We start from the raw sequence: 230,686 nt of genomic DNA on the forward strand, positions 1-230,686 counted from the left end.
GTCTGGCTGCCCGATGCCATGGAAGGCCCGACGCCGGTCTCCGCGTTGATTCATGCCGCCACCATGGTCGCCGCCGGGGTCTACATGGTCGGCCGGGTTTATCCCCTGTTCACGGAGGAGGCGCTGCTGGTGATCGCGATCACCGGCACGCTGACCGCCTTCATCGCCGCCACCATCGCACTCGCCCAGGTGGATATCAAACGGGTGCTGGCCTATTCCACCGTGAGCCAGCTCGGCTACATGATCGCGGCCCTGGGCGTGGGCGGCTACACCGCCGGCTTGTTCCATCTCATGACCCATGCCTATTTCAAAGCGCTGCTCTTCCTGGCCTCCGGCTCGGTGATCCACGCCATGCATCAGGCGCTGCATCACCTGCATGACCATCACACCGATGCGCAGGACATGCGCAACATGGGCGCGCTGCGCCGCAAAATGCCGCTCACTTTTTCCACCATGACAATTGCGGCCTGTGCCATCGCGGGCGTGCCGTTGCTCTCCGGCTTCTTCAGCAAGGATGCCATTCTGGCCGCCGCGCTGGAAAAAGCGCTGACTTCGCACCAGCCGGTGCACCTGCTCATTTTCGTGATCCTGGTGTTGTGCGCCGGTCTCACCGCCTTCTACATGTTCCGCCTGCTCTACCTGACCTTTGCCGGCCAGCCGGCACGCCGCGACATCCATCAGCACATTCAGGAATCGCCCAGCGTCATCACCATTCCCCTGATCATCCTGGCGTTCTTCTCCGTGGTGGGCGGCTACGGCAGCTGGTTTGCCGATTTGATTCGCAAGCCGGAAACCCTCACCGCCAGCCGTCTGCTGCTGGAAGGCGGGGAAGGCGGGCAGGGTGTGGCACACACCGCCCATACTGTGGCCATGTCGCTCTCCATTTTCGTCGCCGGCGCGGGCATTCTGCTGGCCACGGCCTTCTACTACTGGAAGAAATTCTCCGCCGACGAGCTGGTCAGCCGCTTCAAACCCGTTTACGACTTCCTTTGGAATAAATGGTATTTTGACGAGTTGTATGCCGCCACGGTGGTGGCCGGCACCCTGCTGGTAAGCCGGCTTTCCGCCTGGTTTGACGCCACGGTGATCGATGGTTTGGTCAACGCCGCCGCCAAAATCACGGTTTGGGGTTCGCGCCTGAGCGGCTGGCACGATAACCGCATCATCGATGGCGTGGTCAACGGCGTGGCGGCGATGGTGGGCTGGTTTGGCAGCACGCTGCGCGAGCTGCAAACCGGCAAGATCCAAACTTACATCCTGCTGGCGCTGGGCGCCGTGGTTTTGTTGTACGTTTTGCAACTGGCGTTTGCCTGAGTCCGGCACCCCGGCGGCACGGCCGGCAGCGGGCTGCCGCAATCTTCCGCGGGCATTGACACGCGTTCACGAGGGAGACATGATTCCAAACATTCTCAGTTGGATGATTTTTTTGCCGGTGATTGGCGCCGCCGTGGTGCTGGCCATCCCGCGCGGCGAAAAACAGCACGACCTGATACGATGGCTCGCCGCCGGCTTTACCGGCGTGCAAGTGCTGCTCGCCATCCTGCTGGTCCTGGGTTTCGACCGCACCACCTCCGGCATGCAGTTCGTCGAGAAGGCGCCCTGGATCACTTCCTACAACATTTGGTATTTCGTCGGCGTCGACGGCCTCTCGATCAGCATGGTGCTGCTCACCGCGCTGCTGTCCTTCCTCTGCATCTTTGCCTCCTGGGGCATCGACAAGGCGGTGAAGGGCTATTTCACCATGTTTCTCCTGCTCGATGCCGGCATGATGGGCGTGTTTTGCGCACTGGATTTCTTCCTCTTCTACATCTTCTGGGAAGTGATGCTGCTGCCGATGTACTTCCTGATTGGCATTTGGGGCGGCCCGCGGCGCGAATATGCCGCCATCAAGTTCTTCCTCTACACCCTGGCCGGCTCGGTGCTCATGCTGGTCGCCATGCTGGTGTTCTACTTCAACGTGAAGGATCCGGTCACTGGCGGTCATACCTTCAACATGCTGCACATGATGGATCAGGCCAATCATACCGGCCTGCTGCGCGATTTCGACGTCCGCCTGCTGCTCTATGCCGCACTCTTCATCGGCTTCGCCATCAAAGTCCCGGCGGTGCCGTTCCACACCTGGCTGCCCGATGCCCACGTCGAGGCACCCACCGCCATCAGCGTGATTCTGGCGGGCGTTCTGTTGAAGATGGGAACCTACGGCATGCTGCGCATCAGTTTCCCAATCCTGCCCGACGCCGTGAAATATCCCCCCTTCGCCTATGGCTTTGCCACCATCGCGGTGATCAGCATCGTTTATGGCGCGCTGTGCGCCATGTCGCAGAAAGACCTGAAGAAGCTGGTGGCCTATTCTTCCATCGGCCACATGGGTGTGGTCATGCTCGGCATGATCGGCCTGACGCCGCTGGGCGTCAATGGCGCGGTGCTGCAGATGTTCAACCACGGCACCGTCACCGCCATGCTCTTCCTCCTGGTGGGCGTGATCTACGACCGCGCTCACCACCGTGACATCGACGGCTTCGGCGGACTGGCGCAGACGATGCCGGTCTACACCGGCATCGTCACCATCGCCTTTTTTGCCAATCTCGGGCTGCCGGGTTTGTCGAGCTTCATCAGCGAAGCCTTCAGCTTCCTCGGCGCCTTCAGCTCCACCACCTTCAACCTGCGCGTGTACACCATCATTTCGGTGCTCGGCATCGTCTTCGTCGCGGGCTACATGTTGTGGACGCTGCAGCGCATGTTTCTGGGCAAGCTCAATCCCCAATATGCGGATCTGCCCGAAATCAACCGGCGCGAGCTGTTCACCCTGGTGCCGCTCGCCGTGATCGTGATCTTTCTCGGCGTCTATCCCGCACCCATGCTGGAATTGCTGGAAGTCTCGCTCAACAGTCTGGCGGCCACCGTGCGCGAAGCCGCGCCGATGTTGATGGGGATGAACTAGAGCTTCAACTCCCGGTCCTGCTCGTTTTACTCCTACTCTTACTCCTACTCCTACTCCTACTCAACTGCAACTCTGGGAGTAGGAGTAAGAGTAGGAGTAAGAGTATCAGAGTATCAGAGTATCAGAGTATCAGTATGAAATGGAGTAAGGGCAGGAGCGAGAGCCGGAACCTACGCATCTCCACAAGGATCGCCACCCAAACGAAAATAGGTTGCTCGATATGTCAGATTTCGTCGTGCGTTTGCAGGACAACCTCGCCAGCCTCGGTCATTTCCTGCCGGAGTTCGTGCTGATCGGCCTGCTGCTGGCTCTGATGGTTGTCGACATGTTTCTCAAGCGGGAACACACGCCCTGGCTGGGCCTGCTCACCCTCGCCGGCGGCCTGTTGTGCCTGCTCGTCCTGCTGCTGCAGCGCGATGACCCCGGCCGCGGCCTGTTCAACAACATGCTGGCGGTAGACCGCTTTGCCACGTTCTTCAAACTGATTTTTCTCGGCAGCATGATCATGACCGTGCTGCTTTCCTACTCCTCGCTGGAGCTGGCCGGCCGCAGCGTGGGCGAGTATTTCATTCTGATGACCGCCACCACGCTGGGCATGTTTTGGATGGCCTCCGCCACCAATCTGCTTACCATCTTCATTGCCATCGAAACCGTGAGCCTGAGCTCCTTCGCGCTGGCGACCTATTTGAAAACGGTCAAGCGCTCCAGCGAGGCCGGTCTGAAATATACCATCTATGGCGCGTTTTCCTCCGGATTGATGCTCTACGGTTTTTCGCTGATCTACGGCCTGACCGGCTCGCTCAACATCTATGAAATTTCTCACCAGCTCGCCACCAACCCACCCAATCCCCTCACTCTATTCGTCGCCTTTCTGCTGATTCTCGCGGGCTTCGGCTATAAAATTGCCTCGGTGCCATTTCACTTCTGGGCACCGGATGTCTATGAAGGCGCGCCCACCCCGATTACCGCCTTTCTCAGCGTGGGACCCAAGGCCGCGGGGTTTGCGTTGTTGATCCGCTTTGTCACTGTCGGTCTCTCCACCTCCGGCGCCGAGGGCTGGTCCGCGATTGCCGGTCTGAACTGGCAGCAGCTTCTGGCGGTGATCTCCGCCGCCACCATGACGCTCGGCAATCTTGTCGCCATCGTGCAAAACAACCTCAAGCGCCTGCTGGCCTACTCCAGCATTGCACATGCCGGCTACGCCCTGATGGGGGTGGTGTTGCTCACTCAAAGCGGGATCAATGCCACGCTGTTTTACCTGGTGGCCTATTATTTGATGAATCTCGGTGCGTTCCTGGTGGTGATTATTGTGCAGGAGTTGATCGGCAGTGAACGGCTGCAAGACTATCGCGGGCTGGGTTATCGCGCACCGGTGGTCGCGGCGTGCATGACCGTGTTCCTGTTCTCGCTCACCGGCCTGCCGGTCACCATCGGCTTCATCGGCAAATTCTATTTGCTGGCCGCAGTGCTGCAGGGCGATTCACAATTCTACTGGCTGGCAGTCGTCGCGATCATCAACACCGTCATCTCGCTGTATTACTATGCGCGCATTTTCAAGGCCATGTATTTGGAGGCACCGGCCGTCGCGGTGACAGAACGCCTGGCGGTTTCGTGGCCGGCGATTGCGCTGCTGGCGATTCTGGCCGTGCCGACGTTTGTGCTGGGCATTGCATTTGGGCCGCTTTACGAGCTCACCAAAGCTTCGGTGAAATTTTTCGCGGGCATTTGAGCCGGAGGGGAGAGATTGCCGGCGCGCGCACGGCATGCCGCCTCAAGATTCTCCCGCGCGCTTTCTGCCTGGCCGTGGCAGCGCGACCCGGCCGTCACCGGGACGGAGAGCGGAACACAAACGGGGGAGAGTGATTGCGGCAGCAGGTGCCGGTACGACCTGCCAAACCTCGGCAAAAGCCGTGTCGATTCATAAATTTTAACTTGCTTGCCTACCTTCGTTTCTTTAAGTTCGCCACACTTTTTTTATCCGCTTCAGAAGACAGCCGCGGTGCGCTGCTTTCTTCATGCTGTGCCGCCGCGCTGGTGCGAATTGCCGGCGGGTGAGCCGTTTGCAGACGTCACGCCGCTGTAATCCGCGAACTCGAGGAAACTTCATGCCTGGCATGCGTAAAGGACTTGCCCTTTTCCCCCTCCGCCGCCTTCCTCCCTCCCGTATCATGCTGTCGCTGGCATTTTATTCGGCACTGCTGGGCTTGTGGCTCATGCACGGTGGCCGGCGTGTTGCCCACGCTCCCGCGGCCGGCACGACTGATGCCGCCCGCGCCGGCGCGGTCTTGTCCAGCCTGCCACACTGGTCGTGGGGGCAGCGTTTCACCGGTACGCAAGCGGCCGCCACTTCGCGGCAGCAGCACAGCACGGCACCGCAAAAAAAGCAACCCAATCTCGTGGTGCCGGCGGGCTATCCCACGCTCGCAGAGCTGCAGGCGCGCTTTCAAGAATTGGTGCAGCGGTATCCGCAGCTCGCGCACCTCGACACCATCGGCCGCAGCAGCACCGGGCGGCATCCGATTCTCGCCATTCGACTGACAGCGCCGCGGCCGGGCATGAGTGACAAGCCCGCGTTTTTGATCAGTGCGCTGCATCATGCGCGCGAGCCGCTCGGAGTTTTCATTTGCCATGCTCTGATGAACCGGCTGCTGAGCAACTACGGCAGCAGCACCCGCCACACCCGCCTGCTGGACAGTCTGGAAATCTGGCTGGTGCCGATCGTCAATCCCGACGGCTATGAATATCTCATGACGAGCCGGCGCGAATATCCCTGGTGGCGCAAGAACCTGCGTGACAACAATGGCGACGGTTCCTTCGATCCGCTGAGCGACGGGGTTGACTTGAATCGGAATTATGGCTACAATTGGAGCGAAGGCGGTGAGGATGAGCCCGGCAGTTGGTTTTACCGCGGGCCCGAGCCGTTTTCCGAACCCGAGATCCGGGCGCTGCGGCAGCTCGCGCTGCACAAGCGCTTCGTCATGGGGATCTCCTATCACAGCTATGGCGAAGCGATTCTCTATCCCTGGGGCAACTATACGCCGCCACCGGATCAGCAACTGATTCTCGACATCGCGGAGAAATGCGCGGCACGCATCGAGCGGTTTTCCGGCCCGGGCTGCTACAGCATCCTGCCGCTGAACGGCCGCGCCGGCCAAAGTTCGGTGTGGATGTATGGCGCACTCGGCACGGTCGATTTCATTATCGAAACCGGCGAGGAGTATTTTCCCTCGCTCGCCGACGCTGATCGCATTGTCGAGCAAAACCTGCCCGGGGCCTTTTATCTGCTGGAACGGGCCCTGGGCGCCGGCATTTGCGGCCGGGTGGTGGATGATGAAACCGGCGAACCTGTGCCGGCTCGCATCCATGTCGCGGGTCTGGAAGCAGACCATGTGCAGCCGCGCCAGGCCAACGGCCGGGAGGGCTGGTTTCAACGCTTGTTGTTGCCCGGCACCTATGCCATTGAAGTCCGTGTGCCGGACTATGAGCCGGCGCGCTTTTTCAACGTGCTCGTCCGCGACCAGCACATGACTTCGTTGCATGTAGGATTGAAACGCATGAACGGCCGGACGTCCGGCAACAGTCACTAAACCGCGCACCAGGACAGGATCCCCCATTTGTCGCCGGGCATCCCTTGACGCGCGGACACAGACGCAATCGTGTTGTGAGGGCGGCTGAGCCGAAACCGGAGGAAGGACACATGAAGCAGTTTGTCAGCGGTTTATTGGTTGGCATGGTCATCAGCCTGGCTGCCATTGTTCTGGCCCAGGAGGGTTTCTTCAAGGGCAAGGTGGTGTTTGTCAAAGTGGCGCAGGAGAATTTGCGCAAGGCGCCGGGCGGGGAGGTGCTGGGATCGCTCAACCGTGGCGCACCCATGCAAATCCTGGCAGTGGAAGACAAATGGCTGCAGGTGGTGACTGCCGGCTACATTTGGAAAGAGTCGGTGACCGGCGATGAACGCCTCAGCCGCGGCGAACAGCCCTATCGTGCCGCCATGATCCTGGTGAAAACCGAGGCGGAGGCACTCGATCTGCTCAAACAAATTCAGGCCGGTGCGGATTTCCAAAAGCTGGCTGCGGCAAAGTCGATTGGCCCCAATGCCGCGCGCGGCGGCGATCTGGGCGATGCCTTCAAGGGCGAATTCACACCGGCATTTGAACAGGCGATTCTCGCGCTCAAAGTGGGCGAGGTCAGCCAGCCCATCAAAACCGATCAGGGCTACTGCCTGTTCAAACGCTTGAAGTAGAAGCAGCGTCGCGATCAACCCTGGCCCGGCCAGGGTTTTCTGTTTTGGTTGGAAGCACCCGGAAGCGCTGCGCCTTATCTTTTCATGCGAAAGGCAAAAACCGTGTTCACTCTCCCCGCGCGCCGCGTGCTGATCACGCTGCTGCTCTTTTTGCCACTGGTGTTGTATGACGTGCTGTTCGGCGGCGCGATCGCGGCATTGCTGCAAACCACCGGCTGGCAGGGTGTGGCACAGCGCATCAACAACGTGTACCAGCTCAGCTACGGCGTGCTGGTCGCTGCGGTTTTAGTGCTCGCCGCCTGGCGCTTCCACTGCCCGCGTGAAGCGCTGGCCGTCCTGGTGCTGTATGCCGGCATGGTGGAAGACACGCTGTTCTATCTGCTGATCAAACCGCTCAATCCGGTGATCTCGCTGCTCACGCTCGGCGCCGGGTACCGTGCGCCGGAGAGGATTCTACCGGAGGGCACGGCGAGCTGGCCGGGCTGGGTGGGCCGGATGTTCCTGGAAGCCTCCTGGTGGCTGTCACCTGCTCGGGTGTTTGTACTCAACCTGGTGGCTGTGCTGCTCGCCGCGGCGATTCTGGCGGGCAGGACGAAAGTGCGGCTGTCCAACAGTGAGAAGAAAAGTGCGTGCTGAAACAATACGAAAACGCCAAACGGGTATTGCTTTGTGTTCTTCCTGAATTTTGCATGCCGGCTTGCTGTTGCCTGGAAGAAATGGCATATTCACAAAGCGCCGACAGTTATTCCGTTCGAAGTCAAGCAAGACTTTTTACGAATGTCGCGCGGTCCTGATTTCGAAATGCGCCCGTTTGCCGAAGGCGTCACCGCTTCTCTCTCACGAAATGGCTTTTTCCGCGGGATTTCTTGCGTTCGTGGGCCGGTGTTTGTGTTCGATCCTGACACGGAGGGTTGAATCACTGTTGTGCAGCCTGAATTTTATATGCCGGCTTGCTGTTGCCCGGAAGAAATGGCTTGTGTGAAGTGCAGCCCTACTGGAGTCAACAGCTCGTTTGCCTGCAAAATTTTTTATGCACCGCCCCTTGGATTGTTGGGCATCGCGATCAAAGCGGCGTTTCTCGCGGAGGGGATCAATCTGGGTGCAAAATTCAGGTTCTTGGCGGCTCAAAAAAGCAGCCAGGATGAAAATGAACTTTCGCAACAGCGCCTTCAGGCACCGGCCCGGAAGGGTCTGCCACAAAAATATTTTCGTGGCATTTGCGGAGAAACCGCCGCCTTTCTTCCCCGCGAAAATACACCCCCACGAAAAAGCTTTTTTCCATGCGGCTTCCCTTTCATGGGCGAAGCCTTTTCCCGAAAGAGTTTTTCCGTGGGACGCCATTTTCGTGGGAGAGTTTTGGGAGTTTGCTCCCAACGCCCCTCCCCTGCTGTGCCGGCGGGGGGAAGCGGTTTGCTCCCCCGCGTAATACTTCTGTTACGTGTGGAAACTCAGCGCAGAGCACTCTTGTCTGCCGGCAGGCGGGAGGTCTGCGCGGTAGTTTTGTCGTAGTGCAGCAGCGGAAATACCCGGCTCGCTTGCCCGGCCCTGTCAGCATGAGGGGCAAGGCCGCGTGCAGGCTTGACTTTGTCCCGGCGAGCCGCGATCTTGACAGTGATACCGGCAGACAAAAGAATGCAGTGCCGCGGAGCCACCAGATGCGGGTGCAACGCGAGCCATCACTTTTGCCGTTATATCGCCGGGGGTTTTGCCGGCGACAACCCACGACCAGGCTGCCATGCAACGCATTCTGTATCTGATTCAAAAAGAGTTTCGCCAGATCTTTCGCGATCGCGCCATGCTGTTCATCATGTTCCTGGCGCCGCTGGTGCAGATGCTGGTCATCGGCTCGGCCATCACCGTCGATGTCAAGAACGTCCGGATCATTATTTATGATGCCGACAACAGCACCATCAGCCGGGAGTTGTGCCGCCGCTTCGCCAACAACCCCTTTTTCAAGCTGGTCGGCTATGTCGATGAGCCTGCGGGCATCCGCCATGCCCTGGACAACTGGCAGGCGCAAATGGGCCTTGCCATCCCCTCCGGCTTTGCGCGCGACCTTGAGCGCGGCTGGCGGCCGACGGTGCCGATCATGGTCGACGGCCTGGATGGCAACTCAGCCGGCATTGCCCTGGGCTACGCGCAGGGCATCCTGTCCTCCTTCACGCCCGAGCCGCGTGTTGCGGCCCTTCCCGCCGCGCCGGTGCTTGCCGAAACGCGCATGTGGTACAACCTCAATCTCGAAAGCAAGCATTACATGATTCCCGGCCTGATCGGCCTGCTCGTCACCGTGGTGACCATGTTTTTGACCTCGATGGGGCTGGTGCGCGAGAAGGAAATCGGCACGCTGGAACAATTGATGGTGACGCCCATCCGGCCGGCGGAATTGATCATCGGCAAAGTGATGCCGTTTTTGATCATTGGTTTTGTCGAGATCAACGTGATGCTGGGCACGGCTTTTCTTTATTTCAAGCTGCAACTGGCCGGCAGCTATCCGCTGCTGCTGGGCGTCTCGCTGGTTTATTTCATGACCAGCCTGGGGCTGGGCATGTTCATCTCGACACTGGCGGAGACACAGCAGCAGGCCATGTTCATTTCCTGGTTCTTCATGATCTTTCTGCTGCTGATGTCGGGTTTTTTGACGCCCATCGCCAACATGCCGCCGGCCTGGCAGCAGGCCACCTACCTCAATCCCATGCGCTATTACGTCAATCTCCTGCGCGAGATTTTTCTGAAAGCGACGCCGCTGGCCTTCCTGTGGAATGAGATTATCCCGCTGGCTGTCATCGGCGTGCTGATTCTCACTGCCAGCGCTCTAAAGTTCAAAAAGCGCGTGCGGTGAGGTCGTGCGCATGACAAAACGGGTGCCCACGACGCGCACCGGTTTCAGGCCCATGCGCGGCATTTTTTCCGGACCGATTCCCCACCGCCTGCCCGCGGTGAACGCCCTGTGAACTCTCCGACAGGGCGCGGTATGTCTCGAGTGCTTTTCCGAATTGACATGAAAAATCACCACGGGAGTGTCCCATGAAAGCAAAAGTAAATGGCGTGACCTTGGCATATGATGACCACGGCAAAGGCCTGCCGGTGGTTTTGCTGCACGGCTTTCCGCTGAATCGCAAGATTTGGGAGCCGCAGGTGCAGGCGCTGGCGCCATACTGCCGCGTCATCACGCCCGATTTGCGCGGCCATGGCGAAAGCGAGGCGCCGGCGGGCATCTACACCATGGCCACCATGGCTGCCGATGTTGCCGCATTGTTGCAATTCCTGCAATGCGGGCCGGCAGTGATCGCCGGCCATTCCATGGGGGGTTATATTCTGCTGACGCTCTACCGGCATCATCCGCAGGTGGTGAAGGGACTGGTGCTGGTGAGCACGCGCGCGGTGGCTGATGCCCCGCAGGGCCGCGTCAATCGCCAAGCCATGGCACGGCGCGCCGAGGAGGAGCAGAGCAGCCGCGTGGCAGTCGAGACGATGCTGCCCAACATGATGGCGCCGGCTTCGCTTGCCATACGGCCCAATCTGCGCCACGAACTGGAAGCCATGATGGCAGCCACTTCCGTCAACGGCATTATCGGCGCGCAACGCGGCATGGCAGAGCGGCCGGACAGCAGCGACCTCCTGCCGCGTATTTCCGTTCCCACTTTGATCATCGCCGGCACCGCCGATGCCCTCATTCCTTTCGCCGAATCGCAGCGCATGGCGCAGATGATCCCCGGCGCCGAGCTGCACCTTCTGGCAGATGCCGGTCATCTCCCCAGTCTGGAAAAGCCGGAGGAATTCACCGCCGTGCTGCAAGCCTGGTTGCAGAAAATTCAATAGCCGTTGCTTTTCCCCCGGCAGGCAGCCGTTTGCGGTTGTTCTCCAGCAATGCAGAGTCCGGCGTGTTGCGTGCAACGCTGCAAACTTGTGCTGAAATGACAAGACCCGTTTTTGCGCAGTCGCGTCGGCATTGGCATGACGGTGATGCTTTTGCATTTTCATTCTTTCTGCGACTTCGTGTTTGGCCGGTCGACCATTCCGCGGGCTGCAGTCCGGGGAAATACCGGGCGGGAGCAGGCGGCTATGCAGCAGCGATTGGCAGGCAAACCGCGGGGGAGGGTTGACGCATACTTCCCAACGTGGGCAGGCCACAACCAAAAAGAAAATTTCCGGCGCAGAGAAGAACCCAACTGTTAAAATTGCGGCGGCAGGGCGCGAGCTTTGAAAAAGCGATCCCCCCGCAATGGCATTTTTCCTCTTTTTTGCTTGCCCCGCAGCAGGGCCGGCCGCTGTGTCCGCGAGGCAGATGTGGCCGGTCTGCTTTTGCGCGGCATCATGGCGGCCGCGAATCTCCACCACCACGCGAGGATGCCCATGAAAATCTCCCTGCTGTACAACACCGTTTTGCTGTTTGGCCCGCCCGGCTCCGGCAAGGGCACCTGGGGTAAAATACTGGGCATGATGCCGGGTTTCTATCATCTCTCCACCGGTGAAATGTTTCGGCGCATGGATATTGAAAGTGAACTTGGCCAACGGGTGATGGCGTACATGCGCCAGGGCGACCTGGTGCCCGACCAGATCGTTTTCAATCTGTGGACCCAGCACATGCAGAATGCCGCCCTCATCGGCACATTCAAACCCCAGAAGGACATTTTGGTTCTGGATGGTTTCCCCCGCACGCAGTCGCAAGCTGAAACGCTGAAAACGGTGGCGCACATCAAGGCGATCGTGCTGCTGCATTGTGCGGATCCCGAAATTCTGGTGGCGCGGCTGCATCGCCGTGCCGTGCAGGAGAACCGCACAGACGATGCCAGTGAGCCGATCATTCGCCGCCGGCTGGTGGTTTTCGAGCGTGAAATGAACCGCACCCTGGCTGTCTTTCCCAACGATCTCATCGACAGCGTGGAGGTGTCGCAGCCGCCGGTGCGCATCCTGGCGGCGCTAGGCGCCATCCTGGCGCGGCGGCTGGCGCCCGAGGAAAGCTGATCATGCCGCCGCAGGTTGGCGTGAACGCCGGCTGACTGTGCGAGGCACCTGTCACGATTCCAGAACCTTGCGGTAGTCAAACGCGAGCTGATCGCGCACCTGGGCCAGCTCGACCCACTCGCAACGGCCTTCGCGGGAGGAACGCAAATTCCCGCTGGCCACCCGGCCTTCGAACACCACGTCCAGGGTGCGCACCCAGGTGCCGGGCCGCCGGCCGGAGAGAATGCCGACCACGCGCATGTTCTCCAGACGCAAGCCGGTTTCCTCCTCGACTTCGCGATGTGCCGCTTCCTCCGCCGTTTCGTGCAATTTGAGATGGCCACCCGGCAGGCCGTAGCCCTTGCCATCCCGCCGCATGATCAGGAGGATTTTGTTGCCGTCCCGCACCACCACGGCCACACTGGCAAAGGGAGGCAACTGTCCGGCGGTCAGGACATACAACACGCGCTGCAGGAGCGCCAACAACAGCCGCAAACCCAGGTAGTAAAATTTCACTGTCATCTCCGCACCGCTTGACATGGCATGAGCTTTTGGTCGGCTGCTGCGCCGGCCGTCAGGGCAGAATACGTCATAATAACGCCGAAAAACGCGCCACATTCAAGACGATTCTGCAATATCCGCCACACTCGCGGCCGGAAGACGGGGGCGGCCCCGGTTTGCAACCGTGGGAGCACGGCAACTGTGCAGGGCAGCGGGCATTGCTACCGGCGGCGGTGTGGCGCACCAAATTTCGCGCAGGGGTTCCGTATTCCCGCCGAGCGCGGGTATAGTGTATGTTAGTTGCAGGAAAGGTCTGTGCCTGCGACAAGACATTGCCAGCGCGAACCGGCAAACATCGGTCGTGGACGGGAACTTTGCCCCACCGAAACAAGGATGAACCTGCCGCGGCTTTCGGTCAGGACGGCATGGCAACTGGTGATGCGGCGCGGAAAGGGAACGATCCCCTGTATCAGAGCCTCACGCTTGATGGTGAAGGGAGTAAACCTCCGTGGACAAGAAAAGAATCCGTCTGGTGCTCTTTTCCACATGGGGGAGCGACTACAAACAGGTTGAGTTCAGCCTGTCCACGTTCGCGAGTCTGCTGGCCGGCGGTGTGTTCGTTCTGTTGCTTCTGGGAGCGGGCCTGCTCTACGGTTCCAAACTCGCCTTTCATAGCCTGTACATCAAGCTGCAGGAACGCCAGCAGGCGCGGTTGATCGAACGCTTTGCAGAATGGCACAATCGCGTCGAAGACCTGGCGCATCGTTACGACAAGACGCTGGGCAGCACGCATTCGCTGGCCTTGACAATGCAGGCGCCGGCGGATGACGACAGCACCGCCTGGCTCGATGGCAGAGGCGGCGCCTTCGTGGATGAAGACGACAACATTCTGCCGCGCCTCACCGGCGGCAAAAGCGAGCCGGAGGCCAATCCGGAGGGGGACGAGCCGGAGGTGCGCGAGGAAGTCGATCTCAACAGTCTCAATCCTTCGGAATTGATCGACTATCTGGAATCACGCCTGAGTGACACGCGCGAGGCGCATCAGATCATTTTTGAGAAATTTGAAGAACGCCGCAAGCAGCTCGAGCATATTCCCTCGATCAAGCCGATTTTCAACGGCCGGGTGACGGACTTTTTCGGCAAGCGGATCGATCCTTTCGTCCGCCGCATTCGGCACCATCGCGGCCTGGATATCGCTGCACCGCACGGCACACCGGTCTATTCGCCGGCTTCGGGCACGGTGGAGTTCGTCAAAACGCGCTATGTGCCCCGTCGCGGTTATGGCCGGGTCGTCATCATCAATCACGGCTATGGCATGAAAACCCTTTATGGCCATCTCTCCAAAGTCAATGTCAGTATTGGCCAGCGGATCGAGCGCTGGGACGTGATCGGCATGGTTGGCGAAACCGGCCGCGCCACCGGCCCGCATCTGCATTACGAAGTCTGGCTGGATGGCAAGGCCCGCGATCCGGAAGAGTTCATCATCAATGAATGACCAGCGCGGCTTGCTGCTGCCGCCGCGCCATCAAAAGCGATACCCTCTGTGCCACGCAGGCGATGACATTTCCTTCATCGCCTGTTCTTTTTTCCACCCGAAAAAAAACTTGAGTCTCTGGGCGAAATTTGCTAGGTTGCATGTGCTGCCGGCCGCGGTGCCTTCTGCCGCAGCACCGACGCAGGCAAACGCGCGCAACGTCCTTGCGGCGGGGTCGGTCGGCCCCCGTGTGCTGTGCTTGCCGTTGCGGCGCACGAGCACCGGCCGGGCGCATCGTCAACCATTTCGATCCCTCATGAATCTTCCGCTGCATGAACTCCGCCGCGCGTTGCAAACTGTGCCACCGCGCCGCCGCGAACCGGTGCCGGGCTTGCAGCATTCGGCGGTGCTCGCCATTTTGTTCGAGGCGGACGTCAGCGGGCGGCGCGAGACGCAGGCGGTTTTCATCATGAAAACGAGTGACGGCTCCCGGCATGGCGGCCAAATTGCCTTTCCCGGCGGCCGGCTCGAACCACACGACCGCTCGCTTTTGGCAACCGCGTTGCGTGAGACGCATGAAGAAATCGGGGTGGCGCCGGCCGAGCTGGAGGTGTTGGGCACTCTGGGTCACTTCAGCACCATGACCACCGGCTTTGATGTCGCGGTTTATGTGGCGCGGCCGCTCACCCCCCTGCGCTATGCGCCGCAACATCATGAAGTCGCCGCCATCTTCGAGGTTCCCATGCGCCTGTTGTTCGAACAGTTCGATCCCGGCCTGGAAATTCGCTCGCGCGAGGACTTTTTGAAGCTGCATTACCACGTGGCAGTGGCACCACATCTCAAATTTCACCATGACAACTGGCCGCAGGCCCGGCGAACGATTTGCATTTGGGGTTTCACCGCGCGCGTGTTGCATCACTTCATGGGGTTGATCAGGAGAGAATTGCGGGTTTGAGCGCCGCGCCCTCCGGCCCGGCGTGTCAAACAGCGCGCATTATGCCCGTCACGCAAAATTCTCAGGCCAACCATGAACGCTGCTTCACCCAAAACCTTGCTGCCGGTGACCATCACCTATCTCGAAATGCTTGCGCCGCCTGCGCGCCCGGCGCCGCCGCCCCGCCCGGAGGCCACCATCATGCACGCGCAGCATCCCACCGTCTCCTTTTATCGCTACCTTTACAACACGGTTGGGGCGGCGTGGAACTGGATCGACCGCCGCAAACTTTCCGATGCCGCGCTTGCCGCGATCATCCAGCATCCACAGGTCGAGGTGCATGTGCTTTATGTGGCAGGCGTGCCCGCCGGTTATGCCGAGCTGGATTTCCGCCGCCTGCCGGAGGTCGAGCTGGCCTATTTTGGTCTGCTGCCGGAATTTCTGGGCCGCGGATGGGGGTCTTATCTGCTCGATGCCAGCCTGCGGCGCGCGTGGCAGCGCCAGCCGGTGCGCGTGTGGCTGCATACCTGCACGCTCGATCATCCGCAGGCCCTCGCCTTCTACCAAAAAGCCGGTTTCGTGCCCTTTCGCCGGGAAACCACGATGGTGGAGAAACTGGCGGGCGAAAGTGGTGACGATGCGAATTTTACACTTTGAGGGCGGGAAGTTTTTTACTTTATTGAGCCGGATGATGTGGGCCGCGGCAAGCCGTGGGATTGCAAAGATGTGTGATCGCCAAACCAGCGGAGGAATGCCATGTCCAGTCTTCACTCATACGGCTGTCACCCCGGGCGCCGCTCGCTTGCGGTGCTGCTCTTTGCCATGCTCTGGCCGGTGCTCGCTTTCTCCCAGAATCATTTTCAGTACCGCGATCAAACCGAAGACAACTATGTCATCGTCGTGCAAAGCGCCACGATCAACGGTGAGGCGTTGGCGGTCGGCGATGAGATCGGGGTGTTCACGCCCGCTGGCATTTGTGTCGGCGCGACGGTGGTGGCCGGGCCATCCAATCAAACCCTGACGGCCTGGGAGGATGACAGCTTCACGCCGGAAGTCGACGGCTATCGCAACGGCGAAGCCATGTCGTTTCGGGTGTGGAAGGCCACCAGCGAAATCGAAGTCCCGATGCCGGCCGCCTATTTGCTCGGGGACGGCACCTTTGGCAATGGCGCGTATGCACTGGTGGTATTGAGCCGGGAGTTCAACTTCCCGCCGCGTCTGCGTCTCGCTGCCGGATACCGCTTCGCGGAAGACACCAATTTCGAGTTGTCTCTTGATGAGGTGGTGACGGATGAAAATGATCCGGACAACAATCTGACGTGGAATCTGCAGGCAGGCCCCAACCTCACCGTGACGCTTTTGCCCGGCAATCTCGCCCGCTTTTCACCGCCCACCGACTGGTCCGGCACGGAGCAGGTCACATTTGTGGTTTCTGATCCCCGGGCGGCAAGCGACACGGCACACGTTCTGCTCGAAGTCTTCCCCGTCAATGATTTGCCGCAACTGCAACTGCCGGCAGTCCTCACCATCAATGAAGATGATACCACCCAGGTGCTCAACCTCGATGACTATGTTTCCGACGTGGAGAGCGCGGACGCGCAAATAAGCTGGCAGGTCCGGGATGACGTCCACCTCAAAACCTCCTACAATGCGGCGCAGCGCCGCTTGCGGCTGCGGCCAGTGCCGGATTTCTTCGGCACCGGTCATCTGCGCCTGACCGCCATCGACGCCGACAGCGGTACGACAGAAGGGATCTTGAACGTCACAGTCGCCCCCGTGCCCGATGCGCCCACCCCGGCCATCCTGCTCGCACCCACACGGGGCAGCCGGGTGGACACGCTCAACGTCAGACTGCTGTGGCGTGCCTCGCGTGACGCCGATGGCGATGCCATCACCTATGTCGCGGTCTACGGCACCTCGCGCACCCTCACCACCCAGGCGTTTCGCTCACCCTCCCTGTCGGACACCAGCTTCACCATCACCGCCGGCTCGCTGAAGCGCAACAATCTCTACTACTGGCGCGTGGAAACAACCTCGGCGGACACCACGGTGTTCAGCGCGATCGACAGTTTCTCCACCGCCACCACCGCGATCGAGGAAAAGAATGAGCTGCCGCGCGTTTTCAGTCTGGAGCAAAATTATCCCAATCCCTTTTCCGTGAACGGCAGCGGCATAGCCAGCCAAACCAGCATCCGCCTGCACCTGCCGCAAACCGCGCAGATTGTGCTGACGATCTACAACACCATCGGCCAGAAAATTCGCACGCTGGTGCAGGGTGAGCTGGCTGCCGGACGGCACGAAGTTTTTTGGGACGGCCGGGATCAGGCCGGGCGGCTGGTGGGCAGCGGCATCTACTGGTTGCGGCTGGAGTCCGAAAAATTCCGCGCCACCAGGAAAATGCTGGTGGTGCCATGAACATTTTGATACCGGAATCGTCCTCGAGTGTGACCTGTTTTTTTCCGGCACCCGAGCACGATGCCCGGCATACTTCATGATCACACCGCAGAACAGCAGGCGCGCGCCTGCTCTCACCACGGCCCCGGCCGCTGCAGATGGCCCTCCGCCTCCGGCCGGCCAGCCCGGCGCCGCCCGCGGCGTGATCATCGCGCTTCTGCTCCTGCTCTTTCTCGGCCTGCTTGATGTCCAAATTCTCTCCCCGATTTTGCCGGGGCTGGCAGTGAGTTTTCAGACCACGATTGCCGCCATGGGCATCGCGGTCACGGTTTATGCGGCAGCGGCCTCGGCTTGCGCGCTGGTCATCGGGCCGCTCAGCGATTATTTTGGCCGTTTGCCCTTCCTGCGCTGGGCCGCGCTGCTTTTCACCCTGGCCGCCGCAGGCGCCTGGCTGGCGCCCGCTTTTCCATTTTACCTGGCCGCGCGTCTGCTTGCCGGCCTGGCTGGCGGTGTAATTTCCGCAGCCGTCATCGCCCAAATGGCCGACTCTTTTCCCTACGAATCCCGTGGCCGCGCGATGGGCTGGATTGGTGCAATGTATTTTGCCGCGGCGGTGGTCGGTGTGCCCGCAGGCGCCCTGCTCGCCGGCAGTTGGGGATGGCGCGCGCTTTATCTCGTCCTGGCAGGCGCTGCCGGCGCTTTAACGGTCTGCCTGTTCGCGCTGCGGGCAATAAAAACCCCGCGCGCACAGGCTGCGACTGCACAGGCGGAGGGGGCCAATGATTGGCGACTGCTGCCGGTGGTGACCGGCCAGATCAGAGCCTATTCCCACTACTGGCGCGCGCCCCGCACACGTCAGGGGCTGTTGCTCGCCCTGGCTGTGTCAGCCACCACTTCCCTGCTGCTGACTTATCTCGGCGTGTGGCTCAGCGCCCGCTTTGGGATGTCCACCGCCGAAATTGGTCTGGTGTTTCTGCTGACGGGTCTGGCTGCCACGATCACCGCCTTGACGGGCGGGTGGTGGGCCGACCGCTTTGGCAAACGCCGTGTCATCATTCTCAGCAGCGCCATGCTGGTGGTGGTATTGCCGCTGCTCGCCCATGTCACCACACTGGTGCAGCTTTATCTGCTCTGTGCCGCGGGTGGCATGCTGCTGGCTGTGCGTGAGGGTCCCTTCCAGGCCTTGTCGACCGAGGTGGTGCCGGTGCAGGAGCGCGGCGCTTTCCTGGCGCTGCGCAACTTCACTTCGCAGCTCGCGATTGCCGCGAGTGCCGCGGCGGGGGGGGTGCTGTATCAGGCCTTTGGCTTCCGCGCCATTTGCTTTGCGGCGGCGGGCAGCAGTGCCCTGGCATTGATCGCGGCGGCGCGCCTCTCGCTGCGCGCACAATCGCATACCGGCTGGAAACGTGCGTGACAGGGAAAAAGCTGATCAACAGCTCGGAATCATGCCGACATCTGCCTCCTCCCCCACTAAACTCGGTTCGCGCTGGCGGCGCGGGTTGCGGCGCACATTGATCGCACTGGGTCTCCTCGTGCTGGTGTCGGTTTTCCTGGTGATCCCTTACACTTTGTCGTGGCTGCTCACCCATGCCAAATCCCGGCCGTTGAAATACGAGGTGGTGGCCACTCCCCAAGATTACGGCGTCGCGTATCAAACCGTGAAATTTCACGCCAGTGACGGCACGCCGCTGTCCGCCTGGTGGCTGCCGGCGGATTCTTCGCCGGTGGTGATCATCTATTGTCACGGCTTGTTTCGCTCGAAACTGGAAATGGTGGAACGCGCCAGCGCCTTCAGGCGACACGGGTATGCCGGACTGGTGCTGGACTTCCGGCGGCACGGCGACAGCGGCGGCGCATTGTCGAGCCTGGGCTACTTGGAGCGCCTGGACGTGTTGGGTGCGGTGCATTTCATTCGCGACAGTTTGCGGCTTGCGCAACCGATCGTCACCTTTGCCGTGTCGATGGGAACCGCGGCCGCCATGCTGGCCGCCGCCGAGTCCCCGGAAATCACCGGCCTGATTCTCGACAGCAGCTTTTTGTCGTTCGACAATACCATCGCCCATCATGCACGGTTGTTTTTCGGCTTGCCCCGCTTTCCGATTGCCGATGCCGTGATTCTGTTTACCCGCTGGCGGATTGGCTTCCGCAGCGAGGCCTTCGACATGCGCCAGGCACTCCGGCAGATCGGCGACCGGCCGCTGCTGTTTGTTGCCGGCAGCGCGGATGACCGCATGCCTCTGCCGGTGCAGCAGCAGCTCTACGCCGGCGCGCCGAGCCGGCACAAGAAGCTGGTCATCGTGCCTGGCGCACGCCACGGTGCGGCTTATCGCACAAACCCGGATTTGTATCAACGGGAAGTCATGGAATTCCTGCAGGTCATTGTTCAGGATGACAAGCTGCTGTCCGCGCCGGCAGCTTCCTCCCCTCCACCGGCGGGCAACGCACCGCGGTAACAGCGGGGTGGTGTAAAAGTTGAAATGTTTTTTGTCCTGTACCTCAGAATGAAGGAGGCTCATGTGTTGCACGCGAAGCGAAGCGTCGTCTGGCCGGTGATCATCCTGGCTGTTGGTCTGTTGCCGGCCGTCAGTCCAGCACAAAAACAACTCACGGTGGAAACCATTTTCGGCAGTCGCGAGCTGGCGGGCACCCTGCCCAGCGCCGTGCAATGGACGCCGGATGGCAGGGCCTTCACCCATCTGCGGCGCGGCGAAGATGGCACGCTCAACCTCTGGCGCTATAGCGCCGCCAGCAAACAAAAAAGCCTCTTGCTCGATTCCAAAAAAGTGAGTGTGCTGGCGGAAGAGAGGCACGAGAAGCGCTTCGTGCTGGGCAATTACTTCTGGTCGCCGGACGGGAAGAGCCTCCTGCTGCCTTCGAACAATGATCTCTACCTTTACGACCTGGCGTCAGGCAGCACCCGGCGGCTCACCACCGACGAGGCAGAGGAGCGTGATCCGCAATTCTCGCCGGACAGCCGGCAGATAGCCTATCTCAAAAATCACAACCTGATGGTGCAGGATCTGGCCAGCGGCAGCGTGCGGCAGCTCACCACCGCGGGGGAGGAGCACATTCTCGTGGGCCGCTTCGACTGGGTCTATGAAGAAGAGTTCAGTATTCGCACCGGTTTTTTCTGGTCGCCGGACAGCCGTCATCTCGCCTACTACCAGCTCGACGAGCGCGAGGTCAACGTCTTCCCGCTGGTCGATTTCATTCCGGTGCACAACGTCGATGAACCGATGCGTTATCCCAAAGCGGGTGACCGGAATTCGCTGGTCAAAATCGGCGTGGTGGCGGCGGATGGCAGCAACGGCGGGACACGCTGGATCGACCTGGGCGCGGAAACGGACATCTACATCCCGCGCATCAAATGGCTGCCAGGCGGCAGGGAACTGGCGGTGTTGCGCCTGAATCGCCGGCAAAATCATCTGGAATTTTTGATTGCCGACATTGCGACCGGCAACACCCGGCTTTTGTTCGAAGAGAAGGAGGACAATGGCTGGATCGATATTCATGATGACTGGCAGTTTCTGGCCGGCGGCAGGCAATTGCTGTGGCTGTCGTGGCGCGACGGCTGGCCGCATTTTTATCTGTATGACATGAACGGCCGCGTGGTGCGCCAACTGACGCGCGGGGCATGGGGCGTCACCAAGCTTGAAGGCGTGGATGAAAAGAACAAGATGGTCTATTTCAGCGCCACGGAAAAGAGCCATCTGGAGTCCCATCTCTACCGCATCAAATGGGACGGCACCGGCCTGCAGCGACTTACCACTCGTGAGGGCTGGCATGTCATCAATCTGTCGCCCACGGCAGGCTACTATCTTGACCATTTTTCCAATGTCAACACGCCCACGCAGGTGCTGCTGCACAAAAGCGACGGCAGCCTGGTCGAGGTGATCGAAGCCAATGAGATTCCGGCACGGCGGGACTATCGCTTCTCGCCGGTCGAGTTCGGCACGCTCACCACTGCCTCCAACGTCACGCTGCATTACTGGATGATCAAGCCGCCGGATTTCGATCCCTCCCGCAAATATCCGGTGCTCATGTACGTCTATGGCGGCCCGGGCGCACAGACCGTGGTGAATCGCTGGGGCGGCAGCCGCGGCTACTGGCATCAAATGATGGCACAACTGGGCTACCTGGTGGTCTCGGTCGATAATCGCGGTACCGGCGGCCGCGGCAAGCACTTTATGATGCAAACCTACAAAAATCTCGGCGAGCTGGAGACCACCGATCAGATCGAAGCGGCCCGGTATTTGGCGCAACAGCCCTACGTCGATGCCAGCCGCATCGGCATTTGGGGCTGGAGCTATGGCGGCTACATGTCGGCCTTTTGCCTGCTGAAAGGCAACGAAGTGTTCAAGGCGGCGGTGAGCGTGGCTCCGGTCACCGACTGGCGCAACTACGACACGATCTACACCGAGCGTTACATGCTCACCCCGGCGCAGAATCCCGAAGGCTATGAACGCAGCGCGCCGCTAAAATATGCCGGCAATCTCACGGGCAAGTTGCTGCTGGTGCACGGCGCCAATGATGACAACGTTCATCTCGCCAATACCCTGCAACTGGCGATGGCCCTGCAGGACGCGCGCAAGCCGTTCGAGCTCATGATCTATCCGCGCAAAGATCACGGCATCAGCGGCCGCGACACCCAGGTGCATCTCTACAACCTGATGACGGAGTTTCTGCGCAGGAATCTCTGAACGGGTGATCCGTGACTTCAGCCAGTACAGTCACGCCTCATTTCTTTCTGCCCGACCACCGTGGAAATTCGGCCACGCCACAGCGGCCTCCAAAGATTGGTCTGCCTGACATGACGGGGGAGGACACATGCCAAGCGGGCTGGGCATGGACGCGCGGTCGCCCCGGGTGCGGCAGGGCAAGCCGCTGCAACCGGGTGCGGTCGCGTACCGGGCCGTGGCGGGCAGGAGGCGGTGGGACAAAGATGGGGGCAGGGCACGGTGGCCGACGGTGTTGCGCTCCGGTTTTGGCCGCTGCCGGCGCATTTCGCCGTTTTTTTGCGGCCAACCCCGCCGTTATTTCGCTTGACAGTTTTCGTTTATTTTTCTATTATTGCGCCGTCGCTGGCACGACGCAGTACTGCCCGCAGCGCAGTTGTTCTTCGCTCTTCATGTCACCGTTGTAACACTTTCCTGCACGGCTCAAAAGGTTCAGTCGCATGTTGATATCCGTTCGAGTTGACCGCGTGACGCTGGATACGACCGCCAATCGATTTGTCGTCATTCTCAAAGATGACGTGCACAGCCGTTGGCTGCCGATCGTGGTCGGCTCCTCGGAAGCCCAGGCGATTGCCCTGCAAATGGAAAACATCATTCCGCCGCGCCCGCTGACGCACGACCTGATGAAAAGCCTGCTGGATTCCATCGAGGCGCGCGTGTCGCGGGTGGTTATCAATGATCTGCGCGAAAACACCTACTACGCCATCATCGGCGTCAAACTCAACGGCCAGCACGTGGAGGTGGATGCCCGGCCCAGCGATGCCATCGCCCTGGCCCTGCGCACCCAGGCTCCCATCTTCGTCTCCGATGAAGTGATGAAAAAAGCCTCGGTCTCCGACACGGACACCGAGCGCGTCGAAGAACAGCGGCCGATGGATCGCATGGAACGGTTGACCGAAGATCTGCAAAAAGCGATCGAGGATGAACGCTATGAAGACGCCGCCCGCCTGCGCGACGAAATCAATGCCCTCAAAAAGGAACGCCGCAGCGAGCGGTAACGTCCGATTCTTCCCACAACCAGGAGCGTAGTTCCGCAACGCGGAATTATGCTTTTTTCTTTTTATGGAAGTCATCAGCCCGACACGCAAACACCAACAACATGCGCAGGCACACCCCCGGCTCATCCCCCGCTATCATGTCATTCTGCTGGATGATGACGAACACACCTATGACTACGTCATCGAAATGCTGATGCAGCTTTTCCATTACAGCCGGGAGCAGGCCTTCCTGCTGGCATGCGAAGTCGATGCCGCCGGCCGTGTGATTGTTGACACCACCACCCTCGAGCGCGCCGAGCTCAAGCGCGATCAAATTCACGCCTATGGCGCCGACTGGCGCATTCCCCACTGCAAAGGCTCCATGAGCGCCTGCATTGAACCCTGTGAGAACGAATGTCCATGAACCTCCGGCCGCTGCACGAGTCTGACCTGGAAGCCGCGCTCGCCCTGTGGAACCGCAGCGCCCAGTTCGACCAGATGACACCCGAGTTGCTCGATGAAAAAATTTCCGCGGACCCGGACTATGACCCGAACCTGGTGTTGCTGGCCGAGCAGGACCACCGGCCGGTCGGCCTGATCATGGGCGTAAAGCGCCAGGCAGGCAGGGAGGCTACGGGCTTCATCAAGCTGCTGGCGGTCGACCCCGGCATGCGGCGGCGGGGGGTGGGCCGGGCGATGTTGCAGGTCATTGAACAACAACTGCGTGCCGCCGGAGTGCAGACTATTCGCGTGTTCGACAGCAATCCCAACTATCTTGTCCCCGGCATCGACCCGCGCTACACCGAAACCCTGGTCTTCTTCGAGCGCCAGGGCTATGAGCGCTTCGGCGACACGGCCAACATGGAAGTCGATTTGACCGCCCGCAGCTTCGATACCAAAGCCGAGGAGGAACGGTTGTGCGCCGACGGCTTCGAAATCCGCCGGGCGCTGATGGCCGATTGGGACGATGTCATGGCGCTGCTCTCCCGGCACTGGCCCGCGTGGATTCCCGAAGTGGAACGCGCGCTTTCCAACTATCCCATCAGCCTGCATCTCGCGCTGCATCAAAAGAAAGTCGCCGCCTTTTCCGCCCATGACGGCAACAACCAAAACACCGGCTGGTTCGGCCCGATGGGCACCGACCCGGATTATCGCGGCAGAAACCTGGGTGGCGTGCTGTTGCGGCGCTGCCTCGCCGATATCAAGGCGCAGGGGCATCGCCGCGCCATCATCCCATGGGTGGGGCCTTATGCTTTTTACCTGCACCATGCCGGTGCCAAGATCACCCGCGTGTTCTGGCGCTACCGCAAGAAATTCTAAAACACAATCCCCCGCAAGCATCACACCACCGGGCGGACACCGCCGGTGCAGGCACGTCCCGTGAGGCCGGGCCGGCGTCGCAGGCGTGCAGCACGCTGTTCGCCCGCACCACCTTCATCCCTGGAACTGACATGCACCGCCATCCGCGCTTTGGCCCGTTGCAGTCGAAACTTCTGCCACTTCTCCTGCCCCTGCTTCTGCAGGCCCAGGTCAAACCGGGCATCGAAGTCTTGTTGACCGAACAGCTCGACCTGATCAGGGGCAAACGGGTGGGCTTGATCACCAACCCCACCGGGGTGACTTCACAACTCGTTTCGACCATCGATGCACTGAACGCACAACCGGGGGTGACGCTTGTCGCCCTGTTCGGGCCGGAACACGGCGTGCGCGGCGACATCTTCGCGGGTGAATATGTCGCCGACACCATCGACACCCGCACCGGTGTGCCGGTCTATTCGCTCTACGGCAAAAACCGCGCGCCAACCCCGGAGATGCTCAGAAATGTCGATGTGCTCATTTACGACATTCAGGACATCGGCTCGCGCGCCTACACCTACATCTACACCATGGCGCTCGCCATGCAGGCCGCAGCCAGGCAGGGCATTCCGTTCCTCGTGCTCGACCGCCCCAACCCGCTCGGCGGGGAACTGATCGAAGGCCCGGTTTTGGATGAAAATTTCAAATCCTTCATCGGCCTTTATCCGATTCCCTACATCTACGGCCTGACGGTTGGCGAGCTGGCGCAGTATTTCAATCAGGAGTTTCACTTCGGCACGCAACTCACGGTGGTGCCGATGCGCGGCTGGCGGCGGTACATGACCTTCGCAGAAACCGGGCTGCCCTGGGTGCCAACCTCGCCGCATGTGCCGCATGCACAAACAGTGTATCACATCGCCGCCACCGGCTGCATGGGGGAGTTGTCCGCCGTGAATGAAGGGGTCGGCTACACCCTGCCCTTCGAAGTGATTGGTCACACCTGGATCGACGGCTACAAACTGGCGGCTGCGTTGAACGCCGAGAAGCTGCCGGGCGTGCTCTTTCGGCCGTTGCATTACCGCCCCTATTATTTCGGCCATAAAGACCTGCCGCTCTCCGGTGTGCAGCTCCACATTGTGGCACCGCAAATCTTCCGGCCGATGCTGACCCAGCTCTACCTCCTGGCCACCCTGCACAAGCTGTATCCCGAGCAGAACCTCTTCAATCCCGCGCGCGTGAAAAGTTTCGATCAAGCCATGGGCACCGACTCGGTGCGGCTGCGCCTGCTGCGTGGTGATTCGCCCGCCACGATTTATCTCTCCTGGGAACCGGCGCTCAAGGAATATCGCGCCAGGCGCGCACGCTATTTGTTGTATGATGCCGTGCCGGCGGAAAACAGCGGCAAAGCCGCACCGCAAAACCGGGGCAGAGGACAGAGAAACAAACGCTGACCTCCCCGCTCGGCAACGCGACAAAAAGCGAAACCCCGTGCCGGTGAGCGGAACCGCACAGGGTTTCGCTTTTTGCGGAAAGCAAACGGCAGTTGTCTCAGGCAGGCAGCCGGCGTAGACGCTCTTCGGCAGCCGCCAGGGTTTCCTCCCTTTTGCAGAAACAAAACCGCAGCAGCGAGCGGCCGTCCGCCGGGTTTTGATAGAAGCTCGAGCCCGGCACCGCGGCCACGCCGATCTCACGAATCAACCAGCGCGCGAATTCATTGTCGTTGCGGTGACCGGTTTTTTGCATCAGCCTGCCGGCGTCTGCCATGATGTAATAGGCGCCCCGGGGAATCCAGCAGTCGAAACCGGCAGCCTGCAGAATGCCCAGCAACCGGTCACGTTTCTGTTGATACAGCGCCGCCAGGTTGCGGTAGTAGTCGTCCGCGAGTTGCAGCGCGACCGCGGCAGCTTCCTGCAGGGGCGCCGCCGCACCGACGGTGAGAAAGTCATGCACTTTGCGAATCGCAGTGGTCTGCCGTTCCGGAGCAATCGCCCATCCCACCCGCCAGCCGGTCAAACTGTAGGTTTTGGAAATGGCATTGATGGTGATCGTGCGCCCGGCCATGCCCTCCAGGCTGGCGATGCTGAGATGGGTGGCGCCATCGAACAGAATGTGTTCGTAGATTTCATCGGTGATGGCGAATGCCTCCCAGGTTTGGCAAAGACTGGCAATGCATTCCAGCTCCTGGCGCGAGAAAACCTTGCCGGTGGGATTGTTGGGCGTGTTGATGATGATGGCGCGGGTGTGCCGGTTGAAGGCCTGGCGCAGCTCGTTCTCATCGAAGTGCCAATCCGGCGGATGCAGTTTGACAAAGCGCGGCCGTGCGGCCGCGAGCAGGGTGTCCGGGCCGTAATTCTCATAGAAGGGTTCGAAGATGATCACTTCATCGCCCGGATTGATCAAGGCCAGCAGCGTCGCGATCATGGCTTCCGTCGAACCGCAGGTGACAGTCACATTTTTGGCCGGCTCAACCTGCAGGTGGTTGTAGCGCGCGGCTTTCGCCGCGATGGCCTCGCGCAGCCGCTGGGCGCCCCAGGTGATGGCGTATTGATTGATGTCCGCGCGAATGGCTGCGACGGCAGCCTCTTTCACCGCCGCGGGTGCGGGAAAATCGGGGAAACCCTGGGAAAGATTGACCCCGCCGTACTGCAGCGTCAGGCGCGTCATTTCGCGAATTACCGATTCGGTGAACGATTCCGTGATGTGCGCAACCGCTGGTTTCATGGATCGGGCTCCGCTCTGTTCATACTTGTCAAGCTCCCGTTGCTGCACCCAAAACTTCCGGGCGCCGGGGCGCGGCCGGGCGGCCACCTGCGCCGGCCGCGGGCCGCCAGGCTGCAATCGAGTTGCGAAAGAAGAGCATTCCTGGTAATCCCGCCGTAACATGTGGCGTGGCGCAGACCTCCCAGCCCAATGCTGCCAACTCTTCGGGAAAACAGGCCGACATGCGGTCCACTCCAGAAGGAGGCGCCACTCCAAACCGATCGCTCCGCCGGGGCTGTTTTGGGCACGGCCTCGAGATGAGAAGGAGGACAAACGGCAGTTCCACCCGGGACCTCATGTTTATAGCAAGACAGAGATTCCACCCTCGATGTGAAGATCAAAACCCAAAATCCGCCCACGAAAACGAAGTCCCACGGAGGAAGCCATTTCGTGGGATTTCATATTCATGAGCGAAAGGATGAGTCGCCCTCGACATCAAACACAAACAATCCGTCCACGAAAGCAGAACTCCCTCGGAAATGGTTGGAGCTGTTTTCATGGGAGAAAAGACGTGACGCCTTCGGCAAACGGGCGAATTTCGCAATCAGGGCTGTTCTACATTCGAAAAAAAGTTTTGTCTGACTGTGACCGGCGGAGTTTTGTGAACACGCCATTTATTCCGGGCAGCAGCAAGCCGGCAGGCAAAGTTCCGGTTTGACAAAAGTGCGCCGGCGGCGGCCCGACCCCGCGGCATTCATTCCCTCACACTTCCCCGGGGTTCTCCGGCCTCGGGAAACCCCGGCACCGCCGGGGTTGAACTGCCGGGAGAACGACATTACTTCCCAAATATCTCGGGGAACGAATCTTTCACGCCATTGATCACGAATTGCACCGCCATCACCGCGAGGATCAAACCGAGCAGCCGCGTCATGAGGTTGATGCCGGTTTCGCCCATTTTGAGCAGCAGCGCACCGGCATAGTGATAGATCACATAGGACAGTGTGCCGGCAAACAGGATGGCTGCGATGATGATGGCGAGGTGGGCGAAATGCTGCGCCTGGGTGGTGAGCGTCATCACGGTGGCGATGGCACCCGGGCCGCTGATGAGCGGGATGGCGAGCGGCACGATCGCGATGTCATCCTTGACATGCGCTTCCTCCTGCTCGCTGGGGGTGAAGTGCACGCGCGATTTTTGTGCTGCCAGCATGTTCATCGCAATGCCGAACAGAATCAGGCCGCCGGCGATGCGAAACGCGCCGATGGTGATGCCGAACATTTTCAAAATAAAACCGCCCATGAGCGCGAAGAGGGTGAGAATCAACACGCCCACCAGGCAGGCGCGGCGGATGATGGCATGCCGCTGCTCCGGGCGGTAGTCATTCAGCAGACTCGCGAAAATCGGGACGTTGCCGAGCGGGTCGGTGATCACCAGCACGGCAACGAAGGCATTGAGGGCAAAGGCCAGCATGTTTTTTTCGGTTTGTGGAGAGTGCCGTTTGGGTTTTGCGGGAGGCTCTGTTTTGCCGGCACGGGCCTGCTTGTTGGACTGCTGCCGATGCGCCAGGCCGGTGTTTCGGTGAAAATCCGGCTGGCAAGGCGCGGCGTTTCATGATGCCCACCGTCGCAGGCACTCCACCTCAGCCGGAGCGGCAACATGGTGGGACACCGGACGGACAGTAACAAGCGCGGCCGGCCTCACCGGTCCGCGGCGGCCGGCTGCAACACCAGGACGTTGCGGCATTCCTGCGCCAGCCGGGTGCGATCGAGGAGGATGCGTTTGTACCGGCCTTGCTGCCACAGTTTCACTTGATCCTGATAATGCGGGCTGCGGGGCTGGCCCGAAGCGCCGCCGGGCAGGACCTGCAGCCGCACCTGGGGCGCCGCCATGTCAACGATCATGCGCACCGAGGGCCCAATCACGGCGGCATAAGGTTTGGAAAGATGGTATTCCGCCTTGCTGATGGTGTTTGCCGAGCCGCCGATCGGGATCGGGCCGACGTTGAAGAGATAATCCAGCGGCCGGCGCTGGCCGAAAACGTGAGCCAGTGTGAGCTGGTGCAACCGGCCCCATTCCCAATCACCGATGATGCCGCCGAAATGCTTTTCCAGAAATGCCAGCGCCGTATGCAGCGACTGCCGCGCAATCTCCCGGGCGGTCTCGCGCCGCTCCGTTCTGCGGTCATCGAACCAGGGCGAGGCCGGGTGTGACACGAAGTGTTCGAGGCTGCGCACCGCCAGGTTCGACCATTGTGTGTAACTCTGAAACAGGGAGTCGCCCAATTCATCGCGGAGGGTGGCGCGCAGGAATTCCAGCGACCAGACGTTGAAAATCGCCGCGGCCACACTTTCCACGCGTTCGACGTAGTCCCATTCCCGCAGGAGCAGCAGGGCATTTTGCTCCAGGCCGGTCGGCGCCGCGTCGAAGCCGCCGCCGGAGTCCCCTGCTGCCGTGTCCGCCAGCAGGGCCAGCAGCCTGGGCAGCACGTATTGCGCATGCTTTGAGAACTGATCCTGCTGCATGTCGGCAAACACGGCGGTATCGACTTGCGCGTGTTGCTCGAGCAGCTCGGTGATGCGCTCGATGCGGCTGGACGGTTCCCAGCCGACCGAGAGGTAATAGGGATAGTTCCGGTCCTGCATGCGGTTGTTGGCAGTGGCGAGAAAGTGTTGCGGCGGATTGAAGGCGTGGGGCATCTGCTCGAAGGGTATTGTTCCAATCCAATCGCCCGCCTTTTCCCAGCCGCGATAGGGCAGGTATCCCCTGCCGTCGCGGCGGATGGGCACCGCACCACAGGCCCAATAGCCGATGTTGCCGGCGGTGTCGGCATAGACCACGTTTTGACAGGGCGCGGCAAAGTGGCGTGCCGCGGCCTGGAATTCACTCCAGGAGCGCGCGCGATTGAAGCCGAGAATGGTGCGCAATTCATCGGAATTTTCGAAGCCGCTCCAGCGTATGGCGAGCGCCAGCGTGTCAAAACGCACCACGCTGAGAATTTCGCTGACCAGCGGACCGCGCGGCGTTGCCCGCACCACGAAGTCCACCGAATCGGCATCCTTCACCGGGATGCGTTCCCGCCGGATGATCAGCTTCTCCCACGCCTGGCCGTTCCAGTATTCCTCGGGGTTTTGCGGATTGAGCTTTTCGAAATAGAAATCGAGATCATCGACCATGCCGTTGGTGAAGCCCCAGGCAATCGCACGATTGTTACCCAGCACGATGCCGGGCGCGCCCGGAAAGGTCACACCAGCGACATCAAAATCGCCGGCGGACAGATGCATTTCATACCACACCGAGGGCAGGGCCAGACCCAGGTGCGGATCATTGGCGAGAATCGGTTTGCCGCTGCGGCTGCGCTGCGGCCCGACGACCCAACTGTTGCTGCCCAGCACGCCGGCGGGCATGCCGGGTTGATTGCGCGTTGCCTGCGCCAGCTCCAGAAAATCCGCGACGCGCGTCGCCAGCCCCGGCGATGCCGGCAGGATGGCGGGCGTATTCTCGCGCACGGCGGGGAACAGCTCGAGCGCCAGCGAATCGCCGAACTCTTCCGCAATTTTGCCGAGTGCGGCTTCACAGAACCAGGCGTAGCACAGTTGAAAGGCCATGAGGCGGGTCAGCCCGATGCTGTCTTCGATTTCCCAGGGCTGGGGTTTGTAACCCAGGATGCTGAACTCCACCGGCAGCCGGTCACGATGGGAGTTGATGAAGTCATTGACGCCGGCGGCATAGGCCGTGAGTGCAGCGCGGGATTGCGGTGAAATGTGTTGCGTCAGGCGGCGGGCAATGTGATGAAATCCCCAGGTGCGGAGAAACTTGTCTTTGGGCAGTGCCTCCGGTCCGAAAATCTCTGCGAGCGTGCCGCGCACGGTCCGGCGGGTCAAATCCATTTGCCACAGCCGATCCTGCGCCGTGACGTAACCGGCGGCGCGCCACAAATCCTCCTCGTTTTGCGCGAAGAGGTGGGGGACGCCGTAGCCGTCGCGGTAAACAGTGACGGGGTGCCGCAACCCGGCAACGCCCTGGGTGCCTGCGAGCGCCGGCAGGGATTTGTCGATCAGCCGCCTGCTGAAAAAGGCGATCACCACCAGCAGGGCGAACAGAAAAAGCGCCACACGCAGAACCGTCTTGAGAATCTTGGGCATGCTGTTTTCCTCCCGGAGATCATCACAAAAAAAGAGCAGGCGCAAATGACTTGTGCCTGCTCGCCTGTGCTGTAATGCCATCATTTTTGCGCGCCAGCAGGGAAACGCCCTGTCCGCCGCTTCGCTGCCGGCCGTTTTGAGCGGCTTGTGGCGCGCGCTTTTCACTCCGGCTCAATTATTGGGGGGCACGGTGCCGCGTCGGGCGCGGCGCTTGGCACTGTCTTCCTTGGGCTTGGACACCGTGGTGGCGGAATCCCTGCCAGAGGGGCGGGCCACCGCGCCCACGGTCGTCGGTGGCAGCGGCTGGGCGGCGGGCGTGTGTCCGGCCGGTGCCGGCTCTTCGGGGGTGGCCTGCCGGCGGCGGTCGAAGGGTCGCTTGCTCACCTCTGCCTCATCGCCCGAGCCGGCAGCAGCAGGAGCATAATAAGACTGCCACCAGGGCGTGTCGTAGTAATATTGCCAGCGCCAGGAGGGCGCCGGCCGCGGCGGCGGCACGGCAATGCCGTGAAAGCCACTGAACCCGGCGGCATGGCAGGCGTGGCAATCTTCGCCGAGGGTGACTGCCACGGAGGGATCCCCGCCGGCCGCTTCAGCGCTGCCGGCAAGGCGGGGATGCTTGATCACGGTGTAACAGCCCAGACTGGTCAGCAACAGCAGGCAGCCAATTGGCAGCGCGAGACGACTCCCTGACTTCGCCATGAGGCACCTCGGTTACAGAATGAACTGGAAGTACGTGATCTTGAACTCACGCACATAGTCTTCCGCTTTCGTTTGATTTTTGAAGAGATCTTTCAAGAAGAGCTCGAGGTAGATGACGTTCTTGATGTTGAGACGAACGGCGGTGTTCATGATGCCCTCGCCGTCGCGCACATCGCGGCGCGGCTCTGCCGGCGTGTCATTGAAGGCGACGTCGTACTCCGCCACGATTTCCAGCCGGGAGGTGATGGCGAGCGTCGCGCCCATGAAGAGATTGGGGTCGCGATCCTTGTCCTTGTTTTCCAGCGACAGGTTGATGCCGCCGTGAAAGTCCAGGCGTTCGAGAAAATCATAGCTCTTGCTGGCCACGGCATAAAATCCGGGGGATTTGTTGATGTAGCGTTCGAGCGTGTCGGCCTTCAGATAGGGCCCGTAGCCCTGGTTTTCGAAGCCAATGGTGATGGCCGGCATGCTGATGCTCTCGGTGAAAAGCTGGTACTTGATCAGCACGCCGGGTGCGGGATTCCAGCTCGGTTTTTTTTCGCCCAGGGCGTCGTTGCCGCCGAAGGAGGCGCCGAACATGAAACGGTCGGAGATGCCGACATTGAGCGAGAGCAACGCACCGCTGTTGCCATAGAAGCGCAGGCCCAGGTCGAAACCGCCCTTGCGCAGCACGCCGGCGGTGGGCTTGTCGATCATGTAACGCGGCCACACGTCCACACCCTGCGCATGCGCCAGACCGCACAGGAGGATGAGCAGGAAAGCGACAAGATTCTTTTTCATGGCTGATACCCGCTTTTTGGATGAGTACTTGAACGTCCCGTGCCGTCGGCGTGGCGGTGAACATCAGGCTGGCAGAATCGGAAGCACACGCCGGCCGGGTTCGAGGTTTTTCCTACCACAACAGGCGCAACAAGGCCAGGCCGCCGGCGCGTGCGGCCCAGGCCATGCGCCAAGGTTCACGATCGGTGGTCCATTCCGGAATGTCGCCCGAGCTGTGGTAATAACGCGAGTAGTCGATTTCGAGCGGCGTCTGTGCGGGCCAGCAGGAGGAGTGCCAGCCCGGCGTTTGTTCAGGCCGCGCCGGCTGATCCCAGGCGGCGGTAAAAATCGTGACGGCCGGAATGTGCTGCGGCGCTTGCAACGTGCCGTGAAATTGCGGCGGCAGGAAGACATAGGCATCCGTGCCACCCTGTGACGGGTTGGTGGTATACGCCTGCCAGAAGCCGGGGCGGCCGCAATACTCTCCGCCAATCCGGTCGAGCGTGCGCAGCAGCGCCTCGTTCCAGGGAATGTCATTGCCCTCGAAATAGATGGCCTGCTGCCGCGTGCCGGTGCCGGTTTGGTCGAAGTTGATCACTCCCAGAATGCGCTCGAGCTGGTGTGACCGCTGCGCGAGATAGGCCCGCGTGGAGAAATACTCGCTGCCCCAGATGATGAATGCGATCGTGTGACGCGGCGGCGGCAGTTTTTTTTCCGTGATCAGGCTTTGCAGCACGCGCGCCGTTTCCATGACCACCGCCACACCCGAGGCATTGTCATCCGCACCCGGTCCGCCGGAATCCGAATCGCCGTGGGCACAATAGATGAAGTGTTTTTCCGGCACCGCGCCGGCAAGGGTGGCAATCACGGTCTGCGGCCGGCCGTGAAAGATTTTGCTCTGCAGGGCAAAGGCCACGCGCGGGATGACGCCCTGCGCGAGCAAAGCCCGCAGGCGATTGCCGTCACTGCGGCTGATGGCAAACACCGGGATGGGATTGTCGCGCCGCTCCGGCAGCGTGCCGATCATGGCCCAGGCGGTGAAATCGCCCTCCCGTCCCGGGGCGTCGGAGAGCAGGGCCACCGCGCCGGCGCCGGCATATGCTTCATATTGCCGGCGCGAAACCAGCTTGTCGGTGAGGACCACCTTGCCGCGCAGTGCCGCGGCGCCGCTTGCCATCGTGACCTCCGCCTCCTGTGCGGCGGCGGCTGGGGAAAAACCGTAAGGCCAGGGTCTGAGAAAACTTTTCGCCTCGGGAAAAACCTGCGCCAGCTCCCAATGCTGCGCTTCATAAACCAGCTTGCCGGGATCGGTGATGAGGGTGCTGGCCAGGCCCCAGGCGCGAAATTTTTGCTGCACATATTCGGCGGCGGCCCGGTTGGAAGAGGTGCCACCCTGGCGCGGCCCATACGCCACCAGCTCCCGCACATACCGCCGCGCGCTGTCGGCGGAGACCAGACGTACGAATGCCTGCTCGGCAGGATGGCCGTTGTTCGTGCGGGCGGGAGCTGCCGGCAGCAGGCAGAGGAGGGCGGCTGTCAGAAAAGTCCGCAAAGTCGTGACCGGCACCAACGCGTGCATCTCCAGCGGTGCAACCACTTCACTTCTTGTCGATTTCCTCGGCGGTGACGATCAGCGTTTCATAGAAAAAGATCCCCATCCCCACCAGGAAGGCGACCCAGGCGGTATACAGCACCAGGCTGAGCACTTGAAAACTCAGAGGGATTTCCGTGACTTCTTCGCTGCCATTGCTGGCGCTTTCTGATTGTGCCGCCGTGCCCGCCGGTTTTTGTGCCGCCCCTTTGAGGTTTTTTTTCGCCTGGTATTTTTCGATCTCCGCTTCCGGCAGGGTGACGAGGTGATACTGATCCTTTATCACGCCGAACACCAGCATGGGCACCCGCAGGCCGAGAATCGCGATGGTGGTGACCGTGAGGGTGCACAGCAGAATGCGCCCTTTGGTCATGCGCCCCCCGGCGAAGAATCCGATGATGTACAACAGAATGCCGACCGTCACCGCGATCCACATGACGGTCGTGTTCATCTGGTAAATCATCGGCAGGAGATCTTTGTCGAACATAATCACTCCAGGGCAACGGCGCGCGATGCCAAGTTAGAAAATTAATTGCGCAATGTCAATCTACAAAACCTCCTGCAGCGCAGCGGCGACTTTTTCGTTCTCCGCCGGCGTGCCGATGCTCAGGCGCAGGCATTGTTCCAGCATGGGATAATGGCTGACATCGCGCACCAGAATGCCGCGCGCCTGCAGATGCGCAAACACCTCCTGCACCGGCTCCTGAAATTCCGCGAGAAAAAAATTGGCCTGGCTGGGATAAAGGCGCAGCGTCGTCATCTGCCGCAGCCGGGTCAGCAACTGCTCGCGCTCGCGCACCACCTCCTGCACCCGCTGCAGCAACTCCTCGCGATGCGCCAGTGCCACCAGCGCGGCGGTTTCGGAAAACAGATTGATGTTGTAGGGCAGCGCTGCCTTGCGAATTTCCCGCACGAGATCCGCATGGGCCATGAGATAACCCACCCGGCAGTTGGCCAGGGCCAGGGCTTTGGAAAAGGTGCGCAGCAGAATCAGGTTCTCATACCTCTGCAGCAGCGGCCGGAAATCCTGCCTGGCAAATTCGACATAGGCCTCGTCCACCACCACCAGCCCGGGAAACTCCGCGAAAATCTCCTCGATTTGCGGCTGGGGATAGGCAACGCCCGTCGGGTTGTTGGGCGAGCACAGGATGATCATGCGGGCGCGCATGCGGTTGGCCGCCTCCAGCACGCGCTCCACCGGCAGGGAAAAATCCCGGCGGTTGAGCCTGACCTCCAGCGCCAAGCCGGAGAGGATTTGCACGGTCAATTTATAAAGCGAGAACGTGGGCTGCGGAATCACCACCGCCACGCCGCGGCTCACCGTCACCATCAGCAGCGCCTGAATCAGCGAGTTCGAACCGTTGCCCACCAAAATTTGCTCCGCCGGCAGGCGGTTGTAATCCGCCAGCGCCGCGGTCAGCTCCTCATGATGAAAATCCGGATAGCGCTCCCAGGCACGCGCTTTGACCCGCTGCCAAAACTCCTCCTTCCACGCCTCGGGAAAGCCGAAGGGATTCTCGTTTTGATCCAGCTTGATGGCCGCGCTGCGGCGCTGCAGCGTGTAGGCGCCTGCCGATTGCACTTCCGGTTTGATGAAATACGACAGATCAGGAGTCATGGTGCGAAAAGGCGAACTGAACGCGTGAAAACCTTTGCTACCCGTGCAGACCAAAAAACTTCAGAATGCCGGAGGCGAAGACGGCATCGGCAAGCAGGGCCAGCAGAAACAGCAAAGCCGCAAAAATGGCCACGATCGCGAGCATGAAGGGAAAGGCCTTGTCGGCCGGTGTGTCGAGCATCACTGGCAGACCGAGCTGGATCACATAACCGGCATAAATGATGCCCGCCACCCAGAGCAGCGTTCCCAAAACAGGGAGGAAAACCAACACCCCGGCGACAAAAACGGGTGTGAAGCCGAATGCCACCAGCGCGAGTGCCGGCCCGAGATCCCTGCGGGAGGAGAAAGTCGGCGCGAGCAGATGCGTGAGATTGGCGGTGCCCTCCACCGCAATCAGGAGAATGAGATAACTCAGCAGCGCGGCGCGGAAATTGACCGGCATGTGCGCGCGCCAGAAACCCAGCAGGAAACCGAGCGCCGGCAGTGCCGCCATCCATATCACGTACTTGAGATACACCAGCACGCTGGCAAGCTGCTCCTTGCGGATCGTCTGCCACTCCGCCGCCGGCGCGAGCAGCAGGTTGTGCACCCGTCGCAGCACAAACATTCCGCCTCCCTTCCGAATTTGGCTGAATCAGGCCTGGTGAGTGAAAAACCACGCGCTTAGAATAAGCAACGCGCGGCAAGAACTCAAGCGAAAAGACCGCGGCCCGGCAAAGCCTCGATTACCCGAGGGCGCGGACAGCCGGCAGACAATTGATACCCCCTGGGCGCAGGCTGGAATGCCTGTATCGATAGCAAACAAAACATTCCACCCCCGAAAGTGAAATCCCGCGAAAAAAGCCTTTTCGCGGGACTTCATTTGCGCGGGAGAAAACGCGGCGGATTTGTCAAGCCGTGGATTGAACTGCAGCCCTCACCGCGCCATTCGCTGCTTGTAATAATCTCCGAAAAGTCTAGATTCCACAGCGCAATCCTGCTCCTGAAACCACTGGAGAAAATGCCATGCCTGCCCCGGAAACCAGCATTCCCTCCCGCCGTGCCACCGATGACGATCTCTTCTATCTCGACCTGGCGCGCGAGGAATTTGCCGCCAGCCTGGGCCGCATCGAAGAAACCGCGAAATATTTGATCGGCGCCATCGGTGCGGTGGCCGGCCTGGTGCTGGCCGGCATGCAGGTCAAGCTCGCGGTCAGTCAGGGACAAGCAGCGCCGGGGACGCCGTTGACCTGGCCCTTCGTGCTGTGGGGCGTCAGCGCCTTGTTCGCCATTTTCGTGTTCTTTCCGCTGCCGTACCGGCACTACAGCGCCTCACCGCAATCAATTCGACAAAAATTTATCAAAGCGCGTAAAGTAAAGTGGAGCCTGCTGTTGGTCTCGACCCTGACGTTTGCCGCCGGGCTTCTGGTGGCGGCCTGGCAGTTTTGAAAACTTCGAGTACCTGAATTTTGCACCCAGATTGATCCCCTCCGCCGGGAACGCCGTTTTGATCGCGACGCCCAATCACCCAAGGGGTGGTGCATAAAAAATTTTGCAGGCAACCGTGCGGTCAACTCCGGTAGGAGTGAACTGTTTTTAGGGAAGCGGCATATCGCATTTCCCCAAACTCCGTCAGGAGTGGCCTGCTTGGTCCTCCTCAAAAAGCCGCGCCAGATCATGAGAAATTCTACAGGCCACTCCTGACGGAGTTTTGTGAACACACTATCTCTTCCGGGCAACCGCAAACCAGCATGCAAAATTCAGGGAGTAACTATTCAGCCCTCCTCTCGCATGTCATTCTGGAAGACTGCGCCCGTAGGGAATCCTTTTTCGCACTAGCACAGTGCGCGAAATGAAAAAAGATTGCCACGGAATGACAGCCTCTTTTTGTACTTGAATAGTTACAACGACAAAAAATTATTTTGTCATCCTACGGACGCAGTCAATTATTTTGTTTTGTTGGCTGCAACCAAAACCGTGTTACATATATCAGTGAGTGCACCATGGAACAGACGAGCCGAAAGAACAACATTTTCATTGTGAAATGCGCCCATTGCCACAAGCCGTTTCACTACAAGGCGAAGTCGGAATCACAGAAGTCGAAATCCGATGATGCCGGCGAAGAGGAAATTGTTCTCGCATGCCCCTACTGCCAAAAGAAATTGATGGTCACTGTGCCGCGTCGGTTTCTGGAAAAAGAAACGCTGTACCGCGGCCCGGTGCGTGAGCTGGAAAGCCGGATAGCCAACGGTTAGCCCGTACGCCCGTTTACCGGCTAACCGGCCAACGGGCCAATCTCTTGGAGATTGCAAGATGCCTCTCGACCTCCTCATCCGCCCGAATATTCCTGAGCACGACCTGAAGGTGCTCACGCGCCTGCGCCAGGAATTCGACCACAAGCTGGAAAGCCAGGAACTGCCCACAACCGAAGAAATCATCGCCCTCGGCACGCATCTCTGGGAAGCGCTGGAGCATGCGGTGGATGGCGCCACCGGCATGGAAAAAATTCTCGCGCTGCGTGAACAAGCCATTGCTGCGGCTACCCACGTGCGCCTCATCATCGAATCCGGCCAGCCGGAAATTCAGGCGTTGCCTTGGGAGCTGACGTTTCATGCCGACCAGCGCCTCGGCTTTCTCAACCGCAATCCCGACTTCACCCTCCTGCGACGCTGGCAGCCGCCGGACAACACCACGCCCGACCTGACCGGCCGGCCCCTGAAAATCTTGCTCTTCGTCGCCTCGCCCGAAGATCTCGACCCCGAAAAATCCCGCCTGGATTTCGAGACCGAAGAGAATTTTCTGTTCGCGCAATTGGATGAGGCCATCAGCCGCGGCGAAGTGGAGATCGACGTGGCCGAAGACGGCACCCTGGAAACCCTGCAAGCCCGTCTCGAAAACAATGTCTATCACGTCGTGCATTGCAGCATGCACGGCCGCATGGAGGAGGGCCACGCGGTTTTGTTTTTTGAAGGTTATGCCACCGGCCGGCAGCGCGCCATCACTCCCAAAGAGTTGATTGACGTGTGGAAAAATGCCAAAGCGCCGGTGCCCTGCTTCTTCCTCTCCGCCTGCCAGAGCGCGCAACCCGACACCCAACGCGCGGTGCCGGATTTTACCCGCGCCCTGCTCGCGGACGGCGTACCGCATGTCATCGGCATGCGGCGCTCGGTGGCCGATACCGCTGCCACCCATTTCGCCGGTCATTTTTATCATGCCCTGGCCACCGGCAAAGCCATTGATTGCGCCGTCACCGAAGCGCGCCAGAAAATCACCGGCGACCTTGCCGGCGGAACCACAGACCCGCACCTGCAACTCTTCATTGAATTATTCCAGCAGTGGAGCATTCCGGTGTTCTACTCGCGCAAGTCGGAGACCGCCCTGCTCGACGCGCAAAAACCCTTTCAGCCACAGCCCCGGCCGCGCATGAAGAAAATTCGCATTGGCGGCCTGGAAGTGGTGCAGGAGGGCTTCATCGGCCGGCGTGCCGCGAAGCGGGCGCACTACCGCAAATGGGCCAGCGGCGGGAACCGGCACTTGCTGCTCTGCGGCATTGGCGGCGTGGGCAAGACCGCGCTCGCCGGCCACTTTAGCCTGCGCCTGCGCCATGAGCAGCCGGACCTGCAAATTTTCGCCTTTGCCCCGCCGTTCGATCTCGCCGCCATCGAAGAGCAATTGCGCACGCCTTTTCTGCAGGCCGCCAACAAAAACCAAGTTGAAAAATGGCAAATTTTGGAGAAGCCTCTCGATCGTCTGCAAGTCATGCTCGGCGCCATTACCGCTGCCGTACCCACCTTGTTCATCTTCGACAACCTCGAGTCCTGCCTGGATTTGGCCACCCGGCGCTTCCGGCCGGAGCATGCCGCCACCGAGAAACTCATTGCCGCGGTGCAGCGCCAGAACGGGCAGGTGTGGACCCTGCTCACCTGCCGCTACGCCATTGCCAGTGACCAGCTCGCGCACGTGACGCCAGCGGAATTGCCCGAGGCCAGCCTCGGCGACATCCTGCGCTTCATGCGGCAATGGCCGTGGCCGGAAACCGTGAGCAGCGACGACAAGGCCGAGATGTACAAAACCCTCGGCGGCAACTTCCGCAGCATCGAATGGCTCTCCGGCCTGCTCACCGCGCGTGAAAAGACGTGGAAAATGCTGCAGCAGAAATTTGCCGGCTTGACACCGCCAGCAGATACGCCCGAGGCCGCACGCCAAACCGTGGCCGAAGCCATGCGCCGTGACCTGATCTTTGAGGAATTGCTCGACCAACTCACCCCGGCCGAGAAATTGCTCTTGCAGCGCCTGACGTTGGAGCCGCGGCCGCTGATCATTGACGGCCTGTATGCGTTGTGGGATGAGCCGGATAATTTGGAAAATGCCGTTGCGCAGTTGAGCAATTACGTTTTACTCGAGACCGCCCACTCCCCGGACCTCGATCTTCCCACCTACCGCGTGGCGCCGTTGGTGGTGGAATTGCTCAAGCGCGCGCCCTTGAGCAAGGCGTTGCAGCGCGACACCCATGCCCGCTTGGCGAGATATTGGCGCTATGCTGGCGAAAAATTCACCCGTTTGATCAGCGATGATTGGGCCGCCTTCGAGCATTTTACCTTGGCCGGAATGCAGCAAGAGGCGGATGAAATGCGTGCGAGCTTGAGCAGGGAATATTTTGGCCGGCAGCAATTTGGCGTGGTGGTGGAGCTGTTGCTGCCGTTTGTGCAGCGCCGGGGTCAGACCGCACCGTGGTGGGCGCTGAATTTGTTGGGCCAATCTTTGCATCATCTTGGTCAATATGATGCAGCCCTGCAACGCTATTTGTCGGCGGAAAAACTGGTCAAGAAGGCAAAGACGAAGGAAGAAAAGAAAAATCTGAGCACGACGCTGAACAACATCAGTCAGATCTATTCTGCACGCGGGGATTACGCCACGGCGCTTTCGTATTTGGAAGAGAGTTTGAAGATAAGCCGCGAAATCGGCGACCGGCAGGGCGAGGGCACGACGCTGGGTAACATCGGCAACATTTATCTTGCGCGCGGGGATTACGCCACGGCGCTGGACTATTTGCAACAAAGTTTGAAGATTCGCCGCGAAATCGGCGACCGGCAGGGCGAGGGCGCGACGCTGGGTAACATCGGCAACATTTATCTTGCGCGCGGGGATTACGCCATGGCGCTGGACTATTTGCAACAAAGTTTGAAGATTCTCCGCGAAATCGGCGACCGGCTGGGCGAGGGCGCGACGCTGGGTAACATCGGCAACATTTATCGTGCGCGCGGGGATTACGCCACGGCGCTGGACTATTTGCAACAAAGTTTGAAGATTCGCCGCGAAATCGGCGACCGGCAGGGCGAGGGCGCGACGCTGGGTAACATCGGCAACATTTATCGTGCGCGCGGGGATTACGCCACGGCGCTGTACTATTTGCAACAGAGTTTGAAGATTCTCCGCGCAATCGGCGACCGGCAGGGCGAGGGCACGACGCTGAACAACATCAGTCAGATCTATGATGCGGCCGGAGATTACGCCACGGCGCTTTCGTATTTGGAAAAGAGTTTGGCGATTCAAAGAGAAATCGGCGACCGGAAGGGCGAGGGCGCGACGCTGAACAACATCAGTCAGATCTATGATGCACGCGGGGATTACGCCACGGCGCTTTCGTATTTGGAAGAGAGTTTGAAAATTCGCCGCGAAATCGGCGACCGGCAGGGCGAGGGCGCGACGCTGAACAACATCAGTCAGATCTATGATGCACGCGGGGATTACGCCACGGCGCTTTCGTATTTGGAAGAGAGTTTGAAAATAAGCCGCGAAATCGGCGACCGGCAGGGCGAGGGCGCGACGCTGAACAACCTTGCCACGACCGCTTATGCTGGCGGGGATTACGCCACGGCGCTCAAGTATTTGGAAGAGAGTTTGAAAATAAGCCGCGAAATCGGCGACCGGAAGGGCGAGGGCGCGACGCTGAACAACATCAGTCAGATCTATTCTGCGCGTGGCGATTACGGCAAGGCGCTGGAGTATTTGGAAAAGAGTTTGGCGATTCAAAGAGAAATCGGCGACCGGCAGGGCGAGGGCACGACGCTGAACAACATTGCAGGCATTTATCTTGCGCGCGGGGATTACGACACGGCGCTGGACTATTTGCAACAAAGTTTGAAGATAAGCCGCGAAATCGGCGACCGGAAGGGCGAGGGCGCGACGCTGAACAACATCAGTCAGATCTATGATGCACGCGGGGATTACGCCACGGCGCTGGACTATTTGCAACAGAGTTTGAAGATTCTCCGCGAAATCGGCGACCGGCAGGGCGAGGGCGCGACGCTGAACAACCTTGCCACGACCGCTTATGCTGGCGGGGATTACGCCACGGCGCTGGACTATTTGCAACAAAGTTTGAAGATTCTCCGCGAAATCGGCGACCGGAAGGGCGAGGGCACGACGCTAGGTAACATCGGCGACATTTATCGTGCGCGCTGGGATTACGCCACGGCGCTCAAGTATTTGGAAGAGAGTTTGAAAATTCGCCGCGAAATCGGCGACCGGAAGGGCGAGGGCACGACGCTGAACAACCTTGCCACGACCGCTTATGCTGGCGGGGATTACGCCACGGCGCTGGAGTATTTGCAACAAAGTTTGAAGATTCTCCGCGAAATCAGCGACCGGGCGGGTATGATCCCCACTTTGCACAATCTGGCCCTCATTTATCTGCAAAACCAGCAGCTTGAGGCAGCGCTGCAATCTTTTATGGAAGCACTGCAACTGGCTCATGAAACCAATTATGCTGAGGGCATCTTCAACGTCTCCCGCGATCTCGGCAGACTGCTCTGCGACCTCGGCCAAAAAAAGCTGGGCCTGCCCTTGCTCCGGCAAGCCCTCGAGGTGGGCCGGCAAATCGGGCATCCGGGAACAGACGAAGTACAAAAATTACTGCAAGAATACACAACGTAACGCAGGTTTCCAGCCTGCCTGCAGACAAGATGTCTGCGCTACGATCTCGCGCTACAGACGGCGGAGCGCCAAGCCTCCTGCCCAAAATTATTCAGAACCGCGAAGCCGCGAAGAACGCAAAGTTTGACCGATTTGATCGCGACGCCCACCCCCCCCAGGGGCATAGGTGTCAAGTTAGAGACTCATGTCCCACCCCTGTTGGGGGTGGAATGTTTACGGCGTGCGAATTCTGTAATTTTCCAAGCTCCGTAGGAGTAAATGCGCTATGTCAACTGTTCACATTCGACAATTCACATATCGTTCCTACGGAGCTTTAATCGCGCATGTAGTTTTCTATAAACATTTCGCTCCTAACGGCGCTGAACAACCGGCCATCTCAAACCAGCAATAACGCTCCTGGCATCTTAGTTTGACACCTATGCCACCCAAGGGGTGGTGCATAAAAAATTTTGCAGGCAACCGTGCGGTCAACTCCGGTAGGAGTGAACTGTTTTTAGGGAAGCGGCATATCGCATTTCCCCAAACTCCGTCAGGAGTGGCCTGCTTGGTCCTCCTCAAAAAACCGCGCCAGATCATGAGAAATTCTACAGGCCACTCCTGACGGAGTTTAAAGACACGCAAGATGCTCCTGTCTACAAACAGTTCATTCCTGACGGAGTTTTGTGAACACGCCATTTCTTCCGGGGAACAGCAAGCCGGCATGCAAAATTCTGGCAGCACAACCGTGATTCAAACCTCAGTGTCAGGATCAAACAAAACATTCCGCCCCCGAAAACAAAATCCCACGAAAAAAGCATTTTCGTGGGACTTCATTGGCGCGGGAGTAAACGCAGCCGATTTGTTCGATCCCGGCAGCAAACAGAAAAAATCCGCCCCCGAAAGCGAAATTCCGCGAAAAAATAATTCTCAGCCGGCCGTGATCTCCTTTATCGCCTTGGTCAGTTCCGGCACGATTTCGAAAAGGTCGCCGACGATGCCATAATCGGCAATGTCGAAGATCGGCGCGCGTTCGTCCTTGTTGATGGCGACGATGGTGCGCGCGGCTTTCATGCCCACGATGTGCTGAATCGCGCCGGAAATGCCGACCGCGAGATAGAGCTTGGGCGCGACCGTCTGGCCGGAGGAGCCAATCTGGCGGTCCGGCGGCAGCCAGCCCTCGTCGCATACCGGCCGCGAGGCCGCCAGCTCGGCGCCCAGCACCCGGGCGAGCTCCTCCACCAGCGGGAGATTGCCCTTTTCCTTGATGCCGCGGCCGACGGAGACGATCAGGTCTGCCTTGGTCAAATCCACCTTGCCCTTGACGCCCTCAAAAATTTCCAGCACTTTGGTGCGAATGGCGACGCCGGAGAGATCGACGCCGGCCTCGCTGACCGCCGCGCTGCCGCCTTTTTTCAGATTGTCGCTGCTCACCGCGCCGGCTTGAAACGTGATGAAATAAGGCGGCGCGCCGGCAAAGGTGAAATCGGCATTGATCTTTCCCTGAAACGCCTGGCGCACCAGCACCGGCGTGCCGTTCTCAATGCGGTAGCCGACGCAATCCGCAAGCAAACCGCGCTCGCAGGCAGCAGCCAGCTTGGGGAAGTAATCGCGCGCCTGGTAGGAATGCCCGGCCAGCACATATTGCGGCGCAACGCGCGCGATGACTTGCCGTGCAGCCGCGCTGAAGCCGTCAGGCGTGTAATGCTGCAATTCGGCATTCTCGGCAAACCAAACCTGCGCCAGGACAGCGGTGGCCGCTTCCCGGGCGGCGGCCGCAGCCGCCCGGCCCAGCACCAGCGCGCTCACGCTTTGGCCCAGTGCCGTGCCCAATTCCTGGCCCGCCGCCAGCGCCTCCCAGCCGATGCGGCTGATTCTGCCTTCGTTTTGCTCCGTGATCACCAATATGCCTGCTGCCATCTTGTGCTCCAGATTGCAATGGGGTTTCCGACCCGTTCACCGGCGGGCACGCCGCAGGGCCGGCGCGTTTCGATGAGAACCGGTCAAATGACTTTGGCTTCGTTTTTCAGCTTCGCGGCGAGCTCCCGCGCAACCTCCCGGGCCGCGCCGGTGAGAATTTGCGTCTTTTTGGTCTTCACCGGCATGGCGAGCCGGTGAAAGGTCACCGCGCTGCGGGTCAAATCCACCCCCAGGCTGGTGGCGCTGATTTCCTGCTGCGGCTTTTTCTTGGCGGCCATGATGCCTTTGATGGTGGCATAACGAATGGCCGCCAGCCCGGACTGGATGGTGAGCACCGCCGGCCGCGGCAGCTCGATGTATTGAAACCAGCCGCTCTCCAGCTCGCGCTTGATCTTCAGGCGCTGGTCGATCACCTGGATTTCCATCACCAGCGAGGCATGGGGCAGGCCGAGCAATTCCGCCAGCAGCACGCCGGTCTGGCCGAAACCGGCGTCATCCGACTGCAGGCCGGTGAGAATCAAGTCCGGGCTTTCGGGTTTGATCACCGCGGCGAGCAGACGCGCAGTCAGCAGCGGGTCCATGAGCGGCTGGTCATGCAGGACGTGAATCGCGCGGTCCGCGCCCTTGGCGAGCGCCTGCTGGATCGCCTGTTTGACCCGCGCCGGCCCGATGCTCACCACGATCACTTCGCCACCGTGCTGCTCCTTCAGGCGCAGCGCCGCCTCCAGGCCGTAGTGGTCGCTCTCGTTGATTTCGAACTGCAGGGCGGTTTCGTCGATCCAGCGGCCGTCGGCCGTGATTTTCAGCAGGGAATCTTTGAGCGGAACCTGCTTCAGGCAGAGGATGATTTTCACTGGGTCTTCCTTCTACTTGAAAAGTTCACGTGCGCTTTTTGCTCATCAGAGCAACAACGGGGCACGGTCTCAAATCCGGTGCGCCCGTGCCGGCAGCCTGCCGGTCTATGCGGGGAGTGTTGCGGCAGCGGCCGGCCGCCGCCAAAATTTCACAGTCCCTGCGGCTGGCGCGGGTTGGCATTCCCCGGCCCGGCCGGGGGGCAGCCGGGCTCACCGCTCACGCCGGCCGGAGGCCCGCTTCAGGGCCCGGGACGGGGAGGCATCAGTTGTAAACGCTCCAGTGATAGCCGTTGAGATCATACACCATCTCGGCGATGCGTTTGCACTCGTCGTCGGAATTGCTTTCCATCTGGCGCAGGTTGCGCCGCACGCGGCGCCAGGCCTCCTCCACGAAGCGGTTGGCGAGCAGCACTTCCTGGCCGGCATGGGGATGCCGTTGCTTCAGCAGCGTGTCGACGCGCGAGAGCACCGCCACCATGGCATAGAGATCGATGACGGCATCCGCCAGCCGCTTCTGCAGGAATTGCCGCTGGATGATCGACTTGCCGTGCTTCATCAGCGTCTTTTCCACCATGCCGTGCAGCTCGCCGGCCATGTCATTGAAACGATCGGCCGCCGCCTGCAATTGCGGATGCAGATGGGACAGGTGATCGTGCGCCACTTTGTCTTTGACCTTGCCGACCGCGTAGCCGGTGAGCAGGCCGAAGCCCTTGATGGGGTCGCGCAGCGCGCGGCCGATTTGCTTGAGATATTCGCCGGGGCCCTCCATGCCGGCGAGCGCGATGAAGGCGCGCAAAATTTCGTTGGTGCCTTCGAAGATGAGATTGATGCGGGCATCGCGCAGCGCCTGTTCGTAGGGATATTCGCGGGAATAGCCGATGCCGCCGGCAATTTGCATGGCCTCATTGACCACCCGCCACAGCGTCTCACTCACGAAGATCTTGCACGCCGCGGATTCCAGCGAGTAATCGACGCCCGGGCGGTCGGCGAGCGCGGTGGTGAGATAGACCATGCTCTCCGCGGCGTGGGTGTCGGCGGCCATGCGTGCGATCTTGTCCTGAATCATTTCGAACGCTGCGATGGGCCGGCCGAATTGTTTGCGATTCTTGGCGTGCGCGGTAGCCAGCTTCAGCAGCGCCTTGCAGCCGCCCAGGCAGCCGCTCGCCAGGCCCAGGCGGCCGGTGTTGAGGATTTCCATGGCGATTTTGAAGCCTCTGCCCATCTGCCCGAGCATGTTGTCCGCCGGCACCGGCACGTTGTCGAAATTCAGCGCGGTGGTGTTGGAACCATGGATGCCGAGTTTTTCCTCCGGCTTGCCGGAGGAAAAACCCTTGAAGCTGCGCTCCACGATGAAGGCCGTGATTTTGTCCTGCACTTCGCCGCCCACCGTCATCGGCGTCTTGGCAAACACGGTGAAGAGGTGGGCGAGGCCGCCGTTGGTGATCCAGATCTTGCCGCCGTTGAGAATGAAATGGGTGCGTTCGGGATTGAGCACGGCCTTGCTCTGGATGCCCGCGGCATCGCTGCCGGCACCCGCTTCGGTGAGCGCAAAGGCGGTCATGTATTCGCCGCTGGCAATTTTGGGCAGATACTTCTCCTTTTGCTCGTCGCTGCCGAACATCACAAGGCCCTTGCTGCCGATGGAGAGATGGCCGCCGAGCGAAACGCCCAGCGAGGCATCAACCGAGCAAATCTCTTCGAGCACCCGGCCGTAGGCGGTCAGCGAGAGGCCGGCGCCGCCATATTTCTCCGGCACAGTCAGACCGAAGAAACCGAGTTCCTTCAACGCCGCGAACACCTCCGGCGCGATGTAGCCCTGGCGGTCGATTGCGACGGAATCGATGTGATCGCGCGCGAACTCGCGGAAGGTATTCACGATGGTGCGCAGATCCTCCTGGGCCTGCGGGGCAAGCACGGGATAGGGGAAGACCAGGTCCTGCAGCACCTCGCCGGCAAAAAGCGATTTGAGGAAGCTTTGGTTTTTTTCATCACCTGCCATGATCACCTCGCGAAGGCGTGCCTGTCCTCACCCGCGGCGGGGCGGGCGGGGCGGCGGCCGATTTTTTTAGTGATAGAAATTTTTGTTTTGTCGCGCCAGGTCGAGCAATGCGGCCACCGGTTGAAAGTGCGCACCGTGGCGGTTGGCGTAGAATTCCAGGCGCTCGACCACGCGGCCAGTGCCGAGACTGTCGGCATAGCGCAGCAGACCGCCGCGGAACGGCGGAAAGCCGGTGCCGAAGATCATGCCGGCGTCGACTTCGTGCGGCCGGCGCACCACGCCCTCGACCAGGCATTGCGCGGCTTCATTGATCATCAGCAGCATACAGCGCTCCGCCGGTTCCTCCCGGCCCAGGCGGCCCTCGCGGCCGGGCGCCAGATCGAGCAGGCCATAGACCGCCGGATCCACCTGCTTGTGTTTGCCCTCGTGCAAATAAAAACCCCTGCCATTCTTCCTGCCCAGCCGTCCGGCTGCAACCAGCCGGTCGAGTGCGCCGTCCGCTGCCATGCGTTCGCCGAAGGCGGCCCTCATCACCTTGCTGACTTTGGCGGCGACGTCAAGGCCGACTTCATCGATCAGCTCGAACGGGCCCATCGGCATGCCGAAAGCCAGCAGGGCCCGGTCGATCTCGGCAATGCTGCCGCCCGCCATCAGCATGCGCGCCGCCTCACTCATGTAAACACTGAGCAGGCGATTCACCAGGAATCCCGGTGCATCCTTCACCACGACCGGGGTTTTGCCGAGCTGTTTGGCAAAAGCCACCAGGCTGGCCACGGTTTCGTCGCTGGTTTGCTCGGCCCGCACCACTTCCACCAGCGGCATGAGATGCACGGGATTGAAGAAGTGCAGGCCCGCGACTTTGTCGGGGCGCCGGGTGGCACGCGCCATTTCCGTGACCGGCAGGGCGGAGGTGTTGCTCGCCAGCACGGCATGGGGTGGCGCAATGCCGTCGATTTCGGCGAAGACTTTCTTTTTGAGATCGAGATTCTCGACGATGGCTTCAAGGACGAGATCGACGCGGCTGAAGCCGGAATAGTCGATCGTGCCGGTGATGAGCGCCATGCGATTCTGCATTTCCTTCGGGGTCATCCGGCGTTTCTTGACGGCCTCCGCAAACACTTTGGCCGCCGCCGCGGTGCCTTTGGCCACCGCGGCATAGTTCACGTCCTTCATGCGGGTGGGCAGGTCATTTTGCGCCAGCAGTTGCGCGATGCCGCCGCCCATCACCCCCGCCCCCAGGACGCCGACCCGCTTGATCGTCAGCAGGCTGCCCTGAAAGCCGGGCACGCCTTTGTCCTTTTTGATTTCCTCGGAGAGATAGAAGACTTTGATCAGATTCTTCGATTGCGGGGTGACGATCGCGCGGCCGAGCAGCTCGGCCTCCACCGCCAGACCGGCGCGCAGATCGAGCGGAAAGCCTCTTTCCACCGCTTCGAGCGCGAGCAACGGCGCGGGATAATGTCCCCTGGTTTCCGCTTTCACACGCTTGCGCGCCTGGTCGAAGAGCACTTTGCGGCCGAGGAAGTTTTTCTCCAGCAGCAGGCCGCGGGCGTTGATCTTGTGCCGCCGCGCTTTGATTTTGTGCTGCAGGGCTTCGCTGCGAAGCTCGATGGCAAAGGCGTGGCCGATGCTGCGCAGCATCTCCGGGCCGAATTCCGCGGGAATGACGCGGTCCACCAGGCCGGCGCGATAGGCGCGCATGGCGTCGACCGTGCGCCCGGTGAGAATGAAATCCAGCGCGCGCTGGATGCCGATCAGGCGCGGCAGCCGCTGCGTGCCGCCGAAGCCGGGGATGATGCCCAGCCGCACTTCGGGCAGGCCCAGCCGGGTTTTGGTGGAAAGGCGCGCCATGCGGAAATCACACGCCAGCGCCAGCTCCAGGCCGCCGCCCACGCAGGCGCCATCGATCACAGCAATGGTCACCTGCGGCAGGGCCGCCAGCTTGTCGAAAACCGCCTGTCCGAGCGCCGCCTTGACCGCGCCCTCTTCAGGATTGGTGATGCCCATGATCTCCGCGATTTGCGCGCCGGCGATGAAGTTGCCCGGCTTGCCGCTCAGGATCACCAGGCTGTGCCAGTTGTTGTGAGCGGCGATTTCGTCCAGCCGCTGATCCAGCTCTGCCATGACGCCGGAGGAGAGGATGTTGACCTTTTCATCGGGCACGTCGATAATCAAAAAGCCAACGCCGGCTTCCGCCTCCAGGCGCAAAGCGGCGGCCGCACGTTGCGCCGGTGCCGCCGGCGCGGGTGAGGAGGGGGTGGTGACGTCGAGAGGCATTGTTTTCGAGCTCCTTGATCTTGCAATCCCGCCCGTCAGGCCGGAACGGGCAAAAGGGAAACAGCAGGCTTGCGGTGGTTGCCGGGCACGCCGGCGGCCTGCGCGGCAGGCCGCGTCACACTCGTTCCACCACCATCGCGCCACCCTGGCCGCCGCCGATACAGAGCGTGGCCAGGCCGAGGTTGAGCCGGCGCCGGCCCATCTCCTTCAGCAGGGTCAACACCAAACGCGTGCCCGAGCTGCCGACCGGGTGGCCGAGTGCGATGGCGCCGCCGTTGACGTTGAGAATGTCACGGTTGATTTCACCGATCGGCTCCTCGCGGCCCAGCCAGCGTTGCGCCAGGGCGCGGTCGCGGAAGACCATCTCATTGGCGAGCACTTGCGCGGCAAAGGCTTCATTGATCTCGAGCAGTTGGATGTCTTTGAAGGAAACGCCGGCGTGCTTGAGCGCCAGCGGAGTGGCAACGGCGGGCCCCAGCCCCATGTGTGCCGGATCGAGGCCGGCGAAAGCATAGCCGCGAATCCGGCCCATGGGCGCCAGCCCCAGGCTGCGGGCTTTTTCGGCGGACATCACCAGCACCGCCGCTGCGCCGTCGGTGATCTGGCTGGAATTGCCGGCGGTCACGCTGCCATATTCGCGGTCGAAAACCGGTTTGAGTTTGGCCAGCGCTTCCAGCGTTTGATTCTTGCGGATGCCATTGTCTTCATCGATCACCGTGTTGTATTTGGGCGGCGGCATCACCGGCAGAATTTCCTCGCGCAGCTTGCCGGAGTCGGTCGCCCAGGTCGCGCGCTGATGGCTCATGAGCGCGAAACGATCCTGCTCCTCACGGGTGAGGTGAAACTCCTTGGCGAGCACCTCCGCGGTCTCCCCCATGTTGAGATTGCACACCGGATCGGTCAGGCCCACCTGCAGGCCGATGATGGGCTTGAAATATTGGGGCCGCAGGTGGGCGAAGGCGGTCAGGCGCTGGCCGACAGATTTTGCCCGCGCGGCCTCGGCGAGCACCTCGGCATATTCCGGCGGGTAGAGCAGGGGGATGTTGCTCATCGATTCCACGCCGGCGGCAACGATGATCTCCGCCATGCCGGCCGCAATCTTGAGATGGGCCTGGGCGATGGCCTCCATGCCGGAAGCGCAGTTGCGCGCCACCGTGTAGGCGGGCACGTGCCGCGGGATGCCGCTTTTGAGCGCGATCACGCGCGCAATGTTGGTGGCTTCCGGCGGCTGGGCAATGTTGCCGACCACCACTTCATCGATGGTTGCGGGATCGATGCCGCTGCGCTCAATCAGCTCGCGCACCACCAGACGGCCCAGTTCCTGCGCCGGCAAACTTTTGAAGTCCGTGCCTGCTTTCACGTAAGGCGTGCGAATGCCTTCGACAATGACGACGTCGCGCATGATCTGTCTCACTCTGCTAGGTTTGACCTGCCTGTCTCACCGCCACTGCCGCACGGCGCGGCAGCAGCCCGCGCCCCGGCTTCAGTGGGGAGAGGTGCCAGCATGCCCGTCAGGAACAACGTGCCGATTTGCTCGGCGGCCTCCTGGAGATCGTATTTTTTGGTGCGGGAGAGCACCCACAGCGTGCTCATTTCGTCGAGTGCGCCGAACAGCGCGCGTTTGAACACGCCCGGCTGAATGTCGCGCCGGAAAACACCGCTCGCCTGCCCCTCGCTGATGATGTCGCCGATCAGGTTGAGATAATCGCTGATGCGGGTGCCGGCATATTGCTTGATAAACTGGTTGGATTGGCGCAGCTCCAGTTGCATCACCGCCGCCAGGTCGGGGTTGGTACGCACCAGCTCGAAGTGCAAATGGATGAACGAGCGAATCTTCGCGGCGGAATCGCGGCACTCGGCCAGCCGCCGCCGGAACTCCTGCAGGATGCCTTCCATGCTCTCTTCGAAGAGCGAGATCAGGATGTCATCCTTGCTTTTGAAGTAAAGATAGATGGTGCCATCGGCAATGCCAGCCTGCCGTGCGATCTCCGCGATTTTGGTGTGGTAGAACCCTTTGCGGGCAAAGGTTTTGGCCGCGGCTTTCAGGATGCGGGCGCGCTTGTCCGGCGTGCGGCCGGCACGTTCGTTGCCCGGCTTCGCGGGAGTAGCGAGTATTTTCATGGCTTGCTCTCGTCATCATGCGGCGCGGCGGCCGGCTTCCGCACTGAATGAATCATCATTCAGAAAAATAGCAAAGGCCGGGTCAAATGCAAGTGATTTTTCCACGGCCGCCGGATTTTTGCAGCCGTCACCGCCCGAACAGCCACCGAGCGGCAAAGCGCCGACACCACGAGGATTGCGGGGCGTGCAGACAGTCCAATGTCACGACCTGAATTTTGCACCCGGATTGATCTCCTCGGCGAGAAACGCCGCTTTGATCGCGACGGCCAATTACCTAAAGGGTGCGGGCATAAAAAATGGTTCTCTGTCGATTCGTGGGGATAAGTCGTGATGCGGCACGCGCCCCCGAACCAATTGCCTGAAGGGCACAGCGCTAAATCTTGATGAAGATCTGCTTCTTGTAAAAGATCGTCATGATGCCGAGCCAAAACCCGATATAGGCAATCGCGAAGCCCAGCGACCCGTTCATAGCACCCAGCCAGGAAGCGAAGAGATTTTGGTAGATCCAGGTCTTCAGGCTGACCGCCGGCGCCGCCGAAACTTTGATGAGCAGAATGAGATGCGTGAACACGCCGGCCAGCACATACAACGCAATCGGATTCATGCCGAAGATGACAAACGGTTTGATCCACCACTGCCAGCCCTTGAGGTCGATGACATAGTGGCACATCGCGAGGAACACCAGCGCCATGCCGGCAGTGAAGACGACGTACGAGGGCGACCACAGCCATTTGTTGATCGGAAAGCCGTAATCCAAAATGCTGCCGAGCAGCAGGCCGGCGAAACCGGCGACGAAGAGTGCGCACACGGTTTCGTACGGCGGCTTGCCGCGCTTCAACCAGTAGCCGGTGAACGCGCCGAACAGTGCCGTGGCAATCGCTGGCAGCGTGCTGAGCAAGCCTTCGGGATCGCGATGCAGATACGCGCCCACCTGCCAGGTGTGGCCGTGGAAGATTTTGTCGTCGAGCCAGGCGGCGAGATTGATTTCCTTGGTCAGTTCGCCCACATGCGTGACCGCAACGCCGTCCTGCATCACGTTGAAGGGCACGAGCTTCATCACCAGCCAGTAAATAACCAGCAGACCCGCCGCCCACCACGCCTGGCTGCGCGGCCGAAAATGCAGCATGATCATGGCCGCGCAGAAATAAACCACGGCAATGCGCTGCAACACACCCGGAATGCGGACCTTCAACAGCGTGTCGGTGAACCAGTTGTAGCCGGCAGGCAGATTCACCGGAATCAAAGCGAGAAAAATTCCCAGCCCAAACAAGATCAGCGTGCGGCGCAGGATCTTCCAGTAAATGCCTTTCGGCTTCTCGCCGGTCTGCAAAATTTTCCCGAAGGAATAGGCCATGGCCACGCCGACGATGAAGAGAAAGAAGGGGAAGATCAGATCGGTGGGCGTCCAGCCGTCCCACTCGGCATGCGCCAGCGGCGGATAGACATGCGACCAACTGCCGGGATTGTTGACCAGGATCATGCCGGCGATGGTGATCCCGCGAAAAACATCCAGCGACAGCAGTCTGTCTTGACGTGATACTGACATACGGTGCTCTCCCGGTAAGCGCAATCACTCACCTCGGTCTGTTGCCGCTGGCTTGCACCAGTTGCTCGATGGCCGTCACCACCATCAATTCCGTTTGCCCGCGAGGGGTTGCCGCTTTTTGCAGAATCGCCAGCTTTTCCTGTTGCCACGCCTCGTCGCTGCTCTGTTGGCTTTCCAGGCGGCCGAGCGCATCCAGTCCGATGCCGGCTATCTCGGCGAGATCCTGCGACAGCGGGGCGATTTCCGCCAGCACGGGCGCGGCTTTGATGACAGGCAATAGCGCGGCATGATTATCGCGCCACAGCACCAGCCAGGATTTGATCTCCGCCGCCTCTTCCGGCCGGCCGGTGCCGGCGAGATAACGCGCCACCAGCCTGCGGAAGTTGCGGGCAACCGCGGCATCGGGCCGGGCGGCATCGACCACGCGCGTGAGCGGCGAAAAGGAATTTTGCCGGCGCAGGCGGTTGCGGTTGTAAAATTTCACCGGCTCGATCACATCAACAAGATTTTTGAGCGCGGTTATGTTGTCACGGCCCGCCAGGCGCCGCAGCATCATGTCATAATTTTTTTCATGCGTCAGGCCGTGTTCCTCGAGCTGCCGGGAGATGACGGCCAGCCGGCGGTACATGTCATCGACATCCTTGACCATGCCGGGCGACCACAAGCGTTCGGCAATCGCCGCAGTGCGCGGCCAGATGCGGGAATCGATCGTCTCCGGCGAAACCATTTCCGACCACATGGTGGCTTCGCCGCCGAGAATGCGGCTGCGCTCCTGCTCATTCAGCGGTGAGTCCGCGGGCAGAGGATCATTGCTGTAGTGGAAATCCGTGGGCTGGATCAAGTCGATATAGTAACCGTTGGAAAGAATGCTCTGATAACCCTGCTGCGCCGCTTTGATCATGGCCTCGCGGCCGCGCCAGGATTGGATCACGATGTTGTTCGGCATGTCGGGATGCAAAATTTCATCCCAACCCACCATGATCTTCCCGTGCCGGGTGAGAATCTGCAGCACCCGCCGGTTGAAATGGGCCTGCAACGCGGCGTTGTCCGGCAGGTTGTGTTTTTGCTTGAAGGCCCGGATCTCGGGGTTGTCGTTCCAATGTGTGGCTTGCCGGCCGCCGTGCTCGATTTCATCGCCGCCGATGTGGAAATAGGGGTCGGGGAAAAGCACGGCCATCTCGCCGAAAAATTTGTCGAGAAACTGATAGGTGAATTCGCGCGCCGGATTGAGCACGGCGGGAAAGATGCCCCAGTCCCTTTCGATTTGATAGGGCCCGGGCGCGCTGCCCAGTTCCGGATAGGCCACCAGCCAGGAGGTGGAATGGCCGGGCACGTCGAACTCCGGCACCACACGGATGCCACGCTCGGCTGCATAGGCGATCACTTCCCGGATCTGCGCCTGGGTGTAGTAGAAACCATCCGAACCCAGCTCATGCAGTTTGGGATAGACTTTGCTTTCGACGCGAAAGCCCTGATCTTCACTCAAATGCCAGTGCAGCACATTCAACTTCACCGCGGCCATGCCGTCGAGATTGCGCAGGATCACTTCGACGGGCATAAAATGGCGGCAGGCATCGATGAGCAGACCGCGCCAGGGAAAACGCGGGCGGTCCACAATTTTCACCGCGGGAAAGAAATAGCCCTGCTCGTCGGCAGCCAGCAATTGCAGCAGGGTCTCCAGGCCGCGCAGACCGCCAATGTCGGTGTTGGCGTGCAGGTGAATTTTTTCGGGTGTGACGGTGAGGGTATAGGATTCGTCTTCACCCAGGCGCACCTGGCCGGGTCGTTCGCAGTGAATGACAAGTTGGGCGGAGTCTGCCGGCCAGCCGGGTCTCACGAAATTCTGCGGCAGAAACAAACCGGTGCGGCCCGCCAGCCGCCGCAGCGCACGCGTGGCGGCACGATACAGCCGCGCCTCCGGCCGGCCGGTGACCGCCATGGTGAAGCTCTCGTGCAAACGAAACTGCCCGGGTTGTAGTTCGAGCTGCGCCGGTTGCGGCAGAAGGTGCAATGACATGGGTTTCTCCCGGGCACTGGCCGGCACACACAGGCCGAGCCAGAGTCCGGTCAACAGCAGGGGAAGAGATGATGACAAGGAAAATCCTCTCCGGACAAATCACGCGCAAAATTCGGGCAGGCAACCACACTCCGGCTGTTTGTGCGAACGCCGGCAATGGCTTGCGCCGGCCGGGCCCTTATGTTGCAGTCTCGAAACTGATTCTCTTCAAGCTTTTGGAAATGATGAAAACCGCCGCGGCAGCGATGGCAAAGAAAAGCAGGGTCATCAGGAATTTTCCGAACAGCAGACTTCCGAGGCCGAAGAGCACACCGTAAATCAAGGCGACCCCGCTGATCCAGCACACGAACAACCTGCCGAAACCGCCGTCACTTTTGACGTCAGGAAGCTGGTCCGCGATCGGCTTCCACCCCCGGCCACCGGGATGCACCTTGCGGTAAAACTGCCGCAGCACTTCCCGCTCGACCGGCGGCGTGAGAAACGTCACCAGCAGCCAGAGGAGGGTGGTGCCGAGCACGACCGGATACAACGTCAATGGCGGCTGCAGGCCCCAGGCGCGCGCCAGCGGATAGATCACCAACGGCGCGATCATCGCCGCGATTTCCGACCAGGCGTTGATGCGCCACCAAAACCAGCGCAGGATCAACATTGCGCCCATGCCGGCGCTGGCGTTGATGATAAATTCCCACGCGCCCGAGATGGTCGTCAGCAGGCGGGTCACCACCAGCGAGATAATCACGATCAGGGCAATGCCAAAGCGGGAGATCAGAACGTAATGCTTCTCGCTCGCCTCCCGTTTGATGAAGCGGCGATAAAAATCATTGATGAGATAAGACGTGCCCCAACTGATCTGCGAGGCAATGGTGGACATGTAAGCCGAGAGGAAAACCGCGATCAGCAAGCCCAACAGGCCGGGCGGCAGATAATCCCGCATGAGTTTGGGATAGAGCAGGCCGGGATCCACCGTGTTCTCGTATTTTTCATAGAACGCCCGAAATTCCGCGGTGTGATAGCCGGGCGCACCGGAGCGCAACAACGCGGGGTCGTGAAATGCCTGCACCGCCTGTTCATAAAGCACGGGGTTCTCCGCCTGCAGGGCCTCGGCATTTTCCGCCCGCGGCAGCAGGAGCAGCGCCGCCAGCGCGACGAGAATCCACGGCCAGGGCCGCACCGTGTAGTGTGCAATATTGAACCACAATGTGGCAAACACGCTTTGCCGCTCGTCGCGGCAGGCCATCATGCGTTGCGCAATGTAACCGCCGCCGCCGGGATCAGCGCCCGGATACCAGCTCGACCACCATTGCACACCGATGTAAGCCAGAAAGGCGCCGATGGTGAGACTGAGTGCGCCGCCAGTGATGCCAGCCGCCGTCACCCCGCCCACGTGCGGAAAAAAGTCCAGCACCTGGGGCGACAGCCTGGCCGTCATGCCGCTCAAGCCCCCGACTTGCGGCAGCCGCACCACCAGCACGGCCAGCACGATGCAACCGAGCATGGCGAAGACGAACTGAAAGCTGTCGGTACGGGCGGTGCCGGGCAGGCCCGAGGTGGCCGCATAAAGCGCGATCAAACCGCCGGTCACTACCACCAGCCAGAAGGGATCACTGCCGGGCAGGGTGACTTTGAAAATCTTCTCCATGGCCTTGTGCACCCACCCCATCACGATGGCATTCATGAACAGACCGAGGTAAAGCGCGCGGAAGCCGCGCAGCACCGCCGCCGGTCTGCCGGAGTAACGCAGTTCGACGAATTCCACGTCGGTCATGATGCCGGCGCGGCGCCAAAGCTTGGCGAAGAAGAAAACCGTGAGCATGCCCCCGATCGCCATGTTCCACCACAGCCAGTTGCCGCCGATGCCGTTGCGCGCCACCAATTCTGTGACGGCCAGCGGCGTGTCGGCGGCGAAGGTGGTGGCCACCATCGCCGTGCCTGCCACATACCAGGGCAGGTTTCTGCCGGAAAGAAAAAAGGCCTCGGTGTTTTGGCCGGCGTGGCGGGAATAGTAGGCCGCAATCACGAGCACCGCCGCCAGCATGACCACGATGACTGTCACATCCAGCCAGTGCAGTGCCGGCATGGTTTTCCTTTCTGCAGGTTGCGGAAACGGCTGGCAGACAACCACCGGTGGCAGCCGGGCCTCGCCAGCCGGCGTTGTTTGAGTGACGGGGATGAAAGTGCGGAATCAATCTGCTGGACGGGAGAGGGAAGGGCCGTGGGCGCGGCGAGCAGTGGGCCCGCTGCCATGCTGGCGGGCCGCGGTTGCTGCCGCACACACCTCATGGCCGCGGGTGGGAAAAGGCGCACGCTCCCGGCTTTGCCGCTGCGAAAGCTGCCGTGTCTTGACTGCAAGGCCATACCCGGTCTGCTGCGCCATCAAATGTGCAATGGGAAATTTCTGAGACACACAAGCGGCTGCTTGTATCAAGCAGCCTGCGGAAAAGATACACTGCCTTTCAGGTTTGTCAAGCACTTTTTTTGAGGTCTTTCGGGGCATCTGTCTTTTGCGGACGGCCACATGCGACAAACAGGGGCGGAGACGATTTTTCGCATGCCTGAATTTTGCACCCAGATTGGCGAGAAATGCCGCTTAAATCGCGACGGCCAACCACCCAGGGGGTGGTGCATAAAAATTTTTCAGGCCACCGTGCGGTCAACTCCGGCAGGAGTGAACTGTTTTTAGTAAAGCGGCATATCGCATTTTCCCAAACCCCGTCAGGAGTGACCTGCTTGGTCCTCCTCAAAAAAACCGCGCCAGATCATGAGAAATTCTACAGGCCATTCCTAACGGAGCTTAAAGACACGCAAGATTTCCATGTCTACAAACAGTTGACTCCTGTCGGAGTTTGGTGAACAAGCCATTTCTTCCGGGCAACGGCAAGCCGGCATGCAAAATTCAGGTTATCATAAAAAGGCCGTGAGAAAAATTTTCTCCCACGAAAATAAAACTCCCGCGAAAAAACATTGCGCGGGCGTTCGTTTTGGTGGGAGGGGAAAACCCGAAGTCTGAGTGGGGAAATCCACCGGCGCGACGCTCGCGAACCGGCTATCTGACCACTTGCAAAGTGCGCGTTTGACTGAAGGTCGGCGTCGCCAGGCGGTAAAAATAGGTTCCGTTCGGGAAGCGCGTCATCTCGAGCGGCACAGAATGATTCCCGGGACCGAGCTCGCCATGATGCTGCAGCAGAAGTTTGCGCCCCATCAGGTCATAGACTTCAAGGGTAACGGGTTCGCGCTGCGACAGGGCAAACCGAATCTCCGTGGCCGCCTGCACGGGGTTGGGATGATTGGGAAACAACACGAATCCCCCGGGCGCAGGCGGGTCAAGCTCCACGCTGGTCTCGATCTCGGGACGAAACTCATGCAAACGCTGCCGCAGACGCTGGATCTCGGCGGCGTAGTCCCGTGAGTTGATGAGGTTGTGCAACTGATATGGGTCGTCGCGCAAATCATACAGCTCCGCGCGATCCCCCTGGTTTTCGACATAAACCAGCTCGCCGGTGTGAATGGCGGCATAGAGCGGGCCGCCGCGCTGCTCGGGCCAGCCTTCGATGAGCAAATCCTCGCGCCAGGAGTGCTCGTTTCGCATCAGTGCCGTCAGAGAGCGGCCGTCGATGCGGGAGGAAATCGGCAAACCGGCCAGCTCGAGCACGGTCGGGGCAATGTCGATGTTCGCCACCAGCCGGCGTTCCACCCGCGGGGAGATCAGCGGCGGGTAGCGCACGGCAAAGGGGATGCGAATCGCTTCTTCATAGACGAACCATTTGCTCACCAGGCGGTGCTCGCCTTCGTGAAAGCCGTTGTCGGAAAGGAAGAACACCACCGTGTTGTCCAGCAGGCCGCGGCGTGCCAGAGTGGCGAGCAGGCTGTCGTTGGCCTGATCGACGGAATACAGACACTGCAACTGCCGGCGGCGGTGCTGGTCGATGCTGCGGGCGGCGCCCCGGGTCAGGCGGGGCAGGGCTTGAATCCAGCGGGGTTTGTCGGAGACATCGGCTTCGTCATAGCTCGGCGGACGGTGCCGCGGCAGATCGGGATAGCGCAGGGTGTCTTCGGGCGCGGGATCAACCGGTGCGTGCGGCGCAGTGTGCGAAAGAAACAGCAGAAACGGCTGCTGCCGGCCGGCCAGGCTGTCCAAAAAAGCCAGGGCATAATCGCGCAGGACATAGGTGACGTACCCCGGGGTGGTTTGCCACACGCCGTTGAAATTGATCACCGGATCGAAGTAAGTCGAATGGCCGGCTTTGCGCGCCGCCCAGAAGTCGAATTCCGGCCGCGGTAATCCGGTGTAGGAGTTCAAATATTTGCCCACGAAACCGGTGTAGTAGCCGGCCTCATGCAGGCGCACCACGAAGGTTTCCTCATGCAACGGATCTTCATTGAGGCGCACGCCGTGCTTGTGCGCATACATGCCGGTGAGAATGCTGGCCCGGCTCGGACAGCACAGCGGCGTGGTGACATAGGCGCGCGTGAAAGTCAGGCCTTCCTCGAAAATCCGCCGTTTCGTTTTGGGCATGAACTCCATCGAATCGAAGCGCTGATCATCGGTGATGATGATCAGAAAATTGGGGCGGCTCGTGCCGGTGGAATCTCCCGCCGGTTGCGCGCCAACCCCGTTGCTGCTCAACAACAGGAGCAGCAGCAGTGACCATTGCCCTGCGACGCAGGCGACGGATGGACGGACAGCTTTCCCTCTCATGTTCAACCCCTTGCTGAAAGACGGTTGGGTGTCATGCGCGGCGTGACGGAGGATGCAGATCCGGCAGGCGGGGCGAGGCAATCTACGGCACGGCCGCAGGTTTCCAGTTTGCTGCTCAAACGTACCAGCAGACCGGAGTGACTGCCGAAGGATATTGCCAGGCGCGATACACAACGCCGGAGACAAGCTGCGGCAACCGGCAACAAGACGGCTGCCAGCAGCCGGGGAGGACGCTTGTCCGGTGGGGCCGGGAGAAATCAGGTGGGAAGACGAGGCGGGGTTGTGCGACCGGCAGCCGCCTGTGCGATCGGCGCCGGCAGCGTTACAGCATGGAAAAATCCCGCACCTGCAAGTAGGCCTGCTTGGGCAACAGCCGGCCATGCACGAGCACACGCTGGTTGTGCCGGGTGGCAGCCTGTTGCATCAGCTCATTGCCTTTGTCATGTGCAATGAGCGTGACAATCCCGCCTTCCGCGGTGCGCAGACCGCAGCGGTGGCTGGCGTCGTGGCCGTGCACAATCTGCAGGGCATCCAGCAGCAGGCAATCAATGCAAATGATTTCGCCTTCGAAACTGGCTTCAATCGCCGGGAAGCGGCTGACGTCAACGCGGGCCGGGGTGCGCATGGCAAAATAAACCAGCACAGCGGGCAGCAACAGCAGCACAACCAGGGTTGCGAGCGCCGGCACGGGCTGCCAGCGGAAGAGCTGGCGCACCTGCCCGCCAAAGCTGTAGCGTGTCGGATAATCCGCCAGAGCCTGCTGCAGCCGGGCCCGCAGCGCCGCAGGCGCCGTCAGCCGGCGGGCATGCTGTTGTACCAGCAGCTTCATTTCTCTTTGCTGCCGGACTTCATGGGCACAGTGCGGGCATTTCGCAATGTGTTCGGCCACTGCGGCGGCGGTGGTCTCGTCCAGCTCCCGGTCGATGAAGGCGGCGGCTTTTGCGATTACCTGCTCACATTGCAAAGTCATGACGCGCCTCGCATGCCAGCATGGTTTCATTCCTGCAACGGTTTCTGCGGCTTGATTGCGCCGGTGCGGCGGGCATACTCTCCCAGATGCTGCTGCAACTGCCGCCGCGCACGCGACAGGCGTGACATCACCGTGCCGATCGGCACGCCCAGGATGCCGGCGATTTCCTTGTAGGAGAATTCTTCGAGGTCGCACAACAGCACGACCATGCGAAATTCAGGGGAGAGCTTTTGCAGGGCGGCGCTCACTTCGTCGCCGAAGAGATCGGCATAGCGCTGCTCGTCGCGAGCGGTGGCAAAAGGATCGGGCCCCTCATCGTCCACCGAAGGGACCGAGTGCAAGTTTTTTTCAAAATCAACCTGCGGCGGCACGCGCTTTTTGCGGCGATACTCGTTGATGAAGACGTTGGTCAGAATGCGAAAGATCCAGGCTTTGAAATTGCTGCCGGCGGCGAACTGGTCGAAGGAACGAAAGGCACGCAGGCAGGTTTCCTGCACCAGATCCTCGGCATCGAAGCGGTGCCGCATCAGGCGCAACGCCAGATTGTACAGAGCGTTCATCTGCGGAAAGGCAAGCGCTTCGAAGCGGCGACGGCGCTCATCCTCCGCCGGTTGTGAACGAAACATGAGATTCCTCACATTATACCAGCCTGCCACCGCGCATGCCTCCGGCGGTTCCAGGATCATTGCGAAGGGGAGAGATGAGGAATCTTTGACAGAAACACATAATCGCGCACCATGGCCGGCATTGGCGGCAGGGCCTCAGGATTGCGGCGAATTGCGCAGCGCCTGCTCCAGCACCTCGCGCAACTGGCCGGCCGAGAGCATGCCCACGAAGTTGTTGACCACGCGACCGGCGCGGTCGATGATAATCGTATGTGGAATGCCGTTGACGTTGTAACGCATCGCGATCTCGGGGGAGCCCACCAGCACGGGATAGGCAATCGGAATGCGCGCCATGAAAGCGGGCACGGCCGCGCGCGGGTCATCATCCAGCGAGATGCCCAGAAATTCCACGCCGCGATCACGATAGCTGGCGTAGACCTCGTTGAAATCCGGAATCTCACGGCGGCAGGGGCCGCACCAGGTCGCCCAAAAATTCACCACCACCACTTTCTCGCCTTCAAAACTGCGCAAGTTCACGGATTCGCCCGTGAGTGTCGGCAGGGTGAAATCCGCGAGTTTCTCGCTTTCCGGCACGGCCGACCGCGCGTTACCGGCGGTCTGTTGTGATTGCGGTTTTTCCCGGCAGGCGTTGAGTGCCATGACCAGAACCAGTATGAGCAGCGCTGCGCTTCCCAGTCTCATGCATCACCTCGATTGGTTATGACAAAATGAACAACAGCGGCGCCGGGCGGAATATTCCCCGTTTCCGCTTCACCGTGTGCGCAACGATAATCAATTATCCGGATTGAAACAACTGGAAATCATGGCCGGCGCGCAAATTCCAACGGGAGTGATCGGCGAATGAGCCCCTCTGTCGGTATGCTCTCGCGCATTGCAGCCGCCCGCCCGCATGTGGCGACGGCACCCACCTCTGCTGCAATTGCCAGGGTTGCCACATCCGGCCGGCGCCAACACCGGCAGGGACAGCTGACACTCTGGGCTCATCTTCACATTTTTTGCAACTAGCCAGGCGGTCAACACGCTGCCGTGCAACCGCGCTTGCTTTTCGCACGGGCCACGCGCCCATTTTCATTCGGAGAAACGTGTCCATGAAACTCAAACCTGTTCGCGCCGCCGCCCTCCTGCTTGCGGTTCTTGTTGCAGGGTGCAATATCTTTTCCCCCTTCAAGCCGGGTGAGCAGAATGATGATCCCGAGGCCCTGCTGGCGCAGGCGCAAGCCGAACTCAGGAACAACAATCCGCAACAGGCACTGGCACTGCTCGAGCGCGCCAAACAGCAGTCACCGCAGACGCCCCTGATCCGCTACTATCATGCGGTCGCAACCATCCGCGCCTACAACGTCAATTTCGACACCTTCATCACCGCGCTGCAGTCCGGCACAGCGGCGCCGGCCGCGGACAAGCAGCGCGGCAACCTGATCGCGGCGGTGAATGACACGCTGCCGTTGTTCGATTTCAGCGAAGCCGAGCTGGCCCGCCTGCTCGCCGTGTTTCATGCCGTGCGGGACGATCTCGAGCCGGTGGTCACGGGGTTGATCAACGGCACCATCAGGCCCGGCGATTTTCCCTTTGCCAATGACGCCTATCTGAGCTGCGGCGTTGCCTCGCTGGTTTACGGCTTCGTGTTGATGCTGGACCAGGATCACAACTACGCCACCGGCTTCCAACTCGATCCGCGCCTTTCCATCAACATGGCGGCGGGCCTCTATCAAGTTGTCATCGAGGACCCGCAGAAAACCGCACAGCAGATTTGCCGGGAGGTCGAGAGCGTCATCCGGACGACCTATCCGCTGCTCGAGCAGGGTTTGGTCTGCCTGTGGTATTACTACAACGATGCCACATTCGGCCGCTTGCCCGTCACGCCGGCACCGGTTCCGCCTGCTGCTTTGCCGGGTAATTTGCGCAACACGCCTGCCGGCCGGTTCTTTCGTGTCGTTTTCGAGGGCTTGAGTGCGCTTTACGGCTTCAAATGCTGATATGTCCAGCTTTTCCCACTTTGACCACATGTTGCGGCGCGCAGCAGGAACCGGCTGGTGCGGTTCCTGCCCCGACGCTCCCCAACACGACCCGCCGCCGCGAGACGGCTCACGGCCCGGCTGGTCTTTGCCAACTTGACCCAATCGCGACGAGCTGTCTACCTATGCGAAACCTCCTGCGCTTCACCGGACTGGCAGTCCTGAGCTGGTTTGCCCATGGCACTGCCCAGGACCTGCCGCGCATGATCGTCTACAACGTGCGCGCGCTCGGTATGGGCGGGGCCGCGGTGGCAGTGGCCGGCCAAGACAATGTCTTCTTTTTCAACCCGGCGCTGCTCACCACCCTGCGATACCCGCGCTTCAATCTGGTCGATTTGAGTCTGCGCATGAACACGCATGTGCTCGACCAGTATCGTTTTTATCAGGATCATCGCGACCAGTTGAACAACATCAATGCGCTGAGCGCCACCGAGCTCAATGCGCTGTATCGTCAGGCGCTCGCTGCCGCGCAGCAGCAGGCCGTCATCGGCGTGGATGGTCCGATGCCCCTTCACTTCCTGTCGCGCCACCTGGGCCTGGGCGTGTTCAGCACCGGCCGGGCCACCTATGAAATTTTTGAAGGGGCCACCAGCATCCCCCTGGTGGATGTCCGCCTGCAGGGCGATGTGCAGGTGATGGCCTTGCTGGCCCACACCTTTCCCGCCGGCCCGCGCGGCCGCGCCGGTGATATCAGCATTGGCGTTTCCGGGAAATACCTGAAACGCTGGCTCACCCGCAAAACCAAAACCATCTCGGGTTTCTCCAGCAACGAAAGCCTGCATTTCTACCGCGGCCAAAGCTTCAGTGTCGATCTCGGCGCCTTTTATCCCTTGAACCGGCGTCTGCATTTCGGCGCAACGATCTACGACCTTTTTGCCACTCCCTTCAAGTGGAATACCAAGGGCGCCACACTGGACAATCCCGTGCCGCCCGACAGGGTTTCACCTTCCTACCGTCTGGGCATGGTCTATCGTCCGGGGATCAAATTCAAAAAGCTGTTTTATGATCTCACACTGGCGCTCGACTTCGACGAGCCTTTTACCGGCGGGAACACCTTCTTCAAGACGGTGCACCTGGGCGCCGAGACGCGATTGACACCATTGCTGGCTGCGCGCACCGGCTTCTATCAAGGCTATCCGGCGGTTGGCCTCGGCCTGAATCTCTACCTCATCCGCGCCGATTATGCCTTTTATGGTGAGGAGATGGGCAAGTTTGCCGGGCAAACCGTGGCGTGGAATCACGCCGTGCGCGTGCAAGTCGGCTTCTGAGGGCGCGTCTCACCCCAACAAAAAAGGCCCGATGCCGCTGCCTGCGGATTGGGCCTTTTTCATTCCGGCATGCCGGTTTATTGGGCTGCCACCGGTTTGCCTTCGGCATTCAACACCACGAGCTCACCGGCATTCAGCTCGCGCAAACCGGCCTCGATCCTGGCAATATCGCCAACCAGCAGCAGCAGCGCCTGGCCGGGGACCGCATATTTCTGCGCCGCGGCATTCACCTCCGCCAGCGTGACTCTGGCTGATTCGTCGCTTTCGCGCTGCAGTTCGGTGATCGGCATGCCGGCCGCCCACAAATCGGCGATTTGGCTGGCAATGCGGCCCTGCGACTCGAATTGCTGGGCATAGCCGCGAATGCGCGCCGCCCTGGCATCTTCGAGCTCCTTCTCAGAAATCGGCCTGGCGCCGGCGAGATTGCGCAATTCTGCCAGAAACTCCGCCACGGACTCCCTGGTCTTGTTGGTTTGTACCCCGCCGCTCGCCCACCAACTGCCGGCCTGCGACAGCAGCGCGAGATTGGAGAAGACACCATAGGAGTAGCCCTTGTCCTCGCGCAAATTCAAATTCAAGCGCGTGCCGAAACCGCCGCCGCCCCACACGGCATCCGCCAGCCGCAGCGCATAGTAGTCCGGCGTCTGGCGGCCGGGTGCCGGCAGAATTTGCGTGATCACGGTTTGCGCCGCATCCTGGCGATCGACCAAATAAATTTTGCCGGCTGCCATCGGCCGGGGCGGGGGAATGCTGACCGATGGCGCGGCGCCGCCACGCCAACTGCCAAAGTGGCGCTGCACCAGCTCGGTGGCCTGCGCCAGCGTGAGGTCACCCACGAAAATCAGTGCGGAGCTGCCCGGCTTCCAATAAGTCTCATGAAACGCCACCAAATCCTCCCGGGTGATCTGCTGCACCGTCGCCGGCAGCATGGCCCGGCCATAGGGATGATCGTGGCCAAAGACCAGCATGCTGCGGAGGCGGGCGGCCAGGGCATTGGGGTTGTTCTCCTGCTGCGCGAGATTGTCGAGCGTGCGCTTCTTTTCGCGGTCAACTTCCGAGGCGGGGAACACCGGCTGGCGTATCACTTCGGCCAGAATGGCGAGCGCAGGATCAACATGGCGGCTGAGCACCTCCAAGCCGAGCTGGCTGGCCTCGCGCGTGGCAAAACCGAACAAGCTGGTGCCGAGATCGCCCAGCGCATCTTCGATCTCCAGCGCTTTTCTGGTCTTCGTGCCCATGTCGATCGTCGCGATGACCATGTTCGCCACACCCTCCTTGCCGGGAGGATCCGCAACATTGCCGGCACGGGTCACAAACGTCACCGCCACCTTGGGCAACTCCGGCCGTTCCACCACAAAAATCTCCATGCCGTTCGCGGCTTTGGCAGTTTTCACTTCCGGCGAACGGAAGGGTTTGTCCACCCCCAGCGCGGGTTGCTGGCTGCGGTCGAGCGCCACTTCCGCAGGCCGGCCGGAAGCTTCGGGATGGAAACGCACCAACAGGCGGTTGCGCGTGTCCAGCCAGGTGGCAACAGCCTGGCGCACCTCATTGACCGTGACACGGCGATAGCGGTTGACGTCGGCTTCGAACTTGTTGGGATCGCCGAGGTAGGTGTTGTATTGATTCAGCAAATCGGCCTTGCCGCCGAAACCGCCGATGCGTTCCAGCCCGGTGACGAAGTTGTATTCCCGCTTGGTTTGCGCGCGCTTCAACTCGGCCGGTGTCGGACCCTCTTTGGCCAGGCGGCTGATCTCGGCGGTCACGATATTCTCGATTTGCTCGAGGTTCACGCCCGGCCGCGCAGTCGCCACCACCGCGAAGAAGCCGGAGATTTCCATGGTATTGTTGAAGGAGAAAACATTGGTGCAAAGCTGCCGGTCATACACCAGCACTTTGTTGAGACGGGCGGACAGGCCGTCCGTCAAAATCGCGGAAGCCAAATCCAGCGGCGCTTCTTCCGGCGAAAAATATTCCGGCACCGGCCAGACCATGTAGGTGCGCGCCTGCGGCACACGATCAAAGGCGGCGACGATCTTTTCACCCTCCAGTCTGGGAATCCAGCGGGTGGGCCGGTCGAGAGCCGGGCCCGGTGGAATGCCGCCGAAGTATTTCTCCACGAGCCGTTTGGCCTCGGCGGGATCGAAATCCCCGGCAATCACCAGGGAGAGATTGTTGGGCGTGTAGTAGGTGCGGAAGAACTCCTTGACGTCTTCGAGCGAGGCCGCGCTCAAATCCTCGTGGCTGCCGATCACCGTCCAGGAGTAGGGATGGCCGGCGGGATGGAGATTCTCCACAATCAGTTTGAAAGCCCGGCCGTAGGGTTGATTCTCCAGCCCCTGGCGCCGTTCGTTCTTCACCACGTCGCGCTGGTTGTCCAGCTTGGCCTGGGTCAGGGCCTCGGGCAAAGTGGCGAGGCGGTCCGATTCCACCCACAACAACAACTCGAGATTGCCGGAGGGCACGGTGGCGAAATAATTGGTGCGATCGTTGTCGGTGGTGCCGTTGACGCCGCCTTCGCGCAGATTGGCGCCCGCCTTTTCGACATAAGTGAAATATTCCTCCGCCGCATTCTTGGAACCCTGAAACATCATGTGCTCGAACAGGTGCGCAAAACCGGTGCGGCCCGGTTTCTCATTCTTCGAGCCCACATGAAACCACTGATTGACATGGACAATCGGCAGCTTGCGGTCCACATGCAGGATCACCTGCAGCCCGTTCGCCAGGGTGTACTTCTCGAACTCGACCCTGGGCATGTCCCCGGTCCCGGGCCGGGGTTGCGCCTGGGCGAGGGCAAACAGCAGCAGCGCGCCGAGCACCAGCCCGCCGCGGCTGTACGAAGAAATTGCCATACACACTCTCCTGAATTCCTGTTTCGGTTGTAAATTTTATTGTGAGACGGCGCTGGTATCAGAATCTTCTCACCTGCGGTGGACGGACACACAGGAAAGGAATCGCAGCCTGCCTTGGGAAAAAAGCGCGCCACCGCCCGCCCGGTGCACCAGACGCCAGCAGCCCGGCATGTTCACCTCTGGTAGGGCACAAAGGTGCTCTGCACCGAGCCGTCATCGCACAAATCCACCAGAGCATAGGCCGGCGGGAATTCCTGATAAGCGCCCTTCCACCAGTTGCCCGAGACTGCGCCATTGCAAAGATATTTGATGCCGAGATATTCGACCTCGTCCTGCAGGTGAATGTGACCGCTCAGGCAAAGTTTGATGTTGGCATGCTGTGTGAAGAGATCTTTGAGGCGCCGGGCATCCAGGTGCATCCACGCGGCCGGCACCCGCCACTCGCCGCTGGCTTCATTGTCGCCGTCGAAAAAAGCGCAGAAGCAAATGATGGGGATGTGGGACAGAACACAGACGGGAGTCGTGGCGGGCGTGCGGCGCAAATCTTCGGCAAGCCATTCGAACTGCGCCTCATCGAGACGGGCGAGGTAGCCGGTGGGCGCGGGATGCGTGCTGTCGAGCACGATGAAATGCCAGCCGGCGCGATCGAAGCTGTAGTAGCGTGCGCGCAGGCCGAGTTCCTCCATCACCCATTGCTTGCCATACAACCGGTCGCTGCCGAGTGTGGCGTCAGCGGACTTCCAGCCCCAGACGTCATGATTGCCGATGCAGTGCACCACGGGCAGCGAACATTCGTTGCGCAGCACCTCCTGCCAGATCCGCCATTGCGTTTTGGTGCGCGCCTTGTCGGCGCCGAGCGCGTCCATGATGCAATCGCCGCCATTGAAGATGATCGCGGGCGGGTCCGGTTGATTCTGGGCATGATGCAGGGCGGCAGCCATGCCCTCCGCCGCATTCAGCTCCGGCTGGACATGGATGTCGGTTAAATGTGCCAGACGCAGCACCCGCCTGGACGTTGCATTGCCGGCGGGCGCGGCAAACCTCCCGAGCGCCGTTGCTCCCACGCCCGCCAGAGCCGCCTGCTGCAAAAATGCCCGCCGCGAGAGTTGTTGCGGTTGCTTCATCAATAACCCTCCTCACAAATCAACCAGCGAACCTTTGCTCCCAAACGACCAGCGAGAGAAATGCTTCCACACAAGCGGAACTTCCGGGAGGATCACTGTTGTTTGTCCTCCGCAACACCGCCCGGGTGGTTCCTCACTCTCTGGACATGACAATTACTGCCAAGCATCCCGTGGTATGACACATTCAGGAAGAAACCCGACAGGGACAACCTCCTAACGTTCCCGCGACCGCCGGCCGTTGCATGACAGTGGCTGCAATTGGCGCTTCACCCGGGCTTGGAAAACCCCGCCGCAGCCGAGATTGAATCGTTTTCACCTCTCCCGAGAGGCACGGATCCGGAACGTTCCCGCAACGATCGGTCTTGGGGCAGAAGTCCCCGGTTATCACGACAGAAGGATCAAGTCGTTCCTGAAATCACCCGCCAGGAGCGCAGCTCACACCTCTGGTCCGGCAGAGGGTGCCGCTGGAAGTCACGGCTGAATCGCGAGACGCTCGACCCAAACCAGCTCACAGGCGCCGTCGCCGGTGTCATCGCGGCTCAGGGAGCTGCGCCAGCGCCAGCCATCATTCGACCGCACGGCGACCAGATAGCCTTGGAGCACGATAATCTCTCCGACGCGAACTTCCGCCAGGGTCTGCGCGATATCCGGCGTGGCAGGAATCATGTGCATGTTGGAGCTGAAGCGAAAGATCGTGCGCAACGGCAAAGGCGGCGTTTTGCTGCGCACGAAATAACGCCGGGTGGCCTGGCTGATCGTCAGGTGCTCGAGCACAGCCTGATCGGACATCGGGCCCCAACCAAGCGCCAAATCCACCGGCGACAAATCCGCTTCACGGCCGAAATCATATCTTTTCTTGTGCAGCACACGCGCCCGGAGCTTGAAAGTGGCCAGCGGGCTGATCCAGTAATTCTTGTGCTGCCACATGCGGGTCTGGTGCAGCAGGTGCTGCTCGGGCTCTTCGGGCACGAGAATACCGGGTGGATGACTGATGTGTGGCTCAGGCCGGAAGCGGTAAATCAGAAGGCCGCCCATCCACACCACGCAGAAAACCAAGACGTGCCAAAGTTTCATGGCCTCGGGTTGCAGTGCGAGAGGAAAGTGATCTTTGGGTTTGGTGGATTGCGTGAGCGATACTTCACCGGTCGGCGCGGTGCCGCACACGGCGGACAGTTCATTCGCACCGGCGGGGAAAAAGTTGCGTCACGCCTGGAAAACTTTGCCGGCGGGCGTGGCATCACTCGTAACGCAACGCTTCGATGGTTTCCTGGCGTGCCGCGCGCCAGGCGGGATAGAGGCCAAAGAGGATGCCGACTGCCGCCGCGAAGACGACACTCACCATGATCGAGGAGGGCGAAATCAGCGTTTGCCAGCCCATCAGTTGGGTAACCAGCCGCGAGAGCCCCACCCCCATCATGATGCCGAGCAGGCCGCCGGTGATCGACAGCGCCAGGGCCTCCAGCAAAAATTGCGTCAGGATGTTGCGGCGTTTGGCGCCGATCGCCTTGCGGATGCCGATCTCGCGCGTGCGCTCGGTTACTGATACCAGCATGATGTTCATAATGCCGATGCCGCCCACCAGCAACGACACGATTGCCACAATGGTAAGCATCATCGTGATGGTTTTCTGGGTGGATTCAAAGGTGGAAATGATGTCGGCCTGATTGCGAATGTGGAAATCGTTGTCCTGGTCGTCGCGCAGGCGGTGCTGTTTGCGCAACACGCGCTCGACGTCATAGAACGCCTTTTCCATCAGGGAAGCATCGGCGACTTTCAAGGTGGAGTTGGTGAGATGATCGACGCCGAACAGCCGCATTTGCGCGGTGGCCAGCGGAATCAGCACCTGGTCGTCCGGGTTCATCCAGCCGCCGGCCTGACCTTTGGTCTCCAGCACACCGATAACGGTGAAATTCATGCGGCCGATGCGCAGGGTTTTGTCGAGCGGATCCTCCTCCGGGTCGAAGAGGTTTTCGCGCACGGTCGAGCCGATCAGGCAGACGCGCGCGCGCGCCGCCTCTTCCGCGGCGGTGAAATAACGCCCGGCCACCGCCTTGACGTTGCGCACCTCGCCGTAGTTCGGAGTGGTGCCGGTGATGCGGGTGTTCCAATTGCGGTTGCCATATTTGACCTGCGCGCTGCGGCTGAACTCCGGCACGATTGCTTCGATCTCTTCACAACTGGCCAGCACCGCTTCCAGATCCTTGCGGGTCAATTTCACACTGCTGCCCGCACTCGTCATCACCGGACCGGAACGCGACGAGCCGGGCGAGACATACAGCAGGTTGGTGCCGAGCGCCTGCAACCGCTCGGCCACCGCGCGCTCACCCCCTTTGCCCACCGCCACCACGGTGATCAACGCACCGACGCCGATGATGATGCCGAGCATGGTGAGAAACGAGCGCAGTTTGTTGGCGAGAATGGCGCCAAAGGCGACGCCCAGACTTTCACGCAAATCCATCTCTCTTCTCCAGGGTTTGCAGCCGGAATTAGCGTGGCCGGACCGGACCGCCGAAGCCGGTCATGCCGCGCATGCGATTCATCCAGGCTTGACGGTCCATCCCGGCGCGGCTGCCGCTGAAGACGAACACCTCATCGCCTTCCTCCAGACCATGCAACACTTCCGCGTATTCGTTGTTGCTCAAACCGATCTCCACCGCGCGGGGCTGGTAGCTTTCACCGCTTTTGAGCAACACGAATTTGCGCAGCACCCGGCCGTTGCCCGCCACCGGTTGCGGGCCGCGTGCCTCACCAGCGGGCGCACCCGCCACTCCGGCAAACCGCCGGCGCATCTCGGCGCGCGACGAATCCGGCGGCCGGCGCATGCGGCCCGCCATGCTGGAATCGGACAGGTTCAACGCCTGCAGTTGCGTGCGAATTTCGCGCAGTTCCTTGAGCGCCTCCTTCGGCACCAGCAAGACGTTTTCACGATCCGCCACCGTGATATCCACCGTGGCATTCATGCCCGCTTTCAGACGGCCGTCCGTGTTCGAAACAATCACGGTGACGTTGAAGGTCGTCACATTTTGCTCGACCGTGGCCAGCGGCGCGATGCGCAACACCCGGCCGTGATAAACCCTCTCGGGAAAGGCATCCGGAACCACGCGCGCCGGCTGTCCGATCTGCACCTGGCCGACGTCGATCTCATCCACCTCCGCAAAAACATACATGCTGTCGAGATTCGCCACCGTCGCGATCAGCGTGCCGCCGCTCACCGAATTGATGCCGGAGGAGATGATCTGGCCGGCTTCGACATTCTTCTGCAGGATCAGGCCGCTGATCGGCGCGCGCACGACGCAATCCCTCAGGCGCGTCAGCATGGTCGACACCTCAGTCTCGGCCTTCACCAATTGCGCCCGGGCCCGCACCTCCTCCAGCTTGACTTGATCGAATTCCGCCTGGGAAATCAGGCCACGCTTGAACATCTCCTCCTGGCGCGCCACGTTGTTGGCGGTTTGCGTGACCGTGGCTTTGGCCACTTCCAAATCCGCCACCGCCTGTTCGTAGGTGTTGCGCGCGTCGGTTTCATCGATGCGGGCGATCAAGGCGCCCTGCTCGACCCGGTCACCCTCCTCCACCGGCATCGCCATGATTTGGCCGGAAGCCTTGCTCTTGACTTCGACCTTGGTGATGGGTTCAAGCTTGCCGGTGGCGGAAACCACGGCATTGAGATCGCCGCGGTTGATCTTCACCAAGCGGCCCGCCGGGGCAACAGAGTCAGCCTCCGGCTTTCCGGCTTGCCGCGGCCAAACCATGAAATACCCGAAGGCCAGCACCGCCAACAGCGCAAAAATCGAAATGACGTGACTTCTCTTCATCTTCATTATTTTCGACTCCTAGTAAGGGCGAGGGGCATAGTCCGACTTGGGCAGCGGATTTTGCGAAATTCGAAAACTCGCCGCGCCTAAGTCGGCCTTCACTCATGTTCATGTTTTTGAAATATCTTCAATCGATCCTAAATTTTCAAAGGATTTCTCCCCAACGGCGACCTCACAACATTGGACGACTCCACACGCCAGGGGACGGAAGTCTGGTGGTCGTGGGTGAAGATAAATTGCGTGCGCCGAATTACTGAACCAATACATCGCTCTTGCAACTGTTCCCTCATCCCGGCCGGCACCATACCCGTCGAGGCTCGACATTATATACAGGGTGAAAAGCTTCCGTGAGGCCATGCCCCTCTCCTTCATCCCACAATCTGCGGACAGAGAAGAAACCGCCGGCAGGAGCTGTGAACCACTCGCTCCGTGGGAGCTGTTTTCAGCGCAGCCGGAAGATTTGAAAGGGACGCCCGGTTGACCGCCCGGCAGTTTTTCCACCTTCCCGGCTCCGGACAGGCTGTCACAGGTTGCGTGTGATCGCTTTCCAGGGCATCGTGCTTCGCTTTTTGCCCTGCCGGAGCTGCCGGTCTGCGCTCGGAAAGCGACGCAACGTTTGCAGCCGATTCAACCGGAGAAAAGTCTTGCTTTGCAGACGAAAAGCGAGTACGATGCCACCACCGAACCGTGATCCCAACGGCATTGCGACCGTGCTTTTGGATTTTCAAACGATCAACCGCCCTGCATGAATCCCGTCAGCCTTGCTGGACACGTAATTGAGCTGCTCGAAATTTTACAGCAGGATTCACGTCCGGCGGATTATCTCATCGACAGGTTCTTCCGCAGCCGCCGCTACCTGGGCTCGCATGATCGCCGCGCGCTGGCGGAGACCGTGTACGGCATCCTGCGCCATCGCCGACTGCTGCAGGCGCTGATCGCGCGAGTGCAGCCGCAGTCGGTCAACGACGCCGGCTGGTGGCTGGCAGCTTTCAAACTGCATGTCGAGAAAGCGGAACTCGCGGCCGTGGCCGCGGCTCTCACTGCTCCCGGTCGCCGGCCGGCCGCGCTCAGCCTGGCGGATTTGCGGCAACTTGCCGCGCAAAGCTGCGGAGATTTCGCCGACAATCCCGCGGTGACGCTGTCGTTTCCGGACTGGCTGGTGCATGATCTGCAGCAGCAACGCGGCAAGGCGGAGGCGCTGCGCTTGCTGCAGGCGCTCAATCAACCACCGCCCCTGACCATTCGCGTGAACACACTGAAAACCACGCGCACCGCCTGCCAGCAGGAATTGCAGCGCCGTGGCTTGCCGAGCACGCCCACCCCTCTCTCGCCGTTCGGCCTGCAGCTCAGCCGGCGCACCAATCTTTTTGCCCTGGATCTGTTTCGCGCGGGCTGGTTCGAAGTGCAGGATGAAGGCAGCCAGCTCATCTCGCTGCTGGTGGATCCCAAACCAACCTGGCGCATAGCCGATGTATGTGCCGGCGGCGGTGGCAAGACCCTGCATCTGGCGGGTCTGATGAAGAACCGCGGGGAAATTTTTGCTTTCGATGTCTCCGCCAAACGGCTGGCGAATCTGCAACGCCGCAGCCGGCGCAGCGGCGCTCACAACATTCGCGTGCAAGTGGTGCCGGAGAGTGAACTGCCGGGGCATTTGCTCGGCCGGCTCGATGCGATTTTGATCGATGCGCCCTGCAGCGGTTCGGGCGTGTTGCGCCGCAATCCCGACGCCAAGTGGAAAATCACCGCGGAAATGGTGACGGAGCTGGCGACCAAACAGCTCCACCTGCTGCGGCATTATGCTGCCCTGCTCAAGCCCGGCGGCCGGCTGGTTTATGCCACCTGCAGCGTGCTGGCGCAGGAAAACGAGCGTGTGGTCGAGGCCTTTCTCGCCGGGCATCCCGGCTTTCAAACCGAAGAGGCCGCCGCTATTCTGCAGCATTATCGGCTCGGCGGCCTGGCTGCCGGTCACCTGCTGCACCTTTCCCCTCACCAACATGGTTGTGACGGCTTTTTTGCCGCGGTGCTCCAGCGGCGCGATCAGGCCCCGGCGTGAGTCCCGCCTGCTTTGCGCGGGAACCATCCCAGCGCATCGCGGCGCTCAAACAACTGCCAGCCGCGCATAGACGCGAATGAAAAATACCAAGCTTGAACCTCTCGAAAAACTCCTGCACGGGCGCCCCCGATTTGAAGCAACTTTGCTTGTGGCATGCCGCCGTCGCTCGGGCTTGCAAAGGCGGCACGCGCATGGACGGCTTTTCGAATGATCATTGCTTGCGCAAAATCCGCATTGCTTCGCGGTCAAAATGTTTGCCTAAAAACAAAAATTTCATTTTTAAATGTCCGTGCGAAATTGCAAACTTCGGAAAATGAACCCACAACGACTTGGCTGTCGCATGTGACTCCGGGGCTTTCACAACACCCGGCGTTCGGGAAACCGCGATGCTGCCGGGGTTGGAACAGTTTCGAACTGACACCGGATTCGTGCAACTCATCCGGCAACCATCCCAGCAAGGACCAAACATGCCCAGGAATATTTTTGTGATCGCCGCAGCCCTGCTGCTGGCCGCCTGTGCCACGCCTCCGTCTTCGGCCAGGGGCCCGGCAGGATTGCGCAAAATCAGCTACCGCAGCGCCACTGAACTGGAGCGCATCCGCCAAAGCGGCGCCGAGATCATCGTGCAACAACCCGATTACGTGGTGGTTCGCACCGACTCCGCGCAGTTGGCCGCCCTCGGGCTCCCCTCCCAACCGGCAGTGGAGCAGGATTTGGTGCAGCGGCTGGTGGCCATCGTGTTGCGGGATTCCACCTCCCTGCAAACAGTGGTGGACAGCGGCGTGGATCTTTGGGAGGCGCACGGGGATACGGCGCTGGCGCGTACCTTTGACATTCAGCTCGAAAAACTGCGCCAGCAAGGCCTGACGATCACCATCATCGCCGAAAATGCCGACGAGTGGAGGAAAGAGAGGCGATGACAAACGCAACAGCTCTGCGACGCACCACCGTGCTGCTGCTGGCTTGCGGCTGGCTCTCGGGCAGCAATTGCCCCGGCCCGGACCCGCAACCACAGCCGCCCGATGCCGGCCGGTATCATACCTATGATGAAATCACCCGCGAACTGCACGATTTGGCCGCGCAATATCCCGCCATCGCGCAGGTGCATTCCCTGGGCAAATCCGTCGAAGGCCGCGATTTGTGGGCTCTCAAGATCAGCGCGGCAGTGGCCAGGGAAGAGGGCGAGCCGGAAATCGTTTTGCTCGGCTGCCATCATGCCCGCGAGTGGATTGCCGTGGAGGTTCCCTTTCTCATCGGACGGCATTTGCTGCAAAACTACACCCGTGACCCGCAGGTAACCCGTCTGCTCGATCACGCCACCATTTGGGTGACGCCGATGGTCAATCCCGACGGCCATCACTATTCCGTCACCAGCCAGCGTCTGTGGCGCAAGAATCGCCGCAACAACAACGACGGCACTTTTGGCGTGGACTTGAACCGCAATTACGGCCATCAATGGGGCGGGCCGGGGTCTTCCGGCGACACGTTTTCGGAAGTATACCGCGGCCCGGCCCCCTTCTCCGAGCCGGAAACCCGGGCACTGCGCGACTTCCTGCAGAGCCGCGCCGTGAAAGCCCTGATCAGCTATCACAGTTTTTCGCAGCTCGTTCTCTATCCGTGGGGCTATACCCACAGCCCCGCCCCCGACAGCGCGCTGCTTGCGCAACTGGCGGTGGGAATCGCAGAACGCATCCGGGCGGTGCATGGCGTGCGCTACACACCGCAGCAGGCTTCCGATCTTTATCTTGTCAGCGGCGATACCGGCGACTGGCTTTATGCCGTGCGGCAGGTGCCGGCGCTCACCCTCGAACTGCGCCCGGCCGGCAGCATTCCCGGGTTCGAACTGCCCGAAGATCAAATCCAGCCAACCTTTGAAGAGAACCTGCCGGCGGCGCTCTCCATCATGGAGTGGGCCATCACCGCTGATTCCCCTTCACAATAAGCAGAGGCGCGGCTGTCTGTTTTCATCTGGGAGCATGCGATGCGCTATCGCAACGAATTCAAACGCCTGGATGTTTTTCGCTGCCGCCATGACAGTCACGAAAAGTTCGAGTACAAAGTCTCCGCCTTTCATATTCTCGAACGCAAACACTGCTTTCCGGGCGGTTGTGTATATTTTCGCTGGCGCTGCAGACTGTTCGAGAAGGGCAAACCCTGCATTCGCGGTTATCAACACGTGGGCCGCCGTTGCGAGGGCTGCCAGCATTTCATCGACGAGAAGGTCAACAACCACCCGGAGCTGAGGATGCCGGAGGCGGATTTCGCGAGCTGGCGCGAGCGCTATCAGGAGTTTGCGGAATGGGTGGAGAGGATGCAGGCGCGCGAGGTGAATGTGCTGGGCGTGGTGGCCGCGGTCAAGCCGCGCTTTCAAAAATTCCTTTACCCCAAGTCGGAAAACCTGCGGTTGCGCGGCTTTCAGCTCGCTTTTGCCGAGGCCTTTGTCGAAATGGATCATCTCGACGATGACTGCTATGCCATCGTCAGCCGCGAATTTCAGGACCGCCACCGCCTCGCGCCCGGCGCGCGGCTCGAGTTTCGCGGCACCTTCACCATGAATCGCGGGCGGGTGTTGTTTGAAAAGCTGCGCCGCGTGGAAATCGTCGCGCCGGCACCCCAGGCGGCAGAGTGGAATTCCAGCACGGCGCTGGTGGCGCGCAGCGTGGCCACCGGCTTCGACTGGCAGCCGGCCAAGTGCCTGCAGTGCAAATATGGCGTACTGGCCGATGTTGAAGACCGACGCCAGCCGGAAACCGTGGCACGCCGGCAACTCTACTGCCTGCAGGGCATGCCGCATCCCGATCTCTGCACGCTTGTGCCGGGCCGCTCACTGGCGGAGGATGAATGCCAAAAATAGTGGCTGAATTTTGCATGCCGGCTCGCTGTTGTCTGAAATGAATGACGTGTTCACAAAACTCCGCCGGTTATTTCTATCGCCGTCAAACAAAACTTTTTTCGAATGTGGAGCGGCCCTGACTTCGAAATTCGCCCGTTTGCCGAGGGCGTCACGCCTTCTCTCCCACGAAAATAAAGTCCCACGAAAAGTTTTTTTCGTGGGCGGAATGTTTCTGCTTGATGCTGAGGCTGACTCGTGTTTTCTCCCGCAAAAATGCCCCTCACGAAAGCGCTTTTTCGTGGGACTTCGCGTTCGTGGGCGGATTTTTGGGTTTGATCTTGACTTCGAGGGTTGAATCTCTGCCCTGTCATGAACAGGGCGTCTCAAATGGAACCGCCGGTTGCCCTCCCTCTCATCGCAAGGCAGCACCAAGAAACAGCTCCAGCGGAGCAAACTGTTTATCGCTGCGTCCCACCCCCCCCAAAATGCGACATCCGAAGTGGCCGGTGGAATTTACCACTTTTGTTTTGTAGTAGACCCTTCAGGGTCGGTGCCTGAAGGCACGACTACGAAAGCTCATTTTTTATTCTGATGGGTGCCCATATGGGCTTGGCAAATTCTCATGATTTGGCGCAGTTTTGCTGATGAGAACCCCAAAGGTCACTTTTTTCGGAGTTAACCGCAGGTTGGCCGGAAAATTTTTATGCACCAGCCCTTGGGTGAATGGGCGTCGCGATCAAATCGGGGTTCCTCGCGAAGGGGATCAATCTGGATGCAAAAATCAGGTTGAAAAATTAGTGCCATTGGGCTCCTGATCTGTTCTCGCACTCTCCGGCCATTCCCCAAAATTTTTCAAAAAACGGCTTGACATTTTATTTGCTATTAGCAATATTTGCCAGAGTCAAAATCGACTACTGTCAATGAACCGTGAACAAAAAAAACAGGCGGAACGCCTGGCTGATCTCACTTTCGAGTTGCTGGAGAGATGCCAGCTCAAACGCGAGCGCATGGCGGAGCAGTTGGACTTGACGGTGGCGGAATTCAAGCTGCTGCGCGGTTTTCAACAGGATGATGTGCTTTCGGTGAGTGAGCTGGCCCGCCGGGTGGATTTGACCAGCAGCCGCCTGACCCGCATCATCGATGGCCTGGTCGAAAAGGGCATCGTCCGGCGCGAAATCGGCAGCTCTGACCGCCGGGTGATGAATGTCACGTTGACCGCAAAAGGCAGGGAGGTGCGCGCCGAGTTGCGCCGGATTTTCGTGCAAACCCATGAGGAGATCATCGCCCTGCTGCCGCCGGGCGTCGAAAAGTCCGTGATCTTCGCCATGGAAAAACTGCGGGATGCCCTGCAGCAGTGGTCGGAGTGATGTTTGGGCTGCAAGGACATGCCAGGTACAACCGTGCGGTGAGATGAATATTGATGACTTTCATTTTCTTCGAAAGGAGGTGTAAGGAGACCTGAACGGACAGCGTGCCCTGCGTGGCCACCGCCATGAGAATGATGACCGGCAAAACCATCATGTCAAAATCTGTGAGGTGAGTTATGAAAATGTTGCGATTTGGTTTTGCGCTTCTGTTGCTGGCGTTTCTGCCAGGCCATCTGCTGGCACAGGTGACCAGCCTGCATTACAAACGCACCGGGAAAAACGTCTTCTATGATGCTGCCAACGGCGGCTTTGAGACCCTCACCAACATCCCCTATTCTTCGCTCAAGTGCGGCAAATGCCACGGCGACAGCCTGGCCAATGGCATCCCGGTGGTTGACTCGACCTACACCCCCGGCTGTAATGATTGCCACGCCACCTTCTCGGCCGGCGGCGTGCCCTCCCCCAAATCCTGCTTGAAGTGCCACGGCCGGACCAACGCGGAGATTAATTACGCCAAGAGCGATCCCAGCTTTGCCGACGTCCATTATGCCAAGGGCATGACCTGTACCGTCTGCCACACGCGCGAGCAACTGCATGGCGATCTCGGCAGCCGGCTCTCCATGCTCGATCCTGACCCCAACAAGCCGGCTTGCGAGAAGTGCCACACCAGTCTGCCATCAACGTATGCCCACACGACGCACACCGCCACGCTGACGTGCACGGCCTGCCACACCAAGTCGGTGCAGACTTGCTACAATTGCCATTTTGAAAGCGAACTGGCAAGCGGTGGCAAGATCAAGCGGCCCATCCGCCAGATGCGCAACTTCGTGCTGCTCACCAACCGCAACGGCAAGGTACAGGCGTCAACCTTCATGGCATTGACCTATCAGGGCAAAGCCTTCTACACGATTGCACCGTATGTTTCGCACTCGATCGTGAAAGAGGGGCGGCAATGCAGTGACTGCCACAACAACGCCCGGGTGCAGGAATACAACACCACCGGCGCGATCAAAATAACGTGGTGGGACACCAGCGTCACCCCCAACGCCATCCGCAACACCACCGGCGTGGTGCCGGTGCCGCCGGACTGGCGCCAAGCCCTAAAATTCGATTTCGTGACCTATACAGGTGATCCCACCCTGCCGACGGATCCGACCAAGTGGGTCTACCTGAAATCTGTGGCCGATACCGCGCAGATGCTCAGCCAGTATGCCCAGCCGCTGACGCCTGCGCAAATGGCAAAACTGGCCATTCCCATCTCGGCAGTCGGTGAAAAAAACGGCGCGCTGCCGCTCACCTTCGAGCTGCTGCAGAATTACCCGAATCCCTTCAACCCGGAGACGGTGATCGCCTTTGCCCTGGCCAAACCTGCGGTGGTGAATCTCCGCGTGTTCAACATGCTTGGCGGGGAGGTTGCCGTGCCGGTGAAGGATCAGGCGTTACCGTCCGGCATCCACCGGGTGAAGTTTGTCGCCGACCATCTGCCCACCGGCGTTTACTTCTATCAGCTCCAGGCCGCCGGTTTCACTGCGGTCAGGAAAATGCTGCTGGTGAGGTAGGCTTCACAGCGAGGTGATGGGGAAGAGGGGCGGAACAAGGCGGGCAGTTTGCATTGCAGTGAACGAGCGGGCATCTTCCTGACAGATGGAAGATGCCCGTTTTTTTCGGGAAGAGAATGCCGCGCGGGAGAGGAGAGCCATGAGTATTCCTGTGTTGGAGGCGGTACGACCGCAAAGTATTTAAAGCAAGCCCCTGCCCGCCCTCACTTGCAGACTGACAGTTCATGCCGCGATTGCGCAACGCCACGCGATTCTGTCCTTTTCGCTTCAGGGCTTTTCCACTTCCTGGCCGTACAGATAATACCAATCATCATAATTGGCGAGGATATCCTGCAGGGCTTTCGCCGCCTGGGGGGGAAACACGTTTTCGACTTTATGCCATTTATCGGTGAAAAGATGGGCATTTTCCGCATGCAGGAATTGCACGAATTCGAGAAAGCCGTGCGATTCCCGTTCCGGCTGAAATTGGAACTCGCGGCGGAGTCGTGCCGGATCATCCTGTCGCAGACGTTGGTAGCCTTCATGGGCCTGCAGATGAGCCTGGCGCAACTCGGCCTTGCGGCTGGCCCACGTGCGCGACTGAAGCAGCGCCTCAATCAGCCGGCGCTGGCTCGGTGCCAGCTCACGGCCGCGCAATTCACCGCTGCCGACTTGATAAAGCAGGCGGCCCGCCAAGCCACTGGCAGCAAGCAGGTCCGCAATTTGGATGTAATCTACCGAGGCGGTGAGCGGCGGGCGCGGTGGTTCGAGCCAGCCCAAACCGATGAGGTAACGCCGGCGGGTGGTATCCAGCGTGGCATTCACCGTGCTCGTCTGCACGGGAGTTGTGGGGAACAGCTCGGGACGCGGGAGGTGTGAAGCGGGGGGTGCCACTTTGGGTGGGGGAGCGCCGGGCGGAGGTGGTGTTGTTTGCGCCGGTGGCGTCACGGGTTGGGTGGGGGGGCCGGTCTCTTCTTTCCGCCACTGCGCCACGTAGGCCTCCGGCGAAAGTTCCCGGCCATCCGCCAGACGCACCGCCACGATTTTTTCAAGCGCGATGACTTCGCCATAAGTGAAAGCATCCTTTGCGGTGCGTGCTTCGAAATAGATTTGTCCCTTCCACACATCCGTCACGGTGCAGGCAAAGGAAGAGCCCCCCTGCAACCGCAACGTCACCGCCCGCTCCTGAGCGAAGAGGGAGCAGACAGTGACGAGCAGAAGCAGCACCACGCACGATGAAAAGCGGAAGCGCCTCACAGGCCGATCCTTGTTAAAAACGAAATGCGAGCGAAGCGAAGGCTTGCTTGATCGTGATCTTTTCGGAAACCGGCACCAGCGTGTCGCTGAAATCATCCAGCGGTTCTTTATAGTCATGCCACTGGCCGGTGAGCACGGCGAGATCGAGGCGTACCTGCTTGTCCAGAAAGATGCCGACGCCCGCGGTCACGAACTCGCGATCGGCATCAGCCGGCAACCCTTTCAGGGGATTGGGATCACGGAAGTAACCGGCGCGCAGCTGCACATCCAGCACCGGCAGGGTGAACTCGGCGCCCAAGCGCAGGCGGGTGGTGGCACGATAGTTTCGCGCCAGCTCATCATTGGCCTCGTTGCGCGACAGACCCGCGATCGGCGGTTCGGTGGTATAGCGAATCTGCGACCAATCATTGTGTTCCCAACTGCCGCTCAGCAGCAAACCGGCGGCATTGAGCGAAGCGCCGGCGCCCAGCGAGAAAGGCGATCGGATTTTGTATTGATACCTACCCACCTCGTGGGTGTCGTCAAGGTTGCCGTCGTCGAACTCGGTTTCCTCGCTGGACTCCCAGCGGTCTTTGACCGTGAAAGTCGCGGGCGTGCCCAGGGTGAAGCCCAGCCGCAACAACGAGGAGGCGCGGTACAGGCCGGCGAGCTTGAGATTGATGCCGGAGAACGTCGAGACCACCGCTTCATCATTGCGATAGGAGCGAAAGGTGTAAAGATCAAGAACGTCGCTCTCCGTGAAACTGCTGAGGTAGTCGTTCTTACCGGACCAGATATTGAGAGCGGCACCCAGCGAGAAGTTGGGCGCCACCTCGGTCGCGCCCGCAAAGGTCCAGGTGCTCAAGCTGCCCTCTTCCAACTCGCTCCAGCGTTGATTGACCGAGTCGCCCGGCGTGCTGTTGAACCAGGTAAAGCCGAAATTGCCGTCATAGGGCCGCACGCGATGATAGCCGAGCGAGAACACCAGGCTGCCGCGATAGGTGGGAATCGGATAAGCCAGGCCCAGACTGTTGAAGTTGGTGGCGGAGGCTTTGTCAAGGTTGCGGTTGAAGCCAAAGGCGGTCTCGTTCTCACGTTGCGCGTGGCTCAAAGTGGCGAAACCTTCCAGCCGGCGGATTTGGGTCAAGGCGGCGGGATTCCAAAATGCCGCACTGTAATCGTCACCCACACCGGTGTAAGCGCCCCCCATGCCCAGGGCACGCCCGCCGACGCCGAATTCAATCCCGCGCTGAAACACCTCTTCCTGAGCGTGTACGGTCGCCAGCAAACCGGCAGCGCCGATGCCGAAAAGCAGCGCCCGCAAACCATGTTTTATCTTCATAGTGATCTCCATCTCGCTTTAGAATGCGTTCCTGTTTGCAGCTTCAGTTCCTGCTCCGGCGGTTGGAAGAACCGGAGTTACTGGATTTGGATCCCGAGCTCGAACTGTCTCGGCTGGGCGAGCCGGAATGTCCGGAAGAACTTCCGGAACTGTGAATCGAAGGCGCGCCGCTGGAGGAAGATTCGCGCGACGGTGCGATCCGGCGTGAGCTCGAGCCGTCGCCGGAAGACTTCCGGCCTTCACGCCGCGTGCCGGATTCGCGCTGCCCCGATGATTTTGGCTTGCTGACGCTGTCGGCGCTTTTTGAGGTGCTGGGAGCGGTGTAGGTTCGATCAGTGGGGCGCGGGCTGCCGACCGCATCGGTGGTTCGATCTTCGATGCTGCGTCGGGAGACCCGCCGCCGGTCGGTATTTTGGCCCTGCCCCGGTGTTGTGCGCTCGCGCGTATCGACTTCACTCCGGCGCTGGCGGCGATATGAACCATCGGCGCCACGATCGAAGACCGTATCACCGGGTTTGCTGATATTGGTACGATCGGCAATCGGCTGGCTGATGCTTCCACGTCGGCCGCCGAAATCGTCACCGCTGTCACGGCTGCCGCGCCGGCCAAACTCGCGTTTCTTGCCTGCCACCGGCGGATCGTAGACAGGTGAGCCGGGATAGTAAATCCATCCGGGGTGATAGTAGGGCCGCGGTCCCCACCAGGAATAATAGTCCCGATACCAGGGATCCCAATAGCCGACCCAACGGGTGCCACACCAGTTCCAATAGTCGTAGAATGCACCCCAGCCAATCGAAAAATAGAAACGGTTGCGCGGATGATAGGGATAATAATACCAGGAATAGTACCATGGATCCCACGGATCCCAGGGATCATAGTCATAAATGTAGATGTTGGTGACGCCGGGCCGGTCGCGCTCGTCGTCTGAATTTTTGGAATAAGCAGCCTCTTCCTTCTGTCCGGCCTCGTTTTCGTCTATGACGGCCACATCAGGCTCATCATCTTGATCTGGACGCGCGAGCTGCGTGTAACAACCGCTGATGACAAAGCTCATCACCGTCAGACCAATGGCTAAAAGACAGGCTTTCGGTTTCATGGAGTTTTCCTCCTTAAATCAAGCCTTGACTTTACTGCAAGAACTTTGGGGATTTTCATCGAAATTTATGTGATGCCGAAGGGCACCACTGTCGGGCACTTCGTTATCAAGCACGAATGCGTTTCATTCGCGTCGTGCACATTAACCGACAGGCGCCCAAGCGGTTCAATCCTACATCAGCAAAACCACAAACTACGCAGAGGTTTAATCCCCTGAATCCACTTCCTGTTCCCCTGTTTTTCTAGGGCAAGCGTCGTGCCATACTGGGTTTGCGGATGAAGCAACATGCCCCCAATGATTTTTAAATTTTTCCAGTGACTTGCAGCAGCATCCCGGCGCTGGCTTTTTGAGCGTCTGCCACTGTCATGTTGCAAGTCTACGCAATTGTAAAGACGATATACACAACCTCGAAGCTGGATGCGTCATCTTCTCACACAATCCCCTGTGCGCCGTTTCAACGGTCGCGGGATCATTGGCGATAGTCAAAGTTGTAGGACAGAGTGAACCAGGATTTCAACGGGCCGTTTCTGCCGCGTGCAGGCAAGAAGCGCGTCGCTTGGGCGGCTTTTTTGGCGGCTTCAGCGCACAGTTCACTGCCGGTGGTGTTCTCCAGGATCGTAACGCTCAACACCCTGCCGCGTTCGCTGATTTCCACGCTCAGCTTGACCTCGCCACGCACCCCCTTCTTGCGTTCCGCTTCGGGAAACTGGGGAAAAACTGAAGCCAGAGGCCGCGCCGGAGAAAGCAAGCCGCCACCAACCTCCTCCAACGCGCCGATTTCGCCGGCTTCCACTCCGCCGGCAACAGAGTCGGAGACTTCACCCGCTTGGAGTTGTGCCGGCTCAGGCAGTACAGTTTGGGGGGCGGGCTGATCCTGGCTGGGCAGCACCACAGCCGGTTTGGGTGGCGGTGGCAGACGGCTACCCTGCCTGGTGGCCGGCACATGCTCCACCGTGATTACGGGAATCTTGACTTCCACATGCTGCTGCGCCAACGGCAAATACCAAAATTGACTGGCGTAGCCTGCCAGCCCGGCGAGCGCAATCACTGCCAGTAACGCCCACTCAATCCGACGTGAATAGCCGAGCTTGAAAGTCTCAAAAGCTGGAAGGTTTTCGTTGGAACTTTTCATGGATACGCCTGCCTCCCCCGCAAGCCGGTGGTTGCAGCAGTGGCGCTCCTGCGCGCCACACCGGTGAATCAACCAGCGTGCGGTTCATGCCCGAGGGCAACGCCAATATAGTATTCCACCCGCCGAATACAACGCTTTTCTTGCGACCGAGAGCGAGATCATTTTACACATATCAACTGCCAAGTTGTCTCATTGCCGTACGCACACCAAAATTATCTGCTCACCGTGCTGTCATGACCCTTGCAATTCCCGCTGGCGTGGCCTTTTCCGCCGCCATGCCACTCCCCGCTTGCGACAGCATCGCACACGATACACCCGGGCGGGCACCGCCGTGATCGTTCTGCCCACTCACCTCAACGGCGATGCGCGATTTCTCAACGGCACCGTCAAAGAAACACAGCGGCAACACCACCGTGATCCTCGCCTTCTCCACACTGCCAGGCGTGCGGGTGGGTTAGTCGGGAAGTCCAATCGCGCAGACGGTTCGTTTGCCAGTGCCGTCAAGCCGGCCAGTACACGCTCGTTTGAGGCACGAACCGGCAGCGCGGCCTCACCGCAGACACTGAGTTCCCCGTCAGACGAGGCCGCACAAAATCTTCCGGGCGTCACGAACCGTTGTATGCCGGCAGAGAGGCCACCTGTCTGCGCGAGAAAAACTTGATCTGCACAGCCGGTACATTCAGGCTGTCCAGCAACCATGGTTCCCTTTCAATGCTCAAATCGGGATATTGTCCCACCCGCCGGTCGGGATAATTTTCCATGCCCACATGGGCACCCATCGGGATGAAAATTTGGCGCACAAACATCTTGTCTGCATGCAGACTGAAAGGCTGGGCGGCAGCACTTTCGTTGTAAATCTCCACGCTGCCGCGGCCCGCCAAGGCCACAGCAATCAGCAAGAGACAGTCTTCAAGCTTCTTGACTCAGGAGGTTCAGACCTTGAAAGGCACTCCGAATCAGGAGCCGGCCTTGCCATATGCAAAGCCAACTGCTTGCCGGTGTTGAACAGAAGTCCGCACGCTCGCCGACAGAAAGTTCGACTTGGTCGTCTGCATTTGACGATTGTGCAGGTACTGGCAAGGCACATAATGTGAACAACTCGAAACTTATCACCGCTGCGCGAAAACCCCTCGCCATGCAGGAAAGGCTGATTTCCACAAAAAGTGATCATCCATATACCAAAAAATTATTTTTTTTCTTGAAAAGTGTATATAATGGCACTATATTTTGCCAATATTTGGTGGCTTGATAGACACCATAACTTTTCAAAGGAGGTCGAGATGAAGAAAGCGCTTGAGCTTCCTCGCGGAGAACAGGTGCCTGTTGATGTGGATCTGCGCTACTGGCGTGGCCGGCTGGAGCCGTTTCAATTTCAGTTTATGAGTGACTTGTACCGCATCAGTCGCATCACCAGAAGGCAGGTGCGCACCATGGCCGACGGCGAATTCCGGCAATATTGGGTTCGCGTTGAGAGCCTGCCCGGCACCTTTCAGCTCACCGAGGATCTCAAGACCGCGTTGTGGCGGCTGAGCCGCACCTTGAAAACCCAGAGTCGCTGTTTTTGATTTTTGGATTGGCAAAGAGTTTTGTGTATATTGGCCGTGGCTCAAGATGGCAATTTCAGAGAGGCGGGCAAAGCCATGGTCCCGGCCGCTACCCCCAAGGTGGCGGACAGACCCATTTACCCATGCTTTGGGTGCAAGTGATGCTCCGGCACATTTCACCGCTGCTCCACTCTGCTTTTGCTGCCTTGAGCCTTTGCCACCACGAGGCGATGTGGGAAATCGAAAGCGCCTGCGAGGCGCTGTTTTTCCCCGCTGAGGTGATGGTGCCATTTGCACCTGATTCCGCGCGGCCGGCCACGGAGGCGCGACCAAACTCGAGCCATCATGACAACCAACCTCGCTGCCCAGCCTGATTCCAGGAGTGCTCCGAACCCTCTCACCCCGCCCCCCAATCCCAGGGAGGAGCAACGCCAAAAGCTGTTCCAGGTCTTGTTCGATCTGTTTCGGGACACGCTGAAAAAGTCCTGGCGCCGGTCGGAACTGCAACAACACCCGCTGGGAAAGCGGCTGTTGCGCCTGGCGCGTGCCACCTATGAACAGCGCAGCCACTATCCGCTCACATGGCGCCAGCAATTCGTGCGGCAGGCGCGCACGCTCCATTCCCTCACCGGCTATCGTGACATTCGCATGCTGTTGTTCGACTGGCTCAAGCGCATGGAAGAGTTGCCAGCCGACGCGGATTTATTCGTTTCCTCCGAGCCGGCGCTCCGCCGCCATTTGCACCGCCTGGCCGGGATAACCGCAGCAGCACCGGCGTTGCCGGCCGTGAGTGCACCTTCTGACGACGCTCCGGCAGTGGTGCTGACCGTTGACAATCCCGAGACGCATGATCGCGACGACGCACTCAGTTACCGCCGCACCCCCGAAGGCGAGGAGATCGGCGTGCATGTTCCGGATCTTACTGCCTTCGTTCCCGCCGGCAGCACATGGGATGCGTGGGCGGCGGAGCTGGGGGCTTCCGCCTACCTGCCGCACCGCACCATCAACATGCTGCCGGAGGCGGTCAACCAAGCCGCCGGCCTGCAGGCCGATCACACCCGCGCGGTGCTGTCGTTTTACTTCACCCGCACGGCAGGTGGCGCGTTCCGTGTCAACCGCATCATGCGGGAAAGTCTGGCCGTCAACCGCAATGCCGATTACGAAGAGATTGAAATGTGGCTGGAGGTGGGTGCCCCCGGGCCGTGGAACAGTGCGTTGCAGGCCTGGCTGGCCGGCGCACAACAACTCGAAGCGGCACGGGTGGCGGCCGGCGGTCGCATCTTCGCGCGCGAACAAATCGATGTGCTGCTCGACGCTTCCGGCCGGGTGGAGCTGCGGCGATACGCGCAAAACAGCGCGGCCCGCAAAATGATTGCAGAATGGATGATCGCCGCCAATGCCGCCGCGGCTGACTTCTGTACCGAGCATGACCTGCCCTGTCTCTACCGCACGCAGGAGCGCACCAGCCCCGCCGAGGAGGAAGCCGGGATGGAGAGCGAACCGCGCTTTGCCCGGCCGCAACTGAGCGTGCAACGCGCCCCGCATCATGATCTCGGTCTGCCGGCCTACACCCAAATCACTTCACCGCTGCGGCGTTATGTGGATTTGCTGATGCAGCGCCAGCTCATTGCCTTCCTGCAAACCGGCACACCGTGCTACTCCACGGTCACTTTGCGCGGGCTGGCACAAATGCAGGATTCCTTGAACCAACGTTTGCAGCGCTTGCAGGCGCGCGCAGAATTCTACTACAAATGCGTCTATCTCGCGCAACATCTCGGCACGCCCTGGAAGGCGGAAATCCACCACAGCCCGGCGCCCTCACGCTCGCTGGTGTTGCGCCTGCCGGAAATCGGACTGCGCCTGTTTTTGCCGCAATCGTCCATCAAGGGCTTGGGCATGCGACAAATCCCCCCTTATGGGGCGGCTATGCCGGTGCTGGCAACGTGTTTGGAGATGGATCCCGATCGTGCGGTGATGGTGTTTCAAGTGCGGAAAACTGTGCCGGAACGGTGAGGCGGGGAATGGACCGGCGGGAGGAAATCCGGCAATTTCATGGAACGCTGCCGGCTGACTCTGCCTGCGGCTGCTGTTGCTGGTGCGCGGCAGTTGCAGCGTTTTGACGGAAAAGCGGGGTCGAACTCCGCGCCCTCAGTCTCCCCACAAAAAACGACGCTGCGGTGTGCGCCCAAAAAAACTGGCCGCCGGCGCTGCCACTCCGCCGTGGGATCGGCACAGCGGAGTCAGGCCGCCCTACTTTGAATTTTCCCTCCAATCCACCACTTCCACGTTCTCTGGAATTTTGAACGTGAACAACTGATCGGCAAGCGTGGGGTTGATCACGACGTTGTGCAGCTTGTAAACCGTCAGGTTTTCGTTGAGATCGACTTGCTCGATCTTTACCGCAATCCAGTTTTTCTTGTCCACCCAAACCGTCACGCTTTTGGCGAAGGATTCTTCCTCCAGGCGCGGTGTGAGGCGCACGACGTGGCAGTCGCCCTGCTCCCAGCGTTCATCGCGCAGGTATTCCGCCTTGAAATCATTGGTGTACTTGATGAGCAGGTCGCGCGGCAGCGGATTCTCCGGCGACTTGGTCATGTGGTCGATGAAAACCTGCTGCTTGTCGACCGCATGAGTCCACACGGTTTTGCCGTCGGTGACGATGGTTTGCAAGTCGGTCTCCACGCGGTAGCGGTCGCCTTTTTTGAGATAAAGCTTGCCGGTGAGCGTTTGGGTTTCGCCGGCGAGTGCCCAGGTGTATTCCCTTTGAAAATCGGCAGCCAGGGCTTCGAGCTTTTCATAGGTGGCGCGCACCCGGCTGATGATTCTGTCGGCGTTGTTGTTCTGGCGCGGGGCAAACCCCGTAACGCCTGCGAGCGCCACGAGCAGAAACAGAGCAGGCCGCGGGAGAACAGCCCGGGAAACCATTGCGAAACGGCGGGGGCCACGCGCGGCGCACCAAGTGAAAAAGTTCATCTCCTATTCCAATCCCATTTCTTCGAGATACGATTCATCCACGAGCACTTCGCGGGCTTTGCTGCCGTCAAAGGCGCCCACGATGCCCGCGGCTTCCAATTCATCGATCAGACGCGCGGCGCGCGAATAGCCGATTTTCAGACGGCGCTGCAGCAGTGAAATCGAGCCCTGCTGGTGGCGTACCACCAGCTTGAGGGCCTCGTGAAACAGCTCATCGCGCCGGCCGTCGGCCGCCGGGCCGTAGCCGTCATCCACTTCGCTGTTCTCCTGGCGCACCGGCAGCAGGGTCTTATCGAAAGCCGGCTGATTGCGGATATGCTCGATGGTGCGCTCGATGTCTTCGGAGGAAACATAGGCGCCGTGAATGCGGACCGCTTCCGGACTGCCCGGCGGCAGAAACAGCATGTCGCCGCTGCCGAGCAGTTTTTCCGCGCCGTTCATGTCAAGAATCGTGCGCGAGTCGATCTTGGAGGCCACCTGAAAGGCGATGCGCGCCGGGAAGTTGGCCTTGATCACGCCGGTGATGACATCCACCGAGGGCCGCTGCGTCGCCACGATCAGATGAATGCCAACCGCGCGCGAGAGCTGGGTCAGGCGCGCAATCGGCTCCTCCACTTCCTTGGCGGCAGTGAGCATGAGATCCGCCAGCTCATCGATCACCAGCACGATGTAGGGCAGCGGCTTCAACTCCTTTTCGTCCGCCGCGGTGCCGGGTTCCCCGGGCGCAGCGAGCCTGCCCTCCCGCAGGCGCTGATTGTACTCCGCGATGTTGCGGGTGCCCACGCGCGCCAGCAGCGTGTAGCGGTTTTCCATTTCCCATTCCAGGCTGCGCAGTATGGCGAGTGCATTCTGCGGGGTGGTCACCACCTCTTCATTCAGATCATCGCGATAGTTCAAATGGTGCCGCCGCAGCATGCGATAACTGGAAAGCTCCAGCCGCTTGGGATCGACCAGCACGAACTGCACGTCGCGCGGATGCGCCTTGTAGAGAATGCTGGCGATGATGGCGTTCAAACACACGCTTTTCCCCGAGCCGGTGGCGCCGGCGATGAGCAAATGCGGCATTCTTTCCAGCGAGGTGACATACACCTGGCCGGAGATGGTCTTGCCGAGTGCGATGGTCAGGGGCGACGGTGATTGCCGGAAGGCATCGGAATCGAGCAGGCTGCGCAAATCCACCATTTGCGGCTCGGAATTGGGCAGCTCGATGCCGACCGCGGCTTTGCCGGGTATGGGTGCGACGATGCGGATGCGCTTGGCGCGCATGGCGAGCGCCAGATCATCGGCGAGCGCAGTGATGCGCGAGACTTTGATGCCGGGCGCCGGCTCATATTCGTAGCGCGTGATCACCGGGCCGGGGTTGATCTCCACCACCTTGCCCTCGACGTCGAATTCCAACAGCCGCTCCTCCAACACCCGGGCGAGACTGAGCAGCTCGTCGCGGCTCTGCACCTTTTGCTTTTCTGGCGGCGGTACACTGAGCAATTCCAGCGGCGGGAAAACATAGTTGCCTGCCGGCCTGGGTTTGTCGCTTGCCACGGCGGGGGCCGCTTCCGCCGGTGCCTCCGCTTTCGCAGGACGACCCGCATCAAAGGCAATTTTTTCGTTGTTGCTGTCGGCGGGCGGTGAGCTCGTGCCCGGCAAGACACTGCCGCTGCCCTGTCCCTCCGCAACTCGCAAGCGCGCGAGTTTCTTCCAGCGTGGCTCCTCCGGCTCCGTCACGGTCTCCACGGTTTCCGGCTCTGGTTCGGCTGCCACCTCCGGCTCCGCGACGCGCCAGGAGGCTTTGGTTGCAGCCGGCTGGGGAACCGCCGGCCGCCAATCGCGCATTGCTATCCAACCGCCCGCGAACAACTCACGCACGCGGGTGAGACCCGCCCGGGTCTGGCGCAGGACATCATGCAGGCTCTTCTGAGTCGCGACCATCAGCGTCACCGCGCCGACGGTCAGCAACACGATCACGCTGCCGATGGCGCCCAGGAGACGATGCAGGAGATGCGCAAAGAAAGCACCAATCAAGCCGGAATGGGAATAATTGACTGTCGGGGTGCCCTCCTGCATGACATGCGGCAGGCCCAGCCAGGTGGCGAAATAAAACGCAGCCAGCAGCATCAGGTAAGTGGCATGCCCCATCTTGTCTCGCTGATGGCCGCGAAAATAAAGCCAGCCCCAGGCGATCAACATGATGGGGATCAGTATGGCGGAATAACCGAACAGGATTTTGATCAGCACATACGAAATGTACACCCCCGCCACGCCCATGGCGTTGTGAATCCGGATGAACTGGATGCCCTGTGGCTCCTCCGCGGGATCGTATGAGATCAAACTCGCCAGCACCAGCATGCCGAGCATCAGCAGCAGAATTCCGAGAATCTCTTCTTTTTGCTGCTGTGAAAGTTTTACGGATTTTCCCGCCATTTAATCTTCACCACCTTACGCAGTCAATGATCCGTCTGCACATGTTCCCGCCCCGGCCGGGCCGCGGCGGGCTCGTCTTCCTGCTTCGCACCAACCCCGCGGATTGCCAAACCACCTCAGACCGGCACAGGGACGTTTTGGTGCATGCGTGCGCAGGCGCACACAGCCAAACCCGGATCTGTTGCAACGATCTTGCAATCTCGGCTGAGCCGGGCTTGCAAAACGCCGTGGCTTTCAGACAACGTCCAGGCAGTGGTTGCATTGCCATGAGAACCGCCGGTTCAATAATCACGACGGTAAAACGGTGTCGCCACGACGCGCGCCGCCACCTGACGGCCGCGCACGTCGACGGTCAATTCCGTCCCCACCGCGCTGTGTTCTGCCGCGACATACCCCATGGCGATGGCCTTTTGCAGGCTGGGTGAAAAGGTGCCACTGGTGACATGCCCGATGGTGACCCCGTCTTTGAGAATGGCATGGCCGTGCCGCGCCAGGTTTCGGCCCGACAACTCCAATCCCACCAGTTTGCGGCGCAAGCCTTGCGCCTTGACGCTGGCAAGCGCTGCCCGGCCGATGAAATCACCCTTGTCGAGCTTGGTGATCCAGCCCAGGCCGGCTTCCAGGGGATTGGTGGTGTGGTCGATGTCATTGCCATACAGGCAGTACTTCATTTCCAGCCGCAGGGTGTCGCGCGCGCCCAGCCCGATCGGCTCGATGCCGAATTCCCGCCCGGCTTCGAAAAGCGCATCCCACAGTTTGACGGCCTGCCGTGCGTCGCAGGCCAGCTCGAAGCCATCCTCGCCGGTGTAACCGGTGCGGGCGATCAAGGCCGGCACGCCGGCAATTTCACCCGACGCCAGCCAGTAGGATTTGATCGCATGCAAAGGCGCGGTGGTGAGTTTTTGCAGCGTGGCCCGGGCATGCCGGCCCTGCACGGCCAGCAGGGCGGTCTGCTCGCTGACATCGACCATGCCGGCTTCGGGCCTGGCCTCCTGCTGCAGCCACTCCCAATCTTTGCGGAGATTGGCAGCATTGACAACGGCAAGATAGCGGTCGGGCAGGCGATAGACGATGAGATCATCCACGATGCCGCCATCGGGATAGCACATGGCGGAATATTGCGCCTGACCGGGGGCCAACCGCGCCACGTCATTGATGGTCATGCGCTGCAGCAAGGCGGGCGCGCCCGGGCCGCGAAATTCGAACTCCCCCATGTGTGACACATCGAACACGCCGACGGCACGGCGCACTGTGAGATGCTCTTCGATGATACCGCGATATTGCACCGGCATCAGATAACCGCCAAATTCGACCATCTTCGCACCCAGGCCGACATGCACCTCGTGCAGGGGCGTTTTTTTCGCAGTGAAGACGGAGCGGGTGTTTGCCATGGCGAACTCTTTTCAGTCATCTCACTTCCCGGCGGAAGTGAGGGAAGTGGGCGGGTCTCACAGGGCTTCGATGACCCGTTTCATGCGGCGCAGGCCTTCCCGAATGTTTTCCACCGAGTTGGCATAACTCAAACGCAGATAGCCCTCGCCATATTGTCCGAATGCCGTGCCGGAGAGCACCGCCACGCCGGCTTCATTGAGCAGCAGTTCGGCCAATGGCTTGCTGGCCAGCGGCACGCGCGAGACATTGGGAAAACAGTAAAACGCGCCCCGCGGGTTGATGCAGGTCACGCCTTTGATGTCGTTCAGCCCGGCCACCATCAAATCGCGGCGCCGGCGAAACTCGGCGACAAAGGCGCGGATTTCCTCGCGCGGGCCCTGCAGCGCGGCAACTCCGGCATCCTGGGTGAAGGTCGCGGTGCAACTGTTGCTGTTGATCATCAACAGCTCAATCTGGCGCGCCAGCGGCTCGGGCATGACGCCATAGCCCAGACGCCAGCCGGTCATCGCATAGGTTTTGGAAAAGCCGTCCAGCAAAATCGTGCGCTCCAGCATGCCGGGCTCGGAGAGAATGCTGGCATGCTCGCCCTCGTAGAGAATGTCCTTGTAGATTTCATCGCTCAAGACCCACAAATCCCTTCGACGCGCCAGCTCCGCCACCGCCCGCACATCCTCGCGCGTCATCACACCGCCGGTGGGGTTTTGCGGCGAGTTGATGACGAGCAATCGGGTGCGTGGCGTGAGCAGCGCTTCGAGATCGGCGATTTCGAAACGGAAGCCCTTGTGCTCCTGCAACGGCAACGGCACGGCGCGCGCACCGGAAAACTGAATCACCGATTCATAAATGGGAAAACCGGGATTGGGATAGATGACTTCGTCTTCGGGGTCGATGAGGGCAAGCAGGGCAAAGAACATGATGGGCTTGGCGCCGGGTGTGACCACCACATTTTCCGGGGCGACGGCCACGCCGCGCGTGCGCGCCACCTCCTCGGCAATCGCCTGGCGCAGCTCGCGAATGCCGGCCGCCGGCGAATAATGCGTGCGGCCGCGGCGCAGGGCGTTGACCGCCTGCTCGACAATGAAGGCGGGGGTGTCAAAATCCGGCTCTCCGATTTCGAGATGGATGATCTGCTGGCCTTGCGCTTCAAGTTGCCGGGCGCGCGCCAGCACCTCGAAGGCCGTCTCCGTCCCCAGACGACTCATCCGTTTCGCGAATCTCATGCGGCTTTCTCGGGCGTCAAGAGTGAGAGGCTTGCCGACAGCCACAAGCGGTGGCGGGCGGCGACACCGCGCTCCCGGCGGCGCCGGCCGGCCTACCAGACCTTTTGCAGCAGCCGTTGAATATCGTTGAACGTGATGAACACTGTCAACAACAGCAACAACGCAATCACGACCTGATGCGTCACCAGCCGCGTCTTCACCGACACCGGCCGCCGCATCACCGCCTCCAGGCCGAGGAAGACCAGATGCCCGCCATCCAACACCGGGATCGGCAGCAGGTTGATGATCGCCAAATTGACACTGATGAGCGCCAGCAGCTCGATCAAACTCTCCCAGCCCTGACGGGCGGCCTCACCGGCGATCACCGCGATGCCGATCGGGCCGGTCAACTCCCGCTTGAGTGAGCCTTCACCACTGACCAAGCGCGTCAGCATGCGCCCCATGTGGCTGGTCACCTGCCATGACAAGTTCACGCCCGTGGGCCAGGCCTCCCAAAAACCGAATTTGCGCCGGGTCTCCTGCGGACTGATGCCGATCAGCCCGATGTTGGCTTCCGGATCCAGGCGTGGCGTCACTTCGGCGTGCAGGCGTTCGCCCTGGCGTTCCCAGGTGATCGCCAAGGCCCTGTCGGGGCTGGCGTGGATGATTCCGGTGAGCTCCTTCCAGGTGGTGATCTTCTGCCCGCCCACCTCCAAAATGCGGTCGCCGGGCTGCAGGCCGATGCCCTGCGCCGGCGAATCGGCAAGCACTTCTCGCACCACCGGCACCAACTCGGGCAGACCGGCGAAATAGGCCAGGCCGGCGAACAGCACGATGGCGAGCACGATATTCATCAACGGGCCGGCGGCAATCACGATGGCACGCTGCCAGATCGGTTTCGACATGAATTCGTCGGGCTTGCCTTCGATTTTGGTGTCGAGCGACTCATCCACCATGCCGGCCATTTTGACATAGCCACCCAGCGGCAGCGCACCGATGCAATACTCGGTTTCGCCGATCCGTTTTTTCCAGAGGTGAGGCGGCAGGCCGATGGAAAAGCGCTCCGCGCGAATGCCGGCCCAGCGCGCGGCCAGAAAATGGCCCAGCTCGTGGATCAGCACGAGGATGCCGATGACAAATACAAAGGCCAATAACGTCGTCATGATTTCCCTTCACTCATGCTTGATGCCTCTGCCGCGAAGCGCAACCGGCTCCACCGGCAGCATTAATTGAACTGCTCCTGCCTCCCCTCCCGCTCGCCGCCGTCCTGCTGTGGCACATGCCGCGCTCGTGCTCACACTCTAGCGAATCATCGTACCAAAATCAACACCTTTGTGCAACCGCCGCGGCAGGGCCCGCGCCCTCAGCCCACTTCACGACCGCCGTGGCAGCGCGGCGCGTACGAATTCCCGCGCCCAGCGATCGGCTGCCAGCACGCCCGCCAGGCTGAATTCCTGACCGTTGCTGTGCCGGGCGAGCGCCTCGGCAATCATGTGCGGAATTTGATCGAAGCGCAAACGGGTTTCCAGAAAAGCCTGCACCGCCTCTTCGTTGGCCGCATTCAGCACGGCGGGGGCGGTGCCCCCGGCAGCCAGCGCCTCGGTGGCCAGACGCAGACAGGCAAACTTGTCGAAGTCGGGTGCATGAAAAGTGAGTGTGTGCCAGCGACTGAAATCAAGACGGGGGAGATCATTGGGCAGACGGTCCGGATAGGTGAGCGCATATTGAATCGGCAGGCGCATATCCGGCACGCTGAGCTGGGCTTTGATCGAACCGTCCACGAATTCCACCATGGAATGAATGATGGACTGCGGATGAATCACCACCTCGATCTGCCTCAGCTCCAGGCCAAACAGCCAATAGGCCTCGATGACCTCCAGGCCTTTGTTCATCATGGTGGCCGAGTCGATGGTGATCTTCGGTCCCATGCTCCAGTTGGGGTGAGTGAGCGCTTCCGCGACCGTAATGCTGGCAAAATCCGCGGCCGCACGCTCGCGAAACGGCCCGCCCGAGGCCGTAATGATGAGCCGGCGCACGCGCTCCCGCGGTTCGCCGGCCAGGCACTGCCACAACGCGCTGTGCTCGCTGTCGATCGGAATGAGAGGTGTGCCATGCCGGCGGGCGCAGGCCATCACCAATTCCCCGCCGGTCACCAGCGTCTCTTTGTTGGCCAGCGCCACGGTGGTGCGCTGCTCCAATGCCCGCACGGTCGCCGGCAGACCGGCGGAACCGACCACGGCATTGACCATGACAGAGACGTCATCGCGCGCCGCCAGCTCCACCAGGGCCTCGCCACCACACAGCAACTCCGCGCCCAGGCGCTTGAATTCCGCACGCAATGCCTGTTGCCGGCCCGGCGGCGGCTCCACCAGCGCCACAGCCACCGGGTGAAACTGCCGGGTCTGCTCCAGCAGCAGCTCGTAATTGCGATGGCTGGCGAGATAGACAACTTCGAATTGCTGCGGCAGACTCGCCACCACCTTCAGGCAGTTGACGCCGATTGAGCCGGTGGCGCCCAAAATGCCAATGCGCTTCATGGATGATAACGGACAACAAAACTGCGATGAGGTTGCAACCACCATCTGCCGGCCAACCGGCGGGCCGGCGCGCGGTGGATCGTTTCAGCTCCGTCGGAGACGGCTTGTGTGATCTCGATCATCAAACAAACCCGCCCCGACAGGGCCGCACTTTCCAGCAGGCTGACGGAGGTGAAGTCTGCGGACATTTGATGCCACGGCCCGGCCGTCGCGGGAACGTCTGCATCACTTTTTACCAAGAAAACTGCAAGAGTGCCACGGCCAAGCCGTGGCAAATCACGCAGGGATTTGAATCGTTACTGTTTTTCTTTGCGAAACGCCCAAGCGTGGAGTCACCAAGCCGCAAAAGGGAAACCTTGCGGGGCTCCTGGCGGCCTGGCCTCCTGGTAACTTTGCGTTTGTTTATCACAAGAAAACTTCTGCAGTAGACTCTTCAGGGGGCGGTGCCCAAAGGCACGGCTGCGAAACCATCATGAGGGCTGCCGCGCACCGCACGGCAGATTACGCGAAAAAACGATCATACCCGCAACGATTTTCGCGACACAGATTTTCGCCGATGAACGCAGAAACAAAACATCAGCGGGAGTCGGCGGTTATCTGCGTCCCCAGGTTACCACGCAAACGCCTGCAGGCGGACAGGAAGTCTGCGCTGCGTTGTCATCGTGCGGGATGAGCTGGCGCGCATGCCCGTTATTCCCCCACCTTCCAACCGCGAAGTTTTTTTGAACCGCCAAGCCGCCAAATACGCAACGCAATACCAGCCTGGCGCTCTTCGCGGCTTCGCGGTTCCATTTAGCACGAAAATCCGTGCAGACAGACAAGAGGTCTGCGCGACATTGCCATCCCGAGGGGTGGAAATTTCCTGCAACGGCCCGCGGCCATGGCAGGCGCGTTCTCTCAAAACTGCGCGAGCACGGACGGCTGCTATCTAAAACTCAAGGCGGCGCCCAGGCCAATGCTGGTGTACTTGCCGAAATTCCCGTCCACGTTGATCTTGAAAAACGGGATCGGCTCCACGGTGAGGCCTACCGTGGCCTGCGGATAGTTGACGTTGTAATCCTTGTTGATGTCGGGCGGCAGGCCGGGAATGTGCAACGACAGGCTGGTGCGGTCAATGCCGCCGCCGCCATAAAGGGTGAAGAATGGCAGACTCTTGCTGATGTAAGCCTTGGCGCTGAGCGTCGACACCGTGCCGAAGTTGAAGGCATCCGGCACCAGGATGGTTTGATAGCCGGCAATGAGCACGATGCCGGGAGTGGCGAGATTGTCCTTCAGCAGGCCATACTTCAAGCCGCCACCCAGCAGCGTGACATTGCCACCAGGATCGCCCTTGATCGGCAGCGTGAAGAAGCGGCCGAATACCTCGAAGTTGGCGGGCAGACCAATATTGCCATGCAGGAAGGCAAAGGGCACATAGTCCGCGCCTTCCAGGGGATCCTGCACCGTCGGGATGATGTCCTTGAATTCATCGGGAATCGGGGTGAACACACCGCTCAAACGCAGATCAATGCCGCCCGGGCGGTGCACTTCGGCGGAGTTGACGAAGCCGCCGCCCACCAGCGAGCTGAACAGATTGAGCAGGGATTCGACCTGTTTGTCGATATCGCTTTGCGCCAAAAACCGGCCATCGCTGGTTTGCACGTCCCAGTCATACTTCTGCGCGTGCGCTTCGGACGACAGCCATACCAGCAGCAGCATCGTCAGGACAACGCCAAGCTTTCGCATGATTTTTCCTCCAGGGATTTGATGGTAAGAATGCTGTACCGTTCGCGCCAGGCTTCTGCCAACGCCTGCTCTTCCGGCTGCACTGCGCCTTCTGCCAATTCAATATCCAGGGCTTCTGCAAAACCGCGCCGCACCGCCTGCGCGGCTTCTGCGAAGGTGATCACCCGGCCGGCGGCGGCCGCCAGTGTGATGGTATGTTCGAGCAACCGTTGGCGTTCCGCCGCCACCGTGGCCGTCTCGCCTTTGAGAAAAGCGGGCAACTGCTCGTGCCCATCCTGCAGGATGAGCGAGCCGTGTTGCAACACCCCCTCGCGAAAACGGCGTTGCGCACTGCCCACGATTTTCCGGCCGGCAACAATGACTTCATTGCGTGCCGCACTGGCAAAACAGGACATGCGCAGCGGCCGGCCATCCTGGTGCAGCCGCTCGCCCGGCGCAAATCTGGCGGCCACCCCGAGCACGGCCAAACCCGCCACCAGTGCTTCGCTGATCCTGCGGTACAAATCCAGCGGCAGGATGTCATACCACGGATGTCCCGCGGGGATCACCACGCTGTAGGTCAATTCCTCGGCATGCAGAATGGCCCGGCCGGCGGTGGGCCGGCGCGCCACTTCATAACCCGCGGCCCGGCACCTGGCGAGATCGACCTCGTCCGCCGCTTGATGATAGCCGAGCGAAATGCAATAAGGTCGCCAGCGGAAAAAGCGCAGGCTCGGCACGTGCGTCCAACCGCCGCGCGCCATCGCCGCATCGAGCGCCATGTGATAAGCGCCGTCAGCAAAGCCGGTATCAAGCAATCGCCAGGGCCTCATCAGGGCTGCAGCTCTCCTCGGGCGTCAATCGGAATCAGAATCATTGGCCGCGGCCGCGCGCGCCCCCCGGGCATGCCTGTGCCCGCCGCCAATGATCCCGCGCTCGCTCTTTTCCACGAACTCGATCACGGCTTTCACCTCCGGCGTCAGCTCGCCGGCGGCGCGCAGCCGCGCGAGTGCCTGGCTGACATTCAGGCCGGATTTGAACAAAATTTTGTAGGCGCGCTTGAGCGCCAGCAGTTGTTCTTCGGTGAAGCCGCGGCGCCGCAAACCCACGGCATTCAATCCGGCGTAGATCAGCGGCTCATTCACCGCCAGAATGTAAGGCGGCACGTCTTTGGACACTCGATAGCCGCCGCCGATGAAACTGTGCTGGCCGATGCGCACAAACTGGTGCACCGGCACCATGCCGCCGATGCCCGCCCAGTCCTCCAGCACCACATGGCCGGCGAGATTGACGGCATTGGCGAGAATGCAGTGATTGCCGATGATGCAGTCGTGCGCGACGTGGGCATACGACATGATCAGACAGTCACTGCCCACGCGCGTTTCGCGGTGATCTTTGGTGCCGCGATTGATGGTGGCGAACTCGCGAATGGTGGTGCGGTCGCCGATGTGCACCGTGGTCTCCTCGCCGCCAAATTTCAAATCCTGCGGCACGGAACCGATCACCGCGCCGGTGAACACCCGGCAGTTCCGGCCCAGTCGTGTGCCCGACGCCAGATGCACATGCGGCTTGATTTCACAACCCGGCCCGATCTGAACATTGGCCTCCACAATCGCATACGCTCCGATGGTCACATCGGAGGCAATCTCTGCGGCCGGATCAACGATCGCCGTCGGATGAATATTCGCCACAGGATACTCCCGCTCAGTTGCGATTCACCACCGCCGCCGACAACTCCGCCTCACACACCAGCTCGTTGGCGACATACGCTTTGCCCGCCATCTTGCAGAGCGATTGCCGCAGCTTGAGCAGTTCCAGCTCGAAGATGATCTGATCACCCGGCCGCACCGGCTTGCGGAACTTCACCTTGTCCAGCCCGGTGAAGTACACCAGCTTGTCCTCCGGGTTGCTTTGCGTGTTGAGCAGCAAAATGCCGCCCACCTGCGCCATGGCCTCGAGAATCAGCACGCCCGGCATGATGGGATGGCCGGGAAAGTGGCCCTGGAAGAACGGCTCGTTCAAGGTGACGTTCTTCAATCCCACCACCCGTTCGCGCGGGACGAGATCGATGATGCGATCCACCAGCACGAAAGGATAGCGGTGCGGCAGAATCTTCTGAATCGCCTGGGCATCGAAAACGTAATCGCCGGTGAGCTTGCCCTGGTATTTCGAGGTGATTTGAATCTTCTCGTATTCCTTGCGGATGCGCTTGACCAACTCGACGTTGGCGGCATGGCCGGAGCGCGCCGCCTGGATGTGGGCTTTCAGCCGCACCCCCAGCAGTGCCAGATCCCCGAGCAGATCGAGCGCCTTGTGGCGCACCGGCTCGTTCTTGAAGCGGAAATGCTGCTCGCCGTTGAGGATGCCGTTGTTGTCCAGACGGATCTCACCGGAGACGCCGAACATTTCCTTCAGCCGGCCGATTTCACCGGGTTCGATCTTGCGGTCGACGATGACAATGGCGTTGTCGAGGTTGCCGCCCTTGATCAGCCCCCGCTGGTAGAGCGCCTCGACTTCGGAGAGAAAGCAGAAGGTGCGGGCCGGGGCAAACTCGGTTTCGAACTCGTCCTGCAGGGAATACATGGCGGTGTATTGCGTGCCGAGTGCGGGGTTCTTGTAGTCGATGAGAAAGGTGATGCGAAATTCATCGGAGGGAAACACCACGATGTCGACACCGCGTTTGTCATCGGAATAGGCGATGGTCTTTTCGATCACCAGGTAGTCGCGCGGCGAATCCTGCTCCACGATGCCGGCCTGCTTGAGCATGTTGACGAAGGGCAGGGCGCTGCCGTCGAACACCGGTGGCTCGTTGCTGTCCAGCTCGATGATCAGGTTATCGACCATCATGCCCATCAAGGCGGCCAGCACATGTTCGACGGTGTGCACCACCACCTCCCCGCGGCCGATGGTGGTGCCGCGCGAAATGTCGATGACGTTGTCGATGTCGGCCTTGATGAGCGGCTGGCCGGGCAGATCGGCACGCCGAAAAAAGATGCCGGTGTTGGGCGGTGCCGGATGAAACGTCATGGTGGAATTGTTGCCGGTGTGCAAGCCCACACCGGTAATCGAAACAGACTGGGCGATCGTTCGCTGTTTTTCCAGCAGCATCAACACTCCCTCACGAAACATTTTCTGAACCGGTCGCGCGCTGCCGCGCCGCCAGTGACCGGCGGCGCAAGGGACAGCACCGGCTCGCGCTCTTCTTCCTCACACCTCAGTCATCCCTCAGGCCATTCGCGGCCGACGGCAACCGGCCGGTGGCGGCCAGCAGCTTCTCCAGCGTCCGGACGCGCTTGAGCAACTCCGGCAGCCGGCGTATGGCGGCTTCCTCGCGCCGGGCCTGGGCATGATCGCGGGCGGGATAGCCGGAAACCACCATGCCCGGCGGGATCGATTTCGTCACGCCCGCCTGCGCTCCGAACGTGGTGCGGTCGCCAATCTCGATGTGGCCCACAAATCCGACCTGGCCGGCAATCGTCACCTCGCGGCCGATTTTGGTGCTGCCGGAGATGCCGGTCTGCGCCGCAATCACGGTATGCTCACCGATTTCAACATTGTGCGCGACGTGAATCAGGTTGTCGAGCTTGGCGCCGCGCCGCAGATGCGTCTGGCCGAAGGTGCCGCGATCGATCGTGCAGTTGGCGCCGATTTCGACCTCGTCCTCGATCACCACGGTGCCGAGATGCGGAATCTTGTGGTAGCGCCCCTCGTGCCGCAGATAGCCAAAGCCGTCCGAGCCGATCACGCTGCCGAATTGAATGATGACATTGCGGCCGATCACCACCTCGTGGCCGAGGCAAACGTGGGGGAACAGCACACTGTTTGTGCCGATGCGCACCTTCGCCCCCACATAGCAATGTGCGCCAATCTGCACGCCATCACCAATCTCACACCCGGCTTCGACCACGGCATACGGCCCGATGCTGACCTCCCGGCCGACGCGCGCCCGCGGGTGCACCTGCGCGGTGGCCGCGATGCCGTGCGTCACCTCGGGCCCGGGCAAAACCTTCTGGAGAATCCTGATAAAGGCAAAATAGGGGTTGTCAACGCGGATCAGCGCGCAGCGGCTGCTGGTCGCCGCCAGATTCCTGGCCAGCAACACCGCGGCCGCCGGCGTGCGCTCGAGCTGATCCAGAAAACGGGGCTGCGCAATGAAAGTCAGATCACCGCCGGCTGCCTGCTCGATGGGAGCCACGCCGGTGATCACAGTGTCGGGATTGCCCTCCACCTCCCCGCCGACGTGCCGCGCCAGCTCCGCGAGACGTATAGGCTCGATTTTCACTGCTGCTCCTGGCTGGTCATAGGAACACGAAGAGGTGCCAGATCAACCTTTCGGCGGCTCCGAAAGCGCAATCTGAACACCTCCAAAGACGCGCATGGGCAGCACGAGGGTTATTTGTTCGCGCCGGCCGGCTTGGTGGTCGCGACAGTCTTGTTCAGCTCCTCCAGGACACGCGCAGTCAGGTCCACCTGGTTGGGACCGGCGTAGAGGATGATGTTGGCCGCGTTGTCAAAGACATAGTCGAAGCGGTCCTGCTCGCCGATCTTTTTCACGGCATTGACGATCTTGTCGCTCAGCGGCTGCATGATCTCGGCCTGCTTTTTCTCGCCCTCGCCGTTCTGCCCCCATTTCTCCTGGGCATACTGCTGGATGCGCAGCTCGAGATTCTGCAGTTCAAGCAGCTTCTCACGCTTCTTCTCCTCGCTCAACAACAGCGCCTGCGACTCCAGCTCGTCGCGTTTTTGGGCAAACTCGCGGCGCATGTTGTTGAACTCCTCCTCCCAGCCCTTGTTGATTTCGTCGAACTGCCTGCGCGCATCCTGCGCTTCCTTGAAGCCTTCCAGGATTTTCTGGGTATTGACATGGCCGACTTTCAACTGGGCAGCGGCCGGGTTGGCGTGCAGCAGGAACAGCAGCATGAGAAAACCGCCAAGCCACAGGTAGGATGCCTTCACTCCTGCCTCCTTGAGCTTTAAGGACTGATGATTCATGGTGGGTGTGGGTTGTGCAAATTGTTTGAAGTTAAAAACTGCGGCCAAAGATGAAATGCGGCTTCCACTGGCCTTTGCGCTTGCCGGTGGTGCTGTCGATGTGATCGAAACCGTAACCGTAGTCAAAGCCGATCACGCCCAGCAGCGGCATGAACAACCGCGCGCCGAGGCCCACCGAACGGCGCAGATTGTAGGGATCCATCCGGGCAAAATCCGGCCAGGTGTTGCCCGCTTCCGCGAAGACCAAGCCGAACACCGTGGGGTTGGGCGAAATCGGCACGCGCCACTCGGCGGTGTACTTCAGCATGGCCTTGCCGCCGATGCGGTACTGGCCGAAATCAGAAGAGGTCAAAGGATCGTCATAGCCACGCAGGGCGATGGAATTGGATGACATTCCCGAGCCGCCCATGAAGAAAAACTCGGTGTACGGAATCCGGCTGTCTTTCTTCAGACCATCGAGATAGCCGGCCTGAAAGCTGGTGAACAGCACGAAGGGGCCGAAAGTCGGAAAGAACCAATCCGCCTGCAGTTGATGTTTGTGATAACTGACGTTGCCCTGCAGGGGGCCGCCCGCGAGATCACTGGTGAGTGACACCTGCGAGCCGGCGGTGGGGAACTCCGGCCGGTTCAGGCTGTTGCGAGTGAAAATGTGCGTGATCGAGCTTTGCGTGAAGGGACGATCTTCCAGCCCGATGGCGCGCAGTTGGGCGGGCGTGTATGCCGCCAAATCCTCCCGGAAGTCGGAATACTCGAACGTTTGCAGACGATAGATCCAGTCGGTGCGGAAAAAATCATCCGGCCAGGACAAACGACGGCCCACCCGCAGCGAACCGCCGGTGCTGCGGTAGCCGTAAGCGTCGTAGGTGTAAACCCGCGAGCGCTTGGTGTCGAACACGCTGATGCCGGTCAGCGTGGGCGAATCGAAGAGCCAGGGTTCGGTAAACGAAAGCTGAAAGGAGCGGAAACTGCGGCCGAAATTCCAGTCGAAGGAGAGTCGCTGGCCATTGCCGAGAAAATTGTTCATCGAAACGCCGATGGCACCGATGAGCTTGTCGCGCTCACTCCAGCCTGCACTCATGTTGGCGGTGTCGGTGGACTTTTCCACGACCTCCAGCGAAATATCGACTTTCTCATCGTCGATCGGATGCACGTCGGGCTTGACATCGGAGAAATAATTGAGCACGAACACTTCCCGCTGGCTGCGAATCAGCATGTTGCGGCTGAAGATGTCGCCCGGCCGGATGAACAGTTCCCGGCGAATCACCTTTTCCTTGGTCTTGGTGTTGCCGGAGATGCGAATCTTGTTGACGGTGACGGCCTTGCCCTCCGTGACAAGGAAGTGCAAATCGACGCGGTTGCCCTCCCGCACCTTCTCCACCGGGTTGACAGTGGCATAAATGTAGCCGGCGTCATAATACAGGCTGCCCAGGCGCTCGGTGACCGCTTCACGAATTTTCTTGGAGCTGTAAACGTCGCCGGGGCCGAAGCCGAGCATGGCGGCCAGCACGCGGCTGTCGTAGATGGTGTTGCCCTCCCAGGTGATGTCGCCAATGGTGTGCCGCTCGCCCTCATTGAGCCAGAGGTCGATGAACATGTCCTTCTTTTGCGGGCTGTAGGAAATCGAATCCCGCACGAACTCGACGTCCCGGAAGCCCTGGGAGCGGTAGAACTCCAGCACCAGCTCGCGGTCCTCCCGGTATTTTTCCGCATCGAAATCGCCACCGCCGAAGAAGCCGTTCTCCTTGGTCTTCTTCATCTGCTTGCGCAACTTTTTGTTGGAGAAGGCGGAGTTGCCGTGAAAGGTGATCTTTTCGATTTGTACTTTGTTGCCTTCTTCGATTTTGATGGTGAGATCGACGCGGTCGTCGCCCGCGGGGGTCAGAGCCGGCTCCACCTTGGCCAGCAGGTAACCCTTGCTGGCATAGAGTTTCTTGATCTTGCGGCGCACGCGCGCGGCTTCGCGCGGGCTCATCACCTGGCCTTTGAAGAAGGTCAGCTCCTTTTCCAGATCCTTCTTGCTGATTTTGTCGTTGCCGCTCAACTCGATCTTGTTCAGGCGCGGAAACTCACGGACGCGAATAATGAGGTAAACACCGTCGCCGACCTGTTTCTCCAGCAGAATGGCAATGTCGTCGAACATGTCCAGTCCGGCAAGCTGGCGAATGGCATCCTGAATGTCATCGCCGGTGATTTTCTCGCCAACGGCCAGGCCCGAGCTGAGCCGGACAAAGTTGGCATCGGCGGTTTTGTTGCCTTCGACGGAGAGGCCGAGGATACTGTAGGAGGTCTGCCGCGGTTGGGCGGGAACGCTGGCGAACCACATCAACAAGAGATAGACAGGCAGTATGCTGGCAGAGAAACGGTGCAATTTTTCCCAACTCATTACGTGAACACCCTGGCTTGATTTTGATTTAAAGCGGCGCAAGGTAGCAATTTTTTGAAGGAATGTAAAGCAGATTTTTCATGGTGCTATGCTGATTCGTGCGGGGCAAGGCATGACGGAGGCATTAAAAGCCGGGAATGTGCCTCACACCCGGCCATCCGCTTCATCTTCATTCCGGCCAACCAGCAAGTTCCTGTCAAAATGGGCACAAGGCACACTCTTGCGTGGAAGTTCCGTTTGTGCGGGGGAAAGATGACGGTGCAAGCGGGCGGTTGCCTTGTGAAGTGCTCGCGCGCGACTCGATCGCTGCAAGCATCTCTGCAATTCCGCACGGAGCCTTTTTCATGCTCTTCCAGCCATTAGACGCCCGCCTGCGCCATTTGGTTCTAGGCCGCGGGAAAATGCCGGCCGTGACTGCGGGCGGTTGCCGCCTTCCGACAACAGCGCCTCCTGCTTCGCTTGCCGAAAACAACACCGTCACAGACCGGTCTGCCGCTGCGTTGCGGTGAGCCGCCGGGCGGCAAAGATGTGTGCGGCGGAAAAAACGGTTGACTTTTTGTGATTTGACCCTTATTTTCAAGCCGCTTTTTAAACGTGCTCAGGATTTGAGACGTGTGGTGAGTTGGGTTTCGGGCTTGTGGCCCGCTGATAAAGTACGTCAGTTGCGCCGGTGATCCCGGGCGCGACGGTCTCCAATCATCATGAAAATGATTCGTCCATAAGAGCAGGCGGGACGCCGCGATACATTTTCATCACCAGGAACACCAGACGAAGACGATATCAGTTACAGCCTGTTGTCAACAACTCTGCTCCCACCACAAGATTGTCTCCAATCTTGACCCGCAATCAATCGTCAATGCACCAGTGTTACTTCTCCCCGGGCGGTTAGCTCAGTCTGGTTAGAGCGCTTGCTTGACATGCAAGAGGTCACAGGTTCAAGTCCCGTACCGCCCACTTTTCATTTAAGCTGAACGTGCAACGAGCTCCGGTTATGAACGAACAGATCCAGGTGCAATTCCCCGACGGCAGCACCCGGCAATACCCCAGGGGCATTCGGCCGCGGGAGATTGTGCAGGAGTTGAGCCGCTCACTTGCGGAGAAGGCGCTGGTGGCGCGCTTCAACGGCAGGCTGATTGATCTCAACCGGCCATTGCTGGAGGACGGCACGCTGCAGTTCCTCACCTGGGAGGATCCCGAGGGCATGCAAGTGTACTGGCACTCCAGCTCGCACATCATGGCGCATGCCATCAAAGCCCTCTATCCCGAGGCGCAGTTCGGCGTGGGCCCGCCCATCGAAAACGGCTTCTACTATGACGTCGACGTCGCCACCAAGCTGACCGGCGATGACCTGCGCCGCATCGAAGCCAAGATGCAGGAGATCATTGCCGCCGATCAACCCTTTCAGCGGGAGGAGCTGGACAAGGCCGAGGCCGTGCGACTGTTCCAGCGCCGGCAGGACCAATACAAACTCGAGCTGCTGCGCGACCTGGAAGATGACCGGCCGAGCGTCTATCACGAAGGCGATTTCGTGGATTTGTGCCGCGGCCCGCATGTGCCGAGCACCGGTGTCATCAAGCATTTCAAACTGCTGAACCTGGCAGGCGCCTACTGGCGCGGCAGCGAGAAAAACAAAATGCTGCAGCGCATCTACGGCATCTCCTTCCCCAAAAGGGAGATGCTGCAGCAGCATTTGCAGTTGCTGGAAGAGGCTAAAAAACGCGATCATCGCCGCCTGGGCCAGGAGTTGGAGATCTTCCACCTCTCTCCCAGCGTCGGCGGCGGCCTGCCGCTCTGGCTGCCGAACGGCACGGTGATCCGCGAAACGCTGGAGGCTTTTTTGCGGCAGGAGCAGCGCGCACGCGGCTACCTGCCGGTGATCACGCCGCACCTTGCCAATTTGAGTCTGTACCGCACCAGCGGGCACTATCCCTATTACAAGGACAGCCAGTTTCCTCCGCTCAAGCTGGAAGACGAGGAATTTCTGCTGAAGCCGATGAACTGCCCGCACCACCACATCATCTACATGAGCCGGCCGCGCAGCTATCGCGAGCTGCCACTGCGGCTGGCGGAATTCGGCACGGTTTACCGCTATGAGCAGTCGGGCGAGTTGAACGGGCTCACGCGCGTGCGCGGCTTCACCCAGGATGATGCACACATCTATTGCACGCAGGACCAGGTGCGCGAGGAAATCCGTGCCACGGTGGAACTGACCCAGCTTGTGTTTCAAACCTTCGACATGAAGGTGCGGGTGCGGCTTTCCTTTCGCGATGACAATGTCGAGAAATACGGCGGCGAGGCGCAATTTTGGGAGCGGGCGCAAAGCGAGATCAAGGAAGTCGCCGAGGCGATGGGCCTGGATTACTTCATTGGCCTGGGCGAGGCTTCATTCTACGGCCCCAAGATCGACTTCATGATTCGCGATGCCCTGGGCCGCACCTGGCAGCTCGGCACGGTGCAGGTGGACTATGTGATGCCGGAGCGCTTTCAACTCGAATACGTCGGCAGCGACAACAAGAAACACCGGCCGGTGGTGATCCATCGCGCGCCATTTGGCTCGATGGAGCGCTTTATCGGCATTCTGATCGAGCATTTTGCCGGTGCTTTCCCCCTGTGGCTGGCACCGCTGCAAGTGGTGGTGATGCCGATCACCGATGCCCAGCTCGATTATGCCCGTGAGGTGGAGCAACGCCTGCGGGCGTGTGGTTTGCGCAGCCACCTGGATGACCGCCCGGAAAAAATCAACTACAAGATCCGGGAGGCGGAAACCAAAAAGACGCCCTACATGGTCATTGTCGGCGCCAAGGAGGTGGCCTCCCGCCAGATTGCCGTGCGCAAACGCAAAGTCGGCGATCTCGGCATCTTCAGCCTCGAAGCATTTGCCCGGCAGTTGCAGGAGGAGATCGCACACAAAACCCTGTCCTGATCCGTGATGACGGGCGGATGAGGCCGGCCCCTCTCCCAGAGCGGCCGGCCGGGATGAACTTCACCAACCCCAAAAGGAGCTTAACAGTCACGTCACAACAAAAAAAGTTCATTCGGATCAACCATCAGATTCGTGTGCCCAAGGTACGGCTTATCGGAGCTGATGGCACCCAAGTGGGAATCGTTTCCATTCAGGAGGCGCAAGCCGCCGCCGAAGCAGCCGGTCTCGATCTGGTCGAAATCGCGCCCCAGGCCGATCCCCCTGTTTGCCGGGTCATGGACTTTGGCAAATACAAGTATGAGCTGGGCAAGAAGGAGAAGGACAGCCGCAAAAAAGCGGCGGTCATTCACGTCAAGGAAGTGCGGTTCCGCCCCAAAATCGAGGAACACGATTTCAACTTCAAGTCCAAGCACATGCGGGAATTCCTGGAGAAGGGCGATAAAGTCAAAGCCACGGTCACGTTTCGCGGGCGGGAGATGGTGCACCGGGAGTTTGGCGAGGCGGTAATCAACCGCCTGATTGAGTCGCTCGCCGACATCGCCAAGGTGGAGCGGCAGGTGCAAGAAGGCCGCAATCTCGTGATATATTTCGTGAAAAAGTAAACACCTGAATTTGGCATGTTCTTTATTACCTGACCTGAGAATAAGTTCTCAGGCTCAAAGCTGAAACCGTCTGGAAGTGGCCGCCCACCAATCGGGTGATAAGCCCGCCCCAGCCGACTCGAGCTTTGAGCCTGCGACGTCAACCGCAGGCGGTGGGGGCAACATGACCCATGCAAAATTCAGGAAACAAGCAAAGTGAGAGCATCATGCCAAAATTGAAAACCAACCGCTCGACGGCCAAGCGGCTGCGGGTGACGGCCAGCGGCAAACTCAAACGCAACCGCGCCGGCAAGAGCCACATTCTGACCAAGAAAGATCGCAAGCGCAAGCGGCGTTTGCGTCAGGCCACCCTGGTGCATCCCGCCGACACGCCGCGCATGAAGCGGTTGCTGGCGCGCGCCTGAGCTGCCGGCCGGCGTGTGCCCCGGCCTCATCTCCTGGCGGGTGCAATCCCCCGGGCCGTTTCATAATCATCATCAACTCCCGCGATCGCGGAGCGCTGTTTGGGCGCCGCGTGGCGGTTTTGTATTCCCAAGGAAAGGTTGACATTTTATGCCCCGTTCAAAATATGCCGTGCCTTCGCATCGCCGTCGCCGCAAGCTCATCAGCAAAACCAAGGGGCGCTGGGGCGGCAAAAAGAACCTGCTGCGCAGCGCACGCGAAACTTATGAGAAGGGTCTCACCTACGCCTATCGCGACCGGCGCGCCCGCCGCCGCAACATTCGCCGTTTGTGGATCACCCGCATCAATGCCGCGGCCCGCCTCGCCGGCACCACCTATTCGACCTTGATGAGTGGCCTGAAGAAAAAGCAGGTCGGCATCGACCGCAAAATGCTGGCCGATCTCGCGGTCAGGGATCCCCAGGCGTTCGAAAATCTCGTGCGTCTTGCGCAGAACTAGTGCCGGGTTGGGCAACCAGGGCTGAGCCAACCGACATCCGTTTCGTGCCGCACCGCCGTCGCAGGCGCCGCTCCCGCAGCCGGCAACGCCGCGCTGCGCGGCCGGACCCATTCTCCAAATCCGAGCACTGGTTATGGCAGTATCCGAACAACTTTTCGCCGATCTTGATCAACTGGAAGCCCGCTTCCGGGTGGCGCTGGAACAGGCCGCCAATGCCGCAGAGCTCGAAGCTGTGCGGGTGAAATATCTGGCGCGCAAAGGTGAAATTACAGAATCCTTCAAAATCCTGGCGCAGGCCGATCCGGCCGACCGTCCCCGGCTGGGGCAGCGCCTGAATCAACTGCGTGATGCCAGCGCGGCCGCCTTTGCAGCCAAACAAGCGGCGCTGAGCAAACCGCAGGCTGACGGGCCGTCGATCGATCTGACACTGCCCGGCATTCAACGCCGGTTGGGGTCGCGCCATCCCGTCCTGCAGGCGCTGGACGAAATCAAAAGCATCTTCGTGGGCATGGGCTTCACGGTGGAATCCGGCCCGCTGGCAGAGACCGACTACTACAATTTCGAGGCGCTCAACCTGCCGCCGGATCATCCCAGCCGCGATCTGCACGATACTTTTTACCTGTCTGATCCGCGCCCGGGCAACGGGGCCACGTACCTGCTGCGCACCCACACCTCGCCGGTGCAAATCCACGCGCTGGAGCAGAAGCCGCTGCCCATTCGCATCATCGCGCCCGGACGTTGCTTCCGCAAAGACACCCCGGATGCCACCCACTCTCCGGTTTTTCATCAAGTCGAGGGGCTGTGGGTTGATGAGGGCGTGACCTTCGCGGATCTCAAAGGTGTGCTCTCCGCCTTTGCCCGCAAATTTTTCGGCGCGTCCGTCAAAACGCGCTTCCGGCCCAGCTATTTCCCTTTCACCGAACCCAGCGCCGAACTGGACGTGTGGTTCGAGGCCCGGCAGGCATGGATCGAGCTGCTGGGCTGCGGCATGGTCAATCCCATCGTGCTGGAGCGGCTGGGCATCGACACGGAAAAATACACCGGCTTCGCCTTTGGCATGGGCGTCGAACGACCGGCCATGCGCAAGTATGGCGTCACCGATCTCCGCCTGTTTTATGACAATGATGTGCGCCTGCTGCGGCAGTTTTGAAGCAGCCGGCGCGTTGACAACCCCGCCCCGGGCGCGGGCATGTCAAAAGACTCCACGCCGCCGCCCGTCCCCAGGGTGAAGCGGCAGACTCAACAGCAAGCGTCATTCTGGACGAATCACCCCGGCCACGCCGCCCTCCCGCCGCAGGCCGCTGCGGCTGATTCCGCGGGAATGACTCTGATTGCCCCATGAAAGTCACTTATACCTGGCTGCGCGAATTTGTTGACACGCCGTTGACGGCTGCTGAAATTGCCGACCGCCTGCCCATGCTCGGCTTCGAGGTCGAGGACTGGCATTCGCTGGTGCCCGATCTGCAGGACATCGTCGTCGGCAGGGTGCTCACCTGCGAGCGGATTCCGGCTTCCGATCATCTCAAACGTTGTGAGGTCACCCTCGGAACGCAGACCCTGAGTGTGGTGTGCGGCGCGCCCAATGTCGCCGTGGATCAACTGGTGGCGGTTGCCCCGCCGGGCGCCACCCTGCCCTCCGGCCTGACAATCCAGACGCGCAGAGTGATGGGCGTGGAATCGCAGGGCATGATCTGCAGCGAGCGGGAGCTGGGCTTGTCCGATGAACATGAGGGCATTCTCGTGCTCAACGGCCAGGCGCAACCCGGACAGCGCTTCCGTGATACGCTCACCCCCGATTGGGTGTTTGACCTGGCCGTCACCCCCAACCGGCCCGATGCCCTGGGCGTGATCGGCATCGCGCGCGAGATCGGGCTGCTGACCGGCACACCGCTGCGCCTGCCCCAAATCAAGCTGCGCGAGAGCGGGCCGCCGGTGGAACAATTGATTCGCATTGCCATCAAAGATCAGACGGGCTGCCCGCGTTATGCCGCGCGCATCCTGCAGAACATCACCATCGGCCCCTCGCCCAAATGGATGCGCCAGCGGCTGCACGCCGTGGGGCTGCGCGCAATTTCCAACGTCGTTGACGTCACCAACTACGTGATGATGGAAACCGGCCAGCCGCAGCATGCCTTCGATTACGATTTGCTCGAGCAGCGCCGCCTCATCGTGCAGCGTGCACAGGCCGGCGAAAAATTCCAAACCCTGGACGGCCAGGAGCGCGAGCTGCGCGACAGCGACTTGATGATCTGCGACGGCAAGCGCAGCGTGGCGCTGGCAGGCGTGATGGGCGGCGCGAATTCCGAGGTCAGCGCCGGCACGCGCAACATCCTGATTGAATGCGCCCATTTCAACCCGCTGGTGGTGCGGCGCACCGCCAGACGGCTGGGCCTGTCTTCCGAGGCGGGCCGGCGCTTCGAGCGCGGCACCGATCCCAACGGCATTCCGTTCGCGGTCAATCGCGCGGCGCAACTGATGCAGGAGACCGCCGGCGGCATCATCGCCAAGGGCATCGCCGAGGTTTATCCTGTGCCGGTCAAGCCCGCCAGGATCACGCTGCGGCCGCGACGGGTGACCCACGTGCTGGGCGGCATGGTGCCGGCGGTTCGCATGGAGAAAATTTTGACCGGGCTGGCCTGCCGCGTCAACAAGAAATCGCCGGCCGTCTGGCAGGTGACGGTGCCGACCTTTCGGCCGGATCTGGTGCGCGAAATCGATCTCATTGAAGAAATCGCGCGGGTCTACGGCTTCGACAAATTCCCGGAGAAACTGCACTCGCGGGTGCATGTCGGTGGCGAGCGCAATCGTGCCGAAGAGGCGGTGGAAAAATTGCGCCGCACCATGACCGGCCTGGGCTTCGATGAGGCCATCACCATTGACCTGACCTCGCCACGCCGCGCCACCCCGTTTCTGCCGCCGGCGGGCCGGGTGCTGCCGCTGGTGAATCCGCTCAACGAGGAGCTGGCCGTGTTGCGGCCGGCGGTGGTGACCACGTTGTTGCATTCGCTTGCCTATAATTTGAACCGCAAGAATCGCGACGTGTGGCTGTATGAAATCGGCGCCGCATTTTGGCGCGAGAGCGGGCGGGAGATTTGCGAGGAGCAGCGCCTGGCAGCGGTTGCCGTGGGTGCCGCAGAACCCCCAAACTGGCTGGGCAAATCCCGGCCATTTGACTTGCCGGATTTGCGCGGGGCGCTGGAGGTGCTGGAACGGACGCTTTATTTGCCCAGGCTCATTTTCCAGCCGCTTGCCGCACATCCCTATCTGGCTGCGGGCTGGGACATCCGGGTGGCGGGAAACCACCTCGGCATCGCCGGCCGGTTGAAACCGGAGGTGTTGCAGCTTTACGAGATTGAATGCGCGGTTTTTCATTTCGAGTTGCGGCTGGCGACGCTGCTGGCGAATGTGGACTGGCAGCGGACGTTTCAAAGCATTCCCAAGTATCCGCCGGTGGAACGCGACCTGGCGATCGTGGTGGCGGCGGAAATCCCGGCGGAAAAGATTTACGCCGTCATCGAACAGGCCAGCGACCATTTGCTGGAACGGCTGGAGCTGTTCGATCTCTACACCGGCAGGCAGGTGCCGGCGGGCCGGAAAAGCATGGCGTTTTCCCTCACCTTTCGTGCGGCAGATCACACCCTGCGCGACGAGGAGGTGGAGGAACGGCTGGCGCGCATTTTGGATGCGCTGCGCCGCTCCTGCGGGGCGGAGCTGCGCGCCTAACCGGCGGGGACGCGCCGCGGGCGGTGATCAGCAGATTGCACGAGGACCGAGGACATGGACATCCAACGTTTCGAGATCCTGGAGGAAAAAATCGCGCAAGCGATCAAGATGATACAGACCCTCAAAGGGGAGAACGAGGAATTGCGCCGCCGGCTGGAGGCGGCGGAGGTGCGGTTGCGTGAAAAGGAGCAGGAATTGCAGGCGGTGCGCGCGGAGCTGGGCAGCGTGCAGCATCGCGCCGAGCAATCGCGCCAGTATCAGGAGCGGGAGGAGAAAATCCGCAGCAAGGTTGAGGAGATGTTGGCCAAGCTGGAGGAACTGCAATTGCAGTTCTGACCTCCTGGCGTCGCGTGTGGCATTCTCATGGCAGACACTTTTCTCGATATCCTATGCCTGAAGGCACCGTTCTGAAAGTCAACATTTACGGCACCGAGTATCCCATCCGGGGCGAGGTCGATGTGGAATACATCCGCCGCGTGGCGGAGTATGTCGATCGCAAGATGCGGGAAGTCGACCAGAGCACGGCGGCGAAATCCTCGCTGAAGGTGGCGATCCTGGCGGCGCTCAACATCGCGGACGAGCTGTTCCGCGAACGCGACGAGAAAGCAGGTCTGTTGAAGAGTTTCGAGGCCAAGGCCGAACAGTTGTCGAAGCTTTTGCATGAGAATTTGAAATAGACCGGCAGCCGGCTGCCCAACTGTGATTGCCCCGGTGACAAGGTCTTCAAACGACGCGACGCGCTGCGCCAGCGGCGGCGGCGTATTTCTTTGAAGGACTTGGCAGCGGGGCTTTTTGTTTTCACCTGTGAACTTGTGCACAAGCATGCGACTGACGATTTCGTGCCCGGGAAATCGGGAGGCAGTGGAGGAAGAATGACGATCAGTGAGATCGGGCTCATCGTGGCGGCGTTCAGCGCCGGCATGCTGACCGGCTGGTTGCTGCGGCAAAAGATCGGCCGTGCGCGCCGGGCGCACGCCGAAGCCACCGCCCGCCAAATCATCGCGGAAGCCACCCAGGAGGCGGAAAACCTCAAACAGGCCAAGCTGCTGGAAGTGCGCGATGAGCTCTTTCAAAAACGGCAGGAGCTCGAACAGGAGATCAAAAATCGGCGGCACCAACTTCAAAAACAGGAGAGCCAACTCGCTGCGCGGGAGACCAGCCTCGACCGCAAAGTCGACCTGCTGAATCAAAAGAAACAGGAGCTCGCCAAGCTCGAGGAAAACCTGCTCAGCCGCGAAGCCAGCCTGAAACTGCAAGCCCAGGAACTCGACCGCTTGCTTGCCGAGGAAAACAAGAAACTCGAACAAATTTCCGGGCTGACCAACGAAGAAGCCAAACGCATTCAGCTCAACAACTTTCTCGAACTGGCCAAGCAGGAGGCGGCGCAGACGGTCAAAGAAATCAAGGATCATGCCCGCATGGTGGCCAGCCGCGAGGCCAGAGACATTCTGGTGCAGGCGATTCAACGCACCAACATCAGTCATGTGGTGGAATCCACCGTCTCGGTGGTGCGCCTGCCCAACGATGACATGAAAGGCCGCATCATCGGCCGCGAGGGCCGCAACATCCGCTCGTTCGAGGCCGCCACCGGCATCGAAGTGCTGATCGACGACACCCCCAACGTGGTGATGCTCTCCGGCTTCGATCCGGTGCGCCGGGAAATCGCCAAACTCTCGCTGGAAAAACTGATCACGGACGGCCGCATTCATCCCGGCCGCATCGAGGAAGTGGTTGAAAAAACCCGCAGCGAGGTCGAGGAACTCATTCGCGAGGCCGGCGAGCAGGCCATGCTGGAGGTGGGCCTGCACGGCCTGCACGTCGAGCTGATCCGGTTGCTGGGCAAACTGAAATATCGCAGCAGCGAGGGACAAAACCTGCTGCAGCACAGCATCGAGACTGCACTCATCGCCGGAGTGATCGCCGCGGAAGTCGGCCTGGAGTCCCAGGTGGTCAAACGGGGCGCGCTGCTGCACGAAATCGGCGCGGCAGTCGAGCGGGAAACCGACACCAGCGCCGCGGAAATGGGCGCCGCTCTGGCGCGACGCTACGGCGAAAACGAAGCGGTGGAAAACGCCATTCTGTTCGCCAACAACCCCAATCGCAACGGCCAGATGCTGACGGCGGCCTCCCTCATCGTGGCCACCGCCAATGAAATCTCGCTCTCCCGGCCGGGCGCACAGAAGGAAACGCTGGCGCAATACTTTCAGCGCATGTCGGCGCTGGAAAATATCGCCAACTCCTTCCCCGGCGTCCTCCGCACCTACGCGCTGCAGGCCGGCCGCGAAATTCGTGTGATCGTCGAGCACACCAAGGTGGACGATGCCCGCGCCGAACAGATGGCGGTGGACATTGCGCGCAAAATTCAGCAAAACGTCCACTACCCCGGCCAGATTCGCGTCACCATCGTGCGGGAATACCGGGCGGTGGATTACGCCAAATGAGTTTCGGTTCCCTGTCCGCCGGCATGATGGAGGCAGCATGCGGCGCAGACGGAAGGCGTTCGTGGAAAAAGCCCCGCGGTGTGCGCCTCGCTCCCTGGAATCCCTGTCGCTGTCACCCGGGCCGCCAGGCAACCGCCCGTGAAAAGCACGGCCCCCTCGCGCGGGGTTTGATTTTCGCCTGAGCAAACATGCCTTTCCGGGCACGCTGCCGGCGGTGCAGCGTTTATCCAACCCGTGGACCGGACCCTGCCGATTGTGCGCCACACCGATCGACAGCGCGCCTGAATTTCTTCTTGTAAATTTGCTTTTTTAGCCTATATTTCGGCTGTCGCAACAATCTCCAAGCAAACGCCCGCAGGATAATGAAAGAAAACGAAGCGTGGACGCTCCTTTTTATTGCCGATATCATCGGCCAGCCCGGCCTGGAGATTGTCGCGCGTCTCTTGCCCGGCTTGAAACAGCAGCATCAGCCGGATTTGGTCATTGCCAACGGTGAGAACGCCGCCGAAGGCAAAGGCATCACCGCCGCGCTCGCCAGACAATATCTCGAGCTCGGCATCGATGTCATTACCGGCGGCAACCATACCTGGGAAAATCCGGAAGTCTTCAAAATCTGGCAAAAGGACGAGGGCCTGAGCAGCCGGGTGTTGCGGCCGGCAAACTATCCGCCGCCCAATCCCGGTCGGGGCTACACCCTGGTCGACCTGGAAGAGGGCGTCAAAGCCGCGGTCATCAATTTGCAGGGGCGGACTTATCTGTATTCGATCGACTGCCCCTTTCGCACCGCGGATGAAATCCTGCGCCGCATCGACCGCCAGGCGAGCGTTGTAATCGTCGATTTTCATGCCGAGGCCACTGCCGAAAAAATGGCCCTGGCCTGGCATCTGGACGGCCGCGTCAGTGCCGTCATCGGCACGCACACCCACGTGCCAACCGCAGATGAGCAGATTCTGCCCGGTGGCACCGCCTACCTTACCGACCTGGGCATGACCGGCCCGTTTGACTCGGTGATCGGCATGAAAAAAGAGACCGCCATCAAACGGTTCATGCGGGGCGTGCCCATGCGTTTCGAAGTGGCCAGTGGCAACGTCCGGCTGTGCGGCGCGCTCATCCGCATCAGCAAGACGACAATGAAAGCGGTCAGCATCGAACGGTTGTTTCTGCAATAGCCTGCGACCGGAAACGGCGCGCATGCCGAATGGGAATGACCATGTCCGCAGTTTTGATCGACGGCAAGCGCATAGCTGAACAAATCAAGGCTGAGTTGAGTGAGAGGATTCAGGCGCTCAAGCAGAAACACGTGACCCCCGGGCTGGCGGCGGTGCTGGTGGGCGATGATCCCGCCTCCGCGGTTTATGTCGGGGCGAAGGCGAAGATGTGTGAAAGCCTGGGGCTTTTCTCCAGGGTTTATCATCTGGAACCCGCCACTTCGCAAGCCGCGCTGCTGGAGTTGCTGGCGCAGCTCAATCATGACGCCACCGTGCACGGCATATTGGTGCAGTTGCCCCTGCCGCCGCAAATTGACCCGCAACGCGTGCTCGCCGCCATCGCCCCGGAAAAGGACGTGGACGGCTTCACCCCGGTCAATCGCGGCAAGCTGCAGAGTGGCGAGGAGACTTTCATTCCCTGCACGCCGGCCGGGGTGCTGGAGCTGCTGCAGCGCAGCGGATTTCCCGTGGCGGGAAAACATGTGGTGATTCTCGGGCGCAGTGGCATCGTCGGCATGCCGCTGGCGGTGTTGCTGGCACAGAAACGGCCGCACGCCAATGCCACGGTGACCATCTGCCATTCAGCCACCCGCAATGTGCCGCACTTCACCCGCCAGGCAGAAATTTTGGTTGCGGCCATCGGCAAAGCCCAATTTGTGACGGCGGATATGGTGCAGGAGGGCGTGGTGGTGATCGATGTCGGCACCAATCGCGTTGCAGATCCGGCGACAAGCAGGGGCTATCGCCTGGTTGGCGATGTTGATTTTGCCGCCGTCCGGGAAAAAGCGGCGGCCATCACGCCGGTGCCCGGCGGAGTCGGCCCCATGACCATCATGATGTTGATGCACAACACGGTGCTGGCTGCCGAGCGCTTGACCGCCGGCAGCGTCTAAAAACGCCAAAGTGGCGCTGCGCCACCCCATGCGCCAGTAGCTCAACTGGATAGAGCGTTGGCCTCCGGAGCCAAAGGTTGAGGGTTCAAGTCCCCCCTGGCGTACCATCACGAGGGATTCGAAAGACTGCGCACCGGACACTGGGCCGCGCGGTTTTTCGAAGCCCTAATTTTTTGTGGGGGCGGTTGCTCCGCCTTCCCGTTGCGAATTGATCATGGCCTTTCCTTCCCAGCTTTGCTGCCCATGAGTTCACAGGCTGCCCAAAAATTCATCTCAGCCACACTCGCGCTCTCCGATATTCGCCACCTCGACGCCGAAATCCACGAGCTGATCACGTTCAAAAAAGACCCCGCCCAAATCGCGGAATACTTGAGCCGGCGCTTCGGTCACAGCAGCCAGTTGCAGATCAAAATTGTCGACAACAAGGCCGAGCTGCGCTGGCTGCTGCCGGCGATGAACCCCGAAGCCGAAAGCCTGCATCGCGAAGCCATGGCCTTCGCCAAGCAGCGTGACTTTGCCAAGGCCATTGCTCGCTGGACACAGGCGCTGGCGAAAAACCCCTGGGATCCCGATTACTACTTCAATCTCGGCATTGCCTGCTTCGCCAACAAAAATTACAAGGAGGCGGTTGAAAATTTCCGCCAGGCGGTCACGCTCTGCCCGATCTATCATCGCGCGCATTTGATTCTGGGCACGATTCTGCTGAAGATGCGCAAGTTTGCCGAAGCCGAGGGCCATCTCAAAGAGAGCATCTTCTTCGATCCGCGCAATGCGCTCGCCCATCTCAACCTCGGTGCGGTCTACAGCATTCTCAAAAAATACAAAGAAGGCATCGCCAGCTTTCAGCGCGCCATCGAACTCTCGCCCAACGAGATCCGCGCCTACTTCGGCCTGGCCAAGATCTATGCCATCCTCGGCGATACTGAAAACGCCAATCTCAATTACCGCAAAGTCATCGAGCTCGATCCCAAGCATGCGCTGGCGGCACACGCCAAGCGCAGCATCATCTCCGCAGCGCCCACGGTGGAAACTGCCGATCTCGAAAGTCTGTACGCCGAGGGTTACAAGGCTTTTTTGTATTCGGATTTCAAAGGCGCCGCACGCATGTACCAGAAGTATTTGGAGAAAAAGCCCGATGATGACCAGGTGTGGGCGGCTTTGGGGGTGGCGCTGCAGCGTGCCGGTGCGCCGGATCGTGCGGTCAAGGCTTTTGCCCAGGCGAGCAAACTCAATCCTGCAAAAGGGCTTTATTTCAAGCAACTGGCCATCGCCTGCGACCTCATCGACCGGCCGGCGGAGGCGGTGAAGGCTTTCGAACAGGCGAGCGAACTGGGCAAGGGGGATTCGGTGATGCTGGCGGTGTGGGGTAAAAATCTCATCAAACTGAACCGGCTGACGGAGTCCATTCCGCAACTCGAGCGTGGTGTAAAATTGAACCGTTCCAACCTGCTGGCGCACTACTATCTCGCCATGGCGCTCATCAAGATGAACGAAGTCGAGCGTGCCATCTCCCATCTGGAAACGATTCTGGGCGCCAAGGTCAACACGCCCTTGAAGGAGCAGGCGCAGGAACTGCTGCGCAAGGTAGCCTGAAAGCACAAGAGACGGCTGGTGGCCGTCTCTTGTGTCTACCACGCATCGTCCATTCTGCGAGACTACTCTTCCCTGGTTTGCCGGTTGCTTTGTTCGATCTTGGCCTGCACGCTCTTCAGACGCTTGTCGAAACTCTTCTGCTCGGTCAACAGCTGTTCCTTCATCTCCAACAATTCCAGCATCCGTTCCAGCGCTTCAATTTTCTTGGCTAAAAAGCTGTTCGCCGCGATGTTGGCTTGCATGGCTTTCAGATCGGGCGCGGCCGGATTCCGATCCACCAGAGTCGCGCCGGGATTTTTGGTGCCTTCGATCGACTGCAGCAGTGCCGTGGAGAGATCGACCGGTTGCGCCGGCGCTCCAGGTTTTGGGGAGGCCGTGGCAGGCGGCGTGGCCGCCGGCGTCGCCTCATCAAGCTGCAATTCAAACTCCTTGTCCAGTTCCTGTAATCTGGCCAGCAGGGAGGCCTTGGCTTCCGCCAGTGTCGTTTCCCTGGCTTCCAATGCCGTTGCCGGCGGCTTGGCATTGGCACGCGCCACTGCTTGTGCCCGCGCCGCACTCACGCCGCACACCAACATCAAACCGGCCAGCGCCCATCCCTGAAACACCCGCACGCTCCCTTTGATGGATTGAATCTTCATGATGCCTTCTTCCTTAAGTTGATGTTGTGCAGCTCCTGCTGAGGAGTCGCTTGAATTTCGTTCCCGCCCAGTCTTTAGCAAAAATGCGGCCAACTTCCCCACCCAGCCGCCCGGGTGTGAAATTCCGTGGGCAGGTAAAAAGCCGATGCCGGCGGGCGGCTCTTCGTCAAGCAACACCGGATTTTATCAACAGGTTAGATCATGCCGCGCCAGTTTGTGCCCCAGGCCCGCCCCTGCCACAAGCCCAGTGCGGCGCGCGCGAGGCCCGTACGCACACTTTCATCTTCTTCTCACAAACACAAGATCGTATCTGAGCCGCCGCTGACTTACAGCTTTGGAACTTGTAAAAGTTGTAAAAAAATGATTTGCAATTTGGGCCGCGCGAATGTATTATATCAAAAAATCTTGATATGCTGATATGAATTCGGATCTGTTGCAAGTGTTCAAGGCCTTGGCGGATGAAACCCGTCTGCGCCTGCTCGCGGTTTTGGCGCAGGGCGATTTCAACGTCAACGAGCTGATCGAAATTCTGCGCATGGGGCAGTCGCGCATTTCGCGACATCTCAAAATCCTGGCGGAATGCGGGCTGGTCGTCAGCCGGCGTGAGGGGCATTGGACATTCTACTCACTCACGCCACCCAACGGCAGGGTGGAGCTGGGCGAAGCAGCAAGCCTGGCGCTGAAGGCTGCGGCCCGGCTTCGCTCGCGCGAAACGGATTTGCAACAGATCGAATCGATCGTGCAGCGCCGCCGGCAGGCGAGCCAAAGGTATTTCGACCGTGTCGGTCCGGAATGGGAGCGCCTGCAGCGGGAGGTACTGGACAGTAGTTACTACCGCGAGCATGTGTTGCGGCATTTACCCCAGGGGCGCGAGAGCGCAGCTGATCTGGGCGCCGGTGCCGGGCTGCTGCTGCCGGCGCTGTTGCAACGCTTTCAGCGGGTGATCGCGATCGATTCCTCCCGCACCATGCTGCGTGTGGCTGCCGATTACGTGGCGCAGGAGATGCCCGCCGCGCTGGCGCGCTGCGATTTTCGCCTGGGTGAAATCGAGCATCTGCCGCTGCCGGATGCGGCGGTGGAGGCGGCGGTGGCCTGCATGGTGCTGCATCATGTTTCGCAGCCGGCCGGTGCCCTGGCAGAAATTTTTCGCATACTCAAACCCGGCGGCACGCTGGTCATCGCCGATTTGCTGCAGCATGAGGTCGTGGAAATGCGGGAGAAGTACGCCGATCTCTGGCTCGGCTTCAAACGCGCCGACCTGAACAAATGGCTGATCGCGGCCGGCTTTGCGCCGCCCCAATCGGAGATTCTTGCCAAAAACGAAACGATGAAGGTTCTCATCTTCCAAGCAACCAAACCTTAGAGGACGACATGTACGAAACCGAAGTCATCACCTCACAAGCCGTCACCAACGGTGCCAACGGCAGGAACGCAACGACGCTGCCCCATCGCCCGCCCTACAAAGTCGCCGACATTTCCCTGGCGGCGTGGGGCCGCCGCGAGATCGAACTGGCGGAGAAGGAAATGCCCGGCCTGATGGCGCTGCGCGAAGAGTATCGCAGCCAGCAGCCGTTGAAGGGCGCACGCATTGCCGGCTCGCTGCACATGACCATCGAGACCGCGGTGCTGATCGAAACCCTGGTGGCGCTCGGTGCGAAGGTGCGCTGGGCCTCCTGCAACATTTTCTCCACCCAGGATCATGCCGCGGCTGCCATCGCCGCCGCCGGCATCCCGGTGTTCGCGTGGAAGGGCGAAACCGAAGAGGAATACTGGTGGTGCACCGAGCAGACGCTGTATTTCGACAATGGCGAAGGCCCGAACATGATCGTCGATGACGGCGGTGATCTGACCTACTTCGTGCACAACAAAATGCCGCAGTTTCTGCCCGGCATCAAAGGCATCACCGAGGAGACCACCACCGGCGTGCACGCCCTCTACAAAATGTTGAAGGAGGGCCGCCTCAAAGTCCCGGCGATCAACGTCAACGACTCGGTGACCAAGAGCAAGTTCGACAATCTCTACGGCTGCCGCGAATCGCTGGCCGACGGCATCAAACGGGCCACCGACGTCATGCTGGCCGGCAAGGTGGCGGTGGTGGCCGGTTACGGCGACGTCGGCAAGGGCTCGGCCCAATCGCTGCGCGGTTTCGGCTGCCGCGTGGTGATCAGCGAAATTGACCCCATCTGCGCACTGCAGGCGGCGATGGAGGGTTATCAGGTGGCGACCATCGATGATTTCGTCGAGACCGCGGATATCTTTGTCACGGCCACCGGCTGCAAAGACGTCATCACGCTCGAGCATCTTCAAAGGATGAAAGACGGCGCCATCGTCTGCAACATCGGCCATTTCGACATCGAAATTCAGGTCGCCCGCCTCAATGCCTTTCCCGGCATCCGCAAAATCGAGATCAAGCCCCAGGTGGACAAGTACATCTTTCCGGACGGCCATTCGATTCTGTTGCTTGCCGAAGGCCGGCTGGTCAATCTGGGCTGTGCCAGCGGCCATCCGTCGTTCGTGATGTCCAACTCTTTCACCAACCAGGTGCTGGCGCAGATCGAGCTGTTCAACAATCACTACGAGGTCGGCGTTTACATGCTGCCCAAGAAGCTCGACGAAAAGGTCGCCCGGCTGCATTTGGACAAGCTCGGCGCCAAACTCACCAAACTCACCCCGGAACAGGCCGCGTATTTGGATGTCCCGGTCGACGGCCCGTTCAAACCCGCGCATTACCGCTATTGAGCCGGAAGCTGCAAACAGAAAAGGCGCAGGCAAATGCCTGCGCCTTTTTTATTGCGGTCGAATCATGCCGCTCAAAAAGCGTGGCCAAACTGGAAGTACACCCGCTTCTGCCTGCCCTCGAAAAGCCCGACGGCCACGCCCGCCGGACCCAGCGGTGTGGCGACAGTCAAGGCCATGCCAATGCCGTTGCGGATCTTGCGATAGGAAGTGTCCTTGCGATCCACCCATACGCCGCCCCAATCATAACGCAAACTCAGGTAGGTATCCAGCAGGGGCCGCTTGCGCAGTTGGTAGCGATATTCCATGCTGCCGAGGAGCAAATGCCGGCCGACGAATTCCTGGTCGCGCAGGCCGTAAAGGTCATGCGGCCCGCCGAGTTTGAATTGCTCGCTGAATGGCGTGGTTTCCTCCGCCGCGCCCAGGACAAAACGGTAGCGCAAGGTGTGCGGGCCGGCGGAGTCGAACGATTCCAACTGCGCCTGAAATTTGGAGAATGTGACCAGTCCGCCGTCAAACGGGCGAAAGTATTCATACGCCAAATGCAGGTAGCGGCCGGTGCGGGTGAAAGGGAACTGATCACGGGTATCGAGAATTGAACGCAGCGTCAGGCTGTTCAAGCGCGCCGTGCCCACCGGGTAGCCGCTGCCCGACAGGCTGCGCAACCGCACCTCCTCCGAGCGCAACTCCAGGGCGATGCCGCCCAACCGGCTCACCTGCTGCCCCAGAGAGGCACGCACGCCCCACCGGCGCTCGTCATAGGCACCCCGGGGGTCGGGGTGGCCCGGCAAATAGGTGAGATTCTCGCGCAACTCATGATAGACACTGGTGGCCAGGTTGAGATAAGTGTGCGCGAAACGATCCGCATACCAGGACAGCCGCGCCACCTGATCGCGCTCACCCAGGTTGCCGTGCCACAACAGCCGCGTGCCGGTGCCAAAAAGGTTCTCGTTTCCCACTTCGGCAAACACGCGGGTGCCGCGTTCACTTTCCGAGAAGATGCCCAAACGCAGCAGGGTGTAGGGTTTTTCCTCGACTTTGAATTTGACCAGCGCGCTGCCGTCGGGCAGCCGCACCAGGCTCAGTCCCACTTTTTCGAACAGGCCGGTGTTGTGAAGATTGACCACGCTTTGCTGCGCGGCTTTGGAGTTGAAAATCTCGCCGCGCTCGAGCGTGAATTCGCGCTGCGCCACGAAAGCCCTGGTGTGCACCAAACCCTCGCACACGATGTCGGCAATCCGGCCTTCCTCCACCGTAATGACCAGCGCCCCGTTGCTGGAATCAAACTCCACGCTGCGGATTTCCGCCAGCGCGTAGCCCTCCTGTCGGTATTTTTCCAACAGATTGGTCAAATCCCGCCGGCCGCGCAGATGATTCAGACGTTCGCCCAGGCGCGATTGCAGGCAGGCAAAGAGCTCGAGATCGGAATAAACCGTGTTGCCTTCGAAGCGCAGGCTGCGGAGAACGGGATTGCTTTCGGCTTCGAAATAGAGCGTATCGTTCCGCAGTACCGCGCTGACGCGGCGGTAGTCGCCGCTGGCATAGAGCTGATCGACTTGTTGCTGAATCGCCTCGGCACTGAGCCGGCCTCCGCCATTGCCCATCCCGGCCAGCGGCAGGGCCTCCACCGGCACGCCACGCACGGCGAAGTGGCGGACCGCATAAGGTGCCGCCGCGCCGTTGGCAGCGCTCGCCTGCACCTGACCGCAAAGCCGGCGGATGCGATCCATCTGCGCCAGGGTTTTTTGATAGCCCAGCTCGATCAGCGAATCCAGCCGGGAGAAATCGAGCGAGGGCCGCGGCTCCTCGCGCAGAGAGATCAACACGTCGGCGCGGGCCGCCTGCTCACGATTCCGTTCCTGCTGCATGATGGTGGTGACTTGATCGGCAAATTCCCAGGGCATGCTGAGATGCTCCTGGCTGCGCAAATTGGAGGTGGCATCCACCGCGATGACGACCTCCATGCCCATGCGCCGCACCACGTCCACTGGAATGTTGTTGAGCAGGCCGCCATCGACGAGCAGGTGATTCTGGCGTGGCACCGGAGAGAGTAAAAACGGAATGGCGGCGGAGGCGCGCATGGCCTCGGCCAAATCCCCGCGGTCGATCAGCACCTCCCTGCCGCTGTTGACATCGGTGGCGACAGCGCGGAAGGGAATGCGCAAATTGTCAAAGCTGGAGCTGGCCCAGTAGTTGGCCTTGAGGGTGAGTTCGGTGAGCACAGATTGCAGTTTCTGGCCGGCGGTGAGCGCCCGCGGCCATGCCGGCTTCCACCCGCGCAGTCGCACTTGCAGATAGGTGCGATCATGCTCCTGCTTTTGGCTGAGCAGCAGATCGCGGCGCTGTGGCTCGTCGCGCAAAAGCGTTTCCCAGTCAAGCTGGTGCACAATCTCGCGCAGTTGGCGGGCGGAATAACCTGCGGCATACAAGCCGCCGATGATGCTGCCCATACTGGTGCCGACGATCAGATCGATGCCAACTTCGTGCTCCTCCAGGGCCTGCAGCACACCGATTTGCGCCAGGCAGCGGCTGCCGCCGCCGCTCAGCGCCAGCCCCACGCGCGGATGTGCCAGCTCGTGAAATGCCACGAAAGCATGCGGCGGCCGCACCAATTTGCCCAGGCGCGGTGTAAAAACCAGCGCACCGCCCGGGCGCAGCCGGCTGGAGTCCGCCGCAGGCAGACGGGCAGCTCTGCCGAAACCGACAGTGATAGCTACGAAAGCAGCAACGAAGAAAACGAAGGCAAAGGGATGTGAGGCGGCGACAGACTGACGAGAGGACCAAATCACGCGAGCGGGCACTCCAAAACTCAGAACGGCAGGTTAAAAAAAAAGGGTCACAGCGCACTTGCCATAACCCTTTTTGTTCCGCGAGCGGGGCCGACGGGACTTGAACCCGCGATCTTCGGCTTGACAGGCCGACGTGTTAACCAGGCTACACCACGACCCCGAACTTTTCCTCCTGCACGGCAGCACAACATTTTTGCTGCAACCGGCCAACTCGACACCACACGGGCTTGGTGGGCGATAGTGGACTTGAACCACTGGCCTCCTGCTTGTAAGGCAGGCGCTCTGACCATCTGAGCTAATCGCCCGGCGGGCCGGAAGGACCCCGCAGACCGGCGACCCTGCCGCAACAGGCTGCGCCTAGCGCCCGTCTCCTTTCGTGTGGTCAGGGAGTGCGCTGCTTCTGCTCTGATAAAGAATCGCCACAGGGATCACCACGCAGTAGCCAATCACCAGCAGTATCGGCGCGACTGTCAGGGTCCAAAAGCCATCCACCGGTGGTTGCGCCAGGGCGACATATCCCGCAATGATCAGCAAAATTCCCAGCCCGAACAGAAGGTAATTGGTGCGTGTGAAGGGCAGTTTCACCACGATTTTGGCTGCGGACTTGCGTGTCGCCCGGCGGAGCTCTTTGATCTTCACTTCCTTCATGACGATCCTTGTTGAATTTTGCGCCGCGCAATATAAGAAAGGGGCAACACTTTGTCAATCAAAATAAAAAATCATGCCGGCGGCCCTCCCAACGACTCGGGCAGCAGATACGGTCGGCAAATTTTCCGGCGCAGCTCGGGAGATTTTTTTTGCGCTGCGCCAACACACGATCATCACGCCTGCCGAAGTCCGGCGATCAAAACCGAAATCGCTCGAAGTCAAGTTGTGAAATGGGGTTGTCAAACGACTGGTGCAAGACTGAGCAAACTCTGTCCCGAGAATCAAGCAGCGCCAACAGGCAAATTCCTACCATGCAACGAGGCAGGATCAGCTATTGATTGCAATAAATGGCCGGGAGACAACGCCAGAGGCAAACAATTCGAGAAATCACCCGATCCGGATTTCAAAGTGGCGGGGAAAAAGGGCAATGATCCACGGGCGGGAAACACCGCGCAATATTTCAAAAAGTTGGCCCGCTCACAGAAAAACAGATTCCACAGGCAAGAAAGGCAGGATGGGATAAAAATCCTTGGGAATTTGGGGATGTTCTTTGTCTCGTGATTTTCACTCTGCGTGGCAACGTTTCTTGTGGTCGAGAGATTTTCCCAATACCCCGGGCAATAAAGTGGAAATCGCGGTTACTTTCGGCCTGGGCCGTACGCTTAATCAAGCTCGAACATTGCCATCAAACAGACCATCCTGACAGCGGGCGGTCAATTCCCATAACTGATGTAGACGCTCAAATTCTTAAACGCACCCAGCCGATGGGCACTCGTGTAGCGAGGGGAACCAATGGTGTATCCGACAACACTCCCTGTTGCCAAGGCCGATCTCCGGGTCTGTTGCCCTTTGAAGCCGTGGACTCGCTGGGAATTGAAGTACTCTTCAACAAGGAAGCCGCGGTACTCGTGCAACCAATCCGATGTCTCCCGCCAAAAGACGTCAACAACTCCGCCATTACCAACCCTGCGGTAAAAATTGGGGTTCGCCGCAGCACTGGTATTGGTTCGGAGTTTCATCCAGCCATCGTCAAAGCTCCCGCTCAGGTCGCCCGCCGGAATGTATCCATACCCCTCTTCGACAACCTGCCCTTGAGACACGATATAGTAGTTAAGAGCCTATCCGAAAACCGCGAGGGTACGGCGAACGGCAATGATCGCACACGCCAGAGGGAGAAAGGCTTCATCATTGGCCGTCTTCTTTTCCCAACGAATGAGCAGCCGGCGATTTCCATTCATCCACCTGTGTGTGCGTTCCACCACCCAGTGCCGCGCGCGATAACCCGGAATGTTCTTTTCCTGTGCGTGCTCTTCACCGCGGCGCCGCAGGTGTACGGTGTAACCGTATGCCGCGACGATTTTCGCCACTTCCGGATAATCACAGCCTTTGTCAAGACACAGGTTTTGTTGCTTGCGTGTGGTCGGTTGGGGGCGTGCCATCACGAGATTGTCCAACACTGCTTTGGTTTCTTTGAAATCATTACGATTGGCTCCGCTCACCACCAGTGCCAGCGGAATGCCCCGGCCATCGGTCAGAAGATGCCGTTTGGTACCTCGCCTGGCGCGATCGGTGGGATTGGGGCCAGTGTTTTCGCCCCCCAGAGGGGCTTTCGTGATGGCACCATCCATAACTTGCCACTCCCACATCAGAGGGAGGACATGGTCATAAGTATGCACGCCCAGACGCCAAAGATCCAAAAACAGGCCCACCGCACTCATTTTGGGAAACGATCATGAACGGTGCTGGGCGCACCGAGCGAGCGCGGCAAGGCCTTCCACTGGATACCGGTCACCAAGATATAGTGGATGGCAAAGAAGGCTTGTTTGTCCGGCATCGGTGGTCTGCCACCTTTTGGTTTGTCTGGCCAAGGTGGCAGCAACATTTCAACGAGCTGCCAGAGTTCTTCGCTGGGTAAGAACTCGGGATTCACGTCGAATTCATTAGCATGAGTGGTATTCATGCCAATGAAAGCTGGAAAAATAAATATAAAAAGCTGGTATGTATTTTTGCCGCACTTTTAGTTGTTGATATTACGAACTTTCTGGTCTTCGGATAGACTCTTAGTTGCCGAAATCGTTTCTTCAATCATCCCCGAGCCATTTCGTATCTTGTTTCATTTAGTTGCCCTGGGCATCTCGGTGATGCTCGGCTATTGCGGGTGCAAACTGGTTCAGTAAAACCGAGGTGAGTGATCAGGTTGGAGCATTTCCCGGACGACACTGTTTATCGGGCATTTGCCAAAACAGTTTTGACGCGCTCCAACAAGTCGCGCATGCTTGCCGGCTTAACGAGAAAAGCCGCGGTGCCGGATGAACGCTGCGCAATCTCTTCGGGGTTGAGAGGCGCGGTGGTTAGAAAGATGGCAGGTATATCTTTGGCAACGTTTTGCGAACGAAGCAATTGAAAAACTTCCCCTCCGCTCTGATCCGGCAGCTTTTCTTCGAGAATGATCAAATCCGCCCGGTTGTGCAACATTGCAAGCGCTTGCCGCCCGTCTCTCGCGGTGACAACCTCATACCCCTCGGCTTCCAGGTTGAACTTGAGGAGATCGAGAACGTCTTGATCTTCTTCAACGAGCAGAATGCGTTTTTTCATTGCCGCGCAGCGACTCCTCATGAATTTTGACATTCCCTCACGCTGCTTGCCGCTCTGTTGTAGGAACAGCAAGCTTTACTGGCGCGGGCACAAGCGTTTCGCCGAACAGTTTTTGCTGGGTGGCACGCGCAAACCATACCAACACCAGCATCACCGGCACTTCGATGAGCGGGCCGACCACCGTTGCCAGCGCCACCGTCGGATTGAACGCGGTGATGGCAATGGCGATGGCAATTTCAAAATCGCGGCCGGTGGAGTTGAACGCGACCGCGGTAGCATCCTTGTAATTGAATCCCAGTTTCCATCCCACCAGATAAACGACAACGAAGATGCTCCAGAAGAACAGCATCATCGGCACCGCCAGCTTGAGGATGATGCCAGGCTCCGCGACGATCAAATCGCCCTTGAGCGCGAACATGACGATGAGCGTGAACAGCAAGCCGATGATGGAAAGGCTGTCGAGATAGGTTTTCTCTTTTTTGAAGCCTTCTTCGCCATATTTTTTCACGCCCCAGCGCCGCGTGAAAAATCCCGCCACCAGCGGAATGCCGAGATAGAGCACAACGCTTTCGGCCACCAGCCAGACGTCAAAACTCACTTCACCCAACAGCCACTTGGCGTAAACGGGAATGAGAATCATTTGCAGAATCGAATTCAGCGCGACCAGCACAATCGCCATCGCGGTGTTGCCGAAGGAGAGAAAGGTGAAAATAATCACCATGGCGATGCAGGGCGCGAGGCCGTAGAGCACCAGGCCGGTGTGAAAATCACTGCCGGGCGTCAAAAAGAAATTGGCCAGCAGCAGCATCCAGAATGGCGCGATGGCAAAGTTGAAAAACAGCACCACCAACAATTGCTTGGGAGATTTTAGTGAGTGCCCGAGGTCTTCAAACTTGATGTTGGTCATGGCCGGATACATCATCAGGAACAAGCCGATGACGACACCGAGCGCCAGTGTATTCGCCAGCGAAAAGGTGTACGTGCCATGAAAGATCGAAACGATGGCGTCGATGGGCGGCGTCAGCTCGAAGTTGGAGATGCCGTAAATTTTGCCGATGCCAATGCCGATCACCATGCTGATGATGACGAAGAAGGGAAGAGATTTGAAATCCTGCAGCTTTTCCAGGATGCGGGCCAATTTCATTTTGACTCCTTTCGAGATGAATGGTGACGTCGAGCTTTCGCGCGACGGACTTCGGAATCGGTTCGCGCATTGTCAAACGGTGTTTGCAATCAAATAAATGCCGCCGGCCAGCACCAGCGCCCCGCAGATGCGCTTGACGATGACCAGGCCGCGGGAGTTGTCCGTCCAGTTGAGATAGCGTTGCACCCAATTGCCAAAGGAGCCGGCGCCCACGATCACGGCGACGTGACCGAGGCCAAACGCCAGCAACAGGGAATTGGCCTGGATGATGCTGGTTTGCGAGAGATGAAACACCGTGCCCAACACCGGTGCCATGCAGGCGAACGTGCACGGCCCAAGTCCGACGCCGAAGAGCAGGCCCAACGCCATGGCGCCGGCAATGCCTTTGAGTCGCGTTTGCAGTTTCGGTCCGGCCTCCCACGAGAAGCGCAGCACGTCCATCAAGTACAGGCCAATGACCAGAAAAACGCCGGCCACCAACAAATTGCCGATCGTGCCGACGTCGCCCAGCAATCGACCCAATGCCGCGGTGACGACGCCGATGAGCGCGATGGTGATCAGCACGCCCAGCGCAAAAATCGCTGAGAGATTGAACGAGCGTTTGGTGCTGACTTGTCCCTTCGTGTTGATGTAGCCGATGATGAGCGGGATGCTGGAGAGATGGCACGGACTGAGCAGGATGCTGAACACACCCCACGCCAGCGCCGCCAGCAGCGCAATGCCGAAACTGCCTGCCAATGCCTGGCTCAAGGCGGCAAAAATTTCCGCAATCATAAGCGCCTCACATTCCTGGCAAAACTTTCAGGCCTTGCGCCTGCAGAAACCGATCGATTTCCACTTCCGCGAAGAAGCCTTCGTGGCGCAGAATTTCGCTGCCGTGCTGATCCACAAACACCTGCGTCGGAATCACGCGAATTTTGAAGTCGCGGGCATAGTGCTGCTGCGCCGGCGTCCAGACGTCGTAGAAGATCACCTGCATTTGCTCGCCATACTTTCTTTCGATGGATCGCATCACTGGCTGCATGGCCTTGCAGGGAATGCAATTGACCGAGCCCAATTCGATAAACGTGATTTTGGGCGCGAAAACTTTTTGGTCGGCAGTAGCCTCGGGCCGGGGTGCCGGCGCCGTTTGGTTATTTCGAACAAGATCTGCCTTGGGCTGAGTGCCGGCCGCAGCATTCGCGGACGTCACTGAGGTTGGCCGGCTGCCTCCGACTTGACCACCATCAATTCGAGTCCTAGTCGTGTCTTTCGGTTGAGAATCCAGGCTCGGCTGATTGCTCGGAACTTGAACGTCGTTGGATTGGTCAGCCGCTATTCCGTCGCCGCGGCCTGTCTGCGCCTGCTGGTTGTCGCCTCCGCACGCAAAAAATACCAAACCAATTATCAGGATCGTCAGAGGGAGAGCATTTTGTCTTGCATGTCACACCTCCCGCAGCCATTGCAGAATTTGCGTATCGCCGGGAATGGCGCCCGCGCTTTTGAGCTGCTCGTCGATGACCAGGCCGGGCGTCATCATCACGCCATAGCTCATGATTTGCGACAAGTCCGTGACCTTTTGAATCTCACAAGGAATTTCATGTTGCAAAGCCACGTTTTTGACTCTCGCTTCCAGGGTGTTGCATTTCGGGCAGCCGACGCCCAGGATTTTCACGATCATGAGTTTCTCCTCTCTTTAAAAGCGCCAGCACGTCGTCATAAGATTTCCAGCAACTCGGCGCGCTCAACAAACTGTTTCTTGATCATCTCGCCAACCAAATCCAAAACTTTGAAGACGCGCGGATCGGTGACTTCATACATCATGCGCACCCCTTCTTTGCGCGCCACCACCAGCCCGGCTTCCGCGAGCGCCAGCAGATGCCGCGAGAGGTTCGACTGTTCCAACCCGAGTTTGGGGCCGATCTCGCAGTTGCAGATCTCGCGGTCACAACGCAGCGCTTCGAGAATGCGCAGGCGATTGGGATGCGCCAGCGCCTTGAGGACGGCGGCTTTGAAATCATAAGCGGTTTTGGACATGGCCTCACCTCGTGTCATCATGTTAAGCTGCCCCACAGCAGTCCGGCGACGATGGACAGCGCGACAACCGTGAGCATGTAAGTCATCGCCTGCTTCGCACCCATGAGCTTGAACAGCACCATCATGCTCGGAATGCTCAATGCGTTGCCGGTGAGAAACAGCGTCATCGCCGGACCGCGGCCCATGCCGAGCTGCATGAGCTTCTGAATGATCGGCACTTCGGTCAACGTGGCGAAATACATCAGCGCGCCGGAGATGGAGGCGATGGCGTTCGCGGCGAGCGAGTTGCCGCCGACCGTCGCCGTCACCCAGCGTTGCGGCAGAATCTCGCCGATGGCGCCGGCGAGAAAGATGCCGACGAAGAGATACGGCATGATCTTCTTGGAAAGATCCCAGGTCTCGGCAATCCAGCGGCGGTTGTCTTCGGATGAAAACTTGTGGAACACCAGCGCCAGCAAGCCCAGCAGCGCCATTCCACCGATCGCATATTTTAAGCTTGGCGCGATGCCGAGGCCAAAGACGACCAGAATGGCCAGTTGCAGCACAAAGAACGCGATGATTGAGGCAGTGGAATACGTTGCTTCCTCAACGCCGCTCGTTACGAAGCCCTTGCTGTTTTTGTGGTCGTGATCGCGGAAAAGCAACATCATGACGATGCCGGCGAGAATGGCAATCGTCATCGCGAAGAGCAGGCGCCCCATCGCAAAGTCGAAGCCGAGCACCGAGGAAGTGAGAATGATGGCCGTGACATTGACCGCCGGACCGGAGAACAGAAACGCCGCCGCCGGGCCGATGCCGGCGCCGCGTTTGTAGATGCCGGCGAACAACGGCAGAATCGTGCACGAGCACACCGCCAGCAAACCGCCGGAAATCGCGGCCACCGGATAAGCGATATATTTTTTCGCCATCGGCCCGAGCAATTGCAGAATGGAATCCTTTTTGACGTAGACCGCGATGCCGCCAGCGATGAAGAAGGCCGGCACCAAACAGGTGAGCACGTGCCGGCGCGCATACTCTTGCAGCAACGCCAGGCCGCCGGCCAGTACGCGGGTCGCGTCTGTCGAGGCGATGGGCAGGGAATAAAAGGCCAGAAACGCGGCGGTGAGCCAGAAGAATTTTTTCCACTCCTCCCGCCTTTCCGGTTCAGCCAGCAGCCAATTTTGCCAGCGCCGGCGCAGGGCATGTAGATAAGTCGCCATCGCTTCAACTCCCGGCGGCGATGAACTGCCCCAGCATAATTTTAATCTCCTCGACGGAATTGACCCGTCCCTGACTCATCAGCTTGCCATCAATCGCCAGCCCGGGTGTGCGGAGGACACCGGCTGTCATGATGGCGGCGATGTCCGTGACTTTCTCGAATTCTGCCTTCACGCCCAGCTCTTCCGCCGCACGGCGGGCGCGCTGCTCGAGCGTTTTGCAATTCAGGCAGCCAGGGCCGAATATTTGAATCTTCATGTTACATTCACCTCGCGATGCCTTTCTGTTTTCATGAGCAACTATTCATGAATTGGTTGAAAAGAAAAAGCAGCATGTGCCCATTAGGGATGGGCTCAAGTTGCGTGCCCAAAGAGGCGATGAACAAACAGGGCGCGGGCGGATTATTTTTCCAAAGCTTGCAGGGTGCGGGTATGGGGTGGCAGAAACGGCAGCTTTTCACTTGTGAGAAAATTTCCGGGGAAATTTTTCAGCATTGCGAAACGCTGTGAAAGGAGGCAGGGATGCAATTGGAAGGTTGCGCCCCGCATAGTCCTCACGGCACTTCGAACAACGGCACGTAATCCATCTCCTGCACCAGTCGCTGCCCCTCTTTGCTCAACACCCAATCGATGAAGAGCTTGGCGGTGCCTTGCGGTTTTTGGACGGTGTACAGGTAAAGATAGCGCGTGATCGGATAGAGATCCCGGCGGACTGCTTCAATGGTCGGTGTGATGCCGTTGATGCTGCAATGCACGAGCTGCCGGCCGTGGGCAATGCCACCATAACCGATCGCCGTGGAATCCTCCGCGACAGCCGCGACGATGGCCGCGGTGGTGGGCAGGCTGATCACGTGGTGGCCATAGGCTTGTCCTTCCAGGACATGCTCTTGGAAATAGAGATAGGTGCCGGAATTGGGCGAACGGCTGAGAGCGGTGATTGGCACATCGCGCCCGCCCACCTCCCGCCAGGATTTTATTCTGCCCAGGTAGATGTCGCGCACCTGTGCCAGGCTGAGGTTGCGCACGGGGTTGGCGGGATTGAGATAGATGCTCAAACCATCTTTGGCCACCAGCGAAGCCACGCCGATCGTGTGCTGTCGTGCTGCGAGCTGGCGGGCTTCGATGGCGCGCAGCGGCCGGGAGGCCGCGCTGATGTCTGCCTCGCCCTTGATCAGGGCTGCAATGCCGGCTGCGGAACCACCGCCTTCGACATATATCGCGAGACCGGGATGACGCAACATGAATTCCTCCGCCCAGCGCTGCACCAGCATGATCATGGTGTCCGAACCTTTGATGCGGAGGCTGGTGGTGCCCGGTGCCAGTCCGCGGGGAGCAGCACAAGCCTGCAGGCAGCAACACAGCAGCAGGAGTCTTCCCGGAATGTTCCTCATGGTTGTTGTCACTCAACGTTTCTCCGCGAGCGACTGCAGCCGGGCGTTGCGGTAGGGCGTGCCTTTCTTCCACTCCGGTGCGGTTTGCAAATTGGCGAGCAGATGGCAGAAGGCAAAGAGAATGCGCGTGTGCTGTTCCATGGCCGCGCGATTGATCGCCTGCCGAAGATCATCACAAGGCGAATGGTAGATGTGCCGGCCCCAATCGATCATGCGCTGCAGGCCGGCAGCCGGCGGGGTGTTGTGATATTGCATGCCCTCCATGATCAAGAGCGCGGGAATGCCGCCGCGCGCAAAGGCCACCTGGTCAGAACAGCCGAAGGCGGCAATATCCGCGAAAGGGGAGGGAATCGGCGAGACTTTGAGATGCAGGGCTCCGGCAAGCTGGTGCAACAATTCGCCGAGCGTGGAAAGCTCGGCCCCCACGCCCACAATGTCCGCGAAGGTATCGAACATCGCCAGACCGTCGACGTTGAGATTGGCAATCGTGCGGTAAAGCGGCTTCACCGGGTGATCGACGTAATAGGTCGAGCCGAGCAGGCCCTTTTCCTCGCCGGTCACCAGCACGAAAAGCAGCGACCGCCGCGGTTTCTCCTTCAAACCGGCGAAGGCCCGTGCGATTTCCAGCACCGCCGCCACGCCGGCCGCGTTGTCGAACACGCCGTTGTAAATGGAATCGCCGGCCACCGCCGGCCCCATGCCCAGGTGATCATAATGCGCGGAGACCAGCACGTATGTGTCGCGCAATTCGGGATCGCTGCCAGGCAGCAGGGCGATAACATTGGCCGCGAGAAAATCACGCTGTTGAAAACTGCCGCGAAAGGAGGCGGTCACCGGCAGAGTGAAGCTGTGCACCGCATTGACACGCTCCCTCGCCAGGACTTCTGCCAGGGAGAAGGCTGCACCATCGAACAGCCGGCCGGCCACTGCGGGGTTCATCACCACGCTGAGGTTGCCGGCGGCCGAATAGAACAGGCGGACATCTTCGAAGGCGAATTGATCCAGCCAATATTGCCAGTCACGGCCGGCGGGATGGCGCGGCGAGGGAATCATGATGCTGCCCACGGCACCGCGGCTGAGCGCGACTTTTTGCTTGACCTCAGGCAGGGCGTGCACGGTCTCCTGCTCGCCCTCGAAATAGGTAAAATCATTGGCGTAGGGCTCGCCGGAGAGGAACACCACGATCTTGCCCACCACATTCAGGGCCTGGTAATCGTTGTAGTCATATTCCGGGGCAATGATGCCATAACCGACGAACACCAGCGGCACGGGTTTGGGGATGAACGTCTGCGCGCCGGTGTTGTAGAGCAGGTAATCCGCGCCCAATACCAAATCCACCGGCCCGTTTTTGGTCATGAGTTGCAATTTCGAGTCGGGCAGCGGCTTGCTGGCGTGCATGGGGATCTGCTGGAAGTAGGTATTGTCGTCACCTGCCGGCAGCAGTCCAAAACTGCGGAACTGCTGCGCCAGATAAGCCGCGGCTTTCTCACCCCCGCGCGTGCCGGTGCCACGGCCTTCGAGCGAGTCGCTCCCGAGCACGGCGAGATGGTGATACAGGCGCTCGCCGGTGATGGTGGCGGATACTGCCACGGCCTCCTGGAGTGTGGCGGGTTGTGCGGCGGCCGGCAGCAGGCCGGACAGCCAGTTCATTCCCAAAAACAACAACGGCATGGTTCGTCGCATGCAGTCATTTGCCTTTCAGACAGCGTGCCAGCACTGCTGGCACTTCTTCCGTGGCGCAAAAAATTGCTTTGGGGAACCTGGCTTTGGCCACTTTCACTTTGTCGGGTTGGCCGCCGGCAAAAATGATGGGAATATGCTGCCGCTTTTTGGCTTCCCAAAACCACTCCGCAACCGCCCGGCCGTGCGAAGGCAGGCGATCGAGCGAGATGACGAGAGCCTCGGGCAGCGCTTCGCCAAAGGTGACCGACTTTTCCTGGCTCCAATGCACGCTTAATTGGTAACCGGCCGCCAGCAATGGCGCCACGCGCTCGCGTGCCTCGGCTTCATGCCAGTGCAGATAAAATATCTTTGCCATACCGGCTCCAGGTGAGTTTGCCTGCAATTCCTCAGGAACGTGTGGAGTAGCCCGGCTGCAGAGAAGAGGCCTGCGCGACGGCGCCACAGGTAACTGAGACATTACATTTGCCTGTGGAAAAGCATCCAGATTGATGGCACAATCTAAGCAGTGGGCGGGCAAGAAAGCAATGTCTTCTTTGCCCTGCTGCGAATCGTCGCCCCGGGCGCCGGCTAGAAATTTTCAGAAAAGACGAGCTGCTTCCCGGCGGCTGCCTGTGGCACTCTGCCACAATTTTGCGAAGATGTGTAGGACAGACACTCATCGGGCCGTTTGGCTTCAAAGGCGCCTGCCAAATACAGCGCTCCCAGCTCTGCATACAATCTCATAAACGACAACAGCTTGGGCGGAAGTGTTTGCTGCCGGGCTGCTTGGCACGCCGGTTGAATCTGTCGATGCGAACGATTTTGCCCAATCATCCTGACTGTTTCTTTTCTCGAGGGAGGTCAAGATATGATGGAGACAGCTACCCCACGTAACCTGGCCAAACAGCTTCTCTTCCTCCTGCTGATGGTTTTGGGCTTGCTCATCATCCTCGGGCTGCTTCTTGCGCCACAAGCCGGCGCAGCGGAACACCGGGCGCAGCCTGACACCACGGTCTTTGCGGTGGGCGACACCAGCACCTGTGATGAACACCTGGTGCAACAGGCCATGCGCGACTATCTGCCGGGCCGAGAAGCGGAAGCGATACGGCGTTTCGGTGATTTCGAACTTGCGGCAACCGACAGTCTCACCGGCGATGTGGTGGTGGCCGGCGGAGACGTGGTGATTGCCGGCAAATTGCAGGGGACGTTGTTGGTGGTCTGTGGCAACATCACTCTGACTTCAACTGCCCAGGTCACCGGCGACGTCGTGGCCGTGGCAGGCCGGGTGAAGCGCTTTGCGGGCAGCCGCATCGACGGCGATCAGATCGAAGCTTCACCACCGGCGCAGCGCGAGAGCAAGCGCGAAAGGTTGCGCGAATGGAACCGTCGCCACCGCCGCTTCACCACCTCCGTTGACATGGAATTGCGCTACACGCGCGTCGATGGCCTTTATCTCGGCGGTTTGCTGCCGCGCAAGTATTACGGCGCGGCCAACGTCGGCATGTTCGGCTCCGCCGGCTATGGCTTCAAGGCCAGACGCTGGCAATATCAGGCCGGCCTCGAGTTGTATTATGGCCGTGACTTTCGCTCCATTCTGGGCGGCGAGGTTCATGATCGCACCGACAGTGAAGATGAGTGGATCATTCCCGCTGAGGAGAACACCCTCGCCGCCCTGCTGATCAAAGAGGATTTTCGCGATTACTATCGCCGCCGCGGCTTCAACCTGTACGCCCGCCAGCATTTCGGCGAAGATATCAAACTCACTGCCGGCTATCGCCGCGATGATTTGCTCCCTCTGGAGAATCGCGCGGTGTGGTCATTGTTCGGCGGCGACAAGCGATTCCGTCCGAATCCCGCCATCGTCCCGGGCAGGCTGGTAAGTTATTTCTCCGAGTTCAACTGGGATGGCCGGGATCATCAGCGCGCGCCGCGGCGTGGCTGGTTCGTGCAGTTGATGACAGAATTCAGCCGCCCCAGCCTCGACAGTGACTATGATTTTGACCGGGTGATCCTCGACCTCCGGAGCTACCTCCCGACCGCTTACGGCAGAAATCTCGATCTGCGGCTGCGCGCCGGCTCCAGTCGCGGTGAGTTGCCGGCGCAGTTTCTTTTTGACCTCGGCGGACTTTCCAGCCTGCCGGGCTATCGTTTCAAGGAGTTCACCGGCAACCGCATGCTGCTGGCGAATCTCGAATACCGCATGAATGCCGGCCGCAGCCGGCTGCATGACCTGCCGATCGTGAGCGAATTGAACTTGATTCTGTTCGTCGATTCCGGCATGACCTGGTTTGCGGGGAGCGGCTCCTCTCTTGCCGATGCCTTTGATGACCTCACCTGGAACCGGCTCAAAACCGATGTGGGCGTGGCCATCACCGACAACGACGGCCGGGTGCGCTTGCATTTCGCCAAGCGCACGGACCGTGGTTATGATGATCTGGTCGTCACATTTCGATTGAATCGCAACTTCTGAAGCCGGCGTGCCTGCAGCCGGCGGCAGCAACGGGGATCCGGAAACTTTTCTCCCGCGCGTTTTGCGCTCCCGCCCCAAAATATGCAGTGGTATGCGGGGGAGTCTTTTCTCCCCTCCTGCTCGTATTCCGGGACAACGCCGCCGATTATTTGCGGATGAGGCGCTGCCTCAGGGTGTGCCGGGCGCCGGGCAAGAGTCTTTTGTTGCGGCCGCAGGCCGGCGCGACGTTTCTCGTTCCCACCAGTTTTCCAGCAGAATGCCCACGGCTGCGCCTGCCATCAGGGCGATCACCGCCGGCAGGCCCGCATGGCCCCCCATCACCAAATGCCGCAGGAGTTGCAGCCCCAGCCCCAGCGCCGCACCGAGCAGGACGCCGTTCACGAGGCGGCGCGCAAGAGAAATTTTCCAACGCTCACGCGCCTGCCGTGACAGCCAAAAGGCAATGGGAAAAGAAGTCAGGAGGAGTTTGATGAACAGGCGCAGCGGTTGTGCGTCAGGCCGGAAGAGATGGTGCGGATGAACCGAGGCCACCAGCTCTGTCAGCAGCCCGGTCGTCGTGCCATTGTGCGTGAGGGCCGGCTCGCTGTAATCCGGCCGGCCAAGCACGATAAGAAAGAAGATAACGTACCACCATCGCAGGCGGTGGACGGCCGCAGTGGTGTGCGGCGGTGCCGTGCGAAAGATCCGGCTGCCGAGCAGCATGCCCAGGACAAAGGCCAGATCCGGCAGAAGGTCGGGAGGATTGGTTTTCGCCAGCAGGGCAAAACTGTTGAGCAGCAACAGCAAACCGGCCGTGATGAGAGCTATCGCCCACTTGCTTCGGGGATTTGCCGGCCAGTACCAACACACGCACCAGTGCAGCATGCCGCCCAGCACGATTCCAAAAAGGAGATTCTCGGCCCCCGCCAGCGGCCAGTACTCGCGCAGGTCGAGCGTGCGCCAGGTTTCCTGCAGGCGGGCGAGGTGCCGCACGGAATGCAGCCAATGCAGCCCGTTGTTCCAAACGTTGTCGAGACGCGGCGTAAAGTTGAACGGTGCGAGACGCCAGAGCATGAAACTCAGGCCCAGTGCGAGACCCGCCAGCACACCAGGCCGGCGCCGGAGATAACGCCAGGCGGATTGCAGCGAGGCGGCGAATGGCGCATAAAAACGCAGCGCCAGCGCCGCGCCCAAAGCCGCACCGTACGTGTTATTCATGACATCGTTCACCGAGGTGAAGCGGTCGCTGAGCAAGAGCTGCGTGCTTTCGATCGTGAAGCTCACCAGCGCACAGGCCAGAACGGTGGCCGCCAGGCGCGGCCGGCGGGTCGAAGCCATGCGCCAGCCGTGCCAACAGAAGCCGAGCGGCAGAAACAGAAGCAGATTGCCGAGCGTGTCCGTGCCGGACATGCGCCGGCCCTGGGCATTGTGAAAGGGCACCAATTCGGCGCGTGCCCAGCGCCGGGCCACGCCCGGCCGCGAGACATCAAGGTGAAAGGGAACCGCGGTGAGATAGCACACCATCAGCGCGACCACTGCCAAAAGCCGGCGCGCGCTTCGGGGGGAAATCTGCCGGGTTGCGCGTTGGGATTGCCCCTTGACAATTGTGTGAAATTTTCCGTTCGTATGCGCCCTAGTCTTCAATGAAAGCGGCCCTGCCGGTGACAACAATAAATGGAGTCGAACATGGATGCCTATACTTTGGAGCAACGCGATGGCATTGGAATCCTACGGCTGCAGGCCGGCGGTGCCAACGCGTTGAATGAGCGTGTGCTGCAGGCGTTGAAAACCGGCCTGCGCCAGGCCGAGAAGCTCAAACTCAACGGCCTGGTGCTCACCGGCTACGAACGTTTTTTCTGTGCCGGGCTGGATTTGATTGCCACCTATGAGCTGAACCGCAAACAGATGAGCCGGTTTTTGGAGGATTTCGACGTGGCCTTCAAGCATCTGTTCAGCTTTCCGCGGCCGGTGGTGGCCGCCATCAACGGCTCGGCCACGGCGGGCGGTTGCATCCTGGCGCTGGCCTGCGATTATCGCGTGATGGCGGCGGATGCCGGCGTCATCGGGCTGAACGAAATCCGGCTGGGGCTGCCGCTGCCGGCGGTGGCGCTGGAAATTGCGCGCTTCAGTTTGCCGCCGGAGAGGGCGACGTATGTGCTGTACAGCGGCAAACTGTTTTCCCCTCCGGAAGCCGTGTCGGCCGGCTTGCTGCATGAAGTGGCGCCAGCGGAGAATCTGCTCGCCACCGCGATCGCGCGATTGCATGAGTTTGCGGATCATCCCGGCGAAGCATGCGCGCCGGTCAAGACGGCCTTGCGCAGCACGGCCCTGGCTCAAATGACCAAAAATGCCGGCTCGATGCGCGAAGCCTTTTTGGATGCCTGGTTCAGTCATGCCGCACGCAACGCGATTGACACGGTGCGCCGGCAGTTGCTTGACAAGAAGCGCAATTGAGGCGCACGGCATACAACACAAAACCCCATCCCCGCAGTGCCGGTGATGGGGTTTTGTTTTTGCTGGTGACGGGCCTGCCGCCGGATGACGTCCCGGCCTCAGTCGTTTTTCTCGAGTGCCTCTGCCTTGTCAAAGGCCTCTTTGGCCTTGTCGGTGGTGCCCGAGCGGGTGTAGGCGATGCCCAGGTTGGTCCACACTGCGGGTTGATTGCCGCCTTCGAGTTGAGTGGCGCGTTCGAGATAGGGCACCGCGCTCAGGGAGTTGTTCTTCTCCACCGTTTTCAGCGAGTCAATCACCGCCTGGTTGGGTTTCTTCCTCTTGCTGGCGGCCTCGTCCTGCAGCTCCCGCGCGCGTTTGTCCGCTTCCTCCGCGATTTTCAGATAGGCCACGCCGAGATAGAAATTGGCACCGAAATCATCATTCTGCAGTTCGACCAGCCGGCGAAATTGTTCGACGGCGTGGGAGTAATCATTGCGAGTCAGGAAGAGCTGGCCATAATTGTAAAGCAGGTCCTTGTTGTCGGGATCAGCGGCAAGCGCCTGATCATACATTTTGAAGGCTTCCTCCGCCCTGCCCATGATGTTGTAGGTGTCGGCCAGGCGCGCCAGGATTTTGGGGTTGCCCGGATGCTTCTGCAGGGCCTGCTCGAAGAGAGTGGCACTGCGCGCATGGTCATCGTGGGAGTTGAAATAATCGGCCAGCACCAGCGTGTGAATCAGCGAGTCCGGTTGGAGCCCGATGACGGTTTCCAGTGTGGTGACGACGCGGTGGCGCAGATCGGGCAGCGCCTCTTTGCTGCAGCAGCACAGCCTGGCGGGCTGGCCGGTGGCGCTGTCGAGGCACTTGAAAATTTGCGTATCCCAGGTGTAGCCGGGGGCGCTGCAATCGCTGCAGGGATCTTCCCTCCGAATGTCCTGCTCGACCAGTTGATAGGCGACGGAGAGATTGCGGTGGGCATCGACGTAGGCGGGATCGAGCTGGGTCGCGAGCAAGAAGCGCTCCGCTGCTGTGCTGTAGTCCTGCTGTTTGTAAGCTTCGACCCCTTCATTGTAGCTCTTGGCGGAGAAATGGCGGATCATGTCCTCCATTTGTTTCTTTTCTTTTTTCATCTTGTTCTTGGTGTCGAGCTTTTTGCCCTCCTCGAATTCCCGCGCCATGTCCAGCAGGCGGCCTTTCTCCGCATAGACCTGGCCGAGGAGAAAGTGTGTCTGGGGATCCGTCGCATTCTTCGCCAGCGCCTTCTGCAACCATTCAATCGCCTTGTCCCACTCCTTCTGTTGAATGTAAAGCTTGGCCGAGGTCTTTTCCATACTTTGGGCGAAAATCATGCCCGGTATGATCAACACCAAAGCACCCCATTTCATCAAACCACACCCGTTTTTTTTCATCCCACTCGCTCCTTCGGAAAATGGAAAATGATAATGCCCTGCATGTGTTGGTGGTGCGCAACATCGTTGCATGACGCGAAAAATATAGGCGACAATCCCTAGACATGCAAGCGGATTTTCCCGGCCGCGGGCCTGCCTGCGGCACGCAGGCTGTGGCTGACTCATGTACGGCGGCGGGCTTTTACCCTGTCCCGCCGCGAACAGCTTGCGGCGGGATTGCTCGAGCCGGGCGCCCTCTATCCCGCAGGGAGAAAACCACGCGCACAGCAGCCCCGAGGACTGCCCAAGTCGAATAAAACCCATGCATCCTTAATGATGCAACGCGCGGGTGGCGGAATGTTGTGGAGCTGCCGCGGATGAGTTGATTCTGTTCTCCCCGCCGCGCGGGCATGCTGCTTGCGAAAGGCGGGAGTGAACGCAGCGAAGTGTGATCCTTGCGAAAGTTTTCTGCTGCGAAACAGCGTGACCGGTCATTTTACACCGCGCGTGCAAGCATCAAAAACTCGATCTCTCACCAATTGGAATTCTCAGGAGAACGTATGGAAGCGAAGAAATTTTTGCGCCTGTTGTTCCCGGCGGTCGCGGCCCTGACATTGGCCGCCTGCTCGAATGAAGATCCCCTGTCATCCTCTGCCAGCCTGAGTGCCACCGAAGATGCGGCCGAATCGATTGCCAGCGCCCTGGGCGCGGACAATGGCGGTGCCACGGATCAGGTGAGTGATGTCATCGAACTGGCCGGCAGCAGCGGCCTGCAAAAGCCCGCCGAGGTTCTGCTCGGCAAATACAGCGTGCCGGGCGCGGTCGCCAGCGTCGATACGAGTTATGATCCGCTCACCGGCACGTGGACGCTGCATCTCGAACGCGAGCGCGGCAATCCCAACGGTGTGCCATATGCCGCCATCAGCCGCACCTACACCTATCAATTTCTCAACCCAAACGGCCAGCCGCAAAAGTATTGGAAGACCGGCGCCGACACGGCCCGTACCATCATCTTCAAAATCATCGAAGGCACGGGCACGCACCGCACCCGCCGGCTCTCGCAACAACTCACCGGCCTGACGGGCGAGTTTACCGCCACGGGTGTGAACACGCGGCTGGTGACGATCAACGGCACCTATTTCCGCTCGGCGGTTGACACGATTACGACGCGCAATGCGGTGCGCACGCTCGATCATGCCCTCCGCCTGACCTTCACCAATGTGCAGGGCCCGCGCGGCAGCCGCCTGGATCTCTCGCGCAAGATCAGCGGCACCGTGAGCGGCACCTATACCGCCAGGGTGACGTTCCAGCGCGGGGCGGGCTACCGCGAAACCACCATCAATCGCACGTTCACTGTCGTGCTCGGCAATGGCAGGGCCGACATCACGATCGGCGGGCAACGCTTCGCCGGTAATTTGACCAGCGGGGAATTGCAATGACTTTCAAGGCGGCGGTCCGGGCGAACACGCGGTTAGTGGGTTTCATGTCCGGGCCGCCGCTTTTATACCACCAAGGTCGTACGCCGGCCGCCGGCCTGCAGTGCATTTTCATCATCATAGTGGGTGTTTACGCCTTTATGCCACTTCCACTTATACTTACTCCTACTCCTACTCTTACTCCTACTCTTACTCCCCGCGAGTGATCCAAATCGGACTGGACCACGCCATTTCACCATCCTGCTGCACCACCCGCACATAGTACCAATGCGTGCCGATGGCCGCCTGCTCATCTTTGAATTCAAAACGCACCATATCCCCCACGCCAAAGTCACCGCCGTGCCGGTGAATCACCTGATTATCGCGCAGAAGATAGACGTAGCGAATTTTCGCGGTGCCGACGACACGCACAGCGAGGCGGGGCGGCCTTCCGGTTTCATATTCGCTGCCCTGGGCGTGGCCGTCGGCACTGAAATGCAGCAGAATACGCACACCGCTGGTGGCATAGACCCGCCGCGCCTGCAGGGCTTCGAGCAGAGATTGCCGCGTCAACCCGCCCTTGATCCACACGCCGGCCAGACCGTGCAGCCAGGGATCGCGCTTGCGGCCGATGCCGTGATGCCAGATCAGGCCGTGACCATCGGAGGCGCCCAGCACGCCGAAACGCAGGCCGCGCGCGAGACCGTCCTGCATGAACATGCCGGGAATGCCGCCGCGATGGGTGATGGGTTCATTGCCGGAATATTCGAAGGCGCCGTGCACCGACACGATCTCCACGAGCGCCTGCACCTGCGGGTCGTGCTGCGGCCAGTCGATGCCGGTCCAGCCGATGTGATGCGGCACCGCCAGCGCGCCGGCTTCACGCAATTGCGCAAACAGCCTGGTGGTGAGATTGGCACTGGAGTCTGCCAGGCTGAGGATGGGCTGCGCCTCGTCGCGGAAGTAAACGTTTTTGTGGCCGGGTCCGTTGGGCCAGCGAGCGGCAGTCCATTCATAGGCATGCAGCGTCACGAAATCCGGTGGCGTGTGGAAACCAGCGGTGATGCGGGCCATGTATTCCCATTCCGAGGGCAGAATGCGGTTGCGCACGAACCATTCATGATCAGTGAGTGCGGCGAAATCCCATTTGTAGAAATCGCGGCTGCGGGTGTAGCAGTCATCCACCGTGCCCATGCCATCGGAGAGGTTGGAGTGTTGATGCAAATCGCCGAACACCAACCTTTCGTCTGCCGGGGCATCGAGAAATGCGCGTGCTTCGCCGCTCATTTGCCACTTCCCGGCGGCAGCGGCGGCGACAGGCGAGGCAAGCACCGCCCGCTCCGGCGCGGGTTGCAACTTCGGCCGGGTTGCGGCTTCGGCAAGCGCGGGAAAGGCGCACAGCTCGATTAATGCCAGATCACGGCGCACCGTCCAAATGGTGCCGTCTTGCGCTTCGGCCGCGCGCACGAATTCCCCGCGGCCGCCCCAACCGGGCAGCGCAAAGTTGGTGCGGCGGCTCCAGCGATCACCGAGAAAAATTTGTGCACTGAACTCCTGACTGGGACGGCCGAACAGCCACAAAGCGCCGCGCCGGTTCGCCAGCAACTCGGGGGATTCCCAGCTTTGCAGCGTGCCGGTGGCGGTGAGATCGCGATCAGGCATGGCAGCCGCCGGGGCGCGCAGCGTCTTGCCGTCCCATTGCCGCAGCACCAGCCAGCGCGGAAGATCGGGTTGGCCGGCGTCATCGGCGTTGCTGTGCCAGGCGAGCCACAGACGATTGCCGGCATCCACACTCACCGCCGGGCATTGCTCCAGCGTGGCGGAATGGGTGAGATTCCAAACCTGTGAGGCGCGATCCAATCTTCTCAGAAAAATGTCGTAGTTGTAGTTGCCGAGATAGCCATCCCACGCGCACCAAATCTCGTTGTTGCGGCCTGCCGCCAGTGCCGGCCGCATTTGCCGGTGCGGCGCAACGAACACCGGTTGTGGCGGTGACCACCGGCCGTTTTCACGCACACTGAACATCACTTGTGCGGTATCATGCCGCATGCGTTCCCAGGCCAGCCACAAACGGCCGACAGGATCACAAACCATGTCATGCTGCCAGTTGGCGGAAGGTCCACCCGCAACGATTTCCTGCGGGCCGGCCCGGCCGTTGACGATGGGCGTCACGATGAGTGCGAGACCACCGGCCGCGGCGCGCGCCCAACTGACCCACAACGTGCCATCGGGGCCGGCTGCCAGACGCGGTTTGCAGGCGAGAGGGGCGCGATCCAGCACAAGGGAGTCGGCCCAGGCGCCGTGGCGATAGCTTCTCACCATGATTTGCTCCTCCTGATCCTGCATTTGTTGCCAGGCGATCCACAACGTGCCGGTGGCATCACAGACAAGATCGGGATACTCGGCGAGCGCATTGGTGGTAACCGGCACCCGCCGCGCCGGTTCCGGCCGGCGCAAAGGTCTTTCGAGAAAGTAGGTCGCAGTGAGCAACAGCAACGGGAAGAGGAAAAAGCGCGTGGGTGGCAACGTGAGAAGAGAGGCCGGGTGCTGTCTTGCCACGGACAACAGGGAACTGCTGCGTTTGGGACGGTGACGCATTATCAACCTCGGGCAGGTGGGAAAAAATGACGGACAGGAGATGGATCGGTGCACGGCGCGAGCCACCGCCGAACCCCGCCAGGGGCTGCTGCGGCTTGCGCAGCACGCTCCGCTTGTCCGCGCGCCTCGCGGGCGAGCGGAGAAGGCGGCACAACACGCGGGCGATTCAGGGAAGGATCGCGCGCACGACGGCATCATGCAGTTGGGGACGAAACGACAGAATGCGGCGGTTTTCGCGGGTGGGATGCACGCGATTGCTGAGCAGCACCACGATCAGGCCGCGCTCGGGGTCGGTCCACAATGAGGTGCCGGTGAAGCCGGTGTGGCCATAGGCTTTGTGACGCATCAACGTGCCAGCGGAATTTTGCCCGTCCGCCGTGTCCCAGCCCAGCGCACGGCTGCTGCCCGGGACCACTTCCTGGCGGGCGGTGAACTGCGCGATGGTCTGCGCTTCGAGCAATTTCGTTTCGCCATAGCTTCCGCCATTCAACAGCATTTGCAGGAACACCGCAAGATCGCGGGCGCTGCTGAACAAACCGGCATGCCCGGAAACCCCGCCGAGACGGTAGGCATTCTCATCATGCACCACGCCATGCACCCAGCTTCCCTTGCGGCCTTCCGTCCACGTGTCGAACTCCGTTGGCGCGAGGCGCGGCAACCACTCGGCGGGTGGAAGGTAGCCGGTGTCGTGCATGCCGAGCGGCCGGAAAATTTCGTCGCGGCAAAAGGCATCGAGCGTCTTGCCGGACAGGCGTTCGACGATCTTGCCCAGCAAAATCGCACTCAAGTCGGAATACACGGTTTTGCTGGCAGTGGGATATTCGAGCGGCTCACGCAGGATGGTGTTGAGGATCTCCTCCGGCGTGCGATAATCGCGGTAGTACAGCCGAAAGGCCACCAGGCCCGCGCTGTGCGTGAGCAGATGGCGGACGGTGATTTTGTCCTTGTCCTGACCGGTAAACTCGGGCAGATAGGTTTGCACTTTTTCGTCGAGCTGGAGCCGGCCGCGTTCGTAGAGCAGCATGCAGGCGGTGGTCATGGCCACGACTTTGGTGAGCGAGGCAAGGTCATAAATCGCATGCAGCGGGGTGGGCCGGTTGAACGCACCATAGCCCAGTGTGCCGAAGGCTTCATGCAGCGCGATCTTGCCGTGGCGCGCCACCAGCAGCACCGCGCCGGGAAACACGGAATCGCGCACGGCCTGCTGCATCAGGGCACGCACCGAGTCGAGTCCCGTTTTCGTCATGCCGGCTTCCTCCGGAAAGGCCATCTGCAAGGTGGGTGCGATGGCGGCGGGCGCAACGAGAGGCACGTGGTCGCGTGCGGCGAGCGTGAGGCCGGCACCGCGCGCAAAAAATCCCGGAATGGTGATCGGCAGGCGGCCGGCGATGGCGGCGGCCCCGGCCACGGCGCGTGCGGCCGCCTGGCTCATGCGGGTCTCATCATCATAGGCCACCAGGTAAGCTGCGGCCTGCTGTACCTGGGGATAGACATAGGGATTGCCCATGCTGATCACCGCGGCCGGCACGCCGGTGGCGAGCAGCGAATCGATCATGGGCTGCATCACCCGGGGCAGGCCGATGTGCCCCTTCCAGGAACCAATGGTCGCGTATACCGGCAATACCTGCACCTGTGCCTGGCGCACCGCGGCAAGGGCACGGGCCACTTCCGGCACAGAACTGCCGGGATGCAAAGACAGCACGGCCGCCGGCTGCACGAAACGTTGCAGCTCGCGCAAAAAGGGGGTGTGATTAAAGCTGCGCGGCTCATCCCAAAGATTCACCACAACCATGCGCTGCCCCGGTGCGAGCGGCAGCAAGCCGCCCTCGTTTTTCAACAGCGTAATACTGCGCGCCGCGGCCTGTTCCGCGGCCTGCACCGCCTCCGGCCGCTGCAACCAACGGGCAACCGCCGCGGGCTCCACCCGGCGCTGCTGATGCAGCCCGATTCTGGTTTTCGCCAGCAAAATGCGGCGCACGGATTGCTCAATGCGCGCCTCCGCGATTTCGCCGCTGCGCACCCGCCGTTCGAGATCGGCGATCATCGCGGGAACATCCTCCTGCGCCAGAATCACATCCACGCCGGCGTTGAGCGCCGCGACCGTGGCAAAGGCAGCGGTGTAGTTTCTGGTGATCGCCCACATGTGCATCGCATCCGTGATGATCACGCCCTCGAAGTGCAGCCGTTCGCGCAGCAGTTGGGTGAGGATTTCCGGCGAAAGGGTTGCGGGCGCGTAGGGATTCATGGCGAAGCCGCGCACGTTGACATGGGCGGTCATGATGAAATCAACACCGGCGGCGATGGCGCGACGGAATGGCACGAGTTCGAGCTGTTCCAGACGCGCGCTGTCGGCTGCGACCAACGCCAGCTCGAGATGGGAATCCTGCCGGGTATCGCCATGGCCGGGAAAATGTTTGGCGGTGGCCAGCAACCCGCCCTGCCGGCAGCCGCGCAGGAAGGCTTCCGCAAAACGGGAAACCGTCTCCGCCTCCTCGCCAAAAGCGCGCACATTGATGATGGGATTCCCGGGATTGCTGTTGATGTCCACCACCGGTGCGAAGGTGAGGCCAATGCCCAGGGCGCGTGCCTCGCCGGCCGTATGCCGGCCCATTTCATAGGCCAGCTTGACGTCGCCGGTGGCGGCAATCGCCATATTGGGTGGAAATTCCGTGCCGCCGAAACGCGCCGTGCCATTTTCCAAATCAGCCGTGAACAACAAGGGCAGCTTGCTGAGCGCCTGCAACCGGTTGGTGAGGTGGGCCGTGGCATAGGGTTCACCGCGCCAGAGATGCAGGCCACCGAGATGATGTTGCGTGACCAGCCGCTCAATGTTCTGCAACTTGGGATCACTTTCCGGCTTGAAATCGGCGTCCAGATAATAGAAAAAAAGCTGGCCGAGTTTTTCACGCAAGGACATCCGGCGCAGGGTCTGCTCGACCCAGGAGGGTGAATCCTGCTGCAGACCCCGCGCGGGTTTGGCGGGCACCGCTTGCGCCATGAGATGGCCGGCCCATAACAAAGCCACCCCGCAGAGCACACGCCGCAGCGCGGGGGAAAACGCCACGACTCCTTGCTGCCCGGTGCGCGGCCAGGCGGCAGCACCGGCCGTCATTGTTTCGCAATAACGATGGTTCAAGAATGACATGTCAGCTCCCAAAGAACGATTGCTGGATGACAACCATGCGGGCGGAAAAAAGACAGCAAACCTTGCAGCCGGAGCCTTGCCCGCGCGCCATGCTCTCAAAAACCGGGCAGACGCTGCACGGACACCTGCCGGTTCAAAACAATTTGCCCGGGCGCGTCGCTTTCAAAGTCGCGCATTTCGACGGTCAAGTGGAACGTATCGGGGTGAATCGGACTGACGTGGATATCGACATCGAACGGTGCGGGCGGTATGCAGGCATTGTTCATGTCAAACTGGATGACCAGGTGGTCATGCCCCGCGCTGGCGACGCGCGCCGCTGGTTGCGGGGCACAGCCCTCGGCAACGACCGTCACCCGCAACAGCCGCAACAGGCGATGGAAGCGCAGTCGCAGGGAATCCGGGACGGGATGATAGGCGGGATCGGCATGCGAATAGGCGGCGATCGCCACAATATCGGTGGGGATGCCCTCATAAAGCGATGTGGGCGTCCGTCCACAACTGCACAATGCAGCCGCCGTCAGCAACAGAAGAAACCGGTGAGGCCACAACATAAAACAGCCCAAAATGAGATTACAGGAGGTTTGCCGCCAAGATAGGAAAAAGATTTGCGAAATGAAACAAAGGAATACCTTGCATTTCTCGCGGAGATTCTTATCTTCACCATCCGATTTCGCAAAAAAATCGGCTGGCGAGCATGCCGGGGGGAGCACCCTGGCAGGGCGCCTGCGCAGACAAGGAAACGCGGCAACCCAAGGAACGAAGCAATGAAGACGATCTTGGTGGTCGAGGACGAAAAGAATTTGCGTTTGCTTTATTCCCAGGAATTAAAAGCATTGGGATATCAGGTGATCGCCGCCGCCGACGGGCAGTCGGCGCGCGAACAGACACGCAACTGCAAAATTGATCTGGCCATCGTCGATATCAAGCTCAATGGTGAAAATGGACTGGACGTGCTGCGCGATTTGATGGAGGAAAACCGCGAGATGAAAGTGATCTTGAATTCTGCCTACTCCACATACATGAGCGATTTCACCAGTTGGTCGGCGGATGCCTATTTGGTCAAATCCTCGGATTTGAGCCAGCTCAAGAAGAAAGTCCGGGAGCTTACCGCCCAGGAAAACAGCCTCTATCTCATTTGAGGGCTTTCAACCAGAGACGCTCGCCCAGAGATGCCGGGGGCCAGGCGCCGCACGCCCGGCCGGTCTTCACTGCCATCCCCGCGCCCAGCTTTCTCTCCGCCCCTGATATTTCCAACACGATCGCGCAGACTTGCATACCAGTCATACAGCATTTTCCGGGCGGATGAAGTAGATCTCGTTGCGGATGATTCTGCCGGAATTTTTCCCCGGAACGGGATGTTGTCTGCGCCGGGCGAAGCACTCCAGCATCAGGGAAAGGGCCGGCAGGTTGATTGAAGTGGGCAACGATTCTTGACGCCCCCCCGCCGTCCCGGCAGGCTTGCAACCAGCCGTTTAATCCTGTGATATGCTCCTGAGCGAGGAACTGTGCCATGTCTGTTTGTCCGCGATGCCAACGAGAAATCACGACGCCGGAGGCCAGGTTCTGTCCCTACTGTGGCGCGACCATCAGCGAAGAGGGCCTGTTCGAATTCAATGCCGCCAGTGCGCCACCCTCTACTGCAGCAGAACCTCCTACTGCAATAGAACCTCCGGCCTGGTCTGCTGGCACGGCCGGACCACTGCCGCCGCCCTCCGAGGTCAAGAGATCGATCGAATGGGAAGAACGCAGCCGCGTCGGCTTTCTGCGCGGGCTGAGTCAAACCTGGAGCGACGCTTCCCTGCGGCCGACAGAGTTTTTCCGCCGCGCGCCCCGCACCGGCAACCTGGGCTCGGCGCTGCTGTTCGCCCTGCTCGTCTGGATGACTTCCGGGTTGATTGCCCTGTTTTGGCAAAGCCAAATCATGCAATCCTTCCCCATGCTGGAGCAGTTCGAGCGCGAGCTGGGGATGGAGCTGGGCCGCGGGCAATACGGCCTGTATGTTCTCCTCCTGCCGTTTTGGATGACCCTCACCATCTTTTTCGCCGCCGCCGTATTCCATGTCTGTCTTTTGCTGGTGGGCAGCGGGCAGGCCGGCTGGGAGGCAACCTTCCGTGCGCTGTGTTACAGCTTCGGGCCGCAACTGCTGGCGGTGCTGCCGGTGTGCGGCGGTTTCGTGGCCATGTTCTGGCAGCTCGGCATCCTGCTCATTGGCTGGCGGGAGTTTCACCAAAGCGCCATGCCGCGCGTGCTGCTGGCCGCCATGCTGCCGCTGTTCCTGTGCTGCGGGCTGGTCTCCTATGCCCTGTTTCGCTTTGCGGATTTCCTGTCTCACTTCAACAACACGCTCTGAAGCATGCCGCGCGCAGCACCAAAAATTCTCTGGTCGCAGGCAGGTGCCGGCGTGTTGCTGCTCCTGATCACGCTGTTGGGCTGGTGGATTGCAGGTTGGGCGGCGCCGCTCGCCGCTGCCCTGCCCCCCTGTTTGCTGCACCGCCTGCTGCACCTTCCCTGCCCGACCTGCGGCAGCACCCGCGCCCTGCTCGCCCTGGGCCGTGGCGAGATTGCCGTGGCTCTGGCAGCGAATCCGTTGCTGGGGCTGTTCGCTTTGGGCTCGCCCGCTGCCGCCGTCATGCTGCTGGTCGCGGCCGGCGCCGGTCGCGACCTGCGCCGCTTGTGGTCACCGCAAAACATCGCATCCTGGCGCCGTCTCGCGCTCGCCGCGCTGGTTCTGAATTGGATCTACCTGCTCGCCCGCGCGAGCCTGCCATAAAACCACGGAGAAGCAAACCATGCAGGTCGGACTGACCATCGGCGATTTTGACGGCAAAAAAGCCGGTGAATTGCTGGCGCTGGTGCGCCGCGTAGGGGTCAGCTTCGTCGAGCTGAATCCCACGGTGTTCAATGATCTCGAGGCCGTCATTGCCAACATGAACGGCATGGCCGCCGGCTTTCACCTGCCGCTGGTGGGAGAGCACGGCTTCGATTTCTCCTCCCTCGAGGCCAAGGAGCGCATCGATGACACCATCGCGCTGCTCAACCGCCACCGCCATGATCTCAACCTGCTCTATTGCGTGGCGCACCCACCGGAGGCCGATCCCGCCGCCGAGAACGCCGATGAGGCGCTGGAATTTCTCTATGACAATCTCCAGCGCCTGGAAATACCGGTTATTCTGGAAAACGTCGAGGCCTGGAATCACAAGGATTTTGACCGGCTGGTCGATATGAGCCGCAAGGTGCTCAAGAAAAAACTCATCGGCCTGTGCTTTGACCCGGCGCATGCCTTCCTGCGCGGCGAGGATATTTTTGCGCGCTTCAGCGCCATCGCGCAGCAGGTGGTGTGCATCCATCTTTCCGATTGCAGCCGCGGCCATGATGCCCATCTCCCGCTGGGCCGGGGCGAACTGCCCATCGCGAAATTCCTGGCACACGTCAACAAACACCACTTCGATGGCGTCATCAATCTCGAAGTCGTGCCCAAATCCATGAACGACACCCTGGCCGTGCTGGACAGCTACCTGCAGGTGTTGCGCGTCTTTCGCAAGGGCAAATTTCTCGCCACGCGGATGAAGCTGTTGCTTGGCAGGACGCAACTCGCCACCGCCCATTAAAACGGGCCGGGCACGGCACGCTGCCGGCGCCGCGCGGGGCCTCTTTCTGTCCGGGCGCAAAACAATCCGATTCTTTCGAAACCGCAAGATTTCAGAGGTGAACTTATGGCTCGCATGGTGAAATGTGTAAAGTTCGGGCGGGAAATGGTGGGACTCGACAAACCCCCGATGAAGGGACCGCTCGGTCAGCGCATCTACGAAAACGTCTCTCAGGAGGCCTGGAAGCTGTGGAAGCAGCAGATGATCATGTTGATCAATGAATATCGCCTCAACATGATGGACCCCCGGGCCCGCGAGTTTTTGGACCGGCAAACCGAGGCGTTCTTCTTTGGCGAGGGTTCCGCACTGCCGCCGGAATACACGCCGCCCCAGCAGTGAGCCGCTGCAACCGCAACGGCAACCGTGCCGGCCTCGCCTGAGGCGTTATCCCTTCTTCTTATCACCGCGGTTCCTGCTCGCGCGAAACATACCGGCTGTGCCCTCGTTCCGCCAAAAGGCTCCGCGTGCACCGGCCATCCTCTGCAATTGAACGATCAGCCCGCGGCAGGGAAACACCGGCAGCATGAGGGGATGCTGTGTCCAATGAAAACCCTTGCCGTTGCCGCGCTTTCATCCGCGTTCGAAGGCCCGCCGCACCAAATCCTCCTGCTCCAACACATGCACCTTGTGGCTGCCGGCCGCCGGGCTGCCGCTTGAAAGGCGGCCGACATACGACAAGCGGTGGCCGGCCGGCAGATGATCGCGCAGCCGCGCCTGCATGTAAATCCAGGCACCCATGTTGAACGGCTCCTCCTGCACCCAGCGCACGTCGGTGGCCTGGGGATAACGCTGCAACACCTCATCGACCGCGGCATGGGGAAACGGATAAAGCTGTTCAATGCGCACGATCGCCGCGTGCTCCAGTCGTTGCGTGCGGCGGTATTCCATCAAATCGAATGCAACCTTGCCGGTGCACAGCAACAGCAGGGCAGCCTGGCGCGGCGCCTCGGGATCATCCAGCACCGGTTGAAAGGCGCCCGCCACCAGCTCGGCTGCCGCGGCTTTGGCCCAGGGCGAGCGCAGCAGGCTTTTGGGTGTCATCACGATCAGCGGCTTGTGAATGCCGGCGTGAATCTGGCTGCGCAGCAGGTGAAAGTATTGCGCCGCCGTGCTCGGCACCGTCACCCGCATGTTGCTTTGCGCGCACAAGGTCAGAAAACGCTCGATGCGCGCGCTGGAATGCTCGGGGCCCTGGCCCTCGAAGCCGTGTGGCAGCAACAACACCAGCCGGCTCTTCTGCCCCCATTTGTATTCCCCCGAGGAGAGGAATTGATCAATGATGATCTGTGCACCATTGACGAAATCACCGAACTGTGCCTCCCACAACACCAGCGCCTCCGGCCGCATCACGGAATAGCCATACTCGAAGCCGAGCACGGCATACTCGCTGAGCAGACTGTCATAGATGATGAACGGCGCCTGCCCGGGCCGCAGGTGATTCAGCGGGGTGTATTCTGCCTCGGTGTGATAATCCACCAACACGGCGTGGCGCTGGCTGAAGGTGCCGCGTTGTGAATCCTGGCCGGAGAGGCGCACCGGCGTGCCCTCCAGCAGCAGCGAGCCGAAAGCGAACGCCTCGGCCAGACCCCACTCCACATTGTTCTCGGCGAGCATGCGGCCGCGCGCCTGTATTTGCCGGGCGAGCTTGGGATGGACGGTGAAGCCGGGCGGAAAGCGCAACAACGCCGCATTGACTTCCTCCAGAATTGCCCGCGGCACGCCGGTGGCAACCTGGCTAAGCAGAGGCGGCGAGGCGGGCCGCGGCGGCAGCGTGACTAGCTCGGGCGCCCGTTCGCGCGTTTCGCGAAATGCGGCTTCGAGTTTGCTCTGAAAATCATCGAGCATGGCCTCGGCTTCTTTGAGCGTCATCTCGCCGCGCTTGACGAGCTGTTCGGTGTAGAGTTTGCGCACGGAACGCATCTCATTGATGCGGGCATACATCAACGGCTGGGTGTAGCTCGGCTCATCGCTCTCGTTGTGGCCGTGGCGGCGATAGCACACCAAATCCACCACCACATCCTTGTTGAACGTTTGCCGGAAATCGACGGCGAGCTGAATGACGCGAATGCAGGCCTCCGGATCATTGCCGTTGACGTGAAAGATCGGTGCCTGCACCATCTTGGCGACATCGGTGGCATAGACGCTGGAGCGCGCATCCACCGGTGCGGTGGTGAAACCGATGCGGTTGTTGATGACGAGATGCACGGTGCCGCCGGTGCGATAGCCTGGCAGCGCGCTCAAATTCAAGGTTTCCGCCACCACTCCCTGTCCGGCAAAAGCCGCGTCACCGTGCAACAGCACCGGCAGGACGGTGGTGCGCTCGTTGTCGCCGCGCATGTCCTGCAGCGCGCGCGCCATGCCCTCCACCACCGGATTCACCGCCTCCAGGTGGCTGGGATTGGAGGCCAGGATGACGTTGAGGGACTGCCCGTTGGCGCCCACGTGCCGGCCGGTGGCGCCCAGATGATATTTTACATCGCCTGTGCCCTCGCGGCTGGTGGGATCGGGATTGTCGTCGAACTCGCGAAAAATCGACGCATAGGTTTTGCCGATGATGTTGACCAGCACGTTGATGCGGCCGCGATGGGCCATCCCCATCACCACGTCGGTGACGCCGTGCGCGAGCGCCCGCTCGAGCAGAAAATCCAGCATGGGAATCAGAGCCTCCGCGCCCTCCAGACTGAAGCGCTTGTGGCCAACGTACTTGGTGTGCAGGAAACGCTCGAAGGCCTCGGCAGAATTCAGCTTTGCCAGGATGCGGCGCTTGTCGGCGGCGGTGAGCCAGTCACGGCGCCGGCTGCCCTCCACGCGCTGCTGCACCCATGCCTTTTGCTCCGGCTCCTGGATGTGCATGTATTCGATGCCGATGGTATGACAATAGGCGTCGCGCAGGATGTCGAGAATTTCGCGCAACGTGGCCCGCTGCCGGCCGCCCAGGCCGTCGGTGATGAACTCCCGGTCATAGTCCCACAGGCTCAGGCGGTAGCGTGCCGGATCCAGCTCGGGATGTGACTGTGCCTCGCTGCTGAGCGGATTCAAATGGGCCAGCAGGTGGCCGCGCACGCGGTACATATTGATGAGTTGAATGACGCGCGCCTCCTTCTCGACCATGCCGTCCTCGCCCAGGCTGCCGTCGAAGGAGGGATTGCGGTCGCGTTCCAGCCGCACGGGGTGATAGGGAATGTGCAGGCTCGCGAAGATCTCATCGTAAAAGCCCTCCTCCCCCAGCAAAAGCTGATGCAGCTTCTGCAGGAACAGCCCGCTCTCCGCGCCTTGAATGATGCGATGATCATACGTGCTGGTCACCGTCATCACCTTGCTGAGGCCCAGCCGCGCGATGGTGGCGGGATCCGCCGACTGATACTCGGGCGGATACTCGATGGCGCCGGTGGCGATGATCGCCCCCTGGCGCGGCAGCAGCCGTGGCACGGAATGCACCGTGCCAATGGTGCCGGGGTTGGTGAGCGTGATGGTGGTGTCGGCGAAATCCTCCGGCCGGGCTTGATTGGCGAGCGTGCGGCGCACGATGTCGTTGTAGGCGTTGAAGAATGTGGCAAAATCCATGGTGTCCGCCGCCTTGATGTTGGGCACGAACAGTGCGCGGCTGCCGTCCTTGCGTGCCACGTCCACCGCCAGACCGAGGTTGACGTGCGGCGGCGTGACTTTGTAAAACGTGCCCTGCTGCTCGAAAAAGTAGCTCGCCATCACCGGCATCTGCTTGACCGCCTTCACGATCGCCCAGGCGATGATATGCGTAAAGCTCATCTTGGTGCCGGCGGTGTCCAGCAAATATTGATTGATGGCGCGGCGGTTCTCCTCCAACAGCTTCACTGGAATCATGCGCACCGAAGTGGCCGTGGGAATCTCCAGGCTGGCAGCCATGTTTGCCACGATCCTGGCCAGGCCGCCGCGTATCGGCACCGCGCCGGCAGGCAATTCCGGCGGGGCGGGAGCCGCCACCACGGCCGGCGCGCTGACCCTCACTGTGGCAGAGGACGCCGGCGTGTTGATCGGGCGATAATCATCAAAGAAATCGCGCCAGCTTTCTGCAACAGAGTCCGGATGCTCGGCATACTGATGATACATCTCTTCAATCAACCAGGCATTGGGGCCGAAGGCCTTGGCGCCTTCCGGTTGCGGATTGCCGTTTTGATTTGACATAAGGCTCTTATGGTTGGTTGGTGTTTTGTCGGGGAAACGAATGCGCGGAGAAGCAGGCTGTTCGTGCGGCCTGCGCCCGCGGTTGATTGAATGCCGCGAAATATACTGTGCGCCTGCCCAAGCTGCAACAGAAAACACCGCCGTTTGTCGCCTCCGCCCGGTGGAGGCAGGTGCCGCCTCGAAAAACGGGCGGCAAAAACAGCTCCAGCGGAGCGGCCAGGGCCTCCGTCAATCCCTCTCCGCACAGGTGTCCCGGCATATTGCACCCCCGAATAATTCCAGATCGAGATGGAGAAAGGCTGCCGCCCGGAGCGTCAGCGAACCACCTCGGGCATGCCGTTCTTGCAAGACTTGGGATGATGCCTTGCATTTATTCCCGGGGCCCGGCGCGCTGCTCCTTCTCTGTCCGCCGATTGCGCCGGTGGCAATCTTAGCCGTTTGTTTTTGCTGGAGGGCGAGGTTGAAGCTTTGCACTCTGCAATTCAAACCTCAACCCCGGCTGGTGCACGGTAAACGTGAATTCTGCAATCCCCGCCGCTCGTGAGCGGCTGTTCAAAAATGAATTTTTGCTGCTTCAGCAGCGACCCGCAAAGGGGCGGGGCTACAAAAATTGACGTAACAGTGCACCCGCATATCCGGCAAATCCCACGAACGCTGTGCCGGAATACCTTTGCAGCAAACGTGTCACCCAAGTGGCGCCGGTTTCAGCAACTGTAACTGTTGGGGCGCCGCATGCGCGACGATCATGCGGCAGGCCGGGAAGAGTGTCGCCGGTATGCTTGACAAGTGTGCGTGGGGACCTGCCAGACTTTGCCGGGTTATCTCTCCACCACAAGGTATGCCACACACTCTGCGGCCGGCGGTTTCAACGTCAGCGCAGCGTCCGCTTCGCCGGAGAACACCGTGCTCCACAAGCCGGTTTTGGTGTTGAACCACTGCCCTTGTATGCGGCCACGGGCTTGCGGGAGTTTGACTTTGAAACTGCCCTCGTCCGCTGCATATACGACGTATGCGACACCGGGAGTGCCGGCAAGCCAGCGGCCATTGCCCAGCCCCGCAAAGTGCGTGAATTCCCACCAGCGAATCTCATAATGACTGTCGTTGGTCCAGAAATCGCGCAAGATGGTCATCACATGGTTGGCCGTTTCCCGCGGGGCTGCCGGCAGGCTCGTCCCCGCCGTGCGCTCCTGATGGACACAAAATCCGCCCGCCATCACCGTCTGCCACACGGTGCGTCGCACGCGGTCATCATCGCGCGGGTCCGGGCCATCGAACACCGCCCGCAGCAACGGTTGCATGACATTGGGCGCTTCCGGCAAATCTGCCTGGAATTCCGTCTGCAATTTTACATAGGCGTGATTGTAGGGATCGTTGGCCGCCAACAGCGCCGCCAATGCCGGCCCCGCGTATGCGGAGGCTTCGCTCACATCGGTAATTGCCGTCACCCAAACGACGTTGCAGGCGGCGTAGCGATTGATGAGATAGCGCACAAAACGGCTCAGGTGCTCGGGTGAGGCGGCTTGCATCTCCAGCGGCCACAACGGCAGACCCGCCACCAGCCCGTGTTCGTTCAACCATGCCACCCGCTGATCGAGGTTTTGCCAGAAAGTGGGATTCAGGCGATTCCAATCATCTCCCGGAAAAGCGGACTCCAGGGGATTGTCATTGCCGTTTGCCACCACCGGCTGATAACCCATGACAAGAAAAAAATTGTAGCCCTGTGCGGCACGCGTGGCAACATACTTTTGAAAATCCTGCCGGCTCGCCAGCGCGGGTGTGCGAAAAGAGGTTTGCAGATCACCCACGAGAAAAAAGGGGGTGCCGTCAGCATACGCCAGCGTGCGCGGTGCACTGGCGGACGACAAAACGTGGCCGCGGCTGGAGACATGGGCGGCCGGCAGTGTGCCACGGCAAAGCAACTGTCCCTGCCGGCCGTGGAGTCCGGCATCGTTCGATTTCGACGTCCAGACCCATCGGCCGGCCGCAGTCGGTGCGAAACGCACGCCAAAAGTGCGGTCGCCATCCCAGAAGCCCGCCACCGTTATCGTTTTTCCCTGAGCCGGGCCGGAAACGCCGGTGAAGGTGACCGTCACTTCCGGACCATCGCGATAAGGATTCTCGCCTGCGTTTGCCGCAGTGAGATAAAGATCGTAGACCTCGTACAACGCCACGTGGGCGGCACTGTCCGGTGGCGTGGTCAGCGTGAACTCCCTGGCATCCGTCACGTGGCCCTGCACGTCCCGCGCGAGCGCGCGCAAATGGTATTTTTTGGAAGGCCCCAAATCGGTGAGTATGACCGAATGCCGGTGGCTGAAATCGCGTTCATCCGTGGTTTTGCCGCCGTATTCCATATCCAAACCGTACTCGATTTGCGCGCTGGCCGGTGCCGAGGTCTCCCACTGGATGAGTGCAGCCGTGGGCGAGAGCAATTTGCTGCTGAGGTTGCGGATCTGCGGCGGGGCTGCAGCGAGGGCCTCGGCGGTGGCCACGAGCAGCTCCGGTTGGGAATGGAGGGACTCCCGCGAATCGAACGATACCGGTTTTTCACCGGCGCCGATCAGGGCCAGATCATAGGTACCGTTGCCGGTGATCACCCCGGTGAGATCAAAAGCATGCCATTGCCCGGCTTGCACCGCGGAGAGGCGCCCGATCGGCGGCGTGGTGACCGCCGGCTTCGACAACCAGGTGACCTCCCTTTCGCTCCATGGTTGTTGCAAGAGATGCAGATTGCCACCGCTTCTGCCTGACTGCCGGCCGTGCAGCCGCAGGACCGCCGCCTTGATCTCACCGCTCACTCCGGTCACTTCGAAGCGCAGATAACTTTCCCAGCCATTGCCAGCCAGCAAATTGACGCCGCCAAAGTTGCCCTGCGCGCGCGTGACGCCAAAAATGCCCGGGGCTTCCACCGCGGCATCCGCGCCCGGTGTAAAAAGATGGAGGCCGCCGGCAGGCGTGGTGAAGGTTTGATCGGCAGACGGCACGCGGTTTCCTGATTCATCGAGCGCGATGACGCGGTAATGATAAATCTGATTGGGCGAGAGTCCGGTCAGGGTGATGGTGAAGCTGGTCGCGGGCGGCCCGAGCACCGGCGTTTGCCGGCCATACGCCGGTGTGCTGCCATACTCGACATAACCGACGGCCGGCACGTTGGTGCGCCAGCGCAGGCGCGCCGCGTTGGCATAGAGACTTTGTGTGACGGGCTCTTCCAGCATCACCGGAGCAACGCCGGCTTCCGGCAGGAACTCTTTCACCACCAGGTTGGAATAGACCGGCCCGATCATCGCCGGGTATTGATTGCCCTTGAAGCGGGTTTCGAAATCACCGCTCACCGTGCAATCGCGGCCGAGAAAAAGATAGCGCAACGCGAGCGGGCTGGCATGCGTGTGCGTGGCCGCGAGCCGGCCGTTGCGAAAATACTGCAATTGCCGCCCCTGCCAAATCACCGTGAGGTGGTAAGTCTGTTCCCGCTCCCAATCATCCCACACGATGGTGCTCTGCTCGTTGCTGTTGTCCGTGAAGGAAAGCAGCTTGACGCCGGGTTTGTAATTGAAGCCGGTGTGCAGATCCCACAGCGTCTCGAGGTTTTCGACGATGTTGTGATCCCCAAAGGGCTGGCGAAACATGCTCAGGACATGGTGGCGCTCGGCGGCGTTTTGTTCGGCCGGCTTGAAGTTGTCGAGTTGAATGGTGAGGGCACCATTTTCGACATAGCGGCCGAGATCATAAACAATCATGTCCTCCGGGCCGGTGACCTGCCAGCCCCTGCCGGTGAATTGCCCGCCGGAGCGCGCACCCAAAGTTTGGCTGTGCAGCGGATCCTCGAGCACGACTTGCTCGCGCACCGCGGCGGCGGCGGGGTATATTTTGAAATCATCGACCACCCATTCGCCGTTGACTTCGGTGTAGTCGGCTGCCAGCTCGACAAAGTATTGATCGGCGGGGGTGAGGCCGGGCAGTGCAAAAATTTCGGCGTAGGCGGTGATCCACGTTGCCCCATCGAACGAATATTCAAAGTGAATCGTCCCGGCAGTGAGGCGCAGCCGCAAATAGCACGGCCCGGCGAGCGTCACCTCTTCCGCCACTTCGCGGCCGCCGACCTCACGATTTCTGCTCCACCGCACGTAGAGTTTGACGGGCGCATTGGGTGAGGCCCGGTAGGTGTAGAAGCGATAGCTGTTGGGTTCCTGCGAGAAGCCGGTGGCAGCGTTGCTGTTGGCCGTCGGCGAAATGCCGAGCGCACCATCGCCATTGGGTTGCAGAACTTTGATCTGCACGATTTTGTTTTGCAGGGAAAATTTTTGCGCGGTGTGAATCCAGCCACTGGTGCGGCCGGTGGAGCGCAGATGCAATGCCCCGTTCTCGACGGTGGAAAGATTGCCGGCATGCCGGCCGAACACCCATTTCGCAGCGGCCGGGGGCGGCTGATTGAAATCCTCGTTGAAAACGGCATGCTGGCCGTGCAGGCTCGCGGCCGTTGCCAGCAACGTCATCGCGCCTGCTCTGAGCAAACGAAACATGCAATCACTCCTGCCTGAATTGTGCAAGCCATTTGATGGTTACTGGAGTGGGCAGTCCGCGGCAATGTGTCTCCGCATGCCGGCAGGCAGGAGTTCGCAACAAGTGTTTGCTGCCGCGCCTCCCGCGCGCCCTCAGAATGGGTGCACGAACAGCCCCGAGCGCAGCTTGGGTTCAAACCATGTCGATTTCGGCGGCATCAGCGCACCGGCGTCGGAGACCCGCAGTAATTCTTCGAGCGGGGTGGCGTGCATGCTGATGGCCATTTGCGCCGTCCCGCTGTCGACCATTTGCTGCAGTGTCGCAACACCGCGCGCCCCGCCGACAAACTCCAGGCGCGTATCCGTGCGCTGATCGTGAATGCCGAAATAAGGTGCGAGAATTTGTTCCTGCAGCCGGGTGACATCCAGTTCCGCGGTGGGTGTGGCCGAAGTGGCGGGTTTGAGCGTCAACCCATGCCAGTTGCCATTAACATACAAGCTGATCTCGCCTTTGCGCAAGGGCGAGGGCGGGGCATTGTCGGTTACCAAAAAGTCACGGCGTAATTGCTGCAGAAACTCGTGTGGTTGCCAGCCCGCCAGGCCGCGCAGCACACGATGGTAGGGCAAAATGCGAAGTTGTTCCGCGGGAAAAAGAGTGGCAGGGAAAAAATTGTATTCTTCCCCGCCGGTGTGCGCGGCATGTAGTTCACGCAGGCGCGCACAAACCCGGCTGGCACCGGCGGAGCGATGATGGCCATCCGCAATGTACAGGCGCGGCACGGCGGCAAAAGCCCGGACCAGCGCCATCGGCTGCTGCACCTGCCAAAGCGTGTGCTGCACCCCGTCTGGCGCGCGAAAATCCAGCAGCGGCGGCAGGCGGCATGCCGCCGCCACCAGCGCGTTGATCTCGTCACGGCCGCGATAGGCGATCAGCACTGCTTCCGCATGAGCCGAGAGCGCCAGCATGTGTTGCACCCGGTCTTGCTCCTTGTCCGGCCGGGTGTTTTCGTGCTTGCAGATGACGCCCCGGTCATATTCCTCCACGCTGCAACAGGCCACCACCCCGGTTTGGGCGTGTTCCGCCGTTTCTAGACGGTAAATGAACAAAACCGGGCCGGGGCTGGCATACAGCCAGCCTGCCCTGATGAAACTCGCGAAATTTTCGCGGGCACAGCGATAGACACGCTCATCATAGGGCGGGGTATTCTCCGGCAGATCGATTTCTGCGCGCACCACGCGCAGGAAGCTGCACGGGTTGCCTTGCGCCAGTTGTCGCGCCTCGGCGGCGGTGACCACATCGTAAGGCGGACAGGCGAGCCGCGCCACCAGCTCCGGCCGCGGCAGGAACATCGGGGCAGGACGAATGAGAGCCATGTTTGCGCAAACTCCTGTTGCTCAGTGTATGCCCGCAAGCGGGGAATTGGAGCGGGAAAATGGGGCTGCTCCCCGGCTGGTTGCGCCTCAATCCTGTTGCGCCACCGCCCGTTTCACCTGCTCCGCCACATATTCCACCTGTGCCCTGCCCAAAAAGGAGTGAAACGGCAGGGCCAGCGTGGTTTCATAAAGCAGCCGGGAGTTGGGGCAGGCCTCCTGCGCGGCGAACACCGGCTCGCAATGCTGGGCATAGGTGCCGATGGTGGCGTGCAGATTTTGCTTTTTCAACGCCGCCATCAAATGATCGCGCAGCTTTTCTTCCTTCACCCGGCAGACAAAAGCCTGATAGGTGTGAAAGGCGTTGGGATCGCAATATGGCGGTGTCAATTCCGCGAGGCCGGCGAGCTGCTCGCGATAAAGCGCGGCAAACTCCTGGCGGCGTTCGAGCAGGGCGGGCAGATGGCGCAATTGCTGCAGGCCGATGGCGCAGTTGATGTCACTCAGCCGGAAGTTGTAGCCCAGATGCTGGAAGCGATAACGCAGCGGTCCGCCGGCCTTGTACTTGTCCGAGGCGTCGACGCCGAGTGAGGAGATCTGCCGCACGCGTTGATAAAGCACGGCATTGTTGGTGACCACCGCGCCGCCTTCGCCGGTGGTGATGATCTTGCGGCCGTGAAACGAATAGCAGGCCAGGTCGGAGCACTCGCCCGGCACCACGCCGTCATAGCGCGCGCCAATGGCGCAGGCGGCATCCTCGATCAGTGCCAGGCCGTGAGCCTTGCACCAGGCCTGCAGCTCGCGCATCGGCGCCATCTGGCCAAAAGTGTGCACCACCATCACCGCCCGGGTGTTGGCCGTGCACAGCGCCTCGAGTTTGTCCAGGTCGAGATTGTAGGTGTCGAGGCGGACGTCAACGAAGCGGGGCCGGGCGCCGGCATGCAGCACGGCCATGCCGGAGGCGGGAAAGGAAAAATCCGCCACCAGCACCTCGTCGCCGGGACCAATCTCCAGGGCGAGCAACGAGGCGAACAGCGCCGAGGTGCAACTGTTCATCGCCACGGCATACTCGCAGTGCGACAATTCCGCCAGCTTCTTCTCGAAGCGTGCCGACTCACTGCCGCAGCCCGCCACCCAGCCGGATTGCAGCACACTCGCCACCGCCGCGTGCGTGTCCTCATCGAAATTGTGATGCACGAAACGAATGCCGTCCACGCCGGCGCGCAACACTTCCGGCCGCTGCTCCCCCAGGCCGGGCAGGGCGTAGGCGCGCTTGCAGGAGACACAGACGAACTGAAAGAGATTGCTGCCGGCAATGTGATAGTCCCGGTGCAGATGATGGCCGCAGACGCACACGTAGCCGATGATGCGCCCGGGATTCCCCACCACCAGCGCATGCGGCGGCACGTTCTTCACCACCACCGCCCCGGCACCGATCATGCAGTATTCCCCCAGACGCACGCCGCAAACGATCGTGGCATTGGCGCCAATGGAAGCGCCTTTTTCCACCACCGTCTCCACCACCCGCCAGGTGGTGTGATGCGAGCGCGGCAGCAGATCGTTGGTGAACACCGCATGCGGGCCGACGAAAACTTCGTCGTGCAGCGTCACGCCATGATAAACCGACACGCCGTTTTGAATTTTGACGCCGTCACCGACGGTGACGTAGTGATCGATGTAAACATCCTTGCCGAGCACGCAGTTTTTGCCGATTTTCGCGCCCTCGCGCACATGCACATAATGCCAGATCTTCGTGCCCTCACCGATGATGGCCTGGTCGGAAACCACGGCGGTCTCATGAATGAACACGTTTTTCCGGGTCACATTTTTTTGCATCTCTCTTCCTGCCTCGAGGAGTGGGAGGTTTCACAACCGCGGCGTCATGCCCGCCCGGCTTGTCGTATCACGCCGGAGAAATGATCACGCCTGCAAAGTTTTTTGAGCGGCGAAGACGCCGGCAGCGCAAACCATAAAAGCCCGGCGTCCTTCGCGGCTTTACGGGTCAAATTCGGTTGCAGAATGGATGCCGCGCTGTGGCAGCATGCGGGAAAAACTTTTACAACCGCGAAGATTCAGTGAGACACAGCTTTTCCCGGATTAAAGCAGATACAGGAAAAAATCGGCATCAAACAGCAGTCATCCGTGTCCCAGAGGAGAATTGCGGCCGAAGCTGCGTAACGACTTGCCCACCAGCCCAACGCAGAAAAGCCGCACGCCTGCCACACAACACCGGCATACCGTGCTTTCCGGAGACGGTGGCGCGTTGCGCGGAAGGGGGAGTCGCTGAAACGACGTGACGGTGCTGCTGCAAACCGATCTTGACCGGCGAGCGGGGGAACTGCGGTGGAGTGGGGAGCCGGTGCTTTCATCCGGCGCGCGCCCGCACGTCACGCTCCGCCTGCGGCGCATGCGTGTACCAATCCAGCGTGCGGCGCAGCCCTTCTTCGAAACTGACGGCCGGTTTGAAGCCCAGCAGTTCCTGCGCGCGGCGAATATCACCGCGGTGGCGCCGCACATCGGCCGGTCGCGCCGGCCGGTATTCAACAGGCCCCTCATAGCCAAAATAGGCGCAAATGCCGGTGATTACCTCCGCAATGCTGATCTCCCGGCCCGAGGCGAGATTGATGACCTGGCCGCGCGCTGCCGGGGTTTCGCAGGCGGCAATCAAACCGGCAACGGTGTCGGAGACGAAAAGGAAGTCGCGCGTCTGCTGGCCATCGCCATAGATTACGGGTTTCTCGCCGCGCCGCAGACGGGCCGCGGTCAGGGGAATTACCGCCTCCAGGCCGCGATCGCAATTTTGCCGCGGGCCGTAATTGTTGAAGGGCCGGATAATGGAGACCTCGGCACCGAAAGTGTGTGCAAAGCTGAGTGCCATCAAATCCGCTGCGGCTTTGCCGGCGGCATACGGCGTGGCCGGCGCATAGGGATGATTTTCATCCATCGGAAAGATTTGTGCGCTGCCATAGGCTTCCGAGGAGGAACAGTGTATCAGAGTCCGGAAAGCGCCTTTGCGCTGCAGATAAAGCAGCGTGGTCATGATCTTCACATTCACCAGGTAGGCGCCTTCCGGGTTGATGAAACTGTAAAGCAGCGCCTTGGTGGCGAGGTTAAAAACGATCTCCGTGCGATGCGTGCTGATGATATGGTCCAGCGCGGACAGATCCGCGGCATCCTCCCGGTAAAAATGAAAAGCTGGCGACTGCCGCGCCTGCGCCAAATTGTCCAGGCTGCCGAGAAAAAGATTGTCAACCGCCACCACGGTCGCCGCGCCGCCGGCGAGCAGGGCATCAACCAAATGGCTGCCAATGAAGCCGGCGCCGCCGGTCACGAGTATCGACTTTCCCTTGATGGAGCAGGTTGTTGGCATGGGTGGCAAGGAATCGGCCCTCCAGTCTGTTACAACCTGAATGTTGCATGGGGCATGTTGGCTTCACCGCCTGTGGTTGAAATCGCAGGCTCAAAGCTCAAGTCGGCTAAAACCGACTTGTCAGCCGATTGGTGGGCAACCGCCTTCAGGTGGTTTCAGCTTTGAGCCTGAACATTTATTCTCAGGCGTAAGGTGGCAAAAAGAGGATGCATAATTCAGGTACAGGAAAAATTTTTGCAGAACAGGCAAAAACTCACGCAGCAAGCAGGGCGCAGAGAGGCACCGCAAAAATTTTGAAAGCTTTCTCCGGGCGTTGCTCGCGGGGACTTTGCGCCCCGGCGTGCTTTTTGTGTTCTGTCTCCGGCTCGTCCGGGTTGGGATCAGCCGAGGAAAATTATTATGACCGCGAAGATTTTTTAGAACACGGCCTTTCGCAGATGAATGCCGATATAAAAAGTCAGTGTTGATCAGCGGTCTTCTGTGGTCCAGCCATTTCGGCCGCGGCTTGAAAGCCGGGTGGCATCATGCAGTTGAAAACCGAAACCGATTTTGGACAACTTCAAACCGGCTTTGGGCAAAAGCGGTGGGCGCGGTCGCCTTTCTTTTCCCGGCCTGCCATTCTGATTTTCTTCCCGGCCTCCGCCTCAACGATTTCACAACGGCTGGGCCGTTTCGGATTGTTCGAACACGACCTCATCCCGGCCGAAAAAATCGCGTGCGTTTTTCACTTCCGTCTCCTCCGCCACCAGGATGGTCTCCAGGCCGAGCCACCGACCATCGCCGGCGCGCACGGCGGTGTGCAGGCCGCGGCGGGGTGCGAGCGTGGCTTTCACGAGGCGCACGCGCTCGCCGCGGTAGTGCGTGAAGGCGCAGGGATAGGGCAGCGTTTGCGCCCGAATAAAATCATAAAGGCGCTGTGCCGGCCAGCGCCAGTCAATTTGGCCGTCCGCCGGGCTGCGCGGCGGGAAGTACGTGGCCCGGGATTCGTCCTGCGGCCATGACCGTGCGGTGCCCTGCAGAATGCGGGGAATATGTTCGACCACCAGACGGCCGGAGATGCGGTTGAGCCTGGCGATCATCTCTTGCACATCATCATGCGCCCCGATCGTCACGGCCTCCTGCGCGACCAGGGGGCCGGTATCGACCCGGTCTTCCAAATAAAACAGCGAGGCGCCGGTTTCCGCCTCGCCCTGAATCATCGCCCACACCAGCGGTGAACCGCCGCGATATTTGGGCAGCAGCGACCAGTGCATGCCAACCGCGCCCAGCGGCGCGAGCGCCCGCACTCTGGCAGGAATGAGATGATACCAGCCAATCACCACCAGCAACTGCGGCTGCCACTGCCGCAAGGTTTGCACAACGTCTTCATCAAACTTGCGCTGAAAGGTGAGCAGTGGAAGGTTGCAGGCTGCGGCAAGATCATGAAACGAGCGGTGCCGCAGGTTTTGGACTTTGCCCTTCGCATATGAAATTTCGAACTCGGGCGGGCCGGTCACCACGCCGGCGACCGGCAGGCCGGCGGCCAGCATTTGTGCGAGACAGTAATGCCCTGTGTCCGTGGTGCCGAAGAAAACGATGCTCATGCCGTCAGAAAGTCCTGCAACAAACCGGTGGCCAGTTGCCGCCGTCGAATGTGGGCGGCGAGGTCGAGAAAAAACGCCCGCGCGCCATAACCACCGGCCACGTGCCGGGCGAGTTGCTCCGGATCGTGCTGCAGCGGTTTGGCCGCACGATAATGCGCCGGCGTCAGGGTGTTGAGATAGAGATGAATCGGGTGAAAATTGAAAATGCAGCGGGAAGGGCCGGCGGGCAGCCACGCGGCGCTGAAGCGCGCCCCCGCTTCGACCGTCAACCAGATGTCATCCTCCCAGAACACCGGCAGCCGCAGCAAGCCGTTATGATGCACGAATGGTTTCATCCCGGCGACGCGGTAGCACAGGAGATTGCGATCATAGCGGAAGCCGCAGCGCCGGAACAAGTCCAGCAGCGGAGTGCTGCACACCATGGCATGGGTGGCAACGCCCTGGGCGCGGGGATGAAGCCGCTGCAACGCCGCAAGCCGGTGTTCGCATTCCGCCAGTGTCACCTCGCTGCAGTTGGGATGCAGGCCGATTTCCCAGCGACCCGCTTCGCGTGCGGACAACGCGGCATATGCACCGGTGACGAAGATCGTGACCGGCAAATCATGCTCCCGGAAGAGCTGCAGCGCCGCCTGCAAAACTTCCTCGTGGCACCAGTCGGTATCCAGCGTCAGGTAGATGGTTGGCAGTGATGCAAACGCTTCAGACACAGCGCACCCGCTGATCGGTTCATTCGAGTTGTGGCAGCACATGCGGCGGTGGCATGTAGTTGTTCAGCCGCAGCCGCAGCTTCTCCACCACTTTGCCGGCCCAGAAGCGGGCGCGACACCAGGGGCTGTCAAGATAGCCCTGCCAGCGTTGCGCGGTTTCCGCCAGAAAAGCTTCGCCGCTCACCGCGGCAAGAATATTGAGCAGTTGCACATGAATACGCACATAGTCGGCGGAGGTCAGCCGCCGGCTGCGGTGAAGATCGTAATGATTCCAGTAGCCCGTGTCGTAGTGCATTAAATTGGCCCGGAGGCCGGTGAGGCAGCGGACAAACAGGCCCGCCGCCGTGGCGTCGTCAAAATAGGCGGCATAATCATGCAGACCCAGCATGGCGAAGAGATGGCCGTTGAGCACCATGGAAGGCTCGACGGTCGGGTATTCTTCGAACACCGGGCTGCCATCGGGGAAACGCTGCACCACGCCGCCCTCCGCCACGGAATGATAAAACGCCCGCACCGCGCGGCGGCTGGCCGCTTCGTATTTTGCGGTATTGCACAACTGTGCCGCGCGCAGCAGCAGCGAGATGGCCTGGCCTTGTGCCAGCGCGGAAATCCACGGCTGGCGCGGGCCATAGAAGGGCAGATCAAAACGAAAGATCCACGCGCCAATGCCCTGCCGCCATTCCTCCTGATTACCGACCAGCCAGTCTGCCATGGTCTGTGCCTGCAAAGCGGCGCGCACATCGCCGTCGCGGTCAAAACGATAAAGCTGATACAGGCCGAACTGCGCGATGGTGATGGGATTGTAAACCCGGCGCTGCAGATGCCGGTAATAGACAGTGGGCACACCCGCTTCGTCGCGGTGATAATCGGAAAAATCTTCCGTGGCTTCAAAGCGGAAGGGATAGGCGAGTGCGAGCCTCGTGCCGGAAGCCGCGGTGGTTGTGCTGGAGGCGTTCATTCTAAAGCGCCAAAATAAGCGGCGACAGCTTCAAAAGCAAGCAGGAGCACCTGCGCGGATGGTGCCGCAGAGAAATCGGCGGGCGTCTGCCAATGCCACCGCGGCGGCACAGCGCCGATTGACAAATGCCCGTCGCACAATCGCATGTCCCTGCTCCCGCGGGGGTGGTGAAGCACCCGGCCGCCAGCCCGGTGCTTCACCCGATTCCCGCCACGGCGGGTTCAGCGGCGCACGGCGGTTTTCCGCTCGCGCTGCCATTCGCGACACATCTGCACCAGCAGACGCACGCCCCAGCCCGTCGCCGGCGAGGGGCAAAGCGTGGTGTTGCGTTGCTGCAGCGCCACCGCGGCAATGTCGAGATGCGCCCAGGCATAGCCATTCACAAAGGCGCTGAGAAAGGCTGCGCCATGGCTGGCGCCGGCGCCGACTTTCCTGGCGGGATAGTTGCGAATATCGGCAATCTCGCTTTCGAGATTGCGAAGATAATCGGGGTAGAGCGGCAATTCCCACACCCGCTCGCCGGTGAATGCCGCCGCCCGTTTCAGGCGGCCAGCCAGCTCCGGGTTGTTGGAGATCAGACCCGCGGCAACTTCGCCGAGTGCCGAGAAGACTGCGCCGGTGAGCGTGGCCACATCGATCACGGCGACCGGCTTGAAGCGGGCGGCATAAGCCAGCGCTTCCGCCAGAATGAGACGGCCCTCGGCATCGGTGTCCGCGACTTCGATGGTCTTGCCATTGCAGGCCGTAACCACATCGCCCGGCCGCAGAGCGTGACCGCCCGGCATGTTTTCCGCCAGGGGCAGGAGACACACCAGCGACGGCCGCTCCGGCAATTGCGCCAGACAGCAGGTGGCGGCCAATGCCACCGCCGCGCCGGACATGTCGTATTTCATTTTCTCCATCGCCTCCGCGGATTTGATCGACAGGCCGCCGCTGTCAAAGGTGATGCCCTTGCCGATGAACACGACCGTGTTGCCGTCATCGGGGGCGCGGGTTTCGAGCACGAGAAAACGAGGCGGATTGCTGCTGCCCTGCGCCACGCCCAGCAACGCGCCCATGCCCAGCTCGCGAATCATCTTTTCATCGAACACACGGCAGCTCAGGCCGGATTCGGCCGCTTTCATTTGCGCCATTTGAGCAAACATCTCGGGAGTGAGCGCATTGGCCGGCAGATTCTGCAGGTCGCGCGCAAAGTTCGTCCAGGCTGCCAGCAGCCCGCCATCTTTCACCCCGGCTTCGAGTTCGGCGTGATCGGCGGCAGAGCCGGCCACCAGCGTCAGGCTGCGCAGCGGCCGATCGTCGGCAGCCGGTTTGGATTTGTACTTGCTGAAGCAATAATTGGCCAGGAGCGCAGCTTCGCTGATGAGCTGGCCGGCCTGGCGCAAGCCAAACTGATCGGCAAGTCCGCCGGCCACCGGCACACACAATTCGGGCACGCCGAGTTTGCGACACGCGGCGACGGCGTTGGCGATCACCTGTTGCAGATGCGGTGCCGACTTGCGCTGCTCGGCTTCCCCTTCACGCCAGCCGTAACCGGCGAGCAGCAGCCGTTGCGCCGGCGCCTCTGCGGGATAAAGCCAGTGAATTTCATCCGCGCGGCCGGAAAAATCACCACTGTGGCAGCGCTGCTGCACGGCGGACAGATAACGCGAGGACGGGGGGAGATTCAACAGGCGGGGGGCTTGTGCTGCAGTGACGGGCGGCACCATCAGCAGCAAAGCCGCGCAGGGCACGGCCTCAGGGCCACTGATTTTGATTGTGATTTCCATGACTCCTCCGTTGTGATGACCATGAGATGAAAGTGCTGTTGCCAGTACGTGAGCTGTGTGGAAACCTGGCCGGTGTTTTGTCACCTTCCTTTCATGATGCTTGCGGTTTGCGCACCTGAATTTTGCATGGGTCGTGTTGCCTCACCGTCTGCGATTGGAAGTGCAAGCTCAAAGCGCAAGTTGGCCACAACCGACTTGCCACCCGCTTGGTGGGCAGCCGCCTTCAGGCAGTTTCAGCCTTGCGCCCGGGAATTTATTCTCAGGCGAAAGGTGGCAAAAAGAAGATGCCAAATTCAGGGAGTAATTGTCCTGCTTGCCCATCAGGATGGAAAGCAGCGCAGAAATCTTGTCTGCCTGCAGGCGGAAGCCTGCGCCATGGCACTTTCAAACGTCTCTGCTGTGCCATACTTCTTCTCCTGGCCGGGCACGCTCCCGAGGGCGGGCCTGTGTCCGGCAGGATTGCCGGCACCATGACGGGATGATGGTTCGCTTCCTCCGATCAGGCAATGTTGTGCTTGCGGGAGTCCTCCGGCGGACATTCTGTCACCGCTCGGGTTTCGCCTCAAAAGCGGCGGCACCCGGGAGAGACCATTGCAGCCGGAGACCCCGCGAGGATTGGACGCCCGCCACGGCAGAAGAGTTCAAGCCGGCTTTTGTTTTTTTAAATAAAAAAGGAGAAAGCTGGACCGCGCTTTCTCCTCTGCTTCCGCCTCGGAATTCGTCGCGGAGTTACATGACCGAGCGCGCCAAATCCTGGAAGGCTTCCATCCAGCGGGCCGGCGCGAGGCCGAGCTGCAGCGTGCCGAAGACGGCAATGATCAGGGCCAGACCCACCGCCGGCAGCCGTTCGAGCGCCAGCTCCTCGCCCGCACTTTCGGATTTTTGCATGAACATCACCACCACCACGCCGAGATAGTAATACAGGCTGATCATGGAGTTGATCACGCCCAGGATGACGAGCCAGAGGTGGCCGGCTTGCACCGCGGCGGAGAACACATAGAACTTGCTCATAAAGCCCGCGGTAATCGGAATACCGGCGAGCGAGAACATGAAGATCGCCATGGCCACCGCGGCAAACGGCCGGCGAAATGCCAGCCCGCGGTAGTCATTGAGATTGACCAGCTCGTTCTCGGTTTTGGAGAGGAAAGCCACCACGCCGAAGGCGCCGAGGTTCATGAAGGTGTAGCTCAGCAGATAATACAGCAGCGCGGAACTGCCCAGCTCATTGTTGGCGATGACGCCGATCAGCATATAGCCGGCATGGGCAATCGAGGAATAGGCGAGCAGCCGTTTGATGTTGTCCTGGCGCAGCGCCACAATGTTGCCGACCGTCATGGTGAGGACGGCCAGCACCCAGAAGATCTGCTGCCAGACGGCCTGGGTCATCATGCCGGTGGTCAGCACGAGGCGCAGCAGGGCGGCGAAAGCCGCGGCTTTGGAACCGGTGGCCATGAAGGCCGCAATCGGTGTGGGCGCACCCTGATAGACATCCGGCGCCCAGGTGTGAAACGGCGCCAGCGCGATCTTGAAGCCGAAGCCGACCGCCATCATCGCCAAACCGGCAGTAAGCAGGGGGGTGTCCAGCAGGTGGCGCGCCTTCACCGCTTCGGCCACGGCCGTGAGGCTGGCGCTGCCGACGCTGCCATAAATCAAGGCAATGCCGTAGAGCAGGAAGCTGCTGGCAAACGCACCCAGCAGGAAATATTTGAAGGAAGCCTCGATGCTGAACTTGTCGTTGCGCCGGAAACCGGCCAGGATGTAGAGCGAGATCGAGAGGATTTCCAGTCCCAGGAAGAGTGTGAGCAAATGCGCGCTGGCGGCCAGCAACAGCATGCCCACGGTGGCGAAGATGATCAGCATGAAAAATTCGCTCACCAGCAGCGAGGTGCTCTCCAGGGCATCGATGGACAGCAGCAGGGTGAGGCCGGCGGCAATCACGAACAGGCAGGCAAAACCATTGGCGAATTTGTCGACCACGATCATGCCATGAAACAAGACCACGGACTCGCCCCAGTTTTGCACGGCATAAAAGACCGCGATGCCGAAGCCGAACAGCACCACCGCCGCCAGGGTCTCGCGATACATGCGCGGGAACAGCATGCCGAGCAGCAACACCAGCAGCCCGACCACCACCAGGGTCAGCGTCGGCGCGAAGTGATAGACAATCTGGGAGAGTGTCAGAGTATTAGTCATCATTGGCAGAGATTAAGGCGTCTTGCAAAACCGGTGTCAAGGGAGCCCGGGCGGGTGGCGCACCGGCGGCGTCATTCCCCGGCCACGGCCGGCGGCGACGCGATGCGCCATCCCAAATCGAGCGGAGCCAGGCCGGGAGCATCGTTCACTTTGGCGGCGCGTGCGTGCACCGTGCGGATCAGCGCATCCACCGAGGTTTCCATTTTACCCAGGAACGGCTGGGCCCACACCCCGATCAGCACCATCATGGCTGTCACCGGCACCAGCACTGCGATCTCCCGCCGCGTCAGGTCGCGCAGGCGACGGTTCTCCTCCTTGTCGAGCCTGCCGAACATGACACGCTGGAACATCCACAACATGTAAACCGCGGCGAAGATCACACCGGTGGCGGCAAAGGCGGCGTAGGTTTTGTTGGTGAGAAAAGTGCCGAGCAAAACCAAAAATTCACCCACAAAGCCGTTCAAGCCGGGCAGCCCGATAGAGGCGAGCGTGGCAATCATGAAAAAGGTGGTGAACACCGGCAGCGGACGCGCCAAGCCGCCAAAGTCCGCGATTTCGCGGGTGTGGCGGCGCTCATACAGCATGCCGACGATCAGGAACAGCGCGCCGGTGGACAGGCCGTGGTTGACCATTTGAATCAGGGCGCCCTGCAAACCCTGATGGGTGAAGGTGAAGATGCCGAGCATGACGAAACCGAGGTGGCTCACCGAGGAATAGGCCACCAGCTTTTTGATGTCCGGCTGCACCATGGCCACCCAGGCGCCATAAATGATGCCGATGATCGCGAGCACGGAAAGCAGCGGTGCAAATTGCAGCGAGGCATTGGGAAAAAGCGGCAGGCAGAAACGCAGAAAGCCGTAGGTTCCCATTTTCAAGAGCACACCTGCGAGAATCACCGAGCCGGCGGTGGGCGCCTCCACGTGGGCATCGGGCAGCCAGGTGTGAAAGGGAAACATCGGCACTTTGATCGCAAACGACAGCCCGAAGGCGAGGAACAGCCAGAATTGATAATTCTCCGGGAACAGCAGCTCGCGGATCTGTACGAAATCGAAGGTGAGGGTGCCCGTCACTTTGCCATAATAGAAATAAATGAAGAGGATGGCGACCAGCATCAACAAACTGCCGACCATGGTGTAGATGAAGAACTTCACCGCGGCATAGATCCGGCGCGGGCCGCCCCAAACACCGATGATGAAATACATCGGGATCAGCATCACTTCCCAGAACACGTAAAAGAGCAGCAGATCGAGGGCGACGAACACGCCAATCATGCCCGCCTCCAGCAGCAACATGGAGACGAGATAGCCCTTGATGCTGGTCTTGATGTCATTCCAGGAGGACAGGATGACCAGCGGGGTGAGAAAGGTGGTGAGCAGGACCATCAACAGACTGATGCCATCCACGCCGAGGTGATAGGTCGCGCGCATCGCCGGAATCCACTCGCGCCGCTCTTCGAACTGAAAGGCGATGCGGCTGCTGTCGAAATTGAAAAACAGAGGCAGGCTGATCACAAACACGAGCAGGGTGACGCCGAGCGTGAAGCCGCGCATCAGGCCGGGGTGCTGCCGCGGTGTCAGACTGACGAGCACCGCGCCGGCGAGCGGCAGGAAGATCAGCAGTGACAAAATGGGCAGATTATCGAACATGAGTGAATGCTGGTACGTGCCAGAGTGAACGGTGGCGCCGCCGGGACGGCCGGACAGCAGCATGAGATTGATACAGCCCGGGGAAAACCATCATGCCCGCAAAGTTTTTTTTCAAACAGAGATTTTCACCGATGAACGCCGCAGCAGGAATCCGGCGCGAACGGTGCGCACCCGTGTCCGTAATGCCGCCGTTACGTGTGGGGACGCCGCGCAGACCTCTTGTCTGCAGGCAGAAAGCCCTGCGTTGCGCCACGCGTTGCCGTCGGATTACCCCGTGTCGAAAATTTTGCTTGCGGCTTGGGAGCCGCGTCAGGCTATTTGATCAACAAATAGCCCAATACCACAATCAGGCCGATTATGATGGAAACCGCGTAGTTTTGCACGATTCCGGTCTGCCAGCGCCGCAAGCCGGCGGCGGCCGCGGCAAACACACGCGGCAGGAAATTCACGAAGCCGTCGATCCCCCTGACATCGAAAAGTTTCCACAGGAAACCCTCCGCCAGCCGGTGCACCGGCCGCACGAACAGCGCGTCATAGATTTCATCGACGTAGTATTTGCGGCGGAGCAGAGTGTGCAGGCGGTGGAAGCGGGCCGCCATGTGGTCAGCCAGCGCCGGTTGCTGCAGATACATCCGCCGCGCCAGCAGAATGCCGGTCAGCGCCACCGCCACTGAGACCGCCATCAGCAGCAGTTCCAGGGACAGCGCGCCCGCGGCATGCGCCGGCACCGGCCGATAGCGTGTGAAGACCGGTTCGAGAAAATGCCCGATTTGATTGAACAGGTGCGGAATGCCGAGGTAGCCGCCGGCACTGGCGAGCCCGGCCAGCACCATCAAGGGCACGGTCATGAGCCGGGGGGATTCGTGCACGTGATTCATGACTTCGGGGTCAACACGCTCACTGCCGTAAAAAGCAAGATAGATCAGGCGAAACATGTAGAAGGCGGTGAGGCCGGCGGTCGCCAGAGCGATAAGATAAAACACCACTGAGCCGTGCGGGCTGCTGAATGTTTCCCACAGAATCTCGTCCTTGGAGAAGAAGCCGGAGAAACCGGGAATCCCGGCAATCGCGAGGCCGGCGATCAGAAAGGTGGCATGGGTAACCGGCAGATGCTTCTTGAGGCCGCCCATCTTCATGATGTTGGTTTCACCGCTGAGGGCGTGCATCACGCTGCCGGCGCCCAGAAAAAGCAGCGCTTTGAAGAAGGCGTGCGTGACCAGGTGAAAAATACCGGCGGCAAACGCGCCCACCCCGCAGGCGAGAAACATGTAGCCCAACTGGCTCACGGTGGAGTAGGCCAGCACTTTTTTGATGTCGGTGGCGGTGAGCGCCATGGTGCCGGCAAAGGCTGCAGTCGCCACGCCGATGACCGCCACCACCTCCAGCGCCACGGGCGATTGTACAAACAGGACGCTGCAGCGCGCCACCATGTACACCCCGGCTGTCACCATGGTGGCGGCATGAATCAGGGCAGAAACCGGTGTCGGGCCGGCCATGGCATCGGGCAGCCAGACGTACAGAGGAATCTGCGCGGACTTGCCGGTGGCGCCGAGAAAAAGCAGCAGACAAATGGCGGTCATCACACCCGGCAGCAGCGCTCCGCCGCCGGCGTTCACGCCCTTCCCCGCCAGCGTGAAAACCTGCTCGTACTGCAGCGAACCGAAAGTGGCGAAGAGCAGAAACATGGCAAGCAAAAAGCCGAAATCGCCGATGCGGTTCACGATGAAGGCCTTGCTGCCGGCCTGGGCGCAGGTCATGCCGGTGGTCTTGTCGAAGACCTGATCATAATAAAAACCGATCAGCAGATAGGAACACAGCCCGACGCCCTCCCAGCCGATGAACATCACCAGGAAGTTGTCGGCCATCACCAGCAACAGCATGGCGAAGGTAAACAGATTCAGAAACGCGAAATAGCGTCCGAAGCCGCGGTCGCCGTGCATGTAGCCGATGGAGTAAACATGAATGAGAAAGCCCACGCCGGTGACTACCAGCGCCATGGTCATCGACAGCGGGTCGATGCGAAAGCCGATGTCGATGGCGAACGCTCCGGTGCCCATCCATCGATAAAGTGACTGGGTGAGCAGGCGCGACTCCGGGGGCAGGGCGATGAGATCGAGGAAAACGAATATTGCGGTGAGAAAACTGGCGAACACCGCGCCGGCGCCGAGCAGGCCCACGCCCTTTTCGCCGAGCCGGCGGCCAAACAGGCCGTTGACGAGGAACCCCAGGAGCGGGAAGAACAGGATCAGCCAAAGATAGTTTTGCATCACCATTTCATCAGATTCAGTTCATCCACAAACACCGTCTCCCGCAGACGGAAGATGGCCACCATGAGCGCCAGGCCGACCGCGACTTCCGCCGCCGCCACCACCATCACGAAGAAGACGAAAATCTGACCTTCCAGGCTGCCATGGTGTGCTGCAAAGGCGACGAAAGTGAGATTGACGGCGTTGAGCATCAATTCGATCGACATAAAAATGACGATGGCATTGCGCCGCAGCAATACGCCGGCAACGCCAATCGCAAACAGCATCGCGCTGAGAATCAGATAATGAGCAAGGGGCATGATGTGTTCTTCCTGGCCGGCATGCGGCGTTATGTCCGCCGCGGGGCGCTGCCGAGGGCACGGCGTTCACGCGCCTCCGTCGGGAGTGTGTGAAGTTTTACAAACCCCGGTTGAACCGGGAGTGGAATGCTGCGGAACCGGTGTGAATGTTGGTCTGTCCAAAAAGATTGCGTCCTCGGCCGAGCCGGTGTCGCTCGAGGCCGTCATGAAGACGCCGGATATTTGGAGGCAATCGCCAGGCCGTTGCAGGAGCATGTTCTCCGAAGTCAGTGATTGGGAACGAGCACTAATGCAACTTGCGCTTGGCCAGCACCACTGCACCGACCATGGCGACGAGCAGCAGCACCGAAGCGACCTCGAACGGCAGCAAATAGGTGGTAAACAAGGCCCGTCCAATATCGGCTGTGCTGCCACTGACATTGCTTTGCAAACCGACGTGGGCATCTCTTCCGCCAGCACCAGTGCCGGACAGGAAATAGGTCGCACCGATCAGCGCGCTCACTTCCAGCAACAGTGTCAGCACCAGGGCGGCGCCGAGAAAACGCCGCCGGATTTTGCCAGCCTCGCGCACCGGATCCCGTTTCAAATTGAGCAGCATGATGACGAAGAGAAACAGCACCATGATCGCGCCGGCATAGACGATGATGTGCACCGCCGCCACAAACGGCGCGTTCAGCAGGACAAAGAAGCCCGCCAGGGAAAACAGGGTCAGAATTAAAAAAATGGCGCTGTACACCGGGTTGCGATGCAACACCATCGCCACCGCCGAGGCCACCGCCAGGATTGCAAACGTATAGAAGAGAATCGGCTGCACAATGATGATCAGATTATTTGAACGGGGGACTGCTTCCTCAGAACTCGGGGGCTTGTTCGGGGAGTCGGAAACGGGTGTTGGTTGATCATGAACGGCCTACAAGACCAGCACGATAATCAAATCATTTGGCACAAGAGTCTTCGGCTCCCACAGCCAACATCGGCACTGCATCAGGTTGCGGCAACAGCAATATTCGCAGAGATTTATTTAAAACGTCTGGCAATATAAACTCTTTGCCTAAAAAGTCAAGGGGATTTTCCCGCGTGCCGCCCACCACAACAGCGCCGCAGCGAGGAGGAGTGTCAGCAGGGGTGTGGTATAGCGGCGCCAAGCGGCGTGCTGCAGCGCCAGAGCGCGGATGCGGGCGCCACTCCAGGAGAACAGCAGCAAGGCCGGGAAAAGCCACAGGCTTGTGCTCAGCGCCAGCAGCAGGCAGAACACACTCCAAATGATCCATTTTTCGGCGAAGGTGAAACCGCGCGGGCCGTCAGCCGGCGAGGTGGTGGGCATGGCAGCCGCCTCGTTCAGGCCATGAAGTTGATGAGATCATATTTGGTGATGATGCCGACGAGCTGGCCCTGCTCCTGCACCAGGATGCCGGGATAGCCGCGCGCCAGCAAGTACCTGGCGTGTTCGAGCGAGTCATCATGATGCACCACCGGCAAACTGGCGTCCATCACGCAGCGCACGCGCTCCTCCAGCAGCGCCGCTTCCTCCAGCACGCGGCTGAGCAGCGTGCTTTCGTCCAGGCTGCCGATGCTTCTGCCGGCCTCGATAACGGGCATCTGCGAAACATTGTGTTCTTCCATGAGCTGCAGCGCTTCGCGCACGGTCACTTCCGGCGGCACACTCAACAGCGCCGGCAGATTGCGGCTCTTGGAATCCAACAGGTGATGCACCAGTGCCTTGTCGAAATCGAAGAAGCGGTTTTCTTTCATCCATTCATCGGAATAAAACTTCGAGAGATAGTACAGTCCGGTGTCCGGGAAGATGGTGACCACCAATTGATCGGCGGCCAGCTCCTGTGCCAGGCGCACGGCCACCACCGCCGCGCTGCCGGATGAGCCGCCCACCAGCAGGCCTTCTTCGCGCGCCAGCCGCCGCGCCATCAGAAAGGACTCCTTGTCCCCCACCGGCAGGATTTCATCGAGGTAGTCAAAATTCAAAGTGGCGGGAATCGAATCCTTGCCGATGCCTTCCACGAGGTAGGGCTGGCTGGTGGAAAGCTGGCGGGAGTAGAAATAGTCGCGCAGAATCGAGCCGACCGGATCCACCCCCACGATCTTAATGTTCGGATTTTTTTCCTTGAGGAACCGGCCGACGCCGGAGATGGTGCCGCCGCTGCCGATGCCACAGACGAACACGCTCACTTTGCCGTTGCTTTGCTCCCAAATTTCCGGGCCGGTGGTGGCATAATGCGCCTCGGGGTTTTCAGGATTGGCGTAGTGATTGGCGAACAGGGCGCTCGGAGTTTCTTTGGCAATTTTTTCCGCCACGGCAAACGTGCTTTCCGGGGAATGGGCGGGCACGGCGGTCGGACAGACGATCACTTCCGCGCCAAAGGCCTTGAGCATGCGGATTTTTTCCTGGCTGGTCTTGTCCGGCACGGTGAAGATGGCGCGATAGCCGCGCGCGGCGGCCAGCATTGCCAAACCGCCGCCGGCATTGCCATTGGTGGCTTCGACGATGGTGCCGCCCGGCTTGAGTTTGCCGGTTTTTTCCGCATTTTCCAGTATCCGCAACGCCGTGCGGTCATTGCTGCTGCCGCCGGGATTGAGATATTCGATCTTTGCATAGACTTTGCACTTGAGCCCCGCGGTTACGCGTTGCAAGCGCACCAGTGGCGTCTGCCCGATGGCCTCGGTAATGCTGTTGTAAACGTTCACGGCAAAACTCCCGGTTTCAGTGCACACCAAAAACGAAGGCGCAATATACACAACGGCAGAAAATAAAAAAAGCCGCCACAGTAAAAAAACTGGGACGGCCCTGGGCGGGAGCGCGGCCTGGGGGACCCGCTCAATCACTCCGTTCGATCAAAAGATCGATCAGCGAGAGCAGCACCCGCCGGGCGCTTTCGCTGTCGTCGACGTCACAGAAGGTGAAGCGCCCGTCCGGCGTCAGGGTGATGCCGCCGTTGCGAAACAATTCGGAATCCGGCATGCTTTCCTTGTCGAGATGCGCCGCCACCACCACCGCCGTGCGGAAGTGCGTGGTGAGTTGGTCAATCACCGGCTTGACCAGCTCGAAGGAGGCCAAATCCTGCCAGGAGAAAAGGACGATGCCTCCCAGTATTTTGGCGCCAAGCAAATCCCAGGCGAGCGGCCCGGCCTCCGGATGGAGGGTGATGCCGTAGAGATGCAACAGGAGCTGGTTGTTGATGGTGAGCCGCCCGAAGCTGAAGTCGGGAGTAGTCAGGGCCAACTCATCCGAGAGGGCGGCGAGAAAACGCTGCTTTTCGTTGGCGTTGGCTCCAATGACGACGATTTCACCGATGCGCATGGGTTTCCTGAAATGAGTGGCACACCTGCCTCCGGCAGGATTAGTGCGACAATTTTGCGCGAATCATGAGCAGCTCGCTTTTGTTGAGATAAAGCTTGCGCACCAGGCCGTTGCGGCGGTCATACTGCCGGCGTCCCGCCTGCTGGCGGCGGTCGGCACGCCGCCGTTCATGTGGCACCGTGGCGTTCGCCACCGGCTTGACGATGGCCTTGAACAGCGCGTCCACCGGGGAGGCGCTGCGGGTTTGTCCCTCGTCTTGCAAGCGTTTGAGCCATTGCGTTGATTCGCCGTTTTGGCTGGCGCTGGGCACCTGCACGGCTTGAATCGCGCCGCGCTCAAAGAGCTTTTTGCAAACCGTGAGCGTGCGCAAGTCGTCGGCAGAGTTTTCCTCCACCAGGTCCAGCAGGCGTTTGGCCACGCCGTTTTCCAGCAGCTTGAACAAGGCCTGCTCTTCTTCGTTGGCAGCCGGGGCGGGAGAGGGTGCCAGCATGACCTGGGTGTGCAGTGGCGGCAGTTGCGCGGTCAATTGCCGCCAGCGGTGCTGCCGGGTCAGGCCTTCGGAAATCAAATCGCGATTGGCAATGGTGAGCATGCGGGTGCGCTCATGCGGCCGCAGCTCGACCTGAAAGGTGCCCTCGCTCCAGGTGAACATGCGCAGCAGCGCCCGGCGTGCCTCCAGGCCACCCAGCTCGGCGTCTATCACCTGGCCTTCGGTGACAAAGACCTGGCCCTCTTTTTCGTGGGCGCGCAATTTCAGCACACAGGTTTTCTTGCCGACTTCGATGGTTTGCAGCAAGTCCACCAGATTCATCTCACTCAAGTGGCCATTGAAGCCGCGCCAGCGCGGCTGCGAGGAGGCCGAGAGCAGCTCAATTTCCTTGATGAGATTGTCGATGCGCACCACGGCCTCGTCGATGTCGAGCGGCTTTTGCAGATAATCGTCGATCGGCAGCTTCAAAATGCCGACCCGCTCTTCGACGGTGCGCAGTTTGCCGATCATCACGAAGAGCAACGCCCGGGTTGCCGGCCGGTTGCGCACCTCCTGCAGCAAATGGGGGCCGTCCATCACCGGCATGCGCACCTCCGAGATCAGCAGGTTGGGCTTGAAGCTGGCGATCAATTCCAGAGTCTGTGCCGAGCTCTCCGCCATGCGCACATCATAGCCGGTGGCCACCAGGGCCTTGCGCAGATCCGCCACTTCGCGCGGCTCTTTCTCGTTGATCAATATTCTTTTTCGATCCATGGTGACATGCGTGCATCCATCCGGTACAGCCGCGTTTCCTGCGGCTGCGCAATTCCAAAAACGCTTTACATGCTGCAGCAGGAACTGCGGTGGGGGCGAGACTTCGGGGCGGTGCCTGCGCTCACCGTTCACTCCCGGGGCGAACGCAGGTCAGGCTGCGGATGGCGACGGATATGGCAAAAGGCGTCATCACGCGAAACCGGATGCTACCAGCGCGTGAGATTGGCGTCGCTTGCCAGGCCTTCCAGGAACGCCGCCACCGTGGCTGCATCGGAAGGGTTACAGTCAAGCAGGTAGTCGGACGGCTCCGCATTCACCAAATCCCGCACGGTCGCGGTTGCCGGGCTTTGCTGGCCATTTTCCCTCAGAACAGCAATGCCAAACGGGAGTCGATAACCACTTTTCAACACCTTCAGCAGATAGCCGAAATAACTCAAATCGTCGCGACGATTCGCCTGCAGCAGCAAAATATAGCCCACCAAATCGCGTGCCACCGCTTGCAAAAGCTGGGTGAATTGCTGCTCCATCGAGACGCCGATCACTTCGAGCGGCGCGCCATTCTCCAAGATGCGCTCGCCGATTTCCAGATGCCGAAACGTGGGGTTTTCAATCTTGCGCACACTTGCCTGCGGGCCGAGCAAATGCCCCACCATTGCCGAAAGAGAGCCGGAGGCATGGCCGATCACCACCAGCCTGGGTTTGGCGATACCGCGTGCAGCACACAAACGCATCAGTGCCTGTGTGATGCGGTGGACAGACGCTTCCTCGCCCGCCGCCGGCGCGGGTGCAGAAGACGGCGCGGGCGATGTGACGGTTGAAGGCGTTGCTGCCGTCACGGGCGCAGTGACGCCGGCTTTTGTGGCTGATGTCGCTTGCGGTTTGGCCGGCAGTTCGGGAGCTGTTTGCGGTCCGGCTGCCGGCAGCGGAGCAGAAGCCGTAATTGGCGCACTCGGGCTGGCGGCCAACGGCTGGTGAGGCTCAGGTGTTGTGTCATCCGCCGCAACGGATGGTGGCAGGAATTCCGCTCCCGGTTGCGTCCGGAGTTGTGAAACCGGTAACTCTGCCGGCGGTGCACTCTCGCTCTGAAACTCGTCGCGCAGGAAAGCAGACACCTCCGTCGGTTGCGACATGATTTGATCGAGATCAACCGGTTGCATTTCGGGTTCTCCCCCGCCGACTACTTCCTTCCCGATGATTGCCGGCGGCCGCGACTCCCGCATCCGCGTATCCGGCTCGCCTGCTGCCGTGCGGCCCTGCCCGGCCGCCGCGGGTTCCTCGCCCTGCTCTTCCTGAATCTCGATCATGGCATTGTCGCTGCCGTTGCCGGCGTGCGGCGCTCCCCAAATTTCATCCGCGTGCTCATGCCAAAAGCTCGGTAAACTCGACAGTTCCGAATCATCAGTGAGATCGATGTCTTCTTCCGGCGGCGCACTCTCGGGTTCGGGGAATTTGAAGCTCTGGGTCTCGCCGGCCTCTACAGGCGGAACATGCGAGACTTCCGCCGGCTCCTCCGGTTCCTGCCCGGGCGCAAACTTGTTCTCTTCCGCTGCAGGCGCAACGGGCGGCGGCGGTTCGGGTTGCCGGGGCAGCGGCGCCGGCCGGACCGGGGTGGGCGATGTTGGCTCTGGCGCCGGCTTGGGGGTTGCCTTTTCGCCGCGCACGGCCGTGACCCGAAAGCTGGTGGGGGGCTGCGGCTCAACGGCAAGACGCTGCAAAATGGGCGGCTCCGCAAGATTGGCCGAGAGATCGCGCTCTTCGTCTTCAGAGGTGAGGGTGCTTTTCGCGGGCTTGATGAAGCCTTGTTGATAGAGCTTCACCAGCCGCTCGAGAGTTTTGATGTCGTCGTAGGTGCTCTCGTCGATGATCTGCAGAATATCCCGGCGGCCGTCGATCAGGCTGATGAAGCGGGCCACCTCGGTGGTCAGCTCGCGCTTCTGCAGAATGGCGCGGAAGGTTTCGGTGATGACGAAGGTGGTTTCCGGCGAGGGCAGGAGCTTGAACAGCCGCTCGCGCTCTTCCATGCGTTTGAAGCCCTGCAGCAGCAGGCCGAGATTGCTGACCGAGATTTCATCGGGCACCACGATGTCTTTGAACACCATGGTGAAGTGACCGCGCTTCCAGGGCAGCATTTGATAGACGGCCTTTTCAGCCTTGAGATTGCCGAGCGAGGCATTGACCACGGCGCCGTCACGAAAATAAATTTCCCCGCTGCGGTTGTTTTCATTGTGCAGGGTGAGCACGCCGGTCTTGCGCTCGACGCCGAAGCTTTCGATCAGGTCCACCGGGCTGAATTCTTCCAGCCGGCCGACCAGTTTTTTGGCGGGTTCGGCTTCTTCCTCTTTGATGCGCTCCATGCGCCGCAGGATCATGCGAATGCGGGCCAGCACCTCCTTGATGTGCAGGGGCTTGATCATGTAGTCTTTCACGCCGCCACGCAAGCTGCGCACACGATCCTGCAATTCCCGGCGGTTGGTGAGAAACATCAGCGGGATGGAGGAAGTCACCGGGTCGGCTTTGAGTTTTTCCAATAATTGAAAGCCGTCGAGCTTGGGCAGGTTGACTTCGGAGAGGATGAGATCCGGCACGCTGGAGGAAATTTTCTGCCAGGCTTGCAGACCGTCGGACGCAACAATCACCTCGAAGCCCGCCGCCTCGAGGTTTTCGCGCAGGATCTGAAGATTCTTGGGGTCACCGTCCGCAACAAGAATGGTTGGATTATCCATGAAGCGCACCACTGGTTCGCCTTGGGGGAATTCTGAGCCTCATGCGGTTCACCCGCGCGGCGCGACCGCGCGGAGAACAGGATCTGATCAAAGAAGTCCGCCACGTGTTGAGTTTGACCTGCCGCAACCCGCTTTTTGCGGTTGCCGCCGGTCGTTTGGGTATGAGGTCCGAATGGTGTCACCGCTGCTGGCGCTCCGTGGCGCCGGTGCCCCACCCAGCCAAATTCTTGGTTGCCGAACGCCAGCGCTTGCTCGAGGCGCAACACTATTCAAAATCATCATTTGAGATGATCGAAAAAGCGTTCGAATATACTGGAAATCGGCACCCCTGTCAAGTTTTTTTCTGGTGATGAAAGGATGGCCTGCAAGCCCGGGAAGGAATGATGGCCCGCGGCCCGGCAGGCGCGATGGCATGCACGGGATGAAATGCGGAAAGGAGCCCAAGTGCACCTGTGACGGTTCACCGGAAGGCGAGCAAGGACCCGGGCCGCCGGGCCCGGGTCCGGAATGTCCGCGAGTTATTCGACCGGTTCGGCCAGCTTGCGAGCCATCTGCACGACCTGGGGAGAGATCGGCCGGCGCAATTCGGCCTCCAGTATGCGGTAATAGGTCTGCAGCGCACGAATGCGGCGCCGGCAACGCTCGCAAGTCAAAAAATGCTCCTCGAACGTGTCGTACAAGTCACGGTTGTAGGAGGCATTGAGGAGTACGAATTCCAGCGACTCGGCGTCCAGGCACGCTTCCCTGATCGCCCCGCGCAGACAGGGGATCCTGTTCCACTGGCAATGATCGTTTTTCTTCATGTTTCCGTTGTGAAGATTCGCCTTTCCCTGCGCTTGCCGTCCTGACACAAGAAAAGGGGGGTTCGGGTTTTGTCCATCGGCGCGGCGACCGACTGTCTCACTCGCGAACGCCGATCTTTCAATTTCGTACTCTCTCTATACTGACAAAAGCCCTTATTCACGGAAAAACTATTTCCGCACGATTGCCGAAAAATGGCAGGACACCGTCCGCTTGTGAAGCAAGAGCTTACAGCAGTTCCTTCAAATACTCTCGGAACCATTTCTTGGTCAATTTGCCCAAGTACTCGAAGATCGTCCGCTCTTCCTGACGATAGCGCCGCTGCGTGAGATCCGGCATGTATTTGCGCAAATGGCGGAAGTAGGACTCGATCTTCTTGCTGTGGGTAATATCCTCGAGCACATCCGCCAGTGTGCGATAGTAAATCTCACCCTTTTCCTCGGAAATCTTGGCACTGGCGACGTATTGGTTCTGTATCTTGTGGCGAACGCGCTGCAACACCTTCTGTTTAGCTTGTTCAATTTCCTTCAACCGCACATAGTCCAGGGGTGACAGGTCATCAATCTGCGCGATGAGCCGATTGCGCACCACTTCCAGGTTGGTGTGGCGAATGAGACGCGCCACCACATCGGTGGGCAGGAAATTCTGATAGCGCTCATCCGTTGTCACCACCGACAACATTTTGCGAATGGTGGTGGAGACGTGATCTTTGGGGGTGTAGAGATCGAGGTATTGGTTTTTCAAGGCCTTCTCCGGAATGCTGGGCTTGGCTTTGCGCAGATACTGCAGATCTTCCTTGGTGAAATTGGCAACCGTCGCCACGGGCTCCGCCTGGGCTTCACCCGCGCTGATGCTGGTTGCCGAAGCAGCGTGGCGGCCGCTGCGGGCACGCTTCAGGAAAATGTATTCGCGGCCCATTTCGCGAAACGTCCCCAGGTCGCTCGCGTTCTTGACGGCCACGCGTATGTTGCGAATGATCTTGGCACCTTCCGGATCACGCTCTTTGAAGATGCGCGACAACTCCTGCTTGGTCTTCTTGATCACCAATCGTCGCAGCATGATCAGCAACTCGACGTCGTTGGGATTCTCCTGGGCATCGAGATAGGGACCGAAGTAACGGCGCAACTGCACAAATTCATTGTTCTCGTTGCGCATGAACAAGCCCGCCACGCAATCAATTGCAAGATCATCAAGCTCGCCGCTCTTGCGCCGGCGTTCCCACCGAATGTGCTTGCCGATCACCTCTTGATACTTCAAGTAGCTCAGCGAAATCTTCTGGACGAGATTGATGAATTCGACCAGCTCCCCTTGGGAGTATCCACCTCTCACAATCCTCGGGATTAGGTAGGAAAGTTTTTTGGAGTCCATCTGATGCGTCTCAAAGTTGCGTGAACAGTGCCAGTGGATTTGCCCAAAGACCGTCTCCGACGGCCTTCGATGATTTGATCGCAATGCGCTCCATTTTAGCAAACGTTATGCCTATAAGACAGCCGTCCGGCTTGCCAGTTCCCACGATTAAACAAGCAGTTGTCCCGCCAGCCTGTCACGCCGGCCCCGTCAAACAACAGCCCTTCACAGGCCGCATGTTTCCCCCTGATACAATGTTTCCCGCTGAGACTCAGCCAGGTCGAACAGTCAATTTGCCGCCTCACGCTCATGCCGCAGTTCACTGCGAGCAGCATTTGCCGCCTGACGGAGACATGCGCTGGGATGTGGCAATGCCGCAGGAACGCTGCCGCAATGAAATCAGCCGGCAGGCACTGTAGTACTGTAGTATTGTCATAATAAGGCCGGAGCGCAGGCTGTCGGCCCAATGGCACCAATTTTTCAAACAAAGCAAAAAACTCTCACACAAATATGCATTGTTACGTTAATCTTGTAGCCACGACCCCTTGCGGGTCGCTGCTGAAGTGGCAAAAATTCTTTGAACAGTCGCCCGCGAGGGGCGTGGGACTACAGAATTCACGTTTACAGTGCAATAGTTTTTCTGCAGCAATGGCAACAAGTCTCAGCACCGCAAAAATCACACAGGCCACCAGGTCTTCCCTCGTGCTCCTGGTGGGTTGCATGGTTCAAAAATCTTCGCGGTGACAGTGCAGTCCCTTTTTTGATCTATCACGGCTTGGCCGAGGCATTCCTGCAGAGCGCATCCGCAGGATCACAAGATAAAGCCACGGTCAAATCGTGGCGGAACGATTGTGCTTTGCGAAACCCTGCGGCCTCGCGGCCTTGCGTGTTTTGGCTTTTGGATTTTATCGCTTCGCAAAAGTTGGCAGCATTGGACAAGAGGTCTGCACAACATTTTCATCCGGATGGATGCTGCGCACGGCATGGCAAGTTGCTCCAAAAATCATCGCGACGGCGTGGATTCTTTGAGCACGGCGATGCAAAAACACCTGCATATCCTGAATTTTGCACCCAGATTGATCCCTTCCGCGAGAAACGCCACTTTGATCGCGATGCCCAACCACCCAAGGGGTGGTGTATAAAAAAATTTTGCAGGCAAACGGGCTGTTAACTCCAATAAGGCGGCACTTCACACAAGCCATTTTTTCCGGGCAACGGAAAATTCAGGCAACACAACAGTGATTCCGCCCTCAGTGTCAGGATCAAACACAAACACTCCGCCCACGAAAGCAGAAATCCCACGGGAAAAGCCATTTCGTGGGAGTTCATTTTCGTGGGAGAGAAGCCGTACTGCCTTTGGCAAATGGGCGAATTTTCGAAGTCAGGACCGCTCGACATTCGAAAAAAGTCTTGCCTGACTTCGAACGGAGTAACAGTTGGCGCTTTGTGAACACGGCATTTCTTCCGGTGAACAGCAAGCCGGTATGCGAAATTCACATATATAATGAAGCCTCGTATCCTCGCTTTGGGAGTGAGCTCGCAAAGCCGGCAGCACTGGAGAATTCATCCGGGAAAGCGATCAGGCCGCGAAAGTTTTGCAGCGCAGGCCTCCTGCCCGGTTGGTTGGCAGAAAGGGCATCTGCGTCGCCAATTGTCTGTCCCGAAACAATACCGCCCGGGCGGTCTCTCTGGTTCTGTACGGACAAGAGTAGGGGTGTGATCTGCGCGAAGGAGATGGCTGTGGCGAGGTTTTACAGGCAGCCTCGCGCGTGCGCTTCAGGGATGCAGCGTGGTGGTGTGTGTGCGGCCGTCCCGCCAATATTCGCACGGCAACGGCGCCTGGGATGTCTCATGACGGGCCAGTGCAGTAAGGAAATCTGCAACGGTGCGCACCGGCTGCTGATCGATTCGTCGCAAGATGTCGCCGGCCGTGAGCCCGCCGCGTTCCGCCGGGCTGCCGGCCGTGACATCGGCAATCAAAATGCCCTCACGTTCGCCAAAAAAGTCAGCGAGCGCCGGCGTCAATTCCTGCACCGACAGGCCCCATTTTTCCGCAGCGGGATGCGAGATGGCCACGCCGGTGTCCTCCTCCTCTTCCTCTTCGAGCTGGTGATCGAGCAGCAGATCCGCCATGGCATAAACCGGTGCCCCAACACGCAGCGAGAGTGCAATGGCATCGCTGGGGCGGGCATCGATGCGGTGCGTCTTGCCGCCGCTCTGCAGCACGATCTCGGCAAAGTATGTTCCCTCCTTCAAGTCGGTGATGGTGATGCGCTCCACCCGAATGGCGAGGGACTTGAAGATGTTGGCCATCAAATCATGGGTCATGGGCCGCGGCGTGGTAACATGCTGATGGCCGAGATGAATGGCGAGCGCCTGATCGCCACCCACCGACAGCGGCAGAATGCGAGCGCCCTGCTCCTCCTGCAGAATCAGAATCATCTCGCCAGATTCCATGCTGCCCCGAATCGACTTGACTTTCATCAGGACAGCCTGGCGTTGCTCGTGCGGGGTGCAAAAGCTGTACAACAGCAGCAAAGCCACCCCCGCACCCGCACCTAGAACTCGCAACGAAGATTTCATGATTTGACCTCAGGTGTGACCGACGACGGCGCAATATCTCGAAAATGAACATGGGAGTCAACAGGATTTTCCCGGCGCCGGCATTGCGGAGAAACGCCGGCAGAATTTGCCTGCAAACGCTTTGACTTTCTCTCGCTGCCTGTTTATATTGCGCCCGCCTTTTGTTGAGAAATCGCCAGCGCCAGCCTGACTCTCCGGAGCGGCGGTCCGCAGGCTGCCGGGGCCGTCCCCGCGCCGGAGGCGGCGCATTCATGCCCTGAGTTCGGTTCATTCACATGACCGCATCGCTTCCCTTCATCAAATATTCTGCCACCGGCAACGATTTCATCCTGATCGACAATCGCGCCTCCCGGCTGCAGCCGCCGGAGCAGGAATTGTTTCAACGGATGTGCCGGCGCCACACCGGCATCGGTGCCGACGGCATTCTATTGCTGGAAAATCCCCGCCTGCCGGATTGCGCTTTTACCATGCGCTACTTCAACCGCGACGGCCGCGAATCCGAAATGTGCGGCAATGGGGCGCGCGCCTGTGCTTATCACGCCTGTCGGCATGGCCTTGCCCCGGCCGATCTGCAATTCGAGGTCAGCGGCGCCCGCTATCGCGCCACGGTGGAGGGCGAACGGGTGCATTTGCACATGCCGGCGCCGCGCGATCTCCGCCTGCAGGTCGGCGCGCTGGCCGGCATGGCGGGCGTGGCACGGGCACAGTGTCACGAGGGCGGGTTCGTCAATACCGGCGTGCCCCATTACGTCGTGTTCGTCGCACAGGTCGATCAGATCCCCGTGCACGAGTGGGGTCCGGTGTTGCGCCACCATCCGCTGTTTGCGCCGGCGGGCACCAATGTCAATTTCGTGGAAGTGTGCGCGCCCAATCAACTCAGGCTGCGCACCTATGAGCGGGGCGTGGAAGAGGAAACCCTGGCCTGTGGAACCGGCGCCGTGGCTGCCGCGTGGCTTGCCCATCGCGTGCGCGGCGCCACCCTTCCGGTCACATTGCAGGTGCGCGGCGGCGAGCTCGAGGTTGATTTCGAACCGGGGACGCACCGCCCGCGGTTGACCGGCCGGGTGGAAATGGTTTTCGCGGGCGAGTTCATCCGATGAATCTCAAACTCACCCTCAGGCAACGGACGCTGCTCGGCGCCGGCCTGGGCTTGCTGGCCGCCAGCGTGATTTTCATGCTCGGCCATCTGCTGCCGTTCACCGCCCGCATCTTGCAACGCTTCGAGGCCGAGACCCTCGACCTGCGCTATCTCGCCCGCATCCAGCATTTGCAGGAGCGGCGCCGGGGGGCGCCCCTGGAGGAGGTGGTGATCATTGACATCGATGAGCGCAGTCAGGAGAAGCTCGGCAATTTCGCGCGATGGCCGCGCAGCCATCACGCCCGCATATTGGAATATCTGCATGCCGAGGGCGCGGCGGTGGTGTGCTTCGATATTCTCTTTCTCAATCACAATCCGGCGGAGGCTGCGGCGGACAGCATTTTTGCGGCAAAGGTGCAGCAGGCGGCCAATGTGGTCAATGCCGTGATGTTCACCGCCGCGGACGTGGATCGTTTCCGCTATCCCATGCGCGAGCCGCCGGCAGCGTTCGCGGCGGAGCGCTTCGCACTCGCGCTGCCCGCCGACGCCCGGCAAAATTTCCCGCAGCAGAACCGCCTTGAAGGAGAGTGGTTCACGCTTTACAACAACAGCGCGCGCCTGGGGTTTGCCAATTTTCTTCCCGAAGACGACGACACCATACGCCGCATGCCGCTGTTCATGAATTTCGCCGGACGAACTTTTCCCTCTCTGCCGCTCGCGGTGGTAATGCAAGTGACCGGTACAGCCCGCGATCAGGTGCGCGTGCTCCCCGGCCGCGAGGTGCGGCTGGCCGCCGGCTTGCGCATCCCCATCGACGAAAAGGGGCGCATGCTGATCAACTATGCCGGCGGTTTCGGCAGCTTTCGCTACGTGCCCTATGTCGACGTGCTGGAACGGCGCCTGCCTGCCGGTTTCTTCACCGGCAAAATCGTGTTGATCGGCACCTCGGCACCCGGCTTGTACGATTTGCGCGTCGTCCCTTTTCAGGCGGATTTTCCCGGCGTGGAAATTCACGCCAATATCATCCACAACATTCTGACGCAGGACTTTCTCGCCGAGCAGTCTCTGCCCGCGCGGCTGCTCACCCTCGCCATCGTCGGCGTGCTGGCAGGGGTGATCGCCCTCCTGCTCAATCCCTGGATGAGCATCCTGTTCACGCTGGCGTGCGGCTGTGCCTATGCCTGGTTCAGCTTCTGGGCCTTCGTGCTGCGCCAGAGCTGGTTCATCTTGGTGGAGCCGGTGCAGGTGATGGTGCTGGCGCTGCTGCTTGCGATGATCTTCCGCTACCGCAACGAGGAGCGCGAGAAAAAGCTGATCTACGGCATGTTCGGCAATTACCTCTCCGACATCTTCGTGCGGGAGATGCTGCGCCATCCGGAGCGCCTGCGGCTGGGCGGCGAGCACAAACAGGCCACAGCCTTTTTCTCGGACATCAAGGACTTCACCGCCATTTCGGAAAAGCTCGTGCCCGAGGCGCTGATCCGGCAGTTGAATGAATATCTCTCCGCCATGACCGAAATCGTGCTGCAGTACGGCGGCTATCTCGACAAATACGAGGGCGACGCGATCATGGCGGTGTTCGGTGTGCCGGTGGATCAGCCGGATCATGCCGTGCGTGCCTGTTTTGCCGCGCTCGACATGCAGCAGCAGCTCATCCGGCTGCGCCAGCAATGGCGGAAGGAACGACGGCCCCTGCTGGAGGCTCGCATGGGCATCAACTCCGGCGCGATGATTGCCGGCAACATCGGCGGCCGCGAGCGCGCGGATTACACCGTGATCGGCGATTCGGTCAATCTCGCCTCGCGGCTGGAGGGTGTGAACAAGCTCTACGCCACCAGCATCCTGATCAGCGAGGCGACGCACGAGCTGGTGAAGACCAGGGTCATCGCGCGCGAGCTCGATTTCATTCGCGTCAAGGGCAAGCAGCGGCCGGTCAGAATCTACGAGTTGGTCGCGCGACGCGATCAGGGCATTGGCCAGGAAGTCGCCGCCGCGTTCACGCACTATGCCCGCGGCCTGGAATTTTACCGGCAGCAGCAATGGCAGAAAGCCATCGCCGAGTTCCGGCGCGTGCTGCATTTGCGCAAAAACGACGGGCCGGCGACCGCCCTGCTGCAGCGCTGTGAGATCCTGCTGCAAGCGCCGCCGCCCTCGAATTGGGACGGCGTGTTCGAGATGCCGGGAAAGTGAACCAGGAGCGGGAATACCGTCATGCATGCTTCGCTGCAATCCCTGCCGCAAACCAGCGATGGCCCGGCACCCGGTCCGGCACACCGCATCCAGCGCATCTTGGTGAGCCGGCTGCGCTTTCTCGGCGATGTCCTGCTGACCACACCGGTGGTGCGTCGCTTGCGTGAAGTGTTTCCCGCCGCTGAGATTGTCTATTTGACCGAGGCGGCTTATGCGCCGTTGCTGGCGCACAATCCGCATCTCGACGAAGTGCTGGCCTTCGCGCCACAGGCCCCGCTCACCGCGCAGGCGCACTTCTACCGCAGCTTGCGGCGCCGGCGCTTCGATCTGGTCATCGATTTGTTCGGCAATCCCCGCACGGCATTATTGAGCTGGATCACCGGTGCGCCGGTGCGGGTGGGTGGCGATTTCCGCGGCCGCGGCAAGCTCTACAGCCATCGTGTGCCTCCGCCCAATGGCGATCCCGATGCCATCACCTTTCATCTGCGCAGCCTGGAGATTCTGGGTATTGCACCGGGTGACAGGCGCACGGAAGTTTTTCTGGTGCCGGAGGAGCGTTTGTGGGCACAGAGTTTTTTGGCGATGCAGGCGATTGATCCTGCCCGGCCGCTGGTCGGCATGCACCCGGGCGCAAGCTGGCCCAACAAGCGCTGGCCCGCCAGCCATTTTGCCGAAGTGGCGCAGGCGCTGTTGCAGGCGGAGGTGCAGGTCATCCTCACGCAGGGCCCGCAGGAGGGGCCAATCGTCACCGCGGTCAAACAACAGGCGCCCGGCGTCAAAGTCTTGCCGGTGCTGTCGCTGCGCGAAACCGCCGCGGTGCTGGCGCGCTGTTCGGCGTTCGTCTCCAATGATTGCGGCATTCTCCATCTCGCGGTGGCGGTGGGCACGCCTACCGTGGGTTTGTTTGGCCCGAGCCAGAAGGAGATTTGGTTTCCCTATGCCGCGACCCACGGCCATCTGGCCCTGGATTTCACCATCGCTTGCCGGCCGTGCCACCAGAACGTTTGTCCCCTGCAGCACCTCGATTGCCAGAAGCAACTGCTGCCACCGCGTGTGCTCGCCGCGGTTTGGCAGGCGCTCAAGCAGCGCCCGCCGGCAGAACGCGCGGCGTGATGGACGTGTGACTGCCCCGGGCTGTCCGGCGCAGCCGCATGGCAATGGAAAACACCGATGCCTTTTTCTCTGATGAAATCCTCCCGCGCGCTGGTCATTCTCGTCAGCGGGATGATCGTGCTGGTGCTGGCGATCGTGAATCTGGGGAGCTGGTTTTTCCTCAACCGCATGGAAGACTCTCTGGAGCAGGAGTTGGGCATGCGGCTGCGGGCTGTGGCGCGTTTGAGTGCCGAGCTGGTCGAGAGTGGCGCCTTCGCCCGCTATCTCGAACACGCCCAGGAGTTGAGCGCGCGCCTGCTGGCGCAACCCATCCTCGAGCGCATGCCGGGGGCGATCGGGGTGCAGCAGATGTATCTCATCGATCGCCATTGGCGCATACTGGCCAGCAGTGATCCGGAGTTGTTTCCGCCCGGCCGGGAGCTGGCTTATCTGCGCGAGGACAGCGCCGAGGTGGCAGCGGCCTGGGCGGGCAGGGAGAGCATTTCCGCTCTGCGACGCATTGGCGAATCGCGCTTCAAATCGGCTTATGCCCCCATCACCAGCACCGGGGGGGACGTGCTTTGCATCCTGGTGGTGGAAGCCAATGCCGATTTTTTCGATATGCTGGTGCGCTTTCGGCGGGGTCTGATTGGGATCGGCGTGCTCAGTCTGGCGGCGCTGCTCGTACTTGCGGCCGCGCTGGCGAGCGCGGTTGCCTGGTTCCTGCGCACGCAGGAAAATCTCCGCCGCGCCGAGCGGCTGGCGGCGATGGGCCAGATGGCCGCGACCGTCGCCCATGAAATTCGCAATCCCCTGAGCATCATCAAAAACACGGCGGAAGTATTGCGGCAGAAATATGCGCCGGCGGCGCTAGCGGATGAGCTGTTCGAATTCATTCCCTCGGAGGTGCGGCGCCTCAACCGGCTGGTCACCGACTTCCTGACGTTTGCGCGCGACCGCGAACTCCGGCTGGTGCGCAGAGATTTGGCGCAGACCATTGCAAAAGCCATCGCGCTGGCGCGCAATCAGGATCAGGGCGCGGGGCTGACCTGGCACTTCGCGCCAGCCGCACCGGTGAGGGTGGCGCATGACGAAGACGCGATCATGCAGGTGTTGATGAATTTGTTCCTGAACGCCGCACAAGCCATGGAGGGCAGGGGCAACATTACCGTGACGTTGCACGACCTGCGTCCCGGCAAAAAGCAGGTTCATCTCACGATCCACGATAACGGCCCGGGTTTGCCGGCGCCGCCGGAGAAAATTTTCGAACCGTTTTTCACCACCAAAGCCCAGGGCGCCGGACTGGGCCTGGCGGTCGCCAAACAAATCATCGAAAAACATCACGGCCGGCTGGCCGCAGAGTCGGAAAAGGGCGGGGGAACAACCATGCACATTTGGCTGCCGGCGGAGAATTCGTAAGCCGTGATCACCAACCCGTGTCCAGTATGAACGACTATCGTGTTTTAATTGTCGACGACGAGGCGCGCATGTGCGCCGTGCTCAAGGCGGCGCTGGAGCCGGAAGGGTATGCCGTGACCACCGCCACCAGCGGCACGGCGGCGATCAATGCGCTCGACACCCACGCCTTTGATCTGGTTTTGACCGATCTGCGCATGGAGGGGCCGGACGGCCTGCAGGTGCTGGATTTCGTCAAAAGACGCCACCCCGCCTGCGACGTGATTTTGATGACCGCCTACGCCACCGCGCAGACCGCAGTCGAAGCGATGAAGCGCGGGGCGTATGATTACATCATCAAACCCTTCGAGCTTGATGAACTCAAGCTCAGAATCCGGCGCCTGGCCGCGAGCCGGGCGCTGGCGGAGGAGAACCGCAGCCTCAAGCGCGAGCTGCGGCAGCGTTACTCCGTGGAGAACATGATCGGCAGGAGCGGGGCGATGCAGGAAGTCTACAAAATGATCCACAAAGTCGCACCCAGCGATGCCACGGTGCTGATTCGCGGGGAAAGCGGCACCGGCAAGGAATTGGTGGCGCAGGCGATTCACTATCTCAGCCCGCGCGCCGACAAGCCGTTTGTGACCATCAACTGCGCGGCGCTGCCGGAGAATCTGCTGGAAAGTGAATTGTTCGGCTATGAAAAGGGCGCGTTCACCGGCGCCGACAAGCGCAAGCCCGGCCTGTTCGAAGTGGCGGGGGAAGGCACCATCTTTCTCGACGAGATCGGCGAAATCTCCCCGGCAATTCAGGTGAAGCTGCTGCGCGCACTGCAAAACCGCCAGATCATCCATCTCGGCGGCACCGAGCCGATCACCATTCGCAGCCGCACCATTGCCGCCACCAATCGCGATTTGGAAGCGGGTTTGAAAAGCGGGATGATTCGCGAAGATTTCTACTATCGCATCAACGTCTTCCCGATCACGATTCCCGCGCTGCGCCGCCGCCTGGAGGATCTGCCCGATCTCGTCGGCCATTTTCTCACCCGGGCCGGCAGAAAACCGGCCGCCATCACGCCCGAGGCCATGGAGAAGCTGCGCCTGTATTCCTGGCCGGGCAATGTGCGCGAGCTGGAAAACGTCATCGAGCGCGCGCTCATCATGGCGGGCGGCCAGCCCATCAGCATTGCGGATCTGCCGCCGCACATTCAGGGCGTGCAGAAACTGCCGACGGCATTCGACATTCCGGAGGAAGGCATCAATCTGGAAGACATGGAGCGGCGGCTGCTGCATCGTGCCATCGAGAAAGCCGGCGGCAACAAGAGCCGCGCCGCCAAGTTGCTCGGCATCACCCGCCGCAAGCTTTATTCGATGCTGGAACGGCTGGGCTGAAACCGCACGGACGGCCAAAACGATGAGAGGGGTCGCGAGCGACCGGCGCATTTGCCGCCGCGCGCAAACGCAACGCCTCTCCGCGTATTGTCAGCCCGACAAACCGGCGCGCGCCGGCGGATTCCCTCTTGCCGGGCCGGCTGAGGACCGAAAGGTCGCAAGCCTTGTCACATTCTCCCATCACAACGGCCACGGGACGCCGGCGCCCGAGCCGGACACGATCCTCAAAGAACTTTCCCCACGCCTGCGGGAGTGACACCGCCCGCCTCACCTCTCCCTCCCTCACCACCGGACTGCGCAGCTTCACAGCCCCGCGCGTGGCCAGCCAATACTCCGGTGGGCGCATGGAATCTTGTCCGCCAGCGGGCGGATAATTTTTGTCCCTCTGGAAAGCATGAACTTTTTGAATTTCATGCTCGTCGGTGTGGGTAAATGATAACGCGGCACGCAGCCACCACCAAATTCTCCGGACGCGGCGCCCCCGGGGTTCACGCTGATCTTTGTCTGCGGTGATCTGCACAAATCTGTGTCTTGAAAATTGTGGTCATTGCCGTGTGCGCTTGCATATTCATCGTGATGAAAACGTAGCGCAGACCTCTTGACTGCCTGCAGGCATCGTTGCGGTAATTTGCCATGTCGCGCGCGGCAGTCCGCGTGATGAAAATGAACTTTCGTAGTCGTGCCTTCAGGCACCGACCCTGAAGGGTCTGCTGCAAAAGTATCTTACTCTTGGCCGGGGCTGGAATTCGAGTTGCGGAGCGCCAAGCTTCTGCCTGGCACGCCCATTCAACAAATCACCCTGAACGGGTGGCAAAAATGTTCCGCGGCAGCCCGGCCGTTGCATCAAAGGCCTCGGCATTTTGACACCATTGGAAGGCTTGGCAAGCACAACACCCCGAGTTTGGAAAATTTTCTGAACGACATTCTTCCCCACCAGCACACCCCACCCCGGGCAATCCGCGTCGCCGGCAAGCAGGCAGTCACCCGGCCGAAATGCCGGCAATCGCTTAACGCCCCGCCGCATGCAAAAGATCGGGGCGTTCTGCTCCGGCTTTGCGCGGCAGTCGTTTTGCGCTTGTCGGGTCAGGTACTTTGTGGGAGAAGGAATCAGAGTTGTGGAACGGGTGGTTGCGTGCGCAGCGAGGCCACGATGTTGGCCTCCATGCCGTGAATGAGAGACATGATGCCGGTTTCCGGGTCGTAAAGCAGGCTGTGGTTGACTTCGGCAAAATAGTCCGCAATCGTTTGCCGTAATTTCGGCCGCTCGCTGGCTTCCGTTTGCTGATGATCCCACACCTCCCAAATGATGATCCCGAAACCCACGATCAATCCCAGCAGTTTGCCACCGCTCCTGGCCGCCACCTTGCCGCCGGTTTTGACCGCCACCTCCGCGGCCGCTTCGCCGGCGGCTTTGCCTGCCAGCCTGCCCGACACTGTGCTACCGAGGCTTTGCAGTGTCGGGCGGAAGGTTTGCGCCAGCAGCACACCGCCCGTCAGCGAGACGGCGGTTGCGGCCTTGAGGGACAGCGCAATTTCACGACTGCCTTCGGTCTGCGTGGTCAGCACCGCAATGTCGTTGAGGTAACGTTCCCACTCGGGCGCAGGAATTTTGTATTCCGCCGGAATGCCGGCCAGCCCGGCGGTCAGACGGCTGAGGTACACTTGCAACACCTCGGTGGTGATGCGTTCCAGCTCCAACTGCGCGATTTGCGGCCGCAACACACGCTGCGCAAACTCTTGCTGCACTTCTTCCGTGAGGCGTGCCGCGGCTTCCGGCTCATTCGCAAAAATGTAATGCAGCACGCGGTAGCCCAGCGCCTTCAGGGCGAGCTTCTGCTGGTTCCAATAGCCGAAATACCAATCGAGAAAATCATGATCCACCCGCCACATCAAATCGTCACTCCAGGCCTCGAGCTTTTGGGTTGCCGTGGTTTCCGCGGCGGTGCGTGCCTGCGCCAACACCGCCACGATGGCCGCGTCAACCTGTGACCAATCAACCGGCGGCGCGGGAACCGGCCTGGTCTGGCGTGCGGCGTCGGTCGCTTCGCGGTCCAACCACCATTTGCCCGGTATCATAATGACGATCACCACCACGATCAGCCAAATGATTTTGGCGGGCAAACCCGCCTGGACATTGCGTTTGTTGTCAGCCATGACAGTTTTGCGGAAAGTCCACCACTCGCTTCCGATTTGCCCCAAAGGTTCCAACCTGCATTTTACCTCTTCTTTTTGCCACCTTATGACCTCTGGGGAAGGATGTGCCAACTTAACGTTGTAACTGACAGTCCGTCTAAAATTGCTGACTTTGCAAGGACGGTTCCTGCAACGGTTTGGCCGTTGCTTTAAATGCACCGAATTTTTCATGCCGCTGGCTTTTGCGGTCACCCCGGCTCAGCCGGGGGTGGTCCGTTTTCAGCCAGACGCTGAATAAGCGCTTTGGGATGGAAATCGGTTCAGACTGTCGGGAAATAGCGCAAACATCACATCAAAGTCAAGAACGCCTGCGCCACGCCAGCTTGATTTGGAGCTGAAGGCCGCCACAGCATGGTACACGCAAGGCTGTCAAACACAGCCATTATCTTCCGCAACCCTCACTTTTGCTGGTATTAAGCATGCGTCAGCCGCTGACTAACAGCCACAAATCATCATGGAGGTCAGCAGCCGCAAAATGCCACAGGGGACCCCAACAAGTTTTATCATTTGAAAAGCTCGAGGGTCTCCGTCCGGCAACAGCGGACTTTGGAGGAATGTCTCTGCAACACGCCTGTTGCTTCAAAACCTGCCAAGTTTTCACGATAAACACTTAGAAGACACCGCGGCTCCGCCAGCGAAGCTTGGGCGGGCAAACGTTATTTCATGGCTTTGATTACGATCAGCGACTTCAAGTGATGGAGGCCTTTGTCGGGGAAGATACTTGTAACTGATCCCTCTTTCTCTTGTGAAAGCTGCGCTCCCACGCAATGGTTCTCCAGGGTTGCCGTGGGAATTCCTGATTTGTGGCAGCAGTCCATCTCTTGACCATTGGGCTGAACCATGACTTCGCTGGTATGATGACTGTGCCTGCCTGCTGGTGTCATTGCAGGAGGCATCCGGCCAAAGGCGTGGGGTCACGCTCGTGTTGTTGCCCGCTTTTATGAAATTTCACCACCCTGCCAGGCCTTTTACAAGCTTGGCCGGAAGGGCAGAGCGGGAGGCCACGCCAACACATCAAGATACCGCCACGTCAATCCCAGTCTTTTATTTCAAGAGCGATGTGAGCAACAAACCGGGCATTTGTCCTTCTTCCCCCTGCGCTTGGTGCATGCAGAGGCAGGTACCCGCCGGGCAGGAACAGGGGGTGAGCCAAGCCGCCAGCGGGGAGGAACATCTCGAAAAGCAATGCGACAATTCACTTGCAGAGGTGCTTCATGAAAATCACTTCCCTCTTCGCTGCTGCGGCGAGCAGCGCGCTGCTCTGGCTGCCGCTGGCAACGGTGTCCGCGCAATCACAGCAGACGGAAGCCCTGGCGTGGTTTCAGGCGGGCCTCAAGGAACAGGATCCGCAAAAAAAGATCGCCGCCTATCAACGGGCGATCACGCTCGATCCTGAATTCGTCGAGGCCTTGTACAATCTCGGTGTGACCTACAAGCGTCGGGGTGATTTGGGGCGGGCGGAGGAATATCTGCGTCGCGCGTCCATCATCAAACGCGAGGGCGTCAAGAATGAAACAAGATTTCAGATTTTGTATGAGCTGGCCGGCGCCTATCGCCGGCTGGAGAAGCCCGCGGAGGCCGAGACGGCATGGCGCGAGGCCCGGCGCCTGACCACCAACGCGGACATGCGCGCCCGCATCGCGTTGGAACTGGGGCGGTTGCTCGCGCAGCAGGGGCGCCATCAGGAGGCCCTGACCGAATTGCGCGAGGGCCGCGGTCTGAGCAGCGAGAACCAGGCCGACTTCACGGCCCTGATCGATGCCATTGAGCGGGAAGTGGAAATGCAGCGGCTCTATCAAGCCGCGGAGGGCGCGCTCGCCGCACGCCGGTATGCCGAAGCCCGGACGTTGCTGGAGCAACTGCGGGCCAAGGACACGGGCTATCGGGACGTGACGGCGAAGCTTGCGCTAATCGACTCCCTGCTGACGACGGAAGCCCGGCAGACCACTGTTGCTGCCCTGTATGACCAGGCGCGGCGTTATGTCGCCGATGGCCGCTGGGAACTGGCGGTGGCCGCTTACGAGAACATTCAGCAGCAGGCCCCCGGCTACAAGGATGTCGCGGCCCAACTGGAGAACGCGCGCCGGCAACTGGAGCAAAAGCAGCTCACCGAAAATCTCGAGCGCGAATATGCCAGTGGCATGGCGGCGCTCAAAGCACGCAACTGGGCACGCGCCATTCTCGCCTTCGAAGAAGTTTTGCGGCTGGATCGCAATTTTCGTGATGCCCGCAAACGCCTGAGCGAGGCGCAAAACGGGCTGGATCGCGAAAGCAGCGAGTCGGTGGCGGCGCGCTACTATGCCGAGGGCGTATCGGCATACGGCCGCAATGATCTCGGTGCGGCGCTGGCGGCACTGGAAAAAGTGCGGCAAATCAATCCCGGTTATCGCGACACGTCACACTTGCTCGCCGAAATCGAAGCCGCGCTGCAACCCAGGCAAAGCGTGACTGTGCCTGCGCCGACCGCCGCGGTTTCCTCGCCCCAAGTCGATTCGCTTTATCAGGCCGGCATGGCAGCCTTCGACCGGCAGGATTGGGCACAAGCAGTGTTTTGCCTGGAGAAGGTGCAAACGCTGGCGCCCAATTACCAGCAGGTGGTCGATTACCTGGCGCAGGCCCGCACCAATCTCCATCTCAGCACGCCACGGCGGGCCGCACAGGCCGAGCCGGGCGGCGGGCTCACCCCCGCCCATTTTGCCGGGGTGCTGTTGCTTGTGGGGATCGTTCTTGGTGTCATCCTGCTTTCGCCGGCAAGCCGGGCCCGCTTGCAGCTTTTACGCGGCAATCATGCCGCGGCCGTGGCCCTTTATGAAGACTTGCTGGCGCGGCATCCACAACGCGCCAAGTTCTACACCAATCTGGCGAACCTGTATCTGCTGATGGGCCGCACGGATGAGAAAGCCATGAAAGTTTTCAAAACCGTTTTGCAATTGAATCTCGCCACGCGCCATCGTGACCGCATCGCCCTGCTCGTCGAGCAAAATGCACCCCCGGCTGGAAGGCTGGACGCCGATGCCGGCGCGGTTTTGGGGAATGCCATGCGGCCGGAATCGAACAAGCAGTGACCGCATGCAGTCACACGTTCTCCCAAAGGACGTGAGCACTGTTGCGCGGGACAGATGGGGTGTGCCAGCCGGGCAATGCCTGGCAACCGGAACAACCCTGCCGCCCGGAAATGGCGTGTGGAATCAAAACGATTTCGCTGCGTGCCAGCGTCAGTCGTGGCACAGTCAGCACAACTTGTACCTCGTTGAAGGAGCTTTCCTCTCATGAAGACCATTTATGCGGTGTCTTTCCTCATCGGTGCGTTCTGGCTTGGGTTGGTGGCTGTGAATACCGGCCTGTTGGCAGCAAATGGCAACCCGTCTCCGGCAACCGGCAGCACAACAACCCGGAACGTCTCCACTGTCCCCGACACCACAGAAGAAGAATTTGGTTTCGGCGAGATAACTTTGCCGGGGCTTAGTCTCAACTCGTTGAATATCTACGGCTATTTTGCCAGCCGCTTGGAAAAAACTTTTGGCGAGCCGAGCGCCACGGCCAACGGCATCATCAAGGAAGATGCACCGGCGGAATTCCTCTACCCCTCCTTCGATTTGCTGGTACAGCACCAGATTACGGACAAATTCAAGGCCTTCATTAACCTCAATGCCGTTGGCAGCGGCCTGGTAGATTTGCACAACTTTTGGGCGGAGTATTCCGCCAGTGCGGCCCTCAACCTCCGCATGGGCAAGGTCTACCGCAAATTCGGCCTGTACAATGAAATTCTCGATGCCGTGCCGACCTATTATGGCATCGAACCCCCGGAATTGTTCGATGCGGATCATCTCATGCTTTCGCGCACCACCGCGTTGATGCTCTACGGCAGCATTGGCCTTGCCGCCGGTAACCTCAACTACAGCATCTCAACAGACAATGGCGAGGGCGACGCCGCCAAGGGGGTGATCCCGCTGGGCTATGACTTGCACTACAAATTTGGCGGCGGAGATTACACCCTCGGGGTTTCCGGCTACGTCTCGGGTGGCGAGACCACTCCCGATGTGGCCGTTGGCGAGGGTCCGCCGCACGGCGGCGTCCTGCCGTGGATGGCAGGGGATAAATTTTCCGTGATTGGTGGCTACCTGGAGATGCATCGCGGCCCGCTCACTCTGCAAAGCGAGTATTGGCATGCCTCCCATCACGCCCGCCGCGATCCCGAGGCCGTCCTCACTGTGATCAACAATGCCAAACTCAATGCCAATCAACTGGCGCGCTTCCTGAAAAACCCGGCTTTGGGTGCGACCGCGGAAAATGTCAACCCCCTTGCCAACTTTGGCATCAGCACTTGGTATGTGCGTGCCGGCCTTTCGCGGGAGACGAGGCTGGGCGAGTTTGCTCCTTATGTGCAGTGGGACCACTACCGCAATCCCGAGGTTATTGCCAAAAAGAAATTCGGCGGCGACAACGAAGCCGGCGTGGCCGATGACGGCGTGTTCGACAAGTCCACCGTCGGCCTGGTTTTTCGTCCCATTCCGCAAGTCGCCATCAAGCTCGACCAGAGTTTTCACTTCTACCGGCTCGCAGGCCAGCAGGTGAACTACTGGGAGCTTCGACTCGATGTTTCCATGCTCTATGGTCAGGGCTTTTGAGTCGTGATAATTGATGGCTGCGACATGCCGCCGCGCGTGTCGCAACAACTTTCTTACCGCGTGGAGAACAAATGATCAAGCAGCGACTTGCCGTCCCCGCCAACCATTGCTGGACTCTGATCGGGCTTTTGGTCCTGCTGGGCACATGGCAACCGGGGCAGGCACAAATCAGCATCGTGGTGGCCCGCTCCGCCGCGCTGGATTCCAACAGCCTCAAACCAGCGGAAATCAAGGAAATTTATTCCGGCAACAAATTGAAATGGCCCAATGGCGCCAAGATTCAGGTGGTCGATCAAGCGGAAACCGAGGTTGGCAAAAAGTTCTATGAAACGCTGATGGGCAGATCCTTCAACCAGGTGCGCCAGCAGTGGAACAAGCTCATGCTCTCCGGACAGGCTTCCGCACCGCTGCAATGCCCCTCGGACAAAGCGGTCAAAAAAGTGATCGCCAGCCGGCCATACGCCATCGGTTATATTCTCACCAGCTCGCTGGATAACACGGTGAAGGAGATTTTGCGCCTGCCCCTGAAACCGGCAGAGGAGAAGTGAGCCGCATCCGCGATGCGGTTCTTCTCTGAATATATCGCAGCGCAGGCTTCCCGCCTGTCTGGCAGGCAAGAGGTCTGTGCTACATTTATCGTGAGGGCGATCGCACAGCTTTTTAGAATCCAGATTTTCACAGGTCCCGGCTGAGTTGCTGGCAAATTTTTACCCGCGGTATTTTTGACGCCCCACGCAATGGGCGGATGGGCATCGCGATCACATCTGTGGTTATCGCGGAGAAGCTCCGCTTTAGTGCAGAAAGCAGGTGCCGGATCCGCCACCGCGTGTCATCCGGCGACAATCAAGTGAACGCCACGGCGCGCCGTCCAAACCCCACAGAAAAATTCGGGTACGATGCCAAATCCTCTGCAAGATTCGCCGGGACGAGATGTTGCGTGCCCCTGCTGAGAATCATGGTCACGGTGCAACAATCCCGCCTCTGCTGAAGTCTGCGCAGCCATCACTCGAGCCCCCACGCCCGCGGTCTTGCCACACCGGCCCCTCAATTTGTGCCAGTCAAGCATCAGGCGTGGGAGTTCAACCGGTGCAAACTCCCGGGCACACTTCCGGCACGGACGGCCCTCCCCGCCGTGCGGTAAATCCTTTCTTTTTTCCCTCCGCCAGCGCCAGCATTGACTCTCCTCGCGGGATATGTTATATTCGCCCACCAACAAATGATGGCAGGAACGAGTGAAATCATGACGGCAACCCCGTTCAACCTCGAGGCGTTGCACCTGGCGCTGGCCGGCGAGCCGGCAATTGTGTTTGCCTATCTTTTCGGCTCGACCGTGAGCGGTGCAACCTCTGCTCTCAGCGATATCGATGTAGCCATCCATCCCGACCGCCGGCTGAGCCTGGACGAACGGCTTGGCATCATACAACGGTTGATAAAAAAGACCGGCTGGGAGAATCTCGATGTCACCTTTCTCGATCGCCTGGAAAATCTTTATTTGCTCAACCACATCATTACCTCCGGCGTGCTGCTGCTGGATTGTGACCGTCATCGGCGCGAGCTGTTCGAAGTGAGGGCGCAGCACCGTCTGTTCGATTTTCAATACCAGCGCAAACTCTACCTGGGAGAGTAAATGAGCCTCGAGGCCATCACCAGGAAAATCGCCCGTATCCGCGAATATGCCGCCGTCCTGACCAGCCTGCAAGCGGATTGTGTGGCGCGTATGAAGCGCGACAAGATTTATCGCGGCGCCGTCTTGTACCATCTTTACATGATGGCCGATTCCTGCGTGGCGCCCGCTGAAATGGTGATCAAGTTGAAGGGCTTGCGCCGGCCGCAAAGCTACGCGGATGCCATCGATATCCCGGGAGAGGGCGGGATCCTGCCGGAAGACTTTGCCTATGACTTCGCGCGCGTGGCCGGCCTCAGGAACTTCCTGGCGCACGATTACGAGAAAATCGATTATGCCGGGGTCTGCCAGGCGATGGCACAGAAGCTGGACGATGTCAACCGTTACCTTGGATATATTGAAAGCAGCTTATGAGCATGACACCCTTGCCGTATTGTGAACATCCCTTTTTCCACCGCCGGCGGCCGACACATGAAGTGAAAGTCGGCGACCTCGGCATCGGCGGCAACAACCCCATCCGTGTGCAGTCCATGACCATCTCTGACACCATGGACACCGCCGCCACCGTGAAGGAAACCATTCAGCTTTATGAAGCCGGCTGCGAGATCGTGCGCATCACCGCGCCATCGCTGAAGGAGGCGGAAAATCTGCGTGCCATCAAGGCCGGGCTGCGGCGGCAGAACATTCGCGTGCCGCTGGTGGCGGACATTCACTACACGCCCAATGCCGCGCTGGTGGCGGCCGAAATCGTCGAAAAGGTGCGCATCAATCCCGGCAATTATGCCGACAAGAAAAAATTCGAGATGCGCGAATACACTGACGCCGAGTATCAGGCCGAGCTGGAACGCATCGCCGAACGCTTCACGCCGCTGGTGAAGAAATGCCGGGCCAACGGCGTGGCCATGCGCATCGGCGTGAACCACGGCTCGCTGTCCGACCGCATCATGAATCGCTATGGCGACACCCCGGAGGGCATGGTGCAGTCCGCGCTGGAATTCATCCGCATCTGTGAAGCACACGGCTACCGGGACATCGTGGTGTCGATGAAGTCTTCGAATCCCCAGGTGATGATTCAGGCCTATCGCCTGCTCGCCGCGCGCATGTATGAATTGGGCATGACCTATCCCTTTCATCTCGGCGTGACCGAAGCGGGTGACGGCGAAGACGGCCGCATCAAGTCCGCGGTCGGCATCGGCGCACTGCTGGAGGACGGGCTGGGTGATACCATTCGCGTGTCCCTGACCGAGGACTCGATTTACGAAATTCCCGTGGCGCGTGCGCTGGTGCGCAAGTTCAATGCTGCCGCGCCGCACCAGGACGTCGTTCCCGCGGTGGTGCGCCATGCCCCGGTTTCACCGCGGGATTATGCGGCCGTCGTGAATCCTTTTGTCTGCAATCGCCGCGCCACACAACCGATGACCATGCCCGGCCTGACTTTCGGCGGCAGGGAGCCGGTGCGGGTGGGAATCTCGCTGGCGTACAACAACGTCGCCAGCGAGGAGGTTCGCGCCCTGGTGCCGCCAGCGGGCTTCGGCAAATTCCAGGTGCTGGGCGCGCCGGCACCGCCGGTGGAAAATTTTGCAGAATGGCTCGAAACGGGCAGCGCTGGTTGGGATCTCGCCCGCACGATTGACTGCCTGCCTCTCACCCGGCAGGCGGTGCCGCTTGCGGCACCCTGGCAAAATGTCAACGGCAAACCGCACCCGTTCATCGTGCTGCTGCCCATGGCGGAGGCCTCCGCCGGGACAGTTCTTGCCGCCCGGCAGCAGGCGCAACAAAACGGGGGGCACGTGCAAGCCATTTTCACCACCGATATGATCGCCGCAGGTTCCGCTTTCGCGCAGGTGGATTTGCTGCAAAGGCTGCTGGCGGAGGGCTCGTGGTCGATTGGTGTCACCATTCCCGGCAATCGTCTCGGCCAGGTGGGATTGGTGCGCATGTTCGTGACCTATCTCGCGCGCCTGGGGGTGAACGTGCCGCTGGTGTGGCGCTATCAAATACCGGCGGAACGGCCGCAGGAAAGTGCCGACTGGATGCTCGATGCCAGCAGCCAGCTCGGCGCGCTGTTGTGTGACGGTCTGGGCGATGCGCTGATCATCACGGGCGCGATCGCGCCGGCGCAGGCAGCGCGTTTCAGCTACAACCTGCTGCAGGCCACGCGGCTGCGCATTTCCAAAACCGAGTTCATTTCCTGCCCGAGCTGCGGCCGCACGTTGTTCAATCTGCAAACCACCACCGAGCGCATCAAAGCCAAAACCGGCCATTTGAAGGGCGTCAAGATCGCGATCATGGGCTGCATCGTCAACGGCCCGGGCGAGATGGCCGATGCCGACTTTGGCTACGTCGGCACCGGGCAAAAGGTGGTGAGCCTGTATGTCGGCAAAGAGTGCGTGCAGCGCAACATTCCCGAAGAGGAGGCGGATGAACGCCTGATCGCGCTGATCAAAGCTCATGGCAAGTGGGTGGAACCGGCAGGCGCGGAGCAACCGCCTGCTTAAAATGACGAGAGGCACGCAGGTGAGAGAGCACGAAGCCCCGACGGCCGGCCGGCCGCCGGAAGGGGAAGCATCTTTGCCGCCGGCGGGGCACAACCACTCTGCTGCCCGTCATCCCCATGCCGAGTTGTTCGAGTTCATTTCCACGACCGCCCTCAGCAGCTTCGATGACGAGCACTTCGACCGGCTGGCGCTGAAAATTTTTGCCCATCAAATCCGGGAGAATGCGGTTTACCGCAGGTTTTGCGAACAGCTTTCCCCGGCTGCGCTCACTCCCCGCCACTGGCAGGAAATCCCCGCCGTCACCACCAGCGCCTTCAAACAAGTGCCGCTGGCGTGTTTTCCCCCCGAACAGGCCGTCTGCATCTTTCACACCAGCGGCACGACCCAGGCACGCAGCGGCAGGCATTACTTTCGCACGCTGGAATATTACCGCACCGCGGCATTGCGCAGCTTTCAAGCCTATTGCCTGCCCGATCGGCCGCAGTTGCGCATGCTGTTCCTTGGTCCCACCGCCGAACACTTTCCCCATTCCTCGCTGGGCTACATGTTCACGGCGATTCGCGAGGAATGGGGCGCGCGCGGCAGCGCTGCGTTCATGACGCCTGCCGGCCTTGATCTGGCCGGGCTGCGTCGCGCCCTGCTGCGTGCGCAGGAGGAGCAGATGCCCGTCTTCCTGCTGGGCACGGCCTTCGCACTGGTGGAATGTCTCGAGGCGTTCGCGGCGCAGGGCTTCACACCCAGGCTGCCGCCGCACAGCCGCATTCTCGATACCGGCGGTTACAAGGGCCGCACGCGCGAGTTGCCGCGGCGGGAATTTCAGCAGCGATTGTGCGAAGTTTTCGGCGTGCCGCGCGAGTTTTTGCTGAATGAATACGGCATGACCGAGCTGAGCTCGCAATTTTATGAGAGCCGGCTGCCGGGCACGCCGTTGCAGGATGCCAACTCCGACGTCAAGTTCATGCCGCCGTGGGTGCGGGTGCTGGCGGTTGATCCGGAAAACCTGCGGCCGCTGCCGCCGGGCGAAACCGGCCTGCTGCGCATTTTCGACTTGGCGAATATCGATTCGGTGATGGCGATTCAAACCGAAGACGTGGGCCGCGCCTGGCAGGATCGCATCGAACTGGAGGGCCGGGCGAGCGCGGCGGAATTGCGCGGCTGTTCGCTGTTAACGGAAAGAATCGGTTGAAAGTGCCGGCGCAACTTGCGCCGTGGCTGAGAACTGGAAAACCCGGCAAAAAGCGTGGTGGAAAAAGATGACGGCCGGGAGAGCTCATCATTGGCGCCGTCATTGCAATGACGCAGGGCAGGGAGGATGAGAGTGGGTTTGTAATGACACGTATCCTGTCCATCAAAAAAATCTTGCCGCTGCGAATGCTTTCAAGATTCCAAGTCGTCAAGCTCGAGTTTGCGGCCGGCGGCGGCTTGCAAGGCCGGTAAGGCATCCACATGCGGCTGGCAGGCGGGAATAAGTGTCGGGCGGCAGGCTGGGTGTCGCGAGCAGAGCTGATGAGTGTCCTTCCCTCATCTGCAGGGCGCGGCAAAAACAGCTCCCGCGGAGTGAGATCCGGTCGCCCCGAGAGGTTGGAAGGGTTGAACAGCTCCCGTGCTGCAAACAAGGCGCTCCGAGCGGGATCCGCCGTCCATGATACAGCTTCGCAATCCAGCTCAATAAACAATCCTGAACGGGAGTGCAAACGCCAGGCGAGTTTGCAACTGTGCCATGCATTCGGAAAACACTGCATTGCCACTGCCACCGTTTTTTGTGCCAGCCACCCTGGCTGCCCTGGACAATTTCCAGCAACCTTCGCCCGCTGGTTTGGCAGCCCTGGTGGCAGCCTTGCGGCGACCCGCGATTGGCTTCGGCCCCGACGCCAGCTCCTGGCAGCGTCGCGCTCTCAGCGCCTGGCACGCCGTTGCCCGCGCCTGGGAGAATTGGCGTTTCCCCGATGCGGAAAAAGTGTTGGATCAGCTCGAAAACGCAACCCGCATGAGTCGCACGGTGTTGCGCGAGAGTATTGCCAATCATTTCCGCGTGCTGGTGGAGAGTGATATGCAGGACTGGCTGGCAGAGATGGGCACGGCACGTGCCAGCCTCGCGCCAAACCAAACGCTGCCCGAGCTGGCATTCATCATCGCTGCCGGCAACATTCCCGGGGTCGCCATTCAACCTCTGGTGCAGCTTTCTTTGCTCGGCATCCCCACGCTGGTCAAAAGTGCCAGCGAAGAACCGTACCTGTTGCCGGCGCTGCTCGCCACCCTGGCACAACAGGATGCAGAAATTGCCGGCCTGCTGGCCGCGCTGAGCTGGCCGCGCAGCCAGCAGGCCCTCACGCAAGCAGTGCTGGGTGCCGGTCCTGCAGTGATTGCTTTTGGTGATGATGCGACCGTGGCACAACTGCGCCACGCGGCGCCGCCGCAGTACGTGCCACTGGGCGATCGTTTCAGCGCGGTGCTGCTGGAAACCTCCGCCGCCCGGCCTGAAATTTTGCGACGGCTGGCCCATGATTATATCATGTTCGATGGCAAAGGTTGTCTTGCACCGCAGGTGGTGCTGGTGATTGCCGACACCTGGGCTGAGGTGGCGAATCTCGCACTGCACTTTGCCGGCATTCTGGCGGAGGAAACCCGGCGCTGGCCGGCGGGCAACTGGTCATTGGCGGAGAAGGCGCTGATCCAGCAGTGGCGTGGTGAATGGCGGGCGCAGCGCGCGGCAGGCGGAAATATCGTGCTCTACGAACCGCCGGACACCTCGTGGACAGTGGTGGCGGCCGAGGATTGCGATCTCTCGCAGCGGGTGGCGTTCCGTGTCGTGCGGTTGTGCCGGGTGGGCAGCCTGCAGCAGGCGATGCAGGTGGTGCACAACCATCGCCACAAACTGCAAGCGCTGGCGGTGGCACTTGCGGAAGAACAGGAGCTGGCACGCTTCACGGATGATCTCGCGGAGGACGACGAGCTGACCGGCCGGCTGATTTGCGCGCCCGGCTACCTGCAGTGTCCGCCTTTCGCCTGGCTGGATGTCAATCATGCCTGGTTGCGGCTGCTGCGCGGGTTGTGAGGGCCTCCCGCCTGCGACCGGGCAAACTTTGCGTCAGCAGCCTGCTTTTCGCTTGCATTCACTGGCACCCGGCCCTATCTTGGCGCGTGTTTCAGAGCTGGGCACGCGAATGTTACAAACGGAATCTCAGAGATGTTGGTCACGGGCACCCACACCACCGCGGAGGAGCGCAAGCTGCTGTACCGCAAGCTGAAGGCCGAGAGGTTCAGCCGTTATTTCCTGCTGATCGTTCTGCTCGGCAGCATGCTGATGTTTTACAACATCGTCAAGCTTTTCCTGGTGCCGGTGCTGCTTGCCGCGGTGTTTTCGACGCTGTTCTATCCTTTTTATGAGCGGTTGCGCTGCCTCTTCCGAGGCAATGCCAGCCTCAGCTCCTTCGCCTGCTGCGCCATTCTCTTGCTGGGGCTGCTCATCCCGGTTTACATCCTGGCGGCGATGGTGGCGCAGGAGGCGATCGCCTTCTTCCAGGTCGCGCAGTTGGAGATTCAAAAGATCATCGCGCAGGGTGAGACCAGCTTCTTCGCCAGGATTTTGGACTCGCCCCTGGCGAAATTCCTGAATCTCGAGGAGCTCGACTGGCATGCCTACCTGCAGGAGAGTGCCAGGACGCTCGGCGCCTGGCTGGCCACGTTTATCAATGAGACTTCGCAGGGCACCATCGCCCTCATTACCAACCTGTTCGTGATGTTGTTCACCATGTACTACTTCTTCAAGGATGGTGAGCGGCTGGTGCAGCGGTTGAAATATCTCAGCCCGCTGGACGATGTTTATGAAGAAGCGTTGATCCTGCGCTTTGCCTCGGTGGCACGCGCCACGGTGAAAGGCACGCTGCTGATCGGCTTGATCCAGGGTTCGCTCGGCGGCCTGACGTTGTGGTTGTTCGACATCAGCTCGCCGATTTTGTGGGGGGTGATCATGGTGGTGCTCTCGATTCTGCCGTCGGTGGGCGCCTGGCTGGTGATGCTGCCGATCGCAGTGGTTCAGATCGCCACTGGCAGCGTTTGGCAGGGGCTGGTGATCGCCTTCATGGGCATGGTGGTGATCGGCAACGTCGACAATCTCATGCGGCCGCGGCTGGTGGGCCGGGACGCCGGCATGCACGATTTGATGATCTTCTTCTCGACACTGGGCGGCATCAGCGTGTTCGGCGTGATGGGCTTCATCGTCGGCCCGGTGATCGCAGTTTTCTTTCTGACCATTCTCGACATTTACAGCGTCGAATTCAAATCCCACCTCGAGCTGTCGCGCGAGAGCGGCGCGATCGAAGGGCTGCCCGCGCGCAAGCCGGCGGCACGCAAAGCCGCTGTCGTGCCGGAGCCACCCGCTGTTGACAGCCCGCCGGATAAACCGGCCAACCCGCCCAGAGCCCAGGAGCCCCCACCGAGCCCGGCGGTCACGGAGAAGGCGGCAGCGGCAGGGGATTGAATTTGTGTCCGTCCGAAACTATCGACCTTTTTTGACGAAGTGTTTCTGCAACGGCTGCCGTTGCTTCAAATACCCAGGATTTTTACCGGGACCAGGTGTTTTGGACCCCCCGCCTCATCCGGGGGCGTATGTGCTCGGATAGGCACTATTTGGTCGCAGCACAGGTTCTGACTCAGCGCCGAAATTTTGCAGGCTCATTGTTTGTCACGAGTCGCTGGCAAGTCAATGCTGCAGAAGACTTTTCATCTGCGGAGAGTAGGAGAGGTCCATACTCTATTTAAAAACTTGAGCTTGCCATAAAACACTGGCGGTTAGTCATGATTTAATTAGAGAATAAATTCGTTGTTCCCGCCTGAGAATCTGTTCCCCCCACCCTACTTGGCAATCCCGATTAAAAAAATTAGCAAAACTAGGCCTCTGGAAAAGCTTTAGATACAAACGATGAAACTTTTGATCACCAACTAATCCATTGCTTCTCAGCAAGAGTCGTATTATATTGCGCCACGCAAAAAACTGGGGGTTGGGGCGGATGGATGGTTCTCTCATCAACGTCTTGGAAAACAATAAGCACACCCTTTGACCTGCATTTGAAACTTTGCCCCTACTGCTGCGTTTGGGAGACCGAGTCGCGTTGTTATCAGATGAGAGTCCCAAGGATCATCTAAAAGTTCGCCGGTGACGGAGACCACTATGGCATTCGCCATCCAACCTGATGACTATAGCTGCGGCCCGACCTGCATCTACAATGCGTTGCGCTTGTTGGGCAATGCTGATATCTCCCTGAGCCGCATCAAGAAGGCGTGCGGCACCCGTCCCAGCAGTGGCACCACGGAAAATGGTTTGCAACGCGGTCTGCGACGCCTGGGTTATGAAGGCAAGGCGATGAACTGGGATCGCAAGAGTCATGGCCGGCAGGCGCTCGCCTGGGTGAGGGAGGAACACAGTCAGGGCCATCCGGTGATTTTGTGCGTTGATCGTTTCGAGCACTGGATTTTGGTGGCTGGTTCGAAAAGTCGTTCCTATTTCGTACTCGACCCCGAGCGGGGCAGCAGCCGGCGCGCCAAGATCTACCGTGTGTCCGGCACGCAATTGCTGCAGCGCTGGTGGAGCTATGACCGCGCCACCGGCACCGGCAGCTACTACGGCATCGCCATGCAGCCGCGCACGCAAAAGGCGCTGCGCCTGGCACAGAAGGCACTGCCGCTCACCAATCCGGAAGTCCTGGATCGCCTGCGGGAAAGCTCGAATGATCTGCTGACGGTTTCAGATGCCCTGGTGAGCACCTTTGGCGATGTCAAAAACGGCAAACACGTTTCGGATCTGCTGCTCAAACGCATTGCACCGATTTTGAAGAACCGGCGCTCCGACTCGGAATGGGCGGGGCTGGATTACGCCACCCTGTATCAACAGTTGCTCAACTTCCTGGCGTTTGCCAAGGGCCGCAAGCTCTACTACCGCCCGCGTCACCGTGAGAAAGCGCTGATTGATCTCACCTTTCTCATCCTGCTGCACACCCATGCGCAATCACGGCAGCAGCAGATGGTGGCCTCCTAGCAGATTTTTGACAAACAAAAAGCCCCGTGCGATCCCTCCTGCAGGATCACGCGGGGCTTGGTGTTTTATGATGGGGGAAGGGGCCGGTGCAGCGGCCTCCGCAGGCGTTAAGTCTCCCTTGCTGGTTCCTCCGCAGCCGGCAGTTCCACGATGAATAGGGCGTAGCCCCCCAGTTCACTCTCCACATAAATCTCACCCCCGTGTTCGCGCACAATTTGCCGGCTCAAGCTCAAACCCAGGCCCGTGCCTTGATCCTTGGGTTTGGTGCTGAAGAAGGGGGCAAAAACCCGGTGCAGATTTTCCGGCGCAATGCCGATGCCGGTGTCCATCACCGTGGTGCGCAGCCGCCGGCCACCGTCCGGCCGGGACACCAGCGTGGTGTGAATGAGAATCACTTTCTCCGGGTGCCCGCCTGCATACTTCAGGTTCAAGGCATACTGCGCATTGCTCAGCAGATTGACGAAAACTTCCTGAATCTGCTGGCAGTGGCAGCTCACCGGCGGCAAATGGGGCGCCGCGGTACTTTTCACCCGAATGCCGTCTTTGGCCAAACGTGGCTGCATCAAACTGAGCGCAGCGGCAATCACACCTTCCAGCGGGGTGACAAGGCGCTCCTGCGGTCGCAGCCGGGCGAAACCGAGAAGATGGCGCAGGATGCCGGTGATGCGCTCGCCCTCGGCAATGACCCCGCGCAACAGTCCGGCCTCCTCGGTTTCCGCCGGCATGCGCTCGTGCAGCAATTGCGCATAGCTGATGATGCCGGTCATGCGGTTGATGATCTCATGGCCGGCACTGGCGGCGAGCTCCATCAGTTCTGTCATACGGGCGGCAGGATTCTGCGGGCCGGTGGCGGGCAGCGCACTGTTCACTTCCCGCAAGGTTGCCAGGGCGCCAATCAACTGCTGGTGTGCGTCAAAGAGCGGGGCGAGATTGATAGCCAGTTCACGCTCCTGCCGGCCTTCACGCCAGACCTGCATCCGCCGGTCCTGCACTCTCCCGGCCTGTTGCAGCACAAGCTGAAGAGGATCGCCATGCCCGTCCGCCGGCCGCAACACCCAGCGCTGGCCGGCAAGCCGCAGCTCGCCCTCTCTCAGGGACAGGCGGGTGAAATCCTCCGCGGTCAAACCCAGCAGCGTTTCCGCCATGCGATTGTGAATGGCCGGCCGGCCCTCCGCATCGATCACCAGCAAGCCGTCATCGAGATGGCGCAGGATCAGCTCGCGCCACTCGGCGGCGCGCTGCAATTCCTCCTGATACAGGCGTTGTTCCGTCACTTCGCGGGCGATGCCCAGATACAAATCGCGTGACAATGCCATCCCGATGAAATCGAAAATCCGAAGGGCACCGTCGGCCTGGGTGACTGTCATGTCCCCGCGAAAATCGGCGGCAATCAGCAGGGCACTGAAATCCTCCTGATCCAGTCTGGCTTCCGCCAGCACGTCCGCCAGCGGTCGCCCCAGCAAATCAGCCCGCCGCCTGCCCCACAGCTCACAAAAACTGTCATTCACCTCCAGCAAGCGCATTTCACCGTCGGCGAGAAACATGGCATCGCGGGCTTTGCGAAAGGCCTGGAGACAAAGCTTTTCCGCAGCGGCAACGCGCGGATTACGCAGGCCGGTCATGCGATGCAGCATGCGACCCAGGCGGGCACGCGGCTGAAGCCGTTGCGGCGCCGCCTTGATCCCGGCTGGCACCGGGTCACTCAAGCGGATGACAACTGCCATCGTCAGGCCGAGGCCGGCTAGGGGAATCAGGCATGCCAGGCCGGCGTGGAGAGGCGGCGGGCTGAAGACGAACAAACAAAAACTTGTGGCTAAGAAGGCCGAGGCCGGCAAAATCAGCCGGGGCAGGGAACGTGTGAACCAAAGGGGCGGCTGCAAAGTCCGCAGGATTTTTTGAAGTCTCATCCTTGAGCCTCCAGAAATACGCAGGCTGTCGGGGGCGATGCTTTCACAGGAAGCCCGCCGCGATTCAGAATCTGGTCCGGTGCCAGCCCCCTGAGGCCGCGGCGATTGCTCAGCCTCAGCACCTGGGTGTGGGGAGGCAGCCGGTGCGCCGGGATGCTCCGGCGCAGGCATGGCAAATTGGTCGGGTTGGAACGCTGACGAGATGTGGATTGGGTCGGCATGTGCGGGCAGCGGTCCGGGTTACCCAGCAGAGCCCGGGGAAACCGGCGGCGCCGGTCTCGCGGCAGGCTCCCAGAAGGAGAGTGTCATCTCTCCAATTTGTTGATATGGAAGTACAAGCTGACAGAAAAAATTGCGGAAATTTATTTCAGCGAGGCGCACCCCGTTTTGGGGAAATTGCCGTGCCGCCGCCGGCACCATCCGGATGAAAACGTCACGCAGTTATCCTGTCTGCCTGCAGGCTGGAAGGCCGCACCACGGCATTTTCGTGATATTCGGTGGCATGAAATTGCCAAAAAGCGGGCTTTGTCTCTACATTACGCAACGTCTCTGGCAGCGGCCACTCACTCAGCCCTTCGCCCACCGAAGCAGAAGTCCCCGCGACCAGCGCTCCGTCATACGCCGGGAGCTTGCGCTTCTGTGGGCGACTTGTTTTCACCTGCAATACATTTCACGTTTCACAAACAACCAGGCTTTGTCACGGATCGAACCATGAGTCACATGAACAGCAATTACGAATTTCCCAGCCTGCAAAAACTGCCGCAATATGTTTTTCGTCAGGTGGCAGTGCTGATGGACAAGGCACGGCAGGAGGGCCGCGACATTATCGACTTCGGCATGGGCAACCCGGACGGCGCGCCGCCCCGCCATTTGGTGGAAAAGCTGCACCATGCCATCGAGGTGCCGCAGAATCACCGTTATTCTGTGTCGCGGGGTATCCGTCATTTGCGCCAGGCCATCTGTGAGTGGTACGGCCGCGGTTTTGGCGTCACCCTTGACCCTGAACACGAAGCGATCGTCTGTATCGGTGCCAAAGAAGGCATTTCCCATCTCATGCTGGCCGCCCTGCAGCGTGATGAGACGGTGCTGGTGCCCGTGCCCTCCTATCCGATTCATCTCTATGCCCCCCTGATTGCCGGCGGGCGCATTTGCCCGGTGCCCGTCTCGCCGGTTTCGGAGTTTTTGGGAAAGGTCGAGGCTGCCATCCGTCGCGAGCGCAGTGAGGGCCGGCCGGGGCCGCGTTTTTTAATCATCAGCTTTCCGCACAATCCCACCACCGCAGTGGTCGATTCCGCTTTCATGCAGCACGTGGTCGATCTGGCAAGGGAATATCGTCTGCTGGTGATTCATGATTTCGCCTACGCGGATCTGGTGTTCGACGGTTATCGCCCGCCTTCGCTCCTGCAGGTGCCGGGTGCCAGGGAACTGGCCGTCGAGTTTTTCTCGCTCTCCAAAAGCTACAATATTGCCGGCTGGCGTCTGGGCTTCATGGTGGGAAATGCCGCGTTGGTGGCGGCGCTGGAACGTTTGAAAAGTTACCTCGATTACGGCATCTTTCAGCCACTGCAAATTGCCGCCCTCGCCGCGCTCAATGGCCCGCAGGATTGTGTGCACGAAATCGTGGAAAACTACCGCCGGCGCCGCGATGTCTTGTGTCACGGTTTGCAGCAAATCGGCTGGCCGGTCGAGCCGCCCAGGGGCACGATGTTCGTCTGGGCACCCATTCCCGAAAAATTTCGCCCCCTGGGCTCGCTGGCCTTTGCCAGGTTCCTGCTCGACAAAGCCAATGTGGCCGTCTCCCCCGGGATCGGTTTTGGCGAGCACGGCGACGGCCACGTGCGCTTTGCGTTGATTCAGGATGAACAACGCACCCGGCAGGCACTGGCGGGCATCAAAACCGCGCTTGCACTCTAAACCGGGGGGCACACAAGAGCGTTCCCGCCTTGTGACACGCCCAGATCACTCGCGCAACAGAAAACAGAAATGTGATGAAAATAGAAATCCCACGAAAAGTCCCTTCGTGGGATTCCTGTTTCGGCGGCAACAAACCCCCAACCCCAGCCGGTTTCGGCAATCTCCAATTGCAAGCCTGCGATTTGAACCGCAGTTGAATTGAATCGCCTGTTAGTACAACGTTAAGTTGGCACCTCCACCCCCAACTGTCATCTGTAAGAACCTGAATTTTGCACCCAGATTGATCTCCCCTGCGAAAAACGCCGCTTTGATCGCGACGGCCAACCACCCAAGGGGTGGTGCATAAAAAATTGTGCAGGCAACCCTGCGGCCAACTCCGATAGGAGTGAACTGTTTTAGTGAAGCGGCATATCGCATTTCCCAAAACCCCGTCAGGAGCGACCTGCCTGGCCTTCCTCAAAAAAACTGCGCCAGATCATGGGAAATTCCACAGGCCACTTCCAACGGAATTCAAAGACACGCAAGATGCCCAGGTCCATAAACAGTTCACTACGGAGTTTTGGGAGCGAGTCATTTCCTCCGGGCAGCGGCAAGCCAGCATGCAAAATTCAGGAAGAATCTTCTTGAGTGCTTGGGATAATGTCAGAACAAGCATCAATCCCGGTACTCAGGAAAATTCCTTCGAAATGCCAGTTTTGGGTTGTGGAGCGGTTTTTAGAACTTGACGTTGTAGCACTATCCAATCAAGATTACCGCCAACCGCCTGGGGCCGTGCGCGCCCAACACGAGAATCTTTTCAATATCAGCGGTGCGACTCGGCCCGGTGATGATGGTCAAAACACTGGTCAAATGCTCGCGCCCGGATTTGTGGAAGCCGGCCAGCGCCTCCTCCAGCGAACTGGTCACCTGGTCAACCGTCGCGATGGCGAGGTGAAACGGCGGCAAAACCGAGAGCCGGCGGCCGCCACTGCCTGCCGAACTCACGACCAGGCTGCCGGTGCGTGCCACCAGAAATTCGACGGTGGTGATGCCCGCCTTGTAGCTCGCGAACTCGCGGTGCGGCAAATCAGCCTCCACCACCGCGATTGCGGTCTGCAGCCACGGATCCTGCGCCACCACGGTTTCGAGCAGTACGGCGGCGTGCCGCAAAAACTGCGGCCGCGCTTCGGGGTCGTTGCTTGCCAGCGGTTGCAACAGGGCTTTCAACTGCTGCGCGGCTGCGGCGGTGTTCGGCACGCGGTGAAACTCAGCCTTCAGGGCCGTGAGTTTCTCCGCCAGTGTCGCGATCGCCACTTCGCGGTCACGCGCATGCCAGGTGAAAATGTCGGCATCGCTGCGCGAAGGCAGAAAGAGACCGCCCTGGCGGCCGGCGCGCAGGCGCTCCAAAATCCGTTCACGGCTGGCTTCCATGTTCCCTCCACAATTCCCGGAAGGATTTGGGGCTGAGCGGCGGCAATTGTTCGGCGGGCCGGCGCCACAACCGCTGCCACGGCCACAACCGCACCAGCCAGTGCCGCACCCGCTGCAGCCGCGCCGCATCCGCCATCACCCAGGCATAGAGACGCATGGCCGCGCGCCAAAACCATGGCTGCGCACGCCGCTCCACCGCCGTCCGGCGGTTCTTCAAAAGCAGATGATGGATGTCGATCTGCACCGGACACACGTCGCTGCATGCGCCGCACAAGGAGGAGGCATAGGCCAAATGTTGATACTTGCCGAAACCGTTGTAGTGTGGCATGATCACCGCGCCGATAGGTCCCTGATAGGTGGCATTGTAGGCATGGCCGCCAATCGTGCGATAAACCGGGCAGGCATTCAAGCACGCGCCACAGCGGATGCAGCGCAAGATCTCACGAAACGCCGCCTGCTGGTAAAGCGCAGACCGTCCGTTGTCGAGCAGGATGACGTGCATCTCGGCCGGGCCGTCGCTTTCGTGCGCGTGGCGCGGACCCAACACGATCGAATTGTAGCTGGTCAATTCCTGCCCGGTGCCGCTGGTCGCCAGCAGGGGCAAAAACAGGCTCAAATCCGACAAACGCGGCAGGATTTTCTCCAGGCCGGCAATCACAACGTGCACCGGCGGACAGGCCATGGTCAGCCGCGCATTACCCTCGTTTTCCGTCACCACCACGGCACCGAGATCCGCCACCAAAAAATTTGCGCCCGTCACACCCAGGGTGCTGCTGAGATAAACCTCGCGCAAATGCCGGCGTGCCACCAGGGTCAGTTCCTCGGCATCCTCCGTGAGCGGCGCGTGCAGCTTGTCGTGAAACAACCGGCTGATCTCCGCCTTGCTCTTGTGCATCGCCGGCGTCACAATGTGATAAGGCTTCTCCCGCTCGAGCTGCACGATCAACTCACCCAGGTCGCTCTCCCACACCTCCACCCCGTGCTGTTCGAGATGCTCGTTCAGACCGATCTCCTCGGTCACCATGGATTTGGATTTGACCACGCGTTTCGCCTGGTGTTTCTGCGCCAGTGCCAGCACATAAGAGCGGGCATCCTCGGCGGTCTCTGCCCAGAATACCTTGCCGCCCGCCGCCAGCATGTTCTGTTCGAATTGCTCCAGCAACTCGGGCAGGCGGGCCAGCACATCGTCTTTGATGGTCGCCGCCAGCGCGCGCGCCTGCGCCCAGTTCTGAAATTGCCGGCTCCTGGTCTGGCGCACCATGCTGTCGTAGCTGGCGATCGCCTTGCTGAGCTGGTTGAAATGCTGGTCGTTGCGGGCCTTCGCCGCCGCGCGCGCGAGAAACTGACGGGATTCGGACATCTCTTCTCCGCAAGACGTTGTCACAGCAACTCACGGAGCAGGCGGAAGATCCGCCGCCATGCTCCCTTGCGAGGCACTTGGAAAAAATCCGCAGCCGGGCAAGCCGGCACGCCACCCGGAGTTCCAGGATTCAACGCCCGGGGACGGTGCCGGCCAGCACCTCCGCGAGATGCAAAATTTCCAGCTTGCTGCCCTTCATGCGGGCCTCCTGCCGCATCTGCATCAGGCAGCCCGGATCATTGGAAATCACCGCCTCCGCACCCAGCGCTTCAAACTGCACGAGCCGGCTGTCCGCCATGCGGTGGGCAATCGCTGCAAACTTCAACGAGAACAAACCGCCAAAGCCGCAACACACCGGCTCGCCGGGCAGCTCCAGCAACTGCAGCTCCGCCACTTCCCGCAACAAGGCAAGCGGCTCGGCCTGCACCCGCAGCTCGCGATAACTGTGGCAGGAATGGTGAAAAACGGCCTTGCGGGGATAACGCGCCCCCAGCTTCGTGACTTTGGCCTGCTTCACCAGAAATTCGGAAAATTCGAAAACCCGCCTGCCCAGCGCCACCGCCTCCGCCTCACCGCGGTGGCCGCGAAACAGCTCCGGAAAGAAATTTCGCACCATCGCCACGCAGGAACCCGAAGGTGCCACAATCACCGGCGCGTGACGAAACACCTCGACGAAATGCTCCGCCACCCGGCGCGCTTCGACGTGATAGCCGGTATTGAAAGCCGGCTGGCCGCAACAGGTTTGGCGCGGGTCATAAGTGACCTGCCAGCCGGCACAGCGCAACACCTGCGCCATACTGCGTCCGATTTCAGGATAAAACTGATCCACCAGGCAGGGAATGAAGAGGGCAACCGATGCCAGCGAGGTGCTCATGTCGACATGTCCAGCTCGTGCGAGGTTCAGGTGCGATCACAGCCGTGAAAATAGCCAATTCGACTCTTCCCTCCAAATGAAAACTCTATGAAAACTCTTGCTTGGCAAGCACACGGTCATTATCATCTCCCCTGCTGAAAATGCCGTTGGCCGTCGGCCGGTTCAAGCACACCGACAGCCGGTGGCCGCTCGTGGTCTGCCCCGCTGGAAAATCAAGTGAGTGTCACCATGCAATCTGTCATGCCCCGCCACCTGCTGGGGAAACACGCCGCCCGCCTGTCGACCTTGTTGCTGCTGGCAAGCGCAGCTTGTTCGATTCACACCCCGGAGATGAAATTCACCGGTGAAAAAACCGCGCTGGAGAACCAAATCCTGGGCACTTACAACCAGGTCAAGGAGGATGTGTGGATGGTGGCTTCGGTGCGCGCCGTCAGCCCCGACAGCCAGATCGTGATTTCGGAGGAGAAACGCTTGGTGCTCACCGCGATTCAGAATCGCGAATTCAACAAGGACGATGTCGAGGAGTTCAAGCGCGAGGGCCTTGTGGGTGAGAATGCCCGCGGCTATCTCGAAATCCGCGATCCGCAACGCGCAGCCGCCGATCCCGAGCGTGCCCGCCTGCTCGAAAAGATTGTGGCCGAGGAAAATCGCGATCGCCAGATCATCATGCAACGCATCATCGATATCAACCCCGCCATCGCGGCCTCGGATCAGGCTGAAGTCGAAAAGGCGTTTGCCAGTCTGAACCGTGAAAGTGCCAAGCCGGGCGAATGGATTCAACTCCCCAATGGTGAATGGGTGAGGAAATCCAAACCCTAGCATGCTTTTGCGCGGCAAGCCCAGTCCACCGCCGTTGTCATCCCGCAGGAATCTGGTGAACAGTCGGCACGGCGCGGCGCAGTGTCTGTCGGAGAACGTTCCAATCTCGGTTGTGCCGGGGCTTCCCCAAAGCACCGGGTGTCGTGAAAACTCCCGGAATCTCCTGCAACGGCCGGGCTAGTGCAGGAGTATTTTCACAAAAGTTCGCGCTTCCGGACGGACAGCAATTATTTCTGAATTCCTCCCGGATGGCATTGCGACACCGCCGGGCACGGCAGCGGAGGGGCCGAAAAAACAGTCACGAGTTGCATAGCTTTGGAGCAAAATTCATGAAGAAAATGCTGTTGCTCGCCGGCCTCGCACTGGCCGTCGTTGTGCTTGCGCTGCTCGCCATTCCAATTTTCTTCAAAGAGGACCTGATCGCCCTGATCAAGCGTGAAGCCGGCAAAAACCTCAACGCCACGCTGGAGTTCGAAGATCTCGGCTTGAATCTGTTTCAAAATTTTCCCGCCGTGACGGTGAATCTCGCCGGGCTGCGTCTGATCAATCACGCCCCTTTTGCCGGTGACACCCTGGTGGCGTTGAAGAATTTTGAAACCAGCATCAATTTGATGAGCCTGTTCGGCGGCGGCCCGCTCGCAATCAATTCCTTCACATTGACCGAGCCGCGCCTGAACCTGATCATGTTGCAGGACAGCAGTGCGAATTGGGACATCATGCAAGCCGCGGCGCAGGAACAACCGGAAACTTCCGCCAGCAGTGGCTTGCGACTCGCCCTGCGCTCCTACGCGATCGCAAACGGTCACCTCCGCTACACTGATCAGACCTCGGGCACCACGGTCCTCGTGGCCGGTCTCAACCATCGCGGCAGCGGCGATTTCACCAGCGACCGCTTTCGCCTGCGCACCGACACCGACATGGCCGCGCTCAGCATGGGCGCCGGCGGGGTGAACTATTTGAGCAAAGTCCACACCCGGCTCAAGGCCGATTTCGACATCGATGCCGCCAACCGCAAATACACGCTCAGCGACAACGAATTGCGCCTGAACGAGCTCGTGCTCAAATTCGCCGGCACCATCGCGCGCACGGATACGGCCACCGATCTCGATCTCACCTTCAGCGCGCCACAGACAGATTTCAAAAACATCATCTCGCTCATTCCCGTGATTTACAGCAAAGACTTCGCCGCCCTGCAATCCTCCGGACAACTGGCACTGGCGGGCTGGGTGAAAGGCCACTATAATGAAAAACAGGTTCCGGCTTTCGAGGTGAAACTGCAGATCACCGAGGGCAGGTTTCAATATCCGCAACTGCCTGCCGCGCTCAACAACGTCAATGTCGATCTGCTGGTGAACAACCCCGGCGGTGACCCCGACCGCACGATCATCGATCTCAAAAAATTCCACGTGGACTTGGGCAAGGATCCGTTTGACGCCACCGCGCTGGTGCAAACGCCGGTTTCCGATCCGCATGTCAGGGCGAATGCCAAAGGCCGGCTCAATCTCGACGAGATCAGGAATCTGGTTCAGCTCACACCGGGAACTGAACTTGGCGGGCTGGTCGATCTGGATCTGAACGTGAACGGCAAACGTTCCAGCCTCGAAAAAAATCAGTTCGACAAATTTCAGGCAGACGGCAAAGTTGCCGTCACGAATCTCGTTTACCACACCGCCGACCTGCCGGTGAAAGTTCAGGTCGGGCGGGCGCGCCTAGCGCTGTCGCCCGCCCATGTCACGCTCAGTGAATTCGACTGCCGGCTGGGCAACAGTGATGTTCGCGCCCATGGCACACTCGACAACGTGCTCCCCTTCGTGATGAAAGATGAAACCCTGAAAGGCACGCTCGCTCTGCAATCGAACTATTTCGACCTGAACCCCTGGATGGCGGGGGAAAGCTCGGAATTGCGGGCCGTGCCCCTGCCGGCGAACATCGAATTCACCATGAATTCTGTCTTTCGCGAAATCTCATATGGCAGATTGAAACTGCAAAATGTCAGCGGGGTGCTGCTGTTGAAGGACCGCACCCTCAATCTCATCGAGTTGCACATGAACATGCTGGGCGGCTCGGTGCTGGCCAATGGCTCCTACAGCACGCCCGAGCACGCGTTGCCGCGGTCGTTCTTCGCGATGAAAGTAGCCGGTCTCAGTTTCCCGCAGACCTTCGCGAGTTTTGTGACGGTGCAGAAATTCGCCCCGATCGCGCAAAGCCTGCAGGGTACTTTCAGCGCGGATTTCGAATTTGTTGCGGATCTGGACTCCACGCTGACACCGGTGTTCAACACCCTGAGCAGCAAGGGTAGTTTGCACATCGCCAATGCTGCGCTGCGGGATTTCAGACCGCTGACCCGAATGGCTGAAGTGTTGAAAATCGACCGGCTCAAGGAACTGGCACTCACCGATCTCAAACCTTCGTACAAAATCCGCGACGGCCGTTTTTATCTCGAGCCGCTGGCCTTCAATGCGGGCAACCTGGCCTTCGTCATCTCCGGTTCGAATGGCCTCGATCAATCCGTGGACTATTCCGTCAAGCTGCGGGTGCCGGCCCGCGAGATGAACGCGCAAACCAGCGCCGTGGTGGGCAATCTCTTGAATCGCAAAGTGGACCTGCTGCAGAACGATTATGTCGATCTATCCGGCACCATAGGCGGCAGTGTGACGGATCCGCAGGTGAAGTTTTCCGCGGCGGAAGTGATCAAAGGCGCCACCGCACAAGTCACCGCGCTGCTCGCGCAAAAGGCCGGCGAGAAAAAGACCGCAGCCGCAGACAGCGTGAGCGCCGCGCTCGCCAAACAGAAGCTGGAGCTGGAGAAACGCAAGCAAGCCGCGGCCGACAGCGCGAAAAGAGAGGTGGAGCGTTTGAAGGAAGAAGCGAAGAGAAAGCTGAGGGGGTTGTTCCGGCCGTGAGTCCAAGCTCCCCCGACCTATCGGGCCCGGGGAACATGCCATGTCCCGGGCCCGGAGCACTCGAGTTGATGAAAAGGATGTTTTACCGCGGTGCTTTTGGGCACGGAACGGTGGCAAACGTTCCCTCCTGAAGGAGAAACCGCAAGATTTGTTTGCAGGGAATTGATGCGTCATAAGGCGCAGTCGGCGCCTTCATTTGATCAGCAGACATTTCCTCATCATTCTCACCCTCCCGGCTTGCAAGCGAATCCAGTACACGCCCGACCCTGCGCCGTGCGCCTGCCACACCGCCGTGTGCACGCCTGCACTTTGCGGTTCATTGACCAACCTGGCGGCCAGTTGACCGTGAATGTTGTACACGGCCAAATCCACTGTGCTTGCCTCCGGCAGCGAATAGATGATTTGCGTCGACGGATTGAAGGGATTGGGGAAGTTTTGCAGCAAGGCATAATTATGCGGATAAAGCTCAGCTTCGCGCGCCTGCGCGGTCACGTATGATTTGTTGCCTGCCAGCAGTTTGAATTTTTTCTCTGTCAGATTTTTGACGGCAAATTCCAGGCAATTTTTGCTGCGCAGATCATAGGCGGTTTCGGTTTCCGTGTCGACAAGAAAGATCTCAAAATTTGCGGGGATTTGCGGCACGCCCTCGAATGTCAGCCGCAGCAATTCATCCGCGGGATTCACAAGGCAGGTGAATTCCCAGGTGTGTCCCTCGCCTGCAGGCCGGCGCACATCCGCTTTCAGCCCGCCCTCGATCTGATTTGGTTGAAATTGAATTTGCACCTGATTTGCCAGCCGCGGCGGCTGGTGTAAATCCCACGCATCAACGCCGTTTTCAGCCGCCGCATGCTGACCGGCAAAGTTGAAGCGGCTTTCGCTGCGGCCGGTGCTGGCGATGATCTGCACCAGCCAGTTCCCGCCCTCGTTGTTCGCCACCGTATGTGCGGCAACGCCCTCACTCAAACCCGCCACGCCCGGATTGATGAGCAGCGTCGCGGCGCGTTGCAAATGAATCGCGCAGCCCTGCCACGGCTCCAAGCCCCTGCGATTGGGCTGCCAGTCGCCATTGTAGCTCCATAACTCGAAGGCCGCGCCGTCGGCGAGCCGCAGGCTGTCGTATGGAATCGCGAAGTTGAAGGGATTGCCGATCAGGCTCCAGCCGGCGGGCAGGGAGACCCGATGCGCACCCGAAATACTCATGGTTTTGCCGCTGCCAGTTTTCAGGCGAAAATTTTTGAGATTGACCAGCAGCGCGTAGCCCATGTCCGGCGCCATCGTGATCCCCTCAAAGCTGGGATATTCCTGCAATGTCCCCGTGCTGCGATTGCAGGCATACCAGCGGTATTTCGTCGCGTCCGGCGGCTCCAGCATGGGGTTGGCCATCACGAATGCCTGCGGCGATTTGTCGTCCAAATCCAGCGGCAGGGAGAAAAGGCGGTAATCATCCGCCTGCGTGTCTTTGGGCTGCACATGGGGGCTGATCAGGCCGTTGGCGCAGATCACACGCAGCGGGTAGCGCTTCGAAGTTGCGACATTGCCATGCACATCACGCGCGCTCAGGTAAAATTCTGCACCACGTGTGTTCATCACAATCGACGGCACATTGCGCAAATAGCTGCCGTCGGTTTGCAGATTCATTTCCTTGCTCAGGAAGCCCGCGTCACCGCCAGCGCGATAGAAAAGCTGTACTGAAGTGATGCGGGACAGGTCGGTGACTTTGACGCGCACCGGTGCATCGGTGTTGAGCTCGACGAAGATCGGGTAGTTTGGCGTGTCGATGAATGGCGCCTGGGTGTCGCGCAAGGGCATCGCCGAGGCCTGGTTGGAGGCGGCGCTGGCCTGCCCGCTGGCATCGACGGCAGTGAGAAAGTAGGTGTAGGTTGCTCCGATCGTAAGATCGGAAAATGTCCGGCTTGTGCCGGCCCGAGCAGCCACCGAATCGAGCAAAGCCGCCGGGGTGCCTGCTTTGCCGCCATAAATGCGATAGCGCAGCAAATCCGCCTCCGCGTTGGCCTCCCAGGTGAGTGTGATTTGGCCGTGCGCCGGGCCGGGCATGGCTTGCAGATTCTGCGGTGCCGCCGGCGGCGGATCTGTTGCAACCGGCATGGCCTCCACTTCGTTGGAAAAACCGCTCTCATTGAAATCACTGTCAACCGCGGTAATGCGAAAATAGCATGGCGTGCCATTGCTCAAGCCGGCAACAATTCTCGTTGTGTTCGCCGCGCCGTTGACTGAATCAATTTTGGTGGTGGGATGGGGCGACGTGCCGCCATAGATGCGATAGCGCAGAAAATCCGGTTCGGTGTTCGCCTGCCATGTGAGTGTGACTTGTTGGTCGCCGGCGGTGGCGGATAAACTTTGTGGCGTTGCGGGTTTCAAAGTGTCGCCGCCTTGCTCCACAACCGTGAGCAGCCGGTTCGGCGCGAGCGAAGTCAAAATTTGGACCCTGCCGGCGGGCCAGACGATTTTTATCGAATCCACCGTTGTCGCATCCCCCAGCCCGAAATGTTGCACCAAATCATTTTGGCGGCGGAACCCATAACCGGCATTTATTTGACGGAGCTGTTTCCCGCCCCGGGTGGTCAATTCGATCCACGCACCCACTCCAAAGACATTCGACTGCACGCCTGTCAACTTGAGCTTCAGCCAGTTGTGCACGGCCGTGGTGTTGCGATAGAGGCGATCGGTGGGTTCTCCTGGATGGGTTGCAAAGTAAATATCCAGCCGGCCGTCATTGTCAAAATCAGCGATGGCGGGCGTATTGGCCTGCAGCAGCGAATCAAAGCCGGCGGAGGCGGTGAGGTCAGTGAATCTGTCATCGCCCTGGTTGCGGTAGATTGCGATTCCTCTCCGGATGGCATGGGGAATCAACACCAGGTCGAGCAATCCGTCGTTGTCGAAATCGGCGAAGGCACTTCCGTGAAAGCACGGTGCCGTCGGGTCCAGGCCTGAAGGTGCAATCACTTCGGTAAAGGCGCCGTTGTTGTTCCGCAAGAGTCGAAGAGGGCCGCCCTCGTCATTGTTCCCGACGAGCAAATCGAGGTCACCATCGTTGTCATAGTCCGCGAATTCCGCACTGTGTGCATGATCCCAGGGCATGGTCAGGCCGGGCGTTCCGGCAATTTCGGTGAAGGTATTTCTTGCGTTGCGGAAAAAGTAATTTCTCGTCGGAGCGGTATTGGGAACCATGATGTCCATGTCGCCATCGCGATCGTAATCACCGGCGGCTATTCCGCGGGCATCGCTGAAAAATCCGCTGACACCAACGTTTGCGGTCAAATTATTGAAAGTGCGATTACCTTGATTTTTGAGGATGTAATTGCCGGGTTCCTTCACCGTGCCCAAAAACAAATCCAGAAAACCATCATTGTCGAAGTCGAACCGGGTGGCAGCAGCCACGCGGGCGCTGATCGCAGCGAGATTGGAGGCAGGCGAAACATCTGTGAAACCGGCCTTGCCGTCATTTTCGAACAAGAAACATGGGCACTGTTCAGTCGATGAGCTGTCGATACGCTCCCCACCGACGAACAAGTCCAGATCGCCATCCTGATCGTAGTCGCCAAGTACGCCAACAAACAGCATTTCATTACTGGGCAGTGCGGCCAGAGACGGCTGGACGATGAACCTGCCATGGCCGTCGTTGAGACAGAGCTTGTTCCCACTGCGCCCAATCGTCAGAATATCCGGATAACCATGGTTATT

The 230,686-nt window shown here is 60.2% G+C and carries 174 protein-coding genes, 4 tRNA genes and 1 pseudogene (2 of these 179 running past the window's edge); 80 read left to right on the forward strand and 99 right to left on the reverse strand.

Translation table 11 applies throughout. The features are described 5' to 3' along the window. The 7 genes from nuoL (ONB52_12035) to ONB52_12065 form a co-directional block, all read left to right on the forward strand. Nucleotides 1-1,314: the 3' portion of an NADH-quinone oxidoreductase subunit L gene (nuoL, locus tag ONB52_12035; protein ID MDZ7416869.1), read on the forward strand. 717 nt of this gene lie to the left of the window's left edge; 1,314 of the gene's 2,031 nt are visible here — the last part of the coding sequence; the start codon falls outside the window, past its left edge; its stop codon occupies nucleotides 1,312-1,314. A 79-nt stretch (nucleotides 1,315-1,393) separates the two neighbouring features. Beyond that, a complete protein-coding gene (locus tag ONB52_12040; GenBank protein ID MDZ7416870.1) occupies nucleotides 1,394-2,941 on the forward strand; it encodes an NADH-quinone oxidoreductase subunit M in 1,548 nt (515 codons plus the stop codon). A 220-nt stretch (nucleotides 2,942-3,161) separates the two neighbouring features. Continuing rightward, on the forward strand, nucleotides 3,162-4,670 hold the full coding sequence (locus ONB52_12045) for an NADH-quinone oxidoreductase subunit N (GenBank protein MDZ7416871.1): 1,509 nt from the start codon (nucleotides 3,162-3,164) through the stop codon (nucleotides 4,668-4,670). Between the two features lie 376 nt (nucleotides 4,671-5,046). Then, on the forward strand, nucleotides 5,047-6,528 hold the full coding sequence (locus ONB52_12050) for a M14 family zinc carboxypeptidase (protein MDZ7416872.1): 1,482 nt from the start codon (nucleotides 5,047-5,049) through the stop codon (nucleotides 6,526-6,528). A 110-nt stretch (nucleotides 6,529-6,638) separates the two neighbouring features. Continuing rightward, entirely contained in the window at nucleotides 6,639-7,184 is a 546-nt protein-coding gene (locus ONB52_12055; protein MDZ7416873.1) for a peptidylprolyl isomerase, read from the forward strand. A 102-nt stretch (nucleotides 7,185-7,286) separates the two neighbouring features. After that, nucleotides 7,287-7,820, forward strand: coding sequence for a hypothetical protein (locus tag ONB52_12060; protein MDZ7416874.1), 534 nt, complete (start codon nucleotides 7,287-7,289; stop codon nucleotides 7,818-7,820). Nucleotides 7,821-7,853: 33 nt separating this feature from the next. Then, entirely contained in the window at nucleotides 7,854-8,099 is a 246-nt protein-coding gene (locus ONB52_12065; GenBank protein MDZ7416875.1) for a hypothetical protein, read from the forward strand. A gap of 193 nt (nucleotides 8,100-8,292) precedes the next feature. Here the strand turns inward: ONB52_12065 and ONB52_12070 are convergent, their stop codons facing one another. After that, entirely contained in the window at nucleotides 8,293-8,466 is a 174-nt protein-coding gene (locus ONB52_12070) for a hypothetical protein (protein ID MDZ7416876.1), read from the reverse strand. 453 nt (nucleotides 8,467-8,919) lie between these two features. Between ONB52_12070 and ONB52_12075 the strand changes: the two genes are divergently transcribed. From ONB52_12075 to ONB52_12085, 3 genes are all read left to right on the forward strand, one after another. Next, nucleotides 8,920-10,023 carry an ABC transporter permease gene (locus tag ONB52_12075; protein MDZ7416877.1) on the forward strand — a complete coding sequence of 368 codons (1,104 nt, stop codon included), beginning with the start codon at nucleotides 8,920-8,922 and terminating at the stop codon, nucleotides 10,021-10,023. 185 nt (nucleotides 10,024-10,208) lie between these two features. Then, nucleotides 10,209-11,003 carry an alpha/beta hydrolase gene (locus ONB52_12080; GenBank protein MDZ7416878.1) on the forward strand — a complete coding sequence of 265 codons (795 nt, stop codon included), beginning with the start codon at nucleotides 10,209-10,211 and terminating at the stop codon, nucleotides 11,001-11,003. 534 nt (nucleotides 11,004-11,537) lie between these two features. Continuing rightward, nucleotides 11,538-12,149 carry a nucleoside monophosphate kinase gene (locus tag ONB52_12085; GenBank protein ID MDZ7416879.1) on the forward strand — a complete coding sequence of 204 codons (612 nt, stop codon included), beginning with the start codon at nucleotides 11,538-11,540 and terminating at the stop codon, nucleotides 12,147-12,149. Nucleotides 12,150-12,200: 51 nt separating this feature from the next. Here ONB52_12085 and ONB52_12090 read toward each other — a convergent pair whose 3' ends face one another. Continuing rightward, nucleotides 12,201-12,650 (reverse strand): NUDIX hydrolase, encoded by a 450-nt coding sequence (locus ONB52_12090; protein ID MDZ7416880.1) that lies wholly within the window; start codon nucleotides 12,648-12,650, stop codon nucleotides 12,201-12,203. A gap of 487 nt (nucleotides 12,651-13,137) precedes the next feature. Here ONB52_12090 and ONB52_12095 point away from each other — a divergent pair, with 487 nt between their 5' ends. The 11 genes from ONB52_12095 to ONB52_12145 all read left to right on the forward strand — a co-directional run bounded on the left by ONB52_12095 (nucleotide 13,138) and on the right by ONB52_12145 (nucleotide 25,891). Beyond that, complete coding sequence (locus ONB52_12095; GenBank protein ID MDZ7416881.1) at nucleotides 13,138-14,124, forward strand: M23 family metallopeptidase; 987 nt, start codon at nucleotides 13,138-13,140, stop codon at nucleotides 14,122-14,124. 295 nt (nucleotides 14,125-14,419) lie between these two features. Further along, nucleotides 14,420-15,058 carry a CoA pyrophosphatase gene (locus ONB52_12100; GenBank protein MDZ7416882.1) on the forward strand — a complete coding sequence of 213 codons (639 nt, stop codon included), beginning with the start codon at nucleotides 14,420-14,422 and terminating at the stop codon, nucleotides 15,056-15,058. A 72-nt stretch (nucleotides 15,059-15,130) separates the two neighbouring features. Next, on the forward strand, nucleotides 15,131-15,694 hold the full coding sequence (locus ONB52_12105; protein ID MDZ7416883.1) for a GNAT family N-acetyltransferase: 564 nt from the start codon (nucleotides 15,131-15,133) through the stop codon (nucleotides 15,692-15,694). Nucleotides 15,695-15,793: 99 nt separating this feature from the next. After that, complete coding sequence (locus tag ONB52_12110; protein MDZ7416884.1) at nucleotides 15,794-17,452, forward strand: Ig-like domain-containing protein; 1,659 nt, start codon at nucleotides 15,794-15,796, stop codon at nucleotides 17,450-17,452. A gap of 76 nt (nucleotides 17,453-17,528) precedes the next feature. Further along, complete coding sequence (locus ONB52_12115) at nucleotides 17,529-18,845, forward strand: MFS transporter (protein ID MDZ7416885.1); 1,317 nt, start codon at nucleotides 17,529-17,531, stop codon at nucleotides 18,843-18,845. Between the two features lie 31 nt (nucleotides 18,846-18,876). Further along, entirely contained in the window at nucleotides 18,877-19,884 is a 1,008-nt protein-coding gene (locus ONB52_12120; GenBank protein MDZ7416886.1) for an alpha/beta hydrolase, read from the forward strand. Nucleotides 19,885-19,950: 66 nt separating this feature from the next. Then, nucleotides 19,951-22,131: a DPP IV N-terminal domain-containing protein gene (locus ONB52_12125; GenBank protein MDZ7416887.1), complete on the forward strand. Its 2,181-nt coding sequence runs from the start codon at nucleotides 19,951-19,953 to the stop codon at nucleotides 22,129-22,131. 476 nt (nucleotides 22,132-22,607) lie between these two features. Then, nucleotides 22,608-23,165 carry a DUF151 domain-containing protein gene (locus ONB52_12130; GenBank protein ID MDZ7416888.1) on the forward strand — a complete coding sequence of 186 codons (558 nt, stop codon included), beginning with the start codon at nucleotides 22,608-22,610 and terminating at the stop codon, nucleotides 23,163-23,165. A 64-nt stretch (nucleotides 23,166-23,229) separates the two neighbouring features. Next, a complete protein-coding gene (locus ONB52_12135) occupies nucleotides 23,230-23,568 on the forward strand; it encodes an ATP-dependent Clp protease adaptor ClpS (GenBank protein ID MDZ7416889.1) in 339 nt (112 codons plus the stop codon). Then, complete coding sequence (locus tag ONB52_12140; GenBank protein MDZ7416890.1) at nucleotides 23,559-24,464, forward strand: GNAT family N-acetyltransferase; 906 nt, start codon at nucleotides 23,559-23,561, stop codon at nucleotides 24,462-24,464. The genes ONB52_12135 and ONB52_12140 overlap by 10 nt, the downstream gene beginning before the upstream one ends. A gap of 131 nt (nucleotides 24,465-24,595) precedes the next feature. Beyond that, entirely contained in the window at nucleotides 24,596-25,891 is a 1,296-nt protein-coding gene (locus ONB52_12145; protein MDZ7416891.1) for a DUF1343 domain-containing protein, read from the forward strand. Between the two features lie 97 nt (nucleotides 25,892-25,988). Here the strand turns inward: ONB52_12145 and ONB52_12150 are convergent, their stop codons facing one another. The 9 genes from ONB52_12150 to ONB52_12190 form a co-directional block, all read right to left on the reverse strand. Continuing rightward, nucleotides 25,989-27,161 carry an aminotransferase class I/II-fold pyridoxal phosphate-dependent enzyme gene (locus tag ONB52_12150; GenBank protein ID MDZ7416892.1) on the reverse strand — a complete coding sequence of 391 codons (1,173 nt, stop codon included), beginning with the start codon at nucleotides 27,159-27,161 and terminating at the stop codon, nucleotides 25,989-25,991. Nucleotides 27,162-27,975: 814 nt separating this feature from the next. Next, the gene (locus ONB52_12155) at nucleotides 27,976-28,608 is read right to left on the reverse strand and encodes a MarC family protein (GenBank protein ID MDZ7416893.1); all 633 of its coding nucleotides are present in this window, start codon (nucleotides 28,606-28,608) and stop codon (nucleotides 27,976-27,978) included. Nucleotides 28,609-28,835: 227 nt separating this feature from the next. Further along, complete coding sequence (locus tag ONB52_12160; GenBank protein ID MDZ7416894.1) at nucleotides 28,836-31,280, reverse strand: penicillin acylase family protein; 2,445 nt, start codon at nucleotides 31,278-31,280, stop codon at nucleotides 28,836-28,838. Between the two features lie 171 nt (nucleotides 31,281-31,451). After that, the gene (locus ONB52_12165; GenBank protein ID MDZ7416895.1) at nucleotides 31,452-31,979 is read right to left on the reverse strand and encodes a hypothetical protein; all 528 of its coding nucleotides are present in this window, start codon (nucleotides 31,977-31,979) and stop codon (nucleotides 31,452-31,454) included. Between the two features lie 12 nt (nucleotides 31,980-31,991). Then, nucleotides 31,992-32,759, reverse strand: coding sequence for a YjbH domain-containing protein (locus tag ONB52_12170; GenBank protein MDZ7416896.1), 768 nt, complete (start codon nucleotides 32,757-32,759; stop codon nucleotides 31,992-31,994). 112 nt (nucleotides 32,760-32,871) lie between these two features. After that, nucleotides 32,872-34,335 carry a M28 family peptidase gene (locus ONB52_12175; protein ID MDZ7416897.1) on the reverse strand — a complete coding sequence of 488 codons (1,464 nt, stop codon included), beginning with the start codon at nucleotides 34,333-34,335 and terminating at the stop codon, nucleotides 32,872-32,874. 1 nt (nucleotide 34,336) lies between these two features. Further along, nucleotides 34,337-34,816: a hypothetical protein gene (locus ONB52_12180; protein ID MDZ7416898.1), complete on the reverse strand. Its 480-nt coding sequence runs from the start codon at nucleotides 34,814-34,816 to the stop codon at nucleotides 34,337-34,339. A 60-nt stretch (nucleotides 34,817-34,876) separates the two neighbouring features. Then, nucleotides 34,877-35,947 (reverse strand): histidinol-phosphate transaminase, encoded by a 1,071-nt coding sequence (hisC, locus tag ONB52_12185; protein ID MDZ7416899.1) that lies wholly within the window; start codon nucleotides 35,945-35,947, stop codon nucleotides 34,877-34,879. Between the two features lie 37 nt (nucleotides 35,948-35,984). Further along, nucleotides 35,985-36,554 (reverse strand): YIP1 family protein, encoded by a 570-nt coding sequence (locus ONB52_12190; protein ID MDZ7416900.1) that lies wholly within the window; start codon nucleotides 36,552-36,554, stop codon nucleotides 35,985-35,987. Nucleotides 36,555-36,952: 398 nt separating this feature from the next. Here ONB52_12190 and ONB52_12195 point away from each other — a divergent pair, with 398 nt between their 5' ends. From ONB52_12195 to ONB52_12205, 3 genes are all read left to right on the forward strand, one after another. Continuing rightward, on the forward strand, nucleotides 36,953-37,375 hold the full coding sequence (locus tag ONB52_12195; protein ID MDZ7416901.1) for a hypothetical protein: 423 nt from the start codon (nucleotides 36,953-36,955) through the stop codon (nucleotides 37,373-37,375). Nucleotides 37,376-37,929: 554 nt separating this feature from the next. Continuing rightward, nucleotides 37,930-38,181, forward strand: coding sequence for a hypothetical protein (locus tag ONB52_12200; protein MDZ7416902.1), 252 nt, complete (start codon nucleotides 37,930-37,932; stop codon nucleotides 38,179-38,181). Nucleotides 38,182-38,239: 58 nt separating this feature from the next. After that, on the forward strand, nucleotides 38,240-42,862 hold the full coding sequence (locus ONB52_12205) for a tetratricopeptide repeat protein (protein MDZ7416903.1): 4,623 nt from the start codon (nucleotides 38,240-38,242) through the stop codon (nucleotides 42,860-42,862). Nucleotides 42,863-43,768: 906 nt separating this feature from the next. Here ONB52_12205 and ONB52_12210 read toward each other — a convergent pair. The 6 genes from ONB52_12210 to ONB52_12235 form a co-directional block, all read right to left on the reverse strand. Further along, the gene (locus ONB52_12210) at nucleotides 43,769-44,758 is read right to left on the reverse strand and encodes an electron transfer flavoprotein subunit alpha/FixB family protein (GenBank protein MDZ7416904.1); all 990 of its coding nucleotides are present in this window, start codon (nucleotides 44,756-44,758) and stop codon (nucleotides 43,769-43,771) included. A gap of 83 nt (nucleotides 44,759-44,841) precedes the next feature. Then, a complete protein-coding gene (locus tag ONB52_12215) occupies nucleotides 44,842-45,612 on the reverse strand; it encodes an electron transfer flavoprotein subunit beta/FixA family protein (GenBank protein ID MDZ7416905.1) in 771 nt (256 codons plus the stop codon). Between the two features lie 262 nt (nucleotides 45,613-45,874). Next, nucleotides 45,875-47,611, reverse strand: a complete 1,737-nt coding sequence (locus ONB52_12220) for an acyl-CoA dehydrogenase family protein (GenBank protein MDZ7416906.1) — start codon at nucleotides 47,609-47,611, stop codon at nucleotides 45,875-45,877. Between the two features lie 66 nt (nucleotides 47,612-47,677). After that, entirely contained in the window at nucleotides 47,678-49,888 is a 2,211-nt protein-coding gene (locus ONB52_12225; protein ID MDZ7416907.1) for a 3-hydroxyacyl-CoA dehydrogenase NAD-binding domain-containing protein, read from the reverse strand. A gap of 115 nt (nucleotides 49,889-50,003) precedes the next feature. Further along, on the reverse strand, nucleotides 50,004-51,290 hold the full coding sequence (locus ONB52_12230; GenBank protein ID MDZ7416908.1) for a thiolase family protein: 1,287 nt from the start codon (nucleotides 51,288-51,290) through the stop codon (nucleotides 50,004-50,006). A gap of 8 nt (nucleotides 51,291-51,298) precedes the next feature. After that, on the reverse strand, nucleotides 51,299-52,009 hold the full coding sequence (locus ONB52_12235) for a TetR family transcriptional regulator (GenBank protein ID MDZ7416909.1): 711 nt from the start codon (nucleotides 52,007-52,009) through the stop codon (nucleotides 51,299-51,301). Here ONB52_12235 and ONB52_12240 point away from each other — a divergent pair. Next, nucleotides 52,008-52,340 carry a hypothetical protein gene (locus tag ONB52_12240; protein ID MDZ7416910.1) on the forward strand — a complete coding sequence of 111 codons (333 nt, stop codon included), beginning with the start codon at nucleotides 52,008-52,010 and terminating at the stop codon, nucleotides 52,338-52,340. The genes ONB52_12235 and ONB52_12240 overlap by 2 nt on opposite strands. Nucleotides 52,341-52,382: 42 nt before the next feature. On the opposite strand, the gene ONB52_12245 is transcribed toward ONB52_12240, so the two are convergent. From ONB52_12245 to ONB52_12275, 7 genes are all read right to left on the reverse strand, one after another. Then, entirely contained in the window at nucleotides 52,383-53,555 is a 1,173-nt protein-coding gene (locus tag ONB52_12245) for a DUF5009 domain-containing protein (GenBank protein MDZ7416911.1), read from the reverse strand. A 28-nt stretch (nucleotides 53,556-53,583) separates the two neighbouring features. Continuing rightward, nucleotides 53,584-55,572, reverse strand: coding sequence for a family 20 glycosylhydrolase (locus tag ONB52_12250; protein MDZ7416912.1), 1,989 nt, complete (start codon nucleotides 55,570-55,572; stop codon nucleotides 53,584-53,586). A gap of 178 nt (nucleotides 55,573-55,750) precedes the next feature. Then, complete coding sequence (locus ONB52_12255; protein ID MDZ7416913.1) at nucleotides 55,751-57,649, reverse strand: Na+:solute symporter; 1,899 nt, start codon at nucleotides 57,647-57,649, stop codon at nucleotides 55,751-55,753. Nucleotides 57,650-58,615: 966 nt separating this feature from the next. Next, nucleotides 58,616-60,268: a sulfatase-like hydrolase/transferase gene (locus tag ONB52_12260; protein ID MDZ7416914.1), complete on the reverse strand. Its 1,653-nt coding sequence runs from the start codon at nucleotides 60,266-60,268 to the stop codon at nucleotides 58,616-58,618. A 322-nt stretch (nucleotides 60,269-60,590) separates the two neighbouring features. Next, nucleotides 60,591-61,238: a zf-HC2 domain-containing protein gene (locus tag ONB52_12265; protein MDZ7416915.1), complete on the reverse strand. Its 648-nt coding sequence runs from the start codon at nucleotides 61,236-61,238 to the stop codon at nucleotides 60,591-60,593. 26 nt (nucleotides 61,239-61,264) lie between these two features. Continuing rightward, a complete protein-coding gene (locus ONB52_12270) occupies nucleotides 61,265-61,864 on the reverse strand; it encodes a sigma-70 family RNA polymerase sigma factor (GenBank protein MDZ7416916.1) in 600 nt (199 codons plus the stop codon). Between the two features lie 135 nt (nucleotides 61,865-61,999). Continuing rightward, entirely contained in the window at nucleotides 62,000-62,545 is a 546-nt protein-coding gene (locus tag ONB52_12275; GenBank protein ID MDZ7416917.1) for a TlpA family protein disulfide reductase, read from the reverse strand. Between the two features lie 407 nt (nucleotides 62,546-62,952). Between ONB52_12275 and ONB52_12280 the strand changes: the two genes are divergently transcribed. Together ONB52_12280 and ONB52_12285 are read left to right on the forward strand one after the other, a co-directional pair. Next, nucleotides 62,953-63,840 (forward strand): hypothetical protein, encoded by an 888-nt coding sequence (locus tag ONB52_12280; GenBank protein MDZ7416918.1) that lies wholly within the window; start codon nucleotides 62,953-62,955, stop codon nucleotides 63,838-63,840. A 164-nt stretch (nucleotides 63,841-64,004) separates the two neighbouring features. Then, nucleotides 64,005-65,147 (forward strand): hypothetical protein, encoded by a 1,143-nt coding sequence (locus ONB52_12285; GenBank protein ID MDZ7416919.1) that lies wholly within the window; start codon nucleotides 64,005-64,007, stop codon nucleotides 65,145-65,147. Nucleotides 65,148-65,224: 77 nt separating this feature from the next. On the opposite strand, the gene ONB52_12290 is transcribed toward ONB52_12285, so the two are convergent. The 5 genes from ONB52_12290 to ONB52_12310 all read right to left on the reverse strand — a co-directional run bounded on the left by ONB52_12290 (nucleotide 65,225) and on the right by ONB52_12310 (nucleotide 72,941). Next, nucleotides 65,225-67,996 (reverse strand): insulinase family protein, encoded by a 2,772-nt coding sequence (locus tag ONB52_12290; protein ID MDZ7416920.1) that lies wholly within the window; start codon nucleotides 67,994-67,996, stop codon nucleotides 65,225-65,227. Nucleotides 67,997-68,169: 173 nt separating this feature from the next. Beyond that, entirely contained in the window at nucleotides 68,170-69,120 is a 951-nt protein-coding gene (locus ONB52_12295) for a metallophosphoesterase (protein MDZ7416921.1), read from the reverse strand. Nucleotides 69,121-69,591: 471 nt separating this feature from the next. After that, complete coding sequence (locus ONB52_12300; GenBank protein ID MDZ7416922.1) at nucleotides 69,592-70,194, reverse strand: hypothetical protein; 603 nt, start codon at nucleotides 70,192-70,194, stop codon at nucleotides 69,592-69,594. 163 nt (nucleotides 70,195-70,357) lie between these two features. Further along, a complete protein-coding gene (locus tag ONB52_12305) occupies nucleotides 70,358-71,578 on the reverse strand; it encodes an ABC transporter permease (protein ID MDZ7416923.1) in 1,221 nt (406 codons plus the stop codon). A 28-nt stretch (nucleotides 71,579-71,606) separates the two neighbouring features. After that, on the reverse strand, nucleotides 71,607-72,941 hold the full coding sequence (locus ONB52_12310; GenBank protein MDZ7416924.1) for an efflux RND transporter periplasmic adaptor subunit: 1,335 nt from the start codon (nucleotides 72,939-72,941) through the stop codon (nucleotides 71,607-71,609). A 739-nt stretch (nucleotides 72,942-73,680) separates the two neighbouring features. Between ONB52_12310 and ONB52_12315 the strand changes: the two genes are divergently transcribed. The 6 genes from ONB52_12315 (at nucleotide 73,681) to ONB52_12340 (ending at nucleotide 80,747) form a co-directional block, all read left to right on the forward strand. Further along, nucleotides 73,681-74,988 carry an RsmB/NOP family class I SAM-dependent RNA methyltransferase gene (locus tag ONB52_12315; protein MDZ7416925.1) on the forward strand — a complete coding sequence of 436 codons (1,308 nt, stop codon included), beginning with the start codon at nucleotides 73,681-73,683 and terminating at the stop codon, nucleotides 74,986-74,988. A 467-nt stretch (nucleotides 74,989-75,455) separates the two neighbouring features. Next, a complete protein-coding gene (locus ONB52_12320) occupies nucleotides 75,456-75,908 on the forward strand; it encodes a hypothetical protein (protein MDZ7416926.1) in 453 nt (150 codons plus the stop codon). Continuing rightward, the gene (locus ONB52_12325) at nucleotides 75,905-76,930 is read left to right on the forward strand and encodes a M14 family metallopeptidase (GenBank protein ID MDZ7416927.1); all 1,026 of its coding nucleotides are present in this window, start codon (nucleotides 75,905-75,907) and stop codon (nucleotides 76,928-76,930) included. The genes ONB52_12320 and ONB52_12325 overlap by 4 nt, the downstream gene beginning before the upstream one ends. 39 nt (nucleotides 76,931-76,969) lie before the next feature. Further along, nucleotides 76,970-77,842 (forward strand): hypothetical protein, encoded by an 873-nt coding sequence (locus ONB52_12330; GenBank protein ID MDZ7416928.1) that lies wholly within the window; start codon nucleotides 76,970-76,972, stop codon nucleotides 77,840-77,842. An 899-nt stretch (nucleotides 77,843-78,741) separates the two neighbouring features. Next, entirely contained in the window at nucleotides 78,742-79,188 is a 447-nt protein-coding gene (locus tag ONB52_12335) for a MarR family transcriptional regulator (protein MDZ7416929.1), read from the forward strand. Between the two features lie 176 nt (nucleotides 79,189-79,364). Beyond that, entirely contained in the window at nucleotides 79,365-80,747 is a 1,383-nt protein-coding gene (locus tag ONB52_12340; protein ID MDZ7416930.1) for a T9SS type A sorting domain-containing protein, read from the forward strand. Nucleotides 80,748-81,014: 267 nt separating this feature from the next. On the opposite strand, the gene ONB52_12345 is transcribed toward ONB52_12340, so the two are convergent. From ONB52_12345 to ONB52_12365, 5 genes are all read right to left on the reverse strand, one after another. Beyond that, a complete protein-coding gene (locus ONB52_12345; protein MDZ7416931.1) occupies nucleotides 81,015-81,983 on the reverse strand; it encodes a hypothetical protein in 969 nt (322 codons plus the stop codon). 13 nt (nucleotides 81,984-81,996) lie between these two features. Next, nucleotides 81,997-83,304 (reverse strand): outer membrane protein transport protein, encoded by a 1,308-nt coding sequence (locus ONB52_12350; protein MDZ7416932.1) that lies wholly within the window; start codon nucleotides 83,302-83,304, stop codon nucleotides 81,997-81,999. Nucleotides 83,305-83,347: 43 nt separating this feature from the next. After that, complete coding sequence (locus ONB52_12355; GenBank protein ID MDZ7416933.1) at nucleotides 83,348-84,400, reverse strand: hypothetical protein; 1,053 nt, start codon at nucleotides 84,398-84,400, stop codon at nucleotides 83,348-83,350. A gap of 469 nt (nucleotides 84,401-84,869) precedes the next feature. Next, the gene (locus ONB52_12360; protein MDZ7416934.1) at nucleotides 84,870-85,532 is read right to left on the reverse strand and encodes a TonB family protein; all 663 of its coding nucleotides are present in this window, start codon (nucleotides 85,530-85,532) and stop codon (nucleotides 84,870-84,872) included. Nucleotides 85,533-86,137: 605 nt separating this feature from the next. Then, on the reverse strand, nucleotides 86,138-86,431 hold the full coding sequence (locus tag ONB52_12365; protein MDZ7416935.1) for a hypothetical protein: 294 nt from the start codon (nucleotides 86,429-86,431) through the stop codon (nucleotides 86,138-86,140). 77 nt (nucleotides 86,432-86,508) lie between these two features. Here ONB52_12365 and ONB52_12370 point away from each other — a divergent pair, with 77 nt between their 5' ends. The 3 genes from ONB52_12370 (at nucleotide 86,509) to ONB52_12380 (ending at nucleotide 89,089) form a co-directional block, all read left to right on the forward strand. Beyond that, nucleotides 86,509-86,781, forward strand: a complete 273-nt coding sequence (locus tag ONB52_12370) for a hypothetical protein (protein ID MDZ7416936.1) — start codon at nucleotides 86,509-86,511, stop codon at nucleotides 86,779-86,781. 31 nt (nucleotides 86,782-86,812) lie between these two features. Then, nucleotides 86,813-87,097 carry a hypothetical protein gene (locus tag ONB52_12375; protein ID MDZ7416937.1) on the forward strand — a complete coding sequence of 95 codons (285 nt, stop codon included), beginning with the start codon at nucleotides 86,813-86,815 and terminating at the stop codon, nucleotides 87,095-87,097. Between the two features lie 324 nt (nucleotides 87,098-87,421). Beyond that, nucleotides 87,422-89,089: a ribonuclease catalytic domain-containing protein gene (locus tag ONB52_12380; protein ID MDZ7416938.1), complete on the forward strand. Its 1,668-nt coding sequence runs from the start codon at nucleotides 87,422-87,424 to the stop codon at nucleotides 89,087-89,089. Nucleotides 89,090-89,326: 237 nt separating this feature from the next. Here the strand turns inward: ONB52_12380 and ONB52_12385 are convergent, their stop codons facing one another. The 13 genes from ONB52_12385 to bamA all read right to left on the reverse strand — a co-directional run bounded on the left by ONB52_12385 (nucleotide 89,327) and on the right by bamA (nucleotide 106,674). Further along, entirely contained in the window at nucleotides 89,327-90,049 is a 723-nt protein-coding gene (locus ONB52_12385) for an outer membrane lipoprotein carrier protein LolA (GenBank protein MDZ7416939.1), read from the reverse strand. 3 nt (nucleotides 90,050-90,052) lie between these two features. After that, a complete protein-coding gene (locus tag ONB52_12390; protein MDZ7416940.1) occupies nucleotides 90,053-92,467 on the reverse strand; it encodes a DNA translocase FtsK 4TM domain-containing protein in 2,415 nt (804 codons plus the stop codon). A 281-nt stretch (nucleotides 92,468-92,748) separates the two neighbouring features. Further along, a complete protein-coding gene (gene gcvT / locus ONB52_12395) occupies nucleotides 92,749-93,858 on the reverse strand; it encodes a glycine cleavage system aminomethyltransferase GcvT (protein MDZ7416941.1) in 1,110 nt (369 codons plus the stop codon). 57 nt (nucleotides 93,859-93,915) lie between these two features. Continuing rightward, the gene (locus ONB52_12400) at nucleotides 93,916-95,079 is read right to left on the reverse strand and encodes a pyridoxal phosphate-dependent aminotransferase (GenBank protein ID MDZ7416942.1); all 1,164 of its coding nucleotides are present in this window, start codon (nucleotides 95,077-95,079) and stop codon (nucleotides 93,916-93,918) included. Between the two features lie 92 nt (nucleotides 95,080-95,171). Further along, nucleotides 95,172-96,221, reverse strand: coding sequence for an RIP metalloprotease RseP (gene rseP, locus ONB52_12405; GenBank protein ID MDZ7416943.1), 1,050 nt, complete (start codon nucleotides 96,219-96,221; stop codon nucleotides 95,172-95,174). Between the two features lie 210 nt (nucleotides 96,222-96,431). Further along, nucleotides 96,432-97,595, reverse strand: a complete 1,164-nt coding sequence (locus tag ONB52_12410) for a 1-deoxy-D-xylulose-5-phosphate reductoisomerase (protein ID MDZ7416944.1) — start codon at nucleotides 97,593-97,595, stop codon at nucleotides 96,432-96,434. A 924-nt stretch (nucleotides 97,596-98,519) separates the two neighbouring features. Then, entirely contained in the window at nucleotides 98,520-99,320 is an 801-nt protein-coding gene (locus ONB52_12415) for a hypothetical protein (protein MDZ7416945.1), read from the reverse strand. Continuing rightward, entirely contained in the window at nucleotides 99,296-100,132 is an 837-nt protein-coding gene (locus ONB52_12420) for a lipoate--protein ligase family protein (GenBank protein ID MDZ7416946.1), read from the reverse strand. Before ONB52_12420 ends, ONB52_12415 begins: the two co-directional genes overlap by 25 nt. A 24-nt stretch (nucleotides 100,133-100,156) precedes the next feature. Next, the gene (gene lpxA, locus ONB52_12425) at nucleotides 100,157-100,990 is read right to left on the reverse strand and encodes an acyl-ACP--UDP-N-acetylglucosamine O-acyltransferase (protein MDZ7416947.1); all 834 of its coding nucleotides are present in this window, start codon (nucleotides 100,988-100,990) and stop codon (nucleotides 100,157-100,159) included. Between the two features lie 13 nt (nucleotides 100,991-101,003). Beyond that, on the reverse strand, nucleotides 101,004-102,404 hold the full coding sequence (locus tag ONB52_12430; GenBank protein ID MDZ7416948.1) for a bifunctional UDP-3-O-[3-hydroxymyristoyl] N-acetylglucosamine deacetylase/3-hydroxyacyl-ACP dehydratase: 1,401 nt from the start codon (nucleotides 102,402-102,404) through the stop codon (nucleotides 101,004-101,006). A gap of 109 nt (nucleotides 102,405-102,513) precedes the next feature. Next, nucleotides 102,514-103,581, reverse strand: a complete 1,068-nt coding sequence (gene lpxD, locus ONB52_12435; GenBank protein ID MDZ7416949.1) for a UDP-3-O-(3-hydroxymyristoyl)glucosamine N-acyltransferase — start codon at nucleotides 103,579-103,581, stop codon at nucleotides 102,514-102,516. 110 nt (nucleotides 103,582-103,691) lie between these two features. Next, nucleotides 103,692-104,255, reverse strand: a complete 564-nt coding sequence (locus tag ONB52_12440) for an OmpH family outer membrane protein (protein ID MDZ7416950.1) — start codon at nucleotides 104,253-104,255, stop codon at nucleotides 103,692-103,694. Between the two features lie 67 nt (nucleotides 104,256-104,322). Next, on the reverse strand, nucleotides 104,323-106,674 hold the full coding sequence (gene bamA / locus ONB52_12445) for an outer membrane protein assembly factor BamA (GenBank protein MDZ7416951.1): 2,352 nt from the start codon (nucleotides 106,672-106,674) through the stop codon (nucleotides 104,323-104,325). Between the two features lie 879 nt (nucleotides 106,675-107,553). On the opposite strand from bamA, the gene ONB52_12450 reads away from it, so the two are divergent. The 14 genes from ONB52_12450 (at nucleotide 107,554) to ONB52_12515 (ending at nucleotide 120,957) form a co-directional block, all read left to right on the forward strand. Then, nucleotides 107,554-107,628 (forward strand) — tRNA-Val (locus ONB52_12450). Between the two features lie 37 nt (nucleotides 107,629-107,665). Further along, the gene (gene thrS / locus ONB52_12455; GenBank protein MDZ7416952.1) at nucleotides 107,666-109,597 is read left to right on the forward strand and encodes a threonine--tRNA ligase; all 1,932 of its coding nucleotides are present in this window, start codon (nucleotides 107,666-107,668) and stop codon (nucleotides 109,595-109,597) included. Nucleotides 109,598-109,650: 53 nt separating this feature from the next. Continuing rightward, nucleotides 109,651-110,199 (forward strand): translation initiation factor IF-3, encoded by a 549-nt coding sequence (gene infC / locus ONB52_12460; protein ID MDZ7416953.1) that lies wholly within the window; start codon nucleotides 109,651-109,653, stop codon nucleotides 110,197-110,199. Between the two features lie 206 nt (nucleotides 110,200-110,405). Then, nucleotides 110,406-110,603 (forward strand): 50S ribosomal protein L35, encoded by a 198-nt coding sequence (gene rpmI, locus ONB52_12465; GenBank protein MDZ7416954.1) that lies wholly within the window; start codon nucleotides 110,406-110,408, stop codon nucleotides 110,601-110,603. Between the two features lie 148 nt (nucleotides 110,604-110,751). Further along, the gene (gene rplT, locus ONB52_12470; protein MDZ7416955.1) at nucleotides 110,752-111,099 is read left to right on the forward strand and encodes a 50S ribosomal protein L20; all 348 of its coding nucleotides are present in this window, start codon (nucleotides 110,752-110,754) and stop codon (nucleotides 111,097-111,099) included. 133 nt (nucleotides 111,100-111,232) lie between these two features. After that, a complete protein-coding gene (gene pheS / locus ONB52_12475) occupies nucleotides 111,233-112,249 on the forward strand; it encodes a phenylalanine--tRNA ligase subunit alpha (GenBank protein MDZ7416956.1) in 1,017 nt (338 codons plus the stop codon). Nucleotides 112,250-112,437: 188 nt separating this feature from the next. Continuing rightward, the gene (pheT, locus tag ONB52_12480) at nucleotides 112,438-114,822 is read left to right on the forward strand and encodes a phenylalanine--tRNA ligase subunit beta (protein MDZ7416957.1); all 2,385 of its coding nucleotides are present in this window, start codon (nucleotides 112,438-112,440) and stop codon (nucleotides 114,820-114,822) included. A gap of 54 nt (nucleotides 114,823-114,876) precedes the next feature. Beyond that, a complete protein-coding gene (gene zapB, locus ONB52_12485) occupies nucleotides 114,877-115,158 on the forward strand; it encodes a cell division protein ZapB (protein ID MDZ7416958.1) in 282 nt (93 codons plus the stop codon). 53 nt (nucleotides 115,159-115,211) lie between these two features. Continuing rightward, on the forward strand, nucleotides 115,212-115,499 hold the full coding sequence (locus ONB52_12490; protein MDZ7416959.1) for a cell division protein ZapA: 288 nt from the start codon (nucleotides 115,212-115,214) through the stop codon (nucleotides 115,497-115,499). 195 nt (nucleotides 115,500-115,694) lie between these two features. Further along, nucleotides 115,695-117,263, forward strand: a complete 1,569-nt coding sequence (gene rny / locus ONB52_12495) for a ribonuclease Y (GenBank protein ID MDZ7416960.1) — start codon at nucleotides 115,695-115,697, stop codon at nucleotides 117,261-117,263. 362 nt (nucleotides 117,264-117,625) lie between these two features. Next, entirely contained in the window at nucleotides 117,626-118,432 is an 807-nt protein-coding gene (locus tag ONB52_12500) for a TIGR00282 family metallophosphoesterase (GenBank protein ID MDZ7416961.1), read from the forward strand. Between the two features lie 41 nt (nucleotides 118,433-118,473). After that, a complete protein-coding gene (folD, locus tag ONB52_12505) occupies nucleotides 118,474-119,364 on the forward strand; it encodes a bifunctional methylenetetrahydrofolate dehydrogenase/methenyltetrahydrofolate cyclohydrolase FolD (protein MDZ7416962.1) in 891 nt (296 codons plus the stop codon). Between the two features lie 30 nt (nucleotides 119,365-119,394). Continuing rightward, nucleotides 119,395-119,471 (forward strand) — tRNA-Arg (locus ONB52_12510). Between the two features lie 136 nt (nucleotides 119,472-119,607). Beyond that, nucleotides 119,608-120,957 (forward strand): tetratricopeptide repeat protein, encoded by a 1,350-nt coding sequence (locus ONB52_12515; GenBank protein MDZ7416963.1) that lies wholly within the window; start codon nucleotides 119,608-119,610, stop codon nucleotides 120,955-120,957. 62 nt (nucleotides 120,958-121,019) lie between these two features. Here ONB52_12515 and ONB52_12520 read toward each other — a convergent pair whose 3' ends face one another. After that, a complete protein-coding gene (locus tag ONB52_12520; protein MDZ7416964.1) occupies nucleotides 121,020-121,772 on the reverse strand; it encodes a hypothetical protein in 753 nt (250 codons plus the stop codon). 241 nt (nucleotides 121,773-122,013) lie between these two features. Between ONB52_12520 and ONB52_12525 the strand changes: the two genes are divergently transcribed. Together ONB52_12525 and ahcY are read left to right on the forward strand one after the other, a co-directional pair. Beyond that, entirely contained in the window at nucleotides 122,014-122,958 is a 945-nt protein-coding gene (locus ONB52_12525) for a metalloregulator ArsR/SmtB family transcription factor (GenBank protein ID MDZ7416965.1), read from the forward strand. A gap of 8 nt (nucleotides 122,959-122,966) precedes the next feature. Continuing rightward, a complete protein-coding gene (gene ahcY, locus ONB52_12530; GenBank protein ID MDZ7416966.1) occupies nucleotides 122,967-124,334 on the forward strand; it encodes an adenosylhomocysteinase in 1,368 nt (455 codons plus the stop codon). Nucleotides 124,335-124,405: 71 nt separating this feature from the next. Here the strand turns inward: ahcY and ONB52_12535 are convergent, their stop codons facing one another. The 4 genes from ONB52_12535 to ONB52_12550 form a co-directional block, all read right to left on the reverse strand. Continuing rightward, entirely contained in the window at nucleotides 124,406-127,120 is a 2,715-nt protein-coding gene (locus ONB52_12535; protein MDZ7416967.1) for a patatin-like phospholipase family protein, read from the reverse strand. Between the two features lie 85 nt (nucleotides 127,121-127,205). Then, nucleotides 127,206-127,280, reverse strand: a tRNA-Asp gene (locus ONB52_12540). A gap of 68 nt (nucleotides 127,281-127,348) precedes the next feature. Next, a tRNA-Val gene (locus tag ONB52_12545) sits at nucleotides 127,349-127,425 on the reverse strand. Nucleotides 127,426-127,477: 52 nt separating this feature from the next. Next, nucleotides 127,478-127,768 (reverse strand): hypothetical protein, encoded by a 291-nt coding sequence (locus ONB52_12550; GenBank protein ID MDZ7416968.1) that lies wholly within the window; start codon nucleotides 127,766-127,768, stop codon nucleotides 127,478-127,480. A 51-nt stretch (nucleotides 127,769-127,819) separates the two neighbouring features. Between ONB52_12550 and ONB52_12555 the strand changes: the two genes are divergently transcribed. Continuing rightward, entirely contained in the window at nucleotides 127,820-128,329 is a 510-nt protein-coding gene (locus tag ONB52_12555; protein MDZ7416969.1) for a hypothetical protein, read from the forward strand. Nucleotides 128,330-128,886: 557 nt separating this feature from the next. Here the strand turns inward: ONB52_12555 and ONB52_12560 are convergent. The 9 genes from ONB52_12560 to ONB52_12600 all read right to left on the reverse strand — a co-directional run bounded on the left by ONB52_12560 (nucleotide 128,887) and on the right by ONB52_12600 (nucleotide 134,978). Further along, nucleotides 128,887-129,650 (reverse strand): IS5 family transposase gene (locus ONB52_12560; GenBank protein ID MDZ7416970.1). Its coding sequence is split into 2 segments (ribosomal slippage): nucleotides 128,887-129,491 and nucleotides 129,491-129,650, totalling 765 coding nucleotides; the frame shifts between segments, so codons are not numbered across the junction. Nucleotides 129,651-129,991: 341 nt separating this feature from the next. Further along, the gene (locus ONB52_12565) at nucleotides 129,992-130,363 is read right to left on the reverse strand and encodes a response regulator (protein ID MDZ7416971.1); all 372 of its coding nucleotides are present in this window, start codon (nucleotides 130,361-130,363) and stop codon (nucleotides 129,992-129,994) included. 37 nt (nucleotides 130,364-130,400) lie between these two features. Next, nucleotides 130,401-131,507, reverse strand: coding sequence for a bile acid:sodium symporter (locus tag ONB52_12570; GenBank protein ID MDZ7416972.1), 1,107 nt, complete (start codon nucleotides 131,505-131,507; stop codon nucleotides 130,401-130,403). 72 nt (nucleotides 131,508-131,579) lie between these two features. Continuing rightward, the gene (locus tag ONB52_12575) at nucleotides 131,580-132,281 is read right to left on the reverse strand and encodes a cytochrome c biogenesis protein CcdA (protein MDZ7416973.1); all 702 of its coding nucleotides are present in this window, start codon (nucleotides 132,279-132,281) and stop codon (nucleotides 131,580-131,582) included. 7 nt (nucleotides 132,282-132,288) lie between these two features. Beyond that, nucleotides 132,289-132,699: a thioredoxin family protein gene (locus tag ONB52_12580; GenBank protein MDZ7416974.1), complete on the reverse strand. Its 411-nt coding sequence runs from the start codon at nucleotides 132,697-132,699 to the stop codon at nucleotides 132,289-132,291. Between the two features lie 231 nt (nucleotides 132,700-132,930). Further along, on the reverse strand, nucleotides 132,931-133,167 hold the full coding sequence (locus ONB52_12585) for a thioredoxin family protein (protein MDZ7416975.1): 237 nt from the start codon (nucleotides 133,165-133,167) through the stop codon (nucleotides 132,931-132,933). A 35-nt stretch (nucleotides 133,168-133,202) separates the two neighbouring features. Beyond that, nucleotides 133,203-133,544, reverse strand: a complete 342-nt coding sequence (locus ONB52_12590; GenBank protein ID MDZ7416976.1) for a metalloregulator ArsR/SmtB family transcription factor — start codon at nucleotides 133,542-133,544, stop codon at nucleotides 133,203-133,205. Beyond that, nucleotides 133,541-134,722 carry a permease gene (locus ONB52_12595; protein ID MDZ7416977.1) on the reverse strand — a complete coding sequence of 394 codons (1,182 nt, stop codon included), beginning with the start codon at nucleotides 134,720-134,722 and terminating at the stop codon, nucleotides 133,541-133,543. The genes ONB52_12590 and ONB52_12595 overlap by 4 nt, the downstream gene beginning before the upstream one ends. A gap of 4 nt (nucleotides 134,723-134,726) precedes the next feature. Then, a complete protein-coding gene (locus ONB52_12600) occupies nucleotides 134,727-134,978 on the reverse strand; it encodes a thioredoxin family protein (GenBank protein ID MDZ7416978.1) in 252 nt (83 codons plus the stop codon). Nucleotides 134,979-135,025: 47 nt separating this feature from the next. Between ONB52_12600 and ONB52_12605 the strand changes: the two genes are divergently transcribed. Beyond that, nucleotides 135,026-135,229 (forward strand): hypothetical protein, encoded by a 204-nt coding sequence (locus ONB52_12605; GenBank protein MDZ7416979.1) that lies wholly within the window; start codon nucleotides 135,026-135,028, stop codon nucleotides 135,227-135,229. Nucleotides 135,230-135,273: 44 nt separating this feature from the next. Here ONB52_12605 and ONB52_12610 read toward each other — a convergent pair whose 3' ends face one another. From ONB52_12610 to ONB52_12620, 3 genes are read right to left on the reverse strand one after another with little or no spacing between them, the layout of a single operon-like run. Further along, a complete protein-coding gene (locus ONB52_12610) occupies nucleotides 135,274-136,110 on the reverse strand; it encodes a phosphate ABC transporter substrate-binding protein (protein ID MDZ7416980.1) in 837 nt (278 codons plus the stop codon). A gap of 12 nt (nucleotides 136,111-136,122) precedes the next feature. Next, entirely contained in the window at nucleotides 136,123-137,793 is a 1,671-nt protein-coding gene (locus tag ONB52_12615) for a M20/M25/M40 family metallo-hydrolase (GenBank protein MDZ7416981.1), read from the reverse strand. Between the two features lie 4 nt (nucleotides 137,794-137,797). Next, the gene (locus ONB52_12620) at nucleotides 137,798-138,148 is read right to left on the reverse strand and encodes a hypothetical protein (protein MDZ7416982.1); all 351 of its coding nucleotides are present in this window, start codon (nucleotides 138,146-138,148) and stop codon (nucleotides 137,798-137,800) included. Nucleotides 138,149-138,640: 492 nt separating this feature from the next. On the opposite strand from ONB52_12620, the gene ONB52_12625 reads away from it, so the two are divergent. Further along, nucleotides 138,641-140,242: an outer membrane protein assembly factor gene (locus ONB52_12625; GenBank protein ID MDZ7416983.1), complete on the forward strand. Its 1,602-nt coding sequence runs from the start codon at nucleotides 138,641-138,643 to the stop codon at nucleotides 140,240-140,242. A gap of 168 nt (nucleotides 140,243-140,410) precedes the next feature. On the opposite strand, the gene ONB52_12630 is transcribed toward ONB52_12625, so the two are convergent. Next, nucleotides 140,411-141,757, reverse strand: coding sequence for a VanZ family protein (locus ONB52_12630; GenBank protein ID MDZ7416984.1), 1,347 nt, complete (start codon nucleotides 141,755-141,757; stop codon nucleotides 140,411-140,413). Nucleotides 141,758-141,907: 150 nt separating this feature from the next. On the opposite strand from ONB52_12630, the gene ONB52_12635 reads away from it, so the two are divergent. Next, the gene (locus tag ONB52_12635; protein MDZ7416985.1) at nucleotides 141,908-142,675 is read left to right on the forward strand and encodes an enoyl-CoA hydratase/isomerase family protein; all 768 of its coding nucleotides are present in this window, start codon (nucleotides 141,908-141,910) and stop codon (nucleotides 142,673-142,675) included. 98 nt (nucleotides 142,676-142,773) lie between these two features. Here the strand turns inward: ONB52_12635 and ONB52_12640 are convergent, their stop codons facing one another. Continuing rightward, nucleotides 142,774-144,063 carry a tetratricopeptide repeat protein gene (locus tag ONB52_12640; protein ID MDZ7416986.1) on the reverse strand — a complete coding sequence of 430 codons (1,290 nt, stop codon included), beginning with the start codon at nucleotides 144,061-144,063 and terminating at the stop codon, nucleotides 142,774-142,776. Between the two features lie 539 nt (nucleotides 144,064-144,602). Here ONB52_12640 and ONB52_12645 point away from each other — a divergent pair. Then, a complete protein-coding gene (locus ONB52_12645; protein MDZ7416987.1) occupies nucleotides 144,603-145,481 on the forward strand; it encodes a hypothetical protein in 879 nt (292 codons plus the stop codon). A gap of 186 nt (nucleotides 145,482-145,667) precedes the next feature. On the opposite strand, the gene ONB52_12650 is transcribed toward ONB52_12645, so the two are convergent. The 3 genes from ONB52_12650 to ONB52_12660 form a co-directional block, all read right to left on the reverse strand. Further along, nucleotides 145,668-148,016: a CehA/McbA family metallohydrolase gene (locus ONB52_12650; GenBank protein MDZ7416988.1), complete on the reverse strand. Its 2,349-nt coding sequence runs from the start codon at nucleotides 148,014-148,016 to the stop codon at nucleotides 145,668-145,670. Between the two features lie 205 nt (nucleotides 148,017-148,221). Beyond that, nucleotides 148,222-151,200 (reverse strand): serine hydrolase, encoded by a 2,979-nt coding sequence (locus ONB52_12655; protein ID MDZ7416989.1) that lies wholly within the window; start codon nucleotides 151,198-151,200, stop codon nucleotides 148,222-148,224. A 95-nt stretch (nucleotides 151,201-151,295) separates the two neighbouring features. Beyond that, complete coding sequence (locus ONB52_12660; GenBank protein MDZ7416990.1) at nucleotides 151,296-151,706, reverse strand: hypothetical protein; 411 nt, start codon at nucleotides 151,704-151,706, stop codon at nucleotides 151,296-151,298. A 258-nt stretch (nucleotides 151,707-151,964) separates the two neighbouring features. Here ONB52_12660 and ONB52_12665 point away from each other — a divergent pair, with 258 nt between their 5' ends. Continuing rightward, on the forward strand, nucleotides 151,965-152,339 hold the full coding sequence (locus ONB52_12665; protein ID MDZ7416991.1) for a response regulator: 375 nt from the start codon (nucleotides 151,965-151,967) through the stop codon (nucleotides 152,337-152,339). On the opposite strand, the gene ONB52_12670 is transcribed toward ONB52_12665, so the two are convergent. Next, the gene (locus tag ONB52_12670) at nucleotides 152,332-152,484 is read right to left on the reverse strand and encodes a hypothetical protein (protein MDZ7416992.1); all 153 of its coding nucleotides are present in this window, start codon (nucleotides 152,482-152,484) and stop codon (nucleotides 152,332-152,334) included. The two genes, ONB52_12665 and ONB52_12670, sit on opposite strands and share 8 nt — an antisense overlap. 226 nt (nucleotides 152,485-152,710) lie before the next feature. On the opposite strand from ONB52_12670, the gene ONB52_12675 reads away from it, so the two are divergent. The 4 genes from ONB52_12675 (at nucleotide 152,711) to ONB52_12690 (ending at nucleotide 155,186) form a co-directional block, all read left to right on the forward strand. Continuing rightward, the gene (locus ONB52_12675; protein MDZ7416993.1) at nucleotides 152,711-153,550 is read left to right on the forward strand and encodes a YIP1 family protein; all 840 of its coding nucleotides are present in this window, start codon (nucleotides 152,711-152,713) and stop codon (nucleotides 153,548-153,550) included. A 51-nt stretch (nucleotides 153,551-153,601) separates the two neighbouring features. Next, entirely contained in the window at nucleotides 153,602-153,970 is a 369-nt protein-coding gene (locus tag ONB52_12680) for a DUF2752 domain-containing protein (GenBank protein ID MDZ7416994.1), read from the forward strand. 19 nt (nucleotides 153,971-153,989) lie between these two features. Continuing rightward, a complete protein-coding gene (locus ONB52_12685; protein MDZ7416995.1) occupies nucleotides 153,990-154,808 on the forward strand; it encodes a sugar phosphate isomerase/epimerase in 819 nt (272 codons plus the stop codon). Nucleotides 154,809-154,913: 105 nt separating this feature from the next. Then, nucleotides 154,914-155,186 carry an oxidative damage protection protein gene (locus tag ONB52_12690; GenBank protein ID MDZ7416996.1) on the forward strand — a complete coding sequence of 91 codons (273 nt, stop codon included), beginning with the start codon at nucleotides 154,914-154,916 and terminating at the stop codon, nucleotides 155,184-155,186. Nucleotides 155,187-155,417: 231 nt separating this feature from the next. Here the strand turns inward: ONB52_12690 and ONB52_12695 are convergent, their stop codons facing one another. The 23 genes and pseudogenes from ONB52_12695 to ONB52_12805 form a co-directional block, all read right to left on the reverse strand. After that, a complete protein-coding gene (locus ONB52_12695; GenBank protein MDZ7416997.1) occupies nucleotides 155,418-159,008 on the reverse strand; it encodes a multifunctional oxoglutarate decarboxylase/oxoglutarate dehydrogenase thiamine pyrophosphate-binding subunit/dihydrolipoyllysine-residue succinyltransferase subunit in 3,591 nt (1,196 codons plus the stop codon). Between the two features lie 818 nt (nucleotides 159,009-159,826). Continuing rightward, nucleotides 159,827-163,525 carry a DUF4038 domain-containing protein gene (locus ONB52_12700; GenBank protein MDZ7416998.1) on the reverse strand — a complete coding sequence of 1,233 codons (3,699 nt, stop codon included), beginning with the start codon at nucleotides 163,523-163,525 and terminating at the stop codon, nucleotides 159,827-159,829. Nucleotides 163,526-163,657: 132 nt separating this feature from the next. After that, on the reverse strand, nucleotides 163,658-164,878 hold the full coding sequence (locus tag ONB52_12705) for a DUF1015 family protein (GenBank protein ID MDZ7416999.1): 1,221 nt from the start codon (nucleotides 164,876-164,878) through the stop codon (nucleotides 163,658-163,660). An 87-nt stretch (nucleotides 164,879-164,965) separates the two neighbouring features. Then, complete coding sequence (locus tag ONB52_12710) at nucleotides 164,966-166,231, reverse strand: DegT/DnrJ/EryC1/StrS family aminotransferase (protein ID MDZ7417000.1); 1,266 nt, start codon at nucleotides 166,229-166,231, stop codon at nucleotides 164,966-164,968. Beyond that, nucleotides 166,217-166,711, reverse strand: a pseudogene (locus ONB52_12715) (acetyltransferase). Before ONB52_12715 ends, ONB52_12710 begins: the two are co-directional and overlap by 15 nt. Before the next feature lie 529 nt (nucleotides 166,712-167,240). Next, nucleotides 167,241-168,245, reverse strand: coding sequence for a GDP-mannose 4,6-dehydratase (locus tag ONB52_12720; protein MDZ7417001.1), 1,005 nt, complete (start codon nucleotides 168,243-168,245; stop codon nucleotides 167,241-167,243). A 653-nt stretch (nucleotides 168,246-168,898) separates the two neighbouring features. Beyond that, nucleotides 168,899-169,828: a methionyl-tRNA formyltransferase gene (locus ONB52_12725; protein ID MDZ7417002.1), complete on the reverse strand. Its 930-nt coding sequence runs from the start codon at nucleotides 169,826-169,828 to the stop codon at nucleotides 168,899-168,901. Next, the gene (locus tag ONB52_12730) at nucleotides 169,825-170,535 is read right to left on the reverse strand and encodes a hypothetical protein (GenBank protein ID MDZ7417003.1); all 711 of its coding nucleotides are present in this window, start codon (nucleotides 170,533-170,535) and stop codon (nucleotides 169,825-169,827) included. Before ONB52_12730 ends, ONB52_12725 begins: the two co-directional genes overlap by 4 nt. 19 nt (nucleotides 170,536-170,554) lie before the next feature. Further along, entirely contained in the window at nucleotides 170,555-171,493 is a 939-nt protein-coding gene (locus ONB52_12735) for a D-glucuronyl C5-epimerase family protein (GenBank protein ID MDZ7417004.1), read from the reverse strand. A 221-nt stretch (nucleotides 171,494-171,714) separates the two neighbouring features. Further along, entirely contained in the window at nucleotides 171,715-173,262 is a 1,548-nt protein-coding gene (locus ONB52_12740) for a leucyl aminopeptidase (protein ID MDZ7417005.1), read from the reverse strand. Nucleotides 173,263-173,991: 729 nt separating this feature from the next. Then, complete coding sequence (locus ONB52_12745) at nucleotides 173,992-175,458, reverse strand: NADH-quinone oxidoreductase subunit N (GenBank protein MDZ7417006.1); 1,467 nt, start codon at nucleotides 175,456-175,458, stop codon at nucleotides 173,992-173,994. A 68-nt stretch (nucleotides 175,459-175,526) separates the two neighbouring features. Then, nucleotides 175,527-177,101, reverse strand: coding sequence for an NADH-quinone oxidoreductase subunit M (locus ONB52_12750; protein ID MDZ7417007.1), 1,575 nt, complete (start codon nucleotides 177,099-177,101; stop codon nucleotides 175,527-175,529). 314 nt (nucleotides 177,102-177,415) lie between these two features. Next, nucleotides 177,416-179,368 carry an NADH-quinone oxidoreductase subunit L gene (nuoL, locus tag ONB52_12755; protein ID MDZ7417008.1) on the reverse strand — a complete coding sequence of 651 codons (1,953 nt, stop codon included), beginning with the start codon at nucleotides 179,366-179,368 and terminating at the stop codon, nucleotides 177,416-177,418. Then, the gene (gene nuoK / locus ONB52_12760) at nucleotides 179,368-179,670 is read right to left on the reverse strand and encodes an NADH-quinone oxidoreductase subunit NuoK (GenBank protein ID MDZ7417009.1); all 303 of its coding nucleotides are present in this window, start codon (nucleotides 179,668-179,670) and stop codon (nucleotides 179,368-179,370) included. The genes nuoL (ONB52_12755) and nuoK overlap by 1 nt, the downstream gene beginning before the upstream one ends. Before the next feature lie 283 nt (nucleotides 179,671-179,953). Beyond that, nucleotides 179,954-180,481, reverse strand: a complete 528-nt coding sequence (locus ONB52_12765; GenBank protein MDZ7417010.1) for an NADH-quinone oxidoreductase subunit J — start codon at nucleotides 180,479-180,481, stop codon at nucleotides 179,954-179,956. Between the two features lie 237 nt (nucleotides 180,482-180,718). Beyond that, nucleotides 180,719-180,991 carry a hypothetical protein gene (locus ONB52_12770; GenBank protein ID MDZ7417011.1) on the reverse strand — a complete coding sequence of 91 codons (273 nt, stop codon included), beginning with the start codon at nucleotides 180,989-180,991 and terminating at the stop codon, nucleotides 180,719-180,721. A gap of 14 nt (nucleotides 180,992-181,005) precedes the next feature. Next, nucleotides 181,006-182,367 (reverse strand): pyridoxal-phosphate dependent enzyme, encoded by a 1,362-nt coding sequence (locus tag ONB52_12775; GenBank protein ID MDZ7417012.1) that lies wholly within the window; start codon nucleotides 182,365-182,367, stop codon nucleotides 181,006-181,008. A gap of 130 nt (nucleotides 182,368-182,497) precedes the next feature. Next, nucleotides 182,498-182,980, reverse strand: a complete 483-nt coding sequence (locus ONB52_12780; GenBank protein MDZ7417013.1) for a hypothetical protein — start codon at nucleotides 182,978-182,980, stop codon at nucleotides 182,498-182,500. A gap of 40 nt (nucleotides 182,981-183,020) precedes the next feature. Further along, nucleotides 183,021-184,223, reverse strand: a complete 1,203-nt coding sequence (locus tag ONB52_12785) for a response regulator (GenBank protein ID MDZ7417014.1) — start codon at nucleotides 184,221-184,223, stop codon at nucleotides 183,021-183,023. Nucleotides 184,224-184,429: 206 nt separating this feature from the next. Beyond that, complete coding sequence (locus ONB52_12790; GenBank protein ID MDZ7417015.1) at nucleotides 184,430-186,946, reverse strand: response regulator; 2,517 nt, start codon at nucleotides 186,944-186,946, stop codon at nucleotides 184,430-184,432. Between the two features lie 518 nt (nucleotides 186,947-187,464). Further along, entirely contained in the window at nucleotides 187,465-187,749 is a 285-nt protein-coding gene (locus ONB52_12795) for a hypothetical protein (GenBank protein ID MDZ7417016.1), read from the reverse strand. Between the two features lie 226 nt (nucleotides 187,750-187,975). Next, nucleotides 187,976-189,115 carry a hypothetical protein gene (locus tag ONB52_12800; GenBank protein MDZ7417017.1) on the reverse strand — a complete coding sequence of 380 codons (1,140 nt, stop codon included), beginning with the start codon at nucleotides 189,113-189,115 and terminating at the stop codon, nucleotides 187,976-187,978. Nucleotides 189,116-190,870: 1,755 nt separating this feature from the next. Then, nucleotides 190,871-191,677: a DUF151 domain-containing protein gene (locus ONB52_12805; protein MDZ7417018.1), complete on the reverse strand. Its 807-nt coding sequence runs from the start codon at nucleotides 191,675-191,677 to the stop codon at nucleotides 190,871-190,873. Between the two features lie 275 nt (nucleotides 191,678-191,952). Here ONB52_12805 and dapF point away from each other — a divergent pair, with 275 nt between their 5' ends. The 5 genes from dapF to ONB52_12830 are packed head-to-tail and all read left to right on the forward strand — an operon-like array spanning nucleotide 191,953 to nucleotide 198,820. Continuing rightward, the gene (dapF, locus tag ONB52_12810; GenBank protein MDZ7417019.1) at nucleotides 191,953-192,777 is read left to right on the forward strand and encodes a diaminopimelate epimerase; all 825 of its coding nucleotides are present in this window, start codon (nucleotides 191,953-191,955) and stop codon (nucleotides 192,775-192,777) included. Beyond that, nucleotides 192,774-194,945, forward strand: coding sequence for an adenylate/guanylate cyclase domain-containing protein (locus ONB52_12815; GenBank protein ID MDZ7417020.1), 2,172 nt, complete (start codon nucleotides 192,774-192,776; stop codon nucleotides 194,943-194,945). The genes dapF and ONB52_12815 overlap by 4 nt, the downstream gene beginning before the upstream one ends. 21 nt (nucleotides 194,946-194,966) lie before the next feature. Then, entirely contained in the window at nucleotides 194,967-196,058 is a 1,092-nt protein-coding gene (locus tag ONB52_12820) for a glycosyltransferase family 9 protein (GenBank protein MDZ7417021.1), read from the forward strand. A 57-nt stretch (nucleotides 196,059-196,115) separates the two neighbouring features. Further along, nucleotides 196,116-197,456 (forward strand): ATP-binding protein, encoded by a 1,341-nt coding sequence (locus tag ONB52_12825; protein MDZ7417022.1) that lies wholly within the window; start codon nucleotides 196,116-196,118, stop codon nucleotides 197,454-197,456. Nucleotides 197,457-197,482: 26 nt separating this feature from the next. Beyond that, complete coding sequence (locus tag ONB52_12830) at nucleotides 197,483-198,820, forward strand: sigma-54 dependent transcriptional regulator (protein MDZ7417023.1); 1,338 nt, start codon at nucleotides 197,483-197,485, stop codon at nucleotides 198,818-198,820. Between the two features lie 1,107 nt (nucleotides 198,821-199,927). On the opposite strand, the gene ONB52_12835 is transcribed toward ONB52_12830, so the two are convergent. Continuing rightward, on the reverse strand, nucleotides 199,928-200,974 hold the full coding sequence (locus tag ONB52_12835) for a hypothetical protein (GenBank protein ID MDZ7417024.1): 1,047 nt from the start codon (nucleotides 200,972-200,974) through the stop codon (nucleotides 199,928-199,930). A 1,253-nt stretch (nucleotides 200,975-202,227) separates the two neighbouring features. Between ONB52_12835 and ONB52_12840 the strand changes: the two genes are divergently transcribed. From ONB52_12840 to ONB52_12885, 10 genes are all read left to right on the forward strand, one after another. Beyond that, nucleotides 202,228-204,078, forward strand: coding sequence for a tetratricopeptide repeat protein (locus ONB52_12840; GenBank protein ID MDZ7417025.1), 1,851 nt, complete (start codon nucleotides 202,228-202,230; stop codon nucleotides 204,076-204,078). Between the two features lie 204 nt (nucleotides 204,079-204,282). Continuing rightward, nucleotides 204,283-205,641: a hypothetical protein gene (locus ONB52_12845; protein ID MDZ7417026.1), complete on the forward strand. Its 1,359-nt coding sequence runs from the start codon at nucleotides 204,283-204,285 to the stop codon at nucleotides 205,639-205,641. A 71-nt stretch (nucleotides 205,642-205,712) separates the two neighbouring features. Next, nucleotides 205,713-206,189, forward strand: coding sequence for a hypothetical protein (locus tag ONB52_12850; protein ID MDZ7417027.1), 477 nt, complete (start codon nucleotides 205,713-205,715; stop codon nucleotides 206,187-206,189). 692 nt (nucleotides 206,190-206,881) lie between these two features. Then, nucleotides 206,882-207,268, forward strand: coding sequence for a nucleotidyltransferase domain-containing protein (locus ONB52_12855; protein ID MDZ7417028.1), 387 nt, complete (start codon nucleotides 206,882-206,884; stop codon nucleotides 207,266-207,268). Then, nucleotides 207,269-207,679, forward strand: coding sequence for a DUF86 domain-containing protein (locus tag ONB52_12860; GenBank protein MDZ7417029.1), 411 nt, complete (start codon nucleotides 207,269-207,271; stop codon nucleotides 207,677-207,679). A gap of 2 nt (nucleotides 207,680-207,681) precedes the next feature. Further along, nucleotides 207,682-209,763 carry a (E)-4-hydroxy-3-methylbut-2-enyl-diphosphate synthase gene (gene ispG, locus ONB52_12865; GenBank protein MDZ7417030.1) on the forward strand — a complete coding sequence of 694 codons (2,082 nt, stop codon included), beginning with the start codon at nucleotides 207,682-207,684 and terminating at the stop codon, nucleotides 209,761-209,763. Between the two features lies 1 nt (nucleotide 209,764). After that, nucleotides 209,765-210,949: a long-chain fatty acid--CoA ligase gene (locus ONB52_12870; protein ID MDZ7417031.1), complete on the forward strand. Its 1,185-nt coding sequence runs from the start codon at nucleotides 209,765-209,767 to the stop codon at nucleotides 210,947-210,949. Between the two features lie 534 nt (nucleotides 210,950-211,483). Beyond that, nucleotides 211,484-212,818 (forward strand): hypothetical protein, encoded by a 1,335-nt coding sequence (locus ONB52_12875; protein MDZ7417032.1) that lies wholly within the window; start codon nucleotides 211,484-211,486, stop codon nucleotides 212,816-212,818. A gap of 132 nt (nucleotides 212,819-212,950) precedes the next feature. After that, nucleotides 212,951-214,243, forward strand: coding sequence for an AI-2E family transporter (locus ONB52_12880; GenBank protein ID MDZ7417033.1), 1,293 nt, complete (start codon nucleotides 212,951-212,953; stop codon nucleotides 214,241-214,243). A 690-nt stretch (nucleotides 214,244-214,933) separates the two neighbouring features. Then, the gene (locus ONB52_12885; protein MDZ7417034.1) at nucleotides 214,934-215,797 is read left to right on the forward strand and encodes a cysteine peptidase family C39 domain-containing protein; all 864 of its coding nucleotides are present in this window, start codon (nucleotides 214,934-214,936) and stop codon (nucleotides 215,795-215,797) included. A gap of 107 nt (nucleotides 215,798-215,904) precedes the next feature. Here ONB52_12885 and ONB52_12890 read toward each other — a convergent pair whose 3' ends face one another. Then, complete coding sequence (locus tag ONB52_12890) at nucleotides 215,905-217,704, reverse strand: ATP-binding protein (GenBank protein ID MDZ7417035.1); 1,800 nt, start codon at nucleotides 217,702-217,704, stop codon at nucleotides 215,905-215,907. Between the two features lie 711 nt (nucleotides 217,705-218,415). On the opposite strand from ONB52_12890, the gene ONB52_12895 reads away from it, so the two are divergent. After that, a complete protein-coding gene (locus ONB52_12895) occupies nucleotides 218,416-219,618 on the forward strand; it encodes an aminotransferase class I/II-fold pyridoxal phosphate-dependent enzyme (GenBank protein ID MDZ7417036.1) in 1,203 nt (400 codons plus the stop codon). Between the two features lie 735 nt (nucleotides 219,619-220,353). On the opposite strand, the gene ONB52_12900 is transcribed toward ONB52_12895, so the two are convergent. The 3 genes from ONB52_12900 to ONB52_12910 all read right to left on the reverse strand — a co-directional run bounded on the left by ONB52_12900 (nucleotide 220,354) and on the right by ONB52_12910 (nucleotide 223,262). After that, nucleotides 220,354-221,028, reverse strand: coding sequence for an LUD domain-containing protein (locus tag ONB52_12900; GenBank protein ID MDZ7417037.1), 675 nt, complete (start codon nucleotides 221,026-221,028; stop codon nucleotides 220,354-220,356). After that, nucleotides 221,012-222,388, reverse strand: a complete 1,377-nt coding sequence (locus tag ONB52_12905; GenBank protein MDZ7417038.1) for a LutB/LldF family L-lactate oxidation iron-sulfur protein — start codon at nucleotides 222,386-222,388, stop codon at nucleotides 221,012-221,014. The genes ONB52_12900 and ONB52_12905 overlap by 17 nt, the downstream gene beginning before the upstream one ends. 130 nt (nucleotides 222,389-222,518) lie before the next feature. Next, complete coding sequence (locus ONB52_12910) at nucleotides 222,519-223,262, reverse strand: (Fe-S)-binding protein (GenBank protein ID MDZ7417039.1); 744 nt, start codon at nucleotides 223,260-223,262, stop codon at nucleotides 222,519-222,521. A gap of 228 nt (nucleotides 223,263-223,490) precedes the next feature. Between ONB52_12910 and ONB52_12915 the strand changes: the two genes are divergently transcribed. After that, a complete protein-coding gene (locus ONB52_12915; GenBank protein ID MDZ7417040.1) occupies nucleotides 223,491-224,081 on the forward strand; it encodes a YdbL family protein in 591 nt (196 codons plus the stop codon). Between the two features lie 329 nt (nucleotides 224,082-224,410). Continuing rightward, nucleotides 224,411-226,984 carry an AsmA family protein gene (locus ONB52_12920; GenBank protein ID MDZ7417041.1) on the forward strand — a complete coding sequence of 858 codons (2,574 nt, stop codon included), beginning with the start codon at nucleotides 224,411-224,413 and terminating at the stop codon, nucleotides 226,982-226,984. Nucleotides 226,985-227,176: 192 nt separating this feature from the next. On the opposite strand, the gene ONB52_12925 is transcribed toward ONB52_12920, so the two are convergent. Next, a protein-coding gene (locus ONB52_12925; protein MDZ7417042.1) for an FG-GAP-like repeat-containing protein crosses the window boundary here: on the reverse strand, nucleotides 227,177-230,686 show its 3' portion. It continues 147 nt past the right edge of the window; only the last 3,510 of its 3,657 coding nucleotides appear in the window; its start codon lies beyond the right edge, outside the window; it ends in the stop codon at nucleotides 227,177-227,179.

Source organism: candidate division KSB1 bacterium (genome assembly GCA_034506255.1).
Classification (GTDB): Bacteria; Zhuqueibacterota; Zhuqueibacteria; order Zhuqueibacterales; family Zhuqueibacteraceae; genus Coneutiohabitans; species Coneutiohabitans thermophilus.

Coding starts and splice junctions, on each gene's coding strand:
- ONB52_12040 (MDZ7416870.1), top strand. CDS start 1,394: ATGATTCCAAACATTCTCAGTTGGATGATTTTTTTGCCGGTGATTGGC.
- ONB52_12045 (MDZ7416871.1), top strand. CDS start 3,162: ATGTCAGATTTCGTCGTGCGTTTGCAGGACAACCTCGCCAGCCTCGGT.
- ONB52_12050 (MDZ7416872.1), top strand. CDS start 5,047: ATGCCTGGCATGCGTAAAGGACTTGCCCTTTTCCCCCTCCGCCGCCTT.
- ONB52_12055 (MDZ7416873.1), top strand. CDS start 6,639: ATGAAGCAGTTTGTCAGCGGTTTATTGGTTGGCATGGTCATCAGCCTG.
- ONB52_12070 (MDZ7416876.1), bottom strand. CDS start 8,466: ATGGAAAAAAGCTTTTTCGTGGGGGTGTATTTTCGCGGGGAAGAAAGG.
- ONB52_12075 (MDZ7416877.1), top strand. CDS start 8,920: ATGCAACGCATTCTGTATCTGATTCAAAAAGAGTTTCGCCAGATCTTT.
- ONB52_12080 (MDZ7416878.1), top strand. CDS start 10,209: ATGAAAGCAAAAGTAAATGGCGTGACCTTGGCATATGATGACCACGGC.
- ONB52_12085 (MDZ7416879.1), top strand. CDS start 11,538: ATGAAAATCTCCCTGCTGTACAACACCGTTTTGCTGTTTGGCCCGCCC.
- ONB52_12090 (MDZ7416880.1), bottom strand. CDS start 12,650: ATGACAGTGAAATTTTACTACCTGGGTTTGCGGCTGTTGTTGGCGCTC.
- ONB52_12100 (MDZ7416882.1), top strand. CDS start 14,420: ATGAATCTTCCGCTGCATGAACTCCGCCGCGCGTTGCAAACTGTGCCA.
- ONB52_12105 (MDZ7416883.1), top strand. CDS start 15,131: ATGAACGCTGCTTCACCCAAAACCTTGCTGCCGGTGACCATCACCTAT.
- ONB52_12110 (MDZ7416884.1), top strand. CDS start 15,794: ATGTCCAGTCTTCACTCATACGGCTGTCACCCCGGGCGCCGCTCGCTT.
- ONB52_12115 (MDZ7416885.1), top strand. CDS start 17,529: ATGATCACACCGCAGAACAGCAGGCGCGCGCCTGCTCTCACCACGGCC.
- ONB52_12120 (MDZ7416886.1), top strand. CDS start 18,877: ATGCCGACATCTGCCTCCTCCCCCACTAAACTCGGTTCGCGCTGGCGG.
- ONB52_12130 (MDZ7416888.1), top strand. CDS start 22,608: ATGTTGATATCCGTTCGAGTTGACCGCGTGACGCTGGATACGACCGCC.
- ONB52_12135 (MDZ7416889.1), top strand. CDS start 23,230: ATGGAAGTCATCAGCCCGACACGCAAACACCAACAACATGCGCAGGCA.
- ONB52_12140 (MDZ7416890.1), top strand. CDS start 23,559: ATGTCCATGAACCTCCGGCCGCTGCACGAGTCTGACCTGGAAGCCGCG.
- ONB52_12145 (MDZ7416891.1), top strand. CDS start 24,596: ATGCACCGCCATCCGCGCTTTGGCCCGTTGCAGTCGAAACTTCTGCCA.
- ONB52_12150 (MDZ7416892.1), bottom strand. CDS start 27,161: ATGAAACCAGCGGTTGCGCACATCACGGAATCGTTCACCGAATCGGTA.
- ONB52_12155 (MDZ7416893.1), bottom strand. CDS start 28,608: ATGCTGGCCTTTGCCCTCAATGCCTTCGTTGCCGTGCTGGTGATCACC.
- ONB52_12160 (MDZ7416894.1), bottom strand. CDS start 31,280: ATGCCCAAGATTCTCAAGACGGTTCTGCGTGTGGCGCTTTTTCTGTTC.
- ONB52_12165 (MDZ7416895.1), bottom strand. CDS start 31,979: ATGGCGAAGTCAGGGAGTCGTCTCGCGCTGCCAATTGGCTGCCTGCTG.
- ONB52_12170 (MDZ7416896.1), bottom strand. CDS start 32,759: ATGAAAAAGAATCTTGTCGCTTTCCTGCTCATCCTCCTGTGCGGTCTG.
- ONB52_12180 (MDZ7416898.1), bottom strand. CDS start 34,816: ATGTTCGACAAAGATCTCCTGCCGATGATTTACCAGATGAACACGACC.
- hisC (MDZ7416899.1), bottom strand. CDS start 35,947: ATGACTCCTGATCTGTCGTATTTCATCAAACCGGAAGTGCAATCGGCA.
- ONB52_12190 (MDZ7416900.1), bottom strand. CDS start 36,554: ATGTTTGTGCTGCGACGGGTGCACAACCTGCTGCTCGCGCCGGCGGCG.
- ONB52_12195 (MDZ7416901.1), top strand. CDS start 36,953: ATGCCTGCCCCGGAAACCAGCATTCCCTCCCGCCGTGCCACCGATGAC.
- ONB52_12200 (MDZ7416902.1), top strand. CDS start 37,930: ATGGAACAGACGAGCCGAAAGAACAACATTTTCATTGTGAAATGCGCC.
- ONB52_12205 (MDZ7416903.1), top strand. CDS start 38,240: ATGCCTCTCGACCTCCTCATCCGCCCGAATATTCCTGAGCACGACCTG.
- ONB52_12210 (MDZ7416904.1), bottom strand. CDS start 44,758: ATGGCAGCAGGCATATTGGTGATCACGGAGCAAAACGAAGGCAGAATC.
- ONB52_12220 (MDZ7416906.1), bottom strand. CDS start 47,611: ATGGCAGGTGATGAAAAAAACCAAAGCTTCCTCAAATCGCTTTTTGCC.
- ONB52_12225 (MDZ7416907.1), bottom strand. CDS start 49,888: ATGCCTCTCGACGTCACCACCCCCTCCTCACCCGCGCCGGCGGCACCG.
- ONB52_12230 (MDZ7416908.1), bottom strand. CDS start 51,290: ATGCGCGACGTCGTCATTGTCGAAGGCATTCGCACGCCTTACGTGAAA.
- ONB52_12240 (MDZ7416910.1), top strand. CDS start 52,008: ATGGCTTGCTCTCGTCATCATGCGGCGCGGCGGCCGGCTTCCGCACTG.
- ONB52_12235 (MDZ7416909.1), bottom strand. CDS start 52,009: ATGAAAATACTCGCTACTCCCGCGAAGCCGGGCAACGAACGTGCCGGC.
- ONB52_12245 (MDZ7416911.1), bottom strand. CDS start 53,555: ATGTCAGTATCACGTCAAGACAGACTGCTGTCGCTGGATGTTTTTCGC.
- ONB52_12250 (MDZ7416912.1), bottom strand. CDS start 55,572: ATGTCATTGCACCTTCTGCCGCAACCGGCGCAGCTCGAACTACAACCC.
- ONB52_12255 (MDZ7416913.1), bottom strand. CDS start 57,649: ATGCCGGCACTGCACTGGCTGGATGTGACAGTCATCGTGGTCATGCTG.
- ONB52_12260 (MDZ7416914.1), bottom strand. CDS start 60,268: ATGAGAGGGAAAGCTGTCCGTCCATCCGTCGCCTGCGTCGCAGGGCAA.
- ONB52_12265 (MDZ7416915.1), bottom strand. CDS start 61,238: ATGACTTTGCAATGTGAGCAGGTAATCGCAAAAGCCGCCGCCTTCATC.
- ONB52_12270 (MDZ7416916.1), bottom strand. CDS start 61,864: ATGTTTCGTTCACAACCGGCGGAGGATGAGCGCCGTCGCCGCTTCGAA.
- ONB52_12275 (MDZ7416917.1), bottom strand. CDS start 62,545: ATGAGACTGGGAAGCGCAGCGCTGCTCATACTGGTTCTGGTCATGGCA.
- ONB52_12280 (MDZ7416918.1), top strand. CDS start 62,953: ATGAAACTCAAACCTGTTCGCGCCGCCGCCCTCCTGCTTGCGGTTCTT.
- ONB52_12285 (MDZ7416919.1), top strand. CDS start 64,005: ATGCGAAACCTCCTGCGCTTCACCGGACTGGCAGTCCTGAGCTGGTTT.
- ONB52_12290 (MDZ7416920.1), bottom strand. CDS start 67,996: ATGGCAATTTCTTCGTACAGCCGCGGCGGGCTGGTGCTCGGCGCGCTG.
- ONB52_12295 (MDZ7416921.1), bottom strand. CDS start 69,120: ATGAAGCAACCGCAACAACTCTCGCGGCGGGCATTTTTGCAGCAGGCG.
- ONB52_12300 (MDZ7416922.1), bottom strand. CDS start 70,194: ATGAAACTTTGGCACGTCTTGGTTTTCTGCGTGGTGTGGATGGGCGGC.
- ONB52_12305 (MDZ7416923.1), bottom strand. CDS start 71,578: ATGGATTTGCGTGAAAGTCTGGGCGTCGCCTTTGGCGCCATTCTCGCC.
- ONB52_12310 (MDZ7416924.1), bottom strand. CDS start 72,941: ATGAAGATGAAGAGAAGTCACGTCATTTCGATTTTTGCGCTGTTGGCG.
- ONB52_12315 (MDZ7416925.1), top strand. CDS start 73,681: ATGAATCCCGTCAGCCTTGCTGGACACGTAATTGAGCTGCTCGAAATT.
- ONB52_12320 (MDZ7416926.1), top strand. CDS start 75,456: ATGCCCAGGAATATTTTTGTGATCGCCGCAGCCCTGCTGCTGGCCGCC.
- ONB52_12325 (MDZ7416927.1), top strand. CDS start 75,905: ATGACAAACGCAACAGCTCTGCGACGCACCACCGTGCTGCTGCTGGCT.
- ONB52_12330 (MDZ7416928.1), top strand. CDS start 76,970: ATGCGCTATCGCAACGAATTCAAACGCCTGGATGTTTTTCGCTGCCGC.
- ONB52_12335 (MDZ7416929.1), top strand. CDS start 78,742: ATGAACCGTGAACAAAAAAAACAGGCGGAACGCCTGGCTGATCTCACT.
- ONB52_12340 (MDZ7416930.1), top strand. CDS start 79,365: ATGAAAATGTTGCGATTTGGTTTTGCGCTTCTGTTGCTGGCGTTTCTG.
- ONB52_12350 (MDZ7416932.1), bottom strand. CDS start 83,304: ATGAAGATAAAACATGGTTTGCGGGCGCTGCTTTTCGGCATCGGCGCT.
- ONB52_12355 (MDZ7416933.1), bottom strand. CDS start 84,400: ATGAAACCGAAAGCCTGTCTTTTAGCCATTGGTCTGACGGTGATGAGC.
- ONB52_12360 (MDZ7416934.1), bottom strand. CDS start 85,532: ATGAAAAGTTCCAACGAAAACCTTCCAGCTTTTGAGACTTTCAAGCTC.
- ONB52_12370 (MDZ7416936.1), top strand. CDS start 86,509: ATGCAAAGCCAACTGCTTGCCGGTGTTGAACAGAAGTCCGCACGCTCG.
- ONB52_12375 (MDZ7416937.1), top strand. CDS start 86,813: ATGAAGAAAGCGCTTGAGCTTCCTCGCGGAGAACAGGTGCCTGTTGAT.
- ONB52_12380 (MDZ7416938.1), top strand. CDS start 87,422: ATGACAACCAACCTCGCTGCCCAGCCTGATTCCAGGAGTGCTCCGAAC.
- ONB52_12385 (MDZ7416939.1), bottom strand. CDS start 90,049: ATGAACTTTTTCACTTGGTGCGCCGCGCGTGGCCCCCGCCGTTTCGCA.
- ONB52_12390 (MDZ7416940.1), bottom strand. CDS start 92,467: ATGGCGGGAAAATCCGTAAAACTTTCACAGCAGCAAAAAGAAGAGATT.
- gcvT (MDZ7416941.1), bottom strand. CDS start 93,858: ATGGCAAACACCCGCTCCGTCTTCACTGCGAAAAAAACGCCCCTGCAC.
- ONB52_12400 (MDZ7416942.1), bottom strand. CDS start 95,079: ATGAGATTCGCGAAACGGATGAGTCGTCTGGGGACGGAGACGGCCTTC.
- rseP (MDZ7416943.1), bottom strand. CDS start 96,221: ATGACGACGTTATTGGCCTTTGTATTTGTCATCGGCATCCTCGTGCTG.
- ONB52_12410 (MDZ7416944.1), bottom strand. CDS start 97,595: ATGAAGCGCATTGGCATTTTGGGCGCCACCGGCTCAATCGGCGTCAAC.
- ONB52_12415 (MDZ7416945.1), bottom strand. CDS start 99,320: ATGCGAAAGCTTGGCGTTGTCCTGACGATGCTGCTGCTGGTATGGCTG.
- ONB52_12420 (MDZ7416946.1), bottom strand. CDS start 100,132: ATGAGGCCCTGGCGATTGCTTGATACCGGCTTTGCTGACGGCGCTTAT.
- bamA (MDZ7416951.1), bottom strand. CDS start 106,674: ATGAGTTGGGAAAAATTGCACCGTTTCTCTGCCAGCATACTGCCTGTC.
- thrS (MDZ7416952.1), top strand. CDS start 107,666: ATGAACGAACAGATCCAGGTGCAATTCCCCGACGGCAGCACCCGGCAA.
- infC (MDZ7416953.1), top strand. CDS start 109,651: ATGAACTTCACCAACCCCAAAAGGAGCTTAACAGTCACGTCACAACAA.
- rpmI (MDZ7416954.1), top strand. CDS start 110,406: ATGCCAAAATTGAAAACCAACCGCTCGACGGCCAAGCGGCTGCGGGTG.
- rplT (MDZ7416955.1), top strand. CDS start 110,752: ATGCCCCGTTCAAAATATGCCGTGCCTTCGCATCGCCGTCGCCGCAAG.
- pheS (MDZ7416956.1), top strand. CDS start 111,233: ATGGCAGTATCCGAACAACTTTTCGCCGATCTTGATCAACTGGAAGCC.
- pheT (MDZ7416957.1), top strand. CDS start 112,438: ATGAAAGTCACTTATACCTGGCTGCGCGAATTTGTTGACACGCCGTTG.
- zapB (MDZ7416958.1), top strand. CDS start 114,877: ATGGACATCCAACGTTTCGAGATCCTGGAGGAAAAAATCGCGCAAGCG.
- ONB52_12490 (MDZ7416959.1), top strand. CDS start 115,212: ATGCCTGAAGGCACCGTTCTGAAAGTCAACATTTACGGCACCGAGTAT.
- rny (MDZ7416960.1), top strand. CDS start 115,695: ATGACGATCAGTGAGATCGGGCTCATCGTGGCGGCGTTCAGCGCCGGC.
- ONB52_12500 (MDZ7416961.1), top strand. CDS start 117,626: ATGAAAGAAAACGAAGCGTGGACGCTCCTTTTTATTGCCGATATCATC.
- folD (MDZ7416962.1), top strand. CDS start 118,474: ATGTCCGCAGTTTTGATCGACGGCAAGCGCATAGCTGAACAAATCAAG.
- ONB52_12515 (MDZ7416963.1), top strand. CDS start 119,608: ATGAGTTCACAGGCTGCCCAAAAATTCATCTCAGCCACACTCGCGCTC.
- ONB52_12525 (MDZ7416965.1), top strand. CDS start 122,014: ATGAATTCGGATCTGTTGCAAGTGTTCAAGGCCTTGGCGGATGAAACC.
- ahcY (MDZ7416966.1), top strand. CDS start 122,967: ATGTACGAAACCGAAGTCATCACCTCACAAGCCGTCACCAACGGTGCC.
- ONB52_12550 (MDZ7416968.1), bottom strand. CDS start 127,768: ATGAAGGAAGTGAAGATCAAAGAGCTCCGCCGGGCGACACGCAAGTCC.
- ONB52_12565 (MDZ7416971.1), bottom strand. CDS start 130,363: ATGAAAAAACGCATTCTGCTCGTTGAAGAAGATCAAGACGTTCTCGAT.
- ONB52_12570 (MDZ7416972.1), bottom strand. CDS start 131,507: ATGAAATTGGCCCGCATCCTGGAAAAGCTGCAGGATTTCAAATCTCTT.
- ONB52_12575 (MDZ7416973.1), bottom strand. CDS start 132,281: ATGATTGCGGAAATTTTTGCCGCCTTGAGCCAGGCATTGGCAGGCAGT.
- ONB52_12585 (MDZ7416975.1), bottom strand. CDS start 133,167: ATGATCGTGAAAATCCTGGGCGTCGGCTGCCCGAAATGCAACACCCTG.
- ONB52_12590 (MDZ7416976.1), bottom strand. CDS start 133,544: ATGATGACACGAGGTGAGGCCATGTCCAAAACCGCTTATGATTTCAAA.
- ONB52_12595 (MDZ7416977.1), bottom strand. CDS start 134,722: ATGGCGACTTATCTACATGCCCTGCGCCGGCGCTGGCAAAATTGGCTG.
- ONB52_12600 (MDZ7416978.1), bottom strand. CDS start 134,978: ATGAAGATTCAAATATTCGGCCCTGGCTGCCTGAATTGCAAAACGCTC.
- ONB52_12605 (MDZ7416979.1), top strand. CDS start 135,026: ATGAATTGGTTGAAAAGAAAAAGCAGCATGTGCCCATTAGGGATGGGC.
- ONB52_12610 (MDZ7416980.1), bottom strand. CDS start 136,110: ATGAGGAACATTCCGGGAAGACTCCTGCTGCTGTGTTGCTGCCTGCAG.
- ONB52_12615 (MDZ7416981.1), bottom strand. CDS start 137,793: ATGCGACGAACCATGCCGTTGTTGTTTTTGGGAATGAACTGGCTGTCC.
- ONB52_12620 (MDZ7416982.1), bottom strand. CDS start 138,148: ATGGCAAAGATATTTTATCTGCACTGGCATGAAGCCGAGGCACGCGAG.
- ONB52_12625 (MDZ7416983.1), top strand. CDS start 138,641: ATGATGGAGACAGCTACCCCACGTAACCTGGCCAAACAGCTTCTCTTC.
- ONB52_12635 (MDZ7416985.1), top strand. CDS start 141,908: ATGGATGCCTATACTTTGGAGCAACGCGATGGCATTGGAATCCTACGG.
- ONB52_12640 (MDZ7416986.1), bottom strand. CDS start 144,063: ATGAAAAAAAACGGGTGTGGTTTGATGAAATGGGGTGCTTTGGTGTTG.
- ONB52_12645 (MDZ7416987.1), top strand. CDS start 144,603: ATGGAAGCGAAGAAATTTTTGCGCCTGTTGTTCCCGGCGGTCGCGGCC.
- ONB52_12655 (MDZ7416989.1), bottom strand. CDS start 151,200: ATGTCATTCTTGAACCATCGTTATTGCGAAACAATGACGGCCGGTGCT.
- ONB52_12665 (MDZ7416991.1), top strand. CDS start 151,965: ATGAAGACGATCTTGGTGGTCGAGGACGAAAAGAATTTGCGTTTGCTT.
- ONB52_12670 (MDZ7416992.1), bottom strand. CDS start 152,484: ATGACTGGTATGCAAGTCTGCGCGATCGTGTTGGAAATATCAGGGGCG.
- ONB52_12675 (MDZ7416993.1), top strand. CDS start 152,711: ATGTCTGTTTGTCCGCGATGCCAACGAGAAATCACGACGCCGGAGGCC.
- ONB52_12685 (MDZ7416995.1), top strand. CDS start 153,990: ATGCAGGTCGGACTGACCATCGGCGATTTTGACGGCAAAAAAGCCGGT.
- ONB52_12690 (MDZ7416996.1), top strand. CDS start 154,914: ATGGCTCGCATGGTGAAATGTGTAAAGTTCGGGCGGGAAATGGTGGGA.
- ONB52_12695 (MDZ7416997.1), bottom strand. CDS start 159,008: ATGTCAAATCAAAACGGCAATCCGCAACCGGAAGGCGCCAAGGCCTTC.
- ONB52_12700 (MDZ7416998.1), bottom strand. CDS start 163,525: ATGTTTCGTTTGCTCAGAGCAGGCGCGATGACGTTGCTGGCAACGGCC.
- ONB52_12705 (MDZ7416999.1), bottom strand. CDS start 164,878: ATGGCTCTCATTCGTCCTGCCCCGATGTTCCTGCCGCGGCCGGAGCTG.
- ONB52_12720 (MDZ7417001.1), bottom strand. CDS start 168,245: ATGCCAACAACCTGCTCCATCAAGGGAAAGTCGATACTCGTGACCGGC.
- ONB52_12725 (MDZ7417002.1), bottom strand. CDS start 169,828: ATGAGCATCGTTTTCTTCGGCACCACGGACACAGGGCATTACTGTCTC.
- ONB52_12735 (MDZ7417004.1), bottom strand. CDS start 171,493: ATGAACGCCTCCAGCACAACCACCGCGGCTTCCGGCACGAGGCTCGCA.
- ONB52_12740 (MDZ7417005.1), bottom strand. CDS start 173,262: ATGGAAATCACAATCAAAATCAGTGGCCCTGAGGCCGTGCCCTGCGCG.
- ONB52_12745 (MDZ7417006.1), bottom strand. CDS start 175,458: ATGATGACTAATACTCTGACACTCTCCCAGATTGTCTATCACTTCGCG.
- ONB52_12750 (MDZ7417007.1), bottom strand. CDS start 177,101: ATGTTCGATAATCTGCCCATTTTGTCACTGCTGATCTTCCTGCCGCTC.
- nuoL (MDZ7417008.1), bottom strand. CDS start 179,368: ATGCAAAACTATCTTTGGCTGATCCTGTTCTTCCCGCTCCTGGGGTTC.
- ONB52_12770 (MDZ7417011.1), bottom strand. CDS start 180,991: ATGCCCACCACCTCGCCGGCTGACGGCCCGCGCGGTTTCACCTTCGCC.
- ONB52_12780 (MDZ7417013.1), bottom strand. CDS start 182,980: ATGCGCATCGGTGAAATCGTCGTCATTGGAGCCAACGCCAACGAAAAG.
- ONB52_12785 (MDZ7417014.1), bottom strand. CDS start 184,223: ATGGATCGAAAAAGAATATTGATCAACGAGAAAGAGCCGCGCGAAGTG.
- ONB52_12790 (MDZ7417015.1), bottom strand. CDS start 186,946: ATGGATAATCCAACCATTCTTGTTGCGGACGGTGACCCCAAGAATCTT.
- ONB52_12795 (MDZ7417016.1), bottom strand. CDS start 187,749: ATGAAGAAAAACGATCATTGCCAGTGGAACAGGATCCCCTGTCTGCGC.
- ONB52_12800 (MDZ7417017.1), bottom strand. CDS start 189,115: ATGGACTCCAAAAAACTTTCCTACCTAATCCCGAGGATTGTGAGAGGT.
- ONB52_12805 (MDZ7417018.1), bottom strand. CDS start 191,677: ATGAAATCTTCGTTGCGAGTTCTAGGTGCGGGTGCGGGGGTGGCTTTG.
- dapF (MDZ7417019.1), top strand. CDS start 191,953: ATGACCGCATCGCTTCCCTTCATCAAATATTCTGCCACCGGCAACGAT.
- ONB52_12815 (MDZ7417020.1), top strand. CDS start 192,774: ATGAATCTCAAACTCACCCTCAGGCAACGGACGCTGCTCGGCGCCGGC.
- ONB52_12820 (MDZ7417021.1), top strand. CDS start 194,967: ATGCATGCTTCGCTGCAATCCCTGCCGCAAACCAGCGATGGCCCGGCA.
- ONB52_12825 (MDZ7417022.1), top strand. CDS start 196,116: ATGCCTTTTTCTCTGATGAAATCCTCCCGCGCGCTGGTCATTCTCGTC.
- ONB52_12830 (MDZ7417023.1), top strand. CDS start 197,483: ATGAACGACTATCGTGTTTTAATTGTCGACGACGAGGCGCGCATGTGC.
- ONB52_12835 (MDZ7417024.1), bottom strand. CDS start 200,974: ATGGCTGACAACAAACGCAATGTCCAGGCGGGTTTGCCCGCCAAAATC.
- ONB52_12840 (MDZ7417025.1), top strand. CDS start 202,228: ATGAAAATCACTTCCCTCTTCGCTGCTGCGGCGAGCAGCGCGCTGCTC.
- ONB52_12845 (MDZ7417026.1), top strand. CDS start 204,283: ATGAAGACCATTTATGCGGTGTCTTTCCTCATCGGTGCGTTCTGGCTT.
- ONB52_12850 (MDZ7417027.1), top strand. CDS start 205,713: ATGATCAAGCAGCGACTTGCCGTCCCCGCCAACCATTGCTGGACTCTG.
- ONB52_12855 (MDZ7417028.1), top strand. CDS start 206,882: ATGACGGCAACCCCGTTCAACCTCGAGGCGTTGCACCTGGCGCTGGCC.
- ONB52_12860 (MDZ7417029.1), top strand. CDS start 207,269: ATGAGCCTCGAGGCCATCACCAGGAAAATCGCCCGTATCCGCGAATAT.
- ispG (MDZ7417030.1), top strand. CDS start 207,682: ATGACACCCTTGCCGTATTGTGAACATCCCTTTTTCCACCGCCGGCGG.
- ONB52_12870 (MDZ7417031.1), top strand. CDS start 209,765: ATGACGAGAGGCACGCAGGTGAGAGAGCACGAAGCCCCGACGGCCGGC.
- ONB52_12875 (MDZ7417032.1), top strand. CDS start 211,484: ATGCATTCGGAAAACACTGCATTGCCACTGCCACCGTTTTTTGTGCCA.
- ONB52_12880 (MDZ7417033.1), top strand. CDS start 212,951: ATGTTGGTCACGGGCACCCACACCACCGCGGAGGAGCGCAAGCTGCTG.
- ONB52_12885 (MDZ7417034.1), top strand. CDS start 214,934: ATGGCATTCGCCATCCAACCTGATGACTATAGCTGCGGCCCGACCTGC.
- ONB52_12890 (MDZ7417035.1), bottom strand. CDS start 217,704: ATGAGACTTCAAAAAATCCTGCGGACTTTGCAGCCGCCCCTTTGGTTC.
- ONB52_12895 (MDZ7417036.1), top strand. CDS start 218,416: ATGAGTCACATGAACAGCAATTACGAATTTCCCAGCCTGCAAAAACTG.
- ONB52_12900 (MDZ7417037.1), bottom strand. CDS start 221,028: ATGGAAGCCAGCCGTGAACGGATTTTGGAGCGCCTGCGCGCCGGCCGC.
- ONB52_12905 (MDZ7417038.1), bottom strand. CDS start 222,388: ATGTCCGAATCCCGTCAGTTTCTCGCGCGCGCGGCGGCGAAGGCCCGC.
- ONB52_12910 (MDZ7417039.1), bottom strand. CDS start 223,262: ATGAGCACCTCGCTGGCATCGGTTGCCCTCTTCATTCCCTGCCTGGTG.
- ONB52_12915 (MDZ7417040.1), top strand. CDS start 223,491: ATGCAATCTGTCATGCCCCGCCACCTGCTGGGGAAACACGCCGCCCGC.
- ONB52_12920 (MDZ7417041.1), top strand. CDS start 224,411: ATGAAGAAAATGCTGTTGCTCGCCGGCCTCGCACTGGCCGTCGTTGTG.